This window comes from Planomonospora sp. ID82291 (assembly GCF_015711645.1).
Lineage (GTDB): Bacteria > Actinomycetota > Actinomycetes > Streptosporangiales > Streptosporangiaceae > Planomonospora.
Map to the genome: position 1 here is coordinate 1,021,393 of NZ_JABTEX010000002.1, position 230,686 is coordinate 1,252,078.

At 73.5% G+C, this 230,686-nt stretch carries 188 protein-coding genes and 3 tRNA genes (1 of these 191 cut by a window edge); 93 read left to right on the top strand and 98 right to left on the bottom strand.

The features are described from left to right. Window positions 1-157, bottom strand: the 5' portion of a protein-coding gene (locus HS045_RS15610) for a methyl-accepting chemotaxis protein (RefSeq protein WP_196452074.1). Its footprint begins 1,472 nt before the window's first position; the window shows 157 of its 1,629 coding nt (coding positions 1-157); it begins with the start codon at window positions 155-157; its stop codon lies beyond the left edge, outside the window. 176 nt (window positions 158-333) lie between these two features. On the opposite strand from HS045_RS15610, the gene HS045_RS15615 reads away from it, so the two are divergent. Beyond that, a complete protein-coding gene (locus tag HS045_RS15615; protein ID WP_189237780.1) occupies window positions 334-627 on the top strand; it encodes a 4a-hydroxytetrahydrobiopterin dehydratase in 294 nt (97 codons plus the stop codon). Window positions 628-802: 175 nt separating this feature from the next. Then, window positions 803-1,381 (top strand): superoxide dismutase family protein, encoded by a 579-nt coding sequence (locus HS045_RS15620; RefSeq protein WP_196452075.1) that lies wholly within the window; start codon window positions 803-805, stop codon window positions 1,379-1,381. Window positions 1,382-1,502: 121 nt separating this feature from the next. Here HS045_RS15620 and HS045_RS15625 read toward each other — a convergent pair whose 3' ends face one another. Next, window positions 1,503-2,351 carry a spermidine synthase gene (locus HS045_RS15625; protein WP_230884052.1) on the bottom strand — a complete coding sequence of 283 codons (849 nt, stop codon included), beginning with the start codon at window positions 2,349-2,351 and terminating at the stop codon, window positions 1,503-1,505. Between the two features lie 186 nt (window positions 2,352-2,537). On the opposite strand from HS045_RS15625, the gene HS045_RS15630 reads away from it, so the two are divergent. Both HS045_RS15630 and HS045_RS15635 read left to right on the top strand, forming a co-directional pair. Continuing rightward, the gene (locus HS045_RS15630) at window positions 2,538-3,212 is read left to right on the top strand and encodes a hemolysin III family protein (protein ID WP_196452076.1); all 675 of its coding nucleotides are present in this window, start codon (window positions 2,538-2,540) and stop codon (window positions 3,210-3,212) included. Between the two features lie 159 nt (window positions 3,213-3,371). Then, window positions 3,372-3,752 (top strand): PPOX class F420-dependent oxidoreductase, encoded by a 381-nt coding sequence (locus HS045_RS15635; RefSeq protein ID WP_196452077.1) that lies wholly within the window; start codon window positions 3,372-3,374, stop codon window positions 3,750-3,752. A 98-nt stretch (window positions 3,753-3,850) separates the two neighbouring features. On the opposite strand, the gene HS045_RS15640 is transcribed toward HS045_RS15635, so the two are convergent. Continuing rightward, window positions 3,851-5,050: a M20 family metallopeptidase gene (locus HS045_RS15640; RefSeq protein ID WP_196452078.1), complete on the bottom strand. Its 1,200-nt coding sequence runs from the start codon at window positions 5,048-5,050 to the stop codon at window positions 3,851-3,853. A gap of 296 nt (window positions 5,051-5,346) precedes the next feature. On the opposite strand from HS045_RS15640, the gene lat reads away from it, so the two are divergent. Further along, window positions 5,347-6,630, top strand: coding sequence for an L-lysine 6-transaminase (gene lat / locus HS045_RS15645; RefSeq protein WP_196452079.1), 1,284 nt, complete (start codon window positions 5,347-5,349; stop codon window positions 6,628-6,630). Here lat and HS045_RS15650 read toward each other — a convergent pair. From HS045_RS15650 to HS045_RS15685, 8 genes are all read right to left on the bottom strand, one after another. Continuing rightward, a complete protein-coding gene (locus tag HS045_RS15650) occupies window positions 6,627-6,887 on the bottom strand; it encodes a helix-turn-helix transcriptional regulator (protein WP_196452080.1) in 261 nt (86 codons plus the stop codon). The genes lat and HS045_RS15650 overlap by 4 nt on opposite strands. 154 nt (window positions 6,888-7,041) lie before the next feature. Then, a tRNA-His gene (locus HS045_RS15655) sits at window positions 7,042-7,117 on the bottom strand. Window positions 7,118-7,329: 212 nt separating this feature from the next. Continuing rightward, entirely contained in the window at window positions 7,330-7,941 is a 612-nt protein-coding gene (gene orn, locus HS045_RS15660; protein ID WP_196452081.1) for an oligoribonuclease, read from the bottom strand. Window positions 7,942-7,965: 24 nt separating this feature from the next. Continuing rightward, window positions 7,966-9,348 (bottom strand): DUF2510 domain-containing protein, encoded by a 1,383-nt coding sequence (locus tag HS045_RS15665; RefSeq protein WP_196452082.1) that lies wholly within the window; start codon window positions 9,346-9,348, stop codon window positions 7,966-7,968. A gap of 58 nt (window positions 9,349-9,406) precedes the next feature. Continuing rightward, window positions 9,407-10,792, bottom strand: a complete 1,386-nt coding sequence (locus HS045_RS15670; protein WP_196452083.1) for a hypothetical protein — start codon at window positions 10,790-10,792, stop codon at window positions 9,407-9,409. 128 nt (window positions 10,793-10,920) lie between these two features. Next, entirely contained in the window at window positions 10,921-12,480 is a 1,560-nt protein-coding gene (locus tag HS045_RS35870; protein ID WP_196452084.1) for a serine/threonine-protein kinase, read from the bottom strand. 129 nt (window positions 12,481-12,609) lie between these two features. Next, a complete protein-coding gene (locus tag HS045_RS34580) occupies window positions 12,610-14,640 on the bottom strand; it encodes a serine/threonine-protein kinase (RefSeq protein WP_230884053.1) in 2,031 nt (676 codons plus the stop codon). An 88-nt stretch (window positions 14,641-14,728) separates the two neighbouring features. After that, window positions 14,729-15,538, bottom strand: a complete 810-nt coding sequence (locus HS045_RS15685; RefSeq protein WP_196452085.1) for a pyridoxamine 5'-phosphate oxidase family protein — start codon at window positions 15,536-15,538, stop codon at window positions 14,729-14,731. A gap of 68 nt (window positions 15,539-15,606) precedes the next feature. On the opposite strand from HS045_RS15685, the gene HS045_RS15690 reads away from it, so the two are divergent. Further along, window positions 15,607-17,115, top strand: a complete 1,509-nt coding sequence (locus tag HS045_RS15690; RefSeq protein WP_196452086.1) for a PLP-dependent aminotransferase family protein — start codon at window positions 15,607-15,609, stop codon at window positions 17,113-17,115. 17 nt (window positions 17,116-17,132) lie between these two features. Then, a complete protein-coding gene (locus HS045_RS15695; RefSeq protein WP_196452087.1) occupies window positions 17,133-18,170 on the top strand; it encodes a phosphotransferase family protein in 1,038 nt (345 codons plus the stop codon). A gap of 160 nt (window positions 18,171-18,330) precedes the next feature. On the opposite strand, the gene HS045_RS15700 is transcribed toward HS045_RS15695, so the two are convergent. The 14 genes from HS045_RS15700 to HS045_RS15765 form a co-directional block, all read right to left on the bottom strand. After that, window positions 18,331-18,723 carry a hypothetical protein gene (locus HS045_RS15700; RefSeq protein ID WP_196452088.1) on the bottom strand — a complete coding sequence of 131 codons (393 nt, stop codon included), beginning with the start codon at window positions 18,721-18,723 and terminating at the stop codon, window positions 18,331-18,333. Window positions 18,724-18,751: 28 nt separating this feature from the next. After that, the gene (locus HS045_RS15705) at window positions 18,752-22,201 is read right to left on the bottom strand and encodes a glycosyltransferase (protein WP_196452089.1); all 3,450 of its coding nucleotides are present in this window, start codon (window positions 22,199-22,201) and stop codon (window positions 18,752-18,754) included. A 172-nt stretch (window positions 22,202-22,373) separates the two neighbouring features. Further along, window positions 22,374-23,471 carry a glycoside hydrolase family 26 protein gene (locus HS045_RS15710; protein ID WP_196452090.1) on the bottom strand — a complete coding sequence of 366 codons (1,098 nt, stop codon included), beginning with the start codon at window positions 23,469-23,471 and terminating at the stop codon, window positions 22,374-22,376. 155 nt (window positions 23,472-23,626) lie between these two features. Continuing rightward, complete coding sequence (locus HS045_RS15715; RefSeq protein WP_196452091.1) at window positions 23,627-24,862, bottom strand: DegT/DnrJ/EryC1/StrS family aminotransferase; 1,236 nt, start codon at window positions 24,860-24,862, stop codon at window positions 23,627-23,629. Next, window positions 24,859-25,950 carry a GNAT family N-acetyltransferase gene (locus tag HS045_RS15720; RefSeq protein ID WP_196452092.1) on the bottom strand — a complete coding sequence of 364 codons (1,092 nt, stop codon included), beginning with the start codon at window positions 25,948-25,950 and terminating at the stop codon, window positions 24,859-24,861. The genes HS045_RS15715 and HS045_RS15720 overlap by 4 nt, the downstream gene beginning before the upstream one ends. After that, window positions 25,947-26,858 (bottom strand): glycosyltransferase family A protein, encoded by a 912-nt coding sequence (locus HS045_RS15725; protein ID WP_196452093.1) that lies wholly within the window; start codon window positions 26,856-26,858, stop codon window positions 25,947-25,949. The genes HS045_RS15720 and HS045_RS15725 overlap by 4 nt, the downstream gene beginning before the upstream one ends. Window positions 26,859-26,888: 30 nt before the next feature. After that, window positions 26,889-29,114 (bottom strand): lipopolysaccharide biosynthesis protein, encoded by a 2,226-nt coding sequence (locus HS045_RS15730; RefSeq protein ID WP_196452094.1) that lies wholly within the window; start codon window positions 29,112-29,114, stop codon window positions 26,889-26,891. Then, window positions 29,111-29,932 carry a polysaccharide deacetylase family protein gene (locus HS045_RS15735; RefSeq protein WP_196452095.1) on the bottom strand — a complete coding sequence of 274 codons (822 nt, stop codon included), beginning with the start codon at window positions 29,930-29,932 and terminating at the stop codon, window positions 29,111-29,113. Before HS045_RS15735 ends, HS045_RS15730 begins: the two co-directional genes overlap by 4 nt. Then, entirely contained in the window at window positions 29,929-30,870 is a 942-nt protein-coding gene (locus HS045_RS15740) for a glycosyltransferase family 2 protein (protein WP_196452096.1), read from the bottom strand. Before HS045_RS15740 ends, HS045_RS15735 begins: the two co-directional genes overlap by 4 nt. 2 nt (window positions 30,871-30,872) lie before the next feature. Continuing rightward, window positions 30,873-31,706: a glycosyltransferase family 2 protein gene (locus HS045_RS15745; RefSeq protein ID WP_196452097.1), complete on the bottom strand. Its 834-nt coding sequence runs from the start codon at window positions 31,704-31,706 to the stop codon at window positions 30,873-30,875. 111 nt (window positions 31,707-31,817) lie between these two features. Then, window positions 31,818-32,936 carry a GNAT family N-acetyltransferase gene (locus HS045_RS15750; RefSeq protein ID WP_196452098.1) on the bottom strand — a complete coding sequence of 373 codons (1,119 nt, stop codon included), beginning with the start codon at window positions 32,934-32,936 and terminating at the stop codon, window positions 31,818-31,820. A 520-nt stretch (window positions 32,937-33,456) separates the two neighbouring features. Further along, a complete protein-coding gene (locus HS045_RS35875) occupies window positions 33,457-35,133 on the bottom strand; it encodes a sigma factor (protein WP_196452099.1) in 1,677 nt (558 codons plus the stop codon). 183 nt (window positions 35,134-35,316) lie between these two features. Next, on the bottom strand, window positions 35,317-37,092 hold the full coding sequence (locus tag HS045_RS15760; protein ID WP_196452100.1) for a substrate-binding and VWA domain-containing protein: 1,776 nt from the start codon (window positions 37,090-37,092) through the stop codon (window positions 35,317-35,319). 341 nt (window positions 37,093-37,433) lie between these two features. Further along, window positions 37,434-38,090 (bottom strand): cation transporter, encoded by a 657-nt coding sequence (locus tag HS045_RS15765; RefSeq protein ID WP_196452101.1) that lies wholly within the window; start codon window positions 38,088-38,090, stop codon window positions 37,434-37,436. Window positions 38,091-38,256: 166 nt separating this feature from the next. Here HS045_RS15765 and HS045_RS15770 point away from each other — a divergent pair, with 166 nt between their 5' ends. Further along, window positions 38,257-39,177 carry an RNA methyltransferase gene (locus tag HS045_RS15770; protein WP_196452102.1) on the top strand — a complete coding sequence of 307 codons (921 nt, stop codon included), beginning with the start codon at window positions 38,257-38,259 and terminating at the stop codon, window positions 39,175-39,177. A 245-nt stretch (window positions 39,178-39,422) separates the two neighbouring features. Here the strand turns inward: HS045_RS15770 and HS045_RS15775 are convergent, their stop codons facing one another. Continuing rightward, window positions 39,423-40,478 carry a D-alanyl-D-alanine carboxypeptidase family protein gene (locus tag HS045_RS15775; protein WP_230884054.1) on the bottom strand — a complete coding sequence of 352 codons (1,056 nt, stop codon included), beginning with the start codon at window positions 40,476-40,478 and terminating at the stop codon, window positions 39,423-39,425. Then, window positions 40,471-41,037, bottom strand: a complete 567-nt coding sequence (locus HS045_RS15780; protein WP_196452104.1) for a DedA family protein — start codon at window positions 41,035-41,037, stop codon at window positions 40,471-40,473. The genes HS045_RS15775 and HS045_RS15780 overlap by 8 nt, the downstream gene beginning before the upstream one ends. A 159-nt stretch (window positions 41,038-41,196) precedes the next feature. Between HS045_RS15780 and HS045_RS15785 the strand changes: the two genes are divergently transcribed. Then, window positions 41,197-41,715: a hypothetical protein gene (locus HS045_RS15785; protein ID WP_196452105.1), complete on the top strand. Its 519-nt coding sequence runs from the start codon at window positions 41,197-41,199 to the stop codon at window positions 41,713-41,715. 45 nt (window positions 41,716-41,760) lie between these two features. On the opposite strand, the gene HS045_RS15790 is transcribed toward HS045_RS15785, so the two are convergent. The 3 genes from HS045_RS15790 to HS045_RS15800 all read right to left on the bottom strand — a co-directional run bounded on the left by HS045_RS15790 (window position 41,761) and on the right by HS045_RS15800 (window position 47,184). Beyond that, a complete protein-coding gene (locus HS045_RS15790) occupies window positions 41,761-45,156 on the bottom strand; it encodes a BTAD domain-containing putative transcriptional regulator (protein WP_307827541.1) in 3,396 nt (1,131 codons plus the stop codon). Window positions 45,157-45,254: 98 nt separating this feature from the next. Further along, entirely contained in the window at window positions 45,255-46,316 is a 1,062-nt protein-coding gene (locus HS045_RS15795) for a lysylphosphatidylglycerol synthase transmembrane domain-containing protein (RefSeq protein ID WP_196452106.1), read from the bottom strand. A 34-nt stretch (window positions 46,317-46,350) separates the two neighbouring features. After that, window positions 46,351-47,184 carry a PIG-L family deacetylase gene (locus HS045_RS15800; protein ID WP_307827542.1) on the bottom strand — a complete coding sequence of 278 codons (834 nt, stop codon included), beginning with the start codon at window positions 47,182-47,184 and terminating at the stop codon, window positions 46,351-46,353. Window positions 47,185-47,219: 35 nt separating this feature from the next. Between HS045_RS15800 and HS045_RS34590 the strand changes: the two genes are divergently transcribed. Beyond that, complete coding sequence (locus HS045_RS34590; RefSeq protein ID WP_307827543.1) at window positions 47,220-48,440, top strand: glycosyltransferase family 4 protein; 1,221 nt, start codon at window positions 47,220-47,222, stop codon at window positions 48,438-48,440. Between the two features lie 198 nt (window positions 48,441-48,638). Here HS045_RS34590 and HS045_RS15815 read toward each other — a convergent pair whose 3' ends face one another. Beyond that, a complete protein-coding gene (locus tag HS045_RS15815) occupies window positions 48,639-49,025 on the bottom strand; it encodes a hypothetical protein (RefSeq protein WP_196452107.1) in 387 nt (128 codons plus the stop codon). A gap of 131 nt (window positions 49,026-49,156) precedes the next feature. On the opposite strand from HS045_RS15815, the gene HS045_RS15820 reads away from it, so the two are divergent. Then, entirely contained in the window at window positions 49,157-49,687 is a 531-nt protein-coding gene (locus HS045_RS15820) for a hypothetical protein (protein WP_196452108.1), read from the top strand. 192 nt (window positions 49,688-49,879) lie between these two features. Here the strand turns inward: HS045_RS15820 and HS045_RS15825 are convergent, their stop codons facing one another. Beyond that, window positions 49,880-50,866 carry a ketopantoate reductase family protein gene (locus tag HS045_RS15825; protein ID WP_196452109.1) on the bottom strand — a complete coding sequence of 329 codons (987 nt, stop codon included), beginning with the start codon at window positions 50,864-50,866 and terminating at the stop codon, window positions 49,880-49,882. 9 nt (window positions 50,867-50,875) lie between these two features. After that, a complete protein-coding gene (locus tag HS045_RS15830) occupies window positions 50,876-51,499 on the bottom strand; it encodes a TetR/AcrR family transcriptional regulator (protein ID WP_196452110.1) in 624 nt (207 codons plus the stop codon). Between the two features lie 89 nt (window positions 51,500-51,588). Between HS045_RS15830 and HS045_RS15835 the strand changes: the two genes are divergently transcribed. Beyond that, window positions 51,589-52,752: an NAD(P)/FAD-dependent oxidoreductase gene (locus HS045_RS15835; RefSeq protein WP_196452111.1), complete on the top strand. Its 1,164-nt coding sequence runs from the start codon at window positions 51,589-51,591 to the stop codon at window positions 52,750-52,752. Window positions 52,753-53,052: 300 nt separating this feature from the next. Here the strand turns inward: HS045_RS15835 and HS045_RS15840 are convergent, their stop codons facing one another. After that, a complete protein-coding gene (locus tag HS045_RS15840; RefSeq protein ID WP_196452112.1) occupies window positions 53,053-53,337 on the bottom strand; it encodes a hypothetical protein in 285 nt (94 codons plus the stop codon). A gap of 232 nt (window positions 53,338-53,569) precedes the next feature. Between HS045_RS15840 and HS045_RS15845 the strand changes: the two genes are divergently transcribed. The 5 genes from HS045_RS15845 (at window position 53,570) to HS045_RS15865 (ending at window position 57,844) form a co-directional block, all read left to right on the top strand. After that, window positions 53,570-55,009: an XRE family transcriptional regulator gene (locus HS045_RS15845; protein ID WP_196452113.1), complete on the top strand. Its 1,440-nt coding sequence runs from the start codon at window positions 53,570-53,572 to the stop codon at window positions 55,007-55,009. Then, window positions 55,006-55,923 (top strand): phosphotransferase enzyme family protein, encoded by a 918-nt coding sequence (locus HS045_RS15850; protein WP_196452114.1) that lies wholly within the window; start codon window positions 55,006-55,008, stop codon window positions 55,921-55,923. The genes HS045_RS15845 and HS045_RS15850 overlap by 4 nt, the downstream gene beginning before the upstream one ends. Window positions 55,924-55,962: 39 nt before the next feature. Beyond that, window positions 55,963-56,379: an SRPBCC family protein gene (locus HS045_RS15855; protein ID WP_230884055.1), complete on the top strand. Its 417-nt coding sequence runs from the start codon at window positions 55,963-55,965 to the stop codon at window positions 56,377-56,379. Between the two features lie 126 nt (window positions 56,380-56,505). Next, window positions 56,506-57,180 carry a rhomboid family intramembrane serine protease gene (locus HS045_RS15860; RefSeq protein ID WP_196452116.1) on the top strand — a complete coding sequence of 225 codons (675 nt, stop codon included), beginning with the start codon at window positions 56,506-56,508 and terminating at the stop codon, window positions 57,178-57,180. A 244-nt stretch (window positions 57,181-57,424) separates the two neighbouring features. Further along, window positions 57,425-57,844 (top strand): transposase, encoded by a 420-nt coding sequence (locus HS045_RS15865; RefSeq protein ID WP_196452117.1) that lies wholly within the window; start codon window positions 57,425-57,427, stop codon window positions 57,842-57,844. A 226-nt stretch (window positions 57,845-58,070) separates the two neighbouring features. On the opposite strand, the gene HS045_RS15870 is transcribed toward HS045_RS15865, so the two are convergent. The 4 genes from HS045_RS15870 to HS045_RS15885 all read right to left on the bottom strand — a co-directional run bounded on the left by HS045_RS15870 (window position 58,071) and on the right by HS045_RS15885 (window position 60,992). Further along, on the bottom strand, window positions 58,071-58,298 hold the full coding sequence (locus tag HS045_RS15870; RefSeq protein WP_196452118.1) for a response regulator transcription factor: 228 nt from the start codon (window positions 58,296-58,298) through the stop codon (window positions 58,071-58,073). Beyond that, a complete protein-coding gene (locus HS045_RS15875; protein WP_196452119.1) occupies window positions 58,295-59,476 on the bottom strand; it encodes a sensor histidine kinase in 1,182 nt (393 codons plus the stop codon). The genes HS045_RS15870 and HS045_RS15875 overlap by 4 nt, the downstream gene beginning before the upstream one ends. Window positions 59,477-59,643: 167 nt before the next feature. Beyond that, complete coding sequence (locus tag HS045_RS15880; RefSeq protein WP_196452120.1) at window positions 59,644-60,624, bottom strand: aldo/keto reductase; 981 nt, start codon at window positions 60,622-60,624, stop codon at window positions 59,644-59,646. Next, window positions 60,621-60,992, bottom strand: coding sequence for a MerR family transcriptional regulator (locus HS045_RS15885; RefSeq protein WP_230884325.1), 372 nt, complete (start codon window positions 60,990-60,992; stop codon window positions 60,621-60,623). Before HS045_RS15885 ends, HS045_RS15880 begins: the two co-directional genes overlap by 4 nt. A gap of 337 nt (window positions 60,993-61,329) precedes the next feature. Here HS045_RS15885 and HS045_RS15890 point away from each other — a divergent pair, with 337 nt between their 5' ends. Together HS045_RS15890 and HS045_RS15895 are read left to right on the top strand one after the other, a co-directional pair. Beyond that, window positions 61,330-62,130: a DUF998 domain-containing protein gene (locus HS045_RS15890; protein ID WP_196452121.1), complete on the top strand. Its 801-nt coding sequence runs from the start codon at window positions 61,330-61,332 to the stop codon at window positions 62,128-62,130. A gap of 67 nt (window positions 62,131-62,197) precedes the next feature. Next, window positions 62,198-63,652 carry a WGR domain-containing protein gene (locus HS045_RS15895; RefSeq protein ID WP_196452122.1) on the top strand — a complete coding sequence of 485 codons (1,455 nt, stop codon included), beginning with the start codon at window positions 62,198-62,200 and terminating at the stop codon, window positions 63,650-63,652. Between the two features lie 125 nt (window positions 63,653-63,777). Here HS045_RS15895 and HS045_RS15900 read toward each other — a convergent pair whose 3' ends face one another. Further along, window positions 63,778-66,213 (bottom strand): Tex family protein, encoded by a 2,436-nt coding sequence (locus tag HS045_RS15900; RefSeq protein WP_196452123.1) that lies wholly within the window; start codon window positions 66,211-66,213, stop codon window positions 63,778-63,780. A 112-nt stretch (window positions 66,214-66,325) separates the two neighbouring features. Further along, complete coding sequence (locus HS045_RS15905) at window positions 66,326-67,750, bottom strand: sialidase family protein (protein ID WP_196452124.1); 1,425 nt, start codon at window positions 67,748-67,750, stop codon at window positions 66,326-66,328. A gap of 138 nt (window positions 67,751-67,888) precedes the next feature. Here HS045_RS15905 and HS045_RS15910 point away from each other — a divergent pair, with 138 nt between their 5' ends. After that, entirely contained in the window at window positions 67,889-70,423 is a 2,535-nt protein-coding gene (locus tag HS045_RS15910; RefSeq protein ID WP_196452125.1) for an ATP-binding protein, read from the top strand. A gap of 36 nt (window positions 70,424-70,459) precedes the next feature. Here HS045_RS15910 and HS045_RS15915 read toward each other — a convergent pair. The 5 genes from HS045_RS15915 to HS045_RS15935 all read right to left on the bottom strand — a co-directional run bounded on the left by HS045_RS15915 (window position 70,460) and on the right by HS045_RS15935 (window position 74,605). Further along, window positions 70,460-70,532, bottom strand: a tRNA-Met gene (locus HS045_RS15915). A 297-nt stretch (window positions 70,533-70,829) separates the two neighbouring features. After that, entirely contained in the window at window positions 70,830-71,357 is a 528-nt protein-coding gene (locus HS045_RS15920) for a GNAT family N-acetyltransferase (protein WP_196452126.1), read from the bottom strand. A 165-nt stretch (window positions 71,358-71,522) separates the two neighbouring features. Continuing rightward, window positions 71,523-72,047 carry a cellulose binding domain-containing protein gene (locus HS045_RS36170; protein WP_196452127.1) on the bottom strand — a complete coding sequence of 175 codons (525 nt, stop codon included), beginning with the start codon at window positions 72,045-72,047 and terminating at the stop codon, window positions 71,523-71,525. Window positions 72,048-72,113: 66 nt separating this feature from the next. Continuing rightward, window positions 72,114-73,142 carry a lytic polysaccharide monooxygenase gene (locus tag HS045_RS35475; protein ID WP_196452128.1) on the bottom strand — a complete coding sequence of 343 codons (1,029 nt, stop codon included), beginning with the start codon at window positions 73,140-73,142 and terminating at the stop codon, window positions 72,114-72,116. Between the two features lie 428 nt (window positions 73,143-73,570). Beyond that, complete coding sequence (locus tag HS045_RS15935; RefSeq protein ID WP_196452129.1) at window positions 73,571-74,605, bottom strand: ROK family transcriptional regulator; 1,035 nt, start codon at window positions 74,603-74,605, stop codon at window positions 73,571-73,573. Window positions 74,606-74,786: 181 nt separating this feature from the next. Here HS045_RS15935 and HS045_RS15940 point away from each other — a divergent pair, with 181 nt between their 5' ends. Both HS045_RS15940 and HS045_RS15945 read left to right on the top strand, forming a co-directional pair. After that, entirely contained in the window at window positions 74,787-75,851 is a 1,065-nt protein-coding gene (locus tag HS045_RS15940) for an MFS transporter (RefSeq protein WP_196452815.1), read from the top strand. A 226-nt stretch (window positions 75,852-76,077) separates the two neighbouring features. Then, the gene (locus tag HS045_RS15945) at window positions 76,078-77,313 is read left to right on the top strand and encodes a PP2C family protein-serine/threonine phosphatase (protein ID WP_196452130.1); all 1,236 of its coding nucleotides are present in this window, start codon (window positions 76,078-76,080) and stop codon (window positions 77,311-77,313) included. A gap of 76 nt (window positions 77,314-77,389) precedes the next feature. Here HS045_RS15945 and HS045_RS15950 read toward each other — a convergent pair whose 3' ends face one another. Continuing rightward, on the bottom strand, window positions 77,390-77,782 hold the full coding sequence (locus tag HS045_RS15950; protein ID WP_196452131.1) for an SRPBCC family protein: 393 nt from the start codon (window positions 77,780-77,782) through the stop codon (window positions 77,390-77,392). A 189-nt stretch (window positions 77,783-77,971) separates the two neighbouring features. Between HS045_RS15950 and HS045_RS15955 the strand changes: the two genes are divergently transcribed. The 3 genes from HS045_RS15955 to HS045_RS15965 all read left to right on the top strand — a co-directional run bounded on the left by HS045_RS15955 (window position 77,972) and on the right by HS045_RS15965 (window position 80,450). Beyond that, window positions 77,972-78,466 (top strand): Rrf2 family transcriptional regulator, encoded by a 495-nt coding sequence (locus HS045_RS15955; protein WP_196452132.1) that lies wholly within the window; start codon window positions 77,972-77,974, stop codon window positions 78,464-78,466. A 59-nt stretch (window positions 78,467-78,525) separates the two neighbouring features. Then, window positions 78,526-79,716, top strand: coding sequence for a globin domain-containing protein (locus tag HS045_RS15960; RefSeq protein ID WP_196452133.1), 1,191 nt, complete (start codon window positions 78,526-78,528; stop codon window positions 79,714-79,716). A gap of 164 nt (window positions 79,717-79,880) precedes the next feature. Continuing rightward, window positions 79,881-80,450: a hypothetical protein gene (locus HS045_RS15965; protein WP_230884056.1), complete on the top strand. Its 570-nt coding sequence runs from the start codon at window positions 79,881-79,883 to the stop codon at window positions 80,448-80,450. A gap of 65 nt (window positions 80,451-80,515) precedes the next feature. Here HS045_RS15965 and HS045_RS15970 read toward each other — a convergent pair whose 3' ends face one another. Then, window positions 80,516-81,229, bottom strand: coding sequence for a TetR/AcrR family transcriptional regulator (locus HS045_RS15970; protein ID WP_196452134.1), 714 nt, complete (start codon window positions 81,227-81,229; stop codon window positions 80,516-80,518). 195 nt (window positions 81,230-81,424) lie between these two features. Between HS045_RS15970 and HS045_RS15975 the strand changes: the two genes are divergently transcribed. From HS045_RS15975 to HS045_RS15990, 4 genes are all read left to right on the top strand, one after another. Next, on the top strand, window positions 81,425-82,660 hold the full coding sequence (locus tag HS045_RS15975) for an acyl-CoA dehydrogenase family protein (RefSeq protein WP_196452135.1): 1,236 nt from the start codon (window positions 81,425-81,427) through the stop codon (window positions 82,658-82,660). Next, window positions 82,657-83,505 (top strand): SDR family NAD(P)-dependent oxidoreductase, encoded by an 849-nt coding sequence (locus HS045_RS15980; RefSeq protein WP_307827544.1) that lies wholly within the window; start codon window positions 82,657-82,659, stop codon window positions 83,503-83,505. Before HS045_RS15975 ends, HS045_RS15980 begins: the two co-directional genes overlap by 4 nt. A 93-nt stretch (window positions 83,506-83,598) precedes the next feature. Next, window positions 83,599-84,111: a 2'-5' RNA ligase family protein gene (locus HS045_RS15985; protein ID WP_196452136.1), complete on the top strand. Its 513-nt coding sequence runs from the start codon at window positions 83,599-83,601 to the stop codon at window positions 84,109-84,111. Between the two features lie 72 nt (window positions 84,112-84,183). Further along, the gene (locus tag HS045_RS15990; RefSeq protein WP_196452137.1) at window positions 84,184-84,543 is read left to right on the top strand and encodes a hypothetical protein; all 360 of its coding nucleotides are present in this window, start codon (window positions 84,184-84,186) and stop codon (window positions 84,541-84,543) included. A 49-nt stretch (window positions 84,544-84,592) separates the two neighbouring features. Here HS045_RS15990 and HS045_RS15995 read toward each other — a convergent pair whose 3' ends face one another. Both HS045_RS15995 and HS045_RS16000 read right to left on the bottom strand, forming a co-directional pair. Continuing rightward, window positions 84,593-84,946: a hypothetical protein gene (locus HS045_RS15995; protein ID WP_196452138.1), complete on the bottom strand. Its 354-nt coding sequence runs from the start codon at window positions 84,944-84,946 to the stop codon at window positions 84,593-84,595. Window positions 84,947-84,950: 4 nt separating this feature from the next. After that, a complete protein-coding gene (locus tag HS045_RS16000; protein WP_196452139.1) occupies window positions 84,951-86,264 on the bottom strand; it encodes a zinc metalloprotease in 1,314 nt (437 codons plus the stop codon). 529 nt (window positions 86,265-86,793) lie between these two features. On the opposite strand from HS045_RS16000, the gene HS045_RS16005 reads away from it, so the two are divergent. Further along, on the top strand, window positions 86,794-87,771 hold the full coding sequence (locus HS045_RS16005; RefSeq protein WP_196452140.1) for an aldo/keto reductase: 978 nt from the start codon (window positions 86,794-86,796) through the stop codon (window positions 87,769-87,771). Window positions 87,772-87,909: 138 nt separating this feature from the next. Here HS045_RS16005 and HS045_RS16010 read toward each other — a convergent pair whose 3' ends face one another. Further along, window positions 87,910-89,319, bottom strand: a complete 1,410-nt coding sequence (locus tag HS045_RS16010; RefSeq protein ID WP_196452141.1) for an erythromycin esterase family protein — start codon at window positions 89,317-89,319, stop codon at window positions 87,910-87,912. 240 nt (window positions 89,320-89,559) lie between these two features. Between HS045_RS16010 and HS045_RS16015 the strand changes: the two genes are divergently transcribed. Both HS045_RS16015 and HS045_RS16020 read left to right on the top strand, forming a co-directional pair. After that, window positions 89,560-92,067: an ATP-binding protein gene (locus tag HS045_RS16015; protein ID WP_196452142.1), complete on the top strand. Its 2,508-nt coding sequence runs from the start codon at window positions 89,560-89,562 to the stop codon at window positions 92,065-92,067. Between the two features lie 59 nt (window positions 92,068-92,126). Beyond that, window positions 92,127-92,471 (top strand): MmcQ/YjbR family DNA-binding protein, encoded by a 345-nt coding sequence (locus HS045_RS16020; protein ID WP_196452143.1) that lies wholly within the window; start codon window positions 92,127-92,129, stop codon window positions 92,469-92,471. Between the two features lie 48 nt (window positions 92,472-92,519). Here HS045_RS16020 and HS045_RS16025 read toward each other — a convergent pair whose 3' ends face one another. From HS045_RS16025 to HS045_RS16035, 3 genes are all read right to left on the bottom strand, one after another. Beyond that, entirely contained in the window at window positions 92,520-93,539 is a 1,020-nt protein-coding gene (locus HS045_RS16025; protein WP_196452144.1) for a YhjD/YihY/BrkB family envelope integrity protein, read from the bottom strand. A gap of 41 nt (window positions 93,540-93,580) precedes the next feature. After that, window positions 93,581-96,820 (bottom strand): non-ribosomal peptide synthetase, encoded by a 3,240-nt coding sequence (locus HS045_RS16030; RefSeq protein WP_196452145.1) that lies wholly within the window; start codon window positions 96,818-96,820, stop codon window positions 93,581-93,583. A gap of 159 nt (window positions 96,821-96,979) precedes the next feature. Then, window positions 96,980-103,663 carry a non-ribosomal peptide synthetase gene (locus HS045_RS16035; protein ID WP_307827545.1) on the bottom strand — a complete coding sequence of 2,228 codons (6,684 nt, stop codon included), beginning with the start codon at window positions 103,661-103,663 and terminating at the stop codon, window positions 96,980-96,982. 457 nt (window positions 103,664-104,120) lie between these two features. Here HS045_RS16035 and HS045_RS16040 point away from each other — a divergent pair, with 457 nt between their 5' ends. Next, window positions 104,121-104,936, top strand: coding sequence for a siderophore-interacting protein (locus tag HS045_RS16040; RefSeq protein WP_196452147.1), 816 nt, complete (start codon window positions 104,121-104,123; stop codon window positions 104,934-104,936). Window positions 104,937-105,080: 144 nt separating this feature from the next. Here HS045_RS16040 and HS045_RS16045 read toward each other — a convergent pair whose 3' ends face one another. Beyond that, window positions 105,081-106,661, bottom strand: coding sequence for a polysaccharide lyase family 1 protein (locus HS045_RS16045; RefSeq protein WP_196452148.1), 1,581 nt, complete (start codon window positions 106,659-106,661; stop codon window positions 105,081-105,083). A gap of 380 nt (window positions 106,662-107,041) precedes the next feature. Here HS045_RS16045 and HS045_RS16050 point away from each other — a divergent pair, with 380 nt between their 5' ends. Further along, window positions 107,042-108,025 (top strand): BtrH N-terminal domain-containing protein, encoded by a 984-nt coding sequence (locus tag HS045_RS16050; protein WP_196452149.1) that lies wholly within the window; start codon window positions 107,042-107,044, stop codon window positions 108,023-108,025. Between the two features lie 66 nt (window positions 108,026-108,091). Here the strand turns inward: HS045_RS16050 and HS045_RS16055 are convergent, their stop codons facing one another. The 5 genes from HS045_RS16055 to HS045_RS16075 all read right to left on the bottom strand — a co-directional run bounded on the left by HS045_RS16055 (window position 108,092) and on the right by HS045_RS16075 (window position 122,739). Next, window positions 108,092-111,688, bottom strand: coding sequence for a serine/threonine-protein kinase (locus tag HS045_RS16055; protein ID WP_196452150.1), 3,597 nt, complete (start codon window positions 111,686-111,688; stop codon window positions 108,092-108,094). A 236-nt stretch (window positions 111,689-111,924) separates the two neighbouring features. Further along, complete coding sequence (locus HS045_RS16060; protein WP_196452151.1) at window positions 111,925-113,673, bottom strand: AMP-binding protein; 1,749 nt, start codon at window positions 113,671-113,673, stop codon at window positions 111,925-111,927. Between the two features lie 4 nt (window positions 113,674-113,677). Then, complete coding sequence (locus tag HS045_RS16065) at window positions 113,678-115,141, bottom strand: condensation domain-containing protein (RefSeq protein WP_196452152.1); 1,464 nt, start codon at window positions 115,139-115,141, stop codon at window positions 113,678-113,680. 46 nt (window positions 115,142-115,187) lie between these two features. Next, window positions 115,188-116,960: a condensation domain-containing protein gene (locus tag HS045_RS16070; protein WP_196452153.1), complete on the bottom strand. Its 1,773-nt coding sequence runs from the start codon at window positions 116,958-116,960 to the stop codon at window positions 115,188-115,190. Between the two features lie 4 nt (window positions 116,961-116,964). Continuing rightward, the gene (locus HS045_RS16075; protein WP_196452154.1) at window positions 116,965-122,739 is read right to left on the bottom strand and encodes a non-ribosomal peptide synthetase/MFS transporter; all 5,775 of its coding nucleotides are present in this window, start codon (window positions 122,737-122,739) and stop codon (window positions 116,965-116,967) included. Between the two features lie 689 nt (window positions 122,740-123,428). Here HS045_RS16075 and HS045_RS16080 point away from each other — a divergent pair. From HS045_RS16080 to HS045_RS16115, 8 genes are all read left to right on the top strand, one after another. Then, on the top strand, window positions 123,429-124,457 hold the full coding sequence (locus tag HS045_RS16080) for a LacI family DNA-binding transcriptional regulator (RefSeq protein WP_196452155.1): 1,029 nt from the start codon (window positions 123,429-123,431) through the stop codon (window positions 124,455-124,457). A 62-nt stretch (window positions 124,458-124,519) separates the two neighbouring features. After that, window positions 124,520-125,800, top strand: coding sequence for an extracellular solute-binding protein (locus HS045_RS16085; RefSeq protein WP_196452156.1), 1,281 nt, complete (start codon window positions 124,520-124,522; stop codon window positions 125,798-125,800). Between the two features lie 4 nt (window positions 125,801-125,804). Beyond that, complete coding sequence (locus tag HS045_RS16090) at window positions 125,805-126,749, top strand: carbohydrate ABC transporter permease (protein ID WP_196452157.1); 945 nt, start codon at window positions 125,805-125,807, stop codon at window positions 126,747-126,749. Beyond that, entirely contained in the window at window positions 126,746-127,555 is an 810-nt protein-coding gene (locus HS045_RS16095) for a carbohydrate ABC transporter permease (protein ID WP_196452158.1), read from the top strand. Before HS045_RS16090 ends, HS045_RS16095 begins: the two co-directional genes overlap by 4 nt. 17 nt (window positions 127,556-127,572) lie before the next feature. Further along, entirely contained in the window at window positions 127,573-129,555 is a 1,983-nt protein-coding gene (locus HS045_RS16100) for a glycoside hydrolase family 127 protein (protein ID WP_196452159.1), read from the top strand. Continuing rightward, a complete protein-coding gene (locus HS045_RS16105; RefSeq protein ID WP_196452160.1) occupies window positions 129,552-131,240 on the top strand; it encodes an amylo-alpha-1,6-glucosidase in 1,689 nt (562 codons plus the stop codon). Before HS045_RS16100 ends, HS045_RS16105 begins: the two co-directional genes overlap by 4 nt. A 90-nt stretch (window positions 131,241-131,330) precedes the next feature. Further along, window positions 131,331-131,723 (top strand): hypothetical protein, encoded by a 393-nt coding sequence (locus tag HS045_RS16110; RefSeq protein WP_196452161.1) that lies wholly within the window; start codon window positions 131,331-131,333, stop codon window positions 131,721-131,723. A 182-nt stretch (window positions 131,724-131,905) separates the two neighbouring features. After that, the gene (locus HS045_RS16115) at window positions 131,906-132,778 is read left to right on the top strand and encodes an aldo/keto reductase family oxidoreductase (RefSeq protein ID WP_196452162.1); all 873 of its coding nucleotides are present in this window, start codon (window positions 131,906-131,908) and stop codon (window positions 132,776-132,778) included. A 155-nt stretch (window positions 132,779-132,933) separates the two neighbouring features. On the opposite strand, the gene HS045_RS16120 is transcribed toward HS045_RS16115, so the two are convergent. The 3 genes from HS045_RS16120 to HS045_RS35485 form a co-directional block, all read right to left on the bottom strand. Continuing rightward, window positions 132,934-133,380 (bottom strand): helix-turn-helix domain-containing protein, encoded by a 447-nt coding sequence (locus HS045_RS16120; RefSeq protein ID WP_196452163.1) that lies wholly within the window; start codon window positions 133,378-133,380, stop codon window positions 132,934-132,936. Window positions 133,381-133,558: 178 nt separating this feature from the next. Continuing rightward, window positions 133,559-135,946, bottom strand: coding sequence for a DUF4132 domain-containing protein (locus HS045_RS16125; protein ID WP_196452164.1), 2,388 nt, complete (start codon window positions 135,944-135,946; stop codon window positions 133,559-133,561). Between the two features lies 1 nt (window position 135,947). Continuing rightward, window positions 135,948-136,076: a hypothetical protein gene (locus HS045_RS35485; protein ID WP_255531815.1), complete on the bottom strand. Its 129-nt coding sequence runs from the start codon at window positions 136,074-136,076 to the stop codon at window positions 135,948-135,950. 502 nt (window positions 136,077-136,578) lie between these two features. Between HS045_RS35485 and HS045_RS16130 the strand changes: the two genes are divergently transcribed. After that, window positions 136,579-138,828: a hypothetical protein gene (locus HS045_RS16130; RefSeq protein WP_196452165.1), complete on the top strand. Its 2,250-nt coding sequence runs from the start codon at window positions 136,579-136,581 to the stop codon at window positions 138,826-138,828. Between the two features lie 114 nt (window positions 138,829-138,942). Beyond that, the gene (locus HS045_RS16135; protein WP_196452166.1) at window positions 138,943-141,228 is read left to right on the top strand and encodes a sensor histidine kinase; all 2,286 of its coding nucleotides are present in this window, start codon (window positions 138,943-138,945) and stop codon (window positions 141,226-141,228) included. A gap of 112 nt (window positions 141,229-141,340) precedes the next feature. Here HS045_RS16135 and HS045_RS16140 read toward each other — a convergent pair whose 3' ends face one another. Further along, window positions 141,341-141,949 (bottom strand): DNA-binding response regulator, encoded by a 609-nt coding sequence (locus HS045_RS16140; RefSeq protein WP_196452167.1) that lies wholly within the window; start codon window positions 141,947-141,949, stop codon window positions 141,341-141,343. A 97-nt stretch (window positions 141,950-142,046) separates the two neighbouring features. Between HS045_RS16140 and HS045_RS16145 the strand changes: the two genes are divergently transcribed. After that, on the top strand, window positions 142,047-142,778 hold the full coding sequence (locus tag HS045_RS16145; RefSeq protein WP_196452168.1) for an ABC transporter ATP-binding protein: 732 nt from the start codon (window positions 142,047-142,049) through the stop codon (window positions 142,776-142,778). Continuing rightward, a complete protein-coding gene (locus HS045_RS16150) occupies window positions 142,778-145,207 on the top strand; it encodes an FtsX family ABC transporter permease (protein ID WP_196452817.1) in 2,430 nt (809 codons plus the stop codon). The genes HS045_RS16145 and HS045_RS16150 overlap by 1 nt, the downstream gene beginning before the upstream one ends. Window positions 145,208-145,284: 77 nt before the next feature. On the opposite strand, the gene HS045_RS16155 is transcribed toward HS045_RS16150, so the two are convergent. Beyond that, a complete protein-coding gene (locus HS045_RS16155; protein WP_196452169.1) occupies window positions 145,285-146,157 on the bottom strand; it encodes an NmrA/HSCARG family protein in 873 nt (290 codons plus the stop codon). A 319-nt stretch (window positions 146,158-146,476) separates the two neighbouring features. On the opposite strand from HS045_RS16155, the gene HS045_RS16160 reads away from it, so the two are divergent. Then, window positions 146,477-147,070, top strand: coding sequence for a dihydrofolate reductase family protein (locus HS045_RS16160; protein ID WP_196452170.1), 594 nt, complete (start codon window positions 146,477-146,479; stop codon window positions 147,068-147,070). 192 nt (window positions 147,071-147,262) lie between these two features. Continuing rightward, window positions 147,263-147,415, top strand: coding sequence for a hypothetical protein (locus HS045_RS35880; RefSeq protein WP_304609607.1), 153 nt, complete (start codon window positions 147,263-147,265; stop codon window positions 147,413-147,415). 71 nt (window positions 147,416-147,486) lie between these two features. On the opposite strand, the gene HS045_RS16170 is transcribed toward HS045_RS35880, so the two are convergent. After that, window positions 147,487-147,918, bottom strand: coding sequence for a hypothetical protein (locus HS045_RS16170; protein ID WP_196452171.1), 432 nt, complete (start codon window positions 147,916-147,918; stop codon window positions 147,487-147,489). Window positions 147,919-148,294: 376 nt separating this feature from the next. Between HS045_RS16170 and HS045_RS16175 the strand changes: the two genes are divergently transcribed. From HS045_RS16175 to HS045_RS16185, 3 genes are all read left to right on the top strand, one after another. After that, window positions 148,295-149,608 (top strand): ISAs1 family transposase, encoded by a 1,314-nt coding sequence (locus tag HS045_RS16175; protein WP_196452172.1) that lies wholly within the window; start codon window positions 148,295-148,297, stop codon window positions 149,606-149,608. Window positions 149,609-149,768: 160 nt separating this feature from the next. Beyond that, complete coding sequence (locus HS045_RS16180; protein ID WP_196452173.1) at window positions 149,769-150,401, top strand: hypothetical protein; 633 nt, start codon at window positions 149,769-149,771, stop codon at window positions 150,399-150,401. Window positions 150,402-150,500: 99 nt separating this feature from the next. Beyond that, the gene (locus HS045_RS16185) at window positions 150,501-150,650 is read left to right on the top strand and encodes a hypothetical protein (RefSeq protein ID WP_196452174.1); all 150 of its coding nucleotides are present in this window, start codon (window positions 150,501-150,503) and stop codon (window positions 150,648-150,650) included. Here HS045_RS16185 and HS045_RS16190 read toward each other — a convergent pair. From HS045_RS16190 to HS045_RS16200, 3 genes are read right to left on the bottom strand one after another with little or no spacing between them, the layout of a single operon-like run. Continuing rightward, on the bottom strand, window positions 150,645-151,013 hold the full coding sequence (locus tag HS045_RS16190; protein ID WP_196452175.1) for a hypothetical protein: 369 nt from the start codon (window positions 151,011-151,013) through the stop codon (window positions 150,645-150,647). The two genes, HS045_RS16185 and HS045_RS16190, sit on opposite strands and share 6 nt — an antisense overlap. Before the next feature lie 27 nt (window positions 151,014-151,040). After that, window positions 151,041-152,048, bottom strand: a complete 1,008-nt coding sequence (locus HS045_RS16195) for an IS3 family transposase (protein WP_196450887.1) — start codon at window positions 152,046-152,048, stop codon at window positions 151,041-151,043. A 29-nt stretch (window positions 152,049-152,077) separates the two neighbouring features. Continuing rightward, window positions 152,078-152,536: a hypothetical protein gene (locus HS045_RS16200; RefSeq protein ID WP_196450888.1), complete on the bottom strand. Its 459-nt coding sequence runs from the start codon at window positions 152,534-152,536 to the stop codon at window positions 152,078-152,080. Here HS045_RS16200 and HS045_RS16205 point away from each other — a divergent pair. The 5 genes from HS045_RS16205 to HS045_RS16225 all read left to right on the top strand — a co-directional run bounded on the left by HS045_RS16205 (window position 152,524) and on the right by HS045_RS16225 (window position 157,781). After that, window positions 152,524-154,422, top strand: a complete 1,899-nt coding sequence (locus HS045_RS16205; RefSeq protein ID WP_307827546.1) for a LamG-like jellyroll fold domain-containing protein — start codon at window positions 152,524-152,526, stop codon at window positions 154,420-154,422. The genes HS045_RS16200 and HS045_RS16205 overlap by 13 nt on opposite strands. 54 nt (window positions 154,423-154,476) lie before the next feature. Beyond that, window positions 154,477-155,235 carry a hypothetical protein gene (locus HS045_RS16210; RefSeq protein ID WP_196452177.1) on the top strand — a complete coding sequence of 253 codons (759 nt, stop codon included), beginning with the start codon at window positions 154,477-154,479 and terminating at the stop codon, window positions 155,233-155,235. 331 nt (window positions 155,236-155,566) lie between these two features. Beyond that, the gene (locus tag HS045_RS34610) at window positions 155,567-155,923 is read left to right on the top strand and encodes a helix-turn-helix domain-containing protein (protein WP_307827547.1); all 357 of its coding nucleotides are present in this window, start codon (window positions 155,567-155,569) and stop codon (window positions 155,921-155,923) included. Further along, on the top strand, window positions 155,920-156,393 hold the full coding sequence (locus tag HS045_RS16220) for a transposase (protein ID WP_230884060.1): 474 nt from the start codon (window positions 155,920-155,922) through the stop codon (window positions 156,391-156,393). Before HS045_RS34610 ends, HS045_RS16220 begins: the two co-directional genes overlap by 4 nt. Before the next feature lie 176 nt (window positions 156,394-156,569). Further along, window positions 156,570-157,781: an IS701 family transposase gene (locus tag HS045_RS16225; protein ID WP_307827548.1), complete on the top strand. Its 1,212-nt coding sequence runs from the start codon at window positions 156,570-156,572 to the stop codon at window positions 157,779-157,781. Window positions 157,782-157,951: 170 nt separating this feature from the next. Here the strand turns inward: HS045_RS16225 and HS045_RS16230 are convergent, their stop codons facing one another. Beyond that, a complete protein-coding gene (locus HS045_RS16230; RefSeq protein WP_196452178.1) occupies window positions 157,952-158,386 on the bottom strand; it encodes a transposase family protein in 435 nt (144 codons plus the stop codon). 461 nt (window positions 158,387-158,847) lie between these two features. Then, window positions 158,848-158,921, bottom strand: a tRNA-Arg gene (locus tag HS045_RS16235). A 252-nt stretch (window positions 158,922-159,173) separates the two neighbouring features. Here HS045_RS16235 and HS045_RS16240 point away from each other — a divergent pair. From HS045_RS16240 to HS045_RS16250, 3 genes are all read left to right on the top strand, one after another. Then, window positions 159,174-159,971, top strand: coding sequence for a phosphotransferase (locus HS045_RS16240; RefSeq protein ID WP_196452179.1), 798 nt, complete (start codon window positions 159,174-159,176; stop codon window positions 159,969-159,971). A gap of 70 nt (window positions 159,972-160,041) precedes the next feature. Then, window positions 160,042-160,962: a cobalamin biosynthesis protein gene (locus HS045_RS16245; RefSeq protein ID WP_307827549.1), complete on the top strand. Its 921-nt coding sequence runs from the start codon at window positions 160,042-160,044 to the stop codon at window positions 160,960-160,962. A gap of 180 nt (window positions 160,963-161,142) precedes the next feature. Next, entirely contained in the window at window positions 161,143-162,678 is a 1,536-nt protein-coding gene (locus HS045_RS16250; RefSeq protein WP_196452181.1) for a cobyric acid synthase, read from the top strand. Between the two features lie 6 nt (window positions 162,679-162,684). Here the strand turns inward: HS045_RS16250 and HS045_RS16255 are convergent, their stop codons facing one another. Both HS045_RS16255 and HS045_RS16260 read right to left on the bottom strand, forming a co-directional pair. After that, window positions 162,685-163,329: a nucleotidyl transferase AbiEii/AbiGii toxin family protein gene (locus tag HS045_RS16255; RefSeq protein ID WP_196452182.1), complete on the bottom strand. Its 645-nt coding sequence runs from the start codon at window positions 163,327-163,329 to the stop codon at window positions 162,685-162,687. 1 nt (window position 163,330) lies between these two features. Continuing rightward, window positions 163,331-163,654: a hypothetical protein gene (locus HS045_RS16260; RefSeq protein ID WP_196452183.1), complete on the bottom strand. Its 324-nt coding sequence runs from the start codon at window positions 163,652-163,654 to the stop codon at window positions 163,331-163,333. Window positions 163,655-163,800: 146 nt separating this feature from the next. On the opposite strand from HS045_RS16260, the gene HS045_RS16265 reads away from it, so the two are divergent. The 3 genes from HS045_RS16265 to HS045_RS16275 are packed head-to-tail and all read left to right on the top strand — an operon-like array spanning window position 163,801 to window position 166,893. Next, a complete protein-coding gene (locus HS045_RS16265; protein ID WP_196452184.1) occupies window positions 163,801-164,730 on the top strand; it encodes an ABC transporter ATP-binding protein in 930 nt (309 codons plus the stop codon). Then, complete coding sequence (locus HS045_RS16270) at window positions 164,699-165,499, top strand: ABC transporter permease subunit (RefSeq protein WP_196452185.1); 801 nt, start codon at window positions 164,699-164,701, stop codon at window positions 165,497-165,499. The genes HS045_RS16265 and HS045_RS16270 overlap by 32 nt, the downstream gene beginning before the upstream one ends. Then, window positions 165,499-166,893 (top strand): helix-turn-helix domain-containing protein, encoded by a 1,395-nt coding sequence (locus tag HS045_RS16275; protein WP_230884061.1) that lies wholly within the window; start codon window positions 165,499-165,501, stop codon window positions 166,891-166,893. Before HS045_RS16270 ends, HS045_RS16275 begins: the two co-directional genes overlap by 1 nt. 38 nt (window positions 166,894-166,931) lie before the next feature. On the opposite strand, the gene HS045_RS16280 is transcribed toward HS045_RS16275, so the two are convergent. From HS045_RS16280 to HS045_RS16305, 6 genes are all read right to left on the bottom strand, one after another. After that, complete coding sequence (locus HS045_RS16280) at window positions 166,932-167,819, bottom strand: hypothetical protein (protein WP_196452186.1); 888 nt, start codon at window positions 167,817-167,819, stop codon at window positions 166,932-166,934. A gap of 146 nt (window positions 167,820-167,965) precedes the next feature. Then, complete coding sequence (locus tag HS045_RS16285) at window positions 167,966-168,214, bottom strand: hypothetical protein (protein WP_196452187.1); 249 nt, start codon at window positions 168,212-168,214, stop codon at window positions 167,966-167,968. Window positions 168,215-168,227: 13 nt separating this feature from the next. Continuing rightward, window positions 168,228-169,187, bottom strand: a complete 960-nt coding sequence (locus HS045_RS16290; RefSeq protein WP_196452188.1) for a quinone oxidoreductase — start codon at window positions 169,185-169,187, stop codon at window positions 168,228-168,230. 72 nt (window positions 169,188-169,259) lie between these two features. Further along, complete coding sequence (locus HS045_RS34615) at window positions 169,260-171,224, bottom strand: serine/threonine-protein kinase (RefSeq protein WP_307827550.1); 1,965 nt, start codon at window positions 171,222-171,224, stop codon at window positions 169,260-169,262. A gap of 149 nt (window positions 171,225-171,373) precedes the next feature. Continuing rightward, the gene (locus HS045_RS16300; protein WP_196452189.1) at window positions 171,374-172,147 is read right to left on the bottom strand and encodes a DUF4328 domain-containing protein; all 774 of its coding nucleotides are present in this window, start codon (window positions 172,145-172,147) and stop codon (window positions 171,374-171,376) included. A 66-nt stretch (window positions 172,148-172,213) separates the two neighbouring features. Next, complete coding sequence (locus HS045_RS16305) at window positions 172,214-172,864, bottom strand: response regulator transcription factor (RefSeq protein ID WP_196452190.1); 651 nt, start codon at window positions 172,862-172,864, stop codon at window positions 172,214-172,216. A 128-nt stretch (window positions 172,865-172,992) separates the two neighbouring features. On the opposite strand from HS045_RS16305, the gene HS045_RS16310 reads away from it, so the two are divergent. Beyond that, window positions 172,993-173,670, top strand: a complete 678-nt coding sequence (locus tag HS045_RS16310) for an ABC transporter ATP-binding protein (RefSeq protein WP_196452191.1) — start codon at window positions 172,993-172,995, stop codon at window positions 173,668-173,670. Continuing rightward, window positions 173,667-175,739 (top strand): ABC transporter permease, encoded by a 2,073-nt coding sequence (locus tag HS045_RS16315; RefSeq protein WP_307827551.1) that lies wholly within the window; start codon window positions 173,667-173,669, stop codon window positions 175,737-175,739. Before HS045_RS16310 ends, HS045_RS16315 begins: the two co-directional genes overlap by 4 nt. 245 nt (window positions 175,740-175,984) lie before the next feature. On the opposite strand, the gene HS045_RS16320 is transcribed toward HS045_RS16315, so the two are convergent. Further along, complete coding sequence (locus HS045_RS16320) at window positions 175,985-177,019, bottom strand: LLM class F420-dependent oxidoreductase (RefSeq protein ID WP_196452192.1); 1,035 nt, start codon at window positions 177,017-177,019, stop codon at window positions 175,985-175,987. Window positions 177,020-177,194: 175 nt separating this feature from the next. Here HS045_RS16320 and HS045_RS16325 point away from each other — a divergent pair, with 175 nt between their 5' ends. Continuing rightward, window positions 177,195-178,631, top strand: coding sequence for a sulfatase (locus HS045_RS16325; protein ID WP_307827552.1), 1,437 nt, complete (start codon window positions 177,195-177,197; stop codon window positions 178,629-178,631). 55 nt (window positions 178,632-178,686) lie between these two features. On the opposite strand, the gene HS045_RS16330 is transcribed toward HS045_RS16325, so the two are convergent. Continuing rightward, window positions 178,687-179,391: a FadR/GntR family transcriptional regulator gene (locus HS045_RS16330; protein ID WP_230884062.1), complete on the bottom strand. Its 705-nt coding sequence runs from the start codon at window positions 179,389-179,391 to the stop codon at window positions 178,687-178,689. Between the two features lie 84 nt (window positions 179,392-179,475). Here HS045_RS16330 and HS045_RS16335 point away from each other — a divergent pair, with 84 nt between their 5' ends. From HS045_RS16335 to HS045_RS16350, 3 genes are read left to right on the top strand one after another with little or no spacing between them, the layout of a single operon-like run. Further along, a complete protein-coding gene (locus HS045_RS16335) occupies window positions 179,476-180,387 on the top strand; it encodes a (Fe-S)-binding protein (RefSeq protein ID WP_196452195.1) in 912 nt (303 codons plus the stop codon). Beyond that, window positions 180,387-181,979 carry a lactate utilization protein B gene (locus HS045_RS16340; protein WP_230884063.1) on the top strand — a complete coding sequence of 531 codons (1,593 nt, stop codon included), beginning with the start codon at window positions 180,387-180,389 and terminating at the stop codon, window positions 181,977-181,979. The genes HS045_RS16335 and HS045_RS16340 overlap by 1 nt, the downstream gene beginning before the upstream one ends. Next, window positions 181,976-182,614: an LUD domain-containing protein gene (locus tag HS045_RS16350; protein ID WP_196452196.1), complete on the top strand. Its 639-nt coding sequence runs from the start codon at window positions 181,976-181,978 to the stop codon at window positions 182,612-182,614. The genes HS045_RS16340 and HS045_RS16350 overlap by 4 nt, the downstream gene beginning before the upstream one ends. A gap of 79 nt (window positions 182,615-182,693) precedes the next feature. Here the strand turns inward: HS045_RS16350 and HS045_RS16355 are convergent, their stop codons facing one another. Further along, complete coding sequence (locus HS045_RS16355; protein ID WP_196452197.1) at window positions 182,694-183,116, bottom strand: DUF2795 domain-containing protein; 423 nt, start codon at window positions 183,114-183,116, stop codon at window positions 182,694-182,696. 218 nt (window positions 183,117-183,334) lie between these two features. Here HS045_RS16355 and cbiE point away from each other — a divergent pair, with 218 nt between their 5' ends. The 11 genes from cbiE to HS045_RS16410 all read left to right on the top strand — a co-directional run bounded on the left by cbiE (window position 183,335) and on the right by HS045_RS16410 (window position 198,173). Beyond that, window positions 183,335-184,597, top strand: a complete 1,263-nt coding sequence (gene cbiE, locus HS045_RS16360; RefSeq protein WP_196452198.1) for a precorrin-6y C5,15-methyltransferase (decarboxylating) subunit CbiE — start codon at window positions 183,335-183,337, stop codon at window positions 184,595-184,597. 84 nt (window positions 184,598-184,681) lie between these two features. Further along, entirely contained in the window at window positions 184,682-185,509 is an 828-nt protein-coding gene (locus tag HS045_RS16365) for a sirohydrochlorin chelatase (protein ID WP_196452199.1), read from the top strand. A gap of 88 nt (window positions 185,510-185,597) precedes the next feature. Next, a complete protein-coding gene (locus tag HS045_RS16370; RefSeq protein WP_196452200.1) occupies window positions 185,598-186,785 on the top strand; it encodes a nicotinate-nucleotide--dimethylbenzimidazole phosphoribosyltransferase in 1,188 nt (395 codons plus the stop codon). A 156-nt stretch (window positions 186,786-186,941) separates the two neighbouring features. After that, window positions 186,942-188,177: a uroporphyrinogen-III C-methyltransferase gene (cobA, locus tag HS045_RS16375; RefSeq protein ID WP_196452201.1), complete on the top strand. Its 1,236-nt coding sequence runs from the start codon at window positions 186,942-186,944 to the stop codon at window positions 188,175-188,177. Next, window positions 188,174-190,627, top strand: a complete 2,454-nt coding sequence (locus HS045_RS16380; protein ID WP_307827553.1) for a GTPase — start codon at window positions 188,174-188,176, stop codon at window positions 190,625-190,627. Before cobA ends, HS045_RS16380 begins: the two co-directional genes overlap by 4 nt. A gap of 145 nt (window positions 190,628-190,772) precedes the next feature. Further along, window positions 190,773-192,419 (top strand): GTPase, encoded by a 1,647-nt coding sequence (locus HS045_RS16385; protein WP_196452202.1) that lies wholly within the window; start codon window positions 190,773-190,775, stop codon window positions 192,417-192,419. Between the two features lie 140 nt (window positions 192,420-192,559). After that, window positions 192,560-193,345 (top strand): single-stranded DNA-binding protein, encoded by a 786-nt coding sequence (locus HS045_RS16390; RefSeq protein ID WP_196452203.1) that lies wholly within the window; start codon window positions 192,560-192,562, stop codon window positions 193,343-193,345. A gap of 438 nt (window positions 193,346-193,783) precedes the next feature. Next, window positions 193,784-195,085 (top strand): GGDEF domain-containing protein, encoded by a 1,302-nt coding sequence (locus HS045_RS16395; RefSeq protein WP_196452204.1) that lies wholly within the window; start codon window positions 193,784-193,786, stop codon window positions 195,083-195,085. Between the two features lie 26 nt (window positions 195,086-195,111). Continuing rightward, a complete protein-coding gene (ettA, locus tag HS045_RS16400; RefSeq protein ID WP_196452205.1) occupies window positions 195,112-196,776 on the top strand; it encodes an energy-dependent translational throttle protein EttA in 1,665 nt (554 codons plus the stop codon). Between the two features lie 68 nt (window positions 196,777-196,844). Further along, window positions 196,845-197,306, top strand: coding sequence for a thioesterase family protein (locus tag HS045_RS16405; RefSeq protein WP_196452206.1), 462 nt, complete (start codon window positions 196,845-196,847; stop codon window positions 197,304-197,306). Window positions 197,307-197,351: 45 nt separating this feature from the next. After that, entirely contained in the window at window positions 197,352-198,173 is an 822-nt protein-coding gene (locus tag HS045_RS16410) for an arylamine N-acetyltransferase (protein WP_196452207.1), read from the top strand. 56 nt (window positions 198,174-198,229) lie between these two features. Here the strand turns inward: HS045_RS16410 and HS045_RS16415 are convergent, their stop codons facing one another. The 4 genes from HS045_RS16415 to HS045_RS16430 form a co-directional block, all read right to left on the bottom strand. Further along, window positions 198,230-199,759, bottom strand: a complete 1,530-nt coding sequence (locus tag HS045_RS16415; protein ID WP_196452208.1) for a glycoside hydrolase family 13 protein — start codon at window positions 199,757-199,759, stop codon at window positions 198,230-198,232. Window positions 199,760-199,788: 29 nt separating this feature from the next. Continuing rightward, a complete protein-coding gene (locus HS045_RS16420) occupies window positions 199,789-200,187 on the bottom strand; it encodes a globin (protein ID WP_196452209.1) in 399 nt (132 codons plus the stop codon). Between the two features lie 76 nt (window positions 200,188-200,263). After that, window positions 200,264-201,214 (bottom strand): mechanosensitive ion channel family protein, encoded by a 951-nt coding sequence (locus HS045_RS16425; RefSeq protein WP_230884064.1) that lies wholly within the window; start codon window positions 201,212-201,214, stop codon window positions 200,264-200,266. Between the two features lie 486 nt (window positions 201,215-201,700). Then, on the bottom strand, window positions 201,701-201,985 hold the full coding sequence (locus tag HS045_RS16430) for a hypothetical protein (protein WP_196452211.1): 285 nt from the start codon (window positions 201,983-201,985) through the stop codon (window positions 201,701-201,703). 341 nt (window positions 201,986-202,326) lie between these two features. Here HS045_RS16430 and HS045_RS16435 point away from each other — a divergent pair, with 341 nt between their 5' ends. The 4 genes from HS045_RS16435 to HS045_RS16450 all read left to right on the top strand — a co-directional run bounded on the left by HS045_RS16435 (window position 202,327) and on the right by HS045_RS16450 (window position 206,614). Further along, window positions 202,327-203,889 carry an XRE family transcriptional regulator gene (locus HS045_RS16435; RefSeq protein ID WP_196452212.1) on the top strand — a complete coding sequence of 521 codons (1,563 nt, stop codon included), beginning with the start codon at window positions 202,327-202,329 and terminating at the stop codon, window positions 203,887-203,889. After that, window positions 203,886-204,377 carry a GNAT family N-acetyltransferase gene (locus HS045_RS16440; protein WP_196452213.1) on the top strand — a complete coding sequence of 164 codons (492 nt, stop codon included), beginning with the start codon at window positions 203,886-203,888 and terminating at the stop codon, window positions 204,375-204,377. Before HS045_RS16435 ends, HS045_RS16440 begins: the two co-directional genes overlap by 4 nt. 474 nt (window positions 204,378-204,851) lie before the next feature. Further along, entirely contained in the window at window positions 204,852-205,469 is a 618-nt protein-coding gene (locus tag HS045_RS16445; RefSeq protein WP_196452214.1) for a TetR/AcrR family transcriptional regulator, read from the top strand. Continuing rightward, the gene (locus HS045_RS16450) at window positions 205,466-206,614 is read left to right on the top strand and encodes an FAD-dependent monooxygenase (protein WP_196452215.1); all 1,149 of its coding nucleotides are present in this window, start codon (window positions 205,466-205,468) and stop codon (window positions 206,612-206,614) included. Before HS045_RS16445 ends, HS045_RS16450 begins: the two co-directional genes overlap by 4 nt. 34 nt (window positions 206,615-206,648) lie before the next feature. On the opposite strand, the gene HS045_RS16455 is transcribed toward HS045_RS16450, so the two are convergent. Genes HS045_RS16455 through HS045_RS16465 form a run of 3 tightly spaced genes read right to left on the bottom strand, consistent with a single transcriptional unit; the run spans window position 206,649 to window position 208,704 of the window. Then, complete coding sequence (locus HS045_RS16455) at window positions 206,649-207,101, bottom strand: NUDIX hydrolase (RefSeq protein WP_196452216.1); 453 nt, start codon at window positions 207,099-207,101, stop codon at window positions 206,649-206,651. A 35-nt stretch (window positions 207,102-207,136) separates the two neighbouring features. Then, window positions 207,137-207,769 carry a DUF47 domain-containing protein gene (locus HS045_RS16460; RefSeq protein ID WP_196452217.1) on the bottom strand — a complete coding sequence of 211 codons (633 nt, stop codon included), beginning with the start codon at window positions 207,767-207,769 and terminating at the stop codon, window positions 207,137-207,139. Beyond that, complete coding sequence (locus tag HS045_RS16465) at window positions 207,766-208,704, bottom strand: inorganic phosphate transporter (protein WP_196452218.1); 939 nt, start codon at window positions 208,702-208,704, stop codon at window positions 207,766-207,768. The genes HS045_RS16460 and HS045_RS16465 overlap by 4 nt, the downstream gene beginning before the upstream one ends. A gap of 344 nt (window positions 208,705-209,048) precedes the next feature. Here HS045_RS16465 and purU point away from each other — a divergent pair, with 344 nt between their 5' ends. Beyond that, window positions 209,049-209,900, top strand: a complete 852-nt coding sequence (gene purU, locus HS045_RS16470; protein WP_196452219.1) for a formyltetrahydrofolate deformylase — start codon at window positions 209,049-209,051, stop codon at window positions 209,898-209,900. A gap of 117 nt (window positions 209,901-210,017) precedes the next feature. Here the strand turns inward: purU and HS045_RS16475 are convergent, their stop codons facing one another. Then, on the bottom strand, window positions 210,018-212,090 hold the full coding sequence (locus tag HS045_RS16475; protein WP_196452220.1) for a prolyl oligopeptidase family protein: 2,073 nt from the start codon (window positions 212,088-212,090) through the stop codon (window positions 210,018-210,020). Between the two features lie 317 nt (window positions 212,091-212,407). Between HS045_RS16475 and HS045_RS16480 the strand changes: the two genes are divergently transcribed. The 3 genes from HS045_RS16480 to HS045_RS16490 all read left to right on the top strand — a co-directional run bounded on the left by HS045_RS16480 (window position 212,408) and on the right by HS045_RS16490 (window position 214,069). Next, window positions 212,408-212,917 carry an HNH endonuclease gene (locus HS045_RS16480; RefSeq protein WP_196452221.1) on the top strand — a complete coding sequence of 170 codons (510 nt, stop codon included), beginning with the start codon at window positions 212,408-212,410 and terminating at the stop codon, window positions 212,915-212,917. 68 nt (window positions 212,918-212,985) lie between these two features. Then, a complete protein-coding gene (locus tag HS045_RS16485) occupies window positions 212,986-213,807 on the top strand; it encodes a GNAT family N-acetyltransferase (protein WP_196452222.1) in 822 nt (273 codons plus the stop codon). A 55-nt stretch (window positions 213,808-213,862) separates the two neighbouring features. Continuing rightward, complete coding sequence (locus HS045_RS16490) at window positions 213,863-214,069, top strand: zinc ribbon domain-containing protein (RefSeq protein ID WP_196452223.1); 207 nt, start codon at window positions 213,863-213,865, stop codon at window positions 214,067-214,069. Between the two features lie 95 nt (window positions 214,070-214,164). On the opposite strand, the gene HS045_RS16495 is transcribed toward HS045_RS16490, so the two are convergent. The 5 genes from HS045_RS16495 to pepN all read right to left on the bottom strand — a co-directional run bounded on the left by HS045_RS16495 (window position 214,165) and on the right by pepN (window position 221,532). After that, window positions 214,165-214,650, bottom strand: coding sequence for a YafY family protein (locus tag HS045_RS16495; RefSeq protein WP_196452224.1), 486 nt, complete (start codon window positions 214,648-214,650; stop codon window positions 214,165-214,167). 188 nt (window positions 214,651-214,838) lie between these two features. Next, entirely contained in the window at window positions 214,839-216,677 is a 1,839-nt protein-coding gene (ilvD, locus tag HS045_RS16500; protein ID WP_196452225.1) for a dihydroxy-acid dehydratase, read from the bottom strand. 234 nt (window positions 216,678-216,911) lie between these two features. Next, window positions 216,912-217,724 (bottom strand): nuclease-related domain-containing protein, encoded by an 813-nt coding sequence (locus HS045_RS34620; RefSeq protein ID WP_307827554.1) that lies wholly within the window; start codon window positions 217,722-217,724, stop codon window positions 216,912-216,914. 131 nt (window positions 217,725-217,855) lie between these two features. Beyond that, window positions 217,856-218,839, bottom strand: coding sequence for a hypothetical protein (locus tag HS045_RS16510; RefSeq protein ID WP_196452227.1), 984 nt, complete (start codon window positions 218,837-218,839; stop codon window positions 217,856-217,858). 119 nt (window positions 218,840-218,958) lie between these two features. After that, window positions 218,959-221,532, bottom strand: a complete 2,574-nt coding sequence (gene pepN, locus HS045_RS16515) for an aminopeptidase N (protein WP_196452228.1) — start codon at window positions 221,530-221,532, stop codon at window positions 218,959-218,961. Window positions 221,533-221,755: 223 nt separating this feature from the next. Here pepN and HS045_RS16520 point away from each other — a divergent pair, with 223 nt between their 5' ends. Further along, complete coding sequence (locus HS045_RS16520) at window positions 221,756-222,376, top strand: disulfide bond formation protein DsbA (protein WP_196452229.1); 621 nt, start codon at window positions 221,756-221,758, stop codon at window positions 222,374-222,376. Window positions 222,377-222,716: 340 nt separating this feature from the next. Beyond that, the gene (locus HS045_RS16525; RefSeq protein WP_196452230.1) at window positions 222,717-224,126 is read left to right on the top strand and encodes an aldehyde dehydrogenase family protein; all 1,410 of its coding nucleotides are present in this window, start codon (window positions 222,717-222,719) and stop codon (window positions 224,124-224,126) included. Window positions 224,127-224,215: 89 nt separating this feature from the next. On the opposite strand, the gene def is transcribed toward HS045_RS16525, so the two are convergent. Continuing rightward, window positions 224,216-224,704, bottom strand: coding sequence for a peptide deformylase (gene def / locus HS045_RS16530; RefSeq protein ID WP_196452231.1), 489 nt, complete (start codon window positions 224,702-224,704; stop codon window positions 224,216-224,218). 99 nt (window positions 224,705-224,803) lie between these two features. On the opposite strand from def, the gene HS045_RS16535 reads away from it, so the two are divergent. Next, a complete protein-coding gene (locus HS045_RS16535; RefSeq protein WP_196452232.1) occupies window positions 224,804-225,271 on the top strand; it encodes a ribose-5-phosphate isomerase in 468 nt (155 codons plus the stop codon). Window positions 225,272-225,281: 10 nt separating this feature from the next. Here the strand turns inward: HS045_RS16535 and HS045_RS16540 are convergent, their stop codons facing one another. Together HS045_RS16540 and HS045_RS16545 are read right to left on the bottom strand one after the other, a co-directional pair. Then, window positions 225,282-225,437, bottom strand: a complete 156-nt coding sequence (locus HS045_RS16540) for a hypothetical protein (protein WP_157237510.1) — start codon at window positions 225,435-225,437, stop codon at window positions 225,282-225,284. 137 nt (window positions 225,438-225,574) lie between these two features. Beyond that, complete coding sequence (locus HS045_RS16545) at window positions 225,575-226,804, bottom strand: GNAT family N-acetyltransferase (protein WP_196452233.1); 1,230 nt, start codon at window positions 226,802-226,804, stop codon at window positions 225,575-225,577. Window positions 226,805-226,922: 118 nt separating this feature from the next. On the opposite strand from HS045_RS16545, the gene HS045_RS16550 reads away from it, so the two are divergent. The 3 genes from HS045_RS16550 to HS045_RS16560 all read left to right on the top strand — a co-directional run bounded on the left by HS045_RS16550 (window position 226,923) and on the right by HS045_RS16560 (window position 230,170). Then, on the top strand, window positions 226,923-228,038 hold the full coding sequence (locus tag HS045_RS16550; protein ID WP_196452234.1) for a PP2C family protein-serine/threonine phosphatase: 1,116 nt from the start codon (window positions 226,923-226,925) through the stop codon (window positions 228,036-228,038). Between the two features lie 121 nt (window positions 228,039-228,159). Further along, complete coding sequence (locus HS045_RS16555; RefSeq protein ID WP_307827555.1) at window positions 228,160-229,464, top strand: site-2 protease family protein; 1,305 nt, start codon at window positions 228,160-228,162, stop codon at window positions 229,462-229,464. A 58-nt stretch (window positions 229,465-229,522) separates the two neighbouring features. Next, a complete protein-coding gene (locus HS045_RS16560; RefSeq protein ID WP_196452235.1) occupies window positions 229,523-230,170 on the top strand; it encodes a MarR family winged helix-turn-helix transcriptional regulator in 648 nt (215 codons plus the stop codon). On the opposite strand, the gene HS045_RS16565 is transcribed toward HS045_RS16560, so the two are convergent. Continuing rightward, the gene (locus HS045_RS16565) at window positions 230,157-230,663 is read right to left on the bottom strand and encodes a DinB family protein (RefSeq protein WP_196452236.1); all 507 of its coding nucleotides are present in this window, start codon (window positions 230,661-230,663) and stop codon (window positions 230,157-230,159) included. The two genes, HS045_RS16560 and HS045_RS16565, sit on opposite strands and share 14 nt — an antisense overlap. Window positions 230,664-230,686 lie beyond the last annotated feature (23 nt).

Here is a 230,686-nt window from a genome sequence, read left to right on the forward strand (position 1 = left end):
CGTTGGACGAGCTCAGCGCGTTGATGCCGAGCGCTCCCACGACCGCCCCCACCAGCGCCGCGATGACGACCGAGACGATGATCTTCGTGCGGACGCTCAGATCCGCTGCGCGGGACCGCGCCGTCCGGACCGGCTGTTCGGTCGTAGGGGTGTTCATGGCGGACTCTTTCCGGGACTTCCGTGGACCCGCCGGGGCGGGGTCGCACGCAGGGGGTGCGGACACCCCCTCATCGGTGGCGACCGCGGCGAGTTGAGGAGTCCCGGGTGCCGGGCGGCCGCAGGGCGGGCGTGGCGCTGTCCGGCGTCCCCCGTCCGATGTGATCTCCTGGGGAGATGGACCTGCTTGACGATTCCGCCGTGCAGCGACGGCTGGCCGAGGTGCCCGAGTGGCGGCGCGAGGGCGACGAGATCCGCCGGAAGGTGGCCGCTCCCGACTTCCCGACCGCGATCCGCATCGTGGACGAGATCGCGGTCGAGGCGGAGAAGATGAACCACCATCCCGACATCGACATCCGCTGGCGCACCCTGCACCTGGCCCTGACCACCCACGACGCCGGCGGCCTGACCGAGAACGACTTCGCCCTGGCCGCCCGCATCGACGGGATCGCCGCCGCCCATGGGGCCTGACGCCCGCCTGCCGCCTGCCCGCCTGCCCGCCTGCCGCCTGCCGTTCGCACGCCTTCCCGCCGTGCGGGCGGTGGGCGGGGCGGCGAACGGGGACTCCATCGGCCGAACACCCTGCGTACCCGGACGGTCACTGACTAGAGTGGGGCGTCCTTCCCTTCGGGCCGAGGAGATGCCGATGCGCCGCCTCCCGCGGATTCTCGCCGCCGCCGTCCTGTCCGCCGCCCTGCCGGCCGCGGCGTGCGGCGGACAGGAGGACCACGCCCGCCCGGCCGTGCACGACGTGGCCCCGGAGGGGATCGTGCTCTCCGGCGGCGGCACGTTCGGCGCCCCCGCCCCGCGGGCCGCCGTGATCGCCTACGACAGGGCGCTGGTGCCGCCCGGGGCGTGGGCCCGCGTGACGGCGGAGTCCGGCGCGGTGCTCTCCACGGCGAAGGTCGAGGCCGGCGGCTTCCTGCCCGGCCGGACGTACGGCGTGCACCTGCACGTGAACCCGTGCGGGGCCGATCCCGACGACGCCGGGCCGCACTACCGCGACGGCCGCCACTCCCACGCCGGCGCGGCCGGGGAGGTCTGGCTCGACTTCACCACCGACCGGCGGGGCGCGGCCACCGCGACGGCGAAGCAGGACTGGGCGTTCGCTCCGGGCCGGCCGCCCCGCTCGCTGGTCGTCCACGCCGAACCGACCACGACGGCCGGGGCCGACGCGGGCTCCGCCGGGCCCCGGGTCGCCTGCGTCACGCTCACCGCGCGCTGAGGCGCGCACCGGGACGGGCGCCGGTTCGTGCCCTCCTCGGGGGAGGGCGCGAACCGGCGCCGCAGCACCTCGTCGCGGGTTCCGGCCGACCGTAGAGGTCCTCACGCGCCCCGGTCGGCCGTCAGCCGAAGACGGCGGGCGGGGGGACGGGGACGACCACGGGGTCGCCGTCGTTGAGCGGCGGAGCCCCGGCGACGAAGCGGGTCAGCTCCTCCCCGTGCAGGCAGCGCGCCTGGGTGAGACCGCCCGCGGCCCGGCGGGTCAGGCCGGCCAGGGGGAGGCCGGCGGGTGAGGCGGCGACGATGAGGTTGCCGAACCGGCGGCCGCGCAGCACGCCGGGCTCGGCCAGCATCGCCACGTGGCGGAAGGTCCCGCCGATCGTCGCGAGCACCCGCCGGGCGAAGGCCAGCCCCTTGCCGTCGGCGACGTTGACCAGCAGCGTCCCGGACGGGCGCAGCACACGGGCCACCTCGCCCATGTACTGGGAGGTGGCCAGGTCGAGCGGCATCGCGGCACCGCTGAAGGCGTCCAGCACGAGCAGGTCGGCCGAGCCGTCGGCGAGGCCGGCGGTGGCGCTGCGGCCGTCGAGGATCTTCACCTTGAGCCGGGGCACGGACTTCAGGCGGAGCTGGTCGCGGACGAGCTGGACCAGGCCGCCGTCGGGCTCGGCGACGATCTGCCGGGACCCCGGGCGGGTCGCCGCGACGTAGCGGGGCAGGGTGCAGGCGCAGCCGCCGACGTGCACGGCGTCCAGCGGTCCCTCGTCCAGCAGGTCGATCACCAGGGCCATCAGCTGGACGTACTCGAAGTCGAGGTAGGTGGGGTCGTCCAGGTCGACGTAGGACTGGGGCACGCCGCCGGAGGAGACGACCCAGCCCGAGGGCCGGTCGAGGTCGCGCAGCAGGTCGACCTCCCCGAAGGTCACCGGGTAACGGCCCGGCATCGGCCCCTGTGCTTCCCGCCTGGACATCCCTGTGCTCCTCTTTCCTCTGATACGCCGCCGGTGGAGACTCTTCCGGGAGAAACCGTATGCGCACCCGGCCGCTCCTCGCGCGCGTCGCCGAAGGGCCGCGCACGGCGAGGCGGGCGGTGGTGGCGGCGAAGATGTAGGGGAGATCACAACCTACGCGGACGTAAGTTACGTTACCGTAGGTTCATGACCACGACCGCTTCTGAGAAGACGTCGCTCCCGGAGTCGATCAAGCCCCGGCTCCGCGGATGGCTGCACGCCGGGGCGCTGCCCGTCACGCTCGTCGCGGGTTTCCTCCTGGTGGCCCTGGGCCCGACCCTGCAGGCGCGACTCGCCGCCGTGATCTACGCGATCACCTCGGGCCTGCTGTTCGGCATCTCGGCGACGTACCACCGCGGCACGCTCTCACCGCGGCTGGAGGAGGTGCTGCGCCGGCTCGACCACGCCAACATCTATCTGATCATCGCGGGCACCTACACCCCGTTCGCGCTGCTCGCCCTGGACGGCTCCGCCCGCGTGGTGGTGCTGTCCGTGGTCTGGACCGGCGCGGTCGCGGGCGTGCTGTTCCGGGTGCTGTGGACCCGGGCGCCCCGCTGGCTGTCCACGGCCCTCTACATCGCCCTCGGCTGGACGGCCGTGTTCGTGCTGCCCCAGCTCGCGGAGGGCGCGGGCGTGGCCGCGGTGGCGCTGATCTTCGTCGGCGGGGTGCTCTACACCGTCGGCGGCGTGGTGTACGGCCTGCGCCGCCCGGACCCCTCGCCCCGCTGGTTCGGCTTCCACGAGGTCTTCCACGCCTTCACCCTCGCCGCCTACCTGGTGCAGTACGTCGCGGTCTCCCTGGTGGTCTACGGGGCGTCCTGACCGTCTCCGGCGGGGTTCCGGGGCGGGCGTCCTGACCGTCTCCGGCGGGGTTCCGGGGCGGGCGGGGTCCGGGATCCGGCGGGGCCCCGACGGGCGCCTCCGCGCGGCGGGGCGTGTCCGCGGGGCGGGACGGCGCCGCCGCCGCCTAGGATTCCGGCCATGACGAGCATCCGGGAGCTGGCGGCCGAGCCGTACGTCTCCGTGACGACCTACCGCAGGAACGGAGCGGCGGTCGCCACGCCGGTCTGGGCGGCTCCCGACGGCGAGGCCCTGGTGATCTGGACGCCGGTCTCGGCGGGCAAGGTCAAGCGGATCCGCAACAACCCGCAGGTCGCGGTCAGAGCGTGCGACGTGCGGGGGAACGCGCGGGGCGAGCAGGTCGAGGGCCGGGCGGAGATCATGTCCGCCGAGGAGACCGAGCGGGCGCGGGGCCTGCTGACGCGGAAGTACGGCCTGCAGGCCCGGCTGGTCATCCTCGGCAGCAGGCTCCGCCGGGGGAGCGCCGGAACCGTGGGCATCCGCATCACCCCCGCCGGCTGAGCCGCCGCCCGTCCGGCCCGGCGGGCCGTGTCCCGCCCGGCCCCGGGCGCGCCGGGCCTCCTCCAGAGCGGGTCCCGCCCCGGCCGGCCCGCCGGCGGTCAGCTCGCGGCCAGGCCGAGGCGGCGTACGGCGAGTTCGGCGTAGAGGGCGGCGCCGTCGGTCAGGACCCCGTCGTCGAAGCGGGCCTCGGGGGAGTGGTTGTAGGCGGCCCCGCGCGGGTCGAGGTCCGGCGGGCACGCGCCGAGGGCCACGAACGCCGAAGGGATCCGGTCGCACACGTAGGAGAAGTCCTCCGCTCCGGTGAACGGCTGCGGCGACCGGGCGAACCGCTCCTCGCCGTAGACCTCGCGGACGGTCGCGCCGACGAAGTCGGCCTCGGCGCCGTCGTTGACCGTGACCGGGTAGCCCATCTCGAAGTCGGCCTCCGCCTCGAGCCCGTGCGCCGCGGCGATGCCCCCGACGAGGGCGACCGCCCGCTCCCGGACCCGCTCGTGGGAGGCGGCGGAGAACGACCGGATCGTCGCCTCGAACCGGGCCTCCTCGGGGATGACGTTGTCGACCGTGCCCGCGTGGAAGGAGCCGACGGTGACCACCACCGGGTCGAACACGTCGAAGCCGCGCGTGACCATCGACTGCAGCGCCAGGACCATCTCGCACGCGGCCGGGATCGGGTCCTTGGCCAGATGCGGGGCCGAGCCGTGCCCTCCGGCGCCGCGCACGGTCACGACGAGCCGGTCGGCCGCCGCCATGATCGGTCCGCTCCTGGTGAGGAAGAGGCCGTTCGGGAGCACCGAGCTGATCACGTGCAGGGCGTAGGCGGCGACCGGCCACGCGCCGGAGGCGTCGAGCACGCCCTCGTCGATCATGATCTTCGCGCCCCGGTGTCCCTCCTCGCCCGGCTGGAACATGAAGACCACGTTCCCGGCGAGCCGGTCGCGCCGGGCCGCGAGCAGGTGGGCGGCCCCGGCGAGCATGGTGGTGTGCAGGTCGTGGCCGCAGGCGTGCATCCGCCCGTCCAGCCGGGAGACCGCCTCCGCACCGCCGCGCTCGGAGACCGGCAGGGCGTCCATGTCGCCGCGGAGCAGCACGGTGGGACCGGGACGGTCGCCCCGCAGGACCGCGGTGACCGAGCTCAGCCCCTCGCCGAGCCGTACCTCCAGAGGGAGGCCCGACAGCGCGGTCAGCACCTTCTCCTGGGTCCGGGGCAGGTCGAGGCCGAGTTCGGGCTCGCGGTGCAGCGCGTGGCGGAGACGGACCAGCTCGTCGCGCATGTCGGCGGCGGATTCGCGAAGGGACACCGGGCACTCCTCCTGGACGGACGGGCTTTCGAGGGCACGATAACCCGGAGCCGGGCGTTCCGGCCGGAGGGGCCTCTCCGGCGAGGGCACTTCCCGAGGACGAGGCCCTTCCCGGGGGCGAGGCCCTTCCCGGGGAAGCGGGGGACGGCGGGCCGCAGGGGGGGAAGGCGCGGAGCCGCCGGGATCACCGGTCGGCGGCTGCATAATCTTCACAAATACCAGGGGTGTTGCTTAATATTTCCAGCTTAAAGCATCAATGCGGGGGAATCATCTGTCCAGCTCACCGTGGAGGGGACATGGACGTGCACGGCCGCCTCGCTCGCCACCTGCTCGTGGACGGTTACCGGCTGGTTCTCGATCTCGGACGGAGCCGCGGCTCCCGGCTCGTCGACGCCCGGACCGGCCGCTCCTACCTGGACTTCTACACGTTCTTCGCGTCCGCGCCGCTCGGCGTGAACCCGTTCGACGACGATCCGGAGTTCCTCGCGCTGCTCGGCCGGGTCGCCGCGAACAAACCCGCCAACTCCGACCTCTACACCGCCCACCTCGCCGACTTCGCCGAGACCTTCACCCGGGTGCTCGGCGATCCCGAGCTGCCCCGCCTGTTCTTCGTCGAGGGCGGTGCGCTGGCCGTGGAGAACGCGCTGAAGTGCGCCTTCGACTGGAAGTCGCGCCGCAACGAGGCGGCCGGCCGTCCCCGGGAGCTCGGCACGAAGGTGCTCCACCTCACCCGGGCCTTCCACGGCCGCAGCGGCTACACCCTCTCGCTGACCAACACCGACCCGGTCAAGACCGACCGGTTCCCGACGTTCGGCTGGCCCCGCATCGACGTGCCCGCCGTCCACTTCGGCGACGTCGAGGCGGCCGAGGAGCGGGCGCTGGCGCAGGCGCGGGCCGCGTTCGAACGGCACCCGCACGACATCGCCTGCTTCATCGCCGAGCCGATCCAGGGGGAGGGCGGCGACAACCACATGCGCGCGGAGTTCCTCCAGGCGATGGAGCGGCTCTGCCACACCTACGACGCCCTGTTCGTCCTGGACGAGGTGCAGACCGGGGGCGGCACCACCGGCACCCCCTGGGCCTACCAGCAGCTCGGCCTCCGCCCCGACGTGGTCGCCTTCGCCAAGAAGGTCCAGGTCGGCGGGGTGATGGCGGGCCGCAGGGTGGACCTGGTGCCGGACAACGTGTTCCGGGTCAGCGGCCGGATCAACTCCACCTGGGGCGGCGGGCTGGTGGACATGGTCCGCTCCCGCCGCATCCTGGAGATCGTCGAGCGCGACGGCCTGATCCCGCGGGCGGGCGAGCTGGGGGAGGAGCTCCTCGCGATGCTCCTGAAGATCCAGGCGAAGTTCCCCGCGCAGGTCGCGAACGCCCGGGGGCGGGGCCTGATGTGCGCCTTCGACCTGCCCTCCGGGGCGGACCGGGACCGGGTGGTGGCCCGTCTGCGGGAGGAGGAGGGCGTGCTCGTCCTGCCCTGCGGAGAGCGGTCGGTACGGCTCCGCCCCGCCCTCTCGGTGACCAGGGAGGAACTCCAGGAGGGCGCGGCCGCCGTCGCCCGGGTCCTGGACCCGGTCCGCTAGTCCCGTCCGTCCTCCGCCCCGCGGGGGTCCTCCCGCCCCCGCCAGAGGCCGATCGCGGTCACCCGCGAGTCCGCGCCGAGCTTGGCGTAGATCCGGTTCACGTGGTTCTTGACGGTCTTCTCGCTGAGGAACAGGTGCCGGGCGATCTGGCCGTTGGAGTGACCGTCCGCGATCAGCTCCATGACCTCGGCCTCGCGTCTGCTCAAGCCCGTCACGACCCCGGGTTCGGCGTCGGCCCTTGCATCGTCGACTCTCATCCCGCCTCCGCGGAAGCAACACGGTCAGGTCGCCGAGGCCCCCGGTCGTACGGCGGTAGCAGCGAGCATAACCCGTGATGTCCCTCTTTGGTGGGGAAGTTGAATGTCTGGGGGAAATGCACAACGGCCGGTCCCGAAGGACCGGCCGTTCGCCTGGGGTGAGCGAGGGGACTTGAACCCCCGGCATCCAGGACCACAACCTGGCGCTCTGCCAACTGAGCTACGCCCACCATGTCCGTCGCCTCGCGGCGGCAGCACATGAAAAGTGTAGCGGTCTTTGGGAGTCGTCACGCACTCTGTTTTACGGCGACGCTGCGCGCCGCGGCTCGGGGGCCGGTAACCGCCGTCTTCCCTCGTCACGTGCTCGCTCCGCTGCGCGCGCTCCTCAGTCCAGACGACGGAGCCCCCTCGCGGGTTTCACGGCGACGCTGCGCGCCGCGGCTCAGGCGGGGGCGGAGGGCGGGGTGGAGACGCTCTCGGCGAGTCCGCGGGCGGTGGCGGAGTCGGGGCCGGGCTGGGGCACGAAGACCGCCGCGCGGTAGTAGCGGAGCTCGCGGATGCTCTCGACGATGTCGGCCAGCGCCCGGTGGCCGCCCTGCTTCTCCGGAGAGGCGAAGTAGACCCGCGGGTACCACCGCCGGGCGAGCTCCTTCACCGAGGAGACGTCGATCATCCGGTAGTGCAGGAAGGCGTCCACCAGGGGCATGTCCCGCGCGATGAAGGACCGGTCCGTGGCGATGGAGTTGCCGCACAGCGGGGCCTTCTTCGGCTCCGGCACATGGCTCTTGATGTAGTCGAGGACGAGCGCCTCGGCCTCGGCCAGGGTGACACCTCCGCCCAGCACGTCCAGCAGGCCCGAGGCGGTGTGCATCTCCCGCACCACCTCCGACATCTGCTCCAGCGACTCGGGCGGGGGCTTGATGACCACGTCGACGCCCTCGTCCACCTGGTTGAGCTCGCCGTCGGTGACCACGCAGGCCACCTCGACGAGGGCGTCACGGCCGAGGTCGAGCCCGGTCATCTCACAGTCGATCCAGACCAGCAGGTCACTCATAGCCCTCAGCGTAGTGCCCCCTGTTCAGGAGAGTTCGAGCGACGTGAGCACGCGGTCGGTCACCGAGGAGTCGAGGTTGTCCGGGATGGACATGTACAGCAGCGCCGGGCGCTTGCCCTCCCCCCGGTCCACGAGCACGAAGGTGACCCGCTCCTTCTTCCACTTCCACCCGTTCTTCTCCGAGAGCTCGGTGAAGTCCAGCTCGAACGAGACCAGCCAGGCGTCCTTGCCGCTGACCCGGACGGCCTTGCGCTCCAGGGGCTCACGCCGGTGCTCGGGGCTGTAGAAGACCGGCTCCAGTCCCAGCATGATCTGCGCCGTCACGGAGTCCATGCTCTTCGGCCCGTCGTAGGCGTACCGGGCGGGCAGCTCCGCGCTGTAGATGGTGCCGAGCCAGCTGCGGCCCTGACCGTCGTAGTTCTGGTGGGACATGGCCTCCACCGCGCTGGACCAGACGAAGCCGAGCGCCCCCTCGCGGTTTCCGGTGGGCACCTGCCAGGTGTCGCCGGGGAACTCGTAGGACAGGCCGGTCACGGGGTCGGTGATGCGCCCGTTCTCCGGCTGGGGCAGGGTGCTGCCGGAAGGGTCCTCCCGGGTCGGCGAGGGCTCGGGCGTCGACTCGGGGGTGGGCTGCTGCGTCACGGTCGGCACGGGCGGGAGCGTGGTGGCGCCTCCCGCGGTCGGCCGGCCGCTCGGGTCGATCAGGTACATGGCGGCGACCACGATCCCGACGATCAGGATGACCGCCCCGGCGCCGCCCAGGATCCACGGCCAGGGGCTCTTCCCGCCCGGCCGCGGTCCGGGAGGCGTGCCGTACGGTGCCGCGGGCCCGCCGTAGGGTCCGGCCGCCGGAGCGCCGGGTCCTGCGCCGTACGGCGCCGCGGGTCCGCCGTACGGCCCGCCGGCCGCGGGTCCGCCGTACGGCCCGCCGGCCGCGGGTCCGCCGTACGGCCCGGCGGGCGCCGGTTCGCCGTACGGTGCCGCGGGTCCGCCGTACGGTCCGCCGGCCGCGGGCGCGGCGTACGGCGGGGAGGCCGCCGGTCCGCCGTACGGCCCCGAGGGCGCCGTGCCCCCCTGGTCCGCGGGGGGCATCCGGAGGGTGTCATGGGGAGCGGCGCTCCACTGGGGCTGCTCCATCTGGACCGTCATGCCGCTCTGCGCCGCCGCGTCGGGGGCCGGGGACGACGGATGTCCCTGGCCTTCCGGCCGTCCGTGCGCCGAGGGGTCCTGCGGCCCCTGCCGTGCCGAGGGGTCCTGCGGCCCCTGCGGCGCCGAAGGTCCGGCCTGCCCGGCCGGCGGCGCGTCGAGCGGATGCGTGGCGTCGGTCCACTGGCCGCCGTCCCACCACCGCAGCTGCGGTGAACCGTAGGGGTCGGGGTACCAGCCGGCGGGGGTCTGCGTGGTCATAGTGGTCAGAGTAGTAAGAATCCGGTATGCAGTGCATTGTGGACCTTGCGATGCTTCGTCAGCATCTGTAGGTGATGCTGGCCCTGTCGGAGATCTTCGCGCCGTCCGGCACCGGCGAGACCACCTCCAGGGTGGCCGTTCCCCTGAAGCTCCCCTCGCCCTTCACCCGCCAGCGCAGCGACACCACGTGCTCGGTCTTTCCGGCGGCCGGCCGGAGGACGTGCTCGATCGGCTCCTCCTTGTCGCTCTGCCTCCACCGGTAGCGGACCTCTCCCGGGGAGCCGTTGGTGGTGAGCACGCCCCGGATCGTGACGGTCTCGCCGCACTGCTGCGTCCGCTTCGGCGCCAGCACCTCCACGCCGGTCACGGCCAGCGGAGCGGACGGAGCCCGCAGCAGCCAGACCAGCACCGCTGCCGCGGCCATCAGGGCGAGGATCACGGCGGAGGCCGCCGTACGGTACCGCCGGGCGGGAGGCCGGGACGGCCGGGACGCCCGCTGCGCACCGGCGCCGAGCACGGTGGCCTGCCCGCTCCGCCCCTCCCGCCAGATCTGCGCCGCGACCGTCTCCACCGGCACGCCGGGGCCGAACCGCACGGAGCCGGCCCGGCCCCCGCCGCCCTCCGGGACCTGGAGCAGCGTGACGGCCTCCTCCGCGTCCCGGTCGGCCGGGACCGGGGCCGGATGCGTCACCGGGGCGGGCTCGTCCTGGAGGGACCACCGGTGCGCGGTCTCCGCCAGGCGGTCGCAGGCGGGAAACCCCGGTGGGAGCAGGTCGCGCCCGGCGAGCAGGGCGTCACGGGCCGCCGCGAGGCCGTGGGTGACGGCGGTCGCCGCGACCCGTTCGAACAGCTCGGCCGTCCGGGGGGCGGACGCGGCCCAGTTCGCCGCCAGACCGCGCGTGAGCGAGGCCCAGGCCGCGACGTCCCTGTCCGGGGCGGCGGGCCGGCCGTGCAGGGCGTCGGACAGGCCGCGCTCGGCCAGCAGCACCGACCCGTCCGGAGCGATCACCACGGTGCCCGGATGCACCGCGCCGTGCGCGAGCCCCGCGGCGTGCACGGACAGCAGCGTCTGCGCGGTCTCCGCCAGTACGGTGGCCGCCTCGTCCGCACCGGGCCGGAGGCCGCCCGGAGGCCGGGCCAGCAGGTCGGTCACGGTCGGGTCGGCCGGTTCCCCGGTGAGCAGCCAGACCTCGCCCCCGGCCGTGATCAGGTCGGCGACCGGTACCAGCCCCGTCAGGCCGCCCTGGAGGAGTCCGCGGTCCGCGAGCACGGCCGCGACCAGCCGGTCCCGCGCCGCGGGGTCGGCGAACGGCCGGGCGTCGAACCTGAGCGCGCTCGCCGGCCGGCCGCCGGGGGCCACCGCCGAGTACCACGTGCCCAACTCGCCGAGCCATGTCCGGCCGGTCAGCCGGTGTCCGCCGAGGTCTCCCTGACCGTCGTTCACGATCGTTCCCGTTCCGCCGTCGTCTCCGATGCCGTCCCGCTCTTCCGCCGCCCCCCACCAGTGTGGACGGAACGCCGCCCTCCGTCACCGGTTCCAGGACGGACGCCGCGCGACGGGGGCGGAGACGGTCAGCGCGGCACCGGGTCCGGGGAGGCCGGAGTGGTGGCGGGGGTGGAGCCGCCGTCCCCGCCGGGCGTCGTGTCCGGGGAGGCCGGGGGCGCGGTGGAGGGCGCGGTGGAGGGCGCGGTGGTCTGGGCCGGTGCGGTCGGCGGTGCGGACGTGGTCCTGGCCGGTCCGTCGGAGACCGACTCCGGGCCGTCCGACTCGGAGCCCTCGTCCTCTTCCCCGTCCTGTTCGGAGGCGGCCGGATCCGTCGTCGCCGGAGCGGTCCTTCTGGTGGGCGCCGCGGACGGGGTGCGGCTGGGCGGGGCCGAAGAGGGGGCGGCGGGCGCGGAGGTCGCGGTGGTGGGGGCGACCGGCGGGGGAGTGGCGGTCCCGGTCGGGGTGGGGGCCGGCGTCGTCGCGGTCCCATCCGGCGCCGGCTCGGCGGGCTCCTCGGTCTCCGCGGGCTCCTCGGGTTCCGGGGACCCGACGGAGTCGGACGGGGGGTCGCTCGGGGCGGTGACCGAGCTGTGCGACTGCAGCACGGGGTCGTCTCCGGAGCCGACCAGCACGACGGCCACCCCGGTGATCACCGCGATGCACGCGACGCCGATCGCGATCTTGACGCCCAGCCTGCCGAGCAGGGACTCGTCCCCGTCGCCGAGGTCGGTCTCCGCCAGGGAGGTGTCGGTCTCCGGAGTCTCCGGCTGATGCGGGAACAGGCTCGCCAGCAGCGCGGCGAGACCGGACAGGCGGCGGCGTCCGCGCTCCTGCCAGTCCGGTCCGTAGGCGTCGGCGGCGACCGCCTCCAGCTCGGTGAGGAAGGCGGTGGCGGTCGGCGGCCGGTCGGCGGGGTTCTTGGCCAGGCCGCGCTCCACCAGCCCCTGCAGGGCGGGCGGGACCTCCTCGACGGGGGGGTCGAGGGTCTGGTGCTGCCGGGCCAGCGCGGCGACGGTCTGCGCGCGGAAGGGCCGGGCGCCCGTCAGGCACTCGAAGAACACCACGGTGGCGGCGTAGACGTCGGTGGCGGGCGAGGCGGGCGCGCCGGTCCACTGCTCGGGTGCCATGTACGGCGGCGTGCCCGCGGGGGCGCCGCCGTCCCCGGAGGGGAGCGCGATGCCGAAGTCGACCAGCTTGCTCGTGCCGTCGCCGTCGACCATGACGTTCTCGGGCTTGAAGTCGCGGTGCACGATCCCGGCCCGGTGCGCGGCGGCGAGGCCCAGCAGCGACCCCTTGAGCACCACGAGCGCGGCCTCGGGGCCGGTCGGCCCCTCCGAGCGGAGGATGGCGCGCAGGGACACGCCGTCCACGAGCTCCATGACGATGGCCGCGCCCTCGCTGGTCTCCACGTAGTCGTAGAGCCGGACGGCGTTCGAGCCGTTCAACCGGTGGAGCAGCCGCGCCTCGTGCCGGAAGCGGGCGGCGAAGACCGCGTCGCCGCGGAGCTCGTCGGACAGGTACTTGATCGCGACCAGCGCGCCCTCGGCGTCGTGCCGGGCCATCACCACGCGCCCGGCGGCGCCGGCGCCCAGTTCGCGGATCTCCGTGTAACCGGGGACGCGCCAGGCCGATGGCATGCCGTACATAACGGTCTCCTCCGTTGCCTGGGCCCCACCCGTGAAAGAACGGACCGTAGCTTAGCCATGAAACGGCGCATTGCGTTGATAAATCACGAATTCATCTCATAAGGGTGGGATGGCCAGCGGTCGTCCGCGTCAGTCCGGTCCCGTCCCCGGCACCGCCCCCGTCCCCGTGGACGGCGCGGCGCCCCCCGTGCGGGCCGGAACCGTCCGGACCGGTGCGGGCGGTTCCGCCGACGGCTTCCGGGGCACGGGCGCCTTGACCGTCGGCCGCGCCGTGATCCGGGGCGTGATCCGCGCCGTGATCCGCGCCGTGATCCGCGCCGTGATCCGGGGCGTGGGCGTCTGGGCGGACGTCTTCGTGGGCCCGGCCGTCTGCTGCCGCGTGCTCCCGGGTGCCGTACGACCGGGCGCGGGCCGCTGCGTCGAGGTGGGTGCGGCGGTCGGGGTGGGATCGGCGCACGGGGCGGTCCTGCCGCTCGCGCTGTCGGAGCGCCCTGACGGCAGCCCGGTCGCCACGACGCTCCAGCCCGATCCGCAGGACGCCTCCGGGAAGGAGAACCTGACCGTCCGCGTGTAGCTCGTCGCCCCGGCCAGGGCCACGGTCGTCTGCCGGATGCTCCGGCCCACCCGGAAGACGACGCGCAGCCGCACCTGCCGGGTGTCGGCGGCGCTCACGGTGACCGAGGCGACGGCCGCCCCCCTGGCGCCGAGCGCGGCCCGCACCACGTCCACCCGCCGGACCAGCGGTGTCGGTGTGGGTGTCGGCGTCGGCGTCGGTGTCGGTGTGGGTGTCGGGGTGGGGACCGGGGTGGCCGTGGTGGGGGGACCGGGGTCCGGTACGGCGGTGGCGGTGGGCGCGGTCGTGGGGCCGCCGGCGGAACCGGTGGTGGGCGCGGCGGTGGCGGGCGGGCTCGCCGGCCCGCCGGCGGGCGGCTCCCCGGTCCCGGGCGACGCCGTCGGACCGGACGGTGACGCGGGCCCTCCGGACGGTGACGCGGGCCCTCCGGACGGGGTCCCGGGACCGGGGGAGGAACCGGAGGAGGAGGCGGGGGACGGATCCGCCGGACCGGGTGAGCCCGGAGCGCCGGACGGCGGCGCGGCGGCCACGACGTCGATCCGCTGCGGTTCCGGAGCCCGGCCGGCGGCCAGCACGTAGACGCTGACGCCGCCGGCGGCCAGCACCAGCCCGGCACCGACCGCGACCCCCGCCGACCTGCTGCGCAACGTGCCCAGCACGGTGCGGAACAGCGTCGTCTGGAACAGGGCGGTCCCGGTCTCCGAGCCGGGCGTGCGGAGCCGGAACAGCAGCGGGAGCAGCGCCGCCAGCGCGGCCAGCCGGGAGCGCCCCCGCTCCTCCCAGTCCGGTCCGTACGCCGTCGTCGCCACGGCCTCCAGTTCGGCCACGAACCCCGCGGAGGAGGCCGGCCGCTCCCGGGGGTCCTTGGCCAGGCCCCGGGCGACCAGGTCCCGGACGGGGCCGGGCACCTCCTCCACCGGGATCGGCGCGTGCGCGTGCTGGTGCATCAGCACGCTCCGATCGCCCGCCCGGTACGGCCGGCGCCCGGTCAGGCACTCGAAGAACACCACGGTGGCGGCGTAGACGTCGGTGGCGGGCGAGGCGGGCGCGCCGGTCCACTGCTCGGGCGCCATGTACGGCGGCGTGCCCGCCGGCCCGTCCACCTGCCCGGCGCGCACGGCGATGCCGAAGTCGACGAGCTTGCTGGCCCCGTCCGCCTGGACGAGGACGTTCTCCGGTTTGTAGTCCCGGTGCACCAGGCCGGTCCCGTGCGCCGCGGCCAGGCCCAGCAGCGAGCCCTTGAGCACGACGAGCGCGGCCTCGGGGCCGGTCGCGCCGTGCTCGCGCAGCAGCTCGCGCAGGGAGACGGCGTCGACGGCCTCCATCACGATCGCGGCGTGCCCGGCCTCCTCGACGTACTCGTAGAGCCGGGTCACGTTGGGGTCGGCCAGCTCCACCAGGAGCCGCGCCTCGTCGCGGAACCGGGCGAGGAAGCCGGGGTCGTCCCGGAGGGACTCCGACAGGTACTTGATCGCGACCGGCACGCCCGACGCGTCGTGCCGGGCGAGCACCACCCGGCCCCCGCCGCCCGCGCCGAGCTCGCGCAGCTCGGTGTAGCCGGGCACGCTCCATCCGCCGGCGGTCATGGCGCTCTCCAGTCGGTTCGGGGCGGGGACCCTTCGATGATCCTCTGATGAGACGTCTGCGCGCGGTATCCGGTTTGCCGGAAGAGCCTTACCCGATGGGTATGTTTCGCGAGGCGACGTGTCCGGGCACCGGCAGGTCCGCCGTCATGGCGGGATCCGGCTCGGGCTCGCCCCACGCGGTGCGGAGCGGCAGGACCCCGGCCCAGATCGGCAGCGCGTAGTCCTCCTCGTCGTCGACCGGAGGCCCCTGCCGGATCTTCACCGAGGCCTCGGCGAGGGAGAGGGCGAGCACGGCGGTCGCGGCGAGCTCCTTGCGGGTCGGCGGGCGCACGGCGTCCCACTGGCCGGGGGCGAGCTGCTCGGTGATCGCGCGCAGCCCGGCCAGGCGCTCATCGGGATCGGTCACCAGGCGCGGGGTGCCGTAGACCATGGCCGAGCGGTAGTTGACCGAGTGGTGGAAGGCCGAGCGGGCCAGCACGATGCCGTCCAGGTGGGTGACGGTGACGCAGACCTCGCTCCCCGCGCCGCCGGCCCGCAGGGAGGTGGCGCCGGTGGAGCCGTGCAGGTAGAGGGTGTCGCCGATGCGGCCGTAGCCGGTGGGCACCACCATCGGGACGCCGCGGGCCACCACGCCGAGGTGGCAGATGAGCCCGGCGTCCAGCACGGCGTACAGGTCGGCGCGCTCGGTGCGGGCCCGCTCGCTCGAACGGCCGAGGACGGTCCGCGGGGTCGCCGAGAGCGGCGGATCGGACGGGACGGACGGATCAGACGGGACGGACGGATCAGACGGGACGGACGGATCAGACGGGACGGACGGATCAGACGGATCCGACGGGACGGACGGGACGGAGCGGGTGGACAGGACGGACGGGGCGGACGGCGAGGGAGGTGAGGACATGGTCCTAACCTAGACAGGGAGTGGACCCAGGGAACACGTCCACTTCCCGCCGGATCCGGGAGACCACTTTGCCCCCCATCCCCGTCGACCTGCCCCTCGCGGTGGACCGCGCCGCCCCGGTCTCCCTCACCGTCCAGCTCGGCGACCGGTTGCGCGCCGCCATCCGCGGCGGGACCCTCACGTCCGGCGAGCGGCTGCCCTCGACCCGTGCGCTGGCCCGCGCGCTCGCCGTCAGCCGCACCGTCGTCACCGAGGCCTACCAGCAGCTCTACGCCGAGGGTTGGATCGAGGGCCGCCACGGCTCCGGCACCTACGTGGCCGACCTGGACCTCTCCGCGCACGGTCCGGGCTCCGCGCACGGTCCGGGCTCCGCGCACGGTCCGGGCTCCACGAGGGGGCAGGGCTCCACGGGTGGTCGGGGCTCCACGGGTGGGCCGGATCCCGCGCACGGCTCCGGTTCCGGGACGGCCCGCGGAGCCGTACCCGCCTCCGCCGCGGGGCCCGGCGGCCCCCTGATCGACCTGAGGCCGGGGCGGCCGTGGGTGCGGGACTACGACGAGGCGGCGTGGCGGCGGGCGTGGCGGCGGGCCGCCGACCTGCCGCCGGGGGACGCCTCCGACCCCTACGGCCTGCCGCGGCTGCGGGAGGCGCTGGCCGCGCACCTGCGCAGGACCAGGGGCGTCCCGGCGGGCCCGGAGAACGTCATGGTCACCCGCGGGACCGGCAACGGCCTCGACCTGCTCGCGGCCACCGTCCTGCGCCCCGGCGGCCGGGCGGGCGTCGAGGACCCCGGCTGGCGCAGGGCGCGCACCATCCTCGGGGCGCGCGGCGCCGAGATCGTCCCCTGCCCGGTGGACGCCGACGGGGTGCTCGTCGACGGGCTGCCCGAGGACCTCGGCCTGCTGTACACCACGCCCGCCCACCAGTACCCGCTCGGCGGACGCCTGCCCATCGCGCGCCGGGAGCGCCTGCTGGCCTGGGCCCGCCGCAGCGGCGCGCTGCTCGTGGAGGACGACTACGACGCCGAGTTCCGCTACGACGTCGCCCCGCTGCCCGCCCTGTACGGCCTCGACCCCGAACGGGTGGTGCTGCTCGGCACCCTGTCGAAGTCCCTGTCCCCGGACATCGGCGTCGGCTGGCTGGTCGCCTCCCCCGACCTGCTCGACGCGGTCGCCCGGACCCGCGAGGACCTGACCGACCGGACCGGGGGCCCGGCCCAGCAGGCGGTGGCCGTGCTGCTGGAGCGGGGCGACCTGGACCGGCACCTGCGCCGCATGCGGCTGGAGTACGCCCGGCGGCGGGCCGCGCTCGTGGCGGCGCTCGGCTCCCGGGTGACGGGGGACACCGCGGGACTGCACGTCATGGTCCCGCTCCCGGAGCACCGGGTCGGCCCCCTCGTCGAGGCCGCCCGGGGCCGGGGCGTCCTGCTCGACACCACCGACCGCCACCACCACGGACGGCCCGGCCGGCACGGCCTGGTGATCGGGTACGGCTCCGCCTCGCTGGCCCAGGTGCGGGCCGGGGCCGCGATCCTGGCCCGGCTGCTGGGACCGGGACTGGCGGACGAGGCAGAATAACGTTCTAATAGTGGGCCATGAGCATCCCTGGCATCGACCGGACCCGACTGGTCGCGTGGATGGCCCGCCACGTCCCCGACGCGGGGGAGCCCACCGAGATCACCCTGATCTCGGGGGGCCGGTCCAACCTGACCTACCGGGTCGAGACGCCGGGCCGCCGGCTGGTCCTGCGCCGCCCGCCCCTCGGCCACGTCCTGCCCACGGCCCACGACATGCGCAGGGAGTGGCGGGTCGTCTCCGCGCTCGCGCCGACCCCCGTGCCGGTGCCCGAACCGGTCGCCCTCTGCGCCGACGAGGACGTGATCGGAGCACCCTTCTACCTGATGGGCCACGTCGAGGGGGAGGCGCTGCGCGCCCGCGGCCAGGCCGACCTGACCCCGGCGCAGGCCAGGGCGCTGTCGGAGCGGCTCGCCGAGGTGCTCGCCGCGATCCACGCCGTCGACTACGAGGCGGTCGGACTGGGCGGCTTCGGCCGTCCGGAGGGCTACCTGGCGCGCCAGCTGGAGCGCTGGGGGCAGCAGTGGGAGCGCTCGAAGACCCGCGAGCTCCCCGCGTACGACGACCTCGTCGCCCGGCTGCGCGACCGCCTCCCCGACCGGCCCTCCGCCGCTCTCGTGCACGGCGACTACCGCCTGGACAACACGCTGGTACGGCTGGCGCCCGGCGCGGTTCCGGAGATCCGGGCCGTGGTCGACTGGGAGATGTCCACGCTGGGCGATCCCGTCGCCGACCTCGGCCTCACCCTGACCTACTGGCACGACCCGGGGGACGCCGCCCGCGCCTCCGTCCCGGTGGCGGGCGACGTCACGCTCACCCCCGGCTTCCTGGACGCGAAGGGGTTCGCCGCCCACTACGCCAAGGCGTCCGGGGCCGACCTGGGCGACCTGGACTTCTACGTGGCCTTCGGCAACTTCAAGCTCGCCGTGATCCTGGAGGGCATCCACGCGCGCTTCGTGCAGGGCAAGACGGTCGGCGAGGGCTTCGACACCCTGGGGGCCTCCGTGCCCGTCCTCGTCGCGCGGGCCCACCGGGCCCTGGACGAGCGTCCGGCCTGACGCGCCGTCCGCGTTCCGTACGGAGTCCGGGGCGGGCCCGTCCGCGTTCCGTACGGAGTCCGGGGCGGGCCCGCCCGGGACGCGCGCCGGACGGCCGCCGCGGCCTTCCGCGGGACGGTCTCCCCGCAGGGACGGCCGCCGCGGCCTTCCGCGGGACGGCTCAGGCGGTCTCCGGTGAGCGCGCCGCGCGCCGCCGGGCCCGGTAGGCGGTGAGCGGCACGCCCAGGGCGGCGAGCGAGGTGATGGTGGCCAGCGCCGTCAGCGCCCGGTGCACGGTGAACGTGCCCGTCATGAAGAACGCCTCGCTGACCAGGATGCCCAGGGCGACGCTGAGCGCCACCGTGAGCGCGATGCTCTCCATGGCGTCCCCGGTGTGGTCGCGCGGAGCGAGCAGCGGCCGGAACAGCGCCAGCACGGCGGCGCCCGGACCGGTGAGCAGGAAGACCACCGTGACGGTGACGCGCAGCGGAGCCCCGCCGGGGGACTCCGTCGCGAGCAGGGCCAGCCAGCCGGAGGAGGCGAGCAGCAGCAGCGGCCAGCGCAGGGTGTTCATCGGTTGCCTCCAGCGCGGAGCCCCGCCGTCACGGGGTCCCCGCCGTGCTCTTCGGGATGAGTTCGTAGACGGCGCCCCCGGAGTTGCGGAGGAGCACCCGGAAGCGGCCGGAGGCCTCGACCCCCCGGCGCAGCCGGTCGACCGTGCCCTTGGGGAAGATGCCCGCCGTCTCGATGGCGGCCTTCTGCGCCCGGTTGAGCACCAGGTAGGCCCTGCCGCCCGGCGGAACGCTCGACATGAGGCCGACGAGCGACGGCACCGGGTTCTGCACCAGCTCCACCCGGGTGGGCACGTACTTCGGCATCCCGGGGGCGGCGGCGCGGGAGCGGGGCAGCTCGTCCAGCCAGCTGTGCTGGTAGCGCTCGTAGTAGTCGTAGGCGGCGGGCAGGAAGAACGTGGGCGCCACGATGAGCGACCCCTCCGGCGCCACCCGGTGCACCGCGCGCACGAGCCGGACCTCGTCCTGGGTGAAGTAGTTGGCCTGCTCCTTGCCGTAGTTCCCGAAGAAGAAGCCGGTGACCATGAGCATGAGGACCAGGGGCAGGATCAGGACGCGGACGAAGGCCCGGCGGGCGGGCAGGAACAGCGCCGCGGCCAGGAACGCGCTGAGCGGCAGCGCGAACAGGTAGATGCGGAACATGATCTCCCCGCCGTAGCTCCCCGCGGCGAGGAACAGCAGCGGGCTGAGCCCGATCACCAGCAGGGGCAGGCCCGGCCGCCGCAGCCAGCGGCGGCGCAGGAAGGCGCCGCCGGCGGCGAGCAGCCACAGCCCCGCGGAGAGCGCGCGGTCGGCGTAGGCGACGATCACCTGCCCGGGGGCGGCCGTGCCGAGGGAGAGGAAGCCGTCGTCCAGGTTGCCGCCGGCGTCGCCGAGCGACTCCACGATGTCGCTGAACCGGGCCTCCAGGAGCTGCCAGGCGGCCACGGCGTCCCAGATCAGCACGGCGGACCCGGTGAACAGCAGGATGCCCAGGTTGCGGTGGCGCCGCAGGACGAACAGGGCGGCCAGCCCGGCCACCAGCATGAGCGGCGTCAGCTGGTGCGACGAGGCGATCGCCACGATGGGCAGGGCCAGCAGGAGCGTCCAGACCAGGCGGCGGCGCGTGCCGGAGACGGGCGGGGGCTCGGCGCCCAGCCGCTCGGGGTCGTCGCCCGCCCTGATCGGCCCGCGCCGGAACCGCCGCACCACGACGACCAGCACGGTCAGGTAGAGGACCAGGGTGGTGGCCTGCGGCGAGAAGTAGTCCTGCCCCACCCAGGAGCAGGAGAAGTAGACCCAGACGGCGCCCCACACCAGTTGCCGGTTGCGGGTGACCGTGCGGAACAGCAGCAGCAGCGGGAGCAGCATCGCGGTGTTGAAGACGGCGGGCCCCCACGCGGCGATGCCGAGGGTGTCCGGCAGGCCGGCGGCCTCGGTCATCATCGCGAAGAACGAGAAGAACCCCGGCCACTGGTGGTAGGCGGCCAGCGGGCTGAGCTCCGGATCCGTCGCGCCGTGCCGGATCAGGTAGTCGATGACGGAGACGTGCTTCCACGCCCATGAGTAGCGCAGCGAGGGGTAGAGCAGCGCGGGGGTGGCGTGCAGGACCGCGATCAGCACCAGGGTGTAGCCCGCGTGCCAGAGCTCCAGGGCCCTGCGGTCGCCGAGCAGCGCGACGAACCCGATGATCATGACCGCGACCGCGATCCAGAACAGTGCGGGCAGGACCGTGATCAGTCCCAGGTCGGTCATCCCGTCGAGGTGGACCTCGCGCAGGGAGAGTCCCCAGAGCACCGTGGCGACCGGCAGCGCCGTCCGGGACAGGAACCACGTCCACCGGCCCGTCTCCCGGGGCGTCCCGTCGGCCCGGGTGGTGCGCAGCCGCCCGCCCACGTAGCCGACGTTGGCCGCCGCCATGCCCAGGAGCATCACCAGCAGGGCCTTCCACCCCTTGATGTCCGCCGGTCCGGTGAAGGTGACCGCGCGGAACACCGCCCGCGGCAGGCCGTTCCTGACCGGCGCCAGGTGGGCCATGAGCCCTTCCCAGCCGTTGGTGCGGCGGGTCACGTCCGCCTGCGACCGGCCCTCCGCGGCGCACCGGGCCATGAAGTAGGCCAGACGGGAGCGCCGCTCGGGCACGTCCAGCCGCACCACCGCCGACGGCTCGTGGAGCAGCTTCGCGCCGGGCCGCAGGTCGAGCAGGCGGGAGCGGAGCTCCGTCTTCACCCCGCCCGACGGCTCGGTGGCGACCTCCTCGGGGCGGTGGTCCGGCTCCTCCGGGAACCCTCCGGCCTCGGCCAGCGCCTCCCGGCGGAACGACAGGGCGCCGCCGTACAGGTCGTCGACGCGGTCCGGCCGGATGCGGGAACCCGTGAACGGCACCCCCAGCACCCAGGCCAGCTCGGCGGGGAACCAGTCAGGCCTGCCCGAGCTCCAGCGCAGCGCCACCCGGCCGCGGACCGCGGCCACGTCGGGGTCGGCGTACGACTCCAGCAGCGCCGCCGACCAGCCCGGTTCGGGAGCGGAGTCGCCGTCGAGGAAGGCGACGACGTCCCCCCGGACGCGGGCCAGTCCCAGGTTGCGGGCGGAGGCCGCGCCGGCGGCCTCCTGCTCCCGCACGACGGTGATCCCCCCGGCTCCGCCGAGTTCGGCCTCGGCCCAGTCGGCCAGCTCGGGAGAGCGGTCCACGACCAGCACGATCTCCTCGGGGGCCGGATCCTGCGCCCGCAGCGCCTTGACGGTCACGGCCAGGCGGAACCGCGACTGCGCGGCGCCCGCGACGACGACGACCGACAACGACGGGACGACCGTCTCGCCGGGCGGGACCTCCTCCCGCTCCGGAGGAGCCTTCTCCGGCTCCGGCTCCTCGCGGGCGGCCGGGACCTTCGGGGTCGGCACGCGCCAGGCGACGGTGGGTGCGCTGTCGCCCACACCGCTCCGCCCGATCGGCACGACGACGATCGTCTCGGCGGCGATCCCGTCCCCGGACCCGTCCGTCCGGTCCCCGCCGGCGGTCCTATCCGCGGTCGTTCCCGGCGCGGTGCCGTCCACCGCGGTCGTTCCTCCGGTGTCGTCAGCCGTCGTTCCCGGCCCGGTCTCCTCCGCGGTCGTTCCTCCGGTGTCGTCAGCCGTCGTTCCCGGCCCGGTCTCCTCCGCGGTCGTTCCTCCGGTGTCGTCAGCCGTCGTTCCCGGCGCGGTGCCGTCCACCGCGGTCTCCGGCGCGGTCTCCTCACCGGGACCGCCGGACCGGCCGGGCTCGCCGGGTGCATCATGCTCGCCGGGCTCGGCGCGTTCGTCGGATCGGCCGGGCCCGGACCCGCCGTCGCGGGTCCTCGCGCCCGGTGCGCCCGCGGACTCCTCCCCGCCGGGCCCGGATCCGGGTTCGGAGGGATCGACGGCCTCGGAGGGCACGGAGGGGGCGACCGCGGTGGAGGCGGTGCGCCTCATCGGCCGGGTGACCGCCTCGTCGATCACCTCTCCAGACTGCTTGCCCTCCACACGCACCCTTCCCTGGGTAGTCGACGCGGGTAGTCGTTGCCGACATTACTCCGCATGGCTTCGCTTTCGCCGGATCACCACGGGGGGCCGTGACCCGGTCCGCTCCGTGCCGTCATGCTCCGTGCCGCCGCGCATCGTCCGCCGGGCGCGGCCCCGGCTGCGCGGCCCTCCGTCAGGGGAGCGGCTGCTGGAAGTAGGGGTCCTTGCCCGCCTCGGCGAACGCCTCCACGACGCCGGGACCGGTGAGGGAGAAATCGCAGTCGTCGGCGTCGGTGTTGTTCCACTGGATGATCGCCTTGAGGTTGGGCATCCGCTTCATCGCCGCCGGGATGTCGCGGTACCAGTCGGCCCGTGCGGAGGGCTCGGCGGGATCGCTCTCCGTCCCGTACTCGGCGAGCATCAGCGGCTTGTGGGCGAAGCCGTTCTCCTGGAACCACCGGTAGGTGGGCTGCACGGTCTCCTCGAAGCTCTGCCACTTCGCGCCGCGGCAGGTGGCGAAGTTGTAGGGGTCGTAGCTGATCCAGTCGACGTAGTCGTCGCCCGGGTAGTACGGCTTCCAGCGGTCGCGGAACGGGTAGTAGCCGGTGACGCCCCAGACCCACAGCGCGTTGTCCGCGCCCGCCTGCCGGAAGCGGTCGACGATGCGCTTGTAGGCCGCGATGTACTCCGCCGGGGTCTGGCCGCTCTCCTCGCGGTCCTTCTCCCCGTCGAAGCCGATCAGGACGGGCTTGCCGTGCTCCTTGACCCGCGCGGCCTGGGCGTCGATGACCCGGTCGAGCTCGCCGCGCGCGATGGCGTGCCAGGGGATGTCGACGTTCCCGGCCCAGATCGTCGACTCCCAGCCGAGGAACAGGACGCGCTCCTCGCCGAGGTCGCTCTCGTCGTCCCGGAAGAACCGGCCCGCGTCGGTCTCGGACATGTCGTGGTAGCTGATGGTGATGTCCAGCTTGCGGCCGATCCGCGTCTCCATCGCCGTCACGTCGGCCACCAGCCCGCGCTCCCGGTCCGGCGGGACGTGCATCCCCCACCACGCCCCGCACGGCGGTACCAGGTCGGAGGTCGGCACGCACGAGGCGGGGGCGGTCTGGTTCCCCGGCACCGTCGGCGCGGGCGGCGCCGCGCTGCGCTCGACGGGGGAGGCGTACATGTAGACCACGGCGGTGATCGCCAGGGCGGCCACCAGGGCCGCCACCAGCGAGATCGGAATCCACCTCGACGGAGGCAGCCCCCGGTCGCGGCGGGCGTGCCTCCCCCTGCCGGGCATGGTCATGTGGTCCTCCGAACGCGTGGGTCCGGCGGACCGGCTACAGCCGACATGGGGTGATCACTCTCCGGGCGCTCTGCTTGACTCATCAGCTCTCATGGATCATGAAGGGGGTGGGCTATGGTGAGCGTAAGGTCACGCTGCGCTGCCTCCGGCGGGCCTCAGACCCGGGAACCGGTTCCCTCCGCCGCGGGCGCGGACGGAGCCGGAGGCGGGAGCGGGGCACCCGGAGGGGGAGGGGCGGCCGGCCGCACTCCCATCCGGTCCAGCAGTACGGCGACGCGCCGTGCGCGCAGCGGGTCCACCGGGAGCACGTGCCGGGTCCACCACCGCGCGGCCTCCGGGGTCGGCCCGGCGGGCACCAGGCCGAGGTAGTCGTCCAGCGGCGGGTCGTAGACGAAGCCGGGGACCACGCCGTGCCTCTCCAGCGCGGCGACGACCCCGTCGCGGTCCTCGACCGCCAGCGGCACCCGCAGCAGCGGCACCGGCGGCGCCCCGGCCACGCCCCGCGCCGCCCACGGCAGCCCGCGCAGCAGCTCCACCCCGGCCAGCCGGCGGTCGCGCTCCCGGTCGACCACCCGGAAGCGGGAGCGCTGGTAGGCCCGGAGCAGCCCGCCCTGCCGCATCCGCCAGTCGTCCAGGTCGATCCGGAGCCAGTGGCCGAGCCCGTCGAGCCCGGCCGGCGCCTCGCGGGATCCCGGCGCCCCCAGGGCCGCGACCAGCTCCTCCTCGCGGGGGTCGCAGCGGTGGCCCGTCCACTCGATCACGCCGAGCGCCTTCAGCGCCCGCCACATCGGGCGGACGAGCCCGGTCCGGTAGATCGTCTCGCGCAGCATCGGGCGGAGCGTGCCGAGGACCTGCGCCCGCAGGCCCCCGTCGAGCAGGAGCCCGTCGCGCATGCGGACCAGGGCGGGCAGTTCGCCGGGGTCCTCCACCGTGAGGAACCCGCCGGACATGGCCCTGCCGTGCTTGGCCAGACTGAACACCCCGGCGGCGCCGAACGTGCCGGCCGGGCGGCCGTCCACCGTGGTGAGCATGGCGTGCGCGGCGTCGTCGATCAGGACCAGGCCGCGGCGGTCGCACTCGGCGCGCAGCCGCACCACCCGGTCGGGCTGGCCGTACAGGTGGGTGGTGAGCACGCCCGCCAGGCTGGTCCAGTCGATCCGGTCGGGGTCGATGTTGCCGTCGTCGGGAGAGACGGGCGCCATGACCGGCCGCAGGCCCGCGGCCAGCGCGATGAACAGCACGGTCTCGCAGTTCGTCGGGGCGATCAGCACCCGGTCGCCGGCGTCGAAGAAGTGGCGCAGGGCCAGGTAGAGGCCGAACCGGGCCGAGGGCACGTGCAGGCACGCGGTCCCGGCCCGCTCACTCATGATCGATTCGAGGGTGCGGCTCATCGCGTCTTCAACCGTGCCCGCAGGTTCCCGTACCGCTTCATGGCCCGGTCGGCCGCGCCGTACAGGGCGGGGCTGTCCAGGATGAACTGCCGGGCCCGGCGCACCGGCGTGCGGCGCAGCCAGTACGCCGCCGCGCCGGCCGAGCGGCGGCGCACGCAGCCCTCGCTCACCGGCTCGCCCCGGCTGCGCAGCGCGTCCTTGTACTCCGAGCCGGTCCCGATCCCCAGGTCCATCGAGCGCAGCCCGGCGGCGGCGGCGGCCTCGGCCATCCGAAGGTGCTGGATCAGGCCGGGGGAGTACTTGGCGAACTCCGGGTCGTAGGCCGGGAACCAGCCGATCAGGATCGTGTCCGAGCGCAGCCCGAAGTGGCCCGCGACCGGCTTGCCGTCGCAGTAGAGCATGGACAGCGGTCCGGCGAAGTCGGGGGTGTCGATCGCGTGCAGCCGCTCGGCGAGCTCCACGACCCAGGCCTTGCCGAACCGGTCGGGGCGGCCCATCCGCTGGTACTGCGCGGACTTCCAGCTCCGCAGCAGCCGGAACTGCTCCTCGTCGCGGACCGCGAAGTCGAAGGTGAGCTCGCCCGCGTCGCGGCCGAGCTTGCGCTCCTTGTAGAGGGTGGACTTGAGGAACTTGGGGGAGCGCTCGCGCAGCCCGTCGAGGTAGGCGGCGTAGCCGTCCGCGAAGTCGAGGATCACGGCCTCCTGGCGCAGCACCTCGAACGGCTGGAACCACGTCTGCCCGTCGACCATGCAGCCGAACTCCCACACGTGCAGCCCGCAGGCGCGCAGCAGGGCCTCGGCGTCGAACGCGGCCCCCGGGGCGTGGACCACGCCCTGGCAGAGCGAGACCCAGGCGCCCAGCGCGGTGCCCACGCCGCCGGGGTGCCGCTCGAACGGGAAGAAGCCGACCGGCCCGTCCTGCTCGGAGACGACCGCGACCCGGGCCTCGGCGCAGACCTCGCCCATCGCGACGGTGAACTCCGGGCTGAGGAAGGGGTTGCCCAGGCGCGGCGTGGCGTGCTGCATCTCGCGCCACGCGTCGATCTCGGTCTTGCCCAGCTCTCCGGGGCGGATGACGTCGATCTTCATATGCCGCGCCCCATCCGGTGCAGGCGGCCCACGATCGCCGGGGCGGGCATGCCCGCCGTGACGGCCAGCGCCAGGTAGGCGCGGGGCTCCCAGGGGCGCCGCCGCACGGTCCTGCCGATCCAGCGCAGCGCCTGCGACGGGCGGCCCAGCGCCGCCTCGGCGAAGGCGATCTTCCCGGCGAGCTGGGCGTAGCCGCCCGGAGCCCCGGAGAACTCCGGATAGCGCTCCAGCATCCAGCGCAGCGCGGTGGAGATCGTCTCGCTGGACTCGACGACGGAGAAGTGCGAGGCCGTGTGCAGCCTGACCCTGACCCCCGTCTCCGGCACGTTGACGATCGGCCCGAACCGGGCGGCCCGCAGCAGCAGCTCGTAGTCCTCGCCGTAGCCGCCGGGCAGCTCCTCGCTGACCAGGCCGAAGCCGTCCACGAGCGCGTCGCGGCGCATCAGGTAGGTCGAGGGGTGCATCGAGGGCAGCTGCTTGCGCAGCAGGTCCCGCAGGGTCACCGTCGGCATGGGCACCGAGCGGGCGAAGGCCACCTCGTCGTTGAAGAGCTCGATCCCGCAGGTCGCGAAGTGACCGTCGCCGAGCGCCGTCACCTGGGACCGGAGCCGGTGCGGCAGCCACAGGTCGGTGTCGTCGCAGAAGGCGACCAGCTCGCCGTCGCCGAGCAGCACACCGGTGTTGCGGGCGCCGGCGATCCCCGGCTGCCGCGTGTTGGGCGTCACCACGACCCGCCGCCCGGGACGGGAGGCCGCGAAGGACTCGTCCGGAGGGCTCTGGTCGAAGACGGCGACGCAGGTGATGTCGCCCGGATAGTCCTGGCCGAGGATCGAGTCGATCGTCTCCTGGAGGAGTCCGGTGCGATTGCGGGTCGGGATCACCACGGTGATCGCCGGCCAGTCGTTCACGGCAGGTCCTTTCCTAGAACTCGGGAAAACTCAGAATCGGGAGGTCGTGGGGGCCGGGGCGGACCGGCGGGGTGTGCGGGCCGGCACCAGGGCCAGCGCGCACAGGCAGAGCAGGAAGGCGGTGGAGGCCGTGACCGACTCGGCGGGCGCCAGCCAGAGCGCCGTCGTCGCCGCGAGCGCCAGCGCCCAGCGGACGCGCTCGTCGCGGTGGAGGAGGCGGGCGGCGAGCAGCGCGGGAGGAAGGCTCGCCACGGCCAGGGCGACCGGCGCCCACACCAGCAGCGGGGTGGGGTCGGTCAGGGCCATCGCGCGGGCCAGGAACGCGGGCAGGGCCAGCGGCCACTCCCCGGCGCCGGCCTCACCGGTCGCCATCACCCGCACGACCGCCTCGACGGCGGCGGCGCGGCCGGGCGAGCCGGACAGCGCCTCGGTCCCGTGCAGGCACAGCGCCACGGCGAGCAGCTGGGCCCACAGCAGCCAGACCCGGCGGCGCATCACGAGCTCGGCCAGGAGGGCGACCGCCACCAGTCCGGCGCCGGCCAGGGGCGCCACGGGCACCGGCACGGCGGGCGAGCGTCCGCCCGCCGTCACGGTGAGCACGACGATCACGAGGCCCTCGACGGTGATCAGCGGCGGGAGCAGGGTGCGCGTCCGCTCCCACCACGGCACCGCGGGTACGGCGGACCGTGCCGGAGGACCCGACGCCGGGCGGCGCGCACCCGGATCCGGCACGGCGCGTCGCGTGTGCCGGGGCCGGGGCCGGGGCCGGGGCACGGGCACGGGACCGACGGCGTCGGCGGCGGCGGAGGGCGATCCGCTCGAGAGCCGGGTGACGGTGGGCTGGGCGTCGACCGTCATCATCACGAGCGTCGGGACGTTGTCCGGGGAGAGCCCGGCGTCCGGCGGCAGGCCGGCGCCGGACGCCCCGCCCCTGCGCAGCACCCGCACCAGCCCCGGGGCGATGACGGCGGCGACGACCACCTGGGCGGTGAGCGTGCCCAGCCCCACACCGGTGATGCCGTAGGCGAGGAAGAAGAGGAACGACAACCCCACCACCAGGACGCAGAGCAGCGCCTGGAGCACCAGCAGCGCCCGCACGCGGCTGCGGGCGCGCAGCACGCCCAGGTAGATCTCGATGAGGGCGTGCGGGATCGAGGCGAGTGCGAGCAACCGGAGCACGTCCGATCCGTGCTCGGCGTAGGACTCCCCCCAGCCGAGCCCGAGGATGAGCGGAGCGGCCAGCGTCGTCACGGCCACCGCGGGGACCAGGAGCATCATGGTCCGCCGGAGGGCGAGCCTGCACTTGCCCGCGAGCGCGGCCGGGTCGCCGGCCCCCTCGATGGTCAGGGAGATGGCCATGTTGAGGGCGAGCATGTCGAAGACGCCGACGAGGGTCACCGCCGCGCCGTAGTATCCCGCCATGCGCGCGTTCACGCCCCCCGACACCAGGGCGGGCACGAGGTAGACGCTGGCCAGGATGAGCAGCGTGCCGGGGAAGTCGCCGGCCAGGAAGCCGCCGATCCTGCGCAGCGGGGGCGGCGGACGGTGACCGCTGCGGGCGGCGGCCCGCGGCGCCAGCCTGGTGAAGATCGCGATGCTGATCGGCACCACGGTGAAGGCCACCGGGATCGTCCAGGCCAGGAAGATCCCGGAACCGGGGAAGGACGGGGCCAGCACGATCAGCAGCCCGAGCTTCGCCACCCCGACGGCGACCCCGATCAGCGGTACCCAGGGCGCCTTGCCCAGGGCGGTGAGCACCACGTCCTGGAGCGTGAACACGCACCACAGCACGACGGCCAGCAGGAACCAGGCCGCGGGCGCGAGCCCGGCCAGCCCGCCGAAGTTGGCCCCCCAGAACGGGAGCGTGGTCAGGAAGAGCCCCGTCGCGGCCGCCGCCGCGCCACCGCCCACCAGGTAGGTGGAGCCGACCAGGCGGCCCGTCGCCCGGCCGCCCTCGGGCAGGAACCGGGTGAGCGCGCCGACGAAACCGAAGGCGGTGAGCGCCGCGAGCAGGCGCATGGCGGCGATCAGCGCGAAGCCGCGGCCGTAGTCGGCGTCGCTGTAGAAGCGGGCGGCGACCGTCCAGTAGGCCAGCCCGAGGGCGCCGGCCGCACCGGCGTTGACGATCAGTGAGTAGGCGTTGCGGAGCAGGGGATCGTTCAGGTCCTTGGGGAGGCGGTCCCGCAGGGTGTTCCGCGGCCCTCGCCGCCGCTCCGCCCCTTCCGTCCTCTCCGTCGGCAGGCTCGTGTCAGTCACCGCCCATTACCCGTCCCGACCCGCAGCAGGGCGCCGGTCCGGTGCAACCCGTAGCGGGTGCGCCGCACGAGCGCGTATCCCTTGGTGAGCGCCCGCTCGCGCAGGTAGAGCAGGGGCAGGCCCTGCCCGGCGAGCACCTTGGCGAACTTCGCCGGCGAGGTCTGCTCGGTGACGGTGAGCCGCGGCAGCGCCAGCGGCTCGTCGCCTTCGCGGAGGGCGTCGTTGGCCACGGCGCACGCCGTCCGGTAGCCGGCCCCGCGGACCTCCCGGCGCACCCGTGCGCTGGAGTAGCCGTAGGGGTAGGCCATGGCGGCGACCGGGCGGTCGAGCCGGTCCTCCAGCAGGTCCTTGTTCCTGCGCAGCTCGTCGCGGAGCTCCCGGCCGGGGAGCTGGTCGAGCTGCGGATGGCTGTGGCTGTGCCCGCCGATCTCGACGCCGCAGGAGACCGCCTCCCGGATCTGGTTCCAGGCCAGGGTGGGGCCCAGCGGCCGTCCGGCGGACTCCCGTCCGGCGTCCCGGATCCAGCCGGTGGTGACGAAGACCGTCGCGGGGTAGCCGTACCGGGCCAGCAGCGGCAGCGCCTCGTCGTGGAAGTCGGCGTAGCCGTCGTCGAAGGTGATCGCCACCGGCCTGTCCGGCAGCGGGCCGGTCCGGTTCACCCCGGCGATCAGGTCGGACACGGTCATCGGGGTGAAACCCCGCTCGCGGAGCGTCTCCAGCTGCTCGGCGAAGCGCCGCGGCGAGACCGCGAGCGGCCGGGTCTCCTCGGTCGGCCGCTCGCTCACCGCGTGGTACATCAGGATCGGAACGCGTGTCATGATCGCCTCGACTTCAGACGTGCCGTGCCCACCACGTAGCCCCAGCCGGTCCAGGCCAGGCCGACGACGATGGCGAAGGCCCGGGCCAGGCCCGCCGGATCGCCCCGCAGCGCCGCGCCGATCCCGCGCAGCACGCCGGCGGGCAGGGTCCTGGTCGCGTACGCCCGCTCGCTGGACAGGCCGTCCTGGGTGCCGACGCTGGAGGCGACCAGGGCCTTGGACAGGCCCTCGGCGTAGCAGCGGGACCGGAAGTAGGCGAACCGCTCCCGCTGCGCCGAGACCTTGTGCCCGATCACCGCCGCCGGCTCGAACAGCATGACCGCTCCCGGGAACCGCTGGGAGAGGCGGATGCAGAACTCCGTCTCCTCGCAGCCGAGCGGGCGGCTCCTGCGGCCCTGCACGCTGCGGCCGATGCCGGTGTGGAAACCGCCCGCCGCGCCCACGACCTCGCGGCGGAAGGCCGCGTTGCCGCCCATGACGTTGCGGATCGGCGCGCGGACCGCGGGCATGCCCACGTAGGTGCAGCCCACGGTCCAGTCGAACTCCGGCGGGAACCAGCGGGGGCGACGGCCCGTCGCCCACAGCGGCCTCGTCAACCCGCCCACCCCCACGACGGTCGGGTCCTGGAAGCCCTCCTCCAAAGCCTCCAGCCAGCCGGGCTCCGCCACCGCGTCATCGTCCAGGTACGCCACGACGTCGCCCGAGGCGGTCGCCGCACCGGTGTTCTTGCCACCGGACAGCCCCTGCTCGTGGGCGTTCTCGACCACGATCGCGCCGGGGTACTCCTGCTTCAGCCGCAGGTGCAGGTCCGGGTTGTGGTCGACGACCAGGATGACCTCGTACGGCGTGCGCCGCTGCCGTTCGACCGATTCGACGGCCGCCCGGATGTCCTCCCAACGGTCTTCCGTGTAGACGCAGATGACGACGCTGATCTTCATGGCTAGGCGGCGCCCTGGTCCGCGGCGGGGGTGGCGGTCCGCGGCTCGGGCAGTCTGGCGGTGGAGCCGCCGCGCCACTCCCTGATGATCGTCCTGAGCACCCGGAGCCCGTCGCGGACGGCGCGCAGGTTGCTCTCCCCGTGGATGCGGCAGCGCTCGTGGCTGGGCACCTCGTGGATCTTCAACCCGGCCTTGGCCGCCCTGATGTTCATCAGGGTCTCCACCTCGAAACCGTCGCAGTCCACGTTGAGGGCGCCGAGGTGGCGGGCCCAGAAGGCGTTGTAGCCGTAGCACAGGTCGCTGTACTGGGTCCCGTAGATCTTGTTCACCAGGCCGGTCAGCGCCTTGTTGCCGAGCGTGCGGGTGAAGGTGAGGTCGTCGCTGCCGCCGCCGGAGGCGTAACGCGAGCCCTTGACGAAGTCGGCGCCGGCCACCAGCGCGCTCACGAACTGGATGATCTCCCGGCCGTCGGTGGACCCGTCGGCGTCGATCATCACGATGATGTCGCCGGTGCAGGCGGCGAAGCCCGCGGCCAGCGCGTCGCCCTTGCCCTTGCCGGTCTGGGTGACCACGCGGACGTTGGGTCGCAGCCGCTTGGCGACGGCGACGGTGTCGTCCACCGAGTTGCCGTCCACCAGGATGATCTCGTCGATCCACTGCGGCAGCGTGGCGAAGACGTGCGGGAGGTTCTCCGCCTCGTTCATCGCCGGCACGACGACGCTCACGGTGGGCGAGATGGCCATGTGCGGGGTGAGCGGGGTGAACCGCTCGAGGGGCGGGATGGAGCGGAGTGCGCCGCTCGGCTTGCCGTTGGCCCTGATCGTTTCGTGGTTCATGATGACGGATGGTCCTTCCGCGCGCTCGGTTCCCGGCACGAGACGAGGACGAGCGCGACTGAGAGCGAGAGAGGTGTCACATCGGGAATCGAATGGCCGTGAAGGGAATGGTTACCGTGTCCGCGTTGACTGGTGCGAGCGGAAACGCGGTCGGAGGCGTGATTTTGCCTGTCCGTAGGCCTTGAGCAGGCGGTCGGCGGCCTTGAAGAGACGCGGGTCGTCCACCACGGTGGTGCGGAGCCGGCTCAGCGGGACCCGGCCCACCCACTGCACGGCGGTGGTGGGGGACGGGCGCGCGACGCGGGCCTCGGCGACCATCAGGACGCCGGTCTTCAGCCAGTCCTTGTACTCGCGGTCGCCCTTGCCCATGTCGACCTGGTGCAGGCCGGCGCCCGCGGCGTGCTCGGCCAGGTGCAGGTGGTGCATGATGCCGGGCGAGTACGGCGCGTAGGCGGTGTCGTAGGCGGGGAACCAGCCGACGAGCGTCTGCGCGGTGCGCAGGCCGAAGTGGCCGGCGACCGGGGTGTCCCCGGCGTAGACCATGGTCAGGACGCCGGCGAAGTCGTCGGACCGGGTGGCGTGCATCTCCTCGACGAGCCGGATGATCCACGGCTGGGCGAAGCGGTCGACCCGGCCGGTCCGCTGGTACTGGTCGGACTTCCAGCGCAGGAGCGTGTGCAGCGCGCCGAGGTCCGCGGAGTCCCAGTCGAACCGGACCTCGCCGTGCTCGCGGCCGAGTTTGCGTTCCTTGTACCGGACGGTCTTGTAGTTCTTCGGCGAGGCGGTGCGGATGTGCTCGACGTAGGCGTCGAACCCGGAGCCGAGGTCCATGACGGGGGCGGGCCGCACGTCCGTCTCGTACGGGGAGAACGTCGGCTGGCCGGCGACCAGGTAGTCGAAGTCGATGACCGAGAGGCGGCAGGCCCGGAGCAGCTCGCGCGCGTCGATCTTGAACTCGGGGGTCGCGATCACCCCGTGGCAGGTGACGAGGAAGCCGCCCAGCGGCCTGCCGACGCCGAAGGGGTGCCGCTCGTAGGGGAAGAAGCCCGCGATCGCGCCGCCGTCCTCGATGACGGCGACCCTGACGCGGTCGCGCAGCCGGCCCATCGCCAGGGTGAAGTCCACGGACAGGAACGGATTGTCGAGCGCGGGGGAGGCCTTCTGGATCTCACGCCACCGGTTGATCTCCGGCTCGCCGAGCTCCCCCGGACATACAACAGTGATCTTCACCCTGACCTCGCCCCCTGTTCGGCCCGCAGGCCTCCGTCGCCCCGATACAGCGTGCGCAGCACCCACAAGAACGCTCCCACAACCGCGATCGTCGCCACTCCGGCACGTGGCGACCATGCGTCAAAAGAGAGCATGGCTATGGCAAGGAGCGTATTAATAGCGACACTTGCCGCAATCCCAGTCGTTATCACCCTGAGGGGGTCACGATTGCGCAACACTCCAATTAACGCAACTCCGGGAGTCAACAGAAGAAACAGAAGAACTAGGACAGAACGGAAGAAACCATTGGTTCCGGTGAGCGCCAGGGCCGCTCCCGCCGCACATGCGAACGCGAGCGCCCCTCGGAGCGCTCTGCGGATGATCCGCATCTCCCGACTCCCGGACTGGTAGGGCGTGGCTGACCGCCACCCCATGTGACCAACCATCCCTCAGGACCGTCAATGCCGACGTTTGCCGTAGGCCCATGGTTTACCCAATTGCCAAGAGATGTCGCGAAGTCGTTCAGCCACCGGCCAGGAAATCAGGCGTCCTCCTGCTCGGGGCCGGTGGAGGGCGTAGGAGCCGGTTCGGGGGCCTCGGTGGGATCGGGGGCGGGCTCGGAGTCCTCGGGCGCGGGGCCGTCCCAGGAGACGGCGCAGACGGCGGCGCCCCCGGACGACCGGAACGCGACCCGTCCGGACCCGCTCTCCCCGGGGTCGGCGGCGGTCACCCAGATCACCGCCGAGGCGCCGGGCCGGAGCCGCCCGCCGCCGGGGTGCACGACCAGTCCCCCCGAGGTGGTCGCCGACCACTCGACCGCGGCGCCCCGCGCCGCCAGCCGGATCCGCCCCGCGCCCGCGCCGAGGTCCGACGGGCACGAGACGGTCAGCCGGGGGGACGGCCGGCCGGACGGCCGGGGAGCGGGCGGGCGGGTGGCACGCGGCCGGTCGGCCGCCGGGCGGGGTACGGCGGGGCGGGACGCGGCGGGGCGGCCGGTGCCGGGCGCGCCGTTCCGGGCGCTCTGCGTCGGATCGGACCCGGACTCCTCGGCCGGCGGTTCCTCCGTCCCGGACTCCTCGGCCGGCGGTTCCTCCGTCCCGGACTCCTCGGCCGGCGGTTCCTCCGTCCCGGGCTCGGGCTCCTCGGGCCCCGGCGCGGTGTCCGGCGCGGTGTCCGGCGCCGTCGGGGCGACGGCCACCGCGGGTTCCGGGGCCGGTGCGGCCTCCGCCCGGCCCGCCGGGCCGCGGACGAGGTCCTGACCGGTGAGCGCGATCACGCCCGCGGTCGCGGCCAGCACGCACAGGGCCGCCGCGACCGCCGGGGCCGACCGCCCGGCCCGCTTCCGGCGGCGTGCGGCGCGCGGTACGGCGCGCCGCTCCCCGGCGACCGGGAAGCCGGTCCGGTCGAAGCGGTCTCCGGCGGCGACGACGGCGGAGCGGGCTTCGCTCAGTCCGGGGTCCGCACAGGTGCCGATCGTCCGGCGGCGCAGGGAGAGCGGCGGGAGGGCGGCCGGGAGCAGGTCCAGCAGCCGTCCGGCCGGGACGTGCCGGTCGCGCAGTCCGGCGCAGACCTCGCAGCGGGCGATGTGGGCCGAGAGCCGCCGGCGCAGCGCCGGGGTGAGCGGCCCCTCCCACGAGTCGACCATGGCCGACAGGTCCGGGCAGTGCGCCCGGCCGATCCGGGCCAGCACGACCGCGGCGGCGGCGTTCTCCAGGTGGTCGCGGGCCCGGCCGAGGCGGGCCGCGGCCTGCCGGGAGGTCAGGCCGAGCACCGCGCCGACCTCGCCGGCGCTCAGGCCGTGCCGGAGGGAGAGCTCCAGCGCCTCCCGCTCCTGCCCGCCCAGTTCCCCCAGCGTCTCCCGGACCAGCCCGGCCAGTTCGCGCTCTCCGGGGTCGTCGGGTTCGTCGACGGCCGGCGCGGGACCCGCGCCCCGCGCACTCCGGGATCCGGCGGCGCACCGGGACCGGACGAGCGCGTACAGCCAGGGGCGCAGCCGCCCGGCGTCCCGCAGCCGGTCCGCGCACCCGTGCGCGACGACCAGGGCGTCGTGTACGGCGTCGGCCGCGTCGTCGAGGTCGGCCAGCAGCGAGAAGGCGTAGTCGTTGAGCCGCTCGGCGTAGGCGTCGAACAGGCGTGCGGGCGCCTGGGCGTCGGCGCGCCGGAGCGCCTCCGCGAGTCGTTGGTCGTCGGTCCGGCCGACGGTAGGCCATCCGGGCACGGACATTTCCTCCCCGACGCAGACAGGCTCGTTCACGGGACACGCCCGAGACCCCACGCGAGTGGGACGCCGACTGTTCGAGAGGGGTTGTCCTGGTATGCCGACCCGGCATGACCTGGGAGAACCGGGAAGAACGGGACGGCCGGTGCCCGTGGGACACCGGCCGTCCGGAGAGGAGGAGGATCAGCAGTGGGGCGAGCAGAGGCGGCGCTTCATGCCCTCCAGGAAGACCTTGCGGATCTCCAGGATGTCCTTGACGATGTAGGCGTCGCCGTTGGTCGCCTTGGCGATGGCGTCCATCTGCCGCTTGCCCTTGGGGGCGTCGGGGCCGAAGGCGATGATGAGGATGCTGACCGGCTTCTCCGGGTCGAACTCCTCCTGGAGGAGCTTCAGGAGCTCCTGGTTGCTCATTCCGCCGTCGGGGTCGTCGTTCCCGGCGCCGTCCGTCATGATGAGGATCGTGTTGATCTTGTCGCTCTTGTAGCCGTCCTTCATCATCCGGTAGGCGGCGGCGAGGGTGTCGTTGAGCCCGGTGTCCCCGGTGGCCTTGGCCCGGACCCCGGCCAGCTTCTGGTTGATCAGGTTCCGGCGCAGCACGCCGTCCACGGTCTCGGTCAGCGGGCCGACCGGGACCGACTCCCGGTAGTCGACCCCCTGGCCGTCGAGGTGGGTGGAGAACTCCCACAGGCCCATCTCGCTGCTGTTCGGGAACGGCTTCATGCCCTCGATGGCGATCCTGCTGATCGCCTGCATCCGGGTGAGCCCGGTGCCGGGGATCGGCAGCGCCATGGTGCCGGAGACGTCCAGGAGGGTGACCAGCCGGGTGCCGAGGTTGATCCGCGACCACGACTGGGACATGCTCGCCACGGTCTTGGGGTCGGGGGTCGGCAGTGCCTGCGGCGCCTCGGCCTGGAAGCCGTCCGCGTCGGAGATGGCCTTGCCGCCCTCGCCTTCCGGGGTGCGGAAGCCCTGGTCCTGGAGGGTCTTCTGGGCGGCGGGGGTGCCGAGCTCCTTGACGAACGCCTCGGCCGCCTTGCGGACGTCGGCGTCCCCGGTGGTGACCACCGCCGGGTAGTCGAGGTTGAAGGTGCCCTCCGCCGGATAGAGGGGGACGGCCGGGACCTCGGGCTTCTTGGTGGTGTTGAAGGCCCAGACGCCCTGCTCGGAGGAGACGCCCAGCGGGACGCGGCGGCCCTTGACGCCCAGGCTGGACAGGAGCGCGTTCTGGTCCTTGACGGTCGAGGTGGACAGCGTCTTCATCGCCCCGACCAGCTGCTCGTCGCCGGTGCCCGAGGCCGTCGCCACCCCGGCGGCGGCCAGCAGCGCGCCGAGCCCGGCGGAGTTGAGCGCGGGGTCCAGGGCGAGCACGCGGACCTTGCGGCCGGGGCCGTCCACGTTGGCCGCGTTCGTGGCGTTGATCATCCCGGCCCAGCTGGCGTCGCCGAAGCTCTTCTTCAGGTTCGGCACCACCGACCCGGAGGCCACCATGACGACGGGGGACTGGGCGATGGACACGGCGGGCTCGGGGACGGCCGGGTTCTTCGCCCGCACACCGGTCACCCAGAGGCTGGAGTCGGGGATCCACAGGTCCATCGCACCGACCTTGCCGCCGCTCCCGCTCAGTCCGGAGGCCACGGTCGCCGAGGCGGCCTTGGCCACCGTGACGGAGGCGCACCCGCCGCCGTCCCCCCGGTCCGCCTTGTTGAAGCGCTCCGCGATCTGGGAGACCGCGGGGTGGATGTCGGGCGAGGCGGTGACCCGCAGGCCGGTCCCCTCCTCCGCGCATCCCCTGTCGCGGTTGATGATCACGAAGGCGGCGACCCCGAGCAGCACGGCGAGGGCCACCGATCCCGCGAGCGGGACCAGGACCTTTCCCCGCCCGCCCCGCCGTCGCCGGGACGGCTCGCGGGGGGAGGTGTAGCCGTCGTCGAGTTCATCCGTCCGGTGGCGTCCGCCCACGATGTCCTCTTCGGTGTCGATGTCCTGAAGCCAGCGGTCACCTTATCGGGAGGTAAACCGCAATATTCACGGAACTGTACTGGGAACACTTACTACGGCAAAACGCCCATTTTGGTGGGGTTATCACCGTGTGTTCCCTGGTGGAAGCCCTCGGTGGCGACGGTCGCGCGGTGTCCGGCCGCGGGCACGGACCGTCGCCGCCCGGCGCCGGGCGAGGCGGAGACCCCAGGGCCCGGCGGTGGGGCGTATGCGGGTCGGGCCGCAGGTCGGCGGTGGGGCGTATGCGGGGCGGTGGCGGGGCGTATGCGGGTCGGGTGGCGGGGCGGTGGCGGCGGGGCGGGTCAGTGGCAGCAGGAGGAGTGCCCGCGCCAGGTCCGCAGGCCCTCCCGCACCGCCACCGCGGCCAGGCCCACGGCCATCAGCGGGTCCGCCCACCACCAGCCGGCGCCGTTCAGCACGAGCCCGGCCAGCACGCCCGCGGCGAGCAGCCCGCACATCAGGTTCTGGGTGCCCTCGCCCGCCGTGGCCGCCGAGTGCAGCCGCGCGCCGAGCCGTCGTTTCGCCAGCCCCAGCAGCGGCATGCTCACCAGGCTGACCGCCGTCACCGCGATCCCGAGCGGGCTGGGCTCCGCCCGGTGCCCCGCGTCCAGGTCGTGCGCCACGTGTACCAGGAGGTAGGGGGCCAGCAGCCAGAAGCTGACCGCCACCGCCCTGCGCGCCCGGTCCTCGGCGTCCGCCGAGTGCGTCCGGGGCCCGGTGAACCGCCAGACCACGATGAGGCTGGCGAGCGCCTCCACCAGGGACCAGACCCCCCAGCCGATCAGCGCGACCGAGTGGGCCCGCAGCCCTGCGGCGATGCCGAGCGCGCTTTCTGCGCCCAGCCAGGCGAGAGTGGCCAGGGAGAGCGTGCGCGCCCGGCCGGCGTCGCGCAGCCAGTCGCGGTCGTGCGCCGGCCGTACCGGACCCGCCGCGGTCCGTTCCGCGCTCTGCTCGGCCACGGGGTCCCCCTGGTCTCCTCGGTCACGGACGGTCCGTTGGTCACGGAATGTTACATCAAGGCGACTATCGGTTGCGGTTCTGCGGTGCGGGGCGCGGTCCGCAGGATCCCGGCCGCCGGCGGGTCCTCCTGACAGACGCGACCGCGGTCCGTGGCAGGATTCGAAGGTGCACCGTGCCCCGGATCCCCGCCTGGCCGACTTCGCCGACCTGCGCGACGTCGAGCTCCGCAAGAGCCTGGAGGCCGAGCACGGCCTGTTCATCGCCGAGGGGGAGAAGGTCATCCGCCGCGCCGTGGCCGCCGGCTATCCGGTGCGCTCGGTCCTGCTGACCCGCCGCTGGGTCGACTCCCTCGCCGACGTCCTGGCCGGCCTCGGCGACCGGGTCCACGTGGTGGACGACGACGTGATGGAGGAGATCACGGGCTTTCCCGTGCACCGGGGCGCGCTCGCCTCGATGGAGCGGCGGGTCCTGCCCTCCGTGACGGAGATCCTCGCCGGGCCGCCCCGCGGAGGCGGCCGGATCGCGGAGGCGGGGACGGTCCGCGCGCAGGCCCCGGCGAGGCAGGGCCGCGAGGGCGGGAGGCGCACGGCGGCGGAGCGGAGCGCCCCCGGCCGGGTCCTGGTCCTGGAGGACCTCGTGGACCACGGCAACGTCGGCGCCATCTTCCGGTGCGCCGCGGCCCTGGGCGTCGAGGCGGTGGTGCTCTCGCCGCGCTGCGCGGACCCGCTCTACCGCAGGTCGGTGAAGGTCTCGATGGGCGCGGTCTTCGCGATCCCGTACGCGCGGATGACCGACTGGTACGACGGCCTGGCGGAGCTGCGCGCGGCGGGCTTCCTGACCCTGGCGCTCACCCCGGACCAGGCCGCCGCGCCCCTGGACGAGGTGGAGATGCCGGAGCGGGTGGCGCTGCTGCTGGGATCGGAGGGCGACGGGCTCTCCTCCCGGTGGCTGCGCGAGGCCGACCTGCCGGTCTGCATCCCGATGAGCCCGGCCGCGATGGGGCTGGGCGTCGACTCCCTCAACGTGGTGGCCGCCGCGGCCATCGCCTGCCACGGCCTGATGCGCCGGGACCGCCCGGCCGGTTAGCCCGGCCGGTTGGCCCGCCCGGTTGGCCCGCCCGGTCCCGGCGTGCGGACGGCGTGCGGACGGCGTGCGGCGGGAGCGGCGGCTCGGCGCGCGGCTGCACCCGGCGGCCGGGACGGGCGGTGCCGGGACGGCGTCGGGGGAGGACGGCCTCGGGGGAGGACGGCGTCGGAGGAGGACGGCCTCGGGGGAGGACGGCGTCGGAGGAGGACGGCCTCGGGGGAGGACGGCGTCGGGGGAGGACGGCGTCAAAAGACGGTGGAGCCGAGGTCCGGCAGTTCCGGGAGGCCGGGCGGCGGACCCGGTTGCGCCGGAACCCCGCCGCCCGGCGGCGGACCGTCCGGGCTGCGGGCCTCCTCGATGAGCCCTCCGGCCCAGTCGAGCAGCCGCCCGGCGGTCTGGAAACGCCGCTTGGAGCGGGTCTCGCCGAGGAGCACGCCGACCAGCCGGTGGCCGCCGCGGTCGGCGGCGAAGGCCAGGCAGTAGCCGGCGGCGCCGGTGTAGCCGGTCTTGACGCCCAGGACGCCGGGCGCGCCCAGCAGTTCGTTGGTGTTGGTCCAGACGTGCCGGCGGTGCGCGGCGGTCCTGCGCACGACGTACCTCTCGGTGGAGGCGATGGCCGACAGCACCGGGTGGCGGAGCGCGAGGTCGGCCAGCCTCGCCTGGTCGGCCGCGGTGGAGTGGCCGCCGCGCGGCCGGGGCAGCCCGTCGGCGTTGGTGTAGACGGTGTCGGCCAGGCCCAGGGAGCGGGCCGTGGCGTTCATCTTGGCCGTGAACCGCTTCTGGCCCGGACCGTAGACGCGGGCCAGCGCGTGGGTGGCGTCCGCCCCGGAGGGGAGCATCGCGCCGTGCAGCAGGTCCTTGACGGTCAGCCGCTCCCCGGCGCGCAGCGAGGCGTCGGTGGCGTCGTTGCGCCGGGCGTGCGTCACGTCCGCGGCCCTGACCGTCACGAGATCGGTCAGCCGGGCCTCGCGGAGCACGACGTAGGCCGTCATGACCTTGGCCAGGCTGGCCACCGGCATCCGCCGGGTCGCCTGCTTGCCGATGTGGACGGTTCCGGTGGTGGTGTCGACCAGGTAGGCGGCGCGGGCGGAGACGGCGGGGGCCGCGGGAACGGCCGGTCCGGCCGGACCCGCCAGGGCTGCGAGGTCCGCCGGGGCTGCGAGGTCCGCCGGGGTCGCCGGGCCCGTCAGGGTCACCGGGCCGGCGAAGGCGGGCGGGCCGGTCACCCCGGTCAGGACGGTCAGGGCGGCCACCCCGGTCAGGGCGGCGCAGGCGGTCAGGCGGATTCCTCCGTCAGGCATGCGAGTCATCGTGGCAGAGCTCTTCGGAACTCCGCGAGAGCCGCGCCTCCTCGGCGCGCCGGGCGGCCCGGCGGCGGCGCCACCGGACGAGGAGGACGACCGCGACGACCGCGGCGGCGGCGACGGCGCCCGCCGCGAGGGGCGACCGCCCGGCCAGCCCCACCCACCCCCAGAGCACCGAGTACAGGCCGAAGGAGGTGACCGGCACCCAGGTCAGGCAGCCGAGCGCGCTGGCCACCACGTACCAGGGGTAGGAGACGCGCAGCACGCCCGCCACCCACGGCAGCGTGTGCCGCAGCACCGGGACCCAGAAGCAGCCGTAGACGGCCAGCGCGCCCCAGCGGCGCACCGCGTTCTCGGCCGCCCGCACATGCTCCGGCCTGATCCTGCGGCCGACCCGGGAGGCGTACAGCCGGGGCCCGAGCGCGTGGCCGATCCAGTAGTAGGCCTGGAACGCGCCGAAGAGGGCCACCCCGCCCAGCACGACCCAGAGCCAGAGCGGCAGGCCGAAGACGGAGGCGGACGTGGGGTCGGGAATGGCCGCCGGGAGGGGTCGCATCTGTGAACGTCACCGCCATGATCGTGATGCCTGACCTTTTTGGAGCATTAGGTCAGCCTTACCTCACTTTAGACCGTGCGGGCCACTGCAAGCAGTCCGCAAGCAAGGATCAACTGCTCCGCCGTACACCTGAGGTGGAACGAAGGAGAGGTGCCTGTCATGAGCCCGCGGAGCAGCGTCGTACCGGTGGTGGCCAGTGGAACCGCGACGGTCCTGAGACTGCTCGCGGCCACGCTCGTCTTCGCCGCGCTCTACGCGGGAGCGGAGACGCTGGGCGGCTCCGGCCGGGCCGAGGCCGCCGGACCCGAGCGGACCCGGACGGTGACCCTCTCGGCGCAGGCGGGCGGGTCCGCCGAGGAGCGGGCCCCGGAGCCCGGCACGGTGGCCGTCGACGAGATCCCCTCGGGCGGGCGCTGCGACCGGACCTACCGGGCGCGCGGCGCGGTCGGCAACCCCGACCCCCAGGACACCGTCTCGTACGGCTGGCGCCTGGAGCGCTGGAGCCCGGCCACCCGGACCTGGCGGACCTACCTCACCGAGGGGGCGGGCTTCACCGGCGCGAGCCGGACCGCCGAATGGGAGCCCCGGATCGTCGGCAACCCCGGCCTGTACCGGGTGAGGCTCTCGATCGACGGCGGCGCCACCCTGCGCAGCGAGAAGTTCATGGTCAGCTGCTGACCCCGCGGGACCGGAGCGACCGCCGCACCGTCCCTCCGGCCGCGCTCAGCCGTTCAGGGAGCGCTGGGCCGCCTCGACCCAGCGGGGCACGCCGACCCGCTCGGCCACCTCCAGCGCCTTGGCGTAGTGGGAGCGCGCCGCGTCGGTGAAGCCCAGCCGGAGCGCGAGGTCGCCGAGCGTCAGCGCGACCGGCCAGAGCGCGACCACGCCGGTGCCGGCCCCCGCGATCCGCTCGGAGAACGGCTTCAGCGTGTCGTAGGCCTCGACCATCCGCTCGCGGTCGTCGAGCAGCATGCCCGCCAGCGCCCGCCAGATCAGCGCCAGCTCGTAGAGGAAGTCCGGCCGCACCGGCGTCTTCACCGCGATGACCGCCCGCGCGTCGCGCTCGTGCCCGGCCGAGGCGAGCGCCACCGCGTAGGCGTCCAACGTCCACTTGGCGCCGCGCTGGTGCGCCTCGGCCAGCGGCTCCACCATCTCCGCGGCCCGGCCGTTGACCAGCCGCAGGCAGAAGGTGGTGATCAGCGGCAGGTCCTGGCGGCCCTCCAGCATCCCGGCCCGGGCGGTCAGCCGCGCGGCGTCGCGGTAGGCCCGCTCCGCGCCGGTGAAGTCACCGGCGATCATCAGGCGCTGCCCGGCGTACCACGCGCCGACGGCGACCGGCGCGGGCAGGCCGTACTGCCGGGCCAGCCGCTCGGCCGCCGCGACGTGCGCGTCGGCCTCGGCGAACGCACCCGAGGCGGCCGAGCACTCCATCAGCACCAGGTGGGCCAGGGCCTGCACCGCGACCTGCCCGCTGGCCTCGCCGACCTGGAGCAGCTCGCGCCCGATGACCTCCCGCTCGCCGACCGGCGCGATGCCGTACGACTGGCGCAGGCGTCCGCTCAGCGCGGTCGCCAGCAGCGCCGGGTCGCCGGTCCGGCGGGCCAGCTCCTCGGCCTCCAGCGAGGCCTGCTCGCCCCGGGAGGTGGCCGAGCCCTCCAGCTCCAGCGCGACCGTGGCCAGCAGGCTCGCCCGCAGCGACTGCTCGGCGGCGGGCAGCTCGACCAGCGCCCGCTCGGCGACGTCCACGATCTCCCAGGCGGTCCGGGTGAAGTCGCGGGCCATGCCCTTGTGCGGCACGGCCAGCGAGGCGGCGACCCGGGCGGTGAGCTCCAGGTCGCCCAGCGGGCGGGCCGCCTCCATCGCCTCGCGCCGGTGGCGGCGGGCCGCCGCCATGTCCCCGCACAGGGCCAGCGCCCTGATCAGCCGCAGCGTCAGCAGCAGCCGCTCGCGGGCGGTCTCCGGGGTCTGGGTCACGCCGGAGCGGTCGAAGGCGGCGACGGCCTGCTCCCAGAGGGTGGCCGCCTCCCGGTGGGCGAAGCGGCGCTCGGCCTGCTCGGCCGCGAGCCCGGCGTAGTGCACCGCCTTGACCGCGGTCTCGGTGGTCCCGGCCGCGTCGTAGTGGTGCGCCAGCGCGGCCACGTCCCCGGGGTTCCTGCGCTCGATCACCGCGGCCACCGCGGCGTGCAGCCGGGAACGGCGCAGCCGCGAGGCGTCGGAGTACAGCGTGTCGCGCATCAGGTCGTGGTCGAAGCGGAGCCGGCCGGGGCCCGGCTCGGTGACCAGGCCCGCCAGCAGCGCGGCCTCCACGGCCTCGACCACCGCGTCCTCGTCGCCGGCCACGTCCACCAGCACGTCCACGTCGACGTCGCGGCCGATCACCGCGGCCTGCAGCAGGATCTGCTGGGCGGCGGCGGGCAGCCGGGAGATGCGCCGCCGCAGCACGTCGCGGACGCCGGACGGCACCCCGGAGATCACCTCGGCGGCCGTGGCGCGGTCGCTGACCGCCTCGGCGTCGAGCAGGCGCACGGTCTCGCGGACGAAGAAGGGGTTGCCGCGGGTCCGCTCGACGATGCTCTCGACGGCCTCCTCGTCGACCTCGCGCACGCAGGTCGCCCGGACCAGCTCGGCCACCGCCTTGGGGTCCAGCCCGGACAGGGCGACCCGGACCGGGCCGAGGCGGGCCAGCGCGGCCAGCACCTCGGCCTGCCGGTCGGTCAGCTCGCTGTCGCGGCAGGTGACCACGAGCAGCACCCGGCTGCCGGCCAGCAGGCTCGGCAGCGCGCGCAGCAGTGCCAGCGTCTGGTCGTCGGCCCAGTGCAGGTCCTCCAGGGTGAGCAGGATCGGGGTGTCGCGCGCGATCGCGGCGATGTAGCCGCCGACCGCCCGGTGCAGCCGGAAGCCGCCGGAGGCCTGGTCGTCGTCGGGGTCGGGGGCCGTGTCGTCCAGCAGCGGGGCGAGCAGCGGGGCGTACTCGCCGGGACCGGCCATGCCCACCAGGGTGCGCAGGATCTCCACCCAGGCCCAGCCGGGCGGGGTGGCGCTGCTGTCCGGGCAGGCGCCGGAGGCGGTGCCCCAGCCGTCGGCCGACAGGCGCAGGGTGAGCTGGCGGACCAGCGTGCTCTTGCCCGCGCCCGCGTCGCCGCTGATCACCGCGACGGTGAAGCGGCCGGTCCGGGCCGCGGCCGTGGTCAGCCGTTCCAGTTCGGCGTCGCGGCCGACGAAGGGCTCCGGCTCCAGCGGCGGCGGCTCGACCGGGGCCAGCGCGGCGGGCCGGGGCGGCCAGGTGTCGGCCGGGACCACCGGGCGCTGCCTGCCCTGCGGGGCGGGCAGCTCCAGGCCGGGGTCCTGGGACAGGATGTCGGACTCCAGCTTGCGCAGCGCCGGACCGGGATCGATGCCCAGCTCGTCGGCGAGGATCGTGCGGGCCCGGCGCAGCGCGGCCAGCGCGTCGCCCTGGCGCCCGCACCGGTACAGGCCCAGGGCGAGCAGCCGCCAGCCCTCCTCGCGCAGGGGGTGCTCGGTGGTCAGCGCCTCCAGGTCGGGCACCACCTCCGACGGCATGCCCAGGCGCAGGCCGCTGTCGGCGTGCCGCTCGCGGGCGACCAGCCGCAGCTCGGTCAGCCGGTTCACCTCGGCCTCGGCCCACGGCTGGTCGGCGAACTCGGAGTACGGCGTGCCGCGCCACATGCCCAGGGCCTTCTCCAGGCGGACCCGGGCGGAGGCGGGGTCGTCGGCCTCCAGCTGCTCCCCGGCGGCGCGGACCAGCGACTCGAAGCGGAGCGCGTCCACCTGGTCGGGGGCCACCCGCAGCGCGTAGCCGGAGGCGACGGTCACCAGCAGCCGGTTGGGGCCGCCGCGCGGGCGGCCGGGCTCCAGGACCCGGCGCAGGCGGGAGATGTAGACCTGCAGGCCCGACTGCGCGCCCTTGGCGGCGTCGTCGTCCCACAGGTCGTACAGCAGGGTGTCGACCGGGACGACCTGGCCCCGGGCGACGAGCAGCCGGGCGAGCACGGCACGCTGCCGCAGCCCGCCGAGGTCGAGCCCGTCGTCACCCCCGCCGTCGCCGGGGTGCGCCTCGACCGGACCGAGAACCCGGAACGCCACCATGTCAGCCGCCACGCTACGCGGGCCTTCGAATCGCGTACAAGGTTCTTTCCCCATCTGGCAGGTACGGGTCCCCGGGGACCGCCCGCCGGAGCGGAGGCCACAGGCGCCCCCTAACGGCCGGCCGGCTCCTTGGCGGGCGCCGCCTGAGCGCCCTCGCGCCGGCGCAGGAGCGCCCACGCGCCCAGGGCCAGGCCGCCGAAGGGGATTTCGACAGTGTAGGTCCAGAACCCGAAAAGCAGTGCGGCGGCGGTCGCCGAATCCGCGGGCATCCCGAAGAAGACCAGCGCGCCGATGGTCCCGGCCTCCATGATCCCGGTTCCGCTCGGGGTGACCAGGGCGGTGGTCAGGACCCGCGACAGCGCGAAGGCGGCGATCGACTGGGCCAGGCCCGGGTAGGCGCCGGTGGCGTGCAGGCAGCAGACCAGGACCAGCCACTGGAAGCCGAGGAAGGCGACCATGCCCAGCGTCAGCCCGCGCCAGCGGGTCCGCACGACGGCGGAGGTGTCGGCGCGCAGCCGCTCCAGGGCGGCCGAGGCGGCGTGCTCGGCGGGGCGGACCGCCGGGGGCGCGAGCCGGACGAGGGCGTCGAGGGCGCGGCCGAGCAGGGCGGCGGCGCGGTCCCAGTAGAGCGCGGCGCCCGCCACGGAGACCAGCACCAGGATGGACAGGGCGCCGGCCCAGCCCGCCTGGACGACGGCGGGGCTGAGCTCCTTGCCGCTGGCCAGCAGCGCCAGGATGCCCACGGCGGGCAGCACGAACCGGAACAGCGTGTTCCAGATGCCGCTGGAGAGCGTGGAGACGGCGACGGCGCGGACGGGGAAGCCCCACCCCTTGGTCATGGCGAAGGTCAGCGCGACCCCGGCGGCGCCGCCGAAGGGCAGCAGGTTGCTCACCGCGCTGCCGGCCGCGTTCAGGGTCAGGGCCTGCGGATGGGTCAGGCCGGGCAGGGAGGCGGTCAGCACGAACGTGTAGGCGAGCAGGCTCGCCAGCCAGAGCGCGGTCATCAGCGCCACCGCCTGCCAGCTCAGCGCGGCGAAGCGGGCGCCGATCTCCGTCCAGGAGACGGTCTTGCCCGTCATCGCCTGCACGATCTGCGGCAGGAAGACCACCAGCGCGGCGGCCAGGCCCAGCGACGCGACCGACAGGCCGATCTGGACCCATCTGTTCTTCATATGCCCTCCCGGACCAAGTGTGCCGGTACGGGCCTCATGCTTGGGGAGGAGTTTCGAAGGGGTGCCTCAGCCTCGCGCCGGCCGGCAGGTCCCGCCGGACGTACCACTCGGTGCCGAAGACCAGCCGGTACAGCGGGCCGGGGACCTTGAGCATCACGCCCAGGGTCCGGGTGTCGGCCCCGGTGGCCTGGGTGGCGTGGGCGGCCATGCTGGCCCGCTTCTGCCGGGCGAACCGGCGCACGTTCACCCGGTGGGTGATCTCCGCGCCGGGGGAGTAGGCCCGCTCGAAGGCCCGGACGTCCAGCTGCGGGTAGAACCGGCGGACCAGCTTCAGGCCCCGCAGCAGCGGGTCGCGGTTGACCGTCGCCTCCAGCACGACCGGGGTGCCCGCGATCTCCGCGGCCCGGCCGCCCACCCGGTGCACCTGCACGTGGTCGGGGTGGCCGTAGCCGCCGGCCGGGTCGTAGGTGGTCAGCAGGTCGGCCCCCTCCTCGGTGAGGACCGCGGCCAGCCGCCGGGCGGCCTCCTCGCCGTCGGCGTCGATGAACGCGTTCGGCGGCCGGTCCTCGGCGACCCCGCCGCCGGGGGCCAGCCCGGAGTCGCCGTAGCCGAGGTTCACCACGCGGGCGCAGCCGAGCGCGGCGGCCGACCTGTACAGCTCCGCCCTGCGGGCCTCGCCGAGCGCCTCACCGGGCGCGAGGTCGGCCTGGCCGCGTTCGCCGGAGGTCGCCACGACGAGGACCACCCGGTGGCCCTCGGCGGCGAGCATGGCCATGGTGCCCGCGGTCAGCAGGGCCTCGTCGTCGGGGTGGGCGTGGAAGAACACGGCGGTGCGGGGGGCGGACGGCCGGGTGGTGGAAGCGCGCACTCGGCCATGATCTCACGCGGGGCTACGCTGGCAGCGTGAGGATCATCCACGTCAGTGACTGCTACCTGCCGCGCCTCGGAGGGATCGAGGTGCAGGTCGCCGATCTGGTCCGGACACAGCGCGCGGCGGGTCACGACGCCGAGGTGGTGACCGCGACCCCGGGGGAGCCCCTGCCGGGCGTGCACCGGATCGTCGCGAACCTCCCCTTCGACCTGCCGGTCCACCCCACCGGGACGGGGCACCTGCTCCGGCTGATGGCGGCGCGGCGGCCGGACGTGGTGCACGTGCACACCGGCGCGGTCTCGCCGTTCGCCTGGATGGGCGTGCGCGCCGCGGCGCGCGCCGGGCTGCCGACGGTGGTGACCGTGCACAGCATGTGGGACCCGGTCACCCGCGGGATCTACCGGAGCCTGCGGGCGCTGTACGGCTGGCAGCGCTGGGGGCTGGTGGGCACCGCGGTGAGCGAGGCCGCGGCCCGGCCGATCCGCGCGGTGGCCGGACCGGGCGTGCCGGTGCACGTGGTCTCCAACGGCCTGGACCTGTCGGCCTGGCGCCCGGAGGCGCCCGCCGTACGGCCCGCGCCGAGCGGCTCTTCGGAGAGCGCTCCGGCGAGCGTCTCGGAGGGCGGACCGGCGAGCGTCTCGGAGGGCGGACCGGAGGGCGGGCAGGGCGGGGGAGCCGGTGCGCGGTCCGCGGGCGGGGCGGTGCACGTGGTCGCGGTGGGGCGGCTGGCCCCGCGCAAGCAGCCGGTCCGGCTGCTCCGGCTGCTGAAGCAGGCGCGGGCGCAGGTCCCGGCGGGGGTGCCGCTGCGGGCCACCATCGTCGGGGACGGCCCGGCGCGCGCGCAGATGGAGCGCTACCTGCGGTCCAACGGGATGACCGGCTGGGTGGCGCTGCCCGGCCGCTACAGCCGCGAGCGGATCCGGGAGCTGCTCGCCTCGGCGGACGTGTTCGTGGCCCCGGCGCCCCGCGAGTCGTTCGGGCTGGCGGCGCTGGAGGCGCGGGCGGCGGGGGTCCCGGTGGTGGCGCGGACGGAGAGCGGGGTGGCCGACTTCGTCCGGCCGGGCAAGGAGGGGCTGCTCGGCGGGAGCTTCGAGGAGCTGGTGTCGGCGGTGGCCCGGCTGGCCCGCGACCGGGAGCTGCGCGAGTCGATCGCCGCGCACAACCGGGGGACCGAGCCGGTCCGCAGCTCGTGGCCGGCCGTGCTGGAGGGCTTCGACCGCTGCTACGAGCAGGCCCGCGAACTGCGGGGCTGACCCGGTCGGGCCCTGCGCCGGGGGTGCGTGCCGTACGGCGGCGGTCCCCGGTCGTGCGGCGACCCCGGCCCGTGGTGGCGGGCCGGGGTCGCCGGTCGGACGTGGTCGGGCGCGACCGCCGCGCCGTCCTGCCCCCCGCAGGCGGAACGGCGGCCGCGCCCCGGCTGCGCCCCTCCCCGCGGGGGCGCAGGGGCCCGGTTAGGAGCAGGCCTTGTTGAGCTCGGTGGCGAACGTCTGGCTCTTCGAGGAGAGCTCCTGGATCGACGTGGCGAGCCCGGCGGGGTTGGCCGTGTCGATCTTGATGCTCGCCCAGACGTCGGCGAACCCGGTGAGCGCGGTGGAGAGGTCGCCGTCGGTCTTGCCGGCCAGGGCCTTGAGGTCGTCGGCCGTCTTCTGGGTCGCCGCGTTGAACTTCGCCGGGTCGGTGCCCACGGTGGACATCGAGGTCGTGACGTCGGTCAGGATGTTCTTCGCCTCGGTGCAGGCTTCGGCGTTGGCGGCGCCGCCGCAGGCGGCGGTCATGGAGAGGAGTGCGGCTCCCGCGACGGCGGCGGCGATGCGGCGGGAGGAGAGGAGGGAGAACATTGTTTGCCTTTCACTGCAATCTGGGATGAGTGGAACTCTAGGGACTCTCCTTGCGGGCCGCTTACACGCCGCTTACACGGACGCCTCCCCGTCGGACGTGACCCCGGTCCGGACGCGGCCAGGGGGAGCGCATGGCCGAGACGACCGCCGACCCCGCCCTCCCTGAAGCGGGTGATCGGGCGCCGGACGCTGCTGCTCTTCGTGGCGGGCGACATCCTCGGCGCGGGGATCTACGCGCTGGCGGGGAAGGCGGCCTGGCCGACACCGCGGTGCTCCTGCTGCCGTGCGTGTTCGCGATGGTCAACGTGGCGGTGCTGGTCCCGCGAAGGGACCCGGTGGCGCGCGGCCGCTTCCGGGCGCCGGGCCGGATGCCGGCGCTGGGCGCGGTGGTCTGCCTCGTGCTGGCGCTGCCCGTCACGGGCCGCGGCGCCGACGTCTACGCCCGCGCGGGCCTGCTGCCGGCGATCGGCGCGCTGTTGCGGCTGGTGAACCGGCTCGTGCCGGGCGGCGGGGGCGGCCTCCGGCCCGGGTCGGAACGGCAGCCGTCGCCTCGGGGTCAGAACGGCAGCCGTCGCCTCGGGGTCAGAACGGCAGCCGTCGCCCTGAGGGCGTGCGGAGGTCGAGCGGGTCGGGGCGCCGAGGCGGTCGAGGCTTCTGGGTGATTTGCACCTTTCTCATGTTCTTCTCCCTTTTGTCAGAGTAGGGAGGCTATGCCAGCTTACTGAGTGTTTCGTCCATCCCTTGGGATTTTTTGTCTCGAAAAAGACGGTCTGTGAACTTCCGCGACGGCTCTGCGGTGCGGCGGCCGCGGACGCACCGAAGGTGGCCGCGGGAAAGGACCGGGCGCAGGCGGGTCAGGCGGAGGCGGTGTCGGTGAGGGCGGCGTCGACGAGGGCGGCGAGCTCCTGCGGGGGCATCGAGGCGGGGGGCCGGCGCTCGCGGGCGAAGCGGTCGGCCTCGCGCTGCAGGACCGCGTTGGCCGGGGTCGGGACGCCGAGCTCGCGGCCGAGCAGCACGATCTCGCCGTTGAGGTAGTCGGTCTCGATCGAGCCGCTGGACCGGGCCAGGCTCTGCCAGGACGAGCCGCCGCCGCGTTCGGCCCCGCCGACGGGCCGGGGCTCGACCTGGTCGCCGCGCCGGGCGCGCTCCTCCTCCGGGGAGGCGTAGGCGATCCCGGCCGCGTCGAGCACGGCCCTGCCCTCGGCGAACACCCGGTCCATCACCGGGTCGGAACCGGTCCAGTCCCCGCAGAGCGCGTCGTAGGCGTTGCCCAGGTTGCCCAGCAGCTTGGCGTACTTCCACCGCATCACGTCGGGGACGGCCCGGCCGAGGAAGCCACTCGCGGACAGGTCCGCGGCGATCTCCTCCGACAGTCCGTCGGCGCCCGAGGGGTAGCGGCCGACCTGGAGCAGGCCGGACTTCGGGGCGCCGTAGGCGGCCACGGCGCCGGGTTCCAGGTGGAGGGCGGGCAGCCACACGCACATGCCGTACACCCGGGCGAAGCGCCGCAGCGCCGTACGCTCGTTGGCCACCCCGTTCTGCGCGCACACCACCGGCGCGTGCCGCGGCCAGGGCTCCAGCGCGGCGACCGTGTCCTGGGACTTGACGGCCAGGACGAGCACGTCGTCGTCGCGGAGCCGTACCGGGCCGTCGGCGACCGGGACGTCGAGCCGGTGCTCGGCCTCGGGGGTGAGCAGGCGCAGGCCGTCGCGGGCGAGTGCGTCGCGGTGCGCGCCGCGGGCGACCAGGAGCACCTCGCGGCCGGCCTGGAAGAGCCGTCCCCCGATGGTGCCGCCGACCGCTCCCGCCCCGATCACGATGTACCGCATGATCGTGATCATGCCACACCGCTACGGCCGGTCGGCCCCGGGGCCCGCCAGGCCGTGCAGGAGCAGGTCGGTGAGGGTGTCGACCACCTGGTCGTCGGTGACCTGCGGGCCCTTCCCGCCGGAGGTGAGCACCGCGTAGGCCAGCATGGAGAGCATCGCGCCCATCGCCGCCCCGACCAGGGCGGGGTCGCCGGGGAGCCGGTGCCCGCGCTCGTGGAGGTACTCCAGGTGGTCGCGGAGGACGGCGGTGTCCTCGGCGAGGCTCTCCCAGGCCCGGCCGGAACCGAGGTTCTCGGTCATCGCCGACTGGAAGAGGGCGACCGCCACCGGCAGGTGGTCGCGGAAGACCGTCCAGGCGACGGCGAGGTGGTCGCGGAGCTGGCCGCGGTCGGTCAGGTCGTGGTCGCGGGGGTGGCCGCGGGCGGCGATCTCGGCGTCGGCCTGGTCGTTCATGTCCCGCAGGAGAGCCTGGAGCAGCTCCTCCTTGCCCGCGAAGTGGTCGTAGAAGGAGCCGGTGGCCCGGCCGGCGGCGGCGGTGATGTCGGTGATCTTCGTGTTCACGTACCCCCGCTCCGCGAACAGGCGGCGGGCCGCGTCCTTCAGCGCGGCCTCGGTCTCGGCCGCCCTCGCCTTGCGCACTCCCACAGGTCCCCTCCTCGCCCCTCGTTGACCTCCGACCGTAGCAACCCCCATACTGAATCTCAGTTCGGTGAATCTAAATTCAGGGAGATGGCGTGAAGGCGGTCGTGGTGGGTGCGGGTGTGGCCGGGGCGGCGAGTGCGATCGCGCTGCGGCGGGCGGGGGCCGAGGTGACGGTCGTCGAGGCGTACGAGGACCCCGCGGGGGAGGTCGGCTCGTTCCTGAGCCTCGCCTCCAACGGGCTGCGCGCGCTCGACGCGCTGGGCTGCGCGCAGGCCGTGGCCGGGCGCGGGTTCGAGGTGCCGCGCCAGCGGATGTGGGGGGCCTCCGGCCGGCTGCTCGGCGAGGTGCCCCGCGGGCGCCGGGCGGACGACCCGCGCAACAGCGTGACGCTGATGCGGGGCCATCTGGTCGAGGAACTGCGCGCCGCGGCGCTGCGGGCGGGAGCGGAGATCGTCACGGGCCGCCGGTTCGACCCGGAGGCGGTCCCGGAGGGGACCGACCTGGTGGTCGGGGCGGACGGGATCCGGTCGGCCGTCCGCCGGGCGCTGGACCCGGCGGCCCCGGCGCCGCGCTACGCCGGTCTCTACAGCGTCTCGGGGGTCTCGGAGGGGGTGCCGCGGAGCGCCGCGGCCGAGCCGGGGACGTTCAACATGACCTTCGCCCGCAACGGGGCCTTCGTCCACGTCGTCCGCCCGGACGGGGCGGTCTGGTGGTCGGCCCAGGTCGCCGACGCCCGCGAACCTTCGGACACCGGCCTGGAGCGGCTGGCGGAGCTCTACCGGTCGGAGCGGGTCCCCGTGGAGGTCATGCGGGCGACGACCGCGCTCCACCGGCCCGCGCTCCACCACGTGCTGGCCGAGGTGCCGCGCTGGCAGGACGGCCGGACGGTGCTGGTGGGCGACGCCGCGCACCCCGTGGGTGCCGGCCAGGGCGCGTCCATGGCGATCGAGGACGCCGTCGTCCTCGGCCGGGCGCTGCGGGAGGAGACGCGTGCGGGCCGTGGGGATCGTGGGGGCGGGAGCGCGGGCGGGGACGGCGAGGGGGCCGTGGCCGCCGCACTGGCCCGCTACGACCGCGAGCGGCGCGCCCGCCTGACGAAGATGGCCAGGGTCGCGAGCGCCAACCGCGACGCCAAGACGGCGGGCCCCGTCGGCCGCCGGATGAACGAGCTGATCATGCCGATCGTCTTCCGGCACTTCTACGAGAGGGCGACCGGCTGGCTCTACGCCGACGACCTCTCCCGGGCGTTGGGCTGACGGGCGCCGGAGTGACCGGAGTGACGGGTTGACGGGTGCAGGGTTGACGGGTGCAGGGTCGAGAGGCGCCGGGGTGACGGGGTGACGGGGTGACGGGGTGACGGGCGCCGGGGTGACGGGCCGCGCCGGGCCGGACCGGAGCGCCCTCAGAAGGGGAGCACCCGGCCGGACGGCGTCCGGAGGTCGAGCGACACCGGCTTGCGCGGCGGACGCGGGCGCTGGATGATCTGGGTCCTTTTCACGTGCCGCTCCTTTCTGCTCTTGATCACGGGTGTTACCCATGTGCCACCCAAGAAACACCTATCTCCGGATCACCTGCAGCACGCTCACGACCCGCTCGGCCGCCGTGGCGACGTCCTCGGCGTGCCCGATGCGCCCCGCCCAGGAGAGCCAGAACCACCACTCGCCGTCCTCCTCGTGGGCGGCGAGCACGTCCTCGGTCCTGGCCGGGACCATCGGATTGATCACGTGCAGGTGCGGGGCGGGTCCCTCGCGCGTCCGCAGGCGCGTGCGGAAGGACTGCGCCTCCAGATAGGCGGCGAGCCGCCGCAAATGGTCGACCGCCTCGCCCTGGTCAGTCGTCATCCGGATCACCCCCGACAGGCGCTGGTGGCTGTCTTTCCCGCAGGGTGCGGCCTCAGGGGCAGAACGGCAATCGGTTTCCTTCTCCGGAAGGCGGGGCGATCCGTGGATTACCCGGGGAACCCGCCGGTATTCCGTGGGTAATCCACGGGTAAAGGAACTGTGGTGCACAGGTCTGATTACTCTGCGGTGCGCCCTGGTTAATCTTGTGCGAACAGCGACCGGGAGGGGCGCCGTGGCCCGAGGGGAACATTCGCCCGCCTGCGCCAGGCGATGGCGGGAGCAGGCGGAGTCCCGCCAGTGGACCCTGTGGCAGACCGCGCAGGCGATCAACGGCTGCTGCGGGGTGAGCCTGCTCAAGGCGCACCGGCTGGCCCGCGGGTGGTCGGCCAGGGAGGCGGTGCGCGAGCTGGCCGAGCTGTGCGAGCGGCAGAGCCTCGGCGAGGCCAGGGCCAGCATCGACCTGCTCAACGCCTGGGAGAACCACCGCGCCCGCCCCCGGCCGCAGACCATCGAGCTGCTGGCCCGGCTCTACCGCGCCAACGCCGTACGGCTCGGCCTGGCCGGCGACTACGCCGAGGACGGTGCGGGCGCGGCCAAGGTGGTGGTGGTCGCCGGCGGCGAGGCCCGCACGCTGCCCGAGACCGGGGAGCGCGGCGACGACGACACCGGGCGGCGCGCCCTGTTCCACCACGCGCTGCTCGGCTCGCGCTTCGCGATGAGCGGCCGGTTGATGGCCGAGGTCGAGCGGGCCCGCCAGGACCTGGACCGCACGCTGGCGGCGGCGAGCGTGACCGAGGAGCAGCTCGACCGGCTCGACGAGCAGGTGGTCCGCTACCGGCGCGAGTACATCACCAGCGCGCCGCTGCCGATGCTCTACCGGCTGATGCTGGAGCTGTCGGACGTGCGGACGCTGGTCGCCGCCCGGCAGCCCGCGATGTCCCAGCGCCGTCTGCTCAACGCCACCGTGATGCTCGCGCTGCTCTCCGCGGACGCGCTGATGAAGCTCGGCGACACCCGCCAGGCCCACGCCTGGTACGGCACCGCCCGCACCGCCTCCGACGACATGGGGGACCTGCGGCTGCGCGCCCTGGTCCGGGCCCAGGAGGCGATGCTGCCGTACTACTACGGCGATCTGACCGAGACGGTCCGGCTGGCGCGCGAGGCCAGGATGCTGGCGGGGAGCGCGCCCAGCTCCCCGGCGGCGCTCGGCGCGGCGGCCGAGGCGCGGGCGCTGGCCAGGATGGGCGAGCACAAGGCGGCCCGGGTCGCGCTGGCCGAGGCCGAGCAGATCTTCGCCAGGATGCCCCCGGAGGGCCACGACCACCTGGCGTTCCGCTTCTCCGAGCGCAGGCTGCAGTTCTACCGGATCGGCACGCTGATCGAGCTCGGCGAGGAGGTCGACTGGGCGCCCGGTCCCGCCGGCCCGTACACCATCGACCCGGTGCTGATCCTGCTCGACCAGGCCGCCCACCGGCTGCGCGCCGGCCAGGAGGAGGAGGGCTGCCGGCTGGCCGAGAAGGCCCTGCTCCAGGTGCCGCCGGAGCACCGCACCTCGATCGTGGTGGACCGGGCACGGGCGCTGCTGCGGGCGGTCCGGCCGGGGCTGCGCAGGGCGCCGGCGGTGCGCCGCCTGGCGGACCTGCTCGCCGGCGCCTCCCCGGCGGGCTCATGAGCGCACTCGCCGCGGAGGCGTTCGCGGTCCTGCGGGAGGTCTGCGACGGGATGGGGATCGACCACCGCGGTGCGCGGCTGCTGCGTGTGCGCAGCAACGCGGTCTTCAAACTGCGCAGCGAGATCGTGGTGCGGATCGCCACCGCGCCCAGCGCGCGGGCCCGGCTGCCGGTGGTGCTCGCGGTGGCCCGGTGGCTGGCCGGCCAGGGGTTCCCGGCGGTGCGCCCGGCCGACGAGATCTCCGAGCAGCCGGTGGAGCACGGCGGCCGGGTCGTCACGTTCTGGCACTACGTCCCGGCCAGCGGCCGGCCCACCACCACGGAGCTGGGCGAGATCCTGCGCAGCCTGCACCGGCTGCCGGTGCCGCCGCACCCGCTGAAGCGGTTCGCCGACCCGCTGGCCGAGGTGCGCGGGGCGGTGAGCCGTTCGGCGGTGCTCACCTCCGGGCAGCGCGTCTGGCTGAGCGCGCGCATCGCGGAGCTGACCGACCGCTGGACCGACCTCGACGCCGGACTGGACGCCGCCCGGCCGCCGGTGCTGCTGCACGGCGACGCCTGGATCGACAACCTGCTCCGCCGTACCGACGGCCACGTCGTCCTGTGCGACTGGGACGGCGTGGCGGTCGGGCCGCGGGAGTGGGACCTGGTCCACACCTACCACGGCCAGCGCCGCTTCGGGCTGACCTCGGCGGACGTGGACGCCTTCGCCGACGCCTACGGCAGCGACCTGCGGTCGTGGCCGGGCTACTCCACGCTGATGGAGGTGCGGGACATGTACGCCGTGGGCATCCACATCCGCAACGCCGCCGCCGACCCCTTCTCCCGCAGGGAACTGCCCCGCCGCCTCGACTCGCTCGCCCGAGGTGAGAAGAACGCCCGGTGGTACATGGCCGAACCCGTTACTGTCTCCCCGTAAAGATCTACAACTGGGGGCAGATCGGTGCCAAAGGCAATTTTGCGACATACCTTTCATGTACGGAACACTCCGGCCGCGCTCCGGGCGCACCTGAGCCAGCCGCAGAGCTACGTGGGGCTCTCGCCGCTGGTCGTCGCGGTCCGCGACGTCGAGCAGGGGGAGGACGAGGCGCGCTACGTCGCGGTGGAGCGGTTCAAGGTCCTCGGCCTCACCTACGAGAACCCGATCAGGGTGACGCTGCGGAGCGCGCCCGCGGCGGTGGAGGGGAAGGTCGCCAGTCCCGGCGGGGTGCGGATGGACTACCGGTTCCGGCTGGCGGAGTCCGGGGAGGGGACCGAGGTCGAGGACACGCTCGTCGTGCACGCCTGGGCCCGGCCGCTGCTGAACTTCGCCGCCCGCAAGGCCCGGGAGGTCCAGCTCGCCCGCGCCGAGGTGCTCACCGCCCGGCTGGGCTGATCCCGGCCGGACGCGGCCGCAGGTCCGCGTCGCACCCGATCCGGAGGCGGCCGGTCCGGCTGCATTCGTGATCTCATGCCCGGATACTGGTCCGGCTGCGGAAAGCGGACAGCCGAGGAGGAACAGGTGGAAGCCAAGGGGCGCACGGCCGAGATCATGATCGACGAGGCGCGGAAGGCGTTCTGGGTCATGGTCGGCTTCCTGGCCCTCATCTGGGCGCTGCACATCCCCAACGCGCTCTCGGGTTACGCGCTGGCGTACGAGCACGGGAGGGTGGCCCGTGACCTCTCCAGCCTGCCCGACATCGTCTCCGCGCCCTTCCTCCACTGGAGCTGGGAGCACCTGCAGGGCAACTCCGGGCCGCTGTTCATCTTCGGGTTCCTGGCCGCCTACCGGGGCGTCGCCAAGTTCCTCGGCGTGACGGGGTTCATCATCGCGGTCAGCGGTCTCGGCGCCTGGCTCACGGTGGAGGGGGGCACCACGAGCGCGGGGGCGAGCAGCGTCCTTTTCGGCTACTTCGGCTATGTCCTGGTGCGCGGCCTGTTCGACCGGAACACGGTCGACATCGTGGTGGGCGTGGTCATGGCGCTCTGCTTCGCCCATCACTTCGCCGGGCTGCTGCCGCAGGAGGGCATCGGCTGGCAGAGCCACCTGTTCGGCTTCCTGGCCGGGCTCGTGGGCGGCTGGATCTTCCGTGAGCGCCGCCGCGCGAAGGCCCCCGCCGCGCCGCGGGACTCCCGGTCCGCGCTGCTGAAGGAACTCGACGACCTGGGACTGGGCCAGGACGGCCCCGCCCGCTGAGCGGAGCCGGACCGGTGATCCGCCGATCGGCTGGGGCGGTGACGTCGCCGCCCACGCGTCCGTTCGCTCCGGCGAGCCGACGGCTTCATGCGGAAAGCCCGACGGAGCCCGCCCTCACTCGGCGGCCCGATGCAGACCTGCCAGAAGATCTGCATTGAAGTCCTGCCACGACGGGACCTCGCGGATCACTCCGGACGGGTCGATGCGGTCGAGCAGTTGGCGGCGATGTTCAGGGAAGCGCTTCTTGAACTTCTCCAGCTTCCTGCCGGACAGGCCCGAAGCGATGGCCAGCGTCTCGGCCAGTATCGCTTTCGGGTCCGGTATCGATGATCACCGTTCGGGCACGACCTGGGGGCTGGTCGGGCGGACCCCGATCATCCTGATCGCCGACGGCTCCTCCATCCACACCGCCCGAGCGGTGCGCGATTTCGTCGCGCGGACCGGCGGTCGGCTGCGGCTGTTCTTCCTGCCGGCGTACGCGCCGGATCTCAACCCCGATGAGTGGGTCAATCAGAACGTCAAGGCCCGGGCGGCTCGTGAGGCGGTGGCCGATGAGCATGAACTGGCCGCGGCTATGCATTCCAGCCTGCGCCGACTGCAAAAGTGCCCGGGCATCGTCCGGGCCTTCTTCGCCGACCCGCATCTGTCCTACACCAGGCCGTAGCGCTGATAGTCCCAGAACTTACGATCAGCTCAGTATGCGATCACTCTGCGGCGAGCCGTATCCGTCGCTTCGCTGAGCGTCGGCCGAATGTCCGGCCCGCAGGGGAGCCGACCGGTCCGACTCCATCAGATCGCTTCCGGGTCCCGATGCTCCCATCGGCCGGCAGATCGGAAACGGGCGGCCACCCGCCGTCGCGCGGGGCTCTCCGCCCTCCCGCGCGGCGGGCTCACGCGCCGTCCGCGGGAGGCCGGAGATCGCGGGGGCGGACGAGGCCGTGCTCGTAGGCGCGGCGGACGGCCTCGGCGCGGTCGCGCAGGCCGACGTCGGCGAGCAGCCGGTCGACGTGGGTGCCGACCGCGGAAGGGCTGACGACCAGGGCGGCGGCGATCCCGGCGTTGTTCAGGCCGCGGCGGATCATCGCCTGGTCGTCGGCGAGCAGGATGGAGACGGTCACGACACCACCGTCACCCGCTCGGTCAGCGGCAGGGAGGCCCGCACGCCGTACCCGCCCTCCGGCAGGGGGCCGGCGGACAGCCGGCCGTGGAACAGGGCGACGCGCTCGCGCATGCCGATCAGCCCGTGGCCCGTCCCGGCGGAGGCCGGGGCGGGGGTACGGCCGTCGCGCGGGCCCTCGTCGACGATGTCCAGGCAGAGCGCCCGGGGCCGGTAGGCGACCGTCACCTCCGACCTGGTCGGGCCGGCGTGGCGCAGGGTGTTGGTGAGCGCCTCCTGGACGATCCGGTAGGCCGACAGGTCCAGGCCCGTCGGGAGCGGGGCCGGCACGCCCTCGATGCTCAGATCGACCTCCAGCCCGGCCGCGCGGACCTGCTCCACCAGGTCGTCCAGCCGGGCCAGGCCGGGCTGGGGGGCGAGGCCCTCGCCCTCCGGTCCGGTGCGCAGCAGCCCGACCACGCGGCGCAGCTCCTCCACCGCCTCGCGTCCCGTCTCCTCCACCACGGTCAGCGCCTCGCGCTGGGCGGTCTGGCCGGGGTCGAGCATCAGCCGGGCCGCCCCCGCCTGCATGACCATCACGCTGACGCTGTGCGCGACGACGTCGTGCAGCTCCCGGGCGATGCGGACCCGCTCCTCGGTCACCGCCTCCCGGGCGAGCAGCTCGCCGCGCTCCCCGGCCTGGAGCGCGAGCTCCTGCGCGCGCACCGCGAGCCGCCGGTAGCGGCGCACGGCGACGCCCGCACCGCCCGAGGCGACGGACATCACCAGCGCGACCGCCACGTCGCCGACCCCCGGCGTCCCGGTGTTCGCCACCATCGCGGTGACGAACACGGCCGTGCCCGCCACGCCCGCAGCGGCCCGCCGATCCCGCAGCGGGAGCTCGCTGAGCAGCGTGAACAGCAGGAGGAGCTGGACGTAGAACTGCCAGGCGGACGCCATCTCACCGAAGTGGGCGAGCAGGGCGAGGGTGATCGCGGTGTGCGCGGCCAGCACCGTGAACGGTGCGCGCCGGCGCACCAGCACCAGAACGGCGGCGCACAGGACCGCGCCGACCAGCCGGCCGGGGTGCGGTCCGGCCGGAGTGAGAGTGCGCCCGCCGACCTCCTCGGCGATCCCGAACAGCGCGACGGCCACCGCGACCGTCCAGTCGACCACGGTGGGAAGCGGACGGTGACTCATGGGAACAGAGCGTAGAGGGACCTTTCATCCCTGGAATCCACCTTCAGGTGGATAAGGGACTGAAACGGGCCTTGACGGCACACGGCACGGGCGGACGGCACACGGTGCGGCCGCTCACCGGCGTCTCCGCCGTCCCGGCGCGAGGCCGCCGCGCCGGGACGGCGTGATCACTTCTCGACGGAGGACATGTCGGGGTAGCGGTCGCCGAGCACGGCGTCGGCGGGCACCGCGGCCTCCAGGGCGGCGACCTGGTCGGCGGTCAGCTCGATGTCGGCCGCCGCGGCGTTCTCCTCCAGGTAGCGCAGCCGCTTGGTGCCGGGGATCGGGACGACGTCCTCGCCCCGGGTCAGCAGCCAGGCCAGCGCGAGCTGGGCCGGGGTGCAGCCCGCCTCGTCGGCGATCTTCCGGACCTCCGCGACGAGCGCCTCGTTGCGCGCCCCGCTCTCCCCGGTGAAGCGGGGGAGGTGCTTGCGGAAGTCGTCGTCGGGCAGCTCCGCGGCGGGCGGCAGGGTTCCGCCGAGCAGGCCCCGGCTGATCGGAGAGTAGGCCACCAGCGCGACGCCCAGCTCCCGGGCGGTCGGCAGGATCTCCTCCTCGATACCCCGGGTGAACAGGGAGTACTCGCTCTGCAACGCGGCGATCGGGTGGACCGCGTGCGCCCTGCGCAGGGTCTCGGCGCTCACCTCGGACAGACCGAGATGGCCGACCTTGCCGGCGGCGACGAGTTCGGCCATCGCGCCGACGGTCTCCTCGATCGGCACCCGGGTGTCCCGGCGGTGCAGGTAGTACAGGTCGATGCGGTCGACGCCGAGCCTGCGCAGGGAGGCGTCGCAGGCCTTCCCGACGTAGGCGGGGCTGCCGTCGATGGTGCGGGAGGCGGGGTTCTCGCCCCTGACGATGCCGAACTTGGTGGCCAGCACCACCTCGTCGCGGCGGCCGGCGATCGCCCGGCCGACCAGCTCCTCGTTGCGGCCCATGCCGTACATGTCCGCGGTGTCGAGGAAGCCGACGCCGAGATCCAGCGCCCGGTGGATGACGGCGACCGACGCGGACTCGTCGGTCGCGCCGTAGAACTCCGACATCCCCATGCAGCCGAGTCCGAGCGCGGACACCTCCGGGCCGCCGGCGCCAAGACGTCGCTTGTTCATGAGCTCTCCATCTCGTGATACATGTCGATCTTTCGGTCGAGGACCGCGAGGTCCCCGTTGAGCTGGGCGATCCGCTCCAGGACCCGTTCCCGGTGCTCCTGGAGGATCCGCCGCCGCTCGGCGGCGGTCTCCGGTCCCCGGCGGAGGAGTTCGGCGTAGCGGCACATGTCGGCGATCGGCATCCCGGTTCTGCGCAGCTTCGTCAGGAACTCCAGCCAGGCGAGGTCGGCGCCGGTGTAGCTGCGGTGCCCCGCCGCGTCGCGTCCCACCTCGGGGACGAGCCCGATCCGCTCGTAGTAGCGCAGCGTGTGGGCGCTCAGCCCCGACGTCCGGGAGGCCTCCTGGATGGTGATGCCCGTCATGCCCATGGGCACCACCGTGCACCTTCGAGCGCACTCGAAGTCAAGCCGGCCCGGCCCGGCGCGCCGATCCCCGGCCCGGCGCGCCGATCCCCGGTCCCGGCGCACCCGGTCGACCGAACCGGGCCCGTCCTGCGGGCCGTGAGGGCCGCCCCCCTCAGCGCCTGCCGACCCTGAGGGGGACGGCCCTACCGGCGGAGGTCTTCGCGCAGTTCGCGGGCCTTCCCCGGAGGGCGTCCCCCTGATGGCAGCCCTACCCCGCCCCGGGGTTCCTCCGGGGGCGCTCAGGGACGCCTGGGGATCATCTCGGATGGCCCGTGACCTGGCCCGCCGCGATCGTTGAGGCATGGCAGGAACGGCGGGAACAGCAGGCACGAAGAGGTCCGGGACGACCTCCGGGACGCGGACGATGCTCATCGGCTACGCGGCGATCGGCGCCGGGGCCGCGTCCATGATCGGGCTGCACGTGGCGACGGGGCTCGACCCGCTGCACACCGTGATCAGCGAGTACGCGTTCGAGCCGGACGGCTGGCTGCTGCCCACCTCGCTGACGCTCTTCGCGGTGGGCGCGACGGCCTTCGCCGTGCTGCTGGCCCGCCGCGGCGAGGACCGCAAGGCGGCGCTGCTGGTCGGCGTCTGGGGCCTGTGCATGCTGCTGGTCGGGGCCTTCCCCACCGACCGGCCCGGGGTGCCGCTCTCGATGTCCGGCGGCATCCACCGCTACGCCGCCTTCGCGGCCTTCCTGGCGATGCCGGTCGCCGGTCTGATCCTGGCCCGGCGGCACGAGGGCCGGCCGTACGCCAGGGCGGTGAAGGCGTTCAGCCTGGTCTCGATGGGCGTGCTGGTCCTGGTGGTGGTGCCGTACGCGGTGCGGATGCTCGGCGTCGAGCCCGTGGGCGTGCCGGCCGGGGCGATCCAGCGGCTGGTGGTCGTCTCCGAGGTGGTGGTGCTGGCGATGCTCGGTCTGGTGCTGGGGAGCGGTCCCGTGCGGGGCGGGGCCGCCTTCGGCGGGCGGGAGCGGCTCCGGGGGCAGCGCCGTCCCCGGATCGGAGGGGCCGCGGGCGCGGCCGGTGCGCACGGGGACGCGGTGGCGGACGCGCGGCTCGACCGGTTGCCGGTGGACGACCCGCGACGGTGCTTCTCCTGACTTTTATGGATTTGTCGCCCGCCTGCCGTACGCTCCGCCGAAAGTCGAACGAGGAAAGAGGCGTGACATGGCGGCGCGGAGCACCTACCTGGAGCTGTCCGAGGACGGCGGCGGTTCGCACAAGTTCTACGAGGTGGTGCTCGACGGGACGCAGGTGACGATCAGCTACGGCCGGATCGGGGAGGGCGGGCAGACCAAGGTGTCGGCCTTCGCCACCGCGGAGAAGGCCGAGGCCGCCGCGGCGAAGAAGATCGGCGAGAAGGTCCGCAAGGGCTACGCCCCGGCGGTCCGCGGGGTCCGCCAGGCCCGGGCGGTCACCCGGCGCAGCGTGGCCAGCTCCCGCTCCACCGCCAAGCAGGCGCCGGTGCTGTGGCGCTTCGCCAGCGGCGACTCGGCCTTCGGCATCTTCGTGGACGCCGAGCGCTGCTGGGTCGGCAACCAGCGGGGCGACGTCTACACCGTCACCCACGGCGGCGCCGTCACCGGCCGCTTCCGGCTGCCCGACGGCGTCAAGTGCATCGTCGCCGACGACTTCTGGATCTACGCGGGCGCCGACGACGGCAAGGTCTACGACCTCAGCGGCAAGGTGCCCCGGGTGGCCTACGAGATCGCCGCGGACGTCGACATCTACTGGCTCGACATCCACGACGGCGTGCTCGGCGTCTCCGACCGGGCCGGGCGGATCACCACCATCGACCACGAGGACGAGTTCCAGTGGGAGCGCACCGGCAACGGCGGCTACGGCTGGATGGTCCGCTGCGACGGCGACGCCGTCTACCACGGCACGTCCACGGGCGTGGCCCGCTACGGCGCCGCCGACGGCGCCCCCGTCTGGCAGACCAAGGTCCAGGGCTCGGTGCTGTTCGGCTGGCAGGAGGCCGCCTCGGTCTACGCCGGCACCTCGAACGGCACCGTGCACCGGCTCCGCAAGTCCGACGGCGCGGCCGAGGCGGTCTACCGCTGCGACGCCTCCGTGTTCTCCTGCGCCACCGCCCCCGGCGGCCGCTACGTCTTCGCCGGGGACAGCCACTCGTCGGTCTACTGCTTCGACGCCGACGGCACGCGCCTGTGGAAGCTGGGCACCGGCTGCGGTTCGGCCCTGTCGATGCAGTACCTCGACGACCGCCTCTACATCGTCACCACCGACGGCACCCTGGCCTGCATCGACGCCACCGAGGCGGCGATCAGGGCGGCGCAGTCGGGCACCGTCCCCGAGCCGGTGGACGTCAAGGCCGCGGCCGGGCTGGCCGCGGTGGAGCCGGAGACGGCGCTGGAGACGGTCTCGGTGGAGAGCGTCTCGGCGGGTACGGCGGGAGCGGACGGCGGCGTGGTCGTGGAGTGCTTCCGGGAGGGGGAACGGCTCCGGGTCCGGGTGGTCAGCGAGGGCTACGACTCGGGGTGGAACGTGCAGTTCCCCAAGAACGTGCGCGAGGCGGGGGCCCGCTACCTCGTCGAGGGCGTCCGCTCCTCCGGGCGCGGCGGGTTCTACCGCGCCTACGGCGACATCCGCCGGCTGCTCTGACCTCCCTCACCCGCGGCTCCGTCGCACGGGGACCGCGCGGCGGATGCCGGGACCCGCGCGGCCGGTAGGCGAGTCCCCGCAGGCGAGGACCGGCCGCCGCCGGGCGGGGCGGCGGCCGTACGGCCTCAGCGGTCGCGGGTGCCGCCGTCGAGGCCGGCGCGGCGCAGGGCCTCGGCCATGGCGCCGCCCGGCGCGTTGCGCGGCTGACCGCCCCGCTGCCGGTCCCCCTGCTGCTGACCGCCCCGGGCCTGGCCGCCGCGCTGCTGCCCGTTGCGCTGCTGCCCGCCCCCCTGCCGTCCCCCGTCGCCCTCCGGCCGGCGGTTCCCCTGCCGTCCGTCGCGCTGCCCGCCGTTCTGACGGCCGCCGTCGCGCCGGCCGCCCTGTCCGGCGCCCGGCTCGGACCGGGTGTCGACCTCGTCCTCCAGGCGGAGGGTGAGCGAGATGCGCTTGCGCGGGATGTCGACGTCGAGCACCTTCACCCGGACCACGTCACCGGACTTGACCACCTCGCGCGGGTCCTTGACGAACGTGCGCGACATCGCCGAGACGTGCACCAGGCCGTCCTGGTGCACGCCGACGTCGACGAACGCGCCGAAGGCCGCGACGTTGGTCACCACGCCCTCCAGCAGCATGCCGGGCGCGAGGTCGGAGATCTTCTCCACGCCCTCCTTGAACGTCGCGGTCGTGAAGGCCGGGCGGGGGTCGCGCCCGGGCTTCTCCAGCTCGGCGAGGATGTCGGTGACGGTCGGCAGGCCGAAGGTGTCGTCCACGAAGTCCTGCGGCTTGAGGGAGCGCAGCACCGCGGTGTCGCCGATCACCCGGGTGATCTCGCCGCCGGTCGCCGACAGGATGCGCCGCACCACCGGGTAGGCCTCGGGGTGCACGCTGGAGGCGTCGAGCGGGTCGTCGCCGCCGGGGATGCGCAGGAAGCCCGCGCACTGCTCGAAGGCCTTGGGGCCGAGCCGGGGGACGTCCCTGAGCGCCCGGCGGGAGCGGAACGGGCCGCACGCGTCGCGGTGGGCGACGATGTTCTCCGCGAGGCCGGAGGTGATGCCCGACACCCGGGTCAGCAGCGGCGCCGAGGCGGTGTTGACGTCCACGCCCACCGCGTTCACGCAGTCCTCGACGACCGCGTCGAGCGAGCGGGAGAGCTTGCTCTCGGCCAGGTCGTGCTGGTACTGGCCGACGCCGATCGACTTGGGGTCGATCTTGACGAGCTCGGCCAGCGGGTCCTGCAGGCGGCGGGCGATGGACACCGCGCCGCGCAGCGAGACGTCCAGACCGGGCAGCTCCTGCGAGGCGTAGGCGGAGGCGGAGTAGACCGACGCGCCGGCCTCCGAGACCACGATCTTGGTCAGTCCGGGGACCAGCTTCAGCAGGTCGGCCGCGAGCCGGTCGGTCTCCCGGGAGGCGGTGCCGTTGCCGATCGCGACCAGCTCCACGCCGTGGTCCTTGGCCAGCCTCGCCAGCGTGGCCAGGGACTGGTCCCACTGGCGGCGCGGCTCGTGCGGGTAGATCGTGTCGGTCGCCACGACCTTGCCGGTGCCGTCCACCACCGCGACCTTCACGCCGGTGCGCAGGCCGGGGTCCAGCCCCATCGTCGGCCGGGTCCCCGCCGGGGCGGCCAGCAGCAGGTCGCGCAGGTTGGCGGCGAACACCCGGACCGCCTCGTCCTCGGCCGCCTGCCACATCCGCATGCGCAGGTCGATGCCGAGGTGGACGAGGATGCGGGTGCGCCAGGCCCAGCGCACGGTGTCGGCCAGCCACCGGTCGGCGGGCCGCCCCCGGTCGGCGATGCCGAACCGGTGGGCGATGGCCGCCTCGTAGGAGCCGGTGGGCTCCTCCTCCGGCTCCAGGGTGAGGGTGAGGACCTCCTCCTTCTCGCCCCGGAACATCGCCAGGATCCGGTGCGAGGGCAGCTTGGTGAAGGGCTCGGCGAAGTCGAAGTAGTCGGAGAACTTCGCGCCCGCCTCCTCCTTGCCCTCGCGCACCGCCGCGACCAGCCGGCCCCTGCTCCACATCCGCTCGCGCAGCTCGCCGACCAGGTCGGCGTCCTCGCCGAAGCGCTCGACCAGGATGGCGCGGGCCCCGTCCAGCGCGGCGGCCGCGTCGGGCACCCCCTCGCCGGTGAAGGCCGCGGCGGCGGCCTGCGGGTCGACCGACGGGTCGGCGAGCAGGCCGTCGGCGAGCGGTTCGAGCCCGGCCTCCCGGGCGATCTGCGCCTTGGTCCGCCGCTTGGGCTTGTAGGGCAGGTAGACGTCCTCCAGGCGGGCCTTGGAGTCGGCCGCCATGATCTGCGCCTCGAGGGCGTCGTCGAGCCTGCCCTGGCCGCGCACCGACTCCAGGATCGCGGTGCGCCGCTCCTCCAGCTCGCGCAGGTAGCGCAGCCGCTCCTCGAGCGTGCGCAGCTGGGCGTCGTCGAGCAGGCCGGTGGCCTCCTTGCGGTAGCGGGCGATGAACGGCACCGTGGCCCCGCCGTCGAGCAGTTCCACCGCGGCCTGCACCTGCCGCTCGCGCACGCCCAGCTCTTCGGCGATCCGCTGATGAATAGACGTCGTCACGATCTTCTTCCCCTTGTGATGGACGCCCCCAAGCTACCGCGCGGCCCGCCCGCCCGGAGGCCCGACGCCGTACGGCGGGCGGTCCGGTCCGTCCGCCGTACGGGAGCGTCCGTCACACCTGCGGCGTCGCCGGGGTCAGGCGGGTCCACTCGACGGTGGCCGCGGCGGCGTTGCCCCCGGGCGTGCCGGTGACCCAGTGCGTGAGCTGAGGCCGCTCCCGGCTGTCCTGGACCACCCAGCGGGCCCCCGTGTCGGCGCCGTCGCGCGCCAGACGGGCGGTCCCCGAGCCGTCCACGGTCACCCGCCAGGTGGAGAGCCGCCCGGCGCCGCCCAGCTCCCACCCCGCGGCCAGCAGGTCGCCACCGGGCGGCTCCCGGGTGATGTCGAGCGCGGCCACCCTGATGTTGGTCTGGTTGTGCTCCCAGACGACGAAGAACCTGCCCGGCGCGTACTCGTCGGCGCTCGGGTAGACGTCCCAGCCCCGCGCCGCGCCCCTGGTCAGCCGCCTGCCGTCGGCGAACAGCCGCCCCGGCCCCCACGGCTCGCCGGGCCGCCTGACCTTGTAGTGCAGGACCTCCCGGTACTGCTCGGGCCTGCTCTCCGAGGGCCCGGTGAACGGCCCGGCGAACGTGTTGTAGATCGCCAGGTGGCGGCCCTCGGAGTCGCCGGTGAAGAACGTCTTGACGTAGTGGTTCGGCAGGTCCTCGTCCAGCGTCATCGGCGACCAGGTCAGCCCGGCGTCGGCGCTGGTCGCGGTGGCGCAGTGGGCCGCGTGGGTCCGGTAGCGGGCGTCGCGCTCGGCCGGCGACGCGCCGCCGCGCAGGTCCAGCGTGCGGGTGACCATGACCAGGGTGCCGGGGTCGTGCTGGGAGACGGCGATCTGCGGTTCCTCGACCGCCACGCCGGGCGGGTTGTCCGCCAGCGCCCCCGAGGTCCAGGTCACCAGGTCCGCCGAGCGCAGCACCCCCGCGCGCGTGGTCCCGCCCGCGTGCCGCCAGTACGGCACCAGCCAGAGCCCGCCGTGCCGCAGCGGCCTGCCGGCGACCACCACGCCCCGGCCGTTGTCCGGCACGTCCACGGTGACCGGGAAGTCGGTCCAGGTGCGGCCCGCGTCGGTGCTCCGCCGGGCCGTCAGCGCGGTGGGGAAGCCGTCGACGTTCCCGGTCCGGTCCCGGTCCTGCTCCACGCGGATCAGCCCGAGCAGCGCGTAGAGCGTGCCGCCGTCGTTGAGGAAGATCACGTAGTGGTAGCGGCGGGTGGCGGTCGCCGCCGCCAGGACGCCCGTCGTCCAGGTCCGGCCGCCGTCCTCCGAGCGGCCGTACATGATCGTGCCCTGGTCGGTCGGGGTGGGGTCGTGCTCGTCGGGCACCCCCGCGCGCCAGCCGACGACCAGCCGCCGGGCGTCCAGGGCGGCGATGTCGGGGACCCGGTTCCCCTCGTGGGCGAGCTCGCCGCCGGGGCCTCGGGCGGCCTTCCCGTAGACGGTGACGGGACTGCCGACATGGGGTCCGACGACGTCGATCTCCGGCCAGGTCATGGATCCCAGCCAACCGGCGGTGGATGGCCGGGAGGGTGCCGGGAGATGTCGGGAGGGTGCCGGGAGAACCCGATGGACACAGGATTTCGCGGCGAGAAAAGTCCTTTTAAGGGGTATGTGCCCGTTTGGGGTGAGGGAATGAGCACGGACGATCGCGTTCAGGACCCGGATCGGATACGGGCGCTCCACGCCACCGGCCTGCTGGAGGGAGCCGGGGCGCCGTCGCTGGACCGGGTGACGCGGCTGGCGGTCCGGTGGCTGCCGGTGCCGATCGCGATGGTGTCGCTGGTCGACGCCGACCGGCAGGTCGTCGTCAGCTCGGCGGGACCGGCGGGCCCGTGGTGTGAAGGGCCGGTGCCGCTCTCTCAGTCGCTGTGCCGGCACATCGTCGCCACCGGTGCGGCGCTGACCGTGCCGGACGTTCCGGCCGACGACCGCTGGCACGCCGTACGGGCTGCAGGAGACGGGCTGCTGAAGGCCTACGCCGGGGTGCCGCTGCACGCCGGCCGCCACGTCCTGGGCGCGCTGTGCGCGATCGACACCGCGGCCCGGACGTGGAGCGCGGAGCAACTGGCGGCGCTGGACGACCTGGCCGCGGTGGCCGAGAGCGAGATCGACCACGGACGCTGCCGGACCGAGGCGCGCCGGTTGGCCGTGCTGCTCGACAGCCTGGACGAGGGCGTGATCGCCTGCGACGCCGACGGGCGCCTGGTCCAGATCAACCAGCCCATGCGCGAGATCCTGCAGTCGGAGCAGCGCCCGGACGACCCGCGCGCCTGGGCGTCGGCCTACGGCCTGTTCGACCCCGACGGGCGCCGGCCGCTGGAACCCGGCGAGGTGCCGCTGGCCCGGGCCCTGGACGGAGAGCACACGCACGGGCAGGAGGTGATGGTGTGCCCGCCCGGCCGCCCCGCCCGCCGGATCGCGGTCAACGCCCGGCCGATCGACGCACCCGACGGGCGGCGGCTGGGCGCGGTGGCCACCGGACACGACGTCACCGACTCCCACCGCACCGCGCTGCTGCGCGCCGCCCAGCACGCCGTGATCCGCGCGCTGGCCGAGGACGGGGGGACCGAGGAGGCCGCGACCAGGGTGATCGCCGCGCTCGGCGGCGCGCTCGGCTGGTGCTGCGGGGAGTACTGGCAGGTCGACGACGACCAGGCCTCGATCACCCGCATCGCCTCCTGGAGCAAGCCGGGCCGGGACCTGACCGCGTTCGCTGGCCTGCAGCCGCTCGCCCTCATCCGCGGAGAGGGACTGCCCGGCCGGGTCTGGGCCGCCGGGAGGCGGATATGGACGCCCGATCCGCAGGCCGACCCCCATGCCTCCGCCCGTCCCCGGCAGGCCCGCGGGACGGAGCTGCGGGCCGCGATCGGCCTGCCGGTCCACGGCGGGCAGCGCATGCTGGGCGTGCTGACGCTCTTCAGCGACTCCGCCACCGAGCCGGACGAGGAACTGGCCGACCTGCTGGACGGCGTCTGCGCCTACCTGGGCCGCTATGTGGAGCGGCGCCGCGCCGACGACCTCACCCGCACCCTGGAGATCGCCCGCTACCGCTTCGACAGGGTGATCGCGCAGATCGACGACTACGTCTGGACGTCGGAGGCTCTGCCCGACGGCCGCTTCCGGCTGCTGTACCGCAGCCCGAACACCGTGGGCGTGCTCGGCAGCCAGCTCCCCGACATCGACATCGTCGCGGTGCTGGCCCGTTACGTCCACCCCGACGACCAGGAGGCGTTCGAGGCCTTCAACGCGGCCCTGGCCGCCGGCCGGGCCGTCCAGGCCGAGTACCGCCTCACCGGCATCGACGGCGTCACCCGGTGGGTCTGGAGCCGGGCCGCCCCCCGCCGCGACGGCGGGCGCCTGCTGGTCGACGGCATCACCACCGACGTCACCGAGCGCCGCGAGCTGGCCGACGAACGCGAGCGCCTGCTGGCCCGCGAACAGGAGCAGGTGCACCGGCTGCAGGAGCTGGACCGGCTCAAGGACGAGCTGATGGCGATGGTCAGCCACGAGCTGCGCTCTCCGATCGGTGTCATCCGCGCCTACGCCGAGATGCTGTGCGGGGCGCCGGACCTGCCGGAGGAGCACTCCGCGTTCCTGGAGGTGATCGACCGCAAGAGCGAGCACCTGCAGCGCCTGGTCGACGACCTGCTGGACCTGGCCCGCCTGGAGGACGGCCGGCTGTCGGTCGAGGCCCGCACGGTGTGGCTGACCCGGCTGATCCGCCAGGCCGTCGACGACCACCGGGCGGCGGCGGCGGCCAAGGACGTCACCCTGACGGCCGAGCTGCCCCATCACCTCCAGGTGCGAGCCGACCCGGTGCGGTTGCGCCAGGTGATGGACAACCTGCTCTCGAACGCGATCAAGTACACGCCCGGCGGCGGGACCGTCGCCGTCACCGCGGTCCCGCCGCACGGCGGCGACGGCGGTTCCCCGCGCATGGTCGCCGTCACCGTCGCCGACAGCGGCATCGGCATCCCCGCCGAACAGTACGAGCACCTGTTCTCCCGGTTCTTCCGGGCCTCCAGCGCCCGCGCGGCCGGGATCAAGGGCACCGGGCTGGGCCTGGCCATCACCAGGGCCATCGTGAACGCGCACGGCGGCACCATCACCGCCGCGCCCCGCGAGGGCGGCGGCACCGCCTTCACCGTGCGCCTGCCCGTCGGATGACCGGTGACCGGTGCGCCACGGGGGCCGGGTGCCGTGTGGCGGGTGTGGGAATCGAACCCACCTGGAGCGGCTTATGAAACCGCCGGGCACGCCAGCGCCCCCACCCGCCGGGAACGCGAAAAAGCCGCCCCGGTCCGAATGCCCGGGACGGCTCGCAGCTGACATCGCCGATCGTCACATGCGCGCCCGCCCGGGCGTTTCCATTCGACGTCGGAGATGCATTCCGGTTTCCTTTCCGTATCGCGCGGACCGGGTCCGTACTGCGCGGACCGGGTCCGTACTGCGCGGACCGGGTCCGTACTGCGCGGACCGGGTCCGTACTGCGCGGACCGGGTCCATATCGCGCGGACCGAGCATGCCACGCCGGAACGGCCCGGCGCGACGCGTTTTCCCGGCGGTACGGACGTCAGCCGGTCAGCTCGCCCTCCAGGAGGGTCATGATGAGGTGGTCGTGCCACCGGCCGTCGCGGCGGAAGGAATGGCGCCGCCTGCCATCGACGGAGAAACCGGCCTTCTCGTAGACCCGGACCGCCGCCGCGTTCTCGGCGACGACCCAGAGGGCGATCGAGTGCAGCCGCATCCGGTCGAAGCCGTACCGGCAGACCACCCGGGTGGCGTCGGTGCCGTAGCCCCTGCCCCAGCAGTCCTTCTCGCCGATGTAGAGGTCGAGTTCGGCGCTGCCGGTCTCCGGTTCGGTGTCGCCGAGCCGGGTGATCCCGATCAGCCGCCCCTCGTCGAGGGTCTCGATCACGAGGAGCACGCCGTCGTAGGAGTTGGCCTCCCTCTCCTCGCACCGGGCGGCGACCTGGGCCAGCGATTTCGGATAGCCGTCGTCCATCCAGCGCATGACCTCCGGGTCGCTGTTCCAGCGCCACAGGGCCTCGGCGTCCGACGGTTCCATGGCGCGCAGCCGTACGAGATCTCCGGTCAGCAAGGAATCCGCTCCGTTCGGTGGGGAAAGGCGGAACGGGGAATTCCTGGCATTCGTCCGAGGGGCCGATCAATCGGTTATCCGGGCGGCCGGGCTGGTGACGGAACCGGTCAGCCTGATGCCGTCCGGTCCACCCGGTGAGTCCGGTCCGTCGGGTCCGCCCGGAGGTCAGCCGCAGGTGATCTCGGTGAAGGTCGGGGGCGACTGGGCCGCGCCGACGAAGCCGATGTCGGTGGCGGTGGCGCCGGGGGCCAGGACGGATCCGCCGTCTCCGGGCGCGTGGATCATCGCGATGGGGCCGCTCTGCATGTGGGTGCCGTTCCAGGCCTGGGTGATGGTCGCCCCCTTGGGGAGGACCCACTGGATGTACCAGCCGCCCAGCGGCGTGTCGGCCGTGTTGGTGATCGTCGCGGTGGCGCGGTACCCGCCTGGCCAGGTCTCGACGAGCTTGAGCGCGGCCTTGCAACTGCGGGCCGGAGGTGCGGGCAGGGCCGCGGGGTCGGCGGGGAGCGAGGAGGGGGCCGTACCCGCCGGAGCGGGAGGGGAGGGGGCGCCGCCCGGCGGAGCCACCGGATGCGCGGCGGTGTGCCGGACCGCGGGGCCGTCGCCGCCGACGCAGGCCGCCGCGAGCAGGGCCACCGCGGCCCCCAGGGAGAGGGCGCCCAGGATCGTGGTGGTCTTCCCCTGCGTCACGGCTGTCCTCCCGGGGAGGGACGGCGGGGGCCCGGCCGGGCGGGCCGGTGGGCCCCCGGGAGTCGGTCAGGGACTGGTGCAGGTCAGGGACGGGGAGCCGGGGGAGCCGTTGCCGGTGAACCCGAAGGTGGTCGAGCCGCCCGCGGGGACCGCCCGGTTCCAGGCGGCGTTCTTGGCGGTGACGGAGGATCCGGAGACGGTATGGGTGGCGTTCCACAGGCTGTTGATGCCGCTGCCGCCGGGCAGCGTCCAGGTGACGGTCCAGCCGTTGAGGCCGGAGGAGCCGGGGTTGCTCACGGTGACCTCACCCTGGAAGCCGCCCGGCCAGGTGCTGACGGTCGTGAAGGAGGCGGTGCAGGAGGCCGGGTCGCCGGTGGGGGTCGACGTCGGGGTGGCCGTGGGCGTGGCGGTCGGGTCCGGGTCGGGGTTGCCCCCGCGGCCGACGCCGGTCACCTCGCCGTCGCCGCCGTCGAAGACGACGTCGGAGCAGTTGTAGAAGGTCTCGGCGCTGTCGGAGCGCTTCCACACCGAGTAGATGACGTGGCGGCCGGACTTGCCGGAGGGCAGGGTGGCGTTCCAGTAGTAGTGCGCGTCGTTGGTGCCCGGCGAGCCGACGCTGTCGGGGTGGTCGGCCGTGTCGAAGGGCTGCTCCTCCAGGTCGTCCCAGGTGAGCGGCTTGGTGGGGTCGTAGCCGTCCTTGGTGACGTACAGGTAGAACCAGCCCGGGTGGGCGGCCCACTTGTTGTACTTGACCTGGATCTGCCGCCCGGCGGTCAGGTGGGTCACCGGCCAGTCGCTGCGGGCGAGGTCGAACCCGGTGAAGTTGGGGTTGCCGCCGCTGCACAGCTGCCCGTCGGGCACGAAGCCGCGGGTCCGCCCGGCTCCGTCGGAGCGGAGCACGCTGAACCAGTTGTAGAGGGAGTTGTCGCCGCTCCGGGCGACGGCCGCCGCACAGGCCGGGTTGATGGGGACGATGTTCCCCTGCGGGCTGAGGCCGTCCTGCCAGCAGAAGTAGGTCCGGCTGCCGGGCACCATCATGGCGCCGTGAGCCGAGGCCGAGCTCGGAACGAGGACGACCGCGAGAAGCGCGGACATGAACGTGACCGCGCAGGCGACAGCGATCCTTCGCCAATTGCGCACTGAACTGACCGACCTTTCGGGATGGCGGGCTTACCGGTCGACTGCAGCGAAGCGCTTACGCGAAACGGACTCTAAGTCGCCATTGCAAAGGTGTAAACGAAAGGGGCCCCCGCGAGGCCGTTCCGGGGGAGAAAGGCCAGTTGACGGCGTATCCGAGTGGTGCGGGGCAGATGAAAGATTCATGCCGCCCGGGAGGCGGCGGGGGAATTCCGGGACATCGGGGACGCGGCTGGACGGCCATTCCGGTGTCGTCCGGATATGCCCCCGGGAAGCGCCCGCCGGCGGGTGGCCGGGGGCGGGCGGGCGCGCCGCCGAAGGGGTTCCGGCGGGTGGCCGGGGGCGGGCGGGCGCGCCGCCGAAGGGGTTCCGGCGGGTGGACGGGGTCAGGCGGGCGCGCCGCCGAAGACGTCGCGGTGGGCGATCGACAGGGCGGTGAAGACGGCGCCGTGCAGGACCGCGTTGCCCTCCACGGTGCTCGCCAGGACCAGGGTGGGGGCGGGGGAGAGCGCGGCGAGGTGCCCGCCGACCCGTTCGGCCAGGTCCTCCCCGCCGGAGCGCCCGGTCCTGCCGCCGAGGACGACGAGCCCGGGGTCCAGGACGGCGACCGCGGCCAGGACGCCCTCGGCGATCCGGGCGGAGAAGGCGTCCGGGTCGAGTCCGCGGACGGCCTCGGCGCCCACCAGCTCGCAGAACGGCGTGCCGGACGGCTTGAGCCAGCCGATCTCCCCGGCGCCCCCCGACGCGCCGTGCCGCAGCCGCCCGCCGAGGACGACCGCGGCGCCCACCCCGTCGTCCAGCCAGAGCAGGACGAAGTCCTCGCGGCCGCGGGCGGACCCGGCGCGGTGCTCGGCGACGGCGGCGAGGTTGACCTCGTTCTCCAGGGTCACCGGGGCGCCCAGGCTCGCGCCGAGGACGCGCGGCAGGTCGGGCCGCCACCCGGGCACGCCGTTGTCGGCCAGCAGGCTCCCGGTGGCCGGGTGGAACAGGCCGGGGGCGCCGAGCACGGCCGCGTGCACGGGCCGGGTGCCCGCCGCCTCCGCGACCGCGCCGGTGACGGCCGCGGCCAGGTCGTCGCCCGCCCGCAGGGGCCGGGCGGCCGAGCCGACGGTGCGGCCGGTGATGTCGGCGACGGCGACGTTGACCGCGTCGCGGCGCACGTCCACGCCGGCCACGTGGGCGCGGTCGGCGATGAGGCCGTACAGGCGCGCGTTCGGCCCCCGGCGGTCCCCTCCGGTCTCCCCGGTGACCGCGATCAGGCCGTTCGCCTGCAACCGCTCGATCAGGTCGGACACGGTCGGGCGGGACAGGCCGGTGAGCTCGCGGAGCCGGGGGGCGGTCAGCGGCCCGTGCTCGAGCAGGAGGTCGAGGGCGAGGCGGTCGTTGATCACTCGGGCCAGCTGCGGGGTGGCGGTCCTCATGCCGCCATTGTCCACGACCGGAAAAAGAGGGTTTTAATCAGGTAGCCTGCCTGTTAATTTTGAGCCCATGCCTACCGACACACGACGCGCCCGGATCGCCGTCGCCGCGGTGTTCGCCGTGCACGGCGCGGTCGCCGGAACCTGGGCGACCCGCATCCCGTGGCTGTAGGACCACCTCGGGCTGGACTCCGCCGCGCTGGGGATCGCCCTGTTCTTCCCGGCCCTCGGCGCCTTCGTGGCCATGCCGATGTCCGGCCGCCTGATCCACCGGTACGGCGGGCGGACGGCGACGCGGGTCCTGCTCGCCCTGTGGTGCGCAGCGCTGGCGCTCCCCGCCCTGGCCCCCGGCCTCCCCTGGCTCTGCGCCGCGCTCTTCCTGTACGGCGCCGCCGCCGGCACGTGCGACGTCGCGATGAACGCGCAGGGGGTGGTCGTCGAGCAGCGGCTGGGACGCTCCGTCATGTCGGGGCTGCACGGCATGTGGAGCGTCGGCGGTCTGGTCGGCGCGGGCGCGGGCGCGCTCGCCGCCGAGTTCGCCGTCGACGCGCGCCTGCACCACGCGGTGGCGGCGCTGGTGCTGCTGGCCGTCGGCGCCGTGGTGAGCCGGACGCTGCTCGACACCCGGCCCGAGCCCGGGGAGCAGGCCCCGCCCCGGTTCGCCGTGCCGCCGCGGGCGATCCTCGTGATCGGCGTCGTCGGGTTCTGCGCCACCTTCGCCGAGGGCGCCGGCCGGAACTGGGCCGCCGTCTACATCGAGGACGTCACCGGCGCGGGAGCCGGGCTCGCGGCGGCCTCCTTCGCCGTCTTCTCCCTGGCCATGTCGGTCACCCGGCTGGCCGGGGACCTGGTCGTCGACCGGTTGGGGCCGGTCCTGACCGTCCGCGCCGGAGGACTGCTCGCCGCGGCGGGCTGCCTCCTGGTCGCCGCCGCCCGCACCCCGTGGCCGGGCGTCGCCGGGTTCGTCCTGCTGGGCCTGGGCGTCGCCGTGACCGTGCCGCTGGTCTTCGCCGCCGGAGGCAACGCCGCCCCGACACCCGGCCAGGGCGTGGCGGGGATCGCGACGATCACCTACCTGTCGGGCCTGGTGGCTCCGGCGGTGATCGGCTGGGTGGCCGACGCGACCTCGCTGCCCGCCGCGTTCGCCCTGATCGCGGCCGTCTGCCTGGCGGGAACCGGGCTGGCCGGCGCGCTGCGGCCCCGCCCCGCCGTACCCGTGGTCCCGGTGAAGGAGCCCGCGGGCCGCTGACGGCGGGGGAGGAGCCGGCGGGCCGCCGGGGCGAAGGAGCCCGCAGGCCGTCGGCGGGGCGGGGGAGCCGACGGCGCGGGTGGTGACTGAGGGGTGGCCGAGGGTAGGAGAAGGGTCCGGGACCGTTCGGCTCCGTGTTCCCGCCTGCCGTGCACCGGGGTCGCGGAACGCTCCGAGGGACCCCGGACGGGTCCGGGACGTCGCGCGCGGGGGAGGAGACGGCGCCATGGATGTCTCCGCAGGGCGGGTGCGGATGCTGGAGGGGCTGGTCCAGGGCAGCCACCTGTCGGGGATGGAGCGGCTGCCGTCCCTGGTCGAGGAGTGCGCCGCCCACGCCGGGCTGCACGAGGTGCTGATCTACGTGGCCGACCTGCGCCAGGAGGTGCTCCGGCTGATGACCGGGCACGGGGTCCACTCCTACGAGGAACCCGAGCTGGAGAGGGACGAACTGCGGATCGAGGGGACCCTCGCCGGCCGGGCCTTCCAGGAGATGCGGATGATCGCCCGGCCGGGCGGGGACGGCGGCGCGGGCTGGTGGGTGCCGCTGCTGGACGGCACCGAGCGCCTGGGGGTGCTGCGGATCGGCGCCGACGGCATCGACGGCGCGGACGGGCGGGTGCAGGAGGACATGCGGGCCCTGGCGTCGCTGGTGGCGCTGCTGATGGTGAGCAAGCGCCCGCAGAGCGACTCCTACGCCCGGCTGGTGCGGACCCGCTCGATGAGCGTCGCCGCGGAGATGCAGTGGAACCTCATGCCGCCGCTGACCTTCGCCAACGAGGAGGTGGTGGTCGGCGCGGTCCTGGAGCCCGCCTACGAGATCGGCGGTGACGCCTTCGACTACGCCCTCGCCGGGGACCTGGTGAACCTGGCGGTCTTCGACGCGATGGGCCACGACGCCTCCGCCGGCCTGACCGCGAGCCTGGCCGTCGCCGCCTGCCGGAACAGCCGCCGCCAGGGGGCGGACCTGATCGCCACGAGCGTGGCGATCGAGCGCGTCCTGATCGAGGAGTTCGGCCGGGGCAGCCGCTTCGCCACCGCGATCCTGGCCCAGCTGGACCTGCGCAGCGGCGTCTTCTCCTGGGTCAACCGCGGGCACCACCCGCCGATCGTGATCCGGGGCGGGCGCTGGGTCGCCACCCTGGAGTGCGACCCCGCCCACCCCGTCGGCCTCGACCTGGGCCTTCCCGTCTCGCTCTGCCAGGAGCAGCTCGAACCCGGCGACCGCGTCCTGCTCTACACCGACGGCATCACCGAGGCCCGCAACCGCGACGGCGAGGAGTTCGGCCTCAGCCGCCTCGCGGACTTCGTCATCCGCCGCAACGCCGACGGGCTGCCGGTGCCGGAGACCCTGCGCCGTCTCGTCCGCAGCGTCCTGGACTACCACCACGAGCAGCTCCAGGACGACGCGACGGTGCTGCTGCTGGAGTGGCACGGTGCCGGTCAGCGCAAGCCGTACTCGTGACGGGGCGGAGCGCAAGCCGTACCCGTGACGGGGCGCAAGCCGTACCCGTGACGGCCCGGCGGCCCGCCCGGCGGGCCTACGCCCGCACCTGCTCGGCCAGCCGCTCCAGGCTCTTCTCCAGGGCGTGGTCGACCTCGTCGCCCGGGGGCGCGGTCTCCTCGTCGAAGAACGACAGGTGCACGGTCACCTCACTGGACCGGTCGCTGATGCCCGCGACCTGCAGCCAGCCCGCGTAGCGGCTGTCGTCGCGCGTCCCCCACTCGACCCGGAGCTGGTCGCGCCGCGCCCGGAAGAGCGCGCGCTCGTCCCGGCCGCTGCCGTCCTCGTGCACGGTCACCGCGGGCGGCTCCTCGGCCCGCACGTGCAGGTCCTGAGGGAGCCAGGAGTCGAGCAGGTCCAGGTCGCCGGCCTTGTCGAACACCGCTTGCGGCGACGCGGTCATCGTGCGGGAACGCTCGTATTCGCTCATCGGACGATCACTCCTCGGTTCGGGAACGTCGGACGGGGACGTACCCGGCCCGGCCCGGTCCATCCGCCGCCGCCCGGAGCCCGCGGGGCGGGGGCGCGGATCGCCTGCCGCAAGGCCGGTGGGGCGGGGGCGCGGAGCATCTGCGGCAAGGCCGGTGGGGCGGGGGCGCGGAGCGCCTACCGTAAGGCCATGCGTCTGACCGCTTTCACCGACATCTCGCTGCGCATCGTGATGCGGCTGGCCGTGGCGGCGGAAGGGGAGCTGCTGACCACCCGGGCGGTCGCGGACATGCTCGCCGTGCCGTACACCCACGCGGCCAAGGCCGTGGCGCGCCTGAGCGAGCTGGGGCTGGTGGAGGCCCGGCGCGGGCGCGGCGGCGGGATGCGGCTGTCGGCGGCCGGGCACCGGGCCTCGGTCGGCGGCATCGTCCGCGCGCTGGAGGGCGCGGACGACGTGGTGGGGTGCGAGGACGACCCGCCGTGCCCGCTGCGGACGGCCTGCCGTCTGCGGGCGGCGCTGCGCCGGGCGCAGGAGGCCTTCTACGCCTCCCTCGACACGGTCACGGTCGACTCCCTGGTGGCGGCCCCCACGGGACCGGCCTTGCTCTCCCTGACCTCCGCGCCGGAGCGGCCGGTCCGGCGTCCGGACGACCCTCGGTGCGAGGGCGGCGGACCCGCCTCTTAATATGTATTTCAGATTCCAATTTCAGGGGGATCTCCGCTCCGCCGTCCCTGGAGGTCGACATGCTGTCCGCCGAGTCCGCCGCGATCGTCCGCGCCACGCTCCCCGTGGTGGGCGCGTCCCTCGACGCGATCACCACGCGGTTCTACGAGACGATGTTCGCCGAGCGCCCGGAGCTGCTCGACGGCATGTTCAACCGGGGCAACCAGCGCAACGGCGAGCAGCGCAGGGCGCTGGCGGGCTCCATCGCGGCGTTCGCGACCGCGTTGCTCGACAACCCCGACGAGCGCCCCGACCGGCTGCTCTCGCGCATCGCGCACAAGCACGCCGCGGTCGGCGTGACCGACGACCAGTACGTGATCGTCCACAAGTACCTCTTCGCCGCGATCGCCGGGGTGCTCGGCGACGCCGTCACCCCGCAGGTCGCCGCGGCCTGGGACGAGGTCTACTGGCTGATGGCCGGGGGGCTGATCGCGATGGAGGCCAGGATCTACGCCGAGGCCGGGGCGCGGGCCGGGCGCACCTGGCGGCGGTGGCGGGTCGTCGAGCGGCGGGAGGAGACGGCGGACACGGTCTCCTTCGTGCTGGCCCCGACCGGTGACGAGCCCGTCCCGCCCGCCGGTCCGGGCCAGTACGTCAGCGTGCGGGTGGAACTGCCCGACGGCGTGCACCAGCTCCGCCAGTACACGCTCTCCGGGCACGGCGAGGACGGCCTGCGCCGCATCACCGTCAAGCGCGTGCGGCAGGAGGGCTCCCCGGACGGGGAGGTGTCCGCCCTGCTCCACGACACCGTCGCCGAGGGGGACGAGCTGACCCTGTCCGCCCCGTTCGGCGACGTGGTGCTGGAGGACGGCGACGCGCCGCTCGTCCTGGTCTCCGCGGGCATCGGCTGCACGCCCGTCACGGCGATGCTGCAGCACCTGGCCCTGACCGGCTCCACCCGCCGCGTCCTGGTCCTGCACGCCGACCGCTCCAAGGCCGAGCACGCCCTGCGCGAGGACATGAAGCGGCTCGCCGGGGCGCTGCCCGGCGGCGAGCGGGTCTTCTGGTACGAGGAGGGGCCCTGCGGCTGCGCCCGCCCCGGTCGGATGGACCTGTCCGACGTGGCGATCCCCGAGGGCGCGGTCGTCTACATGTGCGGCCCGCTGCCGTTCATGCGGGACGTGCGCGCCCAGCTCCTGCGGGCCGGGGTCGCGGCCCGCGACGTCCACTACGAGGTGTTCGGCCCCGACCTGTGGCTGGGCGCCGCCTGACGCGCTCCGCTCCGCGGGGAGGGACCGGCCCAGGGGCCGAAGGTCCTTCCCCGCGGGGACTTCGGGACGATCACCGCGAGCCGTACGGCTCTGCGGGGAAGGGGGTGCGAACCGGTGTACTGGATGACGTAACCGAGAGACGAACACCCCCCAAGGAGCCCACCATGGCGATCATCGAAGGCCGCGCCCAGGCCAACGGCCGCACCACCGCCACCCTCGTCGCGGCGGCCCCCGCCGCGCTCACCCCCCGCACCCCCGCCGCCTACGCCTTCGGGGTCGCCCGCATCGCGCTGGGCTGGGTCTTCCTGTGGGCCTTCGTCGACAAGATGTTCGGCCTCGGCTTCGCCACCCCCGCCGCCAAGGCGGTCGTCAACGGCGGCAGCCCCACCACCGGCTTCCTCAAGGGCACCGGCGAGAACGCCCTCGGCGGCTTCTTCGGCACCCTGGCCGGCCAGGCCTGGGTCGACTGGCTGTTCATGACCGGCCTGCTGGGCATCGGCCTGGCCCTCATCGCCGGCGCCGGCCTGCGCATCGCCGCCGCCAGCGGCACCGCGATGATGCTCCTGATGTGGGCCGCCGAACTGCCCCTGACCACCAACCCCTTCATGGACGACCACATCGTCTACGCCATCGTCATGATCGCCCTGGCCCTGGCGAGCGCCGGCGACACCCTCGGCCTCGGCGCCTGGTGGGGCAAGACCGCCCTGGTCAAGCGGCTCCCCATCCTGAAGTGACCGCCTGTCGCACCCGACCGGCCGTGATCCGGCGCCCGCCTCCTCAGAACCCGGGAGGCGGGCGCTCACGCGTTCCCGGCCGGACCTTCGTTCCCGGCCGGATGCTCCGGCTCCGGCCGGGGACGGGCGTCGCGCTCGGCGAGCAGCCGGGCGGTCTCGCCGGACACCTCGGTGGCCAGCACCGCCGAGACGACGTCGACCAGATGGCTGGTGAAGAGCCGGTCGTCCCTCCCCTCCGGACCCTCGGCGCGGCGGGCCAGCTCCACATAGGTCACCCGGATGGCCATGAACCGCTGGTGCAGCCGGCGCACGGCGACCTCGGAGAGCAGCGGGGCCACCAGTTCGCGCCAGCGGTTGATGCTCTGGGCGGGGTCGTCCTGCGCCCCGCGGAGCGCCGGCAGACGGCTGCGGTGCACGAGCTGCTCCATGATCCGCAGGTAGGACCGGCCGCCGTCGGAGTCGGCCAGTTTGGCGGCCATCGGCCGTACCAGCGCGGCCGCGAGCGTGCGGCGCGCCTCGGGCGCGAGCAGGCCGCCCCGCGCCTCGTACTCGTCGAGCAACTGGTGGCGGCGGGCCTCGACCTCGGGCTGGTGCTTGGCCAGCACCGCGGCCAGCAGTCCGGCCCGGTCCCCGAAGTGGTACTGCAGCGCGGTCGCGTTGCGCTGGCCCGCCGCGGTGTTGATCTCCCGCAGCGAGACCCCGTCGATCCCCCTCTCGGCGAACAGGCGCTCGGCGGCCGTCACCAGCCGCCTGCACGTGGCCTCGGGATTGGGCGGCATCGGCGCTCCTCCTCCCGGATCCCCGGGTCCCCGGCTCCCCTTGATGGCGGGAGGGCCGCTCGTTACAGTAATCATGCACGTGACTGAAAACGTCATGCAGTCGCATCAAATCATGGCGGTGCCGAAGAGGACATCGCACCGGACATCCCCCGGGGCGGCTCCCAGGACAGCTCCCAGGACAGAGGGGTCGCACGCATGGCCATCGACTTCACACTCGCTCCCGAGCACGAGGAGATCCGCCGCCGGGTGCGGACCTTCGTGCAGGAGACCATCATCCCGGCGGTCGAGGGCTTCGACGACGAGGAGACCGTCACCACGCGCGACGCGTACATCCGGACGGTCTTCGGGCTGCGCGAGAAGGCGAGGGCCGAAGGGCTCTGGCTGCCGCACATGCCGAAGGAGTGGGGCGGCATGGGCCTGGGCCACGTCGAGCTGGCCATGGTGCAGGCCGAGGCGGCCAAGACCCGGCTGGGTCCGTGGGTGTTCAACTGCCAGGCGCCCGACGAGGGCAACATGCACACGCTGCTGCACTGGGCGAGCGACGAGCAGCAGGAGAAGTACCTCAAGCCGCTGCTCAAGGGCCATGTGATGTCGTGCTTCGCGATGACCGAGCCCGAGGTGGCCGGCTCCGACCCGACGCTGATCCGCACCCACGCCGTCAAGGACGGCGACGAGTGGGTGATCAACGGCCACAAGTGGTTCATCTCCAACGCCCGCCGGGCGGGCTTCGCGATCCTCATCGCCCGCACCGAGCCCGACCTGCCCGAAGGCGCCCGCGGCGCCAACACCGCGTTCCTCGTCGACCTGCCCCAGGAGGGCTGGAACGACGTCCGCGAGGTCGAGACGATGCACGGCTCGACCGGCCACAGCGAGATCGTCATCACCGACCTGCGGGTCCCCGACGGCCAGATCCTCGGCGGGCGCGGCAACGGCCACAAGCTCGGCCAGTACCGCCTCGGCCCGGCCCGGCTGGCCCACTGCATGCGCTGGATCGCGCAGGCCGAGACCGCGCTCGACATGATGGTCGACCGGGCGCTCAACCGCTACAGCCACGGCTCGCTGCTCGCCGAGAAGCAGGGCGTCCAGTGGCTGATCGCCGACTCGGCCATGGAGCTCTACCAGTGCAAGCTCATGGTCCTGCACGCCGCCTCGAAGATCGACAAGGGTGAGGACTTCCGCACCGAGGTCTCGATGGCCAAGCACTTCGTGGCGAACAGCCTCAACCGGATCGTGGACCGGGCGATCCAGGTGCACGGCGCGCTGGGCTACTCGACCGACACCCCGCTAGCCCGCATGTTCCAGCACGCCCGCTGGGCCCGCTTCGCCGACGGGGCCGACGAGATCCACCAGATGCGCATCGCCGAGCGTACGATCGCGGCGTACCGGGCCACCGGTTCGACCAACGCCGCCACGGGAGGGCTGCCGCTGTGAGCGAGACCACGGAGAACCGGTTCGGCGCGGGCGGCGGGCTGCTCAGCGGGATGGGCGGGCCTGCCGGCAGGCGGCCGGCGGAGGGCGTCAACGAGGTCCGCGGCGACCGGCTCGGCGGCAAGGTCGCCCTCGTCACCGGCGGCGGCAACGGGATCGGCGCCGCGGTGGCCCGGCGGCTCGCCGCGGGTGGCGCCCGGGTCGTGCTCGCCGACGTCGACGACGCGGCGGGCAAGGAGGTCGCCGACGCGATCGGCGGGGTCTTCACGCACTGCGACGTGACCCGGCTGGAGGACAACGAGGCGGCGGTGGCCGTCGCCGTCGAGCGGTACGGCGGGCTCGACCTCGCCTTCCTCAACGCCGGCATCTCCTCCGGCTGCGGGCTGGGCGAGGACTTCGACGTCCGGCGCTACCGCCTGGCGATGGGCGTCAACCTCGACGGCGTCGTGTTCGGGGTGCACGCCGCGCTCCCCGCGCTGCGGGCCGCCGGCGGCGGGACGATCGTGGCCACCGCGAGCATGGCCGGGATCGTCGGAATCCCGAACGATCCCATCTACGCCGCCAACAAGCACGCCGTCGTGGGCCTCGTCCGCTCCCTCGGACAGGACCTGCGGTCCTCCGGGATCAAGGTGCAGGGCCTGTGCCCGTCGTTCGCCGACACGGCCATCCTGGGCGAAGGCAAGGCGCTGCTGGAGGAGATGGGCTTCCCGATCCTGGAGGTCTCCGCGGTGGTGGACGCGTTCTTCCGGCTGCTGGACAGCGACGGCACGGGGGAGTGCTGGTTCGTGGTCCCGGGCCGCGAGAGCCAGCCCTTCGCCTTCCGCCGCGCCCCCGGCCCCCGGGCCTGACGTCCGCGCCCCCGGCCCCCGGGCCTGACGTCCGCCCGGTGGAAGGCCGGAACGGAATCGCGGCCGGTGATCCGGCGGCGCTAGTCTTCCGGCATGGTCGCCGCGCTGGAGCTCTACCTCGATCCGGCCGCCGAGAAGCGGATCAGGACGCTGTGGAGGGCGCTGGCCCAGGTCGGCGTCCAGTCGATGAGCGAGCTGCTGAAGGGCCGGCACCGCCCGCACGTCTCGCTGCTCAGCGCCGCGGAGCTGGACGGTCCAGGGGTGGCCGCGGCGCTGGCGGACATGGACGCCGCGCCGCCGCTGGAGCTGCGGTTCGACTTCGTCGGTCAGTTCCTGGGCCGGGTGCTCTGGCTCGGGCCGGTTCCCACGACGGAGCTGCTGGCCCACCACGCGGCGGTGCACGAGCGGCTCGACGCCGCGGGGATCGCCGGTTTCGACGTCTACCGGCCGGGCGGCTGGGTGCCGCACTGCACGCTCTCGATGCGGGTGCCGCACGCGGTGCTGCCCGGTGCGATCCGGCTCTGCATGGACTTCCTGCCGATCCGGGCGACCGTGACCGGCGCCGCCGTGGCCGACCACGCGAGGGACCTCTTTACCCCCCTGTGAGGAGGATGAAGTTCACGGGACGAGACCGCCTGTCTACGTTGGATCTGAGATGGGGGAAATGTCATGCATATCGTGGTGAACGCTGAGGCAGGGGGACCGGACCGCGTCCGGGAACTGTCGTCGTGGCTGCAGGAGGAGACGGACCTGCGCGGCCGGATCCGGCCGGCCGGGAGTCCTCCCGGCGGCGGGACGCCGGGGCCGGTCACCGGGGCGCTGGAGATCACGCTCGGCTCGGGGGGCGAGCTCGCCACGGTCGCGGCGGTGGTGGTCGCCTGGCTGCGCACCCGGACGGGAGAGGTGAGCGTCCGGCTCGCCGACGGCGACAGGGAGATCGAGGTCAACGCCCCGGGGCTGCGGAACCTGGACCACGCCCAGGTCGACGGCGTCACCGAGAGGGTCGTCCAGACCTTCCAGCGGGTCGGCGCCCGGTGACGATCGGGGACGGCGGCCCGTAGAGGGCGGCTCTCATGGGCGGCGGCGCTCAGCGGACGACGGTGAGCACGCCGTCCTCACAGGAGAGGACGACCAGGTCGAAGGGGGCGCCCCGGCCTTCGGGGAAGGTGATCCGGACGCGGCCGGCCCCCCGGTCCCGCCACCGGCCGAGCGTCTGCCGCGGGCGGTCGTCCGGACCGGGGCGGAGTTCGGCGAACGTCCCGTCCGGCCGGAACTCCAGCCCGTCGCGCACCCGCCGGGAGGGCCGGAACGGGTGCTCGGCGGGACGGTACACCGCCGTGCTCCCGGTGTCCTCCTCGTAGGAGTGGAGCCAGACGCCGGTGATGTCCGGCGTCCGGCTCGCCGCTCCGTCGTTCGTGGGGTCCTCGCGGTGACCGGCCATCCGATCACGCTTCGGGACGGTCGCCGCCGACCATGTCGATCACGGTACGGATCTCCTTCAGGACCTCGGTGGCCAGCCGTTCGCTGTCGCGCAGCAGCCGTCGCACCTCGCCGTCCGGCCCGGCGTGCCCGTCGGGTCCGGGCTGCGCGGGCACCGTCGCCCCCGCCGTGGCGGTCGTGCCCATCGCGCCCGTGGCGGTCGTGCCCATCGCGCCCGTGGCGGTCGTGCCCATCGCGCCCGTGCCCGTCACGCCCGGAGCGGCGGCGGGCGCGGGCCAGTGCGAAGGGCCGGGCATCGCGGCCCGCGGAACGGCCGTGCCCGGGGCGGTCCCGTTCCTGGCGGACGGCTCGCCCGCGGTGGGCCGGGACGGGCCGCTCAACGCGCCCGGAGCGACCAGGAAGGAGGCCCGGACCCCCTCCAGGCAGGCGTCCATCCGGTTGGCCTGGCCGCGGGTGAACATGAACATGGCGTCGTCGTCGACGTAGTCCATGTAGTTCATGAACATGTCCCCGTGCGGGCCGTTGCCGCAGGAGACGTGCGGGAAGGCGGGGGAGCCGGTGTTCGCGTCGGCCTGGTTCGGCGTGTCGGCGACCTTGTCGTCGCTGCTGCAGGCCCCGTCGTCGTCGCCCCAGATGTGGTAGAGGTCCAGCCAGTGGCCGATCTCGTGCGTGGCGGTCCGGCCGCCGTCGAACGGGGGCGCCGCCGTACCGGTGGTGCCGAACGCGCTGTGCAGGATCACGACGCCGTCGGTCTGCGGCGGGCCGCCGGGGAACTGCGCGTAGCCGAGCAGCCCTCCGCCCAGCTGGCAGACCCAGATGTTGAGGTACTGGTCGGTGGGCCACGGGTCGGCGCCGCCGGTCGCGGACGCCTTGACGGCGTCGTCGAAGCCGAACGACGTCCGGTCGGTCGGCACCCGGACGATCCCGTCCGTGGGCTCGCCGTCCGGGTCCAGCGACGCCATCCGGAACTCGATCCCGGCGTCCGCCACCAGCGGCCTCCACACCTCGGGCACCTTGTCCCGGTCGGGGTTGGCCGCCCGGAAGTCCCGGTTGAGCACCTCGATCTGGCTGCGGATCTGGTCGTCGGGGATGTTCTGCGCCGGGACGGCGGGGTTGTGCACCACGTGGACGACGACCGGGATGGTGACCACGCCGGTGCGGGACGGGGAGCGCCGCCCTCGTTCGTACTGGAGCGCCCGGTTCTCGATCGCCGCGCGCCGGGACCGGTAGGTCGTGCTCTCGTTGAGCAGCCGGCGGTGCACGAGCATGGTGCCGCACAGATCGCGGGTCGGCGGGTGAGGGAGGTCGGATTCGGTCACGGCACGTCCTTCTTCCGGCTTCCGGATGTGAACCGGGGTCTGCTCAGGTCGTACCGCATCCGGCGCGACTTCACGCGCGGTGAGGCCGCAGATCTTCCCCGGACGCGGGTTCTCTCCCGAGGGACTCCGTCTCCCGAAGGGACGCCCTCCCACACCGGCGGAGCAGGCCGCGGCGGAGCCCGGCCGGACCCCGCCGGCCTCCTCCGCACGAAGGCCGATCCGGGGTTTCCCGGCTTCTCCCGCCGGGTAAATGGCCGTTTGCGACCGTCTCACGCCGGAGGAACACCTTCGGTGGGAATCCTGCCGGGCGGCTGCGCACGGCAGGTCGGTCGCGCCAACGCCGTGCCGTCCCCGTCCCGGGAACCGAGCGCGGCGGCTGCCGGAGACCGCTCCGCGTCCCTCGTCCGTCCCTCCCGCCTGCGCTGCTCGTCCGCGTCGTCCTCTGTGCCCGGTCTCTGTGCCCGGTCTCCGGGGCCCTCGTCCGGGGCCCCGCCCGGTCGGAATGCGGAGTGAAGCTACGATCGGACACGTGGAACAGCGCATTCTGGGAAAAACCGGTAGAAACATCGGAGTCGTCGGACTCGGCGCCTGGCAGCTGGGCGCCGACTGGGGTGAGGTGGGCGAGGACGAGGCGCTGGCCACCCTGGAGGCCGCGGTGGACTCCGGAGTGACCTTCATCGACACCGCCGACGTCTACGGCGACGGCCGCAGCGAGCAGATCGTCGGCCGCCTGCTCAAGGACCGGCCCGGGCTGACCGTGGCCACCAAGATGGGACGGCGCGTCGCGCAGGAGCCGTCGGCCTACACCCTGGACAACTTCCGCGCCTGGACCGACCGGTCCCGTGCCAACCTCGGCGTGGACACCCTCGACCTGGTGCAGCTGCACTGCCCGCCCACGCCGGTCTACTCTTCCGACGCCGTCTTCGACGCCCTGGACACCCTGGTGGACGAGGGGCGCACCGCCGCCTACGGGGTGAGCGTGGAGACCTGCGAGGAGGCGCTGACCGCGATGGCGCGGCCGGGCGTGGCCACCGTGCAGATCATCCTCAACGCCTTCCGGCTCAAGCCGCTGGAGCGGGTGCTCCCGGCCGCGGCGGAGGCCGGGGTCGGCATCATCGCCCGGGTCCCGCTCGCCAGCGGTCTGCTGTCGGGCAAGTACGACGAGTCCACCGTCTTCGCCCCGGACGACCACCGCACCTACAACCGGCACGGCGAGGCGTTCGACGTCGGCGAGACCTTCTCCGGTGTCGACTACGCCACCGGCCTGGAGGCGGTGCGCCGCCTGACCCCGCTGGTGCCGGAGCAGATGACCACGGCGCAGTTCGCGCTGCGCTGGATCATCGACCAGCCCGGAGTCTCCGTGGTCATCCCCGGCGCCCGCACCCCCGGGCAGGCCCGCGCCAACGCGGCCGCGGCCGAGGCGCCTCCGCTGTCCGCGGACACCCTCCGCGGGGTGCGGGAGATCTACGACGAGCTGATCCGGCCCCAGGTCCACCACCGCTGGTGACCCGGCGGCTCGCGGGGCGGTGCTTCACCTCGCGAAGCCGGTTCCGCGCGGGGCCGCACTTCACTGGGCCGGTTCGCTGGGCCGGTTCATTGGGCCGGTTCGCTGGGCCGGTTCATTGGGCCGGTTCACTGGGCCGGTTCACTGGGCCGAGGGGAACGTCTCGGGCTCCCCTTCGCCGGACGGCTCGTCGTGCAGCGGGTGCAGGGCGCTCGTCCGGTCCAGCCAGAGGAACGCGTCGTAGCGGCGGCCGGGCGCCGTGCGGACGTAGTTGCGCAGGTGGTCGCGCTCGGGATGGTAGACCACGCCGATGGCACGGTGGCCCACCGGCCGGTCGTACCACCCGGGCCGGTCCCCGGGCGGCGGCACGACGAACAGCGCGCCCTCCGGCGCGGCCTCGTGCAGCAGTGACTCCAGCGACGTCGGCCGGGCGGGCGGGACCGGCATGATCTCGGCCGGCGCACCCCATCCGTCGCCCGCGACCACCGTGCCCCGATGCGTCCCGAAACCGACGAGGACGACCGCTCCGTCGCTTCCGGAAGCGGCGTCGGAAGCGGCGTCGGAAGCGCCGCCGGACTCATCGGCCCTGTCGGCCCTGTCGGTGGTGCCGCCGGTGCCGCCGGTGCCGCCGGTGGTCCTGCCGGCGGCACCGCCGCCGTGCCGCTCCCGGACCAGCTGCCCGAGGGTGGTCATCCCGGCCGCCGCCATGTCGGTGGCGCGGGCGTCGCCGATGTGGGTGTTGTGCGCCCAGACGACCGCCTTCGCGTCGTCTCCGTAGAACCCGGTCAGCCGGTCGAGGGTGTCGGCCATGTGGGTGTCCCGGACGTTCCACGACTCGGGCCCGCCCCGCAGCACGGCGCGGTAGTACTCCTCGGCCCCGGCCACCACCTCGGCGTTCTGCCGGACCGAGAAGCCCGCCTCATCGTCCGTCGCGGTCCGGCGGACCGTCGTCAGCAGGTCGACGGCCTCCTCCTCGCAGGACTCCGGGAGCAGGGGTGTCGCCAGGCCGTACTGCTGCGGGTCGTGCCCGCGCGCCTCGAAGCAGTGCAACGCGCGCAGCACCGCGTCGGCCTGCTCGGGCAGGTGGCGCAGGGCGTAGCCGCGCACGGCCCGCAGCGAGTCCCAGAGGCTGTAGACGTCCAGGCCGTGGAAACCGCAGCGCGCCCACGTCGGCACGGAGTCGTTCCAGCCGCGCAGCCACCGGCAGAACTCCGCGACCTCCTCGTTGGCCCACATGAACGAGGGCCAGCGGGCGAAGCCGTACACGGCCTCGCGGGGGGATTCGCCGTCGGTGCCGGTGACCGCCCGGTGGATCCGGTGGCAGTCCGGCCAGTCGCCCTCGACGCCGACGAACCGGAAGTCCTTCTCGGTGATCAGCCGCCGGGTGAGCGCGGCCCGCCAGGCGTAGAAGTCGTGCGTGCCGTGGCTCGCCTCGCCGATCAGGACGTACCGGGCGTCGCCGATGCGTTCCAGCAGCGGGTCGAGGTCCTCGGGTACGGCCAGCGGCAGGGCCGACCGCCTGATCTCGTCCTGGTCGTTTCGCTGAACCATGGCGGAGCCGTACCCGCGATGCACCGGCCCGATTCTGTATACAAACAGAAAAAGTCCTATATATCCGCATTGTCATAGTCTGGGGTGGAAAGGTGGTTCATGGTCCTTGTTCCGGCCGCAGGGGTGAACCGATCGGAGGCAGGGACGTGAGGGCGTGAGGGGGACGAGGCGGTGGAGGCAGCACAGCACGGTGACGATGCACGGCCGTCGCGGGCCGCGGGCCCGCCCGGTGCGCCCCCCGTGCCCGGTGCCGTCCTGCTGGACCGCCTGACCCGGCTGACCGCCCGGCTGCTGCGGGCTCCGGCCGCGCTGGTCGCCCTCGCCGACCACGATCGCCAGGTGGTGGTCAGCGCGGCCGGACCGGCCGGGCGGCGGGCGGGCCTGCGGTCGCCCCTTCCGGCCGCGCTGCGCGAGCGCGTCGAGGCCGCCGACGGGCCGCTGGTGGTGACCGATACGGGAGCCGACGAGCGGCTGCGCCGCGACCGGACCATCGGCGGGCTGGAGGCCGTCGCCTGCGCCGCGTTCCCGCTGCACGGACCCGATGGCGAGACGCTCGGCGCGCTGTGCGCGATCGACGTCGAGCCCCGCCGGTGGGACCGGGCGCAGCTGGAACTGGGCGGCGACCTCGCCCGGACGGTGGAGGAGGGGATCGCGCTCCGGCGGCCGGGCGGGGAGCGGCCGGGCGGGGAGCGGCCGGAGGAGGAGCGGACCTTCCTGCAGGCGCTGCTGGACAGCCTGGACACGGGGGTGGCGGCCTGCGACCGCGACGGCAGGGTGGTCCTGGTCAACAGGGTGCTGCGGGAGAGCCGACCGCCCCTGCTGGGGGTGCACGTCGGTGACCTGGCCGGGATCTACGGCATCTTCGCCGCGGACGGGCGGACTCCGCTGCCGCCGGAGGAGGTGCCGCTGGCGCGGGCGTTCGCCGGCGAGCTGGTGGACGGGCAGGAGGTGGTGGTGCGGACGGACGACCGCCACCCGTGCCGGATCATCGTCAACGGCCGCCCGATCGAGGCCGCGGACGGGCGGCGGCTCGGAGCGGTGGTCGCCGTCCGCGACGTCACCGACCAGCACCGCGCCCAGGCGCTGCACCGGGCCCAGCACGCCGTGGCCGGGGCGCTGATCGACGCCTCCTCCCGGGAGGAGGCCGCCACCGGCGTGGTCGCCGCGGTCACCGACGCCCTCGGCTGGGTCTGCGGAGAGTACTGGCAGGTGGACCCCGGAGAGACCGGGCTGACCCGCATCGGCCTGTGGACCCGTCCGGAATGCGACCTGTCGGCCTTCGTCGGCGAGCCGCGGATGGCGCTCCGGCCCGTGCGGGGGATGCTCGGGCGGGTGTGGGAGAGCGGCCGCGAGCTGTGGATCTGCGACCTGCCCCACGACCCCCGCGACTTCACCCGCAGGGAGCAGGCCCTGCGGGCCGGACTGCGCGCCGCCATCGCGCTGCCGGTGCGCAGCGGCCGGCAGGTGCTGGGCGTGCTGGTCTTCTACAGCGACACCGTCCAGGAGCGGGACGACGGGCTGACCGCGCTGCTCGACGGGGTCTGCGCGCACGTCGGCCGGTACATGGAGCGCCGCCGGGCCGAGGAGCTGACCCTGGCCCTGGCCGCCAGCCGCCGCCGGTTCGAGCAGATCGTCACCCACGTCAACGACGACGTGTGGACCGCCGAGATCACCCCGGACGGCAGGGCCCGCCCGCTGTACGTCAGCACCTCCGGAGCCGGGATCCTCGGCGAGCGGGTGCCGCCCGAGGAGAGGTCCGGCGGCGGGGACATGATCGCCATCGTCGGGCGCTACGTCCATCCCGACGACCGGCCGGTCTTCGTCGCCTTCTGCGAGAGGCTCGTCTCCGGCCACCCGGCCGAGGCCGAGTTCCGTCTCGCCGGGCTGGACGGGGCGACCCACTGGGCCTGGATCCGGGCGCTGCCCCGCCGCGAGGGCGGCCGGCTGTTCGTCGACGGCATCTCCACCGACGTGACCGAGCGCCACCGGATGGCCGAGGAGCGCGAGCGGCTGCTGGCGGAGGAGCAGCGGCAGGTGCGCCGCCTGCGCGAACTGGACCGGATGAAGGACGAACTGGTGGCGCTGGTCAGCCATGAGCTGCGCAGTCCCATCGGCACCATCCGCGGCTACGTCGAGATGCTGCTGGACGATCCGGAGCTGGGCGGCGAGCACCGCGCCTTCGCCGACGTGATCGACCGCAAGAGCGCCGACCTGCAGCGGCTGGTCGACGATCTGCTGGACCTGGCCCGCCTGGACGCCGGGCGCATCGCCATCGATCCGCGCCCCGTCTCGCTGACCCGGCTGCTGAACCAGAGCGTCGAGGACCACCGGCCGGAGGCCGCGGCCAAACGGCTGACCGTCCAGGTCGACCTGGGCCGCCACCTGCGGGTGCACGCCGATCCGGCCCGGCTCCGCCAGGTGGTGGACAACCTGCTGTCCAACGCGGTCAAGTACACCCCCGCCGGAGGCGCCGTCGACGTCGCCGCCCGCCGGGACGGCGACGAGGTGGCCGTCACGGTGGCGGACACCGGCATCGGCGTCCCCGCCGAGCAGTACCCGCAGCTGTTCGGCCGGTTCTTCCGCGCCACCACCGCGAAGGAGGCCGGGATCAAGGGCACCGGCCTGGGCCTGGCCATCATCCGGGCGATCGTCGAGGCGCACGGCGGGACCGTGACCGCCGCGCCCCGGGAGGACGGCGGAACCGTCTTCACCGTCCGCCTGCCCGCGGAGCCGCCGCAGGAGGACTGACTCCGCCCGCCCCCGGCGGTTCCCGGCGCCGCGGGACGCGGTACATGCGATCATGGAATGTGTCTGATTTCGATCGCGTGCGCGACCTCGCCCTGGAGCTGCCCGAGGTCGAGGAGTCCGTGTCCTGGGGCACGCCCTCGCTGAAGGTCCGGGGCAGGCTCTTCCTGCGCCGCCACGAGGACCCCGGGCTCACGGTGGTCAAGATCTCTCCGCAGGAGCGGGCGGCGCTCACCGCGGCGCGCCCCGAGGTCTTCATCGTCACCCCGCACTACGAGAACCACCGGTACGTGCTGGTGCGGGCGGCGGAGTTGACGGAGGAGGAACTGCGGGAACTGGTCACCGAGGCCTGGCGGCTGAGCGCCCCGCAGCGGCTGGTGAAGGAGTTCGACCGGGACGCGGGCTGACGGGCGGCCCCGCCCGGCCGGATCCGCCGGTTCAGCGGATCCGCCGGTTCAGCGGGACCGGCGGGACGGGCGGGACCTGAGGTCGTACCGGCGGGGGGCGGCCTTCCGCGGCCCCGTCTTGACCTCGGGGATCGCCGGGGCCTCGACGACCTCCGTGCGCGGCTCGCCGACGCGCCGCCGGGTGGTCAGGTCGAAGGCCGTGCCGTGGCGGCCGGTCGCGGCGTGCGAGGCGGCGAAGAGGATGAGCATGTTGAGCAGCTTCAGGAACAGCAGCATGCCCACCGCGCCCGCGACGACCTGGTACGCCGGGTTGGCCGAGCTGATGTTGAGGTAGACCTGCCCGATCGTCTTCAGCAGCTCCAGCCCGACCGTGATGATCAGAGCCGGGACGGCGACCCGGCGGGGTGACAGGTGCAGGCGGGGCGTCAGCGTCAGCAGCGCCGTCGACAGCAGCAGGTTCACGCCGATGCCGAGGACGAAGGCGGCCGCCGACAGCGTCCAGCGCGCCGGCACCGCCTCGGTCCCGACCGTCGCCTCGATCAGCCAGGCCAGCGCCGCCTGGGCGCCGAACGACAGGGCCAGCGAGATCGAGAGCAGCAGTCCCAGGGCGACCAGCACGCCCAGGTCGATGAGCCAGCGCAGGAAGAAGTTGCCGGGGTACTGCTCCAGGCCCCAGACCGCCCGGATGGAGGAGCGCATGGAGTCGATCCAGAACAGGCCGGTCAGGGGGAGGCCGAACGAGGCGATCACCCCGGCCGTGTCGCGGGCGTCGCGCAGCGCCTGCACGTCGAGCCGGGGGAAGGTGTCGCTCAGGTAGCGCTCCACCTCGCCGATCGCGGCGGGCGTGTCCAGCACGTGGCCCATGATCACGAAGCCCAGCAGGGCCAGGGCGAAGGTGGCGTAGAACGCGTAGTAGGTCATCCCCGCCGAGAGGCGGCCCGCGTCGGTGCGGTCGAAGTGGACGCCGGCCCGGACGAGGTGGTCGAGCCAGCCGCACCGGCGCCGGGCCGCGGCCCATCCCCGGGTGAACCCGCCGGTCCACCGGCCCGTCTTCGCGCTGGCCGTCATGGGGGCGCACTCTACCCGCGAAAGCGGGTTTCACCGCTCTGTCAGAGCCGTCCGTCGATCATCGATTCGGCCTCCTCCTCGGAGAGCCGGTCGATCTCCGCGGCCAGGTGCTCCTCCACGACGGCCGCCAGCCGGCGGATGGAGCGGGCGGTGAACAGGATGTTCAGCGGCAGGTCGATGCCGACCTCGGAGCAGATCCTGGCGACGATCCGGGTGGCGAGCAGCGAGTGGCCGCCGACGTCGAAGAAGTCGTCGTCGACGCCGAGGTCCCCCCGGCCCAGGACCTCGCACCAGATCTCGTGCACGAGCTCCTCTCCGGCGGTGGACGGCCGGACCGGGGGCGCCGTGGCCGTGCCCCCGGTCGCGTTCCCGTCCGTGCTCCCGTCCGTGCTCCCGTCCGTGCTCCCGGCCGCGCCGCCGGGGGCCGGCAGCGCGGCCCGGTCCAGCTTCCCGTTGGGCAGCCGGGGGAAACCGGAGACCGGCACGTACAGGCTCGGGACCATGGCGGCCGGCAGGCGGGTCCGCAGGAACGCCCGCAGCTCCCCCACGGGGACCCGCGTGTCGACGTAGGCGACCAGGGCCCGCCCGCCGGGGGCGTCGTCCCGCACCGCGGCGACCGCCCGGCGCACGCCCGGGTGGGCCGCCAGCGCCGCCTCGACCTCGCCGAGTTCGATCCGCACGCCCCGGACCTTGACCTGGGCGTCGGCGCGGCCGAGGAACTCCAGTGCGCCGCCGGGCGCCCGCCGTACCAGGTCGCCGGTCCGGTAGAGCCGGCCGCCGCCGCCGAAGGGGTCGGCGACGAACCGCTCCGCGGTGAGGCCGGGACGGCCGTGGTACCCGCGGGCCAGGCCGTCGCCGCCCAGGTACAGCTCGCCGACCGCCCCCGGCGGGACCGGCCGCAGCGCCCCGTCCAGCACGTGGGCGACCGTGTTGGCCACGGGCAGGCCGATGGACATCGCCGCGGCGTCCCGCGGCACGCGGTGCGCCAGCGACCAGATCGTCGTCTCCGTGGGCCCGTAGAGGTTCCACAGCTCCCGGTCGCCCCGGCCGGCCGCGTGGATCCGGCCGGCCAGGGCGACCGGGAGCGGCTCGCCGCCGCTGAACACCCGGGGCAGCCCGGCCGGCAGCCGGTCCAGGATCTCCTCCAGCACCGAGGGCGGCGCCTGGACCGTCGTCACCCCGGCGTCGGCGACGAGCGCGCCGAGGTCGCCCGTCCCGTACGGCGGCGCGACCACCACGGTCCCGCCGGCGAGCAGCGGCCCGAAGACCTCCAGCGCGGCGATGTCGAAGGACAGGGAGGTGAGCAGGAGCATCCGCTCCGCCGCGGTGAAGCCCAGCGCGGTGACGAGGTTGACCACGCCCCGGTGCGGGACCATCACCCCCTTGGGCCGCCCCGTCGAACCGGAGGTGTAGATCACGTAGGCGAGGGCGTCGGGGGAGACGCGCCCGGCGGGCGGGGGAGGACAGGGCAGGGGCGGGAGGGCGTCCAGCAGGATCGCCGGCGGGTGGTCGGCGGGCAGCCGCGCGACCAGTGCCGAGCGGGTGAGCAGCAGCCCGGCGCCCGAGTCGGAGAGCATGAACCCCAGCCGCTCGGCCGGGTAGTCCGGATCCAGCGGCACGTAGCAGCCGCCGGCCTTCAGCACGGCCAGCAGCGCGACGACGAGCTCGGCGTCCCGCGGCAGGCACACCGCCACCGGCTGCTCCGCGCGGACCCCGTGCTGCCGCAACCGCCCGGCCAGGGCCTCCGCCCGCTCCTCCAGCCGCGCGTAGGTCAGCGTGCCCGCGTGCGCGACGACGGCCGGGGCGTCCGGCGTCCGCGCCGCCTGCTCGGCGACGAGCTCGTGCAGCGCGCGCTCCGGGTACGGCGACGCCGGGCCCTGCCAGGCGCCGAGCAGCCGGCGGTGCTCGTCGCCGCCGGTCAGCGGGAGCCGGGAGACCGGCCGCCCGGGGGCGTCCACGGCCGCCTCCAGCAGGGTCAGGAAGGCGGAGAGCAGCCGGCGGACCGTGTCCTCCTCGAACAGGTCGGTGCTGTACTCGATCCAGCCGCCCAGCCGGCCGCTCGGGTTCTGCACCTCCAGGGTGAGGTCGGTCTTGGCGGTCCCGGTGCCGAGCTGCATGCCGTGCCCCTCGATCGGGAGCTGGTTGAACCCGACCTGGTACAGGGGGGTCCGGGCCGGGTCGCGCGGCGGGCGCAGCGCCTCCACCAGCGTGGCGAACGGCACGCCCTGGTGGTCGAGCGCCTCCAGCACGGTGGTGCGCGCCCGGTCCAGCGCCTCGGTGAACGTCGGATCGCCGCCCAGGTCGACGCGGAGCGGCACCGTGTTGACGAACATGCCGATCAGCGGGTTGAGCTCGGGCAGCTCGCGACCGGCCACCGGGGAGCCCACGACGACGTCCGTCCGGCCCGTCCAGCGGGCCAGCAGCGTCGCGAAGGCGGCGAGCAGCACCATGAACGGCGTGCATCCCGTCCGCCGGGCGAGGCGGGCCAGCCCTTCGGCCGTCCCGTCCGGTACGGAGAACGCCACGTTCGCCCCGGCGTACCCGAACTCGGCCGGCCGCGGCCGGTCCGGCGGCAGCTCCAGCGGGACGCTCCCGGCGAGCTTGCCGCGCCAGTAGTCCAGGTCGGCGTCGAGCGCGCCGTCGGCGAGCCTGCCGCGCTGCCAGACGGCGTAGTCGGCGTACTGGACCGCCGGCTCCGGCAGGCGCGGCGGGCGCCCCTCCCGCAGCGCCGCGCACAGCTCGGCCAGCTCCGTGCTGAGGATCTCCGCCGACCAGGCGTCGTAGACGGTGTGGTGGGCGACGAACAGCAGCCGCCACTCCTCCCGGCCCGCCTCGTCCCGGTCTGTCCCGTCCTGGCCTGCTCCGTTCCGGCCTGCTCCGTTCCGGCCTGCTCCGTTCCGGCCCAGCGACACCAGCCGGGCCCGCCAGAGCGGCGCCCGGTCGAGGGAGAACGGCGCCGACGCCTCCGCGGCGGCCAGGCGGTCGAACTCCGCGTGCGGGTCCGCCGCGCCCGACAGGTCGTCCCGCGCCAGGACGACCGGGACGTCGGCGGCGATCGTCTGGACGACCTGCTCGTCGCGGAAGGCGAACGCGGTGCGCAGCGGCTCGTGCCGGCGCACCAGCAGGCCGAGCGCGCGCTCCAGCACCTCGGGGTCCACCGGGTGCATCCAGGGCAGGGTGGAGCAGGTGGCGATGTTGTACACCGCCGATCCGGGCTGCAGCCGGCTGAGGAACCAGATCCGCTCCTGGGCGAACGAGGCGGGGAAGACGTCCTGGGTCACTGGGGAACCCTCTTTCTCGCAGGCGTCACTACGGTCTGCTCTCGCAGGCGGCACTACGGTGCCCGGTGAAGGGACCCGGCGGGACCGGGGGTCACCGGGGCGGCCCCTCCGGCGGGGCGGGCGGGCCGCCGCGACCGGCGACGGCCCGGTCCCCGCCGGTCAACGGCCCTCCCGCAGGCAGCCGCGGATCTCTTCGGTGATGGGGGCCAGCGCGTCGGTCTCACCGATGGTGGCCAGCCAGCCCCACTGGTCGAGGGCGTGGCAGAGCCGGTAGAGGGCGACCCGCTCGGCCCCGTCCGCGGGCAGCCCGCCGTACCCGGCCAGCAGCTCCCGGCGGCGCACCGGGTCGCCCCGGACCGCGAAGTAGTCGGTCTTCGCCAGGTCCATGAGCGGGTCCCCGCCGACGGCGTTCTCCATGTCGATGACGCCGGTGAGGCGCCAGGCCCCGTCGCGCTCGGCCACCATCACATTGCGCTCGTGGAAGTCGTGGTGGCACAGCACGGGCGTCCGGCAGCGCGCGAGCAGGTGCCGCCGGGCCGCGATGTACCCGGTGATCTTTGCGTGCAGGGCCGGGTCGCCGCCGAACGCGGCGAACTGGTCCGCGCGCAGGTCGAGCAGGCCGCCGACGTAGGCCTCGTTGGACGGCTCGCCGGCCCCGTCCACCGGGCCGAAGTCCCGCAGCGCGACACCGTGCAGGGCCCGCAGCGCCGCTCCCATCTCCCGGTAGAGACCCGCGATCACCGGCTCAGGCAGCGCACCGGACACCTCCGAGAGCGGGCGGCCCTCCACCTTGGTCATCACCAGGTAGGCCTGGGGCAGGTCGCGCCGGGACTCGTCCCACGTCACGACGGCCGGGGCCGGGACGCCGCTGTCCGCCAGCAGACCGTAGACGAGCCTCTCCTTGTGGAGCCGCGCGGTGAACAGCTCGGGGTAGAGCTTCACGATCACGTCCGGGTGGGGCAGGTCCCGGTCGGCGCAGCGGACCTCGTACACCGCGCTGATCTCGCCGCCGGTGCGCAGGACGACCCGCTCGACCTCGGTCCCCAGGACGGCGGCCGCCTTCTCCGCGGTCAGCGGCATGGTGAGCGCCTTGGCGAAGGCCGGCGCGCTCCAGGCCAGGCTGACCCGGTTGCCCGCCCGCTCGCGCAGGGCCTGGGCGCCGACGAGGTCGTCGGGCGGCGCCTCGGGCATCTCCGCGTCGAACCGGGCCAGCACCGGGACGCGCAGGCAGACGAGCACGTGCACGGCGATGCCGAGGCCGAGCACGATGTACATCAGGCCGATGCCGCGGCCCTCGCCCACGCCGATCACCGCGCCCACGGTCGGGGCGAGCGCGCCGCCGGGGGCCAGCAGCGGTTCGAGCAGGCGCTCGCTCAGCGGTGCGACGACGGCCATGCCGAGCGGCAGCGTCGACCACGAGATCATCTGGTTGACCGCCGTGACGCGCCCGTGGAAGCGCTGCGGAACCTTCACGTGGACGATCGTCATGAAGATCCCGTTGACGATCGAGAGGCTGCCCCAGAGCCCGAAGGCGCCGACGCCGACGACCAGGGGGGAGGCGTGCAGGCCGGTGACCACCGCGAACAGGCTCAGCAGCAGGGTGGACAGCATCACCCCGCGCATCCGGCGGCGGCGCGGCCCGCCCCACAGCGCGACGGTCAGGCCGCCCAGGGTCGCGCCCAGGCCGCCGGCGAAGGAGATCTGCCCGGCGGTGGACAGCGGGGCGAAGGACAGGACCAGCGGGGAGATCGACAGCAGCAGCGCCGCCAGCATCACGTTCAGGACCGCGAAGTACAGCAGCGCGGCCCGCAGGTGGCGGTTGCCGAACGACATCCGGAACCCGGCGGCGATCTCGGCCGCCAGCGTCTCCCGGCGCACGTGGGCCATCGTGTCCGGGAACCGGACGAGCGCCAGCACGCCCAGCAGCAGCGCGAACCCGGCCAGGTCGACGGCGAGGATGCCGCCCAGGCCGATCGAGGAGAGCAGCGCCACGGCGGCGAGCGGTGCGACGAACTGGGAGGTGCCCGTCACCATCTGCACGACGCCGGCCGCGTGGCCGAGGTACTGCTTGGGGACCAGCTGGGGCAGCGCGGTGGTGAAGGCGAGGCGCTGGAAGATGAGCGCGACCGACAGGCACGCGGTCAGCGGGTAGAAGTGCCAGATCTCCACGTTCCCCGACCACAGCAGCCAGCCCAGGACGAGCTGGACGCCTCCGGCCAGGCAGCCGCCCACGGCCATCATCCGCCGCTTGCCCGCCCGGTCCACCAGCGCGCCGACCAGCGGCGCGGCCACCACCCCCGGCATGATCGACAGGGCGGTGAACAGCGCGAAGTCCAGCAGGGACCCGGTGGTCAGGTAGATCCAGGCGGGGATCGCGAAGTCGGCGATCGCGGTCCCGGTCATGGAGACCAGCTGGGCGACGGCGACGGCCATGAACCGCCGCATGCCCGGTTCGGGCGCCGGGCGTCCCCGCGGACCGGGCCGCCGCGGGCGCGTCCCCGCGTCCGGCGGCGCCGTACGGCCGTCCGTCCGCGTCCGTGTGCGTGCCCGCGTCCGGATCGCGGATCCGCCGTTCCCGTCGCCGTTCCCGGTCCCGTCGCCGTTCCCGGTCCCGTCGGCGGCGCCGTCTCCGCCGGGACCGGTGGCCGCCGGGTCCGGGGCGGGGCGGACGGAGGTCTCCTCGATCCACCAGCCCGCCGCCGGTCCCCGGGAGGCCCGGTCGAGGGTGCCGGCCGCGCCGTACCCCATCGCGACGTGGGTGTTGGTCAGGATCTCGGCCAGGTCCTCGGCCCGGTACTTCAGGAAGTAGTGACCGGCCTCGTCGAGGACGACCAGCGCCGCCACGGGGCTGAGGAAGTGCCATTCCCGGTAGCGCTCGCGGTAGTAGTCGGTCGTGGGGTCCTGCTCGCCGACGACCGAGACGACCGGGGCGCGCAGGGGGGTGATCCGCTCCGAGAGCAGCCGGGTGAAGGTCTCCTCGGCGATCAGGGTGTCCCTGCGCTGGTTGCGGACCATGAACCTGATCTGCTCGTCGTCGAGGCCGGAGACGTCGTTGCCCATCGACTTCATGCGGTTCTCGTAGGCGCGGTCGCCCCGGATCCGGTCGAGCCGGGTCAGCCGCCCCAGCGGGCCCGCGATCCGGCCCGTGGGCCGGGCGAACGGGAAGATCGCGCCGATGTAGACGGCCTCCGGCACCCGGCCCCGCTCCTCCAGCCGCCGGGCCACCTCCACGGCGAGGGCGCCCCCGATGCCGCAGTGCCCGTAGAGCGCCACCGGGCCCTCGATGCCGGTCAGGATCTCCGTGACGCACCGGTCGGCGATCTCGTCGAGGGGCTGCGGCTCCTCGTCGGGCAGGCCGGGGTCGTGCCCGGGGAAGGCCATGGCGTACAGCGCGCACTCCTCGGGCAGCGCGTCCGCCAGCGGCTGGAAGACCATCGCCTGGCCTCCGCCGTACGGGATGCAGACGTAGGTGATGCTGCGGCGCGGTCCCGGCCGGGTCAGCTCGTACAGCAGCGAGCGGGAGTCGCGGGCGGTGTCGGGCCGCTCCACCAGCGACGCCAGGGCGCGCACCGTCGGGTGCTTGAACAGGTCCATGACGCCGACCGCGCGTCCTCCCCGGGCCTCGGGCGGCAGCACCTTGCGCAGCCGGGCGACCGCCTGGATGGCGAGCAGGGAGTGCCCGCCGAGGTCGAAGAAGTCGTCGTCCACGCCGACGGTCTCCGCCTCCAGCAGCTCTCGCCAGAGCCCGGCGATGGCGCGCTCGGCGGGGGTGGCCGGCTCGGCCCCCCGGCCGCCCGCCTCGCCGTGCCGTTCCGGGGCGGGCAGGGCCCGGCGGTCCAGTTTGCCGTTGGGGCCGAGCGGCAGCGCGTCCAGCACGACGATCGCCGAGGGGACCATGGCCTCGGGCAGGACCGACCGGAGCGCCGCACGCAGCGCGGCCGTGTCCGGCACGGGGCCGGACGCGGTGCCGGACACGGTCCGGGGCACGGGGCCGGACGCGGCGCCGGGGACGACGTAGGCGACCAGCCGCTTGTCGCCGGGGGCGCCGTCCTCCCGGACCGCCACCACCGCCTCGCCCACGCCCGGCTGCCCGCGCAGGACCGCCTCGACCTCGCCGGGCTCGATGCGCTGGCCCCGGATCTTGACCTGGTCGTCGATCCGGCCGAGGAAGACGAGCGTCCCGTCGCGGCGGAGCCGTACCAGGTCGCCCGTGGCGTACAGGCGCGCGCCCGCGGGACCGAACGGGTCGGGGACGAACCGGTCGGCGGTCAGGGCGGGGCGGCCGTGGTAGCCGGTGGCGAGCTGGACGCCGCCGATGTGCAGCTCGCCCGGCACCCCGAAGGGCACCGGTCGCATGCGCGGGTCCAGGACGTACAGCCCGGTGTTCTGCACGGGGCGCCCGATGGGCACGACCGGGTCGCCGGGGACGCACCGCCACAGGGTGACGTCCACGGCCGCCTCCGTCGGGCCGTACAGGTTGTACAGCTCCACCTCCGGCAGCCGCGCGAAGAACCGGTCGGCGAGGTGCGGGGCCAGCTCCTCGCCGCTGCACACGACCCGGCGCAGTGCCGCCGCGCAGCGCTCGACGCCCTCCTCGGCGAGGAACGCCGCCAGCATCGACGGCACGAAGTGCACCGTCGTGACCCGCCGCGTGACGATGAGGTCGCGCAGGTAGGCGGCGTCGCGGTGGCCGCCGGGGCGGGCCAGCAGCAGCCTGGCGCCGGTGACGAGGGGCCAGAAGAACTCCCACACCGACACGTCGAAGCCGGCCGAGGTCTTCTGCAGCACCACGTCGCCGGAGGTCAGCCCGTGGGCCCGCTGCATCCAGTCCAGCCGGTTGCCGATGCCCGCGTGCGTGTTGGGCACGCCCTTGGGACGGCCCGTGGAGCCCGACGTGTAGATCACGTAGGCCAGGTCGGAGGGGGTCGCGGCGGGAGGCGGCGGCGTCCCGGGGAAGGCGTCGAGCGGGTCGTCCAGCGGAACCGTGACCACGCGGCCGGCATCGCGGGTGTCGGTGTCGGTGTCGGTGACGGCGGGCGGGAGGCGGTCCGCGAGGTCTTCTTGGAGGAGCAGGACGGTCGCCCCCGCGTCGGAGAGCGTGAACGCCAGCCGCTCGGCGGGGTGGTCCGGGTCCAGCGGGACGTAGGCCCCGCCCGCCTTCAGCACGCCCAGCAGGCCCGCCACGAGTCCGGGCGAGCGCTCGGCGCAGACCGCGACCTGCGAGCCGGGGCCGACGCCCAGCCCGCGCAGCCGGTGCGCGAGCCGGTTGGCGCGCGTGTCGAGCTCGGCGTAGGTCAGCCGCGCGTCCTCGGACTCCACGGCCACCGCGTCGGGGGTGCGCGCCGCCTGCGCCTCGAAGAGCGAACCGAGCGTGGCCCCGTCGTCGTACGGCTCGCGCGGTCCCGCGGCGCAGGCGAGGATCCGCTCCCGCTCGCCCGGCGGGAGGACGTCCAGGTCCGCGATCCGGGCGTCCGGCGCGGCCGTCGCCGCGCGCAGCAGCGTCTCGAAGCCGGCGGCCAGGGCCGCGACCGTCTCCGGGGAGAACAGGTCGCGGTTGTAGACGAAGGCCCCCCGCAACCCCGCGGGGTCCTCTTCCAGGAAGAGCTCCAGCTCGAAGCGGGTGGTGCGGGCCTCGACGCCGAACGGCTCGGTGGACGGCCCCGGCCAGGGCGCCCGCCGGTCGCCGCGGTAGCTCTGCAGGGCGAGCACGGCCTGGAAGACCGGGGGGCGGGACACGTCCCTGGGGATCCCGAGTTCTCCGACCAGCTGCTCGAAGGGGAGCTCCTGGTGGGCGTAGGCCTCCGTGGCGTGCCGCCTGACCCGGCCGAGCAGCTCCCGGAAGGTCGGGTCGCCGCCCAGGTCGGCCCGCATCGCCAGGACGTTGACGAACAACCCGATCACGCCCTCCAGCTCGGGCCGAGGGCGCCCGCCCACCGGTGAGCCGACGGCGAAGTCCTGCTGCCCCGCGTGGCGGCCGAGCAGTGTCTGGTAGGCCGCGAGCAGCGCCATGTGGAGGGTCGCGCCGCACTCCCGGGCCAGCGCGGCGAGGGCGTCCACCAGGAAGCGGTCCAGACGGAAGCCGTACGAGGCGCCGGCGAAGGTCTGCTCGGCGGGGCGGCCGGCGTCGGTGGGCAGCTCCAGCGGGGGCACGCCGGCGAGCCGTTCCCGCCAGTAGGCCAGGTCCGCCGGGTCGGCCGGCCGGTCGCGCCGCCAGAGGGCGTAGTCGCCGTATCCGACCTGCGGGTCCGGCAGGTCGGCGCCGCCGTAGAGCGCGCGCAGCTCGTCGGCGAGGATCTCCATCGACCAGCCGTCGGCGGCGATGTGGTGGACGGTGACCAGCAGGACGTGGTCGTCCTCGGCCAGCCGGACGAGGGTCGAGCGGATCGGCGGGCCCGCCGCCAGGTCGAAGGGGCGGGCCGTCTCGGCGCTCAGGATCTCCATGGCCGCGGTCTCGTCGCGGGCGGCGGCGCGGCGGGTCTCGACCTCCGCCGTCTCCGCGACGACGACGGACGGGCGGCCGTCCTCGTCGGAGGGGAAGCGCATCCGCAGGCTCTCGTGGCGGGCCGCGACGGCGCGCAGGGCCAGTTCCAGCCGGTCGGGGTCGAGCGGGCCGCGGAACCGCAGGGAGAGCGGGATCGTGTAGGCGGCGCTGCCCGGCGCGAACTGCTCCATGAACCAGAGCCGTTCCTGCCCGAAGGACAGGGGGACGGGTGTGCCCGGAGGGCGCCGGGGCACGGTCCGCGCGCCCGCCGTCCCCCGGCGGCGCAGCCGCTGCTCCAGGAGGGCGCGCTTGGCGTCGGAGAGCTGGACATCGCCGGTGGAGAGCCCGGACGAGGACGTCACACCTGCCTCGCTTTCGGGTGGGCGGCGCATCACATCTGCTGAAGGACATTCATACATATCGGTGCGAATCGAGTCGAGACATCGGCTCCGACATAAATGAATGAGCCATGAACTCGGTCGACCGAAAAATGATTTATCGCCATGAAAAAATGAGGAGAGCGCTTCGCCGTATATCGCCCGCCCCGCCCGCCCTGCCTCGCCCCGCCGGGCTCGTCGCGCCTCGTCCCGCCGGAGGGGTCGGCAGGACCGCCGAAGGGCGGGGGCGCGGGCCGCTCCCGGGTACGGCGGGGCCGTGAGGATCGTTAGGATAGCCTCACCTAATGAGTCGGCCGATCCCCTGTCCGGGGATCACGGCCGGCCGCTCCGCTCAGGGGCGCCGGGGCCCGCGCCGGAGACCGTACTCGGCGGAGGACCGCCGGGCGGGCGGGCCGGCTCTTCCGAAGGGACCGCGAGAACCATGACCCCACCGTCGTCCACCATCGTCCGCCACCCCCTCGCCTACCGGCTGCTGGAGGTCAGGCGCGTCGTCCGGATCACCCCCGGGACCGTGCGCGTCACCCTGGGGGGCCCCGAGCTGGCGGGCTTCCGCGAGCAGGCGCCGACCGACCACGTGAAGCTCTGCTTCCCCGGGCCCGGCGCCGAGCTGCCGACGGCGCCCGTCATCGAGAACGACATGTGGGTGGACGCCCCCGTCAAGCCGATCACCCGCGACTACACCGTCCGCCACCACCGGCCCGAGGCCCTGGAGCTGGACGTGGACATGGTCGTGCACGGCGACGGCGTGGGCTCCGCCTGGGCGGATCGCGCCGAGCCCGGCATGCGGCTCGGGGTCCTCGGCCCGCGCGGTTCGGAGGTCGTGCCGCTGGTGCACGACTGGTACCTGCTGGCCGCGGACGAGACGGCGCTGCCCGCGCTGGGCCGCTGGCTGGAGGCGCTGCCCGCCGGGGTGGAGGTCATCGCGTTCGCGGAGGTCTCCGGCCCGCAGGAGGAACAGCGCTTCGCCGCCCGCGCCGAGACGTCCCTGACCTGGCTGCACCGCGGCGACGCCGCTCCCGGCACGACCGACCTGCTGGAGCGGGCCGTGCGCGCCGCCGTCCTTCCGCCGGGGACGGGCTACGCCTGGGTCGCGGGCGAGGCGAACACGCTCAGGCCGATCCGCCGCCACCTGCGCCGGGAGCGCGGGCTGGCCAAGGAGCAGGTCGACGTCGACGGTTACTGGAAGCGCGGGGAGACCGACCACGACCACCACGCCCCGGACGACGAGGCGGCGTGACCCGGCCCGCCGAGCCGCCGGCGGGTGTTCCCGCCCGGCGCCCGGATTCCGGACGGGCCGGATTCCGGGCGGGCCGGGTGCCGGCGGCTCGGCGACGAGCGTGCGCAGATCCGTCCGCTGCCTCTGCGGGAGCGGTGGGAGCGCCTAGCCGGCGTAGGTCTCGTACTCGGCGACCTTCGGGGTGCCGGTCGAGCCGGTGATGGTGAAGGTGATCTTGCGCAGCGAGGTCCGGGGGAAGGAGATGACGCCGGCCTTGCCGCCGGAGGCCAGGACGGCTCCGGTGTCGGCGTTGACGACCTTCCACGCGGTGATGGCGCCCGTGGAGCCCGCCGCCTCCCGGATGTTGATCCTGGAAACCGCGGTGGCGGAGCCCCACTTGATCGAGATGGAGCCGGTCGAGCCGGCCGGCGACCAGTAGGTGCTCAGGTCGCCGTCCCGCACGTTGCCGTAGCCCGTCCCGGCGGCCTTGCCGGAGCCGTCGGAACCGGCCCCGATGCTGAGGTTGGTCCCGCTGGGCTGCGTCGGCGTCGGCGTGGCGGTGGTGGTGGGCTTCGGGGTGGCGGTGGCGGTGGTGGTGGGCTTCGGCGTGGAGGTGGTCGGCGTCGGCGTCGGGGTCTGCGCCGAGCAGCCGCCGTTCGACACCTTCAGGCCCTTGCCGGCGCCCGCCGTCTGGCTCACGATGGCCGGCACGCAGCCGGCCGCGTCGGGGCTGTAGGCGTAGGGGATGCTGACGGTGGTGTTGGACTGCGGGTCGGGGCCGGCGGGCTTGTTCTCGCTGCCGGGGCTGGACCAGGTCACGTTGTCGAAGACGTTGCCGCTGACCTGCCAGTAGCCGGCCGCGGAGGTGTAGAAGGTGCCCAGGACGTCCTTGGAGTTCTTGAAGTAGTTGTTCTCCACCTTGGCGCGGGCACCGGCCCGGGCGTTGATGCCGGACTCGTTGAGCTTCACGTAGTGGTTGTTGTAGATGTGGGCGATGCCGCCGCGCAGCAGCGGCGTACGGGAGTCGATGTTCTCGTACAGGTTGTGGTGGTAGGTGATGAAGCTGTTCCCGGTGTCGCTCTCGCTGGACCCGACGAGGCCGCCGCGGCCGGAGTTGCGCAGGGTGCTGTAGGACAGCGTCACGTACCGGACGTCGTCCTTCATGTCGAAGAGGCCGTCGAAGCCCGCCGACTCCCCGCCCGAGGCCTCCAGGCTGACGTGGTCGACCCAGACGTTGCGGACCGTGCTCTCCATGCCGATGGCGTCGCCGCCGTTGGAGGTGGGCGAGCCCGACTTCTTGACGTTCCGGACGGTCACGTTCTGGATGATGATGTTGCTGGAGTCGCGGATGTGGATGCCCAGCTGGTCGAAGACGGCTCCGCTGCCGACCCCGACGATCGTGACGTTGCTGATCTGCTTGAGCTCGATCAGGCCGGCGGCGGTGTTGCAGCTGGATCCCGACACCTTGGCGGTGTTGGCGTGGTTGATGGTCCCCTCGACCTCGATGATGATCGGGGTGCTGCTGCTGGCCCGGTTGCACAGGGCCGCGTGGATCGCGGTCCCCGTGGTGGCCCGCACCGTCTGCCCGCCCGCGCCGCCGGTGGTCCCGCCGTTCTGGGTCGCGTAGCCGGTGGCGCCGCCGGCCGCGGCCGACGCCGCGGGCGCCGACAGGACCGCGCCGGTCGTGGCCGCGACGGCCGTCGTGGCCAGGGCCGCGTAGAGCCGCAGTGCGACTGGTCGTCTCATGCTTGCCTTCTTTCGTCTTCGGATGCCGGACGCCGGTGCCGCTGCCGGGCGCCGGGAGCCGGGACCGGGGGCGTTCCACCGGGCCGCGGGGGTCTCCTGCCCGCGCCGCCGGGTCGGGGGCGGCGGGGCCGCCACCTGCGCAGAGACCGCCGGAGTCGGTGACGTGACCGGCCGCCCGGTCTTGGAAAGCGTTTTCCGTCCGTGAGGATAGGGGGTGTCCATCCGGTTGGCAAGGCCGTGCGCGCGGCCGGTCCCCCCGCTGGACCCTCCCCCCGTGGGAGACCGCATGCTGGTGCCGGCGGCCCCCGCGGCCGGTCCTGAAAGTTTCAGGGACGGGGAGGCCGCGACCGTTCGCCGCGTCAGCGTGAGGAGGGCGACACATGGCCGTCGTGGAGGGCGTCGAGGCCCGCGGCATGCACCACTGCGAGACGACGACGCTGGGGGTGCTGCTGCGGCACGAGGGACTCGACCTGTCCGAGCCCATGCTGTTCGGGCTGGGCTCGGGCCTGTCCTTCGTCTACTGGGACGGCGGGGGCATGGCCGTCCCCTTCCTCGGCGGCCGTGTCAAGCCCTTCGCCCTCACCCGGAACCTGGCCGCCAGACTGGAACTGACGCTGACGGTCGAGGAGACCGCCTCACCGCGCAAGGCGTGGCGGAACGCGGCCGACCCCGTCGACGCCGGCCGGCCGGTCGGCCTCCAGCTCGACTGCTACCACCTGGACTACTTCCGCACCAAGGTGCACTTCGGCGGCCACGTCGTCGCCATGTACGGCTACGACGAGCACGACGCCCACCTCGTGGACACCGGCGGGCAGGGGGGAGCGGTGCGCACCAGCCGGGCGAGCCTCGCCCTGGCGCGGGCCGAACGCGGCCCGATGACGGCCAGGAACCGGTCCTTCACCCTCGCCCTGCCGGCGCACCCGATCTGCTGGCAGGAGCAGATCGTCCCCGCCGTCAGGGACTGCGCCGAGGCCTTCCTCGCCGCGCCCATCGCGAACCTGGGCCACCGCGGCATCGAGAAGGCCGGCAGGCAGGTGCCCGGCTGGCTGCTCCGCGCCGGCGACCCGCGGCGGGACCTGCCGCAGACCGCCCTCCTCATGGAGCGGGGCGGCACCGGCGGCGCCCTGTTCCGGGCCCTCTACCGCGACTTCCTCGCCGAGTGCGCCGAGCTGATCGACGACGGCGGCCTGCGCACCGGCCACCGGCTGTACGCCGAGGCCGCCGTCCTGTGGACGGAGGTGTCCGCCCTGATCGCGAAGGCCGGGGAGAGCGGTGACGCGGGGCACCTGGAGCGGGCCGGCGCCGTGCTCGGCGAGCTCTCCCGGATCGAGGAGGAGGCCATGCGGGTGCTGCGCCGGCTGTAGCCCGCGGGGAGGACGCGAGGCGGACCCGCCAGGACCCGGGCGAGGCGGACCCGTCGGCGCTCCGGCTCACGTGCGGGCGCAGACGTCCCGGTAGGGGGCGGTTCCCACGAAGAGCCGCCACTCCTCCGGCGAGAGCGTCCGGCCCGCCCTCCCGCAGACCGCGGAGACCACCGGTTCGGGGGCGACGGGATGCTCGCTCAGGGTGCCCGCGTCGTCGACGGTGACCAGCCGGGACCCGTCGGCGGTGAACGCCAGGTCCAGAAGGTTCCCGATCCCCGTCGTGACCGGGGCGCCGAGGCGCCGCCCGGTGGCGGTGTCCCACAACGCCACCGATCGTGAACCGGCCATGGTGGCGATCGTCTCGCCGCGCGGGGAGAACACCGCCCTGAGATCCCACGTGGTCCGGGTCTCAGGACCCACCGGCTGCCCCCCGCCGATCCTCCGGACCGAGAGCCTCCCCTTCGTGTCGACGGTGGCGAAGCGCCAACCGCCCTCGCCGGCGGCCGGCGGATCGATCGACCGCCCGGCGTGCGCAGGCACGTACGAGGCGTCGAACGGCTTGCCCGTCGACGCGTCCAGCAGTCGCTGCTCGTCACCGGTGATCGCGATGGCCGCGCCGTCGGGCGTGAACATCAGGTCCGTGGACATCGGGTCGGCGTTCTCCTGGACCCGTGACCACCGCAGGCGCCCGCCGGGCACCTGCCAGAGCCGTAGTTCCTGCCGGCCGTACGGCTCCTCGCCCACCAGCGCCGTCAGTGCGGTTCCGTCCGCGTTCACCGCCGTGGCGGACACCGCGTCCGCGTCGATCACGACGGTGGTGACGCGCTCGAAGGTCGAGGTGTCCCAGACCACGGCCTTCGGATCCGTCGCGGAATCCGAGGGCAGGGACGCCCCATCCGGGTACGGGGGCGCCCACACGGCCGCCAGGCGCCTGCCGTCGCCGCTGAAGTCCAGGAAGATCTGAGCACCCGTCGTCCCGCGCCCCATGCGCAGGGTGGTGAGGAGCTCACGCCGCCGCACGTCCCACAGGGTGACGGCGCCGGTGCCCTCCCCCTCCCGGACGAACGCGATCAGGCGCCCGTCGGGGCTGAGCTCCGCGTCGTACGCGGTGGTGCGGCCGACCGTGACGGGCCGGGTCACGTCGGTGATGTCCACGGTGGTCACCCTCTCCTCCGTGAGGTAGCGCAGGACGCCGCCGTCCGGGTCGAAGGCCAGGGCGGGGTCCGTTGCGTCGATCCGGTGGGACAGCAGCAGCCGGCCGTCCCGCACCCGCCAGATCCGGATGTTCTCGGAGGTCGCGGCGGCGAGGAGGTCTCCGCGGGGACTGAACACCGGCTCGCCGCCGTTGCCGTGGGCCAGACGCCGCAGCACGCGGCCGGTGGAGGCGTCGTACACCTCGACGGTCTTGTCTCCGCTGAGCGCGACGGTCCGGCCGCCGGGACCGAAGGCCGCGGACGGGCCGCACTCGCAGTCGAGGCCGAACCGGGTCGCCCGCATCGCGGCGAGGTCCACGAGCGCCGGACGCGCCTCGAACCCGCCGCTGACGAGGGTGCGCCCGTCCGGGGTGATGTCGAGCCCGCCGAACAGGTCGGGCGGCAGGTCCTTCATCGCACCGGTCGTGAGGTCCCACAGCCTCTGGCCCTGCCCCACGGTGACCAGGAGCCGGTCCTCGGCCTGGCCGAAACGGACGACGAAGTCGGTGTCGGCCGCTCCGGTGAAGTCCCGGGCCCGGCCCACCGGCTTGCCGGTGGCCACGTCCCAGACCCGCACCCGCGCCGGGCCGGCCAGGGCCAGCAGCGCGCCGCTCGGGCTCAACGCCGCCGAGCGCAGCCCGTCACCGACTCCGGCGAAGCCGCCGAGCTGCTTGCCGGTGCGCACGTCCCAGAGCCGGACCCGGCCCTCACCGGCGCTGGCGAGCAGGCGCCCGTCGCGGCTGAGGGCCCGCACCGTCCGCGCCGAGGCGTCCGGGTCCCGGAAGGCCGCCGTCTCCCGCCGCGCCAGGGAACCCATCAGCGCGGCCCGTGCCTCGACCAGGGGCGCGTGCCGCCAGGCGGCCACGCTCAGCAGCATCGCCCGCTGCGGATCCGTGGTCCGCAGCGACTCGGCGGCTGCCGCCAGGCGGCGAGCCTGGTCCTGGTCGCGCTGGAACGCGATGGTGGCGTTGCGTTCCCGCGCCAGAGCGGCCTGCTCGGCGGCCAGCCCGCTCTGCCGTACGGCGAGGGTCCCCGCCACCAGGGCGGCGACCAGCAGCACGGCCACCGTCACGGCGACCAGGCGGCGGCGCCGGACCCGGCGCCGGTGGAGGGCGGCGCTCGCCTCCAGGAACTCGCGTTCGACCGAGCTGAGCGTGATGGCGCGGCGGCCGGAGACCGCCCAGTTCGCCGCGCTGTCCAGCGTGGCGCCCTGGAACAGGTGACCGTTCGGCCGGCCCTCGGCGTGCCAGCGCCAGGAGGCCGACAGGATCTCCTGGTGCGCCACCAGGTCGTCCCGGTTGGCCTCGATCCACTGGCGCAGCCGGGGCCAGGCGATCGGCAGGGCAGGCCGCGACAGCCACACCCGCTGCTCGTCCTGGGCGAGCAGATGGTCGAACGCCTCCAGCACCCTCCGGACGGCGGCCCTCTCATCGTCCGGCCGGCCGTCCAGCAGCTCGGCCCACCGTGCCCGCCGCGGGATCTGCTGACCGTCGCCGGTCACCGTCACCAACCGCAGGAACAGCTCGGGCGCCAGCTCCCGCTCGACCGGGCCCAGCGCCGCGTAGCACTCCTCGGCCAGGACGCCCAGCGCCGGATCGGCCGCGTCGGTGCGGACCAGGGCACCGACGCCGCTGCCGGCCGTGAGCAGACGCGCGGTGTCGAGCGTGCCGTCCTTGCTGGTCAGCGCGAGCAGCACCTGCCGGGCCGACGGCCGGGAACCGGGATCCTTGGACAGCGCGGCGGCCACCAGCGGACGCAGATGACCGGGCAGCGCCTCCAGCGACGGCTCGACCGACAGCACCCGGTGCATCACCGCGCCCAGCGTCTCGCCCTGGAACGGATCCGCCCCCGTCGCGGCGAACAACACGACCCCGCCCCAGGCGAACACGTCGGCCGCACTCCCGGCCCGCTCCCCCATGAACACCTCCGGCGCCATGTAGGTCGGAGTGCCCGCCACCACCCCGGTCGCGGTCAGCGACATGTCCGCCGTCCGCGCCACCCCGAAATCGATCACCCGCGGACCGTCCGGCCCCAGCAGCACGTTGTCCGGCTTCAGATCCCGGTGCACCACCCCCGCGTCGTGGATCGCCGTCAGCGCCGTGGCGACCGCCGTCGCCAGCCGGTGCAGATCACCTCCGCCGAACCGCCGCCCCCCGCCCACGGCGCTGCGCAGACTCGGGCCCTCCACGTACTCCGAGACGATGTACGGCCGGGCCCCGTCCAGATCGACGTCGATCACGGCGGCCGTGCAGAAGGAGGCCACCTTCCGCGCGGCCGCCGCCTCCCGGCCGAACCGGCTCCGCAGCTCCGGATCGACACCCGCGTCTCCGTGCAGCACCTTGACGGCCACGCGCCGGCCCCCGGCGTCGTAGGCCTCGTAGACCACCCCCTGACCACCGGCGCCCAGCCGCCCGGCCAGCCAGTAGCCGCCCAGCCGCTGCGGATCCCCGTCGATCAGCTCCGTGCTCATGCCCGTCCTCCGTCGGCGGCCAGGGCGCCGCCCGCCCCGCCCGCGACCGTCAGCAGCGCGGTGAGAACGATGATCGAAGGATGCACACCGGTTTTGATGATCCGCGAGGCGGAAAGGTTCGGAGTCATTCGGAGGTATTTCCGCCAATACCGCCGTGCGGCGGGAAGGGCGCACGGGCCGCCGCGGGCACGGCGACCGGCGGCGGGGCGCGGCCCGCGGACCTCGCCCCGCGGACCTCACCCCGCTGGGCGCGCCCCGTCGGACGCCAGGGCGCTCCGCGCCTCCCGGTGGGCGGCGGTCGCGGCCCTGGTCCACTCGGGGCGGGGCAGCGCCGCGCGGTCGAGCTTGCCGTTCGGCGTGAGCGGCAGGGACTCCAGCACGGTCAGGTGGGCGGGGACCATGTACAGGGGCAGGCGCCTGCGCAGCCCCCGGCGGAGCTCGGTCCAGAGCCCGCCGGGCACGGGGAGCGTCTCGGGGACGATGTGGGCCACCAGCCGGGGCACCCCGTCCGGGCCGTCGCACGCGCTGACGGCGGCCTGCCGTACGCCGGGCAGGGAGCGCAGGACGGTCTCGATCTCGCCGAGCTCGATCCGGAACCCCCGGATCTTCACCTGCTGGTCGGCGCGGCCGAGGTACTCCAGGCGGCCGGCGGGCGTGAGCCGGACGAGGTCGCCGGTGGCGTACATGCGGGCACCGGGCCGGTCGGCGAAGGGATCGGGGAGGAAGCGGTCGGCGGTCAGCGCGGGCATGCCGCGGTAGCCCCGGGCCACCCCCGCCCCGCCGATGTGCAGTTCGCCCACCTGGCCGGGGGAGACCGGCAGGCCGTCGGGGCCCAGGACGTGCAGCCGGGTCCGCGCGATGGGCTCGCCCAGGTCGACGGCCGAGGGCGACGGCGCGACGAGGCCCGCCGAGGACCACACGGTCGTCTCCGTCGGGCCGTAGACGTTCCACAGCCGGACTCCGTCTCCGCGCGCTCCGTCTCCCGCCCCGGTCCCGTGCGGTCCGTCTCCCGCCCCGGTCCCGTGCGGTCCGTCTCCCGCCCCGGTCCCGTGCGGTCCGGTCTCCGCCCTGGTCCCGTGCGGTCCGGTGCCGTGCGGTCCGTCTCCCGTTCCGGTCCGGTGCGGTCCGCGGCCGAGCAGGGCGTCGGCGAGGTCGCGGGGGAGCGCCTCGCCGCCGCACAGACGGGTGCGGATCCCCTCCGGGACCCCGCCGGACTCCACCAGGATCCGCCAGCTCGCCGGGGTGGCCTGCATGACCGTGACGCCCTCGGCGATCGCGCGCTCCCGCAGGGCCCGGCCGTCCGCGGTCCCCGCGGCGACGACCACGCGCGCGCCGCAGGTCAGGGGGAGCAGCAGCTCCAGAACCGAGATGTCGAAGGACAGGGTGGTCACCGCGAGCCAGACGTCCTCGGGGGTCGGCTCCAGGCGGGCCGCGAAGGACTCCAGCAGGTTGACCACCGCGCCGTGCGGGACCGCCACGCCCTTGGGCCGGCCGGTGGAGCCCGAGGTGTACATCAGGTAGGCCAGGCCGCCCGCGGAGGAGGCGGCGGGGGAGACCGGGGCCGCGCCGGCGGCGGAGGCCGTACCGGCCGGGAGGGAGGCGACGCCGCCGGGGGAGATCTCGATCACCTCGGCCACGCCCTCCAGCAGGGCGCGGTCCACCCCGGGCTGGGTCAGCACCAGACCGACCCCCGCGTCCTCGCGCGTCAGCGCGAGCCGTTCGGCGGGGAAGGCGGGGTCGAGCGGGACGTACGCGCCGCCCGCGGCCCAGACGGCCAGCACTGCGACGAGGATCCCGCTGGTGCGCTCCAGGCAGAGCCCGACGGGGGTCTCGGGCCGCACGCCCCGCTCCCGCAGCACCGCCGCCAGGTCCTCCGCCCGCCGCCACAGGGCGCCGTAGGTCAGCTCGCCGTCGGGCGCGCGTACGGCGACCGCCTCGGGCGTGCGCTCGCACCACCGCCGGATCAGGTCCGGTGTCGTCATCATGCGGTCATTCACCTCTCAGCCCGGTCGCCCGGTCAGTGCGGAAAGCGGTGGGCCCGGCCGGACCGTCCGTCATCTCGTCCCCCCGGGGCAGGGCGTCGGCGAGGCCGCAGATCTCGGCGACCCGGCCGAGCGGCACCTCCTCGGTCACGCAGCGCACCAGCAGCGTCTCCACCCCCCGTAGCAGCGCGTAGGCGGTGGAGCGCGGCAGGTAGGCGGTGTCGGTCAGCAGGTAGAGCTGGCAGGTGTGGGTGGCGGGCCCGGTGGCGAAGAACACCTTCGCGTCCACCTCGGCCCAGGCGCCCACGAAGAAGGTCTTCGTCCGCCCGGTGAGCGCGGCCGGGTCCCGGGTGGCCTGGGCGGACAGGTTCGGCCAGGCGGGGACGGTGCGCACGTCGTTGAAGTAGGCCGACAGGTCGGCGGTCCCGGCCTCCTCGCGCAGCGCCATCATCGCGTACGGCTCGTACTGCGCGTGCCGGTAGGTGACCAGCGCCTGCCGGTGCCCGGCCCGGGCGGCGTCGGCGAACGTGCCCTCGGGCAGGTCGAGCACGAACAATCCGTCCTGTACGGCGGTGCCCACCATGTCGCGCAGCCGCGGGTCGTGCCGGTTGCCCACGATGAACTGCATGACCGCCGTGCCGCGGCCGGTCAGCGCGGTCAGCAGCACGGCGCTGGCCGTCAGCAGCACGCTGGTGGTGCTGATCGACCAGCGCTCCGCCAGCGTCCGGGCGGCGGCGGCGACGGCGGCCGACTCCATGCCGACCCTGACGAACCGCGGGTCCTCCGGCGTGCCCGGCGGGTGGTCGAACAGGGTCCCGGGCGCCTGCTCCAGCACCGACCGCCAGTGGCGCAGGGCCCGCTCACCGCGCTCGGCGCCCTTGTCCGACCGTTCGAAGGCGGCCTGGTCCATCGGCTGCCACGCGGGCGGCGGCAGTTCCTCCCCGGCCAGCAGCCGCCGCCACTCGGCGGCGAGCAGGTCGAGCGCCCAGGCGTCGACGGCCAGGTGGGACAGGGCCAGGGCCAGCGCCCGCGGACGCCCGTCCGTCGTGACGACGGCGCACCGCAGCGGCAGCTCGCCGGCGTAGTCGAAGCCCGTGGCGGCGAGCTCGTCGGCGAGCTCCGCGGCGACCTGCCGGGGCACCGCGTCCCCCGCGTCGACCAGCTCGACGGTCAGCCGCCCGTCGGACGCGATCCGCTGGACGGGCCCCTCCGGAGTCTGGTGGCAGGTGCTCCTGAGGGACTCGTGCCGCCCGATGAGCGTTCCCAGCGCCCGCAGCACGGTGTCGAGGTCCGGCCTGCCGAGGACGGGGAGCACCCACGGCGTGTTGAAGTAGGGGTCGCCGTCCTCCAGCCACCGGGTGATGCGCCAGATCGACCGCTGCCCCCAGGTGAGCGGGGCCTCGCCGCCGCGCTCACCGGCGAACTCCACCGTCACCGGCTGCAGCCGGGCGAAGGAGGGGGACCCGGTCACCGCGGCACCGCCCGCGGGCCGGCGAGGCGGGCGGCCGGGCGCCGCCTCAGCACGGCTCCCCCCGCAGGCGTTCGACGTCGGCGGCGACACCGGCGGCGGTGGGGGTGTCGAGGAAGACCTCGAAGGAGACCTCCACGCCCATCCGGTCGCGCACCCGGGCGATGATCTGCGTGATGGACAACGAGTGGCCGCCGAGGTCGAACAGGTCGTCGTCGGCGGTGATGTCGTCGAAACCGAGGACCTCGCGCCAGATCTCCAGGACCTCGTCCACCACCGGGGCCGCACCTGGGGAGGCGGGCCCGGCGGAGGCGGGTCCGGCGGCCGGTCCGGCGGCCGGTCCGGCGGTGGGGACGGGGCCGGCCCCGACGCCTGGTGCCGTGGGGGCTTCGGCTGCGGAGCCCGGTGCCGCGGCCGTTCCGGACGCGGCGCCCGGCGCCGTGGCGGCCTGCTGCCGGGGCGGGAGCGGCAGCTCGGCGATCGGCGTGTCGGGGTGGGCCGCGACGGCGCGCAGCAGGGCCGTCAGGTGCCCGGCCACGGCCTCGCAGGAGGCGCGGTCCAGGCAGCCGGGGTCGAACCGCAGGTGGGCGGTGATCCCGTCCGGGGCCTCGACGGCCTGAAGGTGCAGCGTCCCCCGGACCGCGCCGTTGGACATCGTCCACTCGACCCGGGAGTCGAGGCCGGGGAAGAGGGGGTCCTCGCCGCGCCTGCGGTAGCTCAGCGAGACCGGGGTGAGCGAGGCGCGGGGCGAGACGCCGCCCAGGGCCCGCACGACCGGCACCCCTCTGAACCGGTACGCCGCGCGCAGCTCGTCGCGGACCGACCGGGCGAAGGCGGCGAACGTCCCGTCCGGGGGGAGCGTCCCGTCGGGGGAGGGGGTCCCGTCCGGCGAGGCGGTCACCGGGAGCTCGTTGACGAACATCCCCACGTGGTCCCGCGTCCGCGCGGTCCGGGTCGAGACGTCCACGGACACGGTGGCCGGGGCGTTGCCGTAGCCGTACAGCAGGGTGTGCAGCGCGGCCAGCAGCAGCTCGAAGCGGGTGACGCCGATGCGCTCGGCGGCCGGGCCGAGCGCGGATCCCAGACCGGGCTCCCGACTGGGCTCCCGACCGGGCTCCCGACCGGGCTCCCGACCGGGCTCCGGGCCGGACTCCGGGCCGGAGCCGAGGGCGAGGTCCACCGTGTCGCCGGGGGCGGTGCGCAGCGACACGCGCCGCAGGCCGGGGAGGCGCAGTTCGCCCCCGTCGTTCCAGCGGGGCCGCCAGAACTCCGCCGCGGCCTCCAGGTCCGCCGCCACGCGCTCGTGCTCGTCGGCCGCGGCCTCGCCGTGGGAGGTCGCCGGCGGGGCCGGAGGGGAACCGCCGTAGGCGGCCGCCAGATCGTGCAGGAGGAGGTCCTTGGACATCCCGTCGAAGGCGGCGTGGTGGGCGACGACCAGCAGGATGTGGCGCTTGGGCTCCAGCCGGAACAGGGTGAACCGGGCGAGCGGCCCCGCGGCCAGGTCGAAGGGGCGGGCCACCTCGCCGTCGAGGGCGGCGGGCACGTCGTCGTCGGCCACGTCCTCGACCCTGAAGGGCGGTTCGGCCGCGCCGGGGACGAGCAGCAGCTCGCCGTCCTCCTCCCGCAGCGCGGCGGCCAGGACGGGGTGCCGGGTGGCGACGGCGGCGCAGGCGGCCCGCAGCGCCGCCTCGTCCAGCGGCCCCTCCAGATGGACGGCGAGCGGCAGGTGGTGGGCGGCGCCCCCGCCCGCCCCCGTCCGCTCGGTGAGCCACAACCCGTGCTGGGCGAGGGAGGCCCGGCTCCGGGTCACCGATGATCGCATGGCGTCACGCACCTTCCGTTCGTGTGTCACCTGAACCGCTGCCGCCTGAACCGCCGCCGTCCGCGCGGCCGTCCCCTGAACCGCCGCCGCCCGCGCGGCCGTGCGCCAGGCCCCGGCGCATCAGGTCGGCGGACCCGAGCACGTCGTCGGGGACGGAGTCCACCGTCTCCCGGTCGAAGCGGGCCAGCGGGCGCAGGCGCAGCGCCGTGCCGGCGATCACGATGATCATCGCGGCGCAGACCACGTACATCAGCCCGATGCCCCGCCCGGGACCGGTGCCCAGGACCGTCCCCAGGGTCGGGGCGAGCGGTCCGTCCGGGGTCATCAGCGGCTCCAGCACGGCCGAGGCGTACGGCGCGACCAGGCCGAGGCCGATCGGCGTGGTGGACCACGCGATCATCGTGTTGAGCGCGAACACCCGGCCGTGGAACCGCTGCGCGACCTTGACCTGGACGATCGTGGCGTAGATCCCGTTCACCAGGGTGAGCGCCATGCTCATGCCGAAGGCCCCCGCCCCGATGACGAGCAGGTCCGCCCGCACCCCCGTGACCAGGCAGCACAGGCCGAGGGCGAGCGTGAACAGCAGCATGCCGCGCACCCGCAGCCGCTGCGGCCCGCCCCACACGCTCATCACCAGACCGCCGACGAACACGCCCATCCCCGAGGCGAACGAGACCCGCCCCACGTCGCCGAGCGTCCCGAACGACAACACCAGCGGAGAGATCATCAGGAACAGCGGGGAGAGGAAGACGTTGAGGGCGGCGAAGAAGAGCAGCATGCTCCGGAAGCCGCGGTTCCCCCACGAGTAGCGGAAGCCCTCGACGATCTCGGCGGTCACCGTCTCCCTGCGCCGGTGGGCCATGGTGCGGGGGAAGCGCACGATCACCAGCACGCCGACGGCGAACAGGTAGCTCACCACGTCCAGGAGGAGGATGCCCTCCAGGCCGATGCCCGCGACCAGTCCGGCGGCGGCCAGCGGCACGAGCAGCTGGGAGACGCCGGTGACCATCTGGTTGACCCCGTTGGCGTGGCCTAGGTACCGCTTGGGCACCAGTTGCGGGATGGCCGAGCCGTAGGCCAGGCGCTGGAAGGTGAGTGCGACGGACAGGCAGACCAGGAGCGGATAGATGTGCCAGATCTGCAGGTTCCCCGTCCAGAGCAGGACGCCGAGGGCGAGCTGGGTGCACAGGGCCGCGATGTCCCCGCAGAGCATGACCTTCCTGCGGCTGACCCGGTCGACCACCGCCCCCGCGAGCGGCGCGACCAGCAGGCCGGGGACCAGGCCGAGCACCGCGAACAGGGCGAAGTCGGCGACGGAGCCGGTCGTCAGGTAGATCCAGATCGGGACGGCGAACTCGGTGAGCGCGGAGCCGGTGATCGAGACGAGCTGACCGGAGGCGACCGCGAGGAACCGCCTCATGCTGGGCTCGGGTCCCGGTGGCTGCGCGGCCTCTGCGGCCTCTGCGGCCTCCGGGGCCTCTGCGGCCTCCGCCGACCGGGCGGCCCCGGGTGAACGCGAGACGCCGCCCAGCCACCAGGTCCCGCCGTCCCCTTCACGCGGCAGCGCAGGTCCGGCGACCGATTCACCGGCGGGTGCGACCGGTCCTCCGGCGGGTGCGGCGGGTCCTCCTGCCGGTCCCTCCGCCGGCGCGGCGGCCGGTCCCGCCGCGGCGAGGTGCGCGGTGGTGACGATCTCGGCCAGCTCCCCCGCGCGGTAGCGGACGAAGAAGTGGCCCGCCTCCTCCAGCACCACCAGGACGCTGGTCGCGGACAGGAAGTGCCACTCGCGGTAGCGCTCCTGGTAGTACTCGGTGGCCGGGTCGCGCTCTCCGGCGATCGTGACCAGCGGGGCCCGCAGCCGTGCGGTCCCGCCGTCGAGCAGGCCGGTGAAGTACCGCTCGGCGTGCTCGGCCTCGGCGCGCATCGTGCGCACGATGTGGAGGGCCTGCTCGGGGGTGAGCTCGCTGAGGTCCACGCCCATGGAGGCCAGCCAGTTGCCGTAGGCCCGGTCGGAGGCGACGGCGGAGGCGCGGGCCAGGCGGGACAGCGCGTTCATCACCCGGCCGCGGGGCCGCGCGAACGGGAAGGCCGCCCCGATGTAGACGGCCTCCGGCGCCCGCCCGGCCGCCTCCAGCCGCCGGGCGACCTCCACGGCGAGGGCCGAGCCCACGCTGCTGTGGCCGTAGACCGCCACGGGACCCGTCACCTGCTCCAGGACCTCGGCCGCGCAGCGGGCGGCGAGCTCGTCGAAGGGCAGCGGGTCCTCGGCCAGGCCCACGTCGTGCCCCGGTACGGCCAGCGAGAGCAGCCGGTACCCCTCCGGCAGGGCGTCGGCCAGCGGCTGGTAGACCACCGCGCTGCCGCCGCCGTACGGAACGCAGACGTAGGTGAGCACGCACCGGTCCTGCGGAAGCGGCGGGGTGAGCTCGTGCAGCAGGCGGCGGGGCCGCCGGGCGTCGGCGGGGGTGTCGGCCAGGGCGGCGAGCCCGCGGACGGTGGGGTGCCGGAACAGGTCCATCAGGGAGACGCCCGCGCCGAGCGCGCGCCGCATCCTGGCGATGACCTGGGTGGCCAGCAGGGAGTGGCCGCCCAGCGCGAAGAAGTCGTCCTCGGCGCCGACGCGCTCGATCCCGAGCACCTGCGCCCAGATGTCGGCGATCGCCTGCTCGGTGGGCGTCGCGGGGGCGACGTGGCCGCTGCCGCCGCGGAACTCGGGGGCGGGCAGCGCGGCCCGGTCCAGCTTGCCGTTGGGCGTCAGCGGCAGCCGGTCCACGACGGTCACGGCGGCGGGCACCATGTGGGCGGGGAGGGCCCGCGCCACGTGCTCGCGCAGCTCCGGCCCCATCGCGGCGCCGGCCATCGGGGTGCCGGCCATCGGGGTGCCGACCGTGGGGGTGCCGGCCGTGGGGGAGTCGGCCGTCGGCACCACGTAGGCCAGCAGGTTGCCCCGTTCGGCGAGGACCACGGCCTGGGCGACCGCGGGGTGCGCCAGCAGGCAGGACTCGACCTCGCCGGGCTCGATCCGGTAGCCGCGCACCTTGACCTGGTCGTCGGCGCGGCCGAGGAACTCCAGCTCCCCGTCCGGCCGCCAGCGGGCGCGGTCGCCGCTGCGGTAGAGGCGGCCGCCGCCGTAGGGGTCGGGGACGAAGCGCTCGGCGGTGAGACCGGGCCGGCCGAGGTAGCCGCGGGCCAGCCCGGCGCCGCCGATGTACAGCTCGCCGGGGACCCCGACCGGGGCGAGCCGCCGCCGCTCGTCCAGCACGTACAGGGAGGTGGCCGCGATGGGCCTGCCGATCGGCGGGCGCCGGTCCCCCTCGCGCAGCTCGGCGGCGCTGGCGATGACCGTGGCCTCGGTGGGGCCGTAGGTGTTCATCAGGCGCACCCGGCCGCCGAAGTGCCGGTGCCAGGCCGTCACGGCCGCCGCCTGCGCCTGGTCGGCGCCGAGGATCGTCAGCCGCAGGCCGGGCGGCCAGTCCACGGTGTCCAGGTCGGTGACCAGCTCGTGCCAGTAGGGGGTGGGCAGGTCCAGCACGGTCAGGTCCCTGGCGTACGGCGTGGCCAGGAAGTCCGGCAGGAACTCCCCGCCCCCGGGCAGCAGCACGAGCGTCGCCCCGGCGGCCAGGCAGGGATAGATCTCCTCGGCGTGGGTGTCGAAGCTGACCGTGGCGAACTGGAGCACCCGGTCGGCCGGGGTGAGGCGGTAGGCCTCCCGCATCCAGCCCACGCGGGCCGCCAGCGCCCCGTGCTCGACCACGACGCCCTTGGGCCGTCCCGTGGAGCCGGAGGTGTAGATCACGTAGGCGGCGCGCCCGGGGTCGGGAGCGGGCAGCGGGCCCGGGTCCGGGTCGCCGGGGGCCGCCGGGAGCCCGCCGTCCGCGCAGAGCACGCGGTGCGGCCCGTCCGGCAGGCGCCCGCTCAGCGCCGCGGTGGTGAGCACCACCCGCGCGCCGCTGTCGCCGAGCATGGCGGCCTGGCGCGACGGCGGGTAGGCCGGGTCGAGCGGCAGGTAGGCGCCGCCGGCCTTCCAGACGGCCAGCAGCGCCGCGAGCAGGTCGGGAGAGCGGTCCATCGCCACGGCGACCACCGACTCCGGACCCGCTCCCGCCCCGCGCAGCGCCCGCGCCAGGGCGTCGGCGCGCGCGTCCAGCTCGGCGTAGGTGAGCGTCCGGCCGGCGCAGGTCACCGCCGGGGCGTCGGGGCGGGCCGCCACCGCGGCGGCGAACAGCTCGGGAACCGTCTGCGCGGCGGGCGGCGCGGTGTTGACGCTCCACTCCAGGATCGTCCGGCGGTCGTCGCCGGAGAGCAGGTCGATCTCCGACAGCCGCAGGCCGGGGTCGGCGGCGACGGCGGTGAGCAGCCGGGTGAAGCGGTCGGCGAGGGCGGCGACGGTATCGCGGTCGAACAGGTCGGCGGCGTAGCCGAACACCAGGCTCAGCCCGTCCGGGGTCCGCCAGGCGTCGAGGGACAGGTCGAACTTGGCCGCGGTGTACCCGGTGTCGAACCCGGTGATCTCCTCGATCCCCCGGCCGGTCGGGGGATCGGGGGTCTCCGGCGGCGGGCGGAGGCCCGGGGGCGCGGCCCGCCGGTCGTTCTGGGTGTGCAGGACGAACATCGTCTGGAACAGCGCGGAGCGGCTGAGGTCGCGCTCGATGCGCAGCTCGCCCATCACCTGCTCGAAGGGGATGTCCTGGTGGTCGAAGGCGTCGAGCACCGCGGTGCGGGTGCGGTCGAGGAGCTCGCCGAACGCCGGGTCGCCCGACAGGTCGCCGCGGAGCACCAGCGTGTTGAGGAAGAAGCCGATGAGCGGCTCCAGCTCCACCCGGTCCCGGCCGGCGATGGGGGACCCGACGCAGACGTCCTCCTGCCCGGTGTGCCGGGCGAGCAGCGCCTGGTAGGCCGCGAGCAGGGTCATGAACGGCGTCGCGCCGTGCCGGGCGGCGAGCCCTTCCAGGGCCGCGGTCGGCTCCGCGCCGAGCGTGACGGTGACGACGCCGCCGCGGGAGGAGTGCACGGCCGGCCGGGGGCGGTCGGCGGGCAGCTCCAGCACGGGCGGGTCGGCCAGGCGGGCGGTCCAGTACGCCAGGGACCGCCCGGCCGCCTCCTCCGTGAGCCGCTCCCGCTGCCAGACGGCGAAGTCGGCGTACTGCACGGGCAGCGGAGGCGGTTCGTACGCCGGGCCGGCGCCGTACCGGGCGGCCAGCTCCTCGGCGAAGATGTTCAGCGACACCCCGTCGGCCACGATGTGGTGGCAGACCACGCAGACCACGTGGTCGTCGGTGCCCAGGCGCAGCACGCTGACCCGCAGCAGCGGGGCCTCGGCCAGGCTGAACGGGGTGTTGGTCCGCCGGGCGACGGCCGCGCGCGCCCACTCCTCGGGCGGGGGCGCGCCCGGTCCGGCCTCGGCGTGGTCGAGGAACTCCACCGCGACGGCGGCGTCCGGGACGACCTCCTGCACCGGTGTGCCGTCCTCGGCCCGGAAGCGGGTGCGCAGGCTCTCGTGCCGCGCGACGACGGCCGCCACCGCGTCCCGCAGCGCGTCCAGGTCCAGCCGGCCCCGCCACCGCTGCGCCAGGCACATGGTGAACGCCGCGTCACCGGGGTCGAGCTGGTCGAGGAACCAGACCCGCTCCTGGCTGAACGTGAGCGGCGCGGGCGTGCCGGCGGGACGGCGCGGGATCGGAGAGGCCGCCGCGCCCGCGTCGCCGCGCAACCGCCGGAGCAGCAGGGCGCGCTTGGCGGGGCTCAGCGTGGCGACGCGCGAGTCCTGCTCATCGAGCATGGTCTTCTCCCTCACGTGGGGATGAACCCGCGGGGACGAGGCGGCCGAGGTGGCGGTCATCTCTCTGCCGAGGGGCCGTCGGAAAAGCGTGGGAACGCTCCCACTGCGGAGCAGGGTAGGGAGGCGTGATCGAAGACGTCAAGGAGTCATTTCGGTATCGTCGGCATGACCCAGTCTGGCCTGGTGTTTCTCCGAGGTTACGGCGAAGGCGGCGACGGGGGTGGCGACGAGAACGTCCGGCTTTCTTGACACCCTTCCGACGTCTCTCTATTTTTAAGGGCGTTTTCTGAGGCTATGGGAGCGCTCCCGCAAACATTCATGCCATATTCAATGGCTTTGTCTGTTTTGTGGCAATTATCCAATAATGGGGCATTGCTTCCTTCCTGTGGCCAGGAGGAGGCCCGTTCCGCGGGCGCCGTCCCGGGCTCCCGCCGGGCGCTTGCCGATCTCTCTGCGTTTCCGGCTTGTCACGATTCGGTATCTCCGGTTGTGCGGACCCTTGACGTCCGATGCCCGGGGGAGAACAGTCGGGTCACACCGTTGAACCGGTTCGCTCGCTCCGGTGGCCGAACCCGCCGCCGATGCGAGCCGGTCCCGCGTGTTACCGCATGAGAAGGGGCATCCGGGCAGCGATGCAGGGAAGCGGCGTACCGCGATCATCGAACCGGTTCGACAATCAGGAGGTGAGAATGGCGACGATCGGCGACGTGGCCCAGGAGGCCGGGGTGAGCCGCAGCACGGCGTCGTACGCGCTGTCGGGCAAGCGGCCCATCTCGGAGGACGTGCGCCGTCGCGTGCTGGAGGCCGCCGAGGCGCTCGCCTACACGCCGAACGCCGGCGCCCGCGCGCTCGCCACCGCCCAGACCAAGGTCCTCGGGCTGCTCGCCCGGTTCCACGAGGACGAGTTCGCGCCCGCGATGATGCAGTACATCCTGGGCGTCACGAACACCGCCCGCGACCTGGGCTACGACACGCTGCTGGTCACCGAGGCCGACGGGGTGCGGGCGCTGCGGCGCATCACCGACTCGCGGATGGTGGACGGCGTCGTGCTGATGAACGTCGCCCAGGACGACGCCCGGCTGCCGGTCCTGCGCGCCGCGCCGCAGCCGGGGGCCCTGGTCGGGCTGCCGGACGACTGCTCCGGGCTCGACGTGTTCGACCTGGACTTCGAGGAGGCCGGGCGGGTGATGGTGGACCACCTCCACCGGCTCGGCCACCGCGAGCTCATCCTCGTCTCGCAACCCGAGCACGTGGTCGAGCGGGGCGGCGCCTACGTGTGGCGGCTGCGCGACGCGGCGCTCGAACGCGCCCGCCAGCTCGGCGTCACCTTGCACGCCGTGTACGGCGAGTCCCGGCAACCGGCCGCGGGCCGCCTGCTCAACGAGTCGCTCGACGCCCACCCGGCGGCGACCGGCCTGCTGATCAACAACGAGGCGGCCGTGGCGGCGCTGCCCACGGTCGCCCACGCGCGGGGGCTGCGGGTGCCCGAGGACCTGTCGGTCATCGGACGCCACTCCGCCGACTTCGCCGCGACCTTCTCCCTGCCCTATTCGTTCGTCGAGAGCGCACCCGACCGCCTCGGCTCCATGGCCGTACGCCAGCTCGTGCGCCGCGTGGAGTCCCCGGCGGCCAGGAAGGAGCCGTACGTGGTGCGCTTCATCTCACCCGAACTGGTCTCCCTGGGGAGCACCGCGCATCCGCGACCGCGCTCCAGCTAGCACCGGGCCCTACCCCCCACTTCCGTCGCGCTCTCAATGTGAGCGTTAACAAGGAGGAATCGATGAACCGTCCGTCGGTGTCCACGAAGATGACGGTCTTCGGAACCGCCGTCCTGGCGCTGTCCACCCTCACCGCCTGCGCGTCCACCCCCCAGGGCGCGTCCGGATCCGGCGCCGGATCCGGTACGGCCCCCGCCGCGGGCGCGTACACCTGGTGGGACCCGTACCCGCAGCACGACGCGGGCTCCGCGTGGGCCCGGCGGGTCGGCTCCTGCGGCGAGCAGGCCGGCGTCACCATCCAGCGCACCGCCTACGACACGACGGCGCTGACGAACCAGGCCCTGCTGGCCGGCCAGGAGGGCAACGCACCCGACGTCATCCTCCTGGACAACCCGGCCGTCTCCACGCTGGCCGACGCCGGGATGCTCAGCGCGATGTCCGACTTCGGGCTTGATGCGAACCGGTTCGACAAGAACCTGATCGCCGCCGGCGAGCTGGACGGCAAGACCTACGGCATCCCCATCGGCGCCAACACCCTGGCCCTCTACTACAACAAGAAGATCCTGGACGAGGCCGGCGTCGACCCCGCCTCCGTCAAGGACTGGGCCTCGCTCACCGCGGCGCTGAAGAAGGTCAAGGCCGCGGGCAAGAAGCCGATCACGTTCGCCGGAATCGGCACCGAGGAGGGCTCGTTCCAGTTCCTTCCGTGGCTCTGGGGCGCCGGCGCGCAGCTCACGCGGCTCGACTCACCGCAGGCCGTCGAGGCGCTGGAGCTGTGGAGCTCCTGGCTCAAGGACGGGCTGGCGCCGAACTCGGTCATCGGCAACTCCCAGAACACCAGCTGGGAGGAGTTCCTGACCGGTGAGTTCGCCTTCGGCGAGAACGGCACCTGGCAGATCGACAGCGCCGCGAAGGCGGGCTTCCCGACCGGCATCGTGCAGATCCCCGCCAAGGACGGCGGAGCCGCGCCCACGCCCACCGGCGGGGAGTTCATCACGGTCCCGGTGCAGAAGGACGCCAAGCGCTACGACGTCACCAAGAAGATCCTCGAGTGCATGACCACACCCGAGGGCCTGGTGGAGACCGGCACCGCGTTCGCGTACTACATCCCCTCCACGGCCGAGGGACAGGCGGCCATCCTCGCCAAGGAGCCCTCGCTCAAGCCGTGGGTGGAGGCCGTGCGCACCGCCAAGGGCCGGACCAGCGACAACCTCGGCACGGACTACCCGAAGATCTCCGAGGCGATGTGGACCGGCGTGCAGAAGGCGCTGAGCGGCGCGGCGAGCCCCGCCGACGCGCTCAAGGAGGCGCAGGCCCAGGCGCAGCAGGCCGTCGGCGACTGATCCCATGACGTCGCTGCGCACCGAGACGGCCCCGGCGGGGGGAGCCGCGCCCGCGGCCCCCCCGCCGGGGCGGGCCCGGCGGTGGACGGCCTCCGCCTTCCTGGCCCCGCTGATCGTCTACCTGCTCGCCTTCTACGCCTATCCGCTGTACCGCAACATCGACCTCAGCGTGCACGACTACACGCCGCGCGCCTTCGTCCAGGGCGACCCGGAGTTCACCGGGCTGGACAACCACCTGGACATCCTCTCCGACGAGGCGTTCCTCGGCGCGCTGGGCAACACGGCGCTGTTCACCCTGGGGTCGATCACCGTCCAGTACGCCCTCGGCCTGGCCCTGGCGGTCTTCTTCCACCGGAACTTCCGCCTGTCGGCCGTGCTGCGGGCGATGTTCCTCGTGCCGTGGCTGCTGCCGCTGATCGTGTCCGCGTCCACCTGGTCGTGGATGCTCAACAGTGAGAACGGCATCGTCAACGCGGCGCTCCAGGCGTTCGGGATCGGCCAGATCAACTGGCTGACGTCCCCGGACACCTCGCTGCTGGCGGTGACCATCGCCAACATCTGGCTCGGCATCCCGTTCAACCTGGTGATCCTGTACGCCGGGTTGCAGAACATCCCGGCCGAGCTGTACGAGGCCGCCGGACTGGACGGCGCGAACGCCTGGCAGCGGTTCCGGCGCATCACCTTCCCGCTGCTGCGGCCGGTGTCGGCGATCACGCTGCTGCTCGGGCTGATCTACACGCTCAAGGTCGTCGACATCATCTGGATCATGACGCGGGGCGGCCCGGCGGACGCCTCGACGACGCTGGCCGTCTGGTCCTACCGGGAGGCGTTCGGCACCGGGCAGCCCGACTTCTCCCCGGCGGCGGCGGTCGGCAACCTGCTCATCCTCATCGCCTTCGTCGCCGGGCTGGTGCACGTGCGTCTGCAGCGCCGAGAGGAGCGGGCATGAGAGCCTGGTGGAAGACCGCGGCGGGCGTCGTCCTGGTGGGCGTGATGCTCTTCCCGGTCTACTGGATGTTCAACGTCTCGCTCACCAAGACGAGCGACATGCGGGCCGACCCGCCGCACTGGTTCCCGTGGGACCCGACGTTCGAGGGCTACGGCGCGGCGCTCGGCCAGCAGCTCCCGGCCCTGGCCACCAGCCTGCTCATCGGGCTCGGCACGGTCGCGCTCACCCTCGCGGTGTCCCTGCCGGCCGGGTTCGCGCTGGCCAAGCTGCGCCCGCGCGGGGGACGGGTGATCGACTTCCTGCTGCTGGTCGCGCAGATGATCCCCGGCGTCGTCATGGCCATGGGCTTCTACGCGATCTACATCAGGCTCGGGCTGCTCAACACCGTCGCCGGCCTGATCGTGGCCGACTCGACGCTGGCCGTGCCGTTCGGGGTGCTGCTCTTCCGGGCGTTCATGGCGGGCATCCCCGCCGAGATCATGTCCGCGGCGCAGATCGACGGGGCGGGCACCTGGCGGACGTTCCGGTCGATCGTGCTGCCGCTCAGCCGCAACTCCGTGATCACCGTGTCGCTGTTCACCTTCCTGTGGGCGTGGTCGGACTTCGTCTTCGCCTCGACCCTCAACCGCAACAGCGACGTCATCCCCGTCACGCTCGGCATCTTCCGCTACATCGGCAACAACACCACGCAATGGAACTCGATCATGGCGACCGCCGTGATCGCCTCACTTCCGGCGGCGTTCCTCCTCGTCCTGGCGCAGCGCTACATCGCCGCCGGGGTGACCGCGGGCGCCGTCAAGGACTGACAGGAAGGCTTCGACACATGACCGGCCCCGTGCTGCCGTCCCACGGCCGGGTACGCCCCCTCGGGCTCGCTCAGGTCTCGCTCACCGGCGGGTTCTGGGGCGACCGGCAGGCCGTGAACGCCACGGCGACGCTCGCCCACTGCGAATCGTGGATGGAGCGCCTCGGCTGGCTGGCCAACTTCGACCGGGTCGCCGACGGGGCCACCGGACCCGACCGCCCCGGCTGGTCGTTCTCCGACTCGGAGGTCTACAAGCTGCTGGAGGCCCTGGCCTGGGAGACCGCGAGGACCGGCGATCCGGAGGCGGAGGCGGCGATCAAGCGGCTCACCGTGCGCGTCGCCCGCGCCCAGGACCCGGACGGGTACCTCAACACCTGCTTCGGCCACGGCGACCAGCCGCCGCGCTACAGCGACCTGGAGATGGGCCACGAGCTCTACAACACCGGCCACCTGCTCCAGGCCGCCGTCGCCCGGCTGCGCACCTCCGGCGAGGACGACCTGGTGCGCGTCGCGCGCCGCGCCGCCGACCACGTGTGCCGCACGTTCGGCCCCGGCGGGTCCGCCGGGATCTGCGGTCATCCGGAGATCGAGGTCGGCCTGGCCGAGTTCGGCCGCGCCCTGGGCGAGGAGCGGTACGTCGAGCAGGCCCGCCTGTTCCTCGACCGCCGCGGCCACGGGACGCTGCGCGACATCCCGCTGGGGCGCGCGTACTTCCAGGACGACGTCCCCGTCAGGGAGGCGGACGTGTGGCGCGGCCACGCCGTCCGGGCGCTCTACCTCACCGCGGCGGCCGTGGACGTGGCGGTCGAACGCGGCGACGGCGAGCTGCTGGACGCGGTGCGGCGGCAGTGGGAGCGCTCGGTGGCGCGCCGCACGTACATCACCGGCGGCATGGGCTCACGCCACCAGGACGAGGGCTTCGGCGAGGACTGGGAGCTGCCGCCGGACCGCGCCTACTGCGAGACCTGCGCCGGCGTCGCCTCGATCATGGTGTCCTGGCGCCTGCTGCTGGCCACCGGCGACCCGCGCTACGCCGACCTCATCGAGCGGACCCTGTACAACGTCATCGCGACCTCGCCGAGCTCCGACGGCAGGGCGTTCTTCTACGCCAACCCGCTGCACCAGCGCACGCCGGGCAAGGCCGCGGACCCGGACGAGGTGAGCCCGCGCGCCGAGGGCGGCACCCGGGCCGCCTGGTTCGACGTCTCCTGCTGCCCCACCAACGTCGCCCGCACGCTCGCCAGCCTGCACGGCTACCTCGCCACCACCGACGACGACGGCCTGCAGATCCACCAGTACGCCCCCTGCGCGATCCGCGCCGAGCTGCCCGGCGGGAGGACGGCCGCCGTGGACGTCGAGACCGGATACCCGGAATCCGGCGTCGTCCGCCTCCGCGTCGCGGCCGACACCCCCGGCCCCTGGACGCTCACCCTGCGCGTCCCCGCCTGGGCGACGGGCGCCACCCTCACCGAGGACGGCCGTACGCGGCGGGCCGCCCCCGGCCTCGTCCGCGTCCACCGGACCTTCCGCGCGGGCGAGGTCATCACCCTCGACCTGCCGGTCGAACCCCGCTTCACCTGGCCCGACCCCCGCATCGACGCGGTGCGCGGCTGCGTCGCCGTCGAGCGCGGCCCCGAGGTGCTGTGCGCCGAGTCCCGCGACCTGCCGGACCCCGCCGCGCTCGACGCCCTCGTGATCGACCCCCGCTCCGCGCCCCGGGCCGGAGGCGGCGCCGTCCTGGTCCGCGCCCTGCTGCCCGGCCACCCCGGAAGGAGCTGGCCCTACCTCCCCCGTCCGGCGCCCGCCGCGGGGGACGCCGGATGGATCGACCTCCCGCTGCGTCCCTACCACTCCTGGGCCCGGCGGGGCCCGGCGGGCATGCGCGTCTGGCTGCCCGTTCCCGCCGCGGAGGCCGTTCCCGCTGCGGAGGCCGGTTCCGTGACGGGCGCCGTTCCCGCCGCGGCCGCCGCCGGAGACCGGGAAGGGAGTCCCGCCCGATGACCGCCGCCTCCTCCTCCGGACCGGTGTTCTCCCTGGAGGAGATACCGTTCAGCCACTGCGGTTCCTGGTTCGGATTCTCGCCCGTGGTGGCGGAGCGGACCCACGCCCCGGACGTGCACCTGGTCTCGCACCAGACCGGCATGCACCCGGTCCTGAAGCTGGTCCCCGACGCCGAGGCCGTGATCACGGCCACCCCGCACCGGCTCACCTGGAGCCGCGACGACGGCCGGATCGACCTCGCCTACGAGAACGCCGACACCGTACGCGTGCGCGGTCGCGGCCTCGGGCTCCGCCTGCTGGCCGCCGACCCGGTCCTGACGCCGTTCAGCGGCCCGTACTTCTACCGGGACCCCGTCGACGGATCGTACGTCCTCACCGTCTACCAGACCGGCCGGCGCTACCGGATCACCCTCCTGCGCGGGGAGGCCGGGGATCCGGGCACGCGGGCGCTGGGCGAGCAGGCGCTGGGCACCGCCGAGCGCGGCGTCGCCCTGCGCGGCGAGTGGGAGATCGCGGTCGAGGAGTACGAGGCCGCCCGCGCCCCGTACACGAGCGCCGTCCCCTTCGAGCAGGTCGTCGAGGCGGCGCGGGCGGAGTTCGCCGCGTTCGCCGCGGCGGTCGCGCCCTGGCGCAGCGACCGGACGCCCGCCGCCGAACTGGCCGCCTACGTGCTGTGGTCGGCCACCGTCCGCCCCGCCGGGTTCGTCACCCGGCCCGCCGTGCTCATGTCCAAGCACTGGATGGACAAGGTGTGGAGCTGGGACCACTGCTTCAACGCCATCGCCCTGGCCCGCGGCCTGCCGGGGCCCGCCTGGGACCAGTTCCGGCTGCCCTTCGACCACCAGGACGCCTCCGGCGCGCTGCCCGACTCCGTCGCCCACTCCGAGGTCCTCTACAACTTCGTCAAACCGCCCGTCCACGGCTGGGCCCTGCGCCGGCTCCCTCCCGCACCCGATCCGTCCGGCGTCTACCGGTCGCTGGAGCGCTGGACCGCGTTCTGGCTCGACGCCCGCCGCGCCCCCGGCCGCGAGCTGCCGCACTACCAGCACGGCAACGACAGCGGCTGGGACAACGCCACCACCTTCGACCCCGAGCGGGTCGTCGAGACCGCCGACCTGGCGGCCTTCCTCGTGCTGCAGATGCGCGAACTGGCCCGCCTGGCACCGGATCCCGCCGCGTCCGCCCGATGGACGCGACAGGCCGACCGGATGCGCGACGCCCTCCTCGCCGAGCTGTGGGACGGCGAACGGTTCGTCGCCCGCGGCGTGCACTCGGGGCGCACCTGGGCCGGCTCCAGCCTGCTCGACCTCGTTCCGATCGTGCTGGGGGAGGAACTGCCGCGACCCGTCCGCGCGGCGCTGGCCTCCCGGATCGAGCGGCACCTGACCGCGTTCGGGCCGGCCACCGAGCCGCCCGCCTCGGAGCACTACCGGGACGACGGCTACTGGCGCGGCCCCATCTGGGCGCCGTCCACCGTCCTGGTCGAGGACGGCCTGCGCCGGTCCGGATACCCGGACCTGGCCGACGAGATCAGCGCGCGCTTCCGCACCCTGTGCGAGAAGTCGGGGTTCGCCGAGAACTTCGACGCCCGCACCGGGCAGGGACTGCGCGACCGCGCCTACACGTGGACGGCGAGCGCCTACCTCATCCTCGCCGAGGCCCACGAGCGGCGGAGCAGGAGGTGATCCGGCCCCGGCGCCCCGCCCGGCTCGTCTTGTCGGTTCCGCCTGATATCGGTTGCCTCGTACTCTTCCGCTGACGTGTGGAGCTGTGAGATGGCGACGGTCACCTTCCGAGACGAGACGGCAACCGGGAAACCGCTGGCCGAGTTCGCGCTGCCCGATCTGCCGGAGAGCATCTCGGCGCGGGAGCTGGTGCGGTCGCGCGTCCGGGAGGAGGTCGCCCGCCACAACGCCGATCCCTCGGCCCGGTTCACCGGCCTGGTCCGCCCCGCGGACGCCGAGGCGGAGCTGAACGGCTACCGGACGGGCGAGCGGCGGCGGATCGACTGGGAGAAGCAGGCGGACGCCGCCGAGCGGGCCTTCCGGCGCAACGGGTTCGTGCTGCTGGTCGGGGACCGCCAGGTCGAGGACCTGTCGGAGGTGATCGACCTGACCGCCGACCCGGTGGTGTCGTTCGTCAAGCTCGTCCCGCTGGTCGGGGGCTGAGGTGTCGGCCTCCCGCGTGTTCACCGCGGTCCGTCCGGAGGCCGCCGCCGGCCGGCCTTCCTCTCACCTGTGAGTGCCTTACGCACTGTGAAGTGCCTTCTTCCTATCAGGAAGCTGCTTCCCGATGATGATGCAAGGTGCCATCGGGCGCCGCTCTCTGGTTCAACACGAAAGGCACAGTGATGAGCACGTCCCCCGCCTCGCTTCCCGGCGGCACCTGGACCCTGGGCGACCTGACGGTCACCCGGTTCGGCTACGGAGCCATGCAGCTCGCCGGTCCCGGGGTCATGGGTCCGCCCGCCGATCACGACGGCGCACTCGCCGTCCTGCGCGAGGCCGCCGGCCTCGGCATCACCCACATCGACACCGCCGACGCCTACGGGCCGCACATCACCAACCGGCTGATCCGCGAAGCGCTGCACCCGTACTCCGACTCGCTGCACATCGTGACCAAGGTCGGCGCGGTCCGGGACGAGCAGGGGGGCTGGCCCCCGGCCCGCACGCCCGAAGACCTGCGCCGGGCCGTCCGGCACAACCTGGAGAACCTCGGCCTCGAGACGCTGGACGTGGTCAACCTGCGGCTCGGCGACGCTCGGGGGCCCCAGCCCGGCTCGCTCGCCGAGGCGTTCGGGACGCTCGCCGAACTCCAGCGGCAGGGGCTGATCCGGCATCTCGGCGTGAGCAACGCGACGGCGGAGCAGGTCGCCGAGGCACGCTCGATCGCTCCGGTCGTGTGCGTGCAGAACATGTACAACCTCGCCCACCGCCAGGACGACGAGCTGATCGACGAACTCGCCGGACAGGGCATCGCCTACGTGCCCTTCTTCCCGCTCGGCGGCTTCAGCCCGCTGCAGTCCTCGGCGCTCACGGCCGTGGCCTCCCGGCTGGCCGCGACGCCGATGTCGGTCGCCCTGGCCTGGCTGCTGCAGAGGTCGCCGAACATCCTGCTGATCCCCGGCACCTCGTCGGCGGCGCACCTCCGCGAGAACGTCGCAGGCGCCGGACTCACCCTCTCCGGCGAGGATCTCGCCGAACTGGACGAGATCGGCCGCTGAGGGCGGGCTCCGCGGGGCTTCAGAGGGGGGCGGAGGGCTCCGCGGGGACCCGGGGGGCTTCTCCTCGCGACGGGGGCGGGTCCTCGGACGTCCGCGGTCGAGTGCGGGACTCGACCGCGGACGACACCGCCGCACAGGCCCCGCGGAGCGCGGTCTCAGGCGAGGCGGGTGTCGTAGGCCTCGCGATGGGCGAGCACGTCGTCCATGTGCGCCTCGGCCCAGGCCTTGAGGCCCCGCATCATCCCGTACAGCGACAGGCCGAGATCGGTCAGCTCGTAGGAGACGGTGACGGGCACGGTCGGCACCACGGTCCGGGTCACCAGGCCGTCGCGCTCCAGCGAGCGCAGCGTCTGGGTGAGCATCTTCTGGCTGACACCGGCCAGCAGGCGGGCCAACTCCGAGTAGCGCATCGCCCGGGGCCCGCCGGCGCAGGCGGAGTCCGGCTGATGCGCATCGTCACTGCCGAGCGCGGCGAGGATCAGCGCGACCCATTTGTTGGAGATCCGGTCGAGCAGCTTGCGGCTGGGGCAGGCCTCCACGAAGGCGTTGTACCCCGCCCCGGCGTCCTGCTCCCTCCGCTGGGCCGCCGTCACCCGCGCCATCTGCCGCTCCTCTCATCGGTGAGCGCCTCACGCACTCCGCAGCGCCTTCTTCCCATTAGAAAGCTACACGTCTGCGATGGTGCAAGGCACTGCCAGGAACACCCTCCGACCCACCACGGCATCGCCTCCCCCCGTCACCCCGCTGTCACGCCCCGGTGGCCCCTTCCTGTCGCGGCACTCAGGTGGCGACAAGCTGGCGGGTGATCGACGCGTCGGTGATGGCCGTGTCGTCGGCGAGCAGGAACGCCTTGGACAGGATGACCGAGAGCATGCCGCCGTCCTCCTCGAAGGGCAGGAAGACCTGGTCGCCGCCGCCGCGGGGGACGATGCACAGGTAGGCGTCGTTGGGCTCCATCAGGATGTTGCCCGACCCCAGGTGGATCCGGTAGGTGCGCAGGTCGCCGCGGACGCGCAGGAACCGGTCGGTCAGCTCGGCCCGGTCGGCGATCGTCAGCCGGGGCAGCAGCCGGGCCAGCGCGTCGCGCCGGGTGCGGGCGGTCTCGGTCAGCTCGCCGAACCCGTACGGCTGCCGGTGGCCGTCGTGCCCGGCCGCCTGCTGGTCGAGCCCCAGGGAGCCGACCCCTACGGCGAGGTCGGCGTCGCGCAGCAGTTCCGAGAAGACCAGCGGCGGCACCTCGGTGAGCGGCGCGTCACCGGGAAGACCCGCGCGCCGGAACCGGATCGCGTCGGTGGCGGCGCAGGAGGCCGTGCCCCAGTCGTCCTGCCGGGGGTCGGAGGCGACCTGCATGCCCCAGCTCGCCTGCCAGCCGGCGAGCGTCTTGACGGCCGCCCCCACGTCGCCGTCGCACTCGTAGTCCCAGTGCCCGATCGACAGCCCGGTCCAGCCGCGTTGCTCCAGCAGCGCCTTGGCCTGCCCGTAGCGCACGAGGTGGCCCGTGAAACGGTCGGAGTGGGTGCGGGTGCGCTCCTCGGCCGGGGTCAGCAGGTAGACCTCGCGGAACACCTGCTTGAACGGCTGCCTGATCCGCCGCTCCAGCAGGTGGTCGCGCCAGCCGCGCACCCCCTCGGCGCCCTCCTGGACGGGGTGCCACAACCGGACGGGCGTGTCGGCCTCCGGACGCACTGATCCGCCGCTCGCGTCGGCCAGCGCCCAGCCGCCGCCGTCCCGGACCGGCAGCCCGGCGAACCCGTCGGGCAGCCGCCAGACGAGGGCGCGGGTGTAGGGGCCGGTGACCGGATGGTCGAAGAAGTACCGCTCGGCCTCCTGCCAGGACAGCGCGCGTTGGACGATGAGCATCTGCTCCAGGCGCAGCCGCTCGGCGGCCTGGGTGCGCTTGAGGTCCTTCAGCGTGGCCTTGAGATCGGCGAGCACCGGGTCCTCGCGGATGGACCGGGGCGCCGATTTGACGACGCGCCCGGACGCGTTGACGAACCGCAGCACCGGCCCGTCGACGTCGAGCCGGACGACGCAGTCGCCGGCCCGCTCCTCCCGGACCCCGTCGGGGCCGAGGCCGAAGGCCGGAACCGTCCGGTCGACGAGCTGCTCGTGGCTCAGCCCCTCCTGTACGGCCACCGCGTCGAGGGCGTCGGACGCCTTCGCCAGCAGGGCCGGTCTGCGCAGCCTGGCCCGCACGCGCGCGAGCACGCCCACCGTGTCGAGGCCGCCCCTCTTGGCCAGCACGTTCAACGCGGCGTTGGCCAGCCTCTCGTTGCGGCAGACGGCGGCGCCGCCGGTGCCGTTGCGCCCGATGCCGCAGTTCACGGCGATGTCGCCGAGCAGCGTGGACACCCAGGGCGCGTCGATCACCTCGCAGGTCCACAGCATGCCGCGCAGCGGCAGGGCGGTGCGGCGGGCGAGGAAGACCCTGCCGCCGGGCTCGCGGCTCTCGCGGTGGGTGGCCACGCGCGAGAGGATCTCGCGCAGCACCGCCACGCCGTCGTCGGTGAGCAGCGTGCGGACCTTGGCGAGCCAGGCTTCGCTGGGCCTGCCGGCCTTGGCCCGGCACCAGTGCTTCAGCAGGGGCAGCACGGCGGGCTGAGTCAGCCGGTCGGCGTACCGCCCCGCCATGGCACGGGCGACGGGGTCGCCGTCCCAGACCAGGCTGCGCACGACCCCGGCCGCCCCGTGCTCCGGGGGCTCGGTCAGGACGCGCTCCAGCTCCTTGCGCAGCGCGGCCCGGCCCGGGTTGCGGTGGGCCGGGTGCCAGGGCGGCGCGTCATCGAGGATCCGGCGGCGCTCGGAGTATCCGAGCGTCGCGATGGCGGCCAGCGGAATCCGGTACAGCTCGGCGTGCGCGGTGTGACCGCAACCCGACAGCGCGTCGGCGATCTCCCACAGGACGCGCGTGTCCTCGAACGTCCAGGGGATGTCGCCGCCGGCCGCCTCGCGCACCAGCCGGAGCACCTCCTCGGGGTACGCGTGGCCGCCCTCGTCGCCCAGGCTGAGCCGCAGTTGCGCCCACAGACCGAACGCCGTGCGCCCGGCCTCGTCGGCGCCGGGCCGCCCGCCCGCGTCGTACAGGGCGAACAGCTCGCGCGGCAGCCCCGTGAGGTGGTATTTGAGCAGGTAGCCCTGGGACGCGGGAAAGTCGTCGAGGACGCCCATGTCAGCCTCCGACCCGCTGCACGAGGCGGACGGGCCCGCGCGCCGGGCTCGCGCCGGGCCGAGCGGGAAGGGGGGTCTCGACGGAGCGCCCGGCGGTGGCGTTCCCGTCGCTGAAGGTGGCCGTGGCCATGGGGGGCTCCATCATCGGTCGGTCAACGTGACCGGTCATGGCTATCAACGGGCACCGACAATCCGGAGGCGGCCACCGGCCGGCCGAGCGGCGGCGCGGTCCCGGTGCGGCGGCTGCTGGCCCGCCGCCCCCTGGAGCGAATCCCCGCTCCAGGGCTCTCCCCGGGTGACGCGATCCGGGAGGTGCTCTCCCCGGGTGATGCGCCCCGCACCGGAAGCACGTATCCGATCAACGCCGGTCGGGAAACGAGGCTAGCCTGAGCGCATGCGGCGGTGGAAGATCTTCGTGCTGGCGGGTTTGGCGGGTGCCGCGGCGACCGGGGCGGTGATGATTCTCGGAGAGCGGCGGCGCCGCGTCTCCGCCGTGGAAAGGGCCGTGGAAGGGGCCGTGGAGATGGCCGGAGACGGGCAGCGGACCCGCCCGGAGGCAGCAGGGGCGGTGGCCGGCGCCGGAAGGCGGACCTCCGCCCCGTTTCCCGGAGGCTGACAGGGTGTCCGGCGGTGTGCGAACCCTGGATGCGGAGGCCCTGGCGCAGGCCTGTGCGGGAGGACGGGCCGTCCGGGCGCAGGACGGCGAGGAACTCGTCGTGGGGGCACACCTCGTACGGGAGCTGTGCCGACGCGATCGGGACGAGATCGACCCGCGCGGGCTGGCCATCGAAGGGGCGCAGATCAAGGGCGACCTCGACCTGAGCGGGATGGAGGTCCCTTTCCCGCTGCGCTTCACCGACTGCGTGTTCGACCGTCCCGTCGACGCGGACGGCGCCGACCTGTATCTGCTGGCGTTCGACGGCTGCACCGTACCCGGCATCCTCGCCAACGGGCTGCGGGTCCGCCGCGACCTGGACCTGTCCAGGTCGCGCATCACCGGTGACCTGCGGACCTCGGCCAGCACCTCCTGCGGCGCGGCCGTGTGGCTGTGCGAGTCGGAGATCGGCGGGCGCCTGCTCTGCCAGGGCACGGTCATCAGCTCCACGAGGCGGGCGATCCAAGCCGACCGGATGCGGGTCGGCGGGACGATCCGGTTGCTGGACGGGTTCGAGGCGAGCGGTGGGCTCCGGCTGATCGGGGCGCGGCTGGAGGGATCGCTGGATCTGACCGGTGCCCGGCTGACCCGTCCCGACCGGGGACTGGCCCTGGACCTGAGTGACGCGCAGATCGGCGGCAGCCTGTTCCTCATCGACGACCAGCGGGGCCGCCCTCCGCTGGTCCGCGGCTGCATCGACCTGAGCAACGCCCGGATCTCCGGGCAGTTCCTGATCCGCGCGGCCGTCTTCGAACCGGCCGAGACGGTCAGGGGCACCGGATACTCCAGCCGGCGCAGCAGCGGGACCGCGATCAGCGCCCCGGGCCTCTTCGTCGGCGGGGACCTCAGCGTCGAGGGTGAGTGCCGGATCGGCGGCGGCGCGGACTTCGCCATGGGATCCTTCAGCACCATCCGCATCCACCGGGAGTGCGCGTTCACCGTCGGTGGTGGCCGCGCCCTCGACCTGACCAACGCCGAGCTGCGCTCCAGCCTCCTCATCGAGGAAGGCGTGGCGGTCGAGGGCACACTGCGGCTGGCGGGAGCCCACATCAGAGGCGACCTCCGGCTCAGCGGCACACGGTGGAGCCGGCCCGAGAAGGAATCGCTCATCGCCGCGCAGGGCGTCGTCGTCGACAGCGTGGTGAACCTGCGGGGACTGGAGGCGACCGGCGGCAGGCTGAGGTTCCGCTCGGCATCGGTCGGCGGCGTCCTGGACGCCCGCGGCGCCCGGCTGTGCAACCCGGGCGGGGACGCGCTCTCCCTGCAGCAGGCGCTGGTGCGCGGACCGCTGCTGCTCACCGAGGGATTCACCGCCCAGGGCAGGGTGCTGTTGAACCGGTGCGGCGTGGAGGGGCGACTCGATATGGAGGGCGGCACCTTCAGCGAGGGGATCGAAGCGGTGTCGGCCACCGCGAGCGGCGGCATGGGCCTGCGCTGGGCCGAGGTCCCGCCGCGGGTGGACCTGACCGGCGCCTCCACCACCGTGCTCGCCGACGACGCGGCCCGCTGGCCGCAGGACACGGCGATCTCCGGATTCGTCTACGACCGGTTCGACGACGCCTGGGACTGGAGGGCCCGCCGTGACTGGCTGCGGGCGATGACCCCCTTCGACGCCGGCCCCTACGAGCAGGCGGCCAGGGTGTTCCGCCAGCACGGTCACCCGGCGGAGGCCGAACACCTGCTCATCGAGCAGCGCCGGCAGGCCAGGAGGGCACCGGCGCCGGGCGGGCGCTCACCGCGCCGCCGTATCAGGGACGCACGGGACCTGCTCTACGGGCTCACCGTCGGCTACGGGTACCGGCCCGGCAGGGTGCTGTGGCTGCTCGGCGCCCTGCTCGTCCTCGTGGGCGCGATGATGCTGACCCCCTGGGCACAGGAGACGCTGCGGGCCACCGACCCGCGCGGGAACGTGTACGCCGTCGACGGCCGGCTGGTCACCGTCGACGACGTGGCGGCACCGAAGGACGGCACCGCCACCGGGGCACGCCGCGGCACCCGTCCAGGGCCGTGCGGGGACGGACAGGTGCGCTGTTTCGACCCGCTGTTCTACACCGTGGACACCGTCGTCCCGCTGCTCTCACTGGGCCAGCGGGCGACCTGGTATCCCGAGACGCGCAGCCCGCACGGATCACTGGTGTCAACGCTTCTGAACACGGCCGGCCTGCTGGGCTGGCTGCTGTCGACAGTGGTCGTGCTCTCCTTCGCCCGGCTCGCCCGACCGGTATGAGATCGCCGGCGCCGCGTCGCCGCACCCGCCGGCGCAGACCCCGGCCATGATCTCAAAGCGTCACGGAGTACTAGGCTGTTCCCCCGGATGTTCGGGGGTACGGATTTGCCACAGATGCAGGCGCCCCACCTGGCCCGGGGGATCACCGTCGCCGCTCTGGGCGCGTTCGCGAGCGTGTACCTGCTGGCCGGGGCGCCGATCGCGATCGTCGTGTTCGCACTGCAGCTCGTCCACGTCCTGCCGGTGCTCAGGCGGTTCCGGGGGCCGGTGCTGCTCGCCGTGCAGGCCGCAGCCGGGTTCTGGGGCGTTCTCGCCGGCGCGTCCGTCGGCATGCTCGGCTTCCTGGCCGGGTCACTGCTGCTGCTGTCGCCGCTGTGGCCGCTCGCTCCGGCGGTCGCCGTGGCGGCGGCGGTGATCGGCTCCGCCCGGTACGGCGCAGCGTCCGCCACGGCCGACGCCACGATCACGATGGTCCTGATCGCGCTGGTGGTCTACGGCCTGACCCGGCTCACCGAGCGGGTCGACCAGCTGCACTCGGCCCGGCTCGCCCTCGCCGTGGCCGCCGTCGCCGAGGAGCGGCTGCGGATCGCCGCCGAACTGAGCGACGGTCTCGGGCGCGGCCTCACCGCGATCGCCGCAGGCGCCAGGCGCGCCCTGACCGAGCCGGAGCGCACGGCCGAGATCCTCGGACAGGTCGCGGGCACGGCACGGCGCGCCCTGGCCGAGGCGCGGGCCGCCGCCTCCGGGTACCGCGCCATGTCCCTGGCGCCCGAGATCACCGCCGCCCGCGCGATGCTGGCGGCCGCGGGCGTGACCCCGCAGGTGCGCGTCGGCCACGCCGAACCGCTGGGGCCCGCGGGCGCGCTGCTCGCGGCCGTGCTCCGGGAGGCGGTGACCGAGGTCGTACGGCGCGGCACGGCGACGACGTGCGCGATCGAGACCGACGCGTCCGAGGGCGGAGTCCGGCTCCGCGTCTCCAACGACGGAGCCAGGACCGCGGAGGACGAGAGCCTGGGCGACCTTCCCGGCCGGGTGGCCGCGGCGGGCGGATCGCTCACGACGGGCCTGTCCTCCACCGGCCGTTTCACCGTCTCCGCCGTGCTCCCCGGCGCCGGATCCGCGCCATCGCTCCCGCCGGACGACCGGTACGCCTCCGTTCTCTCCCTCACCCTGCTGGCCGTCGTCCTGGCCGGGTTCAGCGCCAAGACGCTGCTCCGGCTCCCGGCGGGCTCGCTGCTCCCGGCGGCCGCCTGCCTCGGGTCGATCATCCTCCTGCAGCTCCACCTGGTGTCCGGCCGTCACCTGCGGTCACTGACGGTCATGGCCCTGCTCACCTATCTTCCGATCCCCGCCTTCGGCGAGGTCTGGCTGGGCGTCGCCGGTTTCCTCTCCGGTCCGCTCCTGCTCGCCTTCCCGGCCGTCCTGGCCTGGCCGCTCGTCGCCTCCGTGACGGTGAGCGCCGCGGTCATCGGCGTCGTCCTCGGGCTGGAGCCCGCCGTGACGGTGAACCACACCGTGAGCACGCTGGTGACCGGCCTGGTCGTCCACGGGCTCCTCCGCCTGGCCCTGCTGGCGAAGGAGGTCCAGGCGGTCAAGGAGGAGCTGGCCCGCTCGGCGGTGGTCGAGGAGCGCCTGCGCGCCGCCCGGGACCTGCACGACCTGCTCGGCCACAGCATGGCGGCGATCCTCCTCAGGTGCGAACTGGCCAGGAGGCTCGACCCCGTCCGGGCCCGCGCCGAGATCGAGGACGTGCTCGCGATGGTGGAGAAGGCCGAGGCCGACATGCGCTCCGCCTCCGGGGAGCGGTACGAGATGTCGCTGGCCGCCGAGGCGGACGCGGCGCGGTCGCTCCTGGGCGCCGCGGGCATCGAGGTCACGGTCGAGCTGCGCCACGGCCGGGTCGCCGCCGAGGTCGAGACCGTGCTGAGCACGGTGCTGCGCGAGGCGGTGACCAACGTGCTCCGGCACAGCGCCGCACGCCGCTGCACGATCGCGACGGACCGCGAGCGGGAGGCGGTACGGCTCCGCGTGCGCAACGACGGCGTGCGCCCCGCGGTCCGGTCCGGCGCGGCTCCCCCCGGGGGCCCCGCGCCGGACCGGACCGGAGACCGGACCGGAGACCGGACCGGAGACCGGACCGGAGACCGGACCGGAGACCGGACCGGAGACCGGACCGCAGACCGGGCCGCAGACCGGGCCGCAGACCGGGCCGCAGACCGGACCGCAGACCGGACCGCAGACCGCCCCGCGGGGCGCCGCGGCTCGGCGGGAGTCGGCAACCTGACCACGCGGCTGGCCGCCCTCGGCGGCGGTCTCGTCACCACCCGCGACGGCGAGCGGTTCGAGATCGAGGCCCGTGTCCCCACCCCGTCCCCCGCGACGTCCGCACCCGCCGGCTGAGGCTCCCCGCCCCGCCCCGCGCCGCGCCGCGCCTCGGACGGCACGGCGCCGCGGCCCCTCCCCGGGCGGCCCGCTCCCCGCCTCCGGTCCCGGCCGTGCGGGTTCGGCGCGCTCAGATCCAGCCGGCCTCTCCGGCGATGCGCACGGCGTCGACCCGGTTGCGGGCGTTGAGCTTGGTGACGATCGCGGTGATGTAGTTGCGCACGGTCCCCGCGCTCAGGAAGAGGCGCCCGGCGATCTCGGCGGCGTCGATCCCCTCGGCCACCAGCCGGAGCACGTCGGCCTCGCGGGGGGTGAGCGGGTTGTCGGCCAGGTCCCAGGCCGTCACCGCCAGCGAGGGGTCGAGCACCCGCTCGCCGTCGGCCACCGCGCGGATGGCGGCCACCAGTTCCTCCGGCGGTGCGGTCTTCAGCAGGAACCCGTCCACCCGCGCACCGAGCGCCCGGCGGAGATGGCCCGGCTTGCCGTACGCGGTGAGCATGAGCGTCCGGCAGGCGGGCACCCGCGAGCGGAGCTCTCCCGCGGCGGCGAGGCCGTCGAGCGCGCCGGGCATGTCGATGTCGAGCACCGCGACATCGGGCCGGTGCAGGAGCGCGGCGGGCACCACGGCCTCGCCCGACTCGACGGCGGCGACGACCTCCAGGTCCGCCTCCAGGCCCAGCAGCGCCACCAGGGCGCCCCGGACGACGTACTGGTCCTCGGCCAACAGCACACGGATCACGGGACATGTCTACCAGTGCCCGGATCATGACGATGTCACGGTCCGCCGGTGATCACGTCTCTGGCCCGGCGGACCGCGGGCCAGCAGGCTTGCAGGCATGACGGACGTGGTGCGTTTGGACGCGGTGAGCAAGGTGTACGGCACAGGCCAGGGCGCGGTGGCGGCCCTGCGCGAGGTGACGGTGGGCATCCCGCAGGGGAGCTTCACCGCGGTGATGGGACCGTCGGGGTCGGGGAAGAGCACGTTCCTGCACTGCGCGGCCGGGCTGGACGCACCGTCCTCGGGCTCGGTACGGCTGGGCGGCACCGAGCTGACCGGGATGGACGAGACGCGGCTGACGAAGCTGCGCCGGGGGCGGATCGGATTCGTGTTCCAGGCGTTCAACCTGGTGCCCTCGCTGACCGTGGCCGAGAACATCACGCTGCCGCTCCGGCTCTCGGGCAGCCGGGTGGATCGGGCCTGGCTCCGCGAGATCGTCTCGCGGGTCGGCCTGGACGGGCGGACCGGGCACCGGCCCGCCCAGCTCTCCGGCGGGCAGCAGCAGCGGGTGGCCATCGCCCGGGCGCTGGTGATCCGGCCCGAGGTGGTCTTCGGCGACGAGCCCACCGGCGCGCTCGACACGATGACCGCCCGTGACGTGCTGAGGCTGCTCCGCGAGGTGGTGGACGGCATGGGCCAGACCGTGGTGATGGTCACCCACGACCCGGTGGCGGCCTCCTACGCCGACACCGTCCTGTTCCTGGCCGACGGCCGGATCGTGGACACGATGACCGCGCCGACCTCCGACCGGGTGGCCGAGCGGATGACCCGACTGGGAGCGTGGGTGTAATGATCTTCTTCGCGTTGCGGGCGATCCGGCACCGCAAGGCCGGCTTCGCGGGCGCCTTCCTCGCCCTGATGTGCGCGGCGGCCCTGGTCTGCGCCTGCGGGATGCTGCTGGAGACCGGGCTGCGCGGCGGCGTCGCCCCCGAGCGCTACGCGGGCGCCCCGGTGCTCGTCGCGGGCGACCGGTACGTCCGCGAGACGGTCCGGAAGTCGGAGGAGAAGACCAAGACGAAGGCCAAGGCCCTGTCGGAGCGCCGGTGGATCCCCGCCTCCCTCGCCGGGGAGCTGGGCCGGCTCCCGGGGGTCGGGCGGGTGGTCACCGAGGTGACGTTCCCCGTCCTGGTCGCGGGCCGGTCCTTCTGGGGGCACGGCTGGGAGTCGGCCCCGCTCACCCCGTTCACCCTGCGCGCCGGACGCGCGCCCAGGGACGGGGACGAACTGGTGGCGGACGCGCGGGCGGGACTGGACGTGGGCGCCGAGGTGACCGTGGAGTCACCGGCGGGATCACGGGTCTACCGGGTGACGGGCGTCACCGCCGAGGCCCTGCCCAGCCAGGACACGCTGTTCTTCGCCCCCGCCGAGGCCCGCCGCCTGGCCGGCCGTCCCGGCCTGGTCAGCGCGATCGGCGTCTTCCCCCGGCCCGGCGCGCCTCGGGCCGACCTGGCCCCGGTGCTCGGCGGTGCGGTCGCGCACACCGGCGACGAGCGCGGCACGGCCGAGTTCCTCGACGGGGAGCAGGCACGGCTGAAGCTGGTCAGCATGGGCGGCGCCCTCGGCGGCACCGCGCTGCTGGTCGCGGTCCTCGTCGTGGTCGGCACGTTCGCGCTCTCCGTCCAGCAGCGCCAGCGGGAGATCGCCCTGCTGAGAGCGGTCGCGGCGACACCCCGGCAGGTGCGCCGGCTGCTCGGCGGCGAGGCGCTCGTGCTCGGCGCCGTGGCCGGGACCCTGGGGGCCGCCCTGGGAATCGGCCTGGGGTTCTGGCTGCGCTCCCGGTTCGTCGCGCTGGGGGTGATGCCGGAGAACCTGCGGCTCGTGGTGAGCCCGTTCCCGGTACTCGCCGCGCTCGCGGCGACCGTCCTGGCGGCCTGGACCGCCGCGCGCGTCTCCGCCCGCCGTACCGCCCGCATCCGCCCGGTCGAGGCCCTCGGCGAGGCGGCGCTGCCGGCCGCGCGCCTGCCTCGGGGACGGCTGATCGCCGGGCTGGGGTGCGCCGCGGGCGGTGCCGTGCTGACGGCGGTGCTGTCGGGGCTGTCCACCGAGGCGGCGTCCGGCCCGGTGACGATGCTGACCCCGCTGGTGTGGACGGTCGCGGTCGCCCTGCTCGGCCCGGTGATCGCCCGGGTGGCCGTCACGCTGCTCGGAGCGGTGCTGCGCGGCTCCCGGGTGAGCGGGTACCTCGCCGCCGCGAACCTGCGGATCGGGTCGCACCGGCTGGCCTCGGTGATCACTCCGCTCAGCCTCATGGTCGCGATGACGTGCACGATCCTGTTCGTGCAGACCACGATGGGACACGCCGCCCAGCAGGAGGCGGCGGCGGGCGACCGCGCCGACCACGTGCTCGGCCCGCGGGTCTCCTCCGCCGCGGCCGACGCCGTACGCGGGGTGCCGGGCGTGGAGGCGGTCACCGAGGTGCTGCGCACCTCGGTCCGGGTCGGCCTGGAGAGGTACGGCGCGCAGGCCGTCACGCCCGCGGGACTCTCGTCGACGCTCGACCCCGGGGTGGTCGCCGGATCGCTGCGCGGGCTCGGCCCGCAGACGGTCGCCGTCAGCCGGACCGCCGCGTCCCGCCTCGGCGTGTCGGTCGGCTCGCCGCTCCGGCTCGCCCTCGGCGACGGCACCCACGCGACGCTCCGCGTCGTCGCCCTCTACGAGCGGGGCCTCGGGTACGGCGAGCTCCTCCTGGCGCACGAACTGGTGCGCCCGCACGTCGACGATCCGTTCTCCACCGTCCTGGTCGCGGCGCCGTCGGTCCCCCGCGCGGCCCTGGAGCGGGCCGCACCCGGCGTCACGGTGCTCGACAGGGTCCAGGCCGCCGAGGCGGGAGCGCCGAACGCCGCGGTCAACCACGTGGCGATGGGCCTGATCATCGCGTTCACCGCGATCGCCGCGGTCAACACGCTGGCGATGTCCGCCTCGGACCGCTCCCGCGAGTTCGCCCTGCTCCGCCTCGTCGGCACCACGCGCCGGCAGGTGCTGCGGATGGCCCGTCTGGAGACGCTGACCGCGGTGCTGGTCGCGGTGGCCCTCGGCACGGCGATCTCGCTGGTCACGCTCACGGCCTTCAGCCTGGGCATGACCGGTTCGGCGCGGCCGCACGTGCCGCCGCCGGCCTACCTGGCCCTGGTCGCCGCGGTGACCGTCCTGGCCCTGGCCGCCACCGCCCTTCCCGCACGGCTCGTCCTGCGCGCCCGTCCCGCCGAGGCGATCTCCTGATCCGCGGGTCCGGCCGGACAGAGCGGCCGGGACCTGCGGCGTGCCGCGCCGTCGGCCCCGGGCCGACAAGCCACCGGCTAGCCTGCGAGGATCCTGTCCCAGTCCACCGTCTTGGCCCACTCGGCGTAGCCGTGCCAGCGCACGGCGGGGTACCTGGCATGCAGAGCCTCGATGTCGAGGAAGTCGGTGGTGCTCTCGAAGTTCTCGAACATCGTGGCCACCTCCTCGCCGGCCCACTGCCGCACCATGTCCAGCGGCATCTGCCGGTAGGGGATCTCCCGGCCGATCACCTCGCTCAGGATCCGGGCCGCCTCCTGGCCGGTGACGCGATCGGACGCGATGTCGATCCGCTCGCCGACGAACTCATCCGGGTTCTCCACGGCGTGTACGGCCATGCCGGCGATGTCCAGAACGCTCACCTGGTCGAGCGGCTTGCCCGGAGTCAGCGGATGGGAGAGGATCCCGTCACCGAGCCGGCTGAAGCCGAGGTCGAGCACGTTCTCCATGAAGTACACCGGGCCGAGCACCGTCGCGCGCACCGGCCGCTCGCGCAGATACGCCTCGACGAGCTGCTTGCCGTCGGCGTGGTCGACGCCGGTGGCCGCCGACCGGTCGCCGCCCCGCACGGAGGAGTACACCAGGTGGACGTCGAGGCGGGCGACGGTGTCGACGAGCAGGCGTCCCTGCGCGACCTCCCCGTCCTTGCCGCCCTCGCCGAACGGCACCGACAGGCCGAAGACCGCGTCGGCGCCCGCGCAGGCCCGCCGGAGCGCGTCGGCGTCGGCGAGGTCGCCGACGGCGAGCCGTGCGCCCCGGGCCGACAGCGCCTCCGCGGCCGGCGACTCCTTCGAGCGCACGTACGCCACGACCTCGTGGCCGCGCTGCAGGAGCAGGTCGGCGACCGCCCCGCCCTGCTTGCCGGTGGCACCGATGACGACGACTCTGGTCATGATGAACGTCTCCATGTCCGGGAGGGATGCGATCCGAGGCGGGCGGAGTCGTTCCGGCCGGCGCACCCGGCCCTGCCACCCGCCGTCAGCGATTCTGGGACCTCGACCACAGTTGAGGTCAAGCGGCGGGCGGCCTGGACTCCGCCTTTCCTGGCGGGGTCCTCGAAGACGGGCGAGGGGCAAGGACTGTCGGATCCGGGTGATATCGATGGAGCGGACGCGCCCGTTCCTGACCTCTCGGAATCCCGGCTGCCGGAGGGACGGGGCACGGAGGCGCGATCAGCAGGCTCGGCCCTGGAGAACTTCGGAGGAGAACACGGTGAGAAAGATCATCTTTGCGATGTCGGTGTCCCTCGACGGCTTCTTCGAAGGGCCGGACCACGAGCTGGACTGGCACCTGGTCGACGACGAGCTGCACGACCACTTCAACGAGTGGCTGGGCGCGATGGGCGCCTTCCTGGACGGACGCCGCAGCTACGAGCTGATGGCCGAGTTCTGGCCGACGGCCGACGCCGACCCCGCGAGCCCCCGGCCCGTGGTCGAGTTCGCCCGCATCTGGCGGGACATGCCGAAGATCGTCTTCTCCCGGACCCTGGAGAAGGCCGACTGGAACACCACCGTGCTCCGGGACGTCGTCGCCGAGGAGATCCTGGAACTCAAGGCGCGGCCCGGCGGAGACCTGGCGCTCGGCGGAGCCGAACTCGCCGCGACCTTCATGCGGCTCGGTCTGATCGACGAGTACCGGCTGTACGTCCACCCGGTCGTCCTCGGGCGCGGCAAGCCGCTGTTCCAGCCGTCGGACGCCGGACGTGGTCTCCGGCTCGCCGAGACCCGGGTCTTCGGCAACGGCGTCGTCCTGCTCCGCTACCAGGACCCCGCCGTGCTCGGCGGGGCGGGCGGGGAGTCCCGCTGATCACCACTGACCGGAGCACTTGACCGGTCCGGCGCCGGGCCGGACGACCGGCTCTTCCGCACCCGCACGGGTGGCCTGATCTCCGGTTCGGCCTACGCGAAGGTCTGGAAGGAGGCCCGGACCTACGCGTTCACGCCCGAGCAGGTCGCCTCGCCGCTGGCGGCCCGGCCGTACGACCTGCGCCACGCTGCGGTGTCGCTGTGGCTGAACGCCGGAGTGCACGCCCCCGAGGCGGCCGGACGAGCGGGCCGCGGGGCGGACGTGATGCTCAAGGTCTACGCCAAGTGCGTCGACGGCCGGCGCGAGGTGGCCGACCAGCGCATTCTGGAGGCTCTCGTCATGTGAGGCGGCGTGAGGACGCCATGCAGACGAAGGGTCCCGGTTCGGGCCGGGACCCTTCGCCGTGCATGGATCGATCACCGTTCGTAGAGGCGGTGGTACCACCATCCGTTGAAGGCTCCCGGCCACCGGCATGGTCGAGGGTCGGGGAGAGTACGGCGGTAGAACTCCTCGTCCAGTCTCGTCACGAGCCGCGAGAGCTCCGCCCCGGCCGAGTGCCGGAGCCGCCGCAGCGCGTATTCCAGGGTGTCGCGGGCCTCTGCCGGATCGCAGCAGGGGCAGTCGGGTTCGGGCAGGTAGAGGTAGCGGCCGGGCCGGCGGAGGAACCGTCGATACTCGACGAAGGCCGCCGTGACGGATCCGGGTTCCAGATAGCGGTTCTGGAGTTCGATGCGGGCGATGGCCGCACTGGTCCGGCTGGACAGGCCAGGGATCCGGGAAGCCGGGCGGTACCTTCGGCGGTCCGCCCACGGGTGTACGCGCAGGGCGCCGGGCCGTCTACGCGGCATCGGCCTTTCTGATCGTCATGGTCTGCATGGTGCCATACCGGGATGCCACGGACCATCCTGCTGCGTGCCTGCGAAGGCGCGGAACCGTTCCGCGAAGCGCTGCACTCCCGGTGCCACCTGGGAGAACGGGGCCACGGGCATTCCGCGTATGTTCCGCGACCGGTGGCATACGGCTGCGTCCGGCTGCCTGCGGCGGCAGGGGAGAGGAGGAGTGATCACATGCAAAAGACCAGGTCAGATGGCAGGGCCCCGGCGTTCCTTGGTTCTGATGCGGTATGACGATGTTGAGTGTTTGGTCAGGCGAAACACGAAAGAGCGCGACTTCTGGTGACCTTCCGGGTGTCGAAGACCGGTGACGATCACAGGAGTCGCGCTCGTGCCCACATCCTCCCCTACCAGCCCCTGCCCCCGCTCGCCTCTTGACCAGCTCGCCGACGTGGCATTGTGGGAAGCGGAGCTGACGGCCGACCCGATCGCGCGGGAATCGGCGCTGATGGACCGATTGGCGGCGGTGCCCGACCGGCGCTCGGCCTGCGACCGCCGCCACCGGTTGGTGGTCATCTTGGCCCTGACCGCGTGTGCGACCCTGGTCATCGGCGGTGACAGCGTGACCGCGATCCGGCAGTGGGCCTCCCGGACCCCCCAAGAGACGCTGCGCCGCATGGGCGCCTATCGTGATCCGCTCACCGGGCGCTATCTCGTCCCCAGCGAGCGGACCTTCCGCCGGGTCCTGGCGGATCTGGACGCCGACGCCCTGGATGCGGCGATCGCGGCCTATGCGGCCGACGTCGTCGGCGGCGCCGTCCCTGTCCCGCGGATCCCCCAGGCTCCCGGACCCGTCGAACGCGAACAGCGCCGCGCGGTCCGGCGGCACCTGGCTCATCCCGCTCCGGACGGCCTGCTGCCCGGCGCCGCGCTGGACGGCAAGTCCTGCCGCGGCGCCCGTACCGCAGACGGCGGGCGTGTCTTCCTGGTCGGGGCGATCAGCCACGAGCACGGCGTGATCCTGGGCCAATGCCAGGTCGCCGGTAAGAAAGGCGAGGGAGGCGCCGCTCGCGCGCTGCTGGGCCGGATGCCGGTGACCGGGGTGGTGCCGACCATGGACGCGCTGCACACCACCAAGGCCACCGCCCGCCTGATCACCGAGCGGTTGGACGCCCACTACGTGCTCATCCTCAAGGGCAACCAGCCGCTGGCCCGCGCCGCCGCGCATGCTCTGCTGTCCGGGCCGGACAGCGATTGGACGCAGACCACCGTGACCGACGACGATCGCGGGCACGGCCGCCGCGAGCGCCGCACCCTGCGCACCGCTCCGGCCGACGATGCGCTCTTCCCCGGCGCACGGCAGGCATTCCGGCTCCGCCGCGACGTCGGCGACCTGGACGGCACATGGACCGGCAAAGAGATCGTGTTCGGTATCACCAGCCTGCCCGCCGACCTGGCCGGACCAGCTCACCTCAACCACTACGAACGCGCGCACTGGGGTGTGGAAAACCGGCTCAACTGGGTCAGAGACGTCACGTTCAGAGAGGATCATTCCCAGCTCAGGACCGGTAGTGCACCCAGGGCCCTGGCCGGCTTCCGGAATCTGGCGATCAGCACCATCCGTCTGGCCGGTCGGGCCAACATCGCCCATGCCCGCCGCGACCTCCTCGACCACGATGCCGCCTTCGCCGTCTACAACATCTGACCAACAGGACGGAGTTGGACATAGCGAATCAACGCCGGGGCCCTGGAGTCGGCGGGAGGGGCCTTCGTGGGAAGGAAGGCGGCGAAGGCTGGACTCAAGGGTGTAAGTATAGGCGCAACCGATGTTCACATAATAAAATACTAGGCACGGTGGGCTGTCGATGGTCATGTTGATCAAAAAAGAAATGCATTATGCAATGAAAGAGTCGCTGAAGGCCGCAGGGTTCTCGGCGACCCGCTCCAGGGGCATTTTCATTCAGAATCGCGATTCCGGGGAGAGCGGGTGGCTTGGTCTCAATGAGAATGATAGTGAAATGCCTCGCTCTCTGTTGATCAATCCGGTGATAGGGATTCGGCATGATAAAATGCAGGAGGCCTGGGCGGAACTGGATGAGAATCCCGACATTCTGAAAAGCCCCACCCTGTTCAGTCCTTTGGGATATCTGATGCCCGAGCCGACGTATCGGGAATGGCGCTTCTCTCGGGACGGTGATCATCGGTCTACGGCGCAGGAGATCACCGCTGCGGTGATGCAATATGGAGGACCGTTCATCGAGCGATGGGCCGACTGGAGGAGTTTCTCTGAAGGGATCCATGAAACCGATCTCCTGTTGGATGTGAACCGATTTATAATCATCCCCATCGTCCGGGCCTTCGATGGAGATGTGCCGGGGGCCAAGGATATGGTGGATCAAGAAGTCGCCCGTTTGAACTCGATGAGCTCGGAAGACGTGTATGCGAAGCGCTACCGGGCTTTCGCGGAGAGATTCACCGTGCGGTTTTCTGTCCGGTGAACGCCAATGCCGTTCGAATGGAATTTGGGGCTGGCGGTCTCTCTTGACAACGGAACGGATCAATAAATGCTTGCCGATCTGAAACCGTAGGTCGCTGGCATGTCTGTACCGCTTCAAAATCCATTTCAGGGAACCCGTTTCATCCTCGGCGCATTGAGCGACGCGGTGGTTCTGGAGGACGGCAGTGGCCTTGATGAGGTGGTCGGCCTCGCTGGGTCTGCAGCGCAGATTCCGCAGGATTCCCTATGACTTGAGCTGCGCGTTCGCATGCTCGCCGGACTCGAAGAGCTTGGCACATGAGCGGTTGCCTGAACCGATCCGGGTTTCGTGGAGGCCCTGCGGAAAATGAACGGCAGATTTCGGATTTTCGTCGGTTCTTGTCCTGGCCATGTCTTCTGCCGTCGCGCACTGTGAGGGTGCGGAGGTGGGTGGATGACGAAGGAGCACATGAAGGTCAGCAGGCGATGCGGCTGTGTCGATCCCCGCACCGGACGCCAGCGCGGGGCGAATTGTCCACGTCTGCTGCAGGATGACGATCACGGCAGCTGGTACTTCGCGGTTCGGATACGGGGCTTGGACGGAGAGCGGCAGCGGGTCCGCCAGGGCGGGCATGCGGTACCTGTCAAACCGGTTGGAACATCAAGCTACGTGCGGTGTTTGTGGTGAGGCCTCGGCTTCGGGAGCCGTTGACGGCTTGTTGATCCACACCCGGGAGGGCAGCGGCGGCGGACAGGGCCGCCGGCCGCGGAACCGTTCGGGGTGGGCCAAGAAGGCCGCGTCCAAGGTCGCGACCCGCCGGGCGTGAATCTCGACCGCGGAGCCGTCGTGCACCGACGCCGGAGTGTGCATGCCGATCCCAGAATGGCGATGCTCGTTATTGTAATACTGGAAGAACTGCCCGCAGAAGACGTTGGCATCTTCAATGGAACCGAATTCCCCGGGAAATGCCGGACAATATTTGAGTGTTTTAAACTGCGCTTCGGAATACGGGTTGTCGTTGGACACGCGCGGACGGGAATGAGACTGATCGATTCCCAGCAGTGCGAGCAGGCCGGAAACGGTGTTCGACGTCATCGAGGTACCCCGGTCGGCATGAATCGCCTCCGGGGCGATCCCGCCGTTGGCCTCGATCGCGTGCTCGATGAACTCCTTGGCGAGGATCCCGGTCTCCGTCGGCCAGATCTCCCACCAGACGGTTTTCCGCGAGAAGATGTCGATGATGACGTACAGCAGATAGTACGTACCGCGCGAGGGGCCTTTCAGCTTCGTGATGTCCCACGACCACACCTGGTTCGGGCCGTCGGCCTCCAGCTCGGGTTTCTTCTTGGCCGGGTGGACGGCCTGGGCCCGGCGCTCACCGGCCGTGCCGCGCATCCGCAGCAGCCGGTACATGGTGGCCTGCGAGCACAGGTAGACGCCCTCGTCCAGCAGCATCGCCCACGCCTGGCCCGGAGACTTGTCGGCGAAGCGGGGCGAGTCCAGCACCGCCAGCACCTGCGCCCGCTCGTCCTCGGACAGTTCGGCCGGATGGTGAAACGGGCGGCGCGGTCCCAGCCGGGGCGGGACGGGATTGCGGTGCCGGTGCAGCGTGGCCCGGGATCTCCCCAGGACCGCACATGCCCTGACCGTGCCGATCGTTTCCTCCATCGCGGGGAAATGCTCGTCGAGGATCCGGTTCAGCTCTTGTCGGAGTCCGCGCTGCTTGAGATGTCCTGCAGCAGCGCGAATGCTTTTCCCGCGATGTCCAGGGCGGTCCTGGTCTTCCCCAGCTCGCCGGCGAGTCTTTCATTGCGGGCTTCGAGTTTGGCCGCGTCGGCCTTGAGCTTCTTGTTCTCGGCGCGCAGCCGGGCCATTTCCTCGGACTCGGCGCTGCGCGCGGGCTTTCCCGTCGAGGCGGCCAGGGTGCCGCCTTCAGCCTGCTTGCGCCAGTGCTCGATGTGGGAGTGGTACAGCCGTTCCCTGCGCAGCAGGGCGCCGCGCTCGGGGCTGCCTTCGGGCAGGGCGTCGAAGGCCGCCAGGATCCGCGCCTTGTAGGCCTTGGTGAAGGTGCGCCGCTTGGGCCGGCCCGGCTGCTGGGAGGTCACGCGACCATCCTGCCCGGTCATGGCGGTCTGGTCGGCGAGTGTCATCGTCACTGTCGTGGTGGTCCTGTCTCGCCCTGCTTCATATCAGAGGGAATCGTACGTCCCATGTCTCACAGCAGTCTGACAGAGAGGGCGGTGAGGAGCCACTGGCGCAGACCAACGGTCCGGTGATCCACACAGACGAGAGCTTCTCCGCCGCTGCCTGGCTGCGGTGGGGTGACGTTGATGGGGACTACAGCGTCATCGAACAGAAGGGCACCCATCAGTCGCCCTTCCGGCTCGGCAGTGACCCCCAACGCGGGCTGGTGTTCACCTTCACCAGTGCCGATACCGCCGAAGCGGCGGTAGAGGGTGTGCGCTCCGACGTCAAGCCACCGGTCAACGAATGGTTCCATCTGGCCGGTGTGTACGACGCGGAAACCAAGACTGTCTCGCTCTATCTCAACGGAACCTTGATTAAGTCCGAGCCGATTAGCTTCAAAAGTTGGGACGCCAATAGCAAGAGCACGCTAGGCAGTATAATGCGCGGCGATCTTGACGACGTACGCGTTTATCAGACTCCGTTGACGGCTGAGCAGCTCGGTAACATTATGAAGCCGCAGAGCTTCGACATAGGCGCGAGGGCTCAGACCAAATCTAGAGTGTCCGCAGCGCAGAATGTGGGTCAGTTCAAGTACGATCACATGTCGCTTGAGCAGTGTGAATCCGAGCGCGACAAGCGGATCGGGACATCGAACTCATGGGACTCCGGCGGCGGCTGGGACTGGCTCGTTCCGTACGCGGGCTGCTGGAGCAGACATCAACAATTCGCCATATATAAAGAGATTAAGGAATACGATAAGTCCTGCGGGTGCTACAAGCGAAAAGCAGAAGACATCGAAGAATGGCTCAACTTCGATACGACGGTCGTCATGCATTCCTATCTCGGCAACGGGAACGGAACCGGGATCACTGGCGGAACCGGTAGAAATTCTCGCGATATCAAAGTGTGGACCAGAGTCGATAACTTTAAAACTCAGGACACGGGATTCTGGGGCCTCCTTCTCGGTGCCGGAGGAACTGATCCAGAGGACCTAAAGAACACGTTGAAGCTCAAGATCGAAGTCAAGGGCGGGACGACACCGTGTTCGGTCATCGAATCGACGGTCGGCAATGCCAGAGACACCCGAACAGGTTCCATGCGGATGTGGCTGGACCGCAGCGACGATGACTTCATCGTCCGCTCTCAGGCAAGTAAAGTGAGCCATTGCACGATCATGCCATGGGTCATTTACAATAACCCCACCACCCCGGGTCATGGCGACCAGCAGGTGGCTGCCGCCTGGGGTGACGCCAACAGGGTTCCCGAGAATAAGCTAAGAGAAACCGCGCCCAGAGTGCGCTGCGACAGCATCGGAATGGGAGGCGCAGTAAATTACTACATCGGTGGCTGCGTTTTCAATGGGGCAAGCCGCGTGTACACCATGAACACATTCAACCTCAGCAATGGCGCCGTCGCCCGACACATTCAAAAAGCGCTCACCAATCCTCAAGACACCGTCCCCTTTAAGGCCGACGGGCCCAAACATATTCCAGGAAACTGGAACGCCAGTAGATCAAGCCCCGAGGGGAAGCCTCTAGAGCGGATCTATACGAACACAAACGCATACAAGAATAATGTCGACGCGAAGGATAAGGTCTGCGAGGAGTTCTTCGATGATCGCCCACGAAAGAAGACAGGAGAAATCGACAAGTCTAGATGGGAACATTGCGACGAATACCCATTCGCATCCACCAGGCAAGGAGGGGGGTTCGACCATCCGGAATATGGGAAGAACAACTTCTCGGTCTACGCTCTGACAGGAAGCCAGAACACGAGCGCCGGAACAGATCTCAATATATTCTACGGCCGGTATCGCGTTCTGAACGGCAACCAATTCTGGGTTGCGATTAAGTGACAGCCGCCGCGGGCGCCACATGCGTGGCGTCCGCGGCTTACAGGGAAGCATAAAATGAGGACTTCAGAACGACTATGGCATCTCGTTCACCGCTACGGCCTGGGATCATCATTCACCGGTGTGTGGGTTGAGAACCGGGAAATCTCGGAGAGTGTCCGTATACTGGGTGTCGATACCACCACTGGAGTGGATTGCACCTGGGCTGATATAAACAAGGAACGGGAGGCTGGCAATGAGCAGGGGTTCATCTGGGCCGGGCGGATAAACAGTCACTGGATACAGCTCATCTACATCGGCGTGGAGGCCCCCGATGCGTTGCCGAAGCTGACAGAAGGAGATAGAAGGGTGCTTCTCATAAGTTGGCACGTGAACAGCGCCGGAAAACTTATCTATGCCAGAAACGGGGATTACGCAACTATTTTCGACATCACGCGACCAGATCGACAGAGAGGCGCCGATCCACACGCTCTTGACCAATACGCCGAGGGGCTGATGTTCGATGCCCACGACACGTCATGGGAAAATGACCCAGAGCTTCTCCCGGGATGGCTGGAATATTCCCGCTGGGAAGAGTTGCGTTTGGAGACTGAGGCATCTGATGATGATTACGACAACATGCCTACCGAGTGGATGAGCTTCCTTGAACTTGCGGCCAACGGATACAGTCCTCAGCTGGCCACTTGCATAACCTCCGCGTTCATCCTCGTGGGACGCATCGTGGGACAAGAGCTGGATGAGGCCTGGATGGAAGGGGTGCACACCCGTTTCGCCTTCACCGGGGTCGAGGAGGAGCAGCGCAGGATTGAACGGTAAGGCAAGTGATTGATAAGCGACTGTGAGTAGCGCCTGTGTGATCGGTGGCGATGCCGGTGCTGCGTTCCTCAATGGGTAGTGGGATTGTCACCGCTCAGTCGCCCCGCCCAGGGGAATCCTTCCTGACGGGAGGGTTCTGTCATGCCGAAACTGCTGCGCGCCCGAGCGCCGCGCGATGACCAGGAAGAACGCCAGATTCGCAAGCTCGCCGGAGCCCGTCACGCTCCGGCCGACTGGATCCAGCGCGCCAGGATCGTGATGCTGAGCTGGGGCGGAATGCGCGGCCCGGCCATCGTGGCGTTCCCCCCAGGTCGGCTGCCATCCCGAAACGGTGCGGCGCCGGCTGCGCCGTTTCAACGCCGAGGGCCTGGACGGGCTCGGCGACCGGCCCGGCTCCGGCCGCAAGCCGCGCCTCACCCAGGCCGAGCGCTCGCAGATCATCGCGCTGGCCAAGAGCACCCCGCCCGGGCGGCTGCGCTGGCGCACCTGGGGTGAGCTGGAGGCCGAGGACGAGGCCGGTCCGGCGGTGTGGACCCTGGACGCGCTCACCGCCGCAGCCCGCGGGCAGGGCATCACCGTCGGCCGCTCCCAGGTCCGCCGGATCCTGCTGGCCGAGGGGGTGAGATGGCGCCGCACCCGGTCCTGGAGCACCAGCAAAGATCCCGGGTTCGCCGTAAAAGAACGATGATCGTCGGCCTGTACACCGACCCGCCTGAAGGCGCGGTCGTGCCCCGGGCATTTCCGCCGGCACCGGCCTGGACACCTGATGGACACCGGGTCAAGGTCGCCCTGGAGTACCGGCGTGGATCGGAGAAAACCTGGGTCTACGGTGCGCTGCGCGTGGCCGACGGCACCGCGGTGACGATGACGTCGCCCTCGCGCAACAGCGTGTCCTATCAGGAGTTCCTGCGACGGGTCGAAGACGCCAACCCGGGCACCGGTGACGTCGTCGTGATCGCCGACAACCTGTCCAGCCACAACAGTCTCGCCACCCGCACCTGGCTGGCCGATCACCTGCGGATCCGGCACGCGTTCATCCCGGTCGGCGCATGCTGGCTCAACCTGCAGGAAGCGTGGTGGAGGATCTTCCGCCGGCATGCCCTGGCCGGGTATCCTTCGCCGGTCCGGCCGACATCGACCACGCCACCCGGATCGTGACCGCCCAGCTCAACCAGCAGGCCAAACCCTGGGTCTGGGGCCGGCCGCCACCGGTTCCCCGGCGTCTGCGCCGCCGGTTCGTCTACATGCTTTGAGGAACGCAGCATCTGTACTACATTCGTAGATCCTGATTCATTTGGCCCCGCTGCGGGATGTAGTTAGGTCATCGTCAGTGCGTGACGTGTGCTCTGACCTACGATCTCGTCGTGTCCTGGGATGCGGAACTGACCGCGCTGACCACGTGCATCGCCGGCCCCCTGTTCACCCGGCCCGAGCCGCGCCAGGCCTTCGCCGACCTGGTGCGCGCTCTGCTGGCCGATGTGCCTCGCAAGAACTCCTGGCAGCTGGCCGACCACATCGGCCACACCACCGCCCATCGGTTCGAGCACCTGCTGGACCGCGCGAAATGGGACGTCAACGCCTTGCGCGACGAGGTCCGCTCCTACGTGATCGCACATCTGGGCCGCGCCGACGGCGTGCTCATCGCCGACGACACCAGCGCGATCAAGAAGGGTCAGATGTCCGTCGGCGTGGCCGACCAGTACTGCGGCCTGACCGGCCAGGTGGAGAACTGCCAGGTCATGCCCATGCTCACCTACGCCTCCGAGGCCGGGCAGGCCTTCGTCAACCGGCGCCTGTACCTGCCCGAAGCCGGGGCCGGTGATCCGCAGCGGCGGGCACGGGCCGGGGTGCCCGAACACGTCGCCTTTCGCACCAAGCCGCAGCTGGTGATCGACATGCTCGCCGAGGAGCTCGCGGCCGGCACCCCGTTCCGCTACCTATGCGCCGATACGGGCTACGGCCGAGACCCGCACCTGCGCGCGTTCTGCCATGAACGCGCCCTCGGCTACGTCCTGGCGGTTCCGGTCGACCTGCCCCTGGTCGCCGTCCGAGGTGGCGTCGAGCCAGCCGGGCACGTGCTGGACCGGCTGCTGGCTCTCGGCCGGGCCGGGATCGGGGAGCGCCGCTCATGCGGGACCGGCACCAAGGGCCTGCGCGTCTACGACTGGACCGCCCTGGCCGTCACCGTGGCCGGACAGGCACCCGCGCCCGGATATGTGCACACGCTGCTGATCCGCCGCTCCGTCAGCGCCCCGACAGAGGTGGAGTTCTTCCTGGCCCACGTCCCGGCCGGCACCCCGGTCCCCGGGCTGATCGACGCGGCCGGGATGCGCTGGAAGATCGAGGAGAACAACGAGCACGGCAAGGATCTGCTCGGCCTGACCTCCTATCAGGTGCGCAAGTGGACCCCGTGGCACCGGCACGTCACCATCGCCATGCTCGCCCTGGCGTTCCTGGCCGTCATGCGTGCCGCCCTGTCCGCCGACGCCGATGAGGCCGCTGGCGAGGGAAAAGACCGCTCGCTCCTGGAGACGCCAGCGGGCTGAGGCTCGTGCGGCTCTCGCTCGCCGAGATCCGCCATGTCCTGGCCCGGCTGCTCATCCCGGCGGCCAACGCCATCGATCACGTCCTGGCCTGGTCGAACTTCCGACGGCTCCACCAGACACGCGCTCTGATCAGCCACTACCGACGACGCGGCGACCCACTCCCAGCGGAGTTACGAATGTAGTACCAGCAGGTGGATGGTGGTGCCGTCGCTCAGGCGGGCGCCCCGCAGCGCCTTGCCGTCCACCGCGATCGCCCGGCGTCGGGGCAGGGCGACCGGCTGCGGGCGGGTGGTCAGCCAGGCGGTGAGGACCGCGTCCAGAGTGTCGGCATCGACGCTCTGCAGGATCCGGCGGATCGTCGCCTCGTGCGGCGGCCGGCGGCCGTTGTCGCAGATGTCGCGCCGGACCTCCAGCGCGGCCTGGACCTGGGCTGGAGCATCGGCGATCCATTCGCCGATCGCGGTGCAGGATCGTGCTCCGGCCAGCACCGCCGCTGCGGCGACCGCCAGTACGGAAGCGAGGGTGTGCCGGATCCCACGGCGGTCGCGCGGGTCGGGAAGCTGTCGTAGCTGCTCCAGCAGGCTGGTGCATTCGGTGACGGTCACGGGTGAGGAGTCACCGGTCACCGTGGCCAGGTGGTCCAGGGCGCGGTTGATCGGCGATGATGTGGGGGCAGGCAGGGTCTTCTCTGATCATTTGGCGTCGAGAACCTCATGATCTCGAAGGTCGTCCTGTTCGTTACTCCGGTGGTCGCCGTGCCGCGCCGGGTGCGAGCTCATGCTCTGAACCGGACACCATGGTTGTCAACGCCACTTTGCCGAAGCCCTGCCGGCCGGAGCGGTCCGACTCCTGTCGTTGGCTATGGAAGGTCTGAAATGCGGGGAGAAGGGATCATTTGGGGTCAAGGAGACGTCATGACTGGTGGAAGCGGCACGGCGAGCTGATTTCGATCACGACGTGTGCACGGTCCGTGCACGCGAGCGCGCCACGAGCACGCGGGGACCGGAACTTCATTCCAAAAGAGGCCTGTCCTCCAAGCTTCCGCAGGTCAGGCCATGATCAAAAGCGCGCCCTGCAGGATTCGAACCTGCGACCGTCGGATTAGAAGTCCGGTGCTCTATCCAGCTGAGCTAAGGGCGCTCCTGCCTAATTGTGCATGATCCGGCGAGTGTCCACGCATCGGTTTCCCCACCGTGTCAGGAAGATCACTCCGTGGATGCGCCGGAGCGCCGTCCCGACGGAGGATCGGAACCGGAGAAACGTCAGGTCGGACGGGGCTGGGAAGGCGGTCCGGGGGCGGCGCGGGACACCGAGTGCTCTTTCCAACGGACGGGTACCGGTCCGGCCGGAACGGGCCCGACCACCGGACGGGCCGGTCTAGGCTCAAGTGCCATGTTCGTCGCCACGTCCCACGAGGAGATTCCTCTGCTGGGCGGCGATGTGACGGAGGGCGTGGTGCGCGTCGGGGAGACCGTGCGCAGGCCCACCCGGCCGTCCACGCCGTCCGTGCACGCGCTGCTGCGGCACCTGGAGGCCGCGGGCTTCGACGGGGCGCCCCGCGTGATGGGCGTCGACGAGCGGGGCCGGGAGATCCTCACCTATCTCGACGGCGAGTCCGGTCTCCGCCCGCTGCCGCCGTACGCGGTCACCGACGGGGCTCTGGCGGCCCTGGCCGGGCTGCTGCGGCGCTTCCACGACGCCGCCGCGACCTTCCGGCCGCCCCCCGACGCGATCTGGGAGGACGGATCCAACGACGACCGGGCTCCGGAACTGGTCGGTCACTGCGACGTCAATCTCGACAATGTGCTCTTCCGGGACGGCTTGCCGTACGCGTTCATCGACTTCGACCTGGCCCGGCCGACCACCCGGCTGTTCGACGTGGTGACCACCCTGCGCCACTGGGCGCCCCTCGCGGATCCCCTCGACCTGGATCCCGCCCAGCGGGATCTGGCGGTCGGCCCGCGCCTGCGCCTGTTCTGCGACGCGTACGGCCTGCCGCCGCGCGATCGCAGGCGCCTGCTCGACCTCGCCCGCCTCCGCTTCAGCCGCTCCTACGCCATCATGCGGACCAGGGCCGCCGCGGGCGGCGGCTGGGCCCGCCTGTGGGCCGAGGGGGCCGGGGCGCGCATCCGCAGGGCCGGAGCGTGGCTCGACGCACACCAGGATGAGCTTCATGTCCACCTCGTCTAGGAAGACCGGATCCACGAGATCCACCAGACCCGCGAGATCCACCGGATCCGCGAGCTCCGCGGGAGCGGGCGTGAGAGCCCACGCCCTCGGGATGCTCGCCGGGGTCGCGCTCGACATGCTCCTCGCCGACCCGCGCCGCGGACACCCGGTCGCGCTGTTCGGCACGGCCGCCGCGGCGCTGGAGAAGAGGACGTACCGCGACGCCCGGGCCGCCGGCGTCGTCCACGTCGCCCTCTGCGTCGGCTCCGCGGCTCTGCTCGGCACGGCCGCGTCCCGGGTGCGCGATCCGCTGGCCCGGGCCGCCGTGAGCGCCGCGGCCACCTGGTCGGTGCTGGGCGGGACCACGCTGGGACGTGAGGGCGCGGCCATGGCGTCCTTCCTGGAGTCCGGCGACCTCGCCGGTGCCCGCGGACGGCTGTCGCACCTGTGCGGACGCGACCCCTCCCGGCTGGAGCCGCCCGAACTGGCCCGCGCCACGGTCGAGTCGATCGCCGAGAACACCGCCGACGCCGTGGTCGCGCCGCTGCTGTGGGGAGCGGTGGCGGGGGTCCCCGGCCTGCTCGTCTACCGTGCGGTCAACACCCTGGACGCCATGATCGGCCACCGCAGCGCCCGCTACGAGCGCTTCGGCTGGGCCGCCGCCCGGCTCGACGACGTGGCCAACGCCGTGCCGGCCCGGATCACCGGGCTGCTCGCGGCTCTCGGCGCCCCCCTCGTGGGCGGTTCGACCGGCCGGGCGCTGGCCGTCCTGCGCAGGGACGGCCACCGTCACCCGAGCCCCAACTCGGGCCGGTGCGAGGCGGCGTTCGCCGGTGCGCTCGGCGTCACGCTCGGCGGTGTGAACGTCTACGGGAACCGGGTCGAGCACCGGCCGGAGATGGGCGACGGGCCGAAACCGTCGGTCCCGGACATCCGCCGCTCGGTACGGCTGGCGCGCGCGGTAGGGTTCGCCGCTGCGGGACTCGCCGTCCTCGCCGCGCTGCGCGGCTGACCGCCGCTCAGGACGAGGGCGGCCGTCCGCCGTGCCGGACGGGTACGGCCGTCCGCCGTGCCGGACGGGAGCGGTCGCTCGCCGAAGCCGGACGAGGGCGCCCGCCCGCCGTGCCGGGCGGGTGCGGCGGAGCCGGCGCCGACGGGCGGCGACCGGCGAGAGGGAAGGGCGGGCATCGGGATGAGGGGCGCGCTGTTGGTCGCCGGGACGACCTCCGACGCGGGCAAGAGCGTCGTCACCGCCGGGATCTGCCGGTGGCTGGCGCGGCAGGGGGTGAAGGTCGCGCCGTACAAGGCGCAGAACATGTCCCTCAACTCCTTCGTCACCGCCGACGGCGCGGAGATCGGCCGGGCGCAGGCGATGCAGGCCGCCGCGTGCGGCCTGGAGCCGAGCGCCGACATGAACCCGATCCTGCTCAAGCCGGGCAGCGACCGGCGCAGCCAGGTCGTGGTCATGGGCCGGCCGCTCGCCGACGTCGACGCGCTGGAGTACTGGCAGGTCAAGGACCGCCTCCGGGAGACCGCCGTCGAGGCGCTGCGGCGGCTGCGGGAGCGCTACGACGTGGTGGTCTGCGAGGGGGCGGGCAGCCCGGCGGAGATCAACCTGCGCCGGGGCGACATCGCCAACATGGGCCTGGCCCGCGCCGCGGACCTGCCGGTCGTCGTGGTCGGCGACATCGACCGGGGCGGGGTCTTCGCCTCGCTCTACGGCACGGTGGGGCTGCTGGACCCCGCCGACCAGGCGCTGATCGCCGGATTCGTGATCAACAAGTTCCGGGGCGCGCCCGAGCTCCTCGAACCGGGGCTGGACATGCTCAGGAAGCTGACCGGCCGCGAGGTGTACGGCGTGCTGCCGTGGCTGGACGGCCTCTGGCTGGACGTCGAGGACTCCCTGGCCCTGGACGGCCGGCCCGCCGCCGCGGCGCGCACGCCGTACGGCCGGCAGACGCTGCGGGTGGCGGTGGTCCGGCTGCCGCGCATCTCCAACTTCACCGACGTCGACGCGCTGGCCTGCGAGCCGGGCGTGGTCGTGCGCTTCGTGACCTCCCCGGCGGAGCTGGACGACGCCGACCTGGTGGTCCTGCCCGGTTCCCGCGCCACGGTCTCCGACCTGGCCTGGCTGCGGGCCGCCGGCCTGGCCGAGGCGCTGCGCGGCCGGGTCGTGCTGGGCATCTGCGGCGGCTACCAGATGCTCGCCCGGACCATCCGCGACGACGTCGAGTCGGGAGCCGGGCGGGTCGACGGGCTCGGCCTGCTGCCCGCGACCGTCGAGTTCGCCGCGGACAAGACCCTGGGCCGCCCGGTCGGGAGCGCGTACGGCCACCGGGTGGCCGCCTACGAGATCCACCACGGGACGGTGACCCCCGACGACGGGGCGGAGCCGTTCCTGGACGGCTGCCGGGCCGGGACGGTCTGGGGGACCACCTGGCACGGGGCGCTGGAGAACGACGGCTTCCGCCGGGCGTTCCTGCGCGAGGTCGCCGCCGCCTCGGGCCGGGACTTCACCCCCGCGCCGGGGACCTCCTTCGCCGCGCTGCGCGAGGAGCGCCTGGACGCCCTCGGCGACCTGATCGAGCGGAACACCGACACCGGCGCGCTCCTGCGGCTGCTGGAGGGCGGCGCGCCGGCGGGCCTGCCGACGCTGCCCCCCGGCGGGGCCCTCCACGAGGCGCCGGATTTCTCGCGGAATAACGGCGGCTCCGGATCGCGGAGATGACGTGGTTCAACCGTGGCCGATGAGGTCGTCGGCCCAGCGGGTCAGGCGCCGGACGAGTTCCGCCGCCTCGCCGGGCGGCATGCCGTACGGCTCGAAGGAGCTGCGAGGGAGGCGCTCGACGGCGCGGAGGGCCTGGGAGAACCAATCACGGTCGAAGCCGGGATCATGACCGGCCGCCAGTGTGAGGAGCTGTTCGCCGGTGTAGCGGCCGCTGGCCAGGATGGCGTGCACGTCGATGTAGTCGCGGACCTCGCCCCGGCCGAACAGCGCGCAGACCTTGTTGGCGACCGCGTCGTCGGAGTGCAGCACCGGGCCGATCTCGAAGAACGTCGGCGGGTGCGCCCGCCGGTCCAGGCCGAGCTCGACCTTCCCGTCCGGGCCCTGTCCGTCGGCGACGAGCAATCGCGCGAAGGTCGCCGATCGCCGGTCGACCGTGACCGTCAGCCCGTCCGCCAGGTAAGCGGCCACCACCGCCTCCACCGCTTCGGCGAAGCCGGACTCGTCCGGGGAGGCGGTGAACAGGTCGACATCGTCCGACAGTCGGGTCAGGAAGCCGTGGGCCTGCACGGCGTAGCCACCCGCGAGGGCGAAGCCGTAGCGGGCGATCACGGCCAGCCCGACGCGGGCCAGCCGCCGATGACGGGGGTCCACGTCATGCGGCGCTCCTCAGCTGGGGGAAGCGCTCCTCCCACAGCGTTCTGACCCGGCGGGGGAGGAAGATCCGATGCCAGACGCGGAGGAGCGTACGGCCGTCAAGATAGCGCCGCAGGTCCTCTGCGCGCATGGATTCCCGAATGACCCGTTCGTACATGAGCCCCAGTTCGGCGGGGTCGTCCAGGTTGTAGCGGCGCTGCTCCGACCAGTCGAGACGGGTGGGTAGTTCGACCGTGCCGTCCGCCGGGCCGGTCAGCTCCTCCAGAGTCTCCGGGACGGTGTACGGCCGGCGGTCGCCGTAGGAGATCCGGGGTACGTCCATGCTTCCAGTGTGCCCGGTGGTGTGCGGAAAACCAGAGCGGGACGGCCCTGGACGCGAAATGTTCCGGAACCGGGCAACGAACGCGGGCGCACGTGTCAAGAACCGGTCATGGTCCGGCGGGCCGGGCGCAGGGCACGATCGGGAGCATGACAGCGGTAGTGCGGACCGAGGGCCTGACCAAGTTCTACGGCAGGCGGCGAGGGCTGGAGGATCTCGACCTGGAGATCCGGCCCGGGGAGGTGTTCGGGTACCTCGGCCCGAACGGCGCGGGCAAGACGACCACCATCAGGCTCCTGCTCGACGTCATCCGGCCCACCCGCGGCCGGATGAGCGTGCTGGGCAGCGACCCGCGTGATCCGGCCGTGCGGGGCCGGATCGGGTACCTGCCCGGGGAGCTCGCCCTGGAGGGGCGGGAGAAGGCCGGTGAGTACCTCGCCTTCCTGGCCGGGGTGCGCGGCGGCGTGTCCCGGGACCGGATCGCGGCGCTGGCCGAGCGGCTGGAGGCCGACCTCTCGGTGCCCATGGGCAAGCTCTCCAAGGGCAACAAGCAGAAGGTCGGGCTGATCCAGGCGTTCATGCACGAACCGGAGTTCCTGATCCTGGACGAGCCGACCGGCGGCCTGGACCCGCTGGTCCAGCACGAGTTCCTCGCCATGGTGCGCGAGGTGCGGGCGGCCGGCCGGACCGTGCTGATGTCCTCGCACGTGCTCGCCGAGGTGGAGGACGTCGCCGACCGGGTCGGCATCGTCCGCCAGGGGCGGCTGGTGGCCGTCGAGGACGTCGCGGCCCTGCGGGAGAAGGCGGTGCGCCGGGTGGAGTTCCACTTCGACGCCCCCGTGCCCCGCGAGGAGTTCGAGGACCTCCCCGGCGTGCGCGACCTGCGGGTCGAGGGGGCGAACCTGAGCTGCACCATCGACGGCCGCCCCGACGCGCTGATCAAGGCGGCGGCCCGGTTCACCGTGGTGCACCTGGTCAGCGCCGAACCCGACCTGGAAGAGATCTTCCTGACCTACTACAGCGAAGAGAACGAAGAGGAGGCGCGCCATGCCCGCGCTGGTGTCCAAGAGCCTGCGTGACCACCGCAGGTCGCTGATCCGCTGGACGATCGGCATCGGCGCGTTCTTCACGCTGTACCTGTCGTTCTACCCCAACATCTCCCAGAACCAGGAGCTGTACGGCGAGGCGGCCCTGAAGAAGTTCCCCGGGGCGATGCGCGACCTGATGGGCGGGCTGGAGGGCTTCACCACCGGGGTCGGATACCTGCACGGCGTGGTCTACCAGCTGTTCGGGCCGATGCTGTTCGTCGTGTGCGCGGCGGTCCTGGGGAACCAGGCGATCGCCCGCCCCGAGGAGTCCGGCACGCTGGAGCTGACCGTCACGCTCCCGATCGACCGCAGGCGGCTGGTCGCCGAGCGGTTCGCCGCGCTCGCCCTCGGACTGCTCGGCGTCGCGGTGGCGACGTTCCTGCTCGCCTGGGGCCTGTCGGCCGCCGTCGGCACGGGCGTCGCCGTCGACCGGATCCTGGCCGCGCACACCGGGGTCTTCCTGCTCGGCCTGTTCTTCGGCGCGCTGTCCCTGGCGGTCGGCGCGGCCGCCGGCCGCAGGGGTCCGGCGATGGCGGTCGTCGGCGTGGTCGCGGTCGGCGGCTACATCGTGGAGACCATGGGCAGGAACGTGGACGCGGTCTCCTGGCTCCGCTGGGTCTCGCCGTTCCACTACTACCTGGACGGCAGGCCGCTCTACCAGGGCTTCCCCGTCGGGGACTACGTCGTCCTGGCGGGCGCCGCCGTCGTGCTGCTCGTCGTGGCGATCCTCGCCTTCGACCGGCGCGACATAGGGGTGTGATGGACGAGGCCGCCAAGGTGCCCGCCGACCTGCTCGGCGGGCACCTTCGGATGCTGAGCGAGGCCGCCGCCACCGGGCGGCTGCCCGGCAGGGACGCGCTCGACGGCTACCGGGCGGCGGGAGCGCGGGCCGCCGAGCGGGGCCTGCCGCTGCGGGAGCTGGTCGACGCCGCCCTGGCCATGGCCGAGGCGGTCGTCTCCGGACCGTCCGGCCCTGAGCCGGCCGCTTCCGGACCGTCCGGCCCTGAGCCGGCCGCTTCCGGACCGTCCGGCCCTGAGCCGGCCGCTTCCGGATCGGCCCGGCCGGGACCGTCCGGGCCGGGACAGGCCGCTTCCGGATCGGCCCGGCCGGGACCGTCCGGGCCGGGACAGGCCGCTTCCGGATCGGCCCGGCCGGGACAGGCGGGAAGGGCCGTCCCGGCGGTGCTCTCCGCGCTGAGGCGGGCGGTCTCCGCACTGATGGAGGGATATGAGAACGCCCAGCGGCTGGCGATCCGCCAGGAGGAGGCCGCCCGCCGGAAGTTCGTCGACGACCTGCTGCACGGGCGGGCCGACCGGCTCGCCGAACGCGCCGAGCACTTCGGCCTCCGGCTCGCGGAGTCCTACGTGGTGGCGGTCGCCCGCCCGGCCGGGCCCGCGAGGGCCGGTGGGACGGGGACGCACGGGGAGGCGGCCGGTGGGACGGGGACGCGTGAGGCGACCGCGGAGGCGGCCGGCGGAGGGACGGCCGCACCCGGTACGGCGGGGACTCCCGCGCTGCGGGACGGCGATCCGGTGGCGCGGCGGATCGAGGAGGCGCTGGTCGCCCGCTTCGGGTCGCACAACGTGCTGGTGGCGGTCCGCGACGGGCTGCTGGTGTGCGTGGCGCCGGGCAGCCTCGCCGCCGCGACCGGGGAGTTCACCCACCACGTGCGGCAGGCCTTCGCACCCGGCTGGCGCGTCGGGGTGGGCCGGGCGCACCGGGGACCCGGCGGGGTGGTCGCGTCCTACCGGGAGGCGGGCAACGCGATCGAGCTGGGAGACCGGCTCGGACTGCGGGCGTCCGTCCTCAAGGCGGCCGACCTGCTGGTCTTCCCCGTGCTGCTGCGGGATCGGGAGGCCATCGACGACCTGGTCACGACCGTGCTGAGCCCGCTGCTGGAGGCCCGGGGCGGGCCCGGGCCGCTGCTCGACACGCTGGAGGCCGTCTTCGCCGTCCAGGGCAACCAGACCGCGGCGGCGCGGCGGCTCGGCGTCAGCACCCGCGCCGTGACCTACCGGCTGGAGCGGATCCGCCGTCTCACCGGCTTCTCGCCCGACGACCCCACCCAGCGCTTCACCCTGGAGACGGCCGTGCTGGGCGCCCGCCTCCTCGACTGGCCGGCCCAGCCCCTCGGGCCGGCGGCGCGGGGCTGAGGTCCGCAGGCGGGACCGGAACCGGCGGATGAGCTCTTTCATCGGGGTCCTCCTGGGAAGGGCGGGGCATCGGCGTATTCGACGGCGGGCTCGACGGTGAGCGGGTCACCGGTCCGGGCGTCGGCGCAGAAGGCCCCACGTGTCTCGGCGCCGCTCAGGGGCCGGAGTTCGCCGTCCCGGATGGACCAGCCGCGGATCACCTCGACGGGGAGGCCGGTGGCGGGATCGGTCCTCCGCGTGCGGAAGCGCAAGATCAGGCCGCCGCGACCCCTCACCGCGCGGGCGAGGACGAGCATCTGGGCGAGCACCAGCGGGGCCTCTCCGCGCAGCAGCGTCTTGCTCGGGCGGACCTCGACTTCGGCGGCCACCTCCAGCGGATCGCCTCTGCCCGCCTCCACTCGGCAGGTCAGGACGTGCAGACCCGGCCCCTCTCTGCTCAGCAGCCACAGGAGCACGTCGGCCGTGTGCCTCTGCGCCGCCATGACCTGCGCGGCCGGGACGCGGGCGAGGTGCCCGTCGATCCTGGAGGACAGCCTGCGGAGCCTCTCCCGGCAGGAGAGCACGGCGACGAACTCCTCGATGGGCTCGCCTCGGTAGGGGAGGGGATCACCCTCCTCGCACACCAGCGCGGCGTATCGGGCCCGGCTGACGGCGTCACCGGAGTCCAGCCCCGCGTCCCGGCAGAAGGCGAGGTACTCCCCGAGGTCGAACGCCTCGGCCACCACCGTGCCGGACGCGCCCATGGAGCGCATGTCCCGCTCGCAGGCGGCGAGATAGGCGGCGTAGTCCCCGGGAGCGAGAGAGCCGCGTTCGCGGAGCGCGGAGAGGTCGCGCTCGTCGGTCAGCAGTGCGACCCCCAGCACGGCCCGCCTGCCCGGCAGCCTGCCGGTCCGATGCCGCGACGACCGTCTGTGCCTGTTTCCCATCTCCGCCCCTTCCACCCGGACGGCCAAAGTAGCCATGCTCGGGGAGGCGGTTCCGGGGCGGGAGACCTCCTGTGGGAAACACGGTCGTCTGCGGCTGCCGCTGTGGACAGGCGGCCACAGGGCCGGCCGGTCACAGGGCCGGCCGGTCACCGGCCGCTTCGGGCCGGCCTGGCGAAGGGCTGGATGCCCGTGCTGGTGCCGGCGGCGACCGACCGGGGCGTGACCGACCGGGGCGTGACCGACCGGGAGACGACGATGACGGCGGGGACGCACGGGACGGCGGCGGCGCAGAGCACGGTCGGCAGCCCGGCCGCCGCGTAGAGCAGGGCGGGAGCTCCGAGGAGGAACCCGCCGATCTCGTCCGGGAGGTCTCCCCGGCCATCGACGCCCGTCATGTGACGGCGGAGGTCAGGGGACGAGCAGGAGCTTGCCGGTGGTTCGGCGGGCCTCCAGGTCCGCGTGGGCCTGCGCGGCCTCGGCCAGGGGGTAGCGGCGGGAGACGTGCACCTGGAGCCTGCCGGAGGCCAGCCAGCCGTACAGGTCGGAGGCGCGCCAGGCGAGCTCGTCCTTGGTGGCGATGTAGGCGCCGAGGCTGGGGCGGGTCAGGAACAGGGACCCCTCCTTGGCCAGCAGCTGCGGGTCGATCGGCGGGACGGGGCCGCTGGCCTGGCCGTACAGGGCCATCATGCCGCGCGGGCGCAGGGCGGCGAGGCTCTCGGCGAAGGTGGTCGCCCCCACGCCGTCGTAGACGACGTGCACGCCGGAGCCGGTCAGGTCGCGGACCGCGTCGGCGAAGCCCTTGTAGCGCAGGACCTCGTCGGCGCCGGCCTGCCGGGCCAGCTCCTCCTTCTCCTCGGTGGAGACCGTGCCGATCACCCGGGCGCCGCGGAGCTTGGCGATCTGCGTGAGCAGCAGGCCCATGCCGCCGGCCGCGGCGTGCACCAGCACGTCGTCGCCGGGCTTGACCTCGTGCACCGAGTGGGTCAGGTAGTGCGCGGTGAGGCCCTGGAGCGTGACGGCCGCCGCGAGCTCGGGCGCCACCCCCCCGGGCACCAGGAGCAGGTGGGAGACCGGCACGACGGCCTTCTCGGCGTAGCTGCCCATGACGTTCGCCCAGGCCACCACGTCGCCGACGGCGACCCCCTCGACGTCCTCGCCGACCGCCGCGACGGTGCCCGCGCCCTCGTTGCCGGGCACGAAGGGCAGCGAGAGGGGGTAGCGGCCCATCCGGTGGTAGACGTCGATGAAGTTCACGCCGCTGGCCGCGACGTCGACCAGCACCTCGCCGGGGTTCAGCGCGGGGTCCGGGTAGTCCTCGTAGGAGAGGACCTCGGGGCCGCCGGTGGCGGAGACGACTATGGCGCGCATCGTGCGGGCTCCTTCGCTCAGGTCGGTGTCCCGATCATCCCCAACCACGAGTCGGCCATTCGCTGTTCCCTCTCAGGACTTCTTCTCCGGGGCCGCACCGCGCATCGTGAAGTTGTCGAAGCCCGTCTTCAGCGTGGCGCCGCCGTCCTCCCCGACCCGGGCGATCATGCCGAGCTCGCCGGGCGGCAGCGGATTGGGGTCGATGACCGACTGCACCCGCGTGCCGTCCACCCACATGGTGAGCTGCACGCCCTCCGCGCCGGCCGAGCACTCGGCCTGGAGCCGGACGGGCTTGCCCTTGGCCACCTCCACCGGGGCGGGTTCGGTCAGGTCGCCCCCGGCGCTCTTGACCGCCCTGCGGATGCGGGCCCTGCCCGAGGTGTCGATCAGGAACTCGTAGCGGGTCGCCTCCGTGGCGTCCGCGCCCCGGCAGAACAAGCCGTACTCGCCGGCGCCCGCGCTGCCGGTGCGGACCGTGACGTCGGCTCCGAGGAGCAGCCGGCCCGGGATGGTCGGGGTGGGGCTGGCGGTGGGGTCCGGGGTCGCGGGCGGGGCGGTCGCGAAGGGCACCGGCGCGGTGACGCGCTGGACGGGGTTCTCGCCGTCGACGTCGACGGCGTAGTAGCCCTCGGGCGCGTAGCCGTACCTGCCGCTGTTCGCGGGGTCGTAGACGCCGGTCCAGTCGCTCTTCTGGGTGAAGTCGTCCTGGTAGAGCAGCGTCAGGTCGTCGGGGGGCCCGCTCGGGGAGAGGGCGATGTAGAGCCCGACGCCGCCGCCCGCCGCGAGGAGGGCCGCGACCGCCGCGCCGGCGATCAGCTTCTTGCGCCGGACCGCTTCGGCGGCGGGACCGGCCGCGTGCCCGGGCCGCCGCCCGCCGCCGTCGGCGGGGACGCGCGTGTCGCCCTGCGCCCAGGGATCGCCCGCTCCGGCCGGCAGGGCGTGCGCGCCGGCCCCCGCCGGCGCGGTGGGGGCGCTCGGCCCGCCGGACGCGCCGTGCGCCCCGGGCCCGGCCGGTACGGTGTGCGGTCCCGGCCCGCCGGGGACGGCGTGCGTTCCGGAGACGCCGGAGACGCCGGAGACGCCGGGTCCGCCGGGTCCGCCGGGGGCACCGGGTCCGCCGGGGACGGCCGGCACGCCCGGTCCGGCTCCCGCCCACGCGGCGGGCTCGGCCAGGGTGGGCGGGCTCTGCTGCCAGACCGCCTGGACCGAGTGCGCGGTCTGCTCGGGCGCGGCCGAACGGCCGACCAGGTGGTCGAGGAGCTGCTGGGAGGTGGGCCGGCGGGCCGGGTCCTTGTCCATCGCGTGGGTCACCAGCTCGCGCAGGGCGGACTCCATGCCCTCCAGCACGGGCTCGGTGTTGAGCACCTGGTAGAGCACCGCGTGCAGGGCCTCGCCGCCGAACGGCGCCCGGCCGCTGGCCGCGAAGGCGACCAGGCAGCCCCAGGAGAACACGTCGCAGGCCGGGGAGACCGGTTCGCCGCGCAGCACCTCCGGCGCCATGTAGCGGGGGGTGCCGATGATCTCGCCGGTCCCGGTGACGCCGCTGAGCGTGTCCAGGGCCCGGGCGATGCCGAAGTCGATCACCCGGGGGCCGACCGGGGAGAGCAGCACGTTGGACGGCTTCAGATCGCGGTGCACGACCCCGGCCCCGTGGATCGCGGTCAGCGCGGTGGCCACGCCGACCGCGAGCGCGTCGAGGCTGGAGCCCCGGAGCGGACCGCCCGAGCGCACGGCCTCCTCCAGGTTGGGACCCGGGACGAACTCGGTGACCACGTAGAGCTGGTCGCCGTCGAGCGCGGCCTCCAGCACCGCGGCCGTGCAGAACCGCCGCACCCGCTGGGCCGCGTCGGCCTCCCGCCGGAAGCGCATCCGGAACTGCTCGTGCTGGCTGTACTCGGAGTTGATCACCTTGAGGGCGACCTGCTGGCCGTCGTGGGCCTGCCCGAGGTAGACGGTCCCCATGCCGCCCCGGCCCAGCCGGCTGAGCACGCGGTAGCGCCCGATCTGCAGGGGGTCGCCCGGACTGAGGTTGTTCACCGTGATACCTAACCGCAAAAATGCCGTCGTATGGGGAGCTCAGCGTACCGAGGTCCCACGCGGGCATCAGCCGGAGGCGGAAGCGGCCAGCGCCGGGCGGCCGGCCGGGCCGACGGCGGCGGTGAGAGGGGACCGCCGCGCCGGGTGCGTCAGAAGCCCTGGTAGGCCAGTCCCGGGGCCTGCGCGTCGGCCGGTGCGGTCGATGCGGCCGTCGGCCGGACGCGGTGCAGGACGCTCTCCGTCTGGATCCTGGTGATCCGCCGGACCACCGCCCCGCACAGCAGGGCGGAGACGGTCACGGCCGCCAGTTCGACCGGGCCGATGCCGGTCAGGTCCGCCACGCCGGGGGCGGGGGAGACGAAGAGCCGCAGGAGGAGGGCGAGGGCGGCCAGCCAGCTCAGCCACCAGGCGGCCAGCAGCGCCAGCCAGGAGGCGCGGTGGTCGGCCGGCGTGCGGGAGGACCGCCAGAGGCGGTCCACCAGGACCGGCGGGGCGATCAGGTTGAGCCCCGGCGTGAACCAGCCCGCCAGGACCGCCGCCGCCGAGGCGCCGGGAAGGGGCCGGGGAGAGGCGTCGGGAAGGGGGCCGCCGGGGACGCCGGAGGAGGGGCGGGGCCCGGAGGCGCCGGTGGCCTGCGCGGCGTACCGCCCGGCCCGCACCAGCCAGACCAGGTGGGCGGCGCCCGCGGCGACCGTGGTGGCGGCCACCAGGATGACCAGGACGGCGAAGGCGGTGACCGGGCCGACGAGGGCCTGCGCGCCGGGGGCGTGCGGGTCGCCGCCGAGCATCGCGATCTCCCGCGCCAGCCGCTCGCCGCGGACCTGCTCGAACACGGTGAGGGCGGTGAGCGCGCAGACCTGCAGGACGAGGGCCGCCTGGACGGCCGAGGCCGGCCACGTGCGGGGCGGCGGGACAGCGCGCATGTGAATCTCCCCCCGGCATGCGCTGAAGGACGTGCCCTTCTTCTATCCCCCCGTCGCCCGCGCCAATCAACTCACCACGCCGGACTCCCACGCCCACGCGGCGATCTCCACACGGTTTCTCGCCCCGAGCTTGCCCTGGATGCTGCCCAGGTGCGTCTTGACCGTGGACAGCGAGACGAACAGCTCGGCGGCGACCTCCTGGTTGGTCCGGCCCCGGGCCACCAGCCGGACGACGTCCAGTTCCCGCCCCGTCAGCGGCTCCGCCGGCGGCCGGGAACGTCCGCCCCGGGGACGGGCCAGGTGCTCCAGCAGGCGCACGGTCACCGAGGGGGAGACCAGCGCGTCCCCGGCGGCGGCGGCGCGGATCGCCTCGATCAGCAGTGTCGGCCCGCTGTCCTTGAGCAGGAACCCGGTCGCGCCCGCCCGCAGCGCCCCGTAGACGTACTCGTCCAGGTCGAAGGTGGTGACGATGACCACCCGCATCGGGTCGGGGACGCCGGGGCCGGCCAGCAGCCGGGTGGCCTCCAGCCCGTCCAGCCGGGGCATCCGGATGTCGAGCAGGCACACGTCGGGCCGGAGCCGCCGGGCGTGCTCGACCGCCTCGGCGCCGTCCGCGGCGGTCGCCACGACCTCCATGTCGGCCTGGGCGTCCAGGATCATCTGGAAGCCGGTCCGCACCAGCTCCTGGTCGTCGGCGATGAGCACCCGAATCGTCACCCGGTCGATTCTGCCAGCCGCGCGCGGCGGGTCGTTCCGGTCCATCCGACTTTCGGCCGATCGCCCACCTCGGAGGATCGCACCCCCGGCCGATCCGCCGCGACCCCCGCAGGGGCGAGGGTGCTCCCATGACTTCTGTCGTTCTCGAGGGATACGGCCTGACCAAGCGGTTCGGTCCGGCGACGGCGCTGGCGGGCGTGGGACTGGCGATCGGCCGCGGCGAGGCCGTGGCCATCATGGGGCCGAGCGGATCGGGCAAGTCGACCCTGCTGCACTGCCTGGCCGGGATCATGAAACCGGACGAGGGGGAGGTGCGCCTGCTCGGGCAGCGCGTCGACACCATGGGGGAGCGGGAGCGCAGCGCGCTGCGCCGGACGCGGTTCGGGTTCGTCTTCCAGTTCGGCCAGCTCCTGCCCGAGCTCCCGGCCGACGAGAACGTCGCGCTGCCGCTGATGCTCGGCGGCGTCTCCCGGCGCGACGCCGTACGGCGGGCGCGGGAGTGGTTCGGCCCGCTCGGCCTGGGCGGCATGGAGGAGCGGCGGCCCGGCGAGCTGTCCGGCGGGCAGGCCCAGCGGGTGGCGATCGCCCGCGCCCTGGTCACCCGGCCCGCGGTGGTCTTCGCCGACGAGCCGACCGGAGCGCTCGACCAGACCACCGGGCACGACACGATGCGCCTGCTGGTGGAGGCGACCCGGGGCGGCGACGCCTCACTGGTGGTGGTCACCCACGACCCGCAGGTGGCCCGCTGGTGCGACCGCACCGTCGAGGTCCGCGACGGCCGGATCATGGCCGGGGTGGACGCGTGAGGGCGGCGCTGGGACTCGGCGGGCGGCTGCTGCGCGCCGGCGGCCGCCGGGGCCTGCTGAGCGCGGGCCTGACCGCGGTGGCGGTGACGGTCTGCACCGCGCTGCTGCTCTTCGCGGTCTCCGCGAACGTCGCCTTCGCGGGGCGGGGCGACCGGGAGGCGTGGCGCAACCCGGTCCCGGCGAAGGGGCGGGCGGTGGCGGTCCAGGCCGTGCACGTGGACTACGTGCGCGACCGGCGGATCACGGTCGTGGAGCTGGCCGCGCTGGAGCCGGGAGCGCCGCCTCCTCCGGGGCTGGACCGCTTCCCCGCGCCGGGCGAGGTCTGGCTCTCCCCCGCCCTGGCCGAACTCGCCGACGAGCTCCCGGCCGACCAGCTGGCCGACCGGTTCGCGGGCCGGCGCGGCGGGACGGTCGGGGACGAGGCGCTGGTCCATCCCGGCGAGCTGGTCGCCGTGCGGGGCTGGGCGCCGGACTCCCCGGTGCCGGCCGGAAAGGGGGCCGACGAGCCGCGGGGCGAGGTCGCGTCCACCCGGATCTCGGACTTCGCCGGGGAGCCGACGCCCGACGCGCAGGGCTACCGGATCCTCGCCCTGATCGCGAGCGTGCTGATGGCCGTGCCGCTGCTGGTGTTCGGGGGCGCGGCGGCCCGGCTCACGGTGGCCCGGCGCGACCAGCGGCTGGCCGCGCTCCGGCTGGTCGGCGCCACCCCCGGCCAGGTGGTGGCGATGACCGCCGCCGAGGCGGTGATCACCGCGTTCGCCGGGGCGGTGGCCGGGACGCTGCTGTACGTCCTGCTGATCCCGGCGCTCACCGGGATCGAGATCGCCGGGGGCTCGTGGTTCGCCGCGGACCTGTGGCCGGGCGTGCCGTACACGCTCGCCGTGCTGGCGGCCGTGCCGCTGCTCGTGGGCCTGTCCGCGGTGATCGGCCTGCGCCGGGTCGTGGTCGGCCCGCTGGGCGTGGCCAAGCGGGAGACCCCGCCGGGGATGCGCTTCGTCCGGGTCGCGGTGCTGCTGGCCGTGCTGGCCGTGGTGCCCACGCTGAGCGTCGGCAGCGGCGGCGGGGTGATCGCGGTGGTGCTGGGGCTGGCCTTCCTCTCGATCAACCTGGCCGGCCCGTGGGTGGTCGGCCTGATCGGCAGGATCACCGCGGGGACGGCGCGCGGGCCCGTCCGGCTGCTGGCCGGGCGGCGGCTGGTGGACGACCCCCGGGCGGCCTGGCGGACCGTGAGCGGGGTGGCGCTGACCGGGTTCGTGGCGGGTTTCGTGGTCCTGCTGAACCCGTCGGCCGACCTGCTGGGCGAGGCGGACGCCTCGCGGCTGCGCGTCTCGATCCCCGCGGCGCGGGCGGACGCGGTCGCCGCCGAGGCCCGCGAGCGGCTGGCCGCGGCGGGCGTGCGCGCCGGGACCGAGGTCACCGGCGGGGGCGGGGAGGGCGGGGGGAAGGTGCTCGTCGTCGCGCTCGGCGTCCGGGAGGCGGGGGCACCGGGGAAGGCAGAGGCGGGGGAGAAGGCGGGGCAGGGGGAGAAGACGGACGCCCGGGTGGACGCCCCGGTGGACGCCCCGGTGGACGCCCCGGTGGACGCTGCGCTGGTCGACCGGGCCCGCACCGCGCTCGACGGCCTGGTGCCCGGCCGGCGCGCCACCTCCACCGCCGACGACGACCGGTTCGGCCGCCTGCTGATCGGCGACATCGGCACCGGGACGATCGTGGTGCTCACCGTCTCGTTCCTGGTCGCGGTGGTCAGCGCCGGGATCACCGCGGTCTCCTCCGTCCTGGACCGGCGGCAGACCTACGCGCTGCTCCGCCTGGCGGGCACCCCGCTGAAGGTCCTGGACCGGGCCCGCCGGGCCGAGACGCTCATCCCGCTGGCCGTCATGGGCGGCGGCTCCATCGCGGTCGGGCTGTTCTGCGCGCTCCCCTTCGCGATCACCGGGCTGGACGCCGGCGGGCTGGCCACCCTGCTCGCCTGCGTGCTCCTCGGTTTCGCCGGGGTGGTCGGCGCCGGGGCCGTGAGCGCCCCGGTGCTCCGCTCGGTCACCGAGAACCCCGCGCCGCGCCCGGACTGACCGCCGGGCCGGTCACCGAGAACCCCGCGCCGCGCCCGGACTGACCGCCGGGCCGGTCACCGAGAACCCCGCGCCGCGCCCGGACTGACCGCCGGGCCGGTCACCGAGAACCCCGCGCCGCGCCCGGACTGACCGCCGGGCCGGTCACCGAGAACCCCGCGCCGCGCCCGGACTGACCGCCGGGCCGGTCACCGAGGACCCCGCGCCCGGACTGACCGCAGGGCCGGTCGGCCCGGGACCGGCTCTCAGCCCAGGACCAGGTCGCGGACGGTCCGCAGGGAGGGCTCGTCGCCGAGTCCCATGACCAGGAGGCTGGTCACCGGACTCTTGCGCCACGCCTCCAGGCGCTCGCGGATGCGTCCGGCCGGGCCGACCAGGGAGATGCCGTCGGCCAGCTCGTCCGGGACGGCCGCGAACGCCGCGTCCCGCCGCCCGGACAGGTAGAGCTCCTGGACCTCGGCGGCGGCGCCGGCGTAGCCCATCCGGCCGATGATGTCGGCGTGGAAGTTGCGGTCGCGCGCGCCCATGCCCCCGATGTACAGGGTGAGCATCGTCTTGACCCCGTCGAGGGCCGCCCGGACGTCGTCGGTGACCAGGGTCAGGACCATGGCGGCGATGTCGAAGTCCGGCCCGGCGGCGGCCAGCGACGGCCCGTACATCTGCTCGATCTTCTCGGGGAAGGCGAACAGCGGGAGCCAGCCGTCGGCGATCTCCGCGGCGAGGGCGACGTTCCTCGGGCCCTCGGCGCCGAGGTAGAGGGGGATCTCCGGGCGCAGGGGGCGGGTGATGAGCTTCAGCGGCTTGCCCAGGCCGGTGGCCCCCGGGCGGCCCTGCGCGGGCAGCGGGAGCGGGTAGTGCCCGCCGTCCGCGGTCACCGGCCCCTCCCGGCGCCAGATCCGGCGCATGATCTCGGCGTACTCGCGGGTGCGGGCCAGCGGGCGGGCGAACGGTACGCCGTACCAGCCCTCGACGACCTGGGGGCCGGACGCGCCGATGCCGAGCAGCAGCCGGCCGCCGGTGAGGTGGTCCAGCGTCATCGCGGTCATCGCGGTGGCCGCGGGGGTCCGGGCGGAGATCTGGGCGACCGAGGTGCCCAGCTTGATGCGCGAGGTGCGCGCGCCGTACCAGGCCAGTGGGGTGAAGGCGTCGCTGCCGTAGGCCTCGGCGGTCCACACGGAGTCGTAGCCCAGCCGTTCGGCGGCCTGGACGAGTCCGGTGGCGTCGACGGGGTCGCGCTGCCAGTAGCCGAGGTTCAGGCCGAGCTTCAGGTCGGTGCTCATGGTCGGGCCTCTCGTCCGGGTGCGCCGTCATAGTGAAACACGTTCTATTTGACTTTGCGGAAGGCCCGGTGTCGAGGTCGGGGCTTTGGGGAAACGTGACACTGTGCTGAACGCTGCCCGTAAGGTTTTATACCTTCTTCCCCTGTTCATCCTGGTCTCGGCCACGATTCCGGCTGTGGCCGAGACGCCCCGGCGTCCCAATGTCGTGGTCATCCTGGTCGATGATCTCGGAATGGGCGACCTGGAGAAATTTCCGAACATCTGGAACGAGTTCGTCCGGTCGGGTGCCGGTTTCAGCCGGTTCTTCGTCCCCAACTCCTGGTGCTGCCCGTCCCGCGCGTCCATCCTCCGCTCCCAGTACGTGCACAGCCACGGCGTCCTGACCAACACCACCCCCAAGGGGGGGTTCGGGAGGTTCTACCGGAAAGATCTGGAACGTTCCACGGTGGGCGTCTGGATGAAGCAGGCCGGCTACCGGACCGGCCTGATGGGCAAGTACCTCAACCACTATCCGGGCCCCGCCCCCGCCACCCACGTGCCCCGGGGCTGGGACGACTGGCAGGTGCCGGTGCGCGGGCTGTACAACGAGTACGGCTACACGCTGAACGAGAACGGCAGGCTCAGGGCGTACGGCTCCGCGCCCGAGGACTACCTGACCGACGTGCTCAGCGCGAAGGCGAACGCGTTCGTCTCCCGGGGGGACGACCCCTTCTTCCTCTACCTCGCACCGGTCGCCCCGCACCTGCCGGCCAACCACGCGCTCCGCCACCGCGACGCCTTCACCGGCCACACGGCCCCGCGCCCGCCCTCCTTCGACCAGGAGAACGTCGCCGCCGAGCCTCTGTGGCTGCGCTCGCGCAAGCGGCTGACCCCGGAGCGGATCGAGCGGACCGACGAGATCTACCGCGACCGGCTGCGGGCCATGCTCGGCGTGGACGACATGGTCGGATCCCTGGTCCGGAGCCTGCGCGCCGCCGGGAAGCTGGACGACACCTACCTGTTCTTCGGCTCCGACAACGGATTCCACCTGGGGCAGCACCGGCTCGGGCAGGGCAAGACGACCCCGTTCGACGAGAGCATCAAGGTGCCGATGTTCGTCCGGGGACCGGGGATCCAGTCCGGCCGCACGGTCACCGAGGTCGCCTCCACCGTGGACCTCGCCCCGACCGTCGCCGCGCTCGCCGGCGCCCGGCTGCCCCGCTTCGTCGAGGGCCGCTCTCTGCTCCCCCTCCTGCACGGCCGGACCCCGGCCGGCTGGCGCCGGAACGTGCTGGTCGAGTTCCACCGGCCGGGCAGGGCGAAGCCCTCGGCTCCGGCCCGCATTCCGTCCTACCAGGCGATGCGCACCGCCCGGCACACCTTCGTCCGCTACGCGACCGGCGAGTACCAGCTCTACGACCTCGCCTCCGACCCCTACCAGCTGCGCAACCTGGCCGGGCGGGTGCCCCGTTCGGTGATCACCGGTTTCGAGCGCCGGCTCGACGCCCTGGTCGCCTGCGCCGGCGCCGCCTGCCGCGCCGCCGACGCCGTCTCCCCGCCGGCGTTCTCCGTCCCGCCCCTGGAGATCACGGGCTCCGTGCTCCCGCGCGCCGCCCTGCGGACCGTCCCGTGAGACGGGCGGGGATCCGGGCTCGTCCCGGCCGGGACCGGGCCGGGACCGGCCGGGGTCAGCCGGTCGGGCCCTGCGGGTCCGGGTAGGCGCGGGTGAGGTGGTCGGCGATCGCGGCGGCCGCCTCCTCGGAGTCGCCGGACGCGACCGCCTCGTAGATCCGCCGGTGGTCGGCCATGAGCGGGTCGGTGACCCCGAGCCGCTCGACCGCTTCGACGGCGTGGCGCTGCACCGTGGCGCGCAGGGCGTGCATCGTGGCGGTGAGCAGGCGGTTGCCGGACAGCTCGGCGATCGTGAGGTGGAACTCGGCGTCGTGCAGGACGAACTCGTCGGCGCTCCCGGCCCGCTCCATCCGTGCCAGCGCCGCCCGGAGCCGGTCCAGGCGGTCGGGGGTGGCGTGCCCGGCCGCGTGCCGTACCGCCCACTGCTCGATCATCATCCGGGTCTCCGCGACCTCCCGCATGGAGAGGCTGGACAGGCCCACGTGCAGCCGGAGCAGATCGGCCAGGGCCCCCGCGGGGCGGGCGGTGAGCACCGCGCCCGCGTCGGGGCCCCGGCCGGCGTGCGACGCGACCACCCCCAGCGTCTCCAGCACCCGCATCGCCTCGCGCACCGACGAGCGGCCGACCCGGAGCTGCTCGGCGAGCTGCCGCTCGCCCGGCAGCCGGTCGCCGACCGTGAGGCCGTCCTCCGCGATACGCCGCTCGATCTGGGCGATCACGTCCTCGAAGGCCCGGGTGCGCCGGACCGGCTCCCATCCCATGCCGTCTCCCTCGCCGTGTGGGGGTCCTTGTCGGGACATATGGTCAGACCATACTGTGGTCAGACCATAGTCGGAAGGAGCGCCGTGCGCGTCGCCCTGTTCATCACCTGCGTCAACGACACCCTCTTCCCCGGCACGGGCCGGGCGGTCGTGACGCTGCTGCGCCGGCTGGGGTGCGAGGTCGACTTCCCGCAGGCCCAGACCTGCTGCGGCCAGATGCACGTCAACACCGGGTACCCGCAGGAGGGGACCCGGCTGGCGCGGCACTTCACGGACGTCTTCGCCGGGTACGACGCGGTGGTCGCGCCCTCCGGATCGTGCGCCGCGATGGTCCGTGAGCAGTACCCCCGCCTGGCCCGCGCCGCCGACGCGGCGGCCGGGCGCCCCGCCTCCGCCGCGTCCGCTGCGCCCCCTGTATCCGCCGTGTCCTCTGCGGAGGCCGGGACCGCCGGGACCGCCGGGACCGTCCGGGGGGGCGGCGGGAGGACCGCCGGACGGACGGCGGCCCCCTCCTTCGCCGAGGAGGTGGCCGCGCTCGTGCCGAAGGTCCACGACCTCTCGGAGTTCCTGGTCGACGTCCTGGGGGTCACCGACGTCGGCGCCTCCTTCCCGCACCGGGTGACCTACCACCCGACCTGCCACTCCCTGCGCGGGCTCCGGCTGGGCGACCGTCCCACCCGGCTGCTGGAGCAGGTCAGGGGGCTGGAACTGGTCCCGCTCCCCGGTGCGGAGGAGTGCTGCGGGTTCGGCGGCACCTTCGCCGTCAAGAACCCGGCGGTCTCCGCGGCCATGTGCGCGGACAAGGCGCACAACGTCATGGCGACCGGCGCGGAGGTGCTCTGCGCCGCGGACAACTCCTGCCTGATGCACGTCGGCGGCGCCCTGGGCCGCCAGCGCGCCGGGATCCGGGTCATGCACCTGGCGGAGATCCTCGCCGCGACCTCGGAGCCCACGGCGGGCGGGCGGACCGCGGGCGGGCGGACGGGGGAGGGGTGATGAGCGCCGCCTTCCTCGGCATGCCCGCCTTCCCCCGCAACGCCGCGCGGGCCGTGGGGGACTCGCAGCTGCGCTTCAACCTCCGCAAGGCCACGCGCACGATCCGCGGCAGGCGCGCCGCGGTGGTGGGCGAACTGCCGGACTGGGAGGAACTGCGGGCGGCGGGCAAGGAGATCAAGGACCACACCCTGCGCCATCTGGACCGCTACCTGCTCCAGATGGAGGAGGCGGTCACCCGGGCCGGCGGGCGGGTGCACTGGGCCGCCGACGCCGACGAGGCCAACCGGATCGTCGCCGGCCTCGTCGAGGCCACCGGCGAGACCGGCGTGGTCAAGGTCAAGTCGATGGCCACCCAGGAGATCGGCCTCAACGAGGCGCTCGCCGCCCGGGGGATCACCGCCTACGAGACCGACCTCGCCGAGCTGATCGTGCAACTCGGCGACGACCTGCCCTCGCACATCCTCGTCCCCGCCATCCACCGCAACCGCTCGGAGATCCGCGAGATCTTCCGGGAGAAGATGGGGGAGTGGGGACGGGCGGCACCCGAGGACCTCACCGACGAGCCCCGGGCCCTGGCCGAGGCCGCCCGGCTGCACCTGCGCGAGCGCTTCCTGTCGACGAAGGTCGCGGTCTCCGGCGCCAACTTCATGATCGCCGAGACCGGCACCCTGGTGGTGCTGGAGTCCGAGGGCAACGGCCGCATGTGCCTGACCCTGCCCGACACCCTGATCAGTGTGGTCGGTATCGAGAAGCTCCTGCCGACCTGGCAGGACCTGGAGGTCTTCCTCCAGGTGCTCCCGCGTTCCTCCACCGGCGAGCGGATGAACCCCTACACCTCGACCTGGACCGGTGCGTCCGAAGGGCAGGAGTTCCACCTCGTCCTGCTCGACAACGGCCGTACCACGGTGCTCGCCGACGAGGTCGGACGCCAGGCGCTGCGCTGCATCCGCTGCTCGGCCTGCCTGAACGTCTGCCCCGTCTACGAGCGCGCGGGCGGCCACGCCTACGGCTCGGTCTACCCCGGCCCGATCGGCGCCATCCTCACCCCGCAACTGCGCGGCGCGGGCCCCGCGCCGTCCTCCCCGCCCGGTGGCGGCGCTCCTGCTCCTGCGATCCCGGCGCCGAGCGGTCGCCCGGCTTCTGCGACCGCTGTGCCCGGCGGTCGCCCGGCTTCTGCGATCCCGGCGCCGAGCGGTCGCATGCCGGCTTCTGCGACCGCTGTGCCCGGCGGTCGCATGCCGGCTTCTGCGACCGCTGAGCTGGACGCCTCGCTGCCGTACGCGTCGTCCCTGTGCGGCGCCTGCTACGAGGTCTGCCCGGTCGCCATCGACATCCCCGAGGTGCTCGTCCACCTGCGGGCCAAGGCGCCCCACCCGCGGGCCGAACGCCTGGCCATGCGCGCCGCCGGCTGGGTGCTCGACCGCCCCGTACGGCTGGCCCGCGCCCAGCGGCTGTCCGGACGGCTCCGCCGGTTCGTCCCCCGGCGCCTGCCCGGCCCGGCGGCGGCCTGGACCGACACCCGCGACATCCCCGACATCCCCGCCGAGTCCTTCCGCGACTGGTGGAACCGTACCGACGGAGGCACCCGATGAGCTCCCGCGACCTCATCCTGTCGCGCGTCCGCACGGCCGTCGCCGGAGCGCCCGACGCCCCGCGCACCCGGCCCCGCGCGGTGCCGGCCGCGACGGGAGGGCAGACGGCGGAGCGGACGGTGGAACTGTTCGCCGAACGGGTCGCCGACTACCGGGCCGTCGTCCACGTGGCGGCCCCCGGAGAGGCGGCCGGAGTGATCACGGCGGCGCTCGCCCGCCGGGCGGCCGAACGCGTCGTCGTGCCCGAGGGCCTGCCGAAGGAATGGGCGCACGCCGTACGCGCGCACCTGGGCGGCGGCGCGGTGGGGGACGACCCGCCGCTGTCGGCCGCCGACCTGGACGCCGTCTGCGGAGTGGTCACGGGCTGCGCCGTGGGAATCGCGGAGACCGGAACGATCGTGCTCGACACCGGTCCGGGACAGGGCCGCAGGGCGCTGACCCTGGTGCCCGACTACCACCTGTGCCTCGTGCGAGCCGGGCAGATCGTGCCGGGGGTGCCCGAGGCGGTGGCCGCCCTCGACCCGGTCAGACCGCTGACCTGGATCAGCGGTCCCTCGGCGACCAGCGACATCGAACTCAACCGGGTGGAGGGCGTGCACGGCCCGCGCACGCTGGAGGTCGTCGTCGTCCGCTGACGGCCGTCCGCCACGACCCGGACCGGCCGGAGGGGCCGGCGGCTCCTCCGGCCGGACGACCTGGGAGGAGGACCGCAGGTCAGCCCTGGTTCCGGTCCTCCGTGCCGTACCCCAGCGCCTGGGCCACGTCCGCCATGTTGGCGAAGGTCGCGTTCGGCAGCGACCGGACGACGGCGATCACCGCGTCCGGGGCGCCCTGGTCCCGGGCGCGGGCCAGCAGGGCGTCGCGGTCGGCGGGGAACACCCCGGTGCCGCTGATCCACTTGGCCAGGTCGCCGCGACGCTCCACGTCCGCGGGGCTCATGCCGCGCGGGGCGCCCGGTTCGCGGTCGGCGGGCCGGGACGCCGACCGGGACGGGCCACCCTCTCCGGACGCCGGCATGGGCTCGGGCTCCTTCCACTCCTCGGCGTGGGTGGTGCCTCCGCCGCGGGTCATCCCCTCGGTCTCGTGCTTCTGCTGCTCGTCCAGTCGCGGACCGTGCTTGGCGCTTCCGCGTTCCATCTGGAGCCACCCCTTTCAGCTGCGGAATAATCCGCATCCCTACCCGGCGGCTCCGGGGCAAACATCCGGTCGGCTTCCGCGGCCACCGGCTTTGACCGGTTCATTCCGTGGGAAGAGGAGCCCGTGACCGCCGTCGGCGGATCGTCGCCGCGCGGGAACCGCATCTGGCCCGATCGCCGCGGGACCGTCACTCTGGAGGGCGAGGGCGGTGAGCATCGGTGATCACAGTTGTCGGGGTCGACGGACGGGCGCTGTCCCCGCTCGCACGGGCCAGGCTGGCGGAGGCCACTGTGCTGGCCGGGTCCGACCGGCTCCTGGAGCGCGTCCGCCCGCTGCCGGGCGGGGCCCGGGTGGTCGGCGGTCCGCTCGGCAGGGCCGTGGCGGCCCACCGGGAGTACGGCGGGCGGCTGGTCGTGCTCGCCGGGGGAGATCCCGGGTTCTTCGGCGCGGTCGCGGAACTGCGCGGGCACGGAGTCGTCCCCGAGGTGATCCCCGCCCCCTCCCTCGTCTCGCAGGCCTTCGCCAGGGCCGGGCTGGCCTGGGAGGACGCCCTGGTCGTGACCGGTGGGCGGCTCGACCGGGTGGCCAACGCCTGCCGCGCCCACCACAAGGTCGCCGTGCTCGTCGCACCCGGCGTCGGCCCCGCGGAGATCGCCAGAGAGCTCGCCCCCACCACCCCCCGCACCCTGATCGTCTACGAGGACCTCGGCGGCCCGGACGAGCGGATCACCCACAGCCGGATGGGCGAGGCCACCACGCGGCCGTGGAAGAACCCCGAGGTGGTGCTCGTCCTGGACCCGCTGCACCGGGGGCCGGACGGACCCGCGTGGGTGGCCGGGGCCCGGACCGGTCCTGCGGGGTGGGCGCGGGACTTCGCCGGCTCCGGCCTCGATCCGGTGGTCCGGGCGTTCGTGCTGGCCAGGCTCGGGCCCCGGCTCGGGGACCTGGTCTGGGACGTCGGCGCGGGCGGCGGGGAGATCGCGGTGGAATGCGCCCTGCTCGGTGCGGCCGTGGTGGCGGTGGAGCCCGAGGAGGAGGCCTGCGCCCGGCTGCGCCGCACCGTGATCGCCCACGGGGTGAAGGTCGCGCTGGCCCGGGGCCGGGCGCCCGCCGCCCTGGAGCCCCTGGCCGACCCGGACGCCGTCTTCGTCGCCGGGGGAGGGCCCGAGGTGGTGGCGGCGTGCGCGGCCCGGAGTCCCCGGTCCCTGGTCTGCGCGCTCAGGACGGCCGAGCAGGCCGACAGGGTGCTGGAGGTCCTGCGCGAGCACGGCTACCGGGCCGAGAGCGTGCGGATCGCGACGTCCTGGACGACGGGTGGGGAGACCGGAGGGGGAGGGACCGGAGACGACCGCGGGGAGATGGGCGGAAGCGGGGAAGAGGAGACCGGCGGGCGGGGCGGAGGCCGTCGCCCTCCCGGTCCCGGACCGGTCTTCGTCGTGTGCGCCACCGGCCGCGGCCTGGAGAAGATCATCGATCCGTGACCTGTCCGGGGCGAACCATCATCGGATATCCTCGCCAGTCGCCGTTGCGTCATCCCAGGTCAAGGTCATTGGAGTCCTGTTCACATGAAGCCGCCGCTGCTGCTCATCGGGCAGGGCTCACTCGATGACGGCGGATCCGCCGAGTTCGGCAGGTTCGTCCACCGGCTCCGATGCCGCCTCGACAAGACCGCCGCCGACGTCTCCGGCGGTTACCTCGCCAAGGCCAGACCGCGTCTCAGCGATTCGATCGCCTCACTGGTCGCGCGCGGGCACCACCGGATGGTGGCGCTCCCGCTGAGTCTCGCCGGAGACCTGCGGACCGGCACCGAGATCGCCGCCGCGATGGCCCGGGAGCAGGAGCTCCACCCGACGCTCGCCTACGACTACGGTCGCCCCCTGGGGTGCGACCCCCGCCTGCTGGCGCTGCTCGCCGAGCGGCTGGCCGACGCCGCCGCGGAGGTGCCCCGGCTCCGCCTCGTCGCGGCCGGGGGCGGGCTCCTCGACGAGGGCCCCGAGGAGATCGGGCTGGGCGAGACCGCCGTGGTGCTGGTCGGCGACGGCTCGGGCGATCCGATGGTCAACGCCGACGTGCACGGGGTCTCGCGCCTGTTCTGGGAGACCCACGCCCACGCGTACATGACGGTGGAGACCGCCTTCGCCTCGCTGGCCCGGCCGGGCGTCCCGGGCGGGATCGAGCGCTGCCGCCGTCTCGGGGCCCGGCGGGTGATCGTGCTGCCCTACCTGCTGTTCGCCGGAGGGCTGCTGGAGAGGGTCTGGGGTCAGGCCATGGCCTACGCCGCGGGCCACCCCGATCTGGACGTGCGCTGCGCGGAGGCGATCGGCGACTGCGAGGGCCTGGCCGACGTGGTCGTCGAGCGCTACGAGGAGGCGCTCGAACGGGCCGCCCGCTGATCTCCGCGAGAGGACTCCGCGGGGGCTTTGCGCGGCTTCGCGGGAGTTCGCGGAGACCGCACGGAGACTTTTCCGGGACACTGAGGGCATGACCATCCTTGAGCAGACCCTCGCAGCGATCCGGCCCGCCGACCCGGAGGCCGTCGCCGAGGCGCGCGCACACCAGGACCGGCTGACCAAGCCCCGAGGTGCGCTGGGCGCGCTGGAGGAGGTGGCGGTACGGCTCGCCGGCGCCGCCGCCGCCAGCCCGCCGCCGATCCCGGCCCCCGCGGCGCTGGCCATCTTCGCCGCCGACCACGGCGTCCACGCCCAGGGCGTGAGCCCCTGGCCGCAGGAGGTCACCCAGCAGATGGTGGGCAACTTCCTGGCCGGCGGAGCCGTGGCCAACGCCTTCGCCGCCCAGGTCGGCGCCACCGTGACGGTCGTGGACGTCGGCGTCGCCGCCGACCTGCCCCCCGCCCCGAACCTGATCGTCGACAAGGTCGCGTACGGCACGGCGGACCTGTCCGAGGGCCCGGCGATGACCCCGGCGCAGGCCGTGTCCGCGCTGGAGGCCGGCATCGCGGTGGCCCGCCGCCTGGTGGACCAGGGAGCCCGCTGCCTGGTCACCGGGGACATGGGCATCGCCAACACCACCGCCTCCGCCGCCCTGATCTGCGCGTTCACCGGCCGGGACGCGGCCGAGGCGACCGGCCGGGGGACCGGGGTCGACGACGCGACCCTCGCCAGGAAGGTGGAGGTCGTCCGCCGGGCGCTGCTGGTCAACGGACTGGCCGGCCCGGCGGGCGGCGCGGTCCGGACGGACGGGCGGTCCGGGGAGGCGGGGGACGGGCGGGCCCCGGCCGCCGACGCGGCCACCGCGTCGTCACCGGCCGGCGGACCTCCCGCCGGTGACGTGCTCACCGGGCCGGCGCTGAGGACGCTCGCGGCGGTCGGCGGCCTGGAGCACGCGGCGATCGCCGGGTTCGTCCTGGGAGCCGCGTCGCTGCGGGTGCCGGTCATCCTGGACGGGGTGATCGCGGGATCGGCCGCCCTGGCCGCCGCGGCGCTCGCCCCCGCCGCGGTGGACCACTGCGTGGCCGGGCACCGCTCGGCCGAGCCCGGCCACGCCCTCGCCCTCGCCCATCTCGGTCTGCGTCCCCTGGTCGAGCTGGAACTCCGCCTCGGCGAGGGAACCGGCGGGCTGCTGGCCCACCCCCTCGTGTGCGCGGCGGTCCGGGTGATGCACGAGGTGGCGACCTTCGACTCGGCGGGGGTCACCGAGAAGGACGCCTGACCTGCGGAAGCCGCCGGGTGAACGCCGGTCGGCGGCGGTCGCGCGTCTGCTTCACTCTTGTTAACACGGGTGAAGCAAACGACGCGCCGTGAGCCGGTAGGTTTACCTCCTAACGCACGCGCGTCACCATTCGTCGTGAACGGGAGATCTGTCGTCATGTCGTCGCCCTATCTGCTCGGCCTGCGTCTCTCCGGGCGGCGGGTGCTCGTCGTGGGCGGAGGTCGCGTCGCCCAGCGGCGGGTGCCGGCTCTGCTCGACGCCGGCGCCCTGGTCACCATCGTCTCCACGAGCGTCACGCACGCCCTCGACGATCTCATCGCGACCGGCCGCGTGACCTGGGAGGCCAGGCCGTACCAGGTCGGCGACCTGGACGGCGCCTGGCTGGTGCACGCCTGCACCGACGACCGGGCGGTGAACGCGGCGGTGGCCGCCGAGGCCGAGGCCAAGCGGATCTGGTGCGTGCGCGCCGACGACAAGGAGGCGTCGGCCGCGTGGACCCCGGCCAGCGGACGGGTGGACGAGATCGGGGTGGCGATCACCGCGGGCGGTGACCCGCGGCGGGCGGCGGGGATCCGGGACGCCGTGGTGGAAGCGCTCCGCGACGGCACCGTCGACGCCCGGCGCAACCGGACCAAGCCGGTCGGGGTGGCGCTGGTCGGAGGGGGCCCGGGCGACCCGGGTCTGATCACGGTCCGCGGGCGGCAGCTGCTCGCCCAGGCCGACGTGGTCGTGGCCGACCGGCTGGCCCCGCAGGCCCTGCTCGACGAACTCTCGCCGGACGTCGAGCTGATCGACGCGGCGAAGATCCCCTACGGCCGCTACCTGGCCCAGGAGAAGATCAACGAACTGCTGGTCGAGCACGCCCGGCAGGGCAGGTTCGTCGTCCGGCTCAAGGGCGGCGACCCGTTCGTCTTCGGCCGCGGTGGCGAGGAGATGCTCGCCTGCGCCCGCGAGGGGATCCCGGTCGTCGTCGTCCCGGGGATCACCAGCCCGGTGGCGGTGCCCGCCGCGGCGGGCGTGCCGGTCACGCACCGCGGGGTGAGCCAGGAGTTCCACGTCGTCTCGGTGCACGTCCCGCCGGGTGACGAGCGGTCCACGGTCGACTGGCCGAACCTGGCCCGATCGGCGGGAACGCTGGTGCTCATGATGGCCGTCGAGCGGATCGCGGTGATCGCCGAAACACTGGTCCGCGAGGGACGTTCGCCGGAAACTCCCGTAATGGTGGTACAGGACGGTACTCTTCCCACCCAGCGTGCCGTTCGCGCCACGCTGTCCACCGTGGCGGAGCGGGTGACCGCGGCGGGGATCCGGCCACCGGCGATCGTGGTCGTCGGCGACGTCGTGAAAGTCGGCCAGGAGGTCGAGATGGTTCGAGCGGAGCGGGTGCCGTGAAGTCGGCTGCCGACAGGCCCGTGCACCCGGCGGAGGGCGGCCGCAGGTTCGACGCCGTCCGCCCGGAGGGACCGGAGGGCGCCTTCCCGGACCACGCGGAGACCCTCGGGGAGCAGACGCTGACCTTCCAGGCGATCCGCGCCGGCGAGGACGGCGAGGACGACGCGTCCCCCGGCGCCGCGGCGACGGAGACCGCCGGAGCGCCGTCCGCCGATCCCGCGGCGGGCGACGGTGAGGCCGCCGAGGCCGCCCCCGCCGGAGAGCGTTCCGCGGCGACGGCTCCCGCGGACGGGCACTCCGGCGGTGAGCGTTCCGATGGGGCCGGAGTTCCGAACGGGCGCCCCGAGGACGAGGATCCCGGGGAGGCGGCCTCCGGGCATGCGGACGGCTCCGCGGACGCGAACGGTCCGGACATCTCGAACGACTCGAAGGGGCCGGACGGTCCGGATTTCCCGGACGATCCGGATGACGCGGACGGCTCGGACGTCCCGGGTGACGCCGATGGCGCGGACGACGACCCGGATGGTGGGGACGATCCGGATGTCCCGGACGGCTCCGCGGACACGGACGGCGACCCGGATGGTGGGGACGATCCGGATGTCCCGGACGGCTCCGCGGACACGGACGGCGACCCGGATGGTGGGGACGATCCGGATGTCCCGGACGGCTCCGCGGACACGGACGGCGACGCGGTGGTGGTGGTCGCGGACGAGGACGGGTCCGAGGAGGAGAGCGGTGCGGCCCCCGAGAAGCGGGTGCAGGAGAAGCCGCTGCCCGACGAGGTCTCCGAGGCGCTGACCGAGGCGCTCGCGGCACTGCGCGGCAGCGTCACCGATCTCGTCTTCGGCCTGGACCTGCCCGGGGTGGAGGAGGCCAGGAAGGCCAGAGCGGAGATCCTGGCCCAGCTCGACGACTACGTGATCCCCCGGATCCACATGAGCACCGCGCCGGCGCTCATCGTCGTCGCGGGATCCACCGGGGCCGGCAAGTCCACCCTGCTCAACACCCTGGCCAACGCCAACGTCAGTCCCACCGGCGTGCGCCGGCCGACCACCGGCACCCCCGTCCTGGCCTGCCACCCCGACGACCGCGAGTGGTTCGCCGAGGGCGGTCCGCTGGGCAGCCTGGAGCGGAGGGAGGCCGCCGAGCCCGGGACGGCACCGGACGGGCTGGTGCTCGTCTCCACCGAGCGGCTGCCTCCGGGCGTGGCGCTGCTCGACACCCCCGACATCGACTCGGTGGTGGAGGCGCACCACGAGATCGCCCACCGCATGCTCGACGCGGCCGACCTGTGGATCTTCGTCACCACCGCGGCCCGGTACGCCGACGCCCCGGCCTGGCGGCTGCTCCGGCTGGCCAAGGAGCGCGGCGCCCGGCTGGCGATCGTGCTCTCCCGGGTCCCGGCCAGGTCGCGCGAGGTGGTCACCAAGCACTTCGTGCGCATGCTCACCGAGTACGGCCTCGGCCAGGTCGACCGCTTCGTCATCAACGAGAGCACGGCCGCCGACGGGATGCTGCCCGACCACGAGGTCACCGAGCTCAGGCTCTGGCTGACCGAGCTGTCGGTGGACGACCGGCGGCGGGCGCAGGCCGTACAGGCGACGCTGGCCGGGGTGCTCGACAGCTTCCGGGCCCGCGTCCCCGCCCTGGCCAGGCAGCTGGAGGTCCAGCTGGCCCTGCGCGCCGACCTGCGGGGCGACGTGGACGCCGCGTACGGCGGGGCGATGGCCGAGATCGACGAGGCGACGCGGAACGGTTCCCTGCTCCGCGGCGAGGTGCTGGCCCGGTGGCAGGACTTCATCGGGTCGGGCGACCTCATGCGGACCCTGCACCTGCGCAAGCCCGGCAGGTTCGCCGGGAAGGCGAGCCGGCAGGGTCCCGAGCGGCTCAGCGCGCTGAAGACCGCGCTCCGGGCCGGCCTGGAGGCGGTCGTGGTCTCCGCCGCCCAGCGCGCCGCCGAGGAGACCGTGTCGCGCTGGCTGAACCGGCCCGGGGCGGGGGAGGCCCTGGCCGTCGCGCCGGGCCTCGGCGAGCCCTCCGACGACCTGCCGCGCCGGGCCGGGCGGGCCGTGGCGGCCTGGCAGGACCACCTCGTCGGACTGATCCGCACGGAGGGCGTGACCAAGCGGTCGGTGGCCCGAGTGGTCTCGTTCGACGCCGAGTCCCTGGCGCTGATCCTCACGATCGGGATGTTCGGCTACGGCACCGCCGAGATCGAGGTCGCGGGCAAGAGCGCCCTGCCGCAGCGGCTGCTGCACGCGCTGCTCGGCGCGGAGTCCCTGCGCAGCATCAGCGCCAAGGCCCGCAGCGATCTGCGCACCCGGATCGGCACGCTGTTCGACGACGAGGTCTGGCGCTACGTCCAGGTCCTCGACGGCGCGGGCATCCCCGACGAAGCCGCCGCCACCCGTCTCTACCAGGCCATGTACAACCTTGAGGTCGCCCGATGAGGAGTGAGCCCCGTGCCGCGCGCGCCGGAACCGCCGTGCGCGCATCCGTCATGACGGCCCGCCGGGCGCGCGGGACCCGGACCGTCCGGCCGGCGGCTCCCCCGCGGGCCGCGGGCCGTACCGCGAACGAGGGACGATAGCGACGATGACCAGCACCATCGGCACCGCCCAGACGCGCCAGGGACTCGGCGGCCGGCTCGCCGCGGTCGCCCGGATCGTGGAGCTGGGACCGGGCAGAGTCGACTCCAAGGTCCTCACGGAGGCGGGCCAGCTGCTGCTGCGCGCCGGCGACCGTCTCAAGCTCTCCCCCGACCACACGGTGGTCGCCCTCGCCGGAGGCACCGGCAGCGGAAAGTCGTCGCTGTTCAACGCCGTCTCCGGGCTGGAGCTGTCGCCCACCGGCGTGCGCCGGCCCACCACGGCGCGCACCCACGCGTGCGTCTGGGGGCTGGAGGGCGCCGGACCGCTGCTCGACTGGCTGCAGATCCAGTGGCGGCACCGCTTCGCGCGGGCCAGCGCCCTCGACAAGGGCGAGAGCGGGCTGCACGGCCTGGTCCTGCTCGACCTGCCCGACCACGACTCCATCCGGGCGCTCACCGACACCGAGGCCGACCGGCTGATCCAGGTCGCCGACCTCGTCGTCTGGGTGCTGGACCCGCAGAAGTACGCCGACGCGTCCACCCACCGCCGCTACGTGACCGAGCTGGCCGGGCACGACGCGGTGACGGTCTTCGTGCTCAACCAGGTCGACCGGCTGAGCCCCGAGGACCTGGCCGAGTGCGTCGCCGACCTGGAGGGCCTGCTCCGCCGCGAGGGGATCGAGCACCCCGTCATCGTGACGACCTCCGCGACCATGGGCCGGGGCGTCGGCAACCTCAAGGCCGTGCTCTCCGACGCCGTGGTCCGGCGCCGGGCCGCGATCCAGCGGCTGGAGGCCGATCTCGACCGGCTGGTCCGGCGCCTGTCGGAGGCGATGCCCGCCGAGGGCGCTCCGTCCTCGCCGGCCGCCGTCGACGACGCGCGCCGGATCGGGCTGACCGACGCCCTCTGCGACGCGGTCGGCGTGCCGGCCGTCGGCGAGGCGATGGAGAACGTGTACGGCGTGCGGTCGATCGAATGGGTCGGCTGGCCGTACGCCCGCTGGATCGCGAAGCTCCGGCCCGATCCGCTCGACAGCCTGCGCCTGGGCGACCTGCGGGACGAGATCCGGGGCCTGAGCGGGGGTGCGGTGAGCGCACAGCCCGCGGAGGTGGACAACGCGGTCCAGGCCCTGTCGGACGGTCTGACCACGGGCATGCACGAGGCCTGGCGGAACGCGGTCCGGGACGCCGCGCGCTCTCGTTCGGCGCAGTTGCCGAAGGTGCTGTCGGAGGAGCTGACGGAGATCGCGCCCCGTCTCGACCGGGTGCCCGCCTGGTGGCGGGTCCTGCTCGCCTGGCAGTACACGCTGGTCCTGCTCTTCGTCGCGGGCCTCGCCTGGGCCGGTACGGCGCTGGCCTACGGGGTCTTCGAGGCGGGGGAGATCCCGGAGGGACTGGCGTTCTTCGGTGACGCCGCCGCGCTGCCGTGGGTCGTCCTGATGCTGCTCTCCGTTCTCGGGCTGGGCCTGCTCACGGCCGTGGCCAGCCGGAATCTCGTGGTGCTGGGCGCCGCGGGCGAGCGGGAGAGGCTGGAGCGGGAGATGCGCCGCAGGGTCGCGGCGCTGGCCGAGAGCATGGTGATCGAGCCGGTGGAGCGCGAACTGGCCCGGTACAACGAGTTCTACGCGGCCCTGCGCACCGTACGCGGCTGATCACCGCCGGTCGTCCACAGCCCCGGCGGTTCCGAGCCCGGTCGTCCACAGGACGTTCGAGGGCGGCTCGCGGCCCCGGGGGCGCAGGCCATCGTGTCTTCCATGCCGCGGGCAGTCCGCCGGCTCTCATGGGAGGCACGATGAACGACATCCACGTCACGCTCACCGGCAACGTCGCGGCCCCGCCGCGTCAGCACACCTTCCCGGACGGATCGCGGGTCACCTCGCTCAAGGTGGCCTCGACGAACCGTTACTTCGACAGGGAGAACCAGCAGTGGCGCAACGGTGAGACGACCTATTTCGGGGTCCGGTGCTTCCGGGGGCTGGCCGACAACGTCGCCCAGTCGGTCCAGGTGGGCCAGCCGATCGTCGTCCACGGGCGGTTGCGCATCCGGGAGTTCGTCCACGAGGGGGAGCGCCGCTTCATGGCGGAGGTCGAGGCCGGCTCCCTCGGACACGACCTCCGCTGGGGCTTGGGGAGCTTCAGCAAGCCGCAGCGAGGTGGGACGGCCCCGTCCCTGGGCGCGGAGGAGCGCAGCGAGCTCGACCGCGGGACCCACGACTGGGCCCTGGGCGGAGCGGTCTCGCCGGAGGGGAACGGGACCCCGGGGGAGGAGTCCGCGCGGGCGTCCTCGCGGAGGGAACCGCGACAGGCCGTGGAGGGGGTGGGCGGGGAGACGGCGGCCGGGCCCGCCTGGGAGGCCGCGGCCCGTTCCGTCGGGGAGACGGCGGCCGGGACGACCGGGCCGGTCGAGCTCACCGGGTCGGTCGAGCTCACCGGGTCGGTCGAGCCCACCGGGGGCGGCGGAGTGGGCGGTCCGGAGCCGGACGGAGCCGTGGGCGGGGAGGACGCGGGCGGCGGAGAGCCCGTCCCGGAGACGAGGAGCGGCAGGCTGCGGCGTGTCGGAGCGCGGATGGCGGCCTGAGAGCGTTCCGCCGGGCCGCGGGGTCTTCCCGGTTCCGGACCGGGAAGTCCTCCCGGTGCCCTGGGCGCACGTCGACGGCAGAGGAGGCGGAGCGGAGGCCCCTGGAAGGGCGGGCGGAGGGGGCGGGGCGGAGGGGGCATCGGCCGGGCGCGGTCGGTGCCTCGCCCTGCGGGTACGGATCACTGGGATCACTGGGATCACTGGTGGGAAACGGCTGATGGTCGGGTTCGTCTCAGACGCCGAGGCACCTGTTCAGGTCCAGGTCACGCCCCGCAGCATGGCTGCTCCTTTCCCACACGTTCCGGTCGCGGAGAGAGCGATGTCCATCGCAAGCCACCCGATATGTCGGCTCACTCCGCCCAAGGTAGCGGTTCCCGTCGCGCGGCGCACACTCCGCAACTATTGTGTTACACATCGTTAGCCAAAGAGGGGGACTGCATGGTGGCGCCCAGTCATACCTCGGTCAAGCCACGTGACGGCGTGACGACCTTGGCCGGGCGGTGGCCTCTGCTGGGGCAGCGCCGCGCGCTGGTCGTCTACCTCTGCGGGGTCGTGGCCCTGGCTCTGGCCGCGATCGCATTCTCCGCCACGACCAGCGTGCTCCGCTGGTCCGACACGCTGACCTTCGCCGCGCTGATGGCGTGCGGAGCGGTCTGCATCGAGGCGACCCGCAGGCTCGGGATGCCCGCCGGGGTCGCCCGCGACCTGCTCTCCGCCTGGTGGCTGCCCGTCGCGATGCTCCTGCCTCCGGTCTACGCGCTCGTCGCGCCGATCCCGCTCCAGATCCTGCTGCAGAAACGGGTGCGTGAGACGGTCGTCTACCGGAGGGTGTTCAGCTCGGCGGCGATCGGGTTGTCCGGGTGCGCGGCCTCGGTGCTGTTCCACGCGGCCGTCGGCGACCCGTCCGCGCTGAGCACGGGCCGCGGGTGGCCGATCCTCGTCGCGATCGCCTGCGCCGTCCTGTTCACGGTGCTCAACACCGGGCTGATCGCCGTGGCCGCGCACACCGCGAACCCCGACAGCCGCTGGCGCGAGGTGCTGTGGGACCGGGAGAGCCTGACGCTGGACGCCGTCGAGCTCTGTCTCGGCGTGATCGTGGCCATCACCTGCGGGATCAACCTGACGCTGTTGGTGCTGGCGCTGCCGCCGGTGGTGCTGCTGCAGCGGAGCCTGCTGCACGCCCAGCTCCAGGCCGCGGCCCGCACCGACGCGAAGACCGGCCTGCTCAACGCCGCCGCCTGGCAGCGCGAGGCGGACACCGAGATCGTCAGGGCCAGGCGGACCGGAGACCCCCTGGCCGTGCTGATCATCGACATCGACCACTTCAAGCGGGTCAACGACAGCTACGGCCACCTGATCGGGGACCAGGTCCTGGTCGGGGTGGCCACGACGCTCCGCAGCCAGCTCCGCGAGTACGACGTCGTGGGCCGGTTCGGCGGGGAGGAGTTCGTCGTCCTGCTGCCCGGAGCCGACACGACCGAGGCGCGGCGGGTGGCCGAGCGGCTGCGATCGCGCATCGGACGGATGGCGGTCCCGGTCGAGGGAAGCATGATCAGCGTGACGATCTCGGCCGGCGTCGCGGTCATGAGCGTGCACGGCAACGACTTGATCGAACTGCTCGCGGTGGCCGATCTGGCCCTCTACCACGCCAAGGAGCTCGGCCGGGACCGGATCCACCTGCCGACCACGTCCTCCGCGCCGCCCGGGCCGCCGCCCGGCCCGCAGGACGCCCCTAGCTGAGCCCCGCAGGGCCTAAGCTAGAAGGCATGCCGGAGTACATCTACACACTGCAGCGCGTGCGCAAGGCGCACGGTGACAAGGTCGTCCTCGATGACGTGACGCTGTCGTTCCTGCCGGGCGCCAAGATCGGCGTGCTGGGTCCCAACGGCACCGGAAAGTCGACGCTGCTGAAGATGATGGCGGGCCTGGAGCAGCCGTCCAACGGCGACGCCCGGCTCATGCCCGGCTTCACCGTCGGCATGCTGCAGCAGGAGCCCCCCCTCAACGAGTCCAAGACCGTGCTCGGCAACGTCGAGGAAGGCGTCGCCGAGACCAAGGCCATGCTCGACCGGTTCAACGAGATCGCCGAGCTGATGGCCACCGACTACAGCGACGAACTGCTGGAGGAGATGGGCAAGCTCCAGGACGCCCTGGACCACCGCAACGGGTGGGACCTCGACAGCCAGCTGGAGCAGGCGATGGACGCGCTCCGCTGCCCGCCCCCGGACGCCGAGGTCACCCAGCTGTCGGGTGGCGAGCGCCGCCGGGTCGCGCTCTGCAAGCTGCTGCTGGAGCAGCCCGACCTGCTCCTGCTCGACGAGCCCACCAACCACCTCGACGCCGAGAGCGTGCAGTGGCTGGAGTCCCACCTGGAGAAGTACCCCGGCACCGTCCTGGCCGTCACCCACGACCGCTACTTCCTGGACAACGTGGCGACCTGGATCCTGGAGCTCGACCGCGGGCGGTGCCACCCCTACGAGGGCAACTACTCCACCTACCTGGAGGCCAAGGCCGCCCGGCTGAAGCTCGAGGGGCAGAAGGACGCCAAGCGCAAGAAGCGCCTGGAGGACGAGCTGGAGTGGGTGCGCTCCAACCCGAAGGCGCGCCAGACCAAGAGCAAGGCCCGTCTCCAGCGCTACGAGGAGATGGCCGCCGAGGCGGACAAGCACCGCAAGCTCGACTTCGAGGAGATCCAGATCCCGCCGGGCCCGCGCCTGGGCACCACGGTCATCCGTGCCGAGAAGCTCACCAAGGGCTTCGAGGACCGGGTCCTGATGGACGGCCTCACCTTCGACCTGCCCCGCAACGGCATCGTCGGCGTGATCGGCCCGAACGGCGTCGGCAAGACCACGCTCTTCCGGATGATCACCGGCGGTGAGACGCCGGACGGCGGCGAGATCGTCATCGGCGACACCGTCAAGATCTCCTACGCCGACCAGAGCCGCGGCGGCATCGACCCGAAGAAGAACGTCTGGGAGGTCGTCTCCGACGGGCTGGACCACATCAAGGTCGGCCAGGTCGAGATGCCGTCCCGGGCCTACATCGCCGCGTTCGGCTTCAAGGGCCCGGACCAGCAGAAGAAGGCCGCGGTCCTGTCCGGCGGCGAGCGCAACCGCCTCAACCTGGCGCTGACCCTCAAGCAGGGCGGCAATGTCCTCCTGCTCGACGAGCCCACCAACGACCTGGACACCGAGACGCTCTCCAGCCTGGAGAACGCGCTGCTCGACTTTCCCGGCTGCGCGGTCATCACCTCGCACGACCGGTGGTTCCTCGACCGCATCGCGACCCACATCCTGGCCTGGGAAGAGGGCTCGAACTGGTTCTGGTTCGAGGGCAACTTCGCCGACTACGAGAAGAACAAGATCGAGCGGCTGGGCGCCGACGCGGCCCGCCCGCACCGGGTGACCTACCGCAAGCTCACCCGCGACTGATCCGGCCGTAGCGGTCCCCGCCACCCCGCCGCCCGGCGGAGGCGACGGGGACCGCTACGGTTCTCGGTGTGCTCGAACCCACCACGAACGACACGGGCCGCGCCCGCCGGCACGTCTTCCCCCGGGCCGTCCGGTTCGCCGACATCGACGCGCTGGGCCACGTCAACAACGTGCGGTTCCTCGACTACCTGGAGGACGCCCGCCTCGGCCTGTTCCACGTCGACCCCCACCGGGAGGGCATCGCTCCGTTCCAGGGGCTCGTCGTGGCCCGGCATGAGATCGACTACCGGCGGCCCCTCACCTTCCGGCCCGACCCGGTCCGGGTGGAGACCTGGGTGACCGAGATCCGCCCGGTGCGCTTCACCCTCGCCTACGAGATCCGCGACGACGACGAGGTCTTCGTCCGGGCCCGTTCGATCCTGGTCGCCTACGACGTGGCCGGGGCCGCCCCCCGCCGGCTGAACCGGGATGAGATCGCCTATCTCAACAGGTTCGCCGCCGAAGGTCCGCCGGAAGCCGCAACCGGATGATCGAATGACATCTCCGAAACGACGGGAACGGCCATGATGGAGGACATGACGGAGAACACTCCCGCCTCCGAGTGGGGCGTCGAACACCTCGACCTGACCTCCTACCTCCGCCGGATCGGCCACCGGGGCCCGCTCGACCCCACCGCGGAGACGCTGCGCACCCTGCACCGCGCCCACGTGACGGCGATCCCGTTCGAGAACCTCGACGTGATCCTGGGCAGGGGGGTCCGGCTCGACGTCGCCAGCCTCCAGGGCAAACTGGTGAACTCCCGGCGCGGCGGCTACTGCTACGAGCAGAACCTGCTCTTCGCCGCCGTGCTGGAGCGGCTCGGCTACCCGGTGACCCGGCTGCTGGCCAGGGTCAGGATGGGCGAGGACCGGCGGAGGCCGCGCTCGCACGCCATGCTCCTGGTCGAGGCCGACGGCGTGACCCACCTGGCCGACGTGGGATTCGGTGGAGACGGGCTGCTGGAGCCGGTGCCGCTCGCCGACGGCGCGCTCTCCTCGGTGGACGGCTGGAGCTGGCGGCTCGGCAGGGACGGCGACGAGTGGGTGCTGCACGGCCTGCGCCCGGACGGCTGGATCGGGCTGTACTCCTTCCGCGTCGAGACGCACTACCCGGCGGACTTCGAGGTGGCCAACCACTTCACCTCCACCGTCCCCACCTCGCCGTTCGTCAGGCACCCGATCATCCAGCAGACGGCGGCCGGCGTCCGCCGCCGGCTGCAGGGCCTCGACCTCGACGGGGAGCGGCTGGAGCCGGGGAAGCTGCATGCCGTACTGGAGGAGGTCTTCGGCATCGGCCTGGAGAGCGGTGAGGCGGAGCGCCTGGCCGAGCGGGCCCTGGCCGTTCAGGACGCGGAGTAGGCCGTCCGGGGACGGGACGCCGGAAAGGGAGCCCTGCCCCCGGACGGAGCGCCTGCCTACGGGGTGTGCAGCCAGGCCGCCGTGTCCGGGAGCAGCAGGTGGCCCTCCACCGGGGCGCTGCCGATCAGGACCCGGTCGTGCGGCGGGAGCGGCACGGGCTCGGAACCGCAGTTGACGACGCACGTCAGCGGGCCGCGGGCGAAGAAGAGCGCGTCCTCGGGGGAGTCCATCCAGGTGACGAGGTCGGGGAGCGCGCCGCGCAGCGACCGCCGGGCCCGCAGCGCCTGCCGGTAGAAGGCGAGCGTCGACCCGGGGTCGTTCGCCTGGCGCTCGGCCGTCAGCGCGGCCCACTCCGCCGGCTGGGGGAGCCACGGCGCCACGCCCTCGGGAGAGAAGCCGTACGGCGCGGCGACACCGGACCACGGGAGGGGGACGCGGCAGCCGTCCCGGCCGGGCAGCGTGCCCTCCGAGCGGATGAAGATGGGGTCCTGCCGGGCCTCCGGAGGAAGGTCCGTCACCTCCGGGAGGCCGAGTTCCTCTCCCTGGTAGAGATACGCCGACCCGGGCAGCGCGAGCATGGCCAGCAGCGCCGCCCGGCCCCGGGCGAGCCCGGTGGTCGAGGCGGGCAGCCCTTCGCCGTAGCGGGTGACGTGGCGGACCACGTCGTGGTTGGAGAGCACCCAGGTGTGGGCCTCCCCCGTGGCCAGGGTGTCGTCGATGACCTTGCGGAACGCCGTGGCCGACCAGGGCGCCTGCAGCCAGGCGAAGTTGAAGCTCTGGTGCAGCTCGTCCGGGCGGACGTAGAGCGCGAGGTCCTCGGCGGAGTCGGTCCACACCTCCCCGACGGCCATCCGCTCGCCGTCGTAGGAGTCGAGCACCTTGCGCCACTCCCGGTAGACGCCGTGGACCTCCGGGCGGCTCCAGATGGGCGACTCGGCCGTGAACGCCTGGCCCTCGGGCGGGGTGTCGGGCAGTCCCTCGGCCTTGTACAGGCCCATCGCCACGTCGATCCTGAACCCGTCCACGCCCCGGTCGAGCCAGAAGCGCAGCACGTCGAGGAACTCGGCGTGCACCTCGGGGTTGCGCCAGTCGAAGTCCGGCTGGGAGGAGTCGAACAGGTGGAGGTACCACTGCCCGTCGGGGAGCCGGGTCCAGGCCGGGCCGCTGAAGGTCGACTGCCAGTTGTTGGGCGGCCGTTCCCCGCCGTCCCGGAAGATGTAGCGGTCGCGGCCCTCGCCCCGCAGCGCCGCCTGGAACCACGGGTGTTGCGCGGAGCTGTGGTTGGGCACGATGTCCACGAGCACCCGCAGACCGAGCCGGTGGGCCTCGGCCACCATCGCGTCGAAGTCGTCCAGGGTGCCGAACAGCGGGTCCACGTCCCTGTGGTCGGCCACGTCGTAGCCGCCGTCGGCCATGGGGGAGCGGTAGAAGGGGGTCAGCCAGATCGCGTCCACGCCGAGCTCGGCGAGGTACGGCAGGCGCTGCCGGACACCGGCCAGGTCGCCGACGCCGTCTCCCGAGGCGTCGGCGAAACTGCGAACGTAGATCTCATAGACGACGGCATCACGCCACCAGGGGATTTCCATGTGTGGGGGTTGCCCCGGCCCGGCGGCCTTTATGCGTCGGGGGCGTTGACCATGCTGTGCGCCGCGTAGACGAGGTAGTCCCACAGGCGCTTCTCCAGCTCCTCGGGGAGCTCCAGGGAGAGCACGGCGTCGTGCATGTGCCGCAGCCACGCGTCCCGCTCGGCGCCGCCGATCACGAACGGGTTGTGCCGCATCCTCAGCCGGGGGTGGCCGCGCCGCTCGCTGTAGGTGCCCGGACCGCCCCAGTACTGCATCAGGAACAGGCTCAGGCGCTCCTCGGCCCCCGCCAGGTCCTCCGCGGGGTACATCGGCCACAGCAGGGGGTCGTCCACGACCCCCTCGTAGAAGCGGCGGACGAGGCGGCGGAAGGTCTCCTCACCGCCGACGGCGTCGTAGAACGACTGGGATTCCTCGGTGGTACCTGACACGGTTTCAGCCTAAGGGGTCCGGGCCCGGGCGCGGTCCGTCCCGGGCGCCGCCGGGAGGCGCCCGCGCCCGCCGCCGTCAGCCGGCGATCGTGATGGAGGCCCGGTCCAGGGCCGCCTTCACCCGCAGCCGGATCTCCCGGGCGACCTCCGCCTGCCGGGACGGGATCGTCTTGACGCTGATCCGGAAGACCACGGCGGTGTCGGAGATCTGCTCGATCCCCCAGACCTGCGGCTCCTCGACGATGACGGAGTCGCGGAAGGCGGGGTCGTTCCACATCTCCCCGGTCACCTGGGTGAGGAGCTCGCGGACGGCGGGGATCTCGGCGCTGTAGGCGACCGGGACGTCCACGGTCGCGCGGGACCAGCCCTGGGACTCGTTGCCGACCCGGGTGATGGTGCCGTTGCGGACGTACCAGACACGGCCGTCGGCGTCGCGCAGGCGGGTGATGCGCAGGGTGACGGCCTCGACGGTGCCGGTGGTGGAGGCGCCGACGGCGGCGCCCACGTCGATCACGTCGCCCACGCCGTACTGGTCCTCCAGGAGCATGAACATGCCCGCGATGAAGTCCTTGACGAGCTCCTGGGCGCCGAAGCCCAGGGCCACGCCGATGATGCCGACGCTGGTCAGCAGGGGGGCGATCGGGACGGAGAGCCGCTCCAGGACGGTCAGGAACGCGGTGCCGATGATGACGATCGAGGAGACCGAGCGCAGCACCGAGCCGATGGTCTCCGAGCGCTGCCTGCGCCGTTCGGCGGCGACCGCGTCGAGGCCTTCCGGCTGCACCGTCTGCCGTCCCCGCAGCCGTCCGGCGAGCGAGGCGTTGCCCGAGGAGGCGCGCCGTACCACCCGGGTGATCAGGCGGTGGGCGACGTTCCGCAGGACGAAGGCGACCACCAGGATGAGCACGATGGAGATCAGGCCCGCGATCACCGGAGCCCAGGTCGCGGGCAGGACGGAGTACACGATGTCGCAGAGTACGTCACTTTCGACGCCGCTCTTGCACGCGTTGCTCAGTCCCTGGGTCATCTGGAGCGGGAGGTCCAGGACCGAGGTGGGTGTCGATGAGGGGACCGGGGTCGGAGACGGGGCCAGGGAAGGACTGGGGGAAGGACTGGGGGACAGCAGGAACACGGAGAGGATCCCTCCCGGATCGGGTCGGTCGGCAATGGGGAAGTCATCGACGTTCTCCATATTGCCGACAGAACCGGCCGCCGTCACATCACGCCGGGGAAGACGGGGGCGCCCGGTCCGGGGCCGCGGGGGGCGGATCCGGACGCTCCGGTGGCGTACGGCACGGACGGGGCGCGCACCCGGAAGCGCGCCCCGCACCGCTGTGCGGGAGGGATCTCCCCGATCACCGTCCGGGGCCCGGACGGTGGCTCTGTGTTCCGAAGCCGGCGGGGTGCCCAGCGTCCGAGGACGCTCCGCACCGGTCACCCCGCCGGCCCGGCCGGGCCGCGGTGGGCGCGGTGGACCGGTACGGCTGCGCTCCGTGCCGGTCCACCGCCGTGGTCACTCCCCCACCGCGGCGAGTACGCGTGCGACCTTGGTCGCGGCACCGGCGGGATCCTCCGCCGTGTGCATCCGCTCGCCCCAGGACCAGCAGTAGTACCAGTCGGGACGGCTGGGCGCGGCCTGGGCGCGGCAGGTGACGTTCTCCGCCAGGCTGGTCGCGTTCGGGTTGATCACGCGGGCGAACACGCGACCCGTCCGGCTCCGCACCACGCGGGCGTGCAGCCCTCGAGCATCCAGTTCCGACACCAATCGCTCCAGATGCTCGAAATCGTCTCCCTGCACCTCGTCCCTCCTCCTTGGGGTCGGCCGACACCGAATCGCATTCTTGTGATCGGGCGAATCGGCGCTGGTCGGCCAAAGATGTCTCACACCGGCGCGGTGGTCAACGTCACGAAACCCGAGATCAGGGTGGCCGTTCTCCCAAGTAGGTTGAAAGAAGCAGTCCGGGGGGAGACGATCCTTAGCCGATGGCTCTATTCGCTGGTTCCGGATGAGCCAAAGGTGGTCCATCATTCTCAGTAGGCGCAGTGCGACGCCATCGTCACACTGCGTCAGCAGGAGAGGACCGGTCAGGACATGTAAGTGTGCCAGCCCGCCCAGCTGGTCACGAGAGAGGGGCCGGTATGTCCGGCAGGCAGCACAGAGAGACAGAGCTGGCGCGGCGGATCCGAGCCCGCGGTCTGGCCGCGGGACGGGGCTCGGCGCAGATAGCCGAGGAGATCCACGAGAAGTGCGGTCCGCAGTTCGGGACCACGCGGATCAAGGGTCATCGTCTCGCGCACGGCATCGCGCTCGCCGACGTGATCGAACAGGTCAGGGCGCTGTTCGAGCGCGACGGGAAGCCGGCGCCCGGCATCGGGGAGACGCTTCTGTCCGCCTACGAGAGCGGGCTGAAGCGGCCCGGTCCCGAATACCTCCACTATCTGTGCACCGTCTACCGGGTAGAACCGGTCGCCCTCGGGTACGAGGGCCCGTGCATCTGCGGTCACGGCCACAAGATGCCCGGTGTCGTCCGAGGCGATCTCCAGGATGAGAAACCCGAAGCTTCCCCTGGGCCGCGCGAGCGGTGGCTCCCACCTCAGGTCGGCGGCGACCCTTCGGTGGACGGGGGCGAGGAGGACGAGAACGTGCTACGGAGAACGCTTCTGGGCCTTCTGGCCGGCGGCAGTGTCGCCTTGGACGGCCAGGTGCTCGGATCGGTGGACAACATACGCAGGAGGATGGACGGCACCCTGGTGTCGGCCACGGTCTCCCCGGCGATGCTCGATCAGTGGGAGGAGGCCGCGGTCGGGTTCGGGCGGCAGTACATGAACACGCCGCCGCTCCGCCTGCTGTGCGACGTGCTGCTGGAGTTCAGCGCCGTGCGCAAGGCGATGGAACGCCGGCAGCCCGTGGACCTGCAGGAACGGCTCTGCCGGATGGCGGCGCAGCTGGCCGGGCTCAGCGGCATGATCATGATCAATCTGGGTGACCACCGGATGGCCCGGTCCTTCTTCAGGACCGGCCGTATGGCGGCGGACGAGACCGGGGACCGGGCGCTGCGGGCCTGGGTCACGGCCCGCGAGGCGCTGGTCCCGCTGTATTACGGCGACCCGCGCGAGGCGCTCAACCTCGCCAAGAAGAGCGGTGACCTGGCCGGTCAGACCCCGTGCGCGGCGCAGGCCATGGCGCCGGTGGTCGAGGCCCGGGCGCTCGCGATGCTCTCGGGCTCGGGGAAGAAGGATGTGGTCGACCAGGCCAAGCGGGCGCTGTCGCGGGCCAGGGCGGCGTTCTCCCAGATGACCGCGGACCAGAAGGAGGACGCGGCCTTCGGCTACACCGAGCGCCAGCTCTACTTCCACCAGGGTGACGCCCTGGTCAGGCTGGGGCAGGCGATGGAGGCCGACCTCATCCTCGAGCAGGCCCTCACCAAGTACGGTCCCTCCGACTGGCTCGACCCCACACTGATCAGGCTTGACCGGGCCAGGTGCAAGCTGATGGAGGGTGACGTCGAGGAGGCGCTCACGATCGCCCAGGCGACGATCGAGGGGCTGGGCGACGGGTGCAGGCCGGACATCCTCATGCAGCGTGCTCAGGAGGTGGCGCGGGCGGTCGAGGCCAAGGCCCCCGGTCATCCCCGACTCAAGGCCTACCTGGAGACGCTGCGCACCGCCTCGGTGACCGAGCTCGAAGTGCCGACTGCATGAGTCTCAGGATCAGGCGCTACCGCTGGTCCGACCTCGAAGCCGTCTGCGCGCTGCACCAGATCTGCCTCGCGCAGGTCGGGCTCGCCCCGGGAGACGGCGTCTGGTACGACGACGACTTCCCGCGGATCAACGAGGTCTATCTCGCCGACCGGGGAGAGTTCCTGGTGGGGGAGGCCGGCGGCCGCGTCGTGGCGATGGGCGGGCTGCGCCGGATCGACGACGAGGTCGCCGAGATGTGCCGCCTGCGGGTGCATCCGGAGTTCCAGCGGCAGGGGTACGGCGCCCGGACGGTCCTCTCCCTGGAGGCGCGGGCGGTCGAGCTGGGCTATGGGCGACTCCTCTGTGACACCACGCTGAATCAGTGCGCGGCGATCGGGCTCTATCGCAAGTACGGCTGGCGTGAGATCCGCAGGGAGGAGCGAGGGGGATACGTCGTGCTGTACTGGGAGAAAGATCTGACGAGCACGATGTCCGTCTTGCCTCAGTGACGCGCATATCGCATTGATCTCGCTCCGTCATCGCCGGTCACAGGAATGACGGGCCGTTCATTCCCCGTATCCGTTCATTATCCGTACCCGTGCCGATTCCTTCGGCGGGTGCATCGCCGGCGGATTCGCGCGGAGGCCGGAACGTCCCGATGCGCCCCACGGCCGGCCCGGGGAAGAGGACCCTCCCTGAGGGGTGGAGAGAACCACTCCTGAGGGAGTTGTCCTCTCCCTCCAGAAGGAATGTCTCCACGGCCGCTGATGAAGTGGACGCCGGACGACGCCCCTTCAGACTGAGGATCTTCTCCCGTGGGAGTGGTCTTCTGTGCTCCAGGGTGGAATCTTTCCTCCGCTCGTCCGGATCGCGCCGGGCCGACGGCCGGACGCCGCGACGGGGGCGCGGCTCGTCGCGGAACCGTCCCTGCGGCGAGGGCTTGTCGCTTGCTTTGCGCTGAACGATCGTTTAACTTGCTGAACGTGTGTTCAGCACGAGACGACCGTACCGCCAGGGCCGTCATCCGGGACCGGGCGCTGGAGCTGTTCGCGGCCCGGGGATCCGCGTCGGTGACGGTCCGCCAGATCGCCGCGGCCGCCGAGGTCTCGCCCGGCCTCGTCATCCATCACTTCGGTTCGAAGGACGGGCTCCGCGCGGCGGTGGACGACCACGTGGCGTCGGTGTTCGACGTCCTGTTCGCCGAAGCGGCCGGAGGGGGACTCGACGTGTCCGACGGGGTCTCCATGGCGGAGACGCTCCTGGCGGAGCTCCCCCCGGATTCACCGGTCCCCGCCTACCTGCGCCGCCTGCTGCTGTCCGGCGATCCCGCCGGGACCGCGGTGTTCCGCCGGTGGTTCGCGGCCGGCAGGGCGATGACCGAGACGCTCACCGCGCGCGGGGTGCTCTCCCCGGGCCGGGACCCGGAGGTCCGTACGGCCTTCCTGATGGCCAACGATCTGGTGCTGCTGCTCCTGCGGGACCAGCTCGCCGATGTGCTCGGCGTCGACCCGCTCGCTCCCGAGGGGGCGGGCAGATGGGCGGAGGAGGTGCTGAGCGTCTACCGGGACGGTCTGTTCGGCAGGGAAGGGGAGAGGCCGTGAACGTCCTGATCTGCGGCGCCGGAATCGCCGGGCTCACGCTGGGCTGGTGGTTGCGGCGGGCCGGAGCGGAGGTGACGCTCGTCGAGAGGGCGGCCGGCCCGCGCAGCGACGGTTACATGATCGACTTCTTCGGCGCCGGCTACGACGTGGCCGAGCGGATGGGCATCCTCGCGCGGTTGCACGACGCCTCCGCCGACATCGCCGAGATCGTCTACCTCGACGGGCGCGGCAGGCGGGCCGGCGGCTTGCGCTACGACGCGGCCCGGGCGGCGGCCGGCGGGCGCGTGCTCAGCGTGATGCGCGGTGAGCTGGAGAGGATCCTGCGGTCGTCGCTGGACGCCGGTGCCGAGATCCGGTACGGCGCCGGCGTCACCGCGATCCGGGAGGCCCCCGGCGGGGTGGACGTCGAGCTGACCGACGGGAGCGTCCGCCGCGTCGACCTCCTGGTGGGCGCCGACGGTCTGCACTCCGCGGTCCGGAGGCTGGTCTTCGGTCCGGAGGAGCGCTACCTGCGACCGCTCGGCTACCACACGGCCTCCTACTTGATCCGGGACGCCGGACTGGCCGGGGAAGCGGGCCGGAGGGCCCTCCTGGTGAGCGTGCCGGACCGGCAGGCGGGGATCTACCCGACGCGGGACGGGGATCTCGCCGCCTGGCTGGTCCATGCCGTGCCCGGGACGGCCCTGCCCGCCGACGCCCGGGCGGAGATCGCATCCCGCTACCGGGGGATGGGCCGCCTGGTGGACCGGGTGCTGGCCCACTGCCCGGAGGATCCCTACTACGACCAGGTCGCCCAGATCCAGATGCCCGGATGGAGCCGGGGGCGGGTCACCCTGCTCGGTGACGCCGCCCACGCGGTCTCGCTCATGGCGGGTCAGGGGTCGTCGATGGCGATGGCGGGGGCGCACGTGCTCTCCACCGAGCTGCTCGGCGCCGGCGTCGAGGCGGCCCTGGAGCGCTACGAGCGCCGGATGCGCCCGTTCGCCCTGGGCAAGCAGAGGGGCGGCCGCGGGGCCGCCCGCTGGATGGTCCCGCACCAGCACTGGCGGATCACGCTGCGCAACCGCCTGTTCGGCTTCGCGGACCTGCCCGGCGGCACCGCCGTCATGAGCCGCGCCTTCCGGCGGCTGAGCGCCGGCGTGTGAGGCCGGCTGGTGGGGCCGGGATGGTGGGACCGGGTCATTCCGGCAGCGTGAGGCGGGAGACGATCTCCGGCAGGCCGGGCGGGTCCACCACGTCCGGCAGCCCGGCCAGCTCCTCGGTGAGGAACCAGCCCGACCCGAGATAGGCGCCGTCCTCCTCGGCGGTGAGCCGGTCGGGACGCACCTGCGGGGTGCGGCCGAACCTGGCCAGGTAGAACCGCTCGGTCTTGACGTAGCGGACACCGAGCCAGGTGAAGTCCCGGTGCACCGGCAGCCACCGGTCCAGCACCGCCTCGCCGGGCAGGCCCGTCTCCTCGGCCAGTTCCCTGCGGGCGGCCTCCAGCGGGGTCTCACCCGGGTCGATCCCGCCGCCCGGCGGCTCCCACAGGGCCTGCCCGCTCACCGCGTCGCGCCAGTGCATCAGCAGCACCCGGCCGGAGCCGTCCACGCAGACCACCCGCGCCGCGGGCCGATCGTTCGCCTCCGTCACCGCTCGCCTCCGTCACCGCTCGCCTCCGTGATCGCTCATCGTTTCATCGCGCCGTCGGCGATGGCGTCGGCGGCGTCACCGATGGCGCTGGCGACGACCTCCAGGCGGCGTGCCAGCTCGCGCTCCTTCATGGTCTCGGAGGTGATCTCCCCGGAGAAGATCTGGGCGATCTCGTACTGGTACATGCGCTGGAGGGTGCCGCTGGCCTTCTTCACCTCCAGCGCGTCGCCGATGACCGCCGAGGGCCGGGAGGCCAGGTCGTAGATCGCGGTCTCCAGCGCCTCGATCCCGGCGATCACCTGGTCCAGCATGGGGGCGAAGCGCCGCTGCCCGCGCACCCGGTAGAGATGCGACTCGCGGACGAAGTCCCGCAGGGAGTCCAGGACGTCGTCGATCGAGCGGGACAGCCGGAACATGTCCTCCCGGTCGATCGGGGTGATCAGGGCCCCGGAGAGCTCCTCCACCAGGCGGGCGCGCTCGGTGTCGCCCCGGTGCTCGATCTCCCGCATCATCTCGTGCGCGTCGGCCCTGCGCGTGTCACCGCCGATCATGGCGACGGCCAGCCAGGCGCCCTGCTTGGTGGCCTCCAGCTGCCCGATCAGCGCGTCGGTGAGCGCGTTGTCCATGCGACCGGTCATCAGGTCCCGGATGCGGCGTAACCGTTTCAAGCGACCACTCCTCTGACGACGAGCGCCACCGCCGCGGCGAGCAGACCGCTCACCGGCAGCGTCAGCATCCAGGCTAGAACGATCTTCAATGCGGCGTGCCAGCGCACCCTGCCGGCGCTCTCGGTCAGCCCGGCCCCGATCAGGGCGCCGGCGATGGTCTGGGTCATGCTCACCGGCGCGCCGAGCGCGGCACAGCCGAGTACGGCGGTGCCGCTGGACAGCTCGGCGGTCACCCCGTGCAGCGGCCGAGAGGCGATGATCTCCCGGCTGAGTGTGCGGCCGGCGCGCGGCAGGCCGTACACGGCGCCGGCGCCGAACATCCCGGCCATCGCGACGCAGGTGGGCAGCGGTGCTCCCGAGAAGCCCTGGGCCAGCATGAAGACGGCCAGCATCTTCTGGCCGTCGTTGGCCGCGTACGCCAGGCACTGCAGGGTGAACCCGACCCGGTGCCACCGCCGCAGCAGGCGGGTGTGCCCCAGCAGCGACAGTGCGCGGCGCGCCGGGACCGCCAGCAGCGCGCCGACGAAGGGCGCCGCCAGCGCGACGGCGAGGACGAACAGCACGGTCCGGAGGGAGACCGGCACCCCCCAGCCCAGACCGGCTCCGGTGAGGGCGCCGACGATGGCGAGGGTCAGGCTGGTGGGTCGCCCCCGGTTGCTCAGGACCATGACGACGACCAGCGCGGACAGGACCGCGACGGACATGACGACCTGCCCGGCGGGCCCGCCCACGGCCGTCAGGCTGGTGGCGAAGGTGGTCGCGACCCTGTGCGTCACCATGGGGACCAGCGCGACCGCGGTCATCATCATGAGCACGCCGGTCACCGGCCGGATGCTGGGGATCTTGAGTCCGGTCGCGAGCAGCGCGCCGCCGTCGTTGACCCCCGTGACGACCGCGAACAGCGCCGCGAGCGCCGTCAGCGCGGCGAGGCTCACGGTCGCCACCTCACGCCGGCCGTCTGCGCCTCAGGCTTTCCCCGCCTGGGGCCCGTGCGCGGTCTTCGCGTCTGCGTCCGTACCGTCTCCGTCCGCGCCTCGGGGGTGATCCGTCACCGGACATAGATACCCGGAGCGGTGCGGAACCTAGCATCACAATGTGAGACGGCGGTTCCGGCCTCGCCGGAGGGCCGCGGGAGGACCGCCCCGACGGCGGACGCGGGTAACCTCGTTCCCGCGACCGCCGGGACGGACCGGCGCCGGCCGGACGCGGAGAACGCGGCGGCCGGCCGGGCCCGGTCCCACGGCGCCCGAACGATCCGACCCGCGCGAAGGTGAAGGCCATGAGTCCTGCCGAGTACGTCCTGACGCTGTCCTGCCCGGACCGGCCCGGTGTCGTCGCCGCGGTCTCCGGGATGCTCGCCGGGTACGGGTGCAACATCACCGAGAGCCAGCAGTTCGGCGACCGGGACAGCGAGCGGTTCTTCATGCGGGTGCAGTTCTCCGCTCCGGTGCCCGAGGACGAACTGCGCACCGCGCTGGCCGCGCTGGCCCCCGAGTTCGGCATGGAGGTCAACCTGCGCGCCGCGGCGGTCAGGCCGCGCGTGCTCATCATGGTCAGCAGGTTCGACCACTGCCTGAACGACCTGCTCCACCGGGTCCGCTCCGGCCTGCTCGACATCGAGATCGTCGCGGTCGTCTCCAACCACCCCGACCTGCGTCCGCTCACCCAGTCGCACGGCGTCGACTACCACCACCTGCCGGTCACCCCGGACACCAAGGCCCGGCAGGAGGCGGAGGTCCTGACGCTGGTCGAGCACTACCAGGCGGACCTGGTGGTGCTCGCCCGCTACATGCAGGTGCTCTCGCAGGACCTCTGCGAGAAGCTGGCCGGACGGGCGATCAACATCCACCACTCGTTCCTGCCGTCGTTCAAGGGCGCCAAGCCGTACCACCAGGCGCACGCCCGCGGGGTGAAGCTGATCGGGGCCACCGCCCACTACGTGACGTCGGACCTGGACGAGGGGCCGATCATCGAGCAGGAGGTGGCCCGGGTCAACCACAGCCACTCCCCGGAGGACCTGGTCGCCATCGGCCGGGACGTGGAGTGCCTGGTGCTGGCCAGGGCGGTCAAGTGGCACGCCGAGCAGCGGGTACTGCTCGACGGCCACAAGACGATCGTCTTCCCCCGGTAGGCCGTCCCGCCGACGGGACCTCCGCGCCGGCGGTCTCCCACCGGGAACCGCGGGCGGCTTTCCGCCCCGCCGGAGCGGCTCCCGCCGGAGCGGCTCCGCGGCGGACGGGGAGCGGCCTCAGGCGGTCAGGCCGGTGTGGTGGGCCAGGAAGGCGAGCTGGTCGGCGGCGAGCTCGACGGTCTTGCTGACCGCGCGGGCGCCGTGACCGGTCTCGGCCTCGTTGCGCAGCAGGACCGGCCGGTCGGCCGCCTGGGCGTGCTGCAGGGCCGCGCACATCTTCCAGGCGTGCAGCGGGTGGACGCGGGTGTCGGACTGGAAGACGGTGAACAGCGTCGCCGGGTAGGAGACGCCCTCGCGGACGCGGTGGTACGGGGAGTAGGACCAGAGCCAGGCGAACTCGTCGGGCTTGTCGGCCGAGCCGTACTCCACGTTCCAGGTCGCGCCGAGGCCGAAGAGCTCGTAGCGGACCATGTCGAGCAGCGGGGCCGAGCAGGCCACCGCGGCGTACAGGTCGGGGCGCTGGGTGAGGGCGGCGCCGACCAGCAGGCCGCCGTTGGACCCGCCGGAGATGGCCAGCCGGTCGGAGGTCGTGACACCGGAGGAGATCAGGTGCTCGGCCGCCGCGTGCAGGTCGTCGAAGACGTTCTGCTTGCAGGCGAGCATCCCGGCGCGGTGCCAGTCCTCGCCCTGCTCGCCTCCGCCGCGCAGCTGGGCGATGGCATAGGTGCCGCCCGCCTCCACCCAGGTCAGGATCGAGGCCGAGTAGCCCGGGGTCATCGAGATGCCGAAGCCGCCGTAGCCGTACAGGATCGTGGGGCGGGGCCCCTCGGCGCCGGGCGGGGAGATCACCAGCATGTGGACCTCGGTGCCGTCGGCCGAGCGGTAGACGACCTGCTCGGTGCGGACCGCGGGCACCTCGACGGCGCCGGGGGAGGCGGCCCACAGGGTGGTCTCGCCGGTGCGGGCGTCGTAGCGCTGGACGGTCGGCGGCGTGGTGTTGTCGGTGTAGCCGAACCAGGCCTCGTGGCCGCCCTCCGGCCGCTCGCCGATGCCGCCGATCGTGCCCAGGCCGGGCGTGGGCACCGTGCCGGTCCGCTCGCCGGTGGCCAGGTCGTGCACGGAGATCTCACTGATCGCGTGCCGGGTCCAGCCGGCCAGCATGACCGGCCGGTCCAGGTCGTCGAGGATCGCGAAGTCGGAGAGGACGGCCTCGGCGTCCTGCGGGATCAGGTCGCGCCAGTGCTCGGCCTGCGGGGTGGCGGGATCGGTCACGCAGATCCGCCCGCGCGGGGCGTCGCGGTCGGTGAAGACGTAGAGCAGGCCGTCGCGGCCGAAGTGCAGGCCGGTCTGGGCGTCGACGCCCTCCTGGACGACGACGAGCTCCGGGGCCTCGGGGGAGGAGGCCTCCAGGTCCGCGGTCCACAGGTCGTTGCGGGGAGCGGTGCCCCGGGAGGCGGAGATCTGCAGCCACCGGCCGTCGCGCGACACCCCCACGCCGTAGTAGTTGGTCTTCTCCATGCCGTGGCCGAAGACCAGCACGTCCTCCTCGGTGGAGGTGCCGACCCGGTGCAGGTAGACGCGGCGGTGGTACTGCTCCTCGCCCGCGGGCACCTCCGTGGCGGGCAGCCGGCGCACGTAGTAGAACGCCTCGCCGCCGGGCAGCCAGGCGACGGGGGAGTAGCGGCACCGGTCGATCGGACCCTCGATCCGGGTCCCGGTCGCGACGTCCATCAGGTAGAGGCTGGACTCCTCGTCGCCGCCCACCGAGATCTGGTAGGCGAGCAGGCGGCCCTCCTTGTCGGGCTGCCAGGCGTCCAGCGTGGTCAGCCCGGTCGGGTCCAGCGCCATCGGGTCCAGCAGCGCCCGCTCGGCGCCGGAGGGGTCTGCGGTGTACAGCACGGCGTGCTCCTGCTCCGGGGTGCGCCGCATGAAGAAGCGCCGCTCGCCCCGCCAGACCGGGGCGCCCACCGAACCGGACCTCAGCAGCTCGGCGACCCGGGCCTTGAACCGCTCGCGTCCGGCGAGCTCCCCCATCTCGGCGGTGAAGAGCTTCTCCTGGGCGGCCAGCCACTCGGCGGTGGCGGAATCGTCGGGATCCTCCAGCCAGCGGTAGGGATCGGGCACGGGGGTGCCGTGCAGGTCCTCGACGACGTCGTCACGGCGGGCGGGCGGGTACGGCTGTCGGGTCATGGCTGGAACCCTACGACCTCCGGCGGACAACGGGACACCGCGTGCGCGCCCGGCGTACCGAACGGGCTTCGGAGGAGTGAAGAACAGGTAATGGGGGCATAAAAGCACCAGGAGTCCCTCCAGTCATTTATGAGTGGCGGGCACGCCGATCGAGAAGTCAAACTTGGTCCAGGACGGTGCCGTGGTGACCATCCGCTGGGCCGTCCGGCGGAGGTCCTCGTGACGGAAGCGCCCGGGCCCCAAGAGGGGCCGCCAGCCGGGGCACGCGACGGTGTGCCCCCCGAGATGACGCGACGTGCGGCGGGGGAGGCTCGCTGATGCGCCAGGTCCTGCTGCTCAACGCCACTTTCGAGCCCCTGACCACCCTCTCCATGCACCGCGCCGTGGTGCTGGTGCTGAGGGAGAAGGCGGACGTCGTGCACCGCGACGGGCGGGGCGCCGTGCTCCGCTCGGCGAGCCGCACGGTCGACGTGCCCTCGGTGATCAAGCTTCGCCGCTACGTCCGCATCCCCTACCGATCGCGGATCCCCCTGACCAGGACCGCGCTGATGCGCCGGGACGACTACCGGTGCGCCTACTGCGGTCAGCGGGCCGACACCATCGACCACGTGATCCCCCGCTCGCGCGGCGGCCCCCACACGTGGGAGAACTGCGTGGCCTCGTGCACGACGTGCAACCACCGCAAGGCGGACAGGCTGCTGGAGGAGCTGGGCTGGACGCTGAACGTCGCCCCGGTGGTGCCGCGCGGCGTGCACTGGCGGCTGATCGGCGCACACGTCGCCGGCGACCCCCAGTGGGCTCCGTACCTCGCGGAGAACGCGGCCTGAAGCCGCGGCCCGAGGTCGCGGCCGTATCCGCTCGCCCCGGCGAGGTCCGTGTCGGCACAATCGGGTGCATGGCATGGATGTTCACCTCCGACGTCGAGGTGTTCGCCGGGGCGGCGGAGCCGTGGCTGCTCCGCGACCCGGTCCGCAACACCGCCCCGCTCACCGTCCTGCGCGGGATCCGCGCCGGCGTCCACGGTGAGGACGTGCTGCTGGCCTGGCGGGAGGAGGACGGCGAGACCGTCGCCGCGGCGATCCACACGCCGCCGCGCGGGCTGCTGCTGCCCGATCTCCCCGCCGGTTCCGTGCCGTCCCTGGCCGCCGCGCTGATCGAGGCCGAGCGGGAGATCCCCGAGGTCCAGGGACCGCTGGCGCAGGCCGAGGCGTTCGCGGCCTGCTGGTGGCGGCCGGAGGCGCGGCGGGTGTCCGAGCGCCTCCACCGGCTCGACTCCCTGACCCCGCTGCGCCGCCCCGTCCCCGGAGCCGCGCGGACGGCGGGCGCCGGCGACCGCGAGCTGCTCGTGCGGTGGTTCGCCGACTTCCAGGCCGAGGCGTGGGGCCGTCTCCCGGCGGACGCGACCCCGCTGGTCTCCAGCAGGATCGGCCGGGAGGAACTGGTCCTGTGGGAGGACGGCGGCCGTCCCGTCGCGTTCGCCGGCCTGTCCGCGCCGATCGCCGCGATGTCCCGGATCGGTCCGGTCTACACGCCGCCCGAGCTGCGCGGGCGGGGGTACGGCGAGGCGGTCACGCGCGCGGCGACCCGGGCGGCGCTGGAGGCGGGAGCCACCGGGGTGGTGCTCTTCACCGACCTGTCCAATCCCGCCTCCAACTCGGTCTACCGGGCGGTCGGCTACCGCCCCGTCGCCGACTACGCCTCCATCGCGTTCCGGTGAACCGGCGACGGCGGGAAGGGGCCGTCCCGCAGGTTCCGCTGAGTACCCTGATGGCATGCCTCGCTACGATTTCCGCTGCCGCGCCTGCGGGTCCACCTTCGAGCTCTCGCGCCCGATGGCCCGCTCCGACGAGCCCGCACCCTGCCCCGCCGGACACGAGGACACCGTCCGGCTGCTGTCCACGGTCGCCGTGACCGGCGGCGCCGCCGCCCCCCGGCCCGCCGGTGGCGGGGGCTGCTGCGGCGGGGGCTGCTGCGGCTGACCCGCGAGAGCCGGCCCGTCCCGGACCGGCTCCGCGCCGTCACGCCGTCCTTCCGCCCGGCTCACCGGGACGGGAGGACGGCGTCGTGCCGTCCGCTAGGCCGCGCGCCTGCCCTGGAAGGGCAGGAAGCGCTCGGCCGGATGCGGCCGGGCGGGGATGAAGGTGGGCTCCGTGGCGATGATCCGGTCGAACCGGAAGGCCCGGATCGCGCCGCGCATGCGGCACATGCCCACGAGGTACCAGTGCTCGCGGTGGACCATGCAGGTCACGGGGTCGACGTCGCGGACGGTGACCCGGCCGGAGACGTCCCGGTAGTGCAGGCGGATCACGAGCCGGGACGTGATCGCGCTCGCGATGGTCCTGGCCCGGTCGGCGACGGCGGAGGGGAGCGGCTCGGTCAGGGTGGCGAGGGTGGCGGCGGTGACGTCGTCGTCGAGCTCCAGGTGCTCGAAGGCGTGTCGGAGGCCGTGCCGGGCGGCGGCGGCCTGCGGGCCCGACCCCAGGTGTGCCAGGGACAGGGCGAGGGCGGCGATCTCGGCGGTCGTCAGCGGGCTGGCGGGGGGCTTCATGACGGTAGCCATACCCAGAGAATACGGGCCGGCACTGACATTTTTCGAACAGAGATACCGACTTCAGGACTGTAACCTCGGGGAAAGTCCGGGATGGCGAGCCGGATTCGCTGTTCCCGGAACCCGTCCGGACGGGGCGGGCGGGCCGCTTCCCCGGCGCGCGCAGGACCGATCAGGACGGCCCTGCGCGCGTGCGGCGCCTACCGGGAGAGCTGGGACAGGTCGCGCGAGGCGCCGGTGGAGGCCGAGGTGGTCAGCGCGGCGTAGGCCTGCAGCGCGGCCGTCACCGGGCGGTGGCGGTCGCGCGGCCGGTAGCCGCCCAGGTCGGCCAGGAGCCGTTCGCGGCGGGCGGCCAGCTCCTGCTCCGGCACCTTCAGCTCGATCGAGCGGCCCGGGATGTCGATCTCGACGAGGTCGCCGTCCTCGACCAGGGCGATGGTCCCGCCCTCGGCCGCCTCCGGGGAGGCGTGACCGATGGACAGGCCGCTGGTGCCGCCGGAGAAGCGGCCGTCGGTGATCAGCGCGCAGGCCTTGCCCAGTCCCTTGCCCTTCAGGAACGAGGTCGGGTAGAGCATCTCCTGCATGCCCGGCCCGCCCTTGGGGCCCTCGTAGCGGATGACGACGACGTCGCCCTCCGTGACGCGGTTGTTCAGGATGCCCTCGACCGCGTCCTCCTGGGACTCGAAGACCACCGCGGGTCCGGAGAACCGCCAGATCGACTCGTCGACCCCGGCGGTCTTGACGATGCAGCCCTCGGTGGCGATGTTGCCGTAGAGCACGGCGAGGCCGCCGTCACGGGTGTAGGCGTGCTCGACGTCGCGCACGCAGCCGCCCTCGCGGTCGAGGTCGAGGGAGTCCCAGCGGGCCTCCTGGGAGTACGGCTTGACGGTCCGGACGTTGCCGGGGGCCGCGTGCCACAGCTCCCGCGCCTCGGGCGACGCGCCGGCCGACTTCGGGTCCCAGGCGTCGAGGTAGTCGCCCAGCGTGCCGCCGTTGACGGTGGGCACGTCGCGGTGGAGCAGCCCGCCCCGGTCGAGCTCGCCCAGGATGGCGGGGATGCCGCCGGCCCGGTGCACGTCCTCGATGTGGTACTTGTCCGTGGCGGGGGCGACCTTGCACAGGCACGGCACCCGCAGCGAGATCTCGTTGATCTCCTTCAGCCCGAAGTCGACCCGGGCCTCGCGGGCTGCGGCGAGGATGTGCAGGATCGTGTTGGTCGAGCCGCCCATCGCCACGTCCAGCGTCATGGCGTTCTCGAACGCCTCCTTGGTGGCGATGCTGCGCGGCAGCACGCTGGAGTCGTCCTGCTCGTAGTAGCGGCGGGTGATCTCCACCAGCTGCCGCCCGGCGTCCTGGAACAGCTTCTTGCGGGCCTTGTGCGTGGCCAGGATCGTGCCGTTGCCGGGCAGGGCCAGGCCGATGGCCTCGGCGAGGCAGTTCATCGAGTTGGCGGTGAACATCCCGCTGCACGAGCCGCAGGTCGGGCAGGCGTTCTCCTCCATCTCCAGCAGTTCGGCGTCGGAGACGTCCTCGTTCGCGGCGGCGATCATCGGGTCGATCAGGTCGAGCTTGCGGCCCGGCGTCTTGCCGGCCTCCATCGGCCCGCCGGAGACGAAGACCGTGGGGATGTTGAGCCGGAACGCGGCCAGCAGCATACCCGGGGTGATCTTGTCGCAGTTGGAGACGCAGATCAGCGCGTCCGCGCAGTGGGCGTTGACCATGTACTCGACCGCGTCGGCGATGAGCTCGCGGCTGGGCAGCGAGTAGAGCATGCCGCCGTGGCCCATGGCGATGCCGTCGTCGACCGCGATCGTGTTGAACTCGCGCGGGATCGCCCCGGCCTCGCGGATCGCCCCGGCGACGACGTCGCCGACCTCGCGCAGGTGGACGTGCCCGGGGACGAACTGGGTGAAGCTGTTGGCCACGGCGATGATCGGTTTACCGAAGTCGCCGCCGTCCACGCCCGTCGCCCGGAGCAGCGCCCGGGCTCCGGCCATGTTCCTGCCGTGAGTGACCGTACGAGACCTGAGGGCCGGCATGATGCTTCTCCCATCATCGGGGCTGAGTCTTCAAATGGTACGGCCCGCGCCCGCCTGATGAGACCCGTGGTCCATGGGGCGGACATCCTCCGGTCGTTCCCCGGATGTCCGGGGCGGATGCCCGGGACGGGCGCGCGGGCGCGGCGGACGCCGCGCCCGCGGCACGCGGAACGCCCGGCGGCGGGGCCACCGGGCGTCCGGGACGGGAACGGCTCGGTTCCCGGGATGAACGGCTCAGCTCTCCGGATAGCGGGGCGGCAGGACCCGCTCGGCGATCTCGTAGATCTTCTGAATCTCGGTGTCGGTGAGCGAGCGCTCCCGCTTGGCGATCCACTTGCGGACCCGCGAGCCGTCGAAGACGTCGACGTCGCGGACGGTGAGGACCTTCCACGGGACGGGCGGGCCGTAGATCGCCAGAGAGGGGATGATGACGACCTCGCGGCCGAGCGCCTCGCCGATCAGCTCGGCGGCCCGGCGCGCCTCCCAGCGGGCCTCGTCCAGGCGCTTCTTCTGGTCGAACGGGCCGTGGAAGAGCTTGCGGTGCGACTGCACGCGCACCGGGAGCCGTTTGTCCCACTTTTCGGAGTCGACGGCGTAGACCCCCGTGGGGCCGACGACCAGATGGTCGATCTGGGCCTCGCTGTCCGGGATCGCGCGGGCGTGCAGGGTGCGGTAGCCGCTGCGCTCCAGTCGTTTCAGCTGGGCCTCGGTACGCCGCTCGGCGACCGAGGCGCGCCGCCAGGCGGGCACGGTCGAGTGCGAGCGGGCGCGCACCACCGTGTCGGCGATCGCGGCCAGCACGGCGGCGGTGACCCCCCAGCGCCAGCCGGCCAGCAGGACGCCTCCCGCCACTCCCGCGACGGCCGCGATCAGCAGCCGGCGGCGGAGCGGACGGTACCGGGGATGGCCGAGCAGGCCGCGCAGGGAGATCCGCTCGGCGGTCGGCGCGTACGTAGACGCGGGCGCGCCGGGCCGAGCCGCCGGCTTGTCTTCGGTCCGGCGATCACCGACCCGGAGCGGTGACGTGCTGTCACCGTTTTCTGGCACATGACCGGAGTCCACGTGACTCACGGTAGCCGAAGTTCAAAGAGGGTGCCTAGTAGTCCCTAACTCACACTTTTGTGACCACGGTCACCCGCATGAGAGTGCACCGCCGCGGGTATCGATACAGCTCTTCTCTAGAGAACATCCGACCGCGCCGGGGTCCGGTCTCCGCCGGATCTCAGCAGTCCGACGAGGTGGGCGGCGATGTCCTCCAGCAGCGCCGAGACGGTCACCGGGGCGGCGGCGACGGCGGAGAAGAGACTGGGCAGGCCCGGCAGCGGGAACCCGTCCTCCTGCCCGGCCGCCCCGCCCACCTCGTTCTTGGCCAGCAGGACCCGGCTGCGTTCCCAGGCCTCCAGGACCTCCTCCGCCGAGGGCACGCCGAACCCGTGGCCCACCGGAGCCGCGTGGCGGAGCCGTACCAGCGGGGTCTCGGCGAAGGCCAGCGCCACCCGCGCGCGCAGGGAGAGATCCTCGCGCAGGTCCTGGGCCACCCAGTCCATCGCGGTGCAGGGGGCGCGGCAGTCCGACACGCAGGTGGCCAGCGCGCCGGCCACCTGGCTGTGCTGGCGGTCGAAATAGGCCCGCCAGCCCTCGGCGGGCTCCACGGCCACCCGCAGGGTCCGGTTGGCGGCCGACTGCTCGGACTTGGTGTGGTCGCACCCGCGGTCGCCGATCACGCCGAACCTGCTGCCCGGCGCGCTCAGCCCGGCGGGCCAGCGGACCGGGTCGCCCGCGTGGCCGAGCACCGACTCGAAGGCGAGCATCGGCAGGTACTCGCTGGCGATGTGCAGGGCGGCCACCATGGGACTGAGCTCGCTCCGCTCCCACCGGATGGCGATCACCTCCAGCAGCAGCCCGTAGGCCGGGCGCAGCGACTCCAGCGCGCCGCGCGGCTGCTCCCTGGGGGTCTGCGGCATGGTGCACGCCCGTGCGCGCCGCCGCAGGGAGGGGGGCACCTGCCGCGCCTCGACGGCGAAGTCCTCGGCGTCGAGGGAGAGCAGCCGGTGCCCGAACTCGCACACCGCGGCGACCTCGGGATCGTCGGTGAGGGCCTCGAGGTCGGCGAACGCGTGCCGCCTGGCGAGCGCGACGAGCACGTCCTGTACCGAATCCATCAGCGGGCGGTCTCACTTTCCCCGGCGCCGGCGGTTCGCGGAACCTCCGGCGCCGTCTCGGGGAGCGCGGCGGGCGCCCCCGCGGGTGTTCCCGCGAGGGCGCCCGCCGGTCCGGTGTCTCAGGCCGACGCGTCCCTGGCCTGGGCCCGAAGGGCGCGGCGGACGCCGTCGGCGCCCTCCAGCAGCAGGCGCCTGAGCGCGTGCGGCGGGTTGCTCTCCTCGATCAGCCGCTCGGTCCTGGCGACGGTCTCCGGGGAGACGGCCAGGGCCGGGTAGCAGCCATTGGCGAAGTTCTGCGCGCTGTCGAAGGTCCAGGACTTCCAGATCCGGCCGATCTCCGCGAAGTAGCGGTCGGCGTACGGCTCCAGCAGCTCGGGGTGGCGCGGGTCCATGAAACCGCCGATCGTCGAGCGGAGCAGCGCGCCGCTCAGCTCGCCCCCGGTGATCGCCGCCCAGGCGCCGGCCTTGCCCTCGGCCGTCGGGAGGGCGGCGCGGGCCAGCGCCGCGGCGCGCTCGCCGGTCGCGGTGGGGTCGCGCAGCAGTTCCTCGGCGATGTCGGCGTCACCGAGCACGCCGCCGGAGACCAGCGCCTGCGTGAGGGTCCAGCGCAGGTCGGTGTCGACGGTCAGGCCCTCAAGGACGGCCGTGCCGTCCAGCAGGCCCGAAAGGAACGCCAGGTCGTCGGGGGAGACGGCGGTGGCGGCCAGGGCGTTGACGTAGGCGAGCTGGTGGTCCGAGCCGGGCTCCGCCGCGGCGACGAGGGAGCGCAGCGCCGAGGCCAGCAGGCTCAGGCCCTCGGCGCGCCAGGCGGGGTCGGCGTACTGCTGGACGGCCAGGCGGGCCTGGCGGAGCACGGTCTGGGCGACGGTGATGTCCTCGACCGAGGCGATGCCGGAGGCGACCAGCGCCACGTAGTCGCGGGTGGCCATCTCGGCGTCGCGGGTCATGTCCCAGGCCGCCGACCAGCACAGGGCCCGGGGCAGCGACCCCGAGGGCCCGGAGAACTTCGCGATGCCGCCGGAGACCAGCGTGCGCAGCGACCGCTCGTCCAGCCGGACCTTGGCGTAGGTCAGGTCGTCGTCGTTGATCAGCACCAGGTCCGGCTGGACCTCGCCGACCAGCTCGGCCACGGCCGTACGGGCGCCGACCACGTCGAGCTCGACCCGCTTGACCCGGACCAGGGCGTCGCCGGAGAGGGAGTACAGGCCGATGGCGACGCGGTGCGAGCGCAGCGTCGGGTGGTCGGCCGGGGCCTCCTGCAGCACCTCGAAGGAGGTGAAGCGTCCCGCCTCGTCCACCTCGAAGGCCGGGCGCAGGGTGTTGACCCAGGAGGTCTCCAGCCACTCCTTGGACCACTCCGACAGGTCGCGGCCGCTGGTGCGCTCCAGCGCGCGCAGCAGGTCGGACAGCTCGGTGTTGCCCCAGGCGTGCTCGGTGAAGTAGTCGCGCACGCCCGCCAGGAAGTTGTCCAGGCCGACGTAGGCGACGAGCTGCTTGAGGACCGAGGCGCCCTTGGCGTAGGTGATGCCGTCGAAGTTGACCTCGACCGCGTGCATGTCGACGATGTCGGCGGCGATCGGGTGGGTGGAGGGCAGCTGGTCCTGCCGGTAGGCCCAGGCCTTCTCCACGTTGGCGAAGGTCGTCCAGGCGCCCTGCCCCCAGCGGGTGGCCTCGGCCTGGCAGAGCACCGAGGCGTAGGTGGCGAACGACTCGTTCAGCCACAGGTCGTCCCACCAGCGCATGGTGACCAGGTCGCCGAACCACATGTGCGCCATCTCGTGCAGGATCGTCTCGGCGCGGCGCTCGATGACGGCGTCGGTGACGCGGGAGCGGAAGACGTAGTCCTCCAGGAACGTCACGCAGCCGGCGTTCTCCATCGCGCCGGCGTTGAACTCCGGCACGAACAGCTGGTCGTACTTGCCGAAGGGGTAGCGGATGCCGAACACCTTGTGGAAGAAGTCGAAGCCCTGCCGGGTGACCTCGAAGATGTCGTCGGCGTCGAGGTGCTCGGCGAGCGAGGCCCGGCAGTACAGGCCCAGCGGGATGCCGTCGTGCTCGGAGGTCACCTTGTGGTACGGCCCGGCGCACAGCGCGGTGATGTAGGTGCTCATCACCGGGGTGGGCGGGAAGTGCCAGCGCTTGGCGGCCTGCAGGGCCCCGTGCCTGCCGCGGTGCTCGGGGAGGTCCTCGGCCTGGTCGGGCGCCGCGTTGGAGATGACCTCCCAGTGGGAGGGCGCCAGCACGGTCAGCTCGAAGGTCGCCTTCAGGTCGGGCTGGTCGAAGCAGGCGTACATCCGGTGGGCGTCGGCCGTCTCGAACTGGCTGTGCAGGTAGACGCTCTTGTCGACCGGGTCGACGAAACGGTGCAGGCCCTCGCCGGTGCGCATGTAGGAGCAGTCGGCGTCGATCCGCAGTTCGTTGCTCTCGGCCAGGCCCGGCAGCGGGAGCCGGCCGGTCTCCGGGTCGTAGGTGCTCACGTCCAGCTCGGCGCCGTTCAGCACGGCCCTGCGCACCTTGGCCCCGGCCAGGTCGATGAACGTCTCAGCGCCGGCCCGGGTGCTGGTGAAGCGGACCGTGGTGACGCTCTCGAAGCGCTCCTCACCCTCGGTCAGGTCGAGCTCCACCGCGTACGACTGCACGCTGAGCAGCCGTGCGCGCTCGCGGGCCTCGTCACGGGTCAGATTGCCTGCCACTACCGCTCCCTCGTCGCAACTTCCTCCGCTCCGTTGCTGGAGGACTGTCTGAATCCTGCCACGCGGGGCGGGGAACCGTCGCCTGGAAGATCGGACGGCCGTCCGGTCCCGTGTCCCCGGAGGGCGGGGAGATCCCCGCGAAGATCGCCGGCGGGCGGAATACGCGCTCTCGCGTGACGGGTTGTGCCCTGGAGGAACATCCTTCCCAGGAGAGAGCTGACCGATGACCGAGCGCACACCGGTGGACCTCTGGTTCGACCCCTTCTGCCCCTTCGCGTGGATGACCTCGCGCTGGCTGCTGGAGGTGGAGAAGGTGCGGCCGATCGAGCCGCGCTGGCACATCATGAGCCTGTACGTCCTCAACGAGGACAAGGACGTCCCCGACGAGTACCGCGAGATGATCGGCAGGGCCCTCGGCCCGGTCCGGGTGGTCACCGCGGTGCAGGACAAGCACGACTCCGAGACGGTCGGCCGCCTCTACACCGAGTTGGGCGTCCGCCTCCACAACGAGGGCAGGGTCAAGCAGCTCGACACCCTCCGCGAGACCGTCGAGGAGGCGCTCGAGGCGGCGGGCCTGGACCGCGCGTTCGCCGACGCGATGGACTCCGACGCCTACGACGAGGTGCTGCGCGCCTCGCACGCCGACGGCATCGACCGGGTCGGCCAGGAGGTCGGCACCCCGGTGATCGCGATCGGCGACGTCGCGTTCTTCGGCCCGGTCATCTCGCCCGCGCCCAAGGGCGAGGAGGCGGGCCGGCTCTGGGACGGCGTCCGGCTGGTCGCCGGCTTCGACGGCTTCTTCGAGCTGAAGCGCTCCCGCACCCGGCCGCCGATCTTCGACTGAGCCGGCGGGCCGCGCGGCGGGAGAACCGTCCGCGCGACCGGGGCGGTACGGCCCCCGCACGCGGTGACAGGGCGTGCGGGGCCCGGCGGGACACGGCGGGATGCGGCGGGACACGGGGCGGGAGCCGCCCCGCTCGCATGCGCGGCGAGACACCACGAGATATGGCGAACATGCGAGATCTCGGCTATTCACCCCCGAACGGGGCGCTCCTCCGTATTCTTGGCTGACGAGGCGGCGGGCCGCGTCCAGCCATGCGGTGAGCGGCGAGTGATGGAGCGGACACGTCGCGCGGTGACCGGGGCTCTCGCCTTGCCCCCGGCCCGCGCGCGAGGATGAGGGAATGCGTCACCTGTATCTGAACGGAGCGTGGCGGCCGTCGGCGTCGGGCGAGAGCATCGACGTCGTCAACCCCGCGACCGAGGAGCTGATCGACCGGGTCCCGGCGGGATCGCCCGCCGACGTCGAGGCCGCCGTGGCCGCCGCCCGCGCGGCCCTGCCCCGGTGGTCGGCCACGGCGCCCGCCGAGCGGGGCAAGGTCCTCGCCGCGGCGGCCGCGCTCATCCGGGAGCGCTCCGACCAGATCGCCAGGATCATCTCCACCGACATGGGCGCCCCGTACGGCATGGCCCTGAAGGTGCAGACCCTGATGCCCGCCGAGGTACTGGAGTCCTACGCCCGGCTGGCCGAGGCCTACGAGTTCGACACCCGCAGGATCGGCACCTCCTGGATCCTGCGGGAGCCGGTCGGCGTGGTCGGCGCCGTCACGCCGTGGAACTACCCGCTCCACCAGATCGTGTGCAAGGTCGGTCCGGCGCTCGCCGCCGGCTGCACGGTCGTGCTGAAGCCCAGCGAGGTGGCGCCGCTGGCGGCCTTCGCGCTGGCCGGGGTCTTCGACGAGGTGGGGCTGCCCGCCGGGGTGTTCAACATGGTGAGCGGCCGCGGTCCGGTCATCGGCGAGGCCGTCGCCGCCCATCCCGGCGTGGACATGGTCTCCTTCACCGGCTCCACCGCGGCCGGGCGCCGGGTCGCCGCGCTCGCCGCCGAGACGGTCAAGAGGGTCGCGCTGGAGCTCGGCGGCAAGTCGGCGAGCGTGATCCTGCCGGACGCCGACCTGCCGACGGCGGTCAAGGTGACGGTGGCCAACGCCTTCCTCAACTCCGGCCAGACCTGCTCCGCCTGGACCCGCATGATCGTCCACCGCGACCAGTACGACGAGGCCGTGGGACTCGCCGTGGCGGCCGCCGGACGGTACACCGTGGGCGACCCCTTCGACGAGGCCACCCGGCTCGGCCCGCTGGTCTCCGCCGCGCAGCGCGCCCGGGTCGTCCGCTACATCAACCGGGGGCAGGAGGAGGGCGCCCGGCTGGTCGCCGGAGGCACCGACCGGCCTCTGGACCGGGGCTTCTACGTGGAGCCCACGGTCTTCGCGGGGGTGGCGCCCGGCATGGCCATCGAGCAGGAGGAGATCTTCGGGCCCGTCCTGGCGGTCATCCCCTACAGCCGGGGGGAGGACGAGGCCGTCGCCATCGCCGACGGCACGCCGTACGGCCTGGCGGGCGCGGTGTGGGCGGGCAGCGAGAACCGGGCCGTCTCCCTGGCGCGGCGCCTGCGCACCGGCCAGGTGGCGATCAACGGCGGCCGGTTCAACCCGCTGGCCCCCTTCGGCGGCTACAAGCAGTCCGGCCTCGGGCGCGAGCTGGGGGAGTTCGGCCTGGAGGAGTATCTGGAGACCAAGTCGCTCCAGCTCTGAGGCCCTGCCCGGCGGACCCCGGCCCGCGGGCGTGCGGGCCATCCGCGCGGGGGAGCCCGCGGTCCGGCGCGTGCCCCGCCTGGACCGGGTCAGGGGGTCTGGAGCAGCACCTTGCGGGCGGCGTCCCTGGCCAGCCGGTCGACGTAGAGCATGCCGTCCAGGTGGTCGGTCTCGTGCTGGAAGCAGCGGGCGAGCAGCCCGCGGGCCCGGACCCGCACCGGGCGGCCGAGGCGGTCGACCCCGGTGACGGTGACCCCCGAGGCGCGCGGGGTCCTGGCGTAGAGCGGTCTGCCCGTCTCACGGCTCGGCACCGACAGGCAGCCCTCCTCGTCGACGACCTCGGCGTCGTCGTCGACCGTCAGCTCAGGATTGATCACATGGCCCTTGCGGTTGCTGCAGTCGTAGACGAAGATCCGCTTCGACACGCCGATCTGCGGACCGGCCAGGCCGACGCCCTGCGCGGAGTACATCGCGGTGAACATCTCGTCGACCAGGCGGCGCAGCTCGCGGTCGAAGTCCGCGACCGGCTCGGCGGGCGTGCGCAGGACCGGATCCCCGATCACTCGGATGTCACGCATGGAGGGCTCCCGGATGTAAGGGTTCGTATGGCGGGACGGTCGTTACTCTAGCGGGGGGTGGAGGTCCGGCCGGACATCTCCACCTGCCACACTGGGCACGTGCGTGTCTACATCGGTGCCGACCATGCCGGCTATGAGCTCAAGAACCACCTCGTCTCCTGGCTGAAGGAGCACGGCCACGAGGTCGTCGACTGCGGGCCGCCCGCCTACGACGCCGAGGACGACTATCCGCCGTTCGTCCTGCGCGCGGCCGAGGGCGTCGCGGGGGACCCCGGCAGTCTCGGGGTCGTCATCGGCGGCTCGGGCAACGGCGAGCAGATCGCGGCCAACAAGGTGCGCGGCATCCGCGCGGCCCTGGCCTGGAACGAGGACACCGCCAAGCTGGCCCGCGAGCACAACGACGCCAACGTGATCAGCATCGGCGGGCGCATGCACCCGCACGAGGAGTCGACGAGGTTCGTCGAGATCTTCCTGTCGACCCCCTACTCGGGCGCCGAGCGGCACAGCCGCCGCATCGGGCAGCTCGCCGCCTACGAGACGACCGGCGAGCTCCCGCCGCTGCCGTAACCGGCGGCCCCTACCTGTCCCGGCCCCGGCGCGCGGGCTCCCTGCGGGGGGTCTCGTCGCGCAGGGGCCTCCGGTCGGCGGCCTCCTGCTGCTCCTTGGAGGGCCGGGAGACGTCCCGGGCCCGCATCGCGGTGATCGCCGTGATCTGCAAGCTCTGCAGTGCCATGCCGCCACGATAACCCGGCGCGGCGCCGTACGGCCGCCGGCGACCGGGCCTGTGGGTGCGCGGGCTCGGAGGAGCGGGCCTGTGGGTGCGCGGGCTCGGAGGAGCGGACCCGGAAGGCCGCGGCCTCAGAAGACGCCTCAGAAGACCAGGCCCGCCCAGGGCGCGGGCTCCCACGACAGCGCGGTGGACAGCTCCCGTACGGCTCCCGGCCGCGCCTCGCGCACCACGCCGGCCGCCTGCAGCGCCGTGAGCGACCGGCCGCCCAGGTAGGCGGCGCCCAGCGCGGTGACCGGCAGCGCCAGGTCGGCGGCCTCCCCGGTGGGCGCGCACCGGGCCGCCCCGGTGCCGGCGGTCAGCCGCCAGCGGCCGGCGTTCCACGGGCAGACGGCGTCCTCGACCTCGACCACCACGTCCGCCGGCGCGGCGTACCGGCGCGCGGGAAGGGCCCGCTCGACGTCCACGATCCGGATCCACAGGTCGTCGAACCACCCCGCGCGCAGCCGGCGCGGCTCGGCCAGCAGGTGGATCAGCGGATCGTCGGCGGGACGGTTCCAGGCCCGCACGCGGGAGACGAGGTCGCGCTCGAGCAGGTGCCGCCAGAGCAGCGCGTAGGCGGCCGGATCCAGGCCGAAGAGCTCCTTCAACCGCAGTTCGCCATCCGGTTCGTCGTGCTCGGTGAAGCCCGCCTTGATCCGGAACAGCGCGTACCCGCGCGGGCCGCCGTCGTCCTCGGCGACGACCGCCCGCAGCGGTCCCGCCCCGTTCCGGTCGGCCTCGTGGTCGGACAGGACCGCGTCCCAGCGGGCGGGTGTGCGGGCGTAGAGACCGGGACGGCTGCCGAGCGCGGCCGCGAAGACCTTCTCGAAGACCTCCCGGGCCTCGGCGGGCCTGACGATCCGCAGCCGCAGCGCGGGATCGGCCGGGGCATGGCGGGCCAGGGCCGTGCCGCGGGTGGGGATGTCGAAGAACAGGGTGTCGGCGGCCCTGCCGTACCCGAACCGCCCGTAGATCGCCGCCTCGGAGGCGTAGAGCGCGGCGACGGCCTCGCCCCGCTCGCGAAGGTCCGCCAACTGGCGGGTCATCAGGGCGGTCAGCACGCCCCGGCGGTGGTGCGAGGGGAGCACGCCGACGGCGGTGACCCCGCCGACCGGGATCGGGCCGCCGGGAACCGTCATGGTGAAGCTGCACACCGCGGTGACGCCCACCAGCAGGCCGTCGTCGAAGGCGCCGAGCGAACGGTCGAACTCGGTGTTGTTCCGGAACAGGTCGGCGCGGTGCGGAGGGAAGGCGTTGCCGAACGCCTCCTCGTCGACGGCGATCCATTCGGACCAGTCGGACTCCGTCATCGGCCGCAAGGTGAGACTCATTCCTCCCACGGTATGCAGAACGGCCGTTTCCAGCCATCGAATATCCGTGCTTAATGATCAAGGTATTGGTCAAGTGGGCTGCCCAAAAGGCGGGCGGAGCGCTACAGTCGAGCCCATCATGAGTTCCCGACCGGCGCCGTTGATCCCCGCAGGGCTCCGCGCGTTCCTGGTGCGGGTCCCCTTCCTGGTGTCCGTCGTGCGGTTCCTCCGCCGGGGACCGCTGGCCCGCGACCGCAACCTGCTCGTCACGCTGATCGTGCTGACGCTGGTGGTCGGCGGCCTGGCCGCCCGCGTCTCGGTCGAGTGGTTCTCCCCGGCGCTCGTGATCCCCGTCATCCTGGTCGGCGGGCTGCAGCTGCGGCTGCGGAGCCTGGCCAAGCTGCTCTGCGCGGCCGTGGTCGCGCTGGCCTACGTCGGCTTCGCCGCCGGTCCGGCGCACATCGGTCCCGGGCTGCTGGCGGCCTTCGGCTTCACCGCCGTGCTGGCCGCCCTCATGTCCCGCACCCGGGGCCAGCTCGGCGTGCAGGGACTGCGCGGCGACGTGATGCTGCTGGAGCTGCGCGACCGGCTCAAGAAGCAGAGCGAGCTGCCCCCGCTGCCCAAGGACTGGGGTTCCAAGGTGGTGCTCAAGCAGGCCGGGGGCTCGTCCTTCGGCGGCGACTTCCTGGTCTCCGCGCGCGACGGCGACACGCTGGAGCTGGCGCTGGTCGACGTGTCGGGCAAGGGCGTCGACGCGGGCACCCGGGCCCTGATGCTGTCGGGGACCTTCGGCGGACTCCTCGGCTCGGTCACCGACTTCCTGCCCGCCTGCAACGCCTACCTGCACCGCCAGCGGGAGGCCGAGGGCTTCGTCACCGCCGTCCACGTCCGGATCGACCTGGCCACGAGCGAGTACGAGATCACGTCGGCCGGGCACCCGCCGGTGGTCACGTTCGAGGCGGGGACGGGCACCTGGCGGGTCTCCTCCGCCAAGGGAGTGGTCCTGGGCGTGGTCCCGGACCTGCACTGCGAGCCCGACCGGGGGGTCCTCCGCAAGGGCGACGCGCTCATGCTCTACACCGACGGGCTGATCGAGCAGCCGGGCCGCGACATCGACGCCGGCCTCGACCGGCTGCTGGGCGAGGCCGAGCGCCTGCTGCCCTCGGGTTTCGCGGGTGGGGCGCGCAGCCTGGTCACCTCCATGTCGTCGGGGCACAACGACGACTGCGCGCTGATCCTCATCTGGCGGCCCTGACCCGCCCACGGTTCCGGCCGCCGTCCCGGAGCGCCGTCCCGGAGCACGGTCCCGGCAGCGGCCGCTTCGGCTAGTCTCTTATGGGGCATTGCTGGTAAATCCACGACCAGGGGGAACCTCTGTGGACCTGCTTTTCCTGATCGGCATCGTCCTCTTCCTTCTGGGGCTGATGATCTCGATCGGACTGCACGAGATCGGCCACCTCGTCCCGGCGAAGCTGTTCGGCGTCAGGGTCACGCAGTACATGGTCGGGTTCGGGCCGACGATGTGGTCGCGCCGCCGCGGCGAGACCGAGTACGGCGTCAAGTGGATCCCCCTCGGCGGCTACATCCGCATGATCGGCATGCTGCCGCCCCGCGCCGGCGACGATCCGGGCAAGGTGCGCTCGGTCTCCACCGGCCCGTGGCAGGGCCTGATCGAGAACGCCCGCGAGGTCGCGCTGGAGGAGGTCCGCCCGGGAGACGAGGACCGCGTCTTCTACCGCAAGCCCTGGTGGCAGAAGGTCATCATCATGGCGGGCGGCCCGGCGATGAACTTCGTGCTGGCCTTCATCCTGTTCGCCGTCGTGCTCATGGGCTTCGGCATCACGGTGCAGAAGACGGAGATCGCCGCGGTCCCGGAGTGCGTGAAGACCGCCGCCGCCTACGCCGCCAACCCCGAGTGCACCGCCGCCGACGCGGCCAGCCCCGCCGCCGCGGCGGGACTGCGCCCCGGCGACGTCATCGTCTCGGTGGCCGGCAGGCCCGCCACCACCTGGGACGCGGCGACCCGCGCCATCCGCGGCAGCGGCGCCGGGCCGGTGCAGATCGGCATCACCCGGGGCGGGCGGCCGATGACCCTCACGGCCACCCTCATCGCCCAGGACCGCGAGTCCCTCGACGAGCCCGGGAAGACGGAGCGGGTCGGCTACCTGGGGGTCAGTCCCAGGCAGGTCGTCGAGAAGCAGGACTTCGGCGCCGTGGTCGTGCACATGGGGGACCTCACCTCCCGGACCGCCACCGCGCTGCTCCGCTTCCCGGAGAAGATGGTCGGCGTCTGGAACGCCGCCTTCTCCGGTGAGGAGCGCGACAAGGACGGTCCGATCGGCGTCGTCGGGGTCAGCCGCATCGGCGGTGAGATCGCGGCCTCCGACGCCCCCCTGGAGAACAAGGCGGCCGTCTTCGTCAGCCTGCTGGCCAGCTTCAACCTGGCGATCGGCCTGTTCAACCTGATCCCGCTGCTCCCGCTGGACGGCGGCCACATCGCCGGCGGCCTCTGGGAGGGGGTCAAGCGCGGATTCGCCCGGGTCACCCGCAGGCCCGAGCCGGCGCACGTGGACATCGCCAAGGTGCTCCCGCTGACCTACGCGCTGGCCTTCGTGATGATCGCCATGGCCGGTCTGCTGGTCTACGCCGACCTGGTCAACCCGATCCGCCTGGCGGGCTGACCCGTTGGCGGGCTCGGCGGGCTCGGCGGGCCGGGGCCGCCGCCGATAGGGTGGGGCCGTGGAGGACGGGACGCCCGGAGCGGTGATCGACGTGGCCCTGTTCCGGCTGCGCCGGATATGGTCGCGGCCGCTGCGCGCGCGCAAGGCCGCCGATCCGCAGCGGCCGGTGCAGCTGTCCAACGTGATGGTCGTGCACGCCGTGCACAAGCTGAGCCTGGACGTCGCCGAGGTGACCGTGGGGGCCGTCGCCGAGCAGCTCGACGTCGACCCCTCCACGGCGAGCAGGCTCGTCAACGACGCGATCGGTGCGGGTCTGGTGACCCGTGAGGAGTCCGAGGTCGACGCCAGGCGGGCCCGGCTGGTGCTGAGCACGCCTGGCCGCAGGGTCCTGGAGGCGGTGGTCCGCTCCCGGCGGTCCTATCTCGACGGCCTGATGGCCGACTGGGACCGGGCGGACCGGGAGGCCTTCGCCCGGTTGCTCACCCGGTTCGCGGAGGCGGCCATGGCCCGTCCGGCGGACGCGGCCGCTCTCGACCGGCTGATCGCCGGCGCGCTGGAGGGCGGCGGGACCGGAGGACCGGCGGGACCCGGCGCGGCCCCGCGGCCCGGAGGGCCGGTGGAGCCGGGCCCGGCGCCGCCGGCGGATCCGGTCGCGGACGGCGGCGGGACCTCGGGCTCCGCCCGGAGGGCGCCTACTCGCCCGTGACGCCGTCGATGTGCTCGCGGATGATGTCGGCGTGGCCGTTGTGCCGGGCGTACTCCTCGATCATGTGAACCATGATCCAGCGGAGCGAGACCTCCTCGCCCCTGCGCAGCGTCCTGCCCACGGTCTCCAGCGGCAGCCCGGCGGACAGGCGCCGGGCGTCCTCGACCGCGGTCCGCCAATGGGCGAACGCCTCCTCGGCCGAGGCGGTCTCGACGTTGTCGAAGTCGCCGTCGGGGTCCTCCCGGCTGCAGAAGAGGTCGGGGACGTCCTCGCCCGCCAGGATCTCGCGGAACCAGAAGCGCTCCACCTCGGCCAGGTGCCGGACCAGGCCCAGCAGGGAGAGCGTGGACGGCGCGGCGGCGCGCAGGCGCAGCTGCTCCTCGGTCAGGCCCGCGCACTTGACGGCGAGGGTCTCGCGGTGCCAGTCCAGCCAGGTGTGCAGCATGGACGTCTCATCGGCGATGAAAGGGGGGTTGACCCGGTTGTCACTCATGGGGCTCCATCCTGCCCGTACGC

What these genes read in the sequence shown, in the direction of transcription:
- HS045_RS15615 (WP_189237780.1), top strand. Translation starts at nt 334, where the DNA reads ATGGACCTGCTTGACGATTCCGCCGTGCAGCGACGGCTGGCCGAGGTG.
- HS045_RS15620 (WP_196452075.1), top strand. Translation starts at nt 803, where the DNA reads ATGCGCCGCCTCCCGCGGATTCTCGCCGCCGCCGTCCTGTCCGCCGCC.
- HS045_RS15625 (WP_230884052.1), bottom strand. Translation starts at nt 2,351, where the DNA reads ATGTCCAGGCGGGAAGCACAGGGGCCGATGCCGGGCCGTTACCCGGTG.
- HS045_RS15630 (WP_196452076.1), top strand. Translation starts at nt 2,538, where the DNA reads ATGACCACGACCGCTTCTGAGAAGACGTCGCTCCCGGAGTCGATCAAG.
- HS045_RS15635 (WP_196452077.1), top strand. Translation starts at nt 3,372, where the DNA reads ATGACGAGCATCCGGGAGCTGGCGGCCGAGCCGTACGTCTCCGTGACG.
- lat (WP_196452079.1), top strand. Translation starts at nt 5,347, where the DNA reads ATGGACGTGCACGGCCGCCTCGCTCGCCACCTGCTCGTGGACGGTTAC.
- HS045_RS15650 (WP_196452080.1), bottom strand. Translation starts at nt 6,887, where the DNA reads ATGAGAGTCGACGATGCAAGGGCCGACGCCGAACCCGGGGTCGTGACG.
- orn (WP_196452081.1), bottom strand. Translation starts at nt 7,941, where the DNA reads ATGAGTGACCTGCTGGTCTGGATCGACTGTGAGATGACCGGGCTCGAC.
- HS045_RS15665 (WP_196452082.1), bottom strand. Translation starts at nt 9,348, where the DNA reads ATGACCACGCAGACCCCCGCCGGCTGGTACCCCGACCCCTACGGTTCA.
- HS045_RS35870 (WP_196452084.1), bottom strand. Translation starts at nt 12,480, where the DNA reads ATGTACGGCATGCCATCGGCCTGGCGCGTCCCCGGTTACACGGAGATC.
- HS045_RS34580 (WP_230884053.1), bottom strand. Translation starts at nt 14,640, where the DNA reads ATGACCGCCGGCGGATGGAGCGTGCCCGGCTACACCGAGCTGCGCGAG.
- HS045_RS15685 (WP_196452085.1), bottom strand. Translation starts at nt 15,538, where the DNA reads ATGTCCTCACCTCCCTCGCCGTCCGCCCCGTCCGTCCTGTCCACCCGC.
- HS045_RS15695 (WP_196452087.1), top strand. Translation starts at nt 17,133, where the DNA reads ATGAGCATCCCTGGCATCGACCGGACCCGACTGGTCGCGTGGATGGCC.
- HS045_RS15700 (WP_196452088.1), bottom strand. Translation starts at nt 18,723, where the DNA reads ATGAACACCCTGCGCTGGCCGCTGCTGCTGCTCGCCTCCTCCGGCTGG.
- HS045_RS15710 (WP_196452090.1), bottom strand. Translation starts at nt 23,471, where the DNA reads ATGACCATGCCCGGCAGGGGGAGGCACGCCCGCCGCGACCGGGGGCTG.
- HS045_RS15715 (WP_196452091.1), bottom strand. Translation starts at nt 24,862, where the DNA reads ATGAGCCGCACCCTCGAATCGATCATGAGTGAGCGGGCCGGGACCGCG.
- HS045_RS15720 (WP_196452092.1), bottom strand. Translation starts at nt 25,950, where the DNA reads ATGAAGATCGACGTCATCCGCCCCGGAGAGCTGGGCAAGACCGAGATC.
- HS045_RS15735 (WP_196452095.1), bottom strand. Translation starts at nt 29,932, where the DNA reads ATGACACGCGTTCCGATCCTGATGTACCACGCGGTGAGCGAGCGGCCG.
- HS045_RS15740 (WP_196452096.1), bottom strand. Translation starts at nt 30,870, where the DNA reads ATGAAGATCAGCGTCGTCATCTGCGTCTACACGGAAGACCGTTGGGAG.
- HS045_RS15745 (WP_196452097.1), bottom strand. Translation starts at nt 31,706, where the DNA reads ATGAACCACGAAACGATCAGGGCCAACGGCAAGCCGAGCGGCGCACTC.
- HS045_RS15775 (WP_230884054.1), bottom strand. Translation starts at nt 40,478, where the DNA reads ATGCCTGACGGAGGAATCCGCCTGACCGCCTGCGCCGCCCTGACCGGG.
- HS045_RS15780 (WP_196452104.1), bottom strand. Translation starts at nt 41,037, where the DNA reads ATGCGACCCCTCCCGGCGGCCATTCCCGACCCCACGTCCGCCTCCGTC.
- HS045_RS15785 (WP_196452105.1), top strand. Translation starts at nt 41,197, where the DNA reads ATGAGCCCGCGGAGCAGCGTCGTACCGGTGGTGGCCAGTGGAACCGCG.
- HS045_RS15795 (WP_196452106.1), bottom strand. Translation starts at nt 46,316, where the DNA reads ATGAAGAACAGATGGGTCCAGATCGGCCTGTCGGTCGCGTCGCTGGGC.
- HS045_RS15815 (WP_196452107.1), bottom strand. Translation starts at nt 49,025, where the DNA reads ATGTTCTCCCTCCTCTCCTCCCGCCGCATCGCCGCCGCCGTCGCGGGA.
- HS045_RS15820 (WP_196452108.1), top strand. Translation starts at nt 49,157, where the DNA reads ATGGCCGAGACGACCGCCGACCCCGCCCTCCCTGAAGCGGGTGATCGG.
- HS045_RS15825 (WP_196452109.1), bottom strand. Translation starts at nt 50,866, where the DNA reads ATGATCACGATCATGCGGTACATCGTGATCGGGGCGGGAGCGGTCGGC.
- HS045_RS15840 (WP_196452112.1), bottom strand. Translation starts at nt 53,337, where the DNA reads ATGACGACTGACCAGGGCGAGGCGGTCGACCATTTGCGGCGGCTCGCC.
- HS045_RS15850 (WP_196452114.1), top strand. Translation starts at nt 55,006, where the DNA reads ATGAGCGCACTCGCCGCGGAGGCGTTCGCGGTCCTGCGGGAGGTCTGC.
- HS045_RS15875 (WP_196452119.1), bottom strand. Translation starts at nt 59,476, where the DNA reads ATGAGTCACCGTCCGCTTCCCACCGTGGTCGACTGGACGGTCGCGGTG.
- HS045_RS15880 (WP_196452120.1), bottom strand. Translation starts at nt 60,624, where the DNA reads ATGAACAAGCGACGTCTTGGCGCCGGCGGCCCGGAGGTGTCCGCGCTC.
- HS045_RS15885 (WP_230884325.1), bottom strand. Translation starts at nt 60,992, where the DNA reads ATGGGCATGACGGGCATCACCATCCAGGAGGCCTCCCGGACGTCGGGG.
- HS045_RS15890 (WP_196452121.1), top strand. Translation starts at nt 61,330, where the DNA reads ATGGCAGGAACGGCGGGAACAGCAGGCACGAAGAGGTCCGGGACGACC.
- HS045_RS15895 (WP_196452122.1), top strand. Translation starts at nt 62,198, where the DNA reads ATGGCGGCGCGGAGCACCTACCTGGAGCTGTCCGAGGACGGCGGCGGT.
- HS045_RS15905 (WP_196452124.1), bottom strand. Translation starts at nt 67,750, where the DNA reads ATGACCTGGCCGGAGATCGACGTCGTCGGACCCCATGTCGGCAGTCCC.
- HS045_RS15910 (WP_196452125.1), top strand. Translation starts at nt 67,889, where the DNA reads ATGAGCACGGACGATCGCGTTCAGGACCCGGATCGGATACGGGCGCTC.
- HS045_RS35475 (WP_196452128.1), bottom strand. Translation starts at nt 73,142, where the DNA reads ATGTCCGCGCTTCTCGCGGTCGTCCTCGTTCCGAGCTCGGCCTCGGCT.
- HS045_RS15935 (WP_196452129.1), bottom strand. Translation starts at nt 74,605, where the DNA reads ATGAGGACCGCCACCCCGCAGCTGGCCCGAGTGATCAACGACCGCCTC.
- HS045_RS15945 (WP_196452130.1), top strand. Translation starts at nt 76,078, where the DNA reads ATGGATGTCTCCGCAGGGCGGGTGCGGATGCTGGAGGGGCTGGTCCAG.
- HS045_RS15950 (WP_196452131.1), bottom strand. Translation starts at nt 77,782, where the DNA reads ATGAGCGAATACGAGCGTTCCCGCACGATGACCGCGTCGCCGCAAGCG.
- HS045_RS15955 (WP_196452132.1), top strand. Translation starts at nt 77,972, where the DNA reads ATGCGTCTGACCGCTTTCACCGACATCTCGCTGCGCATCGTGATGCGG.
- HS045_RS15960 (WP_196452133.1), top strand. Translation starts at nt 78,526, where the DNA reads ATGCTGTCCGCCGAGTCCGCCGCGATCGTCCGCGCCACGCTCCCCGTG.
- HS045_RS15965 (WP_230884056.1), top strand. Translation starts at nt 79,881, where the DNA reads ATGGCGATCATCGAAGGCCGCGCCCAGGCCAACGGCCGCACCACCGCC.
- HS045_RS15970 (WP_196452134.1), bottom strand. Translation starts at nt 81,229, where the DNA reads ATGCCGCCCAATCCCGAGGCCACGTGCAGGCGGCTGGTGACGGCCGCC.
- HS045_RS15975 (WP_196452135.1), top strand. Translation starts at nt 81,425, where the DNA reads ATGGCCATCGACTTCACACTCGCTCCCGAGCACGAGGAGATCCGCCGC.
- HS045_RS15985 (WP_196452136.1), top strand. Translation starts at nt 83,599, where the DNA reads ATGGTCGCCGCGCTGGAGCTCTACCTCGATCCGGCCGCCGAGAAGCGG.
- HS045_RS15995 (WP_196452138.1), bottom strand. Translation starts at nt 84,946, where the DNA reads ATGGCCGGTCACCGCGAGGACCCCACGAACGACGGAGCGGCGAGCCGG.
- HS045_RS16010 (WP_196452141.1), bottom strand. Translation starts at nt 89,319, where the DNA reads ATGGTTCAGCGAAACGACCAGGACGAGATCAGGCGGTCGGCCCTGCCG.
- HS045_RS16025 (WP_196452144.1), bottom strand. Translation starts at nt 93,539, where the DNA reads ATGACGGCCAGCGCGAAGACGGGCCGGTGGACCGGCGGGTTCACCCGG.
- HS045_RS16040 (WP_196452147.1), top strand. Translation starts at nt 104,121, where the DNA reads ATGACCCCACCGTCGTCCACCATCGTCCGCCACCCCCTCGCCTACCGG.
- HS045_RS16045 (WP_196452148.1), bottom strand. Translation starts at nt 106,661, where the DNA reads ATGAGACGACCAGTCGCACTGCGGCTCTACGCGGCCCTGGCCACGACG.
- HS045_RS16050 (WP_196452149.1), top strand. Translation starts at nt 107,042, where the DNA reads ATGGCCGTCGTGGAGGGCGTCGAGGCCCGCGGCATGCACCACTGCGAG.
- HS045_RS16055 (WP_196452150.1), bottom strand. Translation starts at nt 111,688, where the DNA reads ATGAGCACGGAGCTGATCGACGGGGATCCGCAGCGGCTGGGCGGCTAC.
- HS045_RS16060 (WP_196452151.1), bottom strand. Translation starts at nt 113,673, where the DNA reads ATGATGACGACACCGGACCTGATCCGGCGGTGGTGCGAGCGCACGCCC.
- HS045_RS16070 (WP_196452153.1), bottom strand. Translation starts at nt 116,960, where the DNA reads ATGCGATCATCGGTGACCCGGAGCCGGGCCTCCCTCGCCCAGCACGGG.
- HS045_RS16075 (WP_196452154.1), bottom strand. Translation starts at nt 122,739, where the DNA reads ATGCTCGATGAGCAGGACTCGCGCGTCGCCACGCTGAGCCCCGCCAAG.
- HS045_RS16080 (WP_196452155.1), top strand. Translation starts at nt 123,429, where the DNA reads ATGGCGACGATCGGCGACGTGGCCCAGGAGGCCGGGGTGAGCCGCAGC.
- HS045_RS16085 (WP_196452156.1), top strand. Translation starts at nt 124,520, where the DNA reads ATGAACCGTCCGTCGGTGTCCACGAAGATGACGGTCTTCGGAACCGCC.
- HS045_RS16090 (WP_196452157.1), top strand. Translation starts at nt 125,805, where the DNA reads ATGACGTCGCTGCGCACCGAGACGGCCCCGGCGGGGGGAGCCGCGCCC.
- HS045_RS16095 (WP_196452158.1), top strand. Translation starts at nt 126,746, where the DNA reads ATGAGAGCCTGGTGGAAGACCGCGGCGGGCGTCGTCCTGGTGGGCGTG.
- HS045_RS16100 (WP_196452159.1), top strand. Translation starts at nt 127,573, where the DNA reads ATGACCGGCCCCGTGCTGCCGTCCCACGGCCGGGTACGCCCCCTCGGG.
- HS045_RS16105 (WP_196452160.1), top strand. Translation starts at nt 129,552, where the DNA reads ATGACCGCCGCCTCCTCCTCCGGACCGGTGTTCTCCCTGGAGGAGATA.
- HS045_RS16110 (WP_196452161.1), top strand. Translation starts at nt 131,331, where the DNA reads ATGGCGACGGTCACCTTCCGAGACGAGACGGCAACCGGGAAACCGCTG.
- HS045_RS16115 (WP_196452162.1), top strand. Translation starts at nt 131,906, where the DNA reads ATGAGCACGTCCCCCGCCTCGCTTCCCGGCGGCACCTGGACCCTGGGC.
- HS045_RS16120 (WP_196452163.1), bottom strand. Translation starts at nt 133,380, where the DNA reads ATGGCGCGGGTGACGGCGGCCCAGCGGAGGGAGCAGGACGCCGGGGCG.
- HS045_RS16125 (WP_196452164.1), bottom strand. Translation starts at nt 135,946, where the DNA reads ATGGGCGTCCTCGACGACTTTCCCGCGTCCCAGGGCTACCTGCTCAAA.
- HS045_RS35485 (WP_255531815.1), bottom strand. Translation starts at nt 136,076, where the DNA reads ATGGCCACGGCCACCTTCAGCGACGGGAACGCCACCGCCGGGCGCTCC.
- HS045_RS16135 (WP_196452166.1), top strand. Translation starts at nt 138,943, where the DNA reads ATGCAGGCGCCCCACCTGGCCCGGGGGATCACCGTCGCCGCTCTGGGC.
- HS045_RS16145 (WP_196452168.1), top strand. Translation starts at nt 142,047, where the DNA reads ATGACGGACGTGGTGCGTTTGGACGCGGTGAGCAAGGTGTACGGCACA.
- HS045_RS16150 (WP_196452817.1), top strand. Translation starts at nt 142,778, where the DNA reads ATGATCTTCTTCGCGTTGCGGGCGATCCGGCACCGCAAGGCCGGCTTC.
- HS045_RS16155 (WP_196452169.1), bottom strand. Translation starts at nt 146,157, where the DNA reads ATGACCAGAGTCGTCGTCATCGGTGCCACCGGCAAGCAGGGCGGGGCG.
- HS045_RS16170 (WP_196452171.1), bottom strand. Translation starts at nt 147,918, where the DNA reads ATGCCGCGTAGACGGCCCGGCGCCCTGCGCGTACACCCGTGGGCGGAC.
- HS045_RS16180 (WP_196452173.1), top strand. Translation starts at nt 149,769, where the DNA reads ATGGTCATGTTGATCAAAAAAGAAATGCATTATGCAATGAAAGAGTCG.
- HS045_RS16185 (WP_196452174.1), top strand. Translation starts at nt 150,501, where the DNA reads ATGTCTGTACCGCTTCAAAATCCATTTCAGGGAACCCGTTTCATCCTC.
- HS045_RS16190 (WP_196452175.1), bottom strand. Translation starts at nt 151,013, where the DNA reads ATGCCCGCCCTGGCGGACCCGCTGCCGCTCTCCGTCCAAGCCCCGTAT.
- HS045_RS16195 (WP_196450887.1), bottom strand. Translation starts at nt 152,048, where the DNA reads ATGGAGGAAACGATCGGCACGGTCAGGGCATGTGCGGTCCTGGGGAGA.
- HS045_RS16210 (WP_196452177.1), top strand. Translation starts at nt 154,477, where the DNA reads ATGAGGACTTCAGAACGACTATGGCATCTCGTTCACCGCTACGGCCTG.
- HS045_RS16220 (WP_230884060.1), top strand. Translation starts at nt 155,920, where the DNA reads ATGATCGTCGGCCTGTACACCGACCCGCCTGAAGGCGCGGTCGTGCCC.
- HS045_RS16240 (WP_196452179.1), top strand. Translation starts at nt 159,174, where the DNA reads ATGTTCGTCGCCACGTCCCACGAGGAGATTCCTCTGCTGGGCGGCGAT.
- HS045_RS16250 (WP_196452181.1), top strand. Translation starts at nt 161,143, where the DNA reads ATGAGGGGCGCGCTGTTGGTCGCCGGGACGACCTCCGACGCGGGCAAG.
- HS045_RS16260 (WP_196452183.1), bottom strand. Translation starts at nt 163,654, where the DNA reads ATGGACGTACCCCGGATCTCCTACGGCGACCGCCGGCCGTACACCGTC.
- HS045_RS16265 (WP_196452184.1), top strand. Translation starts at nt 163,801, where the DNA reads ATGACAGCGGTAGTGCGGACCGAGGGCCTGACCAAGTTCTACGGCAGG.
- HS045_RS16270 (WP_196452185.1), top strand. Translation starts at nt 164,699, where the DNA reads ATGCCCGCGCTGGTGTCCAAGAGCCTGCGTGACCACCGCAGGTCGCTG.
- HS045_RS16275 (WP_230884061.1), top strand. Translation starts at nt 165,499, where the DNA reads ATGGACGAGGCCGCCAAGGTGCCCGCCGACCTGCTCGGCGGGCACCTT.
- HS045_RS16280 (WP_196452186.1), bottom strand. Translation starts at nt 167,819, where the DNA reads ATGGGAAACAGGCACAGACGGTCGTCGCGGCATCGGACCGGCAGGCTG.
- HS045_RS16285 (WP_196452187.1), bottom strand. Translation starts at nt 168,214, where the DNA reads ATGACGGGCGTCGATGGCCGGGGAGACCTCCCGGACGAGATCGGCGGG.
- HS045_RS16290 (WP_196452188.1), bottom strand. Translation starts at nt 169,187, where the DNA reads ATGCGCGCCATAGTCGTCTCCGCCACCGGCGGCCCCGAGGTCCTCTCC.
- HS045_RS16300 (WP_196452189.1), bottom strand. Translation starts at nt 172,147, where the DNA reads ATGCGCGCTGTCCCGCCGCCCCGCACGTGGCCGGCCTCGGCCGTCCAG.
- HS045_RS16310 (WP_196452191.1), top strand. Translation starts at nt 172,993, where the DNA reads ATGACTTCTGTCGTTCTCGAGGGATACGGCCTGACCAAGCGGTTCGGT.
- HS045_RS16320 (WP_196452192.1), bottom strand. Translation starts at nt 177,019, where the DNA reads ATGAGCACCGACCTGAAGCTCGGCCTGAACCTCGGCTACTGGCAGCGC.
- HS045_RS16330 (WP_230884062.1), bottom strand. Translation starts at nt 179,391, where the DNA reads ATGGGATGGGAGCCGGTCCGGCGCACCCGGGCCTTCGAGGACGTGATC.
- HS045_RS16340 (WP_230884063.1), top strand. Translation starts at nt 180,387, where the DNA reads ATGAGCGCCGCCTTCCTCGGCATGCCCGCCTTCCCCCGCAACGCCGCG.
- HS045_RS16350 (WP_196452196.1), top strand. Translation starts at nt 181,976, where the DNA reads ATGAGCTCCCGCGACCTCATCCTGTCGCGCGTCCGCACGGCCGTCGCC.
- HS045_RS16355 (WP_196452197.1), bottom strand. Translation starts at nt 183,116, where the DNA reads ATGGAACGCGGAAGCGCCAAGCACGGTCCGCGACTGGACGAGCAGCAG.
- HS045_RS16365 (WP_196452199.1), top strand. Translation starts at nt 184,682, where the DNA reads ATGAAGCCGCCGCTGCTGCTCATCGGGCAGGGCTCACTCGATGACGGC.
- HS045_RS16370 (WP_196452200.1), top strand. Translation starts at nt 185,598, where the DNA reads ATGACCATCCTTGAGCAGACCCTCGCAGCGATCCGGCCCGCCGACCCG.
- cobA (WP_196452201.1), top strand. Translation starts at nt 186,942, where the DNA reads ATGTCGTCGCCCTATCTGCTCGGCCTGCGTCTCTCCGGGCGGCGGGTG.
- HS045_RS16385 (WP_196452202.1), top strand. Translation starts at nt 190,773, where the DNA reads ATGACCAGCACCATCGGCACCGCCCAGACGCGCCAGGGACTCGGCGGC.
- HS045_RS16390 (WP_196452203.1), top strand. Translation starts at nt 192,560, where the DNA reads ATGAACGACATCCACGTCACGCTCACCGGCAACGTCGCGGCCCCGCCG.
- HS045_RS16395 (WP_196452204.1), top strand. Translation starts at nt 193,784, where the DNA reads ATGGTGGCGCCCAGTCATACCTCGGTCAAGCCACGTGACGGCGTGACG.
- ettA (WP_196452205.1), top strand. Translation starts at nt 195,112, where the DNA reads ATGCCGGAGTACATCTACACACTGCAGCGCGTGCGCAAGGCGCACGGT.
- HS045_RS16410 (WP_196452207.1), top strand. Translation starts at nt 197,352, where the DNA reads ATGACGGAGAACACTCCCGCCTCCGAGTGGGGCGTCGAACACCTCGAC.
- HS045_RS16415 (WP_196452208.1), bottom strand. Translation starts at nt 199,759, where the DNA reads ATGGAAATCCCCTGGTGGCGTGATGCCGTCGTCTATGAGATCTACGTT.
- HS045_RS16425 (WP_230884064.1), bottom strand. Translation starts at nt 201,214, where the DNA reads ATGACCCAGGGACTGAGCAACGCGTGCAAGAGCGGCGTCGAAAGTGAC.
- HS045_RS16435 (WP_196452212.1), top strand. Translation starts at nt 202,327, where the DNA reads ATGTCCGGCAGGCAGCACAGAGAGACAGAGCTGGCGCGGCGGATCCGA.
- HS045_RS16440 (WP_196452213.1), top strand. Translation starts at nt 203,886, where the DNA reads ATGAGTCTCAGGATCAGGCGCTACCGCTGGTCCGACCTCGAAGCCGTC.
- purU (WP_196452219.1), top strand. Translation starts at nt 209,049, where the DNA reads ATGAGTCCTGCCGAGTACGTCCTGACGCTGTCCTGCCCGGACCGGCCC.
- HS045_RS16475 (WP_196452220.1), bottom strand. Translation starts at nt 212,090, where the DNA reads ATGACCCGACAGCCGTACCCGCCCGCCCGCCGTGACGACGTCGTCGAG.
- HS045_RS16480 (WP_196452221.1), top strand. Translation starts at nt 212,408, where the DNA reads ATGCGCCAGGTCCTGCTGCTCAACGCCACTTTCGAGCCCCTGACCACC.
- HS045_RS16485 (WP_196452222.1), top strand. Translation starts at nt 212,986, where the DNA reads ATGGCATGGATGTTCACCTCCGACGTCGAGGTGTTCGCCGGGGCGGCG.
- HS045_RS16490 (WP_196452223.1), top strand. Translation starts at nt 213,863, where the DNA reads ATGCCTCGCTACGATTTCCGCTGCCGCGCCTGCGGGTCCACCTTCGAG.
- HS045_RS16495 (WP_196452224.1), bottom strand. Translation starts at nt 214,650, where the DNA reads ATGGCTACCGTCATGAAGCCCCCCGCCAGCCCGCTGACGACCGCCGAG.
- ilvD (WP_196452225.1), bottom strand. Translation starts at nt 216,677, where the DNA reads ATGCCGGCCCTCAGGTCTCGTACGGTCACTCACGGCAGGAACATGGCC.
- HS045_RS16510 (WP_196452227.1), bottom strand. Translation starts at nt 218,839, where the DNA reads ATGGATTCGGTACAGGACGTGCTCGTCGCGCTCGCCAGGCGGCACGCG.
- HS045_RS16520 (WP_196452229.1), top strand. Translation starts at nt 221,756, where the DNA reads ATGACCGAGCGCACACCGGTGGACCTCTGGTTCGACCCCTTCTGCCCC.
- HS045_RS16525 (WP_196452230.1), top strand. Translation starts at nt 222,717, where the DNA reads ATGCGTCACCTGTATCTGAACGGAGCGTGGCGGCCGTCGGCGTCGGGC.
- def (WP_196452231.1), bottom strand. Translation starts at nt 224,704, where the DNA reads ATGCGTGACATCCGAGTGATCGGGGATCCGGTCCTGCGCACGCCCGCC.
- HS045_RS16540 (WP_157237510.1), bottom strand. Translation starts at nt 225,437, where the DNA reads ATGGCACTGCAGAGCTTGCAGATCACGGCGATCACCGCGATGCGGGCC.
- HS045_RS16545 (WP_196452233.1), bottom strand. Translation starts at nt 226,804, where the DNA reads ATGAGTCTCACCTTGCGGCCGATGACGGAGTCCGACTGGTCCGAATGG.
- HS045_RS16550 (WP_196452234.1), top strand. Translation starts at nt 226,923, where the DNA reads ATGAGTTCCCGACCGGCGCCGTTGATCCCCGCAGGGCTCCGCGCGTTC.
- HS045_RS16565 (WP_196452236.1), bottom strand. Translation starts at nt 230,663, where the DNA reads ATGAGTGACAACCGGGTCAACCCCCCTTTCATCGCCGATGAGACGTCC.